This is a genomic window from Kitasatospora cheerisanensis KCTC 2395, from assembly GCF_000696185.1.
Classification (GTDB): Bacteria; Actinomycetota; Actinomycetes; order Streptomycetales; family Streptomycetaceae; genus Kitasatospora; species Kitasatospora cheerisanensis.
In genome coordinates, this window is sequence record NZ_KK853997.1 from 3,208,907 (window position 1) to 3,424,276 (window position 215,370).

The following is a 215,370-nucleotide window of genomic DNA, read 5'->3' on the forward strand; positions in this document are numbered from 1 at the left end:
GGATGAGCAGGCCGAGGAAGAGCGGGAGGCGGCCGGCGGAGGCCATCAGTCCGATGCCCGCGGCGAGGTTGATCATGTTGCTGATGAGAATCAGGATCACCGGGAGGCCGAGCACGACCGCGCAGATCAGGCAGTAGGCGGCGACCCAGGCGTTGTTGGTCCACACCTTGGCGGCGAAGTTCGCCGAGGGGTGGTCGGTGTAGTAGGCCTCGTACTCGCCGCCGGGCTTGGTGAGGTTGTGCAGCTCCTCCGGCGGGATCAGCGCGTCGCGGACCTCGGGGTGGGTTCCTATCCACCAGGCGACCAGCGCGGTGGAGAGGAAGAAGAGCAGGCCGATGCTCAGCCACCAGCGGCGGGCGCGGTACAGCGCGGCGGGGAAGCTGACGGTGAAGTAGCGGGCGGCGTCGCGCCAGGAGGAGTTGCGGGCGCCGGCGACGGCGTTGCGGCCGCGGACGACGAGTGCGGTGAGGCGTCCTTCGAGGCCGGGGTGCGGGGCGGCGGCCTGGACCTGAGCGAGGTGGCTGGTGGCCCGCTGGTAGAGGGTGATCAGCTCGTCGGACTCCTCGCCGGTGAGCCGGCGGCGGCCGCTGAGTGTCTCCAGCCGGTGCCATTCCGCCTGGTGGGCGGCGACGAAGACGTCCAGGTCCATTGCGGCTCTCTCCGGGTGCGCGGCGGGGCAGGACGGCGGGCACTGGTTGGTGTGCGGCCGGGGGCGGTGCGGGGCTCAGCATGCCAGAGGCGGCGCACGGTGTGTCGGGGGATGTCGGATGCGCTGCCCGGGGTTACCGGGCGGGGGTGGGCGGCCGTATGTTTGCCGCTGTTGATCGAGGGGGTCGGGTCGCGCGGCGTGGGTCGTTCGACGGGCCGCGGAGCGGAACGGGTGGGTGGCGTGAGCGAGCTGGTGACCGGTGAGGCGGTCGTCCTGGGGCTGCGGACGGCGAGGTTGCCGTCGCGGGCTCTGGCCCGGCTGCTGGACGCGGTGGTCTACACGATGGCGTACTTCTTCGCCGGGATCGCGGTGGTTCTCGGGCTGTCGGCGATGGAGGGCGCGGCGGGGGACGCGTTCATGGTGGCGCTGATGGTGTTCTTCACGGTGCTGCTGCCGGTGATGGTGGAGACGCTGTCGCACGGCCGGTCGCTGGGGAAGGCGGCGCTGGGCCTGCGGGTGGTGCGGACGGACGGCGGTCCGATCCGGTTCCGGCACGCGCTGGTGCGCGGCCTGGTGGGGGTCATCGACTTCGGTCTGCTGGCGATGCCGGCCGTGGTGGTGTCGCTGTTCTCGGAGCAGGGCCGCCGGCTGGGCGACATCTTCGCGGGGACCTTGGTGATCCGGGAGCGGCTGCCGCAGAGCGCGCGGGACCACGGGATGATCCCGCCGGTGCCGCCGCAGGTGATGCACGCGCTGGGGGCGGACCTGGTGGCGCTGGACCTGTCCGCGGTGCCGGACGGCCTGTGGCTGTCGATGCGCCAACTGCTGGGCCGCATGCACGAGTTGGACCAGCCGGTGTCGGCCGGCCTAGCGGACCGGCTGGCCGCGGACCTGGCCGGGCGGATCGGCTGGCCGGTGCCGCACGGCCTGCCGCCGATGGTGTACCTGGGTGCGGTGACGATGGAGCGCCAGCGCCGCGAGTGGGAGCGCGCGGCCGCACAGTTCGGGGCGGCGGGCTACGCACCGGTGCCGGCCCAGCCCGGCCCGGTGATGGCGGGCCCGGTGCCTGCCGCCCCGCAGCAGCAGCCGCAGCCGCAGCCGAACGGTAAGCCGGTGCGGGTGCTCGGTGTCCCGCAGCAGGCCCGGCCGGAGCAGGCGCCCGCGCCTGAGACCCAGCCCCAGCCCCAGCCCGCAGCGGCGGTCGTCCAGCCGGCCCCGGTCGTCCAGCCCGCGCCGGTCGTGCAGCCGCAGCCGGTCCCCGTCGCTCCGCCGGTGGCGTTCGGGAAGCCCGCGGTGCCTTCGCAGCCGACGGGGCCGTCGGCGGGCGGGGGTTCGCGCCGCCCGCGTAGGGGCGGCGGGGGTGGTGAACGGGGGTGTCAGCGGCGGGGGTTGGGCGGGCTGTCGAGTTCTTCGAGTTCGATGCCGGGGGCGGCGAGCAGCACGTCCCCGGTGAGGTGGACGTCGCGGATCTCGCCGGTTTCGAGGTCGGTGACCCGGTAGTGCTCGACGGGGAGCGGGCCGGTGTCGGTGGGGTGGTCCTCGACGGTGAGCAGTTGCCAGCTCTGGTCGAGGGTGCGGGGGGCGAGGGCCTGGCCGGTGAAGGAGACCAGGCGGATCCGGGTGGCGGCGCCGGGGGTGAGGTCGAGCAGCCGGGCGGTGGCGACCAGGAACGCGGGTGAGTCGCCGGTGAAGGCGTGCGCCCGGTCGGTGCCTTCCACGGCGTCCGTGGCGGCCGCGGGGTCGGCGGCGGCCCGGACCCAGTGCACGCCGTCGAGCGCACCGCCGCGTACTTGCCAGCCGCCGCTGCGGAGTTCGAGGCGCAGCGGGCGGTGGCGGGCGTCCAGGGTGAGGTCGGTGGTGCCGAGGACGGTGCCGTCGGGGCGGTAGCTCTTGGCGACGTAGCGCCAGCCGGCGGGGCCGGGGGCGCACTGGAAGCGTTCCTCGCCGAGGGGGGTTCCGTCGTGCGGGTCGTGGAGGGAGTAGCGGCCGTTCGGCATGGGGGAAGCCTACGGAATCAGGCGTGCAACCTTCTCGGGGGCGGGCGGCATCAGGGGGTCGGTGGTGCGTTCGTACCGCCGGTTCACTGGGAGGAGGGGGGCGCCGGGATGGCGGAGCTGACGCGGGACGAGGAGTTCACCGCGTTCGTGGCCTCCAGGGCGGTCTGGCTGCGGAGGGTCGCGTACCTGTTGTGCGCGGACTGGCATCGCGCGGACGACCTGGTGCAGGAGTCGATCACCAAGCTGTATCTGCACTGGGGGCGGGTGAGCCGGGCGGACAACCCGGAGGGGTACGCCCGGACGGTGCTGGTGAACGTGTTCCTGGCGGAGCAGCGCACGGCGTGGTGGCGGCGGTCGAGGCCGTCCGCGCAGCCGCCCGAGGGGGCCGCGGTGCCGGAGGCGGATCTGGCGGTGTCGCTGGATCTGCGGCAGGCGCTGGCGGCGTTGCCGCCGCGGCAGCGGGCCACGGTGGTGCTGCGTTACTACTGCGATCTGACGGTCGAACAGACGGCGGCGGCGCTGGGCTGTTCCAACGGCAATGTGAAGAGCCAGAGTTCGCGGGCGCTGGAGGCGCTGCGGCGCTCGGCCGCACTGCGGCAACAGGGGAGGTCGGCGGCATGACCGGGGGTTGGGAAATGGAACTTTCGTCGCGTTTGGACGAGTTGGTGGTGTCGGCGGAGGAGTCGGCTCCGGCGTCGGCGGTGGACGCGGCGTCGGCGCTGCGCCACGGCCGGAGGACGCGTCGGCGGCGGGCGGTGGTGTCGGCCGGGGTGGCGGCGGTGCTGCTGGGCTCGGTGGCGCTGGGAACGGTCTACGGCAGCGGTGGTCCCGCTCCGGTGGGGCCGGCGGCGTCGGCCGGGACGGACCGGGCCGACCGGTCGCCGTTGGCGATGCACGTCCGCTTCGGGTGGCTGCCCGACGACGTGACCACGGTCGACGCCGGCTGGCACCACGAGCTCGGTGACCAGCAGCTCGCGACCGCCGGGGCCGACCGGTCGTGGCTGCTGGGTTCGCCGGGCCCGTTGCCGTGGTCGGAGCCGTCGCGTCCGGCGGGCTGGCAGCCCGAGGAGGGCGAGCCGTACTCGGAGCGGACGCCCGCGCCGGACGTCAACGGCCGGAAGGCGTACTGGGTTTCGGTGAAGGGCGTGTCCGCGCTGGAGCTGCTGTTCCAGTCGCCGGACGGGCGCTGGCTGTCCCTGCGGGGCATGGGGAGCCGGGCTCCCGAGCAGGAGGTGCAGCTGCGCATCGCCGCCGGGGTGCAGGTGGGCCGGTTCGTCCTGCCGGTTCCGGTCTCGCTGGACCCGTCGACGCCGCTGTCGGACGTGGTCTCGGTGGACTTCCGCCGGACGGTCCACGGCGCCGGCGGCTGGCAGTTGGCCATGCAGGTGAGCGTGCGCGGCAACTCGACGGTGACGATCTCGGCGGAGTCGGGCAGCCTGCCCGCGGACCCGGCACAGCCCTGGCGGCGGTGTGCGACGGGCGAGGGCATGTGGTGGTGTGCCGCGCCGTTCACGGCGGACAGCCCGTCGGGGCAGGTCACGCCGGACGACGTGAAGGTCTGGTTCGACCGGCTGGTGCCGCACAGCACGGACGAGCGGACCTGGCGCCCGGTGCTGCTCCCGTAGGCCGGAACGCGCCGGTGCCCGGCACCCCCTGCGGAAGGGGGTGCCGGGCACCGGCGTGACGGGATGTCAGTAGCGGTACTGCTCGGCCTTGTACGGGCCCTCGACCGGGACGCCGATGTAGTCGGCCTGCTCCTGGGTGAGGGTGGTGAGCTTGACGCCGAGGGCGTCGAGGTGGAGGCGGGCGACCTTCTCGTCCAGGTGCTTCGGCAGCACGTACACGCCGACCGGGTACTGCTCGGTCTTGGCGTACAGCTCGATCTGCGCGATGGTCTGGTTCGCGAAGGAGTTGGACATCACGAAGGACGGGTGGCCGGTCGCGTTGCCGAGGTTCAGCAGGCGGCCCTCGGAGAGCACGATGATGGTCTTGCCGTCGGCCTTGCGCCACTCGTGGACCTGCGGCTTGATCTCGGTCTTCACCACGCCGGGGAGCTTGGCGAGGCCGGCCATGTCGATCTCGTTGTCGAAGTGGCCGATGTTGCCGACGATGGCCTGGTGCTTCATCCGGGCCATGTGGGAGGCCATGATGATGTCCTTGTTGCCGGTCGTGGTGACGAAGATGTCGGCGATCTCGACGACCTCGTCCAGCGTGGTGACCTGGTAGCCGTCCATGGCGGCCTGCAGGGCGCAGATCGGGTCGATCTCGGTGACGATGACGCGCGCGCCCTGGCCGCGGAGCGACTCGGCGCAGCCCTTGCCGACGTCGCCGTAGCCGCAGACGACGGCGACCTTGCCGCCGATCAGGACGTCGGTGGCGCGGTTGATGCCGTCGATCAGGGAGTGGCGGCAGCCGTACTTGTTGTCGAACTTCGACTTGGTGACCGAGTCGTTGACGTTGATGGCCGGGAACAGCAGCTTGCCGTCGCGGTGCATCTCGTACAGGCGGTGGACGCCGGTGGTGGTCTCCTCGGTGACGCCCTTGATGGTGGCGGCGACCTCGGTCCACTTCTGCGGGGTCTCGACCAGGGTGCGGTTGAGCAGCTCCAGGATGATCCGGAACTCGTCGTTGTCCGCGGTGTCGGGGGACGGCGCGGCACCGGCCTTCTCGAACTCGACGCCCTTGTGGATCAGCAGGGTGGCGTCACCGCCGTCGTCCAGGATCATGTTGGGGGTCTGGCCGTTCGGCCAGGTCAGCGCCTGCTCGGTGCACCACCAGTACTCCTCCAGGGTCTCGCCCTTCCAGGCGAAGACCGGGACGCCCTGCGGGTCCTCGGGGGTGCCGTTAGGGCCGACCGCGATGGCGGCGGCGGCGTGGTCCTGGGTGGAGAAGATGTTGCAGGAGCACCAGCGGACCTCGGCGCCCAGGGCGGTGAGGGTCTCGATCAGCACGGCGGTCTGCACGGTCATGTGCAGCGAGCCGGTGATCCGGGCGCCCGCGAGCGGCTGGGAGGCGGCGTACTCGGCGCGGATCGCCATCAGGCCGGGCATCTCGTGCTCGGCGAGCTGGATCTCCTTGCGACCGAACGGGGCCAGGGAGAGATCGGCGACCTTGTAGTCGCCGGCGGGCTGGACGGACATGCGAACTCCTCGCTGCATGGGCCTGGTTACGGGTGTGCTGAGCGGCAGAGGGGCGCGGTGGCGGCCCTCTGCTGCGGCACAATCCGTCGGAGGACCTCTCTCCCTCGACCGGAGCCCCGCTCCGATCGACCGCCATCAGCAGCGACGTTTGGCACTGCTGACGAATCTACACCGCTCGGGCGCGGGTCAGTGGGCGTTCCGGCCCGGACCGCCCGGAGTGGCGTCGGCGTCCGGCCCGGCCAGGGCCTTCTCCTCGGACCAGATGTCCGGCTCCAGGTAGATGGCGCGGGCGATCGGCACCGCCTTGCGGACCCGGGCCTCGGCCAGGTCGATCGCCTCGGAGACCACGGCGGCGCTGTCCTCGGCGTTGACGCCGATCTTCGCGGCGACCAGCAGTTCCTCGGGGCCGACGTGCAGGGTGCGCATGTGGATCACGCCGGTGACGGTGTCGTGGTCGACCAGCGCCTCGCGGATCTTGGTGACCACCTCGGCGTCGGCGGACTCGCCGATCAGCAGCGACTTGGTCTCCAGGGCCAGCACCAGGGCGATGACCACCAGCAGCAGGCCGATGCACAGCGTGCCGACGCCGTCCCACACCGCGTCACCGGTGATCACGGTCAGGCCGACGCCGAGCAGCGCCAGCAGCAGGCCGACCAGCGCGCCGCTGTCCTCCAGCAGCACGACGGGCAGCTCGGGGGCCTTGGCGCGGCGGATGTACGAGGCCCAGCCGTGCCCGCCCTTGGCCTTGGACGCCTCGCGGAAGGCGGTCAGGAAGGACCAGCCCTCCAGCAGGATGGCGAACACCAGCACGCCGACCGGCCAGTACCAGTTCTCCAGCTCGTGCGGGTGGGCGATCTTCTCGTAGCCCTCGTAGAGGGCGAACATGCCGCCGAGGCTGAACAGCACGATGGAGACCAGGAAGCCGTACACGTACCGCTCGCGGCCGTACCCGAACGGGTGCTCCTCGGTGGCGGCCCGCTGCGAGCGCTTGCCGCCGACCAGCAGCAGCACCTGGTTGCCGGAGTCGGCCAGCGAGTGCACGCCCTCGGCGAGCATCGAGGACGAACCGGAGAACGCGAACGCCACGAACTTGCTGACCGCGATGCCGAGGTTCGCGGACAGTGCCGCGACCAGTGCCTTGGTGCCGCCTTCGGTACTCAACCCGGTACTTCCCTCCGCAGCGGGCCCTGACTTTGCCGGGCCTTGGTTGACGAGAGGGGACGATACCGTGTCAGTTCCTCGTGGCCAGGCCCAGGTACACGGCGGCGAAGTCGGTCAGGCCGATCAGTTCGGCCAGGGCCTGCAGCGGGTCCTCCAGGCTGGAGGCGTGCTCGGTGATCCGCACCTCGTGGGCGGCGGCCAGGCGGCGGGCCCGGGCCACCGGCCAGGCCGGCTCCTCCAGCTCGGCCACGCCCGGCGTATGACGGAGCATCAGCACCTGGAGCTGGAGCGGCACCGGCTCGTCGACCCGGTCGCGGAAGAAGTCGTCGGGGTCGGCGCCGGCGCCGAGGCGGCCGTTGAACATGCCCCGGTGCGCGGTCAGCGCCTGCGGGAGGCGGGCGGTCAGCGCGGGCAGGCCGGCCCGGTCGGCGAGGGCGGCGGCGAACCGCTCCCCCGCGGCGGCGGCCGGGGCGCCGTCGGACCACAGCAGCGGGACGGTCTCGGCGAGTTGGCCGGCCAGCGTCTTCGCCGGGTTGTCGTACGCCTGGGCGTCGGGGCGGCAGCGCACCGCGACCTCGTCCAGCCGGTCGGCGGCGGCCTCCAGCGCGCCGGGGCGAGCGCGGCGACGCCGATCCGGTCGGCGAGGGTGAGCAGCGGGGCGAGCACCGCCCACAGCGCGGCCGGGTCCTCGGCGGGCAGGTCGGGTTCGGCGTCGGCGCCGTCCGGTTCCACCGCGCTCGGCTCGAACGGCAGCGGCAGGCCGCGGACCTGGAGCGCGGCCTCGGCCAGCTCCGAGCCGTCCGGGGCGATCACCGCGATCGCGCAGCCGCGCGAGTACGCCTGCTCGGCGAGGTTGATCATGCCGCCCTCGCGCCCGCCCGCGCTGGCCAGCACCACCAGGTCCAGGGGGCCGGCCCAGCCGGGCAGTTGCCAGGACTCGCCGTCGGTGAAGGCCGGCCCGGCGGGGCGGGCGTCGGCCGGCGGCAGCGGCCACACCTGGCAGCTGGGCACCGCCAGCGCGGCCAGCACGGCGGCGGCGGTCAGCACGCCGCCGTGTCCGGCGACCAGCACCGCGCGCGGGCGGCCCTCCGGGTTGAGGGCGTTGACGCCGGCCGCGTCGGCGCGGCGCAGCGCGACCCGGATCCGGGCGCCCGCGCCGGCCAGGGACAGCAGTTCACGTCGGCGGTCGGCGCGCTGCAGGGCGGCCGGGTCGTCCAGCAGGGAGTCGTCGAACATGGCGGCTGGCCTCCAGCGACTGGCGGGGCAGGGTCAGGACGGGCGGCGGGCCTCGTCCACCAGCAGGACCGGGATGCCGTCGCGCACGGGGTAGACCAGGCCGCAGGCCGCGCCGGTGCAGCGCAGCTCGTGGGTGTCGTCCTGGATCTCCTCGGCGAGCGGCGCACGGCACTCCGGGCAGACCAGGATCTCCAGCAGGAAGGACGGCAGGCTCATGGCGGTCGGGCTCCGGATCTGTGGGGCTGTCGCGGTACGGACGGCCGGTGACACAGCAGTACCCCGGCCGGTGGCAACCCTACCGGCCGGGGCACTCGAAAAGTCAGCGGCTGGCTGACCCGGGCGGTCAGGCCCGGACGATGGCCAGCACGCCGTCCCGCAGCTCGGCCATCTTCGCCGGGTCCTTGGCCTCGGCGTTCAGGCGCAGCAGCGGCTCGGTGTTGGAGGCACGCAGGTTGAACCACCAGTCGGGGCCGGCCACGGTGAGGCCGTCCAGCTCGTCGACGGTGACGCCGTCCTGGCCGGCGTAGGCGGCGCGGACCTTCTCGGTGGCGGCGGCCTGGTCGGCGACGGTGGAGTTGATCTCGCCGGAGGCGGCGTACCGGTTGTACTGCTCGGTGAGCGCGGACAGCGGGCGGTCCTGCCCGCCGAGGGCGGCCAGCACGTGCAGCGCGGCCAGCATGCCGGTGTCGGCGCGCCAGAAGTCGCGGAAGTAGTAGTGCGCGGAGTGCTCGCCGCCGAACACCGCGTCGGTGACGGCCATCTCCTGCTTGATGAACGAGTGGCCGACCCGGGTGCGGACCGGGACGCCGCCGCGGTCGCGGACGACCTCGGGGACGGTCCACGAGGTGATCAGGTTGTGGATGATGGTCGGCTGCGCCTCGCCGGCGGCCTGGGCGCGGGCGATCTCGCGCTCGGCGACCAGGGCGGTGATCGCGGACGGGGAGACCGGGTCGCCGTTCTCGTCGATGACGAAGCAGCGGTCGGCGTCGCCGTCGAAGGCCAGGCCGATGTCGGCGCCGACCTCGCGGACCTTGGCCTGCAGGTCGACCAGGTTGGCCGGGTCCAGCGGGTTGGCCTCGTGGTTGGGGAAGGTGCCGTCGAGCTCGAAGTACATCGGGACGACGTCCAGCGGCAGGCCGGCGAACACGGTCGGCACGGTGTGGCCGCCCATGCCGTTGCCCGCGTCGACGGCGACCTTCAGCGGGCGGATCGCGGTCAGGTCGACCAGCTTCAGCAGGTGGGCCGCGTAGCCGTCCAGGGTCTCCTTGGCGGACAGCGCGCCGGTGGCGGCGTCGGAGGCGGGGACGTGCACCTTGCCGTCCTCGTCCAGCCAGGACTCGACCAGCTCGCGGATGTCGGCCAGGCCGGTGTCCTGGCCGACCGGGGCCGCACCGGCGCGGCACAGCTTGATGCCGTTGTACTGGGCCGGGTTGTGCGAGGCGGTGAACATCGCGCCGGGCAGGTCCAGGCTGCCGCTGGCGTAGTACAGCTGGTCGGTCGAGCACAGGCCGATCTCGACCACGTCGGCGCCGCGGGAGGCGGCGCCCTCGGCGAACGCACGGGACAGCGACGGCGAGGACGGGCGCATGTCGTGGCCGACCACGACGGCGTTGCCGCCGATCACCTCGACGAAGGCCGCACCGAAGGCGTACGCCAGCGACTCGTCCCACTGGTCCGGCACGACGCCCCGGACGTCGTACGCCTTCACAAGCTGCTTGAGGTCCCGCACCAGAATGCTCCCGTGTGTGTGCTGCGATGTGCTGCGCGCAGGCGGACGCGCCGTCCGAGCCGCAGAGGGGCAGCGTACCCGGCCCGGGAGAAGCGCAGGTGTCGCCCCGGGGCGGGCCCGGTCAGTTGTCCGGGGAGCGCAGCACCCGGAGGTGGCCGCGGCGGCCGGACTCGCCGTCCGGCGGCGGGCCCTGACGCGGCGTCCGCTGCTGGGGGCGGGCGGCTTCGCGCACCGCGTTGGCCAGCGCCTCCAGGTCGTCGCTGCTGCGGCGCAGCGGGCCGGCCTCGGCGGCCAGCCGGACCACCTCCCAGCCGCGCGGGGCGGTGAGGCGCTCGGCGTGCTCGGCGCACAGGTCGTAGCAGTGCGGTTCGGCGTACGTCGCGAGCGGGCCGAGGACCGCCGTGGAGTCCGCGTAGACGTACGTCAGCGTCGCCACGGCCGGTCGGCCGCACGCGGTCCGCGAACAACGACGTACAGAGCTCACGAGGGTGGACGGTACCGCAAGTCGGACCGGCCCGCGAAGACCCGCCCCCGGCTCGCGTGTCCCGGAGCCGTCACGCGCCGTGCTTGAGTGGTCCACTTCCGGGCATCCAGGGACTACGCTCGACACTGCTATGGACAGCTCGACACCCTCGTCACCGCCGGGTCCCGGTCGCCGCAGGCACCGCGACCGGCACGGTCGCGGCCTGCGCGGGCCGCTGGCCCCGCCGCAGGTGCCCATCTCGCTGACCCGGTCCGAGCTCTTCGACGACTACGTGCGGGAGTCGATGGAGCGGCTGATGCGGCGCTGGCCCCAGCTGGAGGACGTGGAGTTCGCCGTCCTGGAGGTCCCGCTGCCCGTCAAGGGTGAGCCGGAGCCGGACGGGGTGCCGCTCGGCCGGGTGATTCCCGCGGCCAAGGGGCGGCGCAGCCGGATCCTGGTCTACCGGCGGCCGGTGGAGATCCGCGCCAAGTCGAAGGAGGACCGGGCGGCGCTGGTCCACGAGATCCTGATCGAGCAGGTCGCGGAGCTGCTCGGGCTGTCGCCGGACGCGATCGACCCGCGGTACGGCGAGGAGTAGCCGCCCGGAACGCGGACGGGCCCCGGGGAGACGCTCCCCGGGGCCCGTCCGCGTTCCGCGCTACTTCAGCACCACGCCGGGGTCGGCGGCGACCTGCGGGACCTGCACGGTGGCCTGGTCGTCGCGCAGCTGCTGGATCGTGAAGGTGGGGACGTCCCGGACGCCGGCGGACAGCTGACGGGTCGCCAGCACGGGGCCGCCGCTCACCGTCTCCACGGTGAGCGCGTACGGGCCGTTCAGGCCGGCCGGGTCGATGCCGTCCACGGCGACGGTGGTGCCGGCCGGGACGGGCACCTCCTTGCTCGCGGGGGTGCCGCCGGCCGCGCCGGCCGAGGAGCTGACCTTGACCTTGGCGTCGGCGTCGGTGGCGGTCAGCAGCAGGACGGTCTGGCCGCCGCGGTTGTCGGCGATCGAGGCCCGGGCGCCCACGGGGACGCCGGCGGACAGCCAGGCGGCCTCGGTCTTGCCCTTGTTCTCCCGGTCGACCCGCAGGCCGGCCACCACCGGGGTGGCGTGGCCGGGGTCGGACGGGGTGAGCCGGATCGCGCTGGCGCCGTCCCGGGTCTCCGCGGTGAACTGGAAGTCCAGCGAGGCGGTCATGCCCGCCTTGACGTGGATGCTCTCCTTGCCGGCGGGCGTGAACCAGCCGTTCTTGCCGGAGAGTTGGACCTTCAGGTCGGCGTCGTCCGGGGAGTCGGTGGCCACCACCAGGTGGGCGGTGGTGACGTCCGACGGGATGCCGGGGATGGTGACGGTGGCGGCGGGGTCGGCGGACGGCTCCAGCCAGTCCGCGCCCCGGCCGCCGTCGCGGGCGTGCACGCCCGCGCCGATCCGGCCGCTACGGGCGACCACGTGCACGGCCAGGTCGCCGACCTGACCCTTGCTCAGGCCGCTGAGCAGCACCTGCTGCGAGGTGCCGGGGGCGATCGCTATGCCGCTGGCCAGCTCGTTCTCGATCAGGCCCTTGTCGCCGTACAGCCGCAGGTCGACCACCGCTGGCAGGCTGTCCGCGTTGACCAGGGTGACGTAGTCGACCCGGTCGCCGGCGGTGCTGGCCCCGGCGAACCAGAAGCTGGTGCCGGAGGGCGCGCAGCGGGCGCCGGACATCGAGGCGGAGCCCTGCTCGGAGGTGGTGGTCTGGGTGGCGGTGAAGCCGGGCGCGAGGCTGCCGGTGGCGATCGCGAAGGTGCCGGGGGCGGTGTCGTTGTTGGCGGCCGGCCCGGTGACCGGGACGCCGGGCTTGGCGAGCGTGACGCGGGCGTCCAGCACCGGCCCGGCGGGCTTGGCGGCGGCCGACGGCGCGTCGGACGGCTGGCCGGACGGCTGGGCGGAGCCGCTCGGGGCGGGCCGGACCGGGTTCTGCGCGGCCAGCACGTTGTCGGGCGTGACGTCGCCGAGCACGCCGGTGCCGGTGCTGCCGCCGCCGCCCTCGGGGCTGAACAGCGTCAGGCCGGTGGAGCCGACCGCGCCCTGCAGCGGCGGCGGGCAGACCAGCGAGGTGCGTTCGACCTGCGCGGTGGTGCGCTTCCCGGCCGCGCCGGCCGCCGGGGCGACCGGGGCGCGCAGTTCGGCGATGCCGAACACCAGGCCGAGTACGGCGACCCCGGCCAGCAGCGACTGGCCGGTTCGGCTGCCGCCGGCCACCGCGCTCAGGTCGGGGGCCTTCAGCTTGGGTGCCTTCAGGGTGGGCTTCTTCATCGCGGGTCAGCTCCCCGTCCCGGGCTGCTGCGGGTGGTGGCCGCCGCCGTAGGGGTCGTTGGGGTCGTAGTAGGTGGTGGGCTGCTGCTGCTGTTCGGGCAGCCACGGCTGCTGCTGCCCGTCCTGCTGCGGGTAGCCGGCGTACGGGTCGTTCCAGCCCTGCGCGGGCGGGGTGTCGTAGCCGTAGCCGGGCTGCGGCCGGCCGTACTGGTCGTACTGGTCGTAGCCGTCGCCCTGGTGGGGCGCGCCGACCGGCTGCTGCTGGGTGTAGTCGTAGCCGTAGCCGTCGGACTGGTAGCCCTGCTGCTGGTACGGGTCGGCCTGGTAGGGGTCGGCCTGGTACGGGTCGGCGAACTGCTCGGGCTCGGCCTGGTAGGCCGGGGCCGGCTCGGGCTCGCCGGCCTGCTGGGCCGGGATGCCGCTGGTGTAGACACCGGGCTCGGCCTGCGCGTCCTCGCCCTCGCCCTCGCCGCGTTCGGCGAGGCGGCGGGCCCGGCGGCTGCCGGGGGCGGGGCCTGCGCCTGGGCGGCGGCGGCCAGCGCCTGGGCGGCGACCACCTCCTCGGGCAGGTCGTCGTCGTTGTGGTTGCGGCGGCCGGGCAGGGCGAGCACCAGCACGACCACGCCGAGCGCGAGCTGTCCCCAGACCCAGGCGGTGTGCACGAGGCTGCCGGTGCGGGTGACGTCCAGCTTGCCGCCCTCGGCGGGGAGTTCGAAGCCCTGCGCCCAGCCGTCCAGGGTGACGGCGGTCAGCGGCTTGCCGTCCAGGGTGGCCTGCCAGGCGGGGTCGGCCTGTTCGGCGAGCCGCAGCTGCCGGCCGGCCGGACCGGCCGGGACGGTGGTCCAGATGTCGTGCGCGCCGGCCGGGACGACCACCGGGACGGCGCCCGGGCTGACGATCTGGGCCCGGGTGCCGGGGACGGCGGAGACCTGCCAGAGGCCGACGCCGTGGTCGAGGCTGAGCCGGATCACGCCGGGCGTGGTGTCCAGCACGTCGCGGACCTTGCCGATCACCGGGTCCTTGACCTGGATGTAGCTGATCCCGTACCCGGCCAGGGTGCGGGCCAGGTCGCCGCCGGAGCCGGCCAGCAGCTTGGCGGTGAGCGCGCCGGTCTGCCCGTCGGCGGCGGTGTCCACGGTGCCCTCGGCCTGACCGGTCGTCAGGCCGGCGCCGCGGACCACCGCGTAGCGGACGGAGCTGCCGTCGGCGTCGCCGGTGACCATCAGGGTGCGGGAGCGGTCGGTGGTGTCGCCGGCCTCCGCGATGAACGCCGGGACCTGCGCGGCGGCGGCGCGCCGCAGCGGGCCGTCGGCGCCGGTGATCGCCCACCAGGCGGCGGTGCCGACCGGGGCGAGCACGGCGGCGGCGAGCACCAGCGCGGCGACCGGCTGGCGCCAGCCGAACGCGATGCCGGAGACGCGGGCGTTGGCGCCGTCGGCGCCGATCGAGGCGGCGGCGAGCAGCGCGACACCGGCCAGCAGGGTGGCGGGGCCGGCCCAGGCGGCGGTGTCGGACCCGCCGGAGGCGGGGGTGACGGTGGTGCCGGCCACCACGACCGAGAAGACCAGTCCGGCGGCGGCCGCGCCCCAGGCGGCGAGCACGGCGCGGCGGCGGTCGGCGCGCAGCAGGGCGGCGAGCGCGGACAGCACCACGCCGGCCGACAGCCACACCGGGGGCACGCCGGCGCCGCCGGGGTTGACCAGCACCAAGCCGAGCGGATCGGCGGCGGGGCCGGAGAAGCCGGGGACGCCGGCCTCCAGCAGCAGCCGCGACGGGTGCGTCAGCACCTCGATCGACCAGGGGGCGAGCACCAGCACGGGCACGCCGAGGATCACCGCGATGCGCAGGCCGAGCAGTCGCACGGCCTGCACGCCGGAGCCGAACGCGCCGCCGCGGACCACCGCGTGGACCAGCGCGGCCACGCACAGCGGCACCGCTATGGCCCAGGTGAGCGGGACGAACGCGGTGCAGACGGTGAGCATCAGCACGGTCATCCAGGCGGAGCGCCAGCCGGGGCGGGCGCCCTTGGCCGCGGTCTCCTTGCGGATGCCGAGGCCGGCGGTGATCGCGGCGGCGCGGGCCAGCGGGGGCAGCAGCACGGCGAGCACCGCGGTGCCGATCCGGCCCTGGGCGAGCGCGCCGGTGGCGGCGGGCAGCAGCGCGTAGGTGGCGCTGGCCCAGGCGCGGACCAGCTTGGAGGCGATCAGCGGCCGGGAGACCAGGTAGGCGCTGACCGCGGCGAGCGGCACGGAGAGCACCACGATCAGGGTGAGCGCCAGGTCGGCGTGGCCGAACAGTGCCCAGGACAGGATGGCCAGCACGCCGAGGTAGGGCGGGGCGGTGGCGGTGGAGCCGGTGCCGACGGGGTGCCAGGGGTCGGCGAACATGTTCCACAGGCCGGCCGCGCCCTCGCCGGCGGGCAGCAGGGCGCCGCCCTGCAGGTAGCCGGAGCCGATCAGGTTGCGGCAGGCGACGAGCGCGAACAGCAGCAGCGCGGCGAACAGCACCGGGGCGGGCCGCCGCACCAACTTCTTGAGCAGCGCGAACTGTTCGACCACCAGGTCGTCGGTGTCGTCGTCGCCGGGGCCGGTCTCCACGGAGCCGTGCCGGCCGGCGCCGGCGTCGTCCGGGCCGCCGATGCCGAGCGAGCCGACGACGTTCTCGACCGCGAGGCGGACGGTGGCGCCGGGCGCCGGGAACAGCGTGCGGTCGTCCAGCGAGTCGACCGAGCGGGTCTTGCGGCGGCGCGCGCGGGCGGCCATCAGCCGCGGCAGGCGCAGCAGTTCGTGGCCGAGGCCAGCGATCTCGTCGTAGGCCTGGCGGGGGTCCTTGCCGACCAGGTTGACGATCACCCGCAGCAGGGTGCCGAGGATCAGCCGGAACAGCACGTACGGGAACAGCGCGCCCTTGGAGTTGGCGAGCAGGGTGTAGACGGCGCCGGCCTTGTCGACCCGGTGCGGGTGGGCGGCGGCGCAGTCGATGGCGCGGCGCTCGCGGCTGGCGGCCTCGGCGTGCCGGAGCACCGCGTCGGGGGCGACCACCACGCGGTGGCCGGCGGCGTTGACCCGCCAGCAGAAGTCGGCGTCGTCGCGCATCAGCGGCAGCGCCTTGTCGAAGCCGCCGAGTTCCTCGAAGACGTCGCGGCGCACCAGCATGCCGGCGGTGGAGACGGCGAGCACCGGGCGGACCTGGTCGTGCTGGCCCTGGTCCTGTTCGCGGCGGTCGAGTCCGGTCCAGCGGCGGCCGGAGCGGGCGATGGTGACGCCGACTTCGAGCAGCTGCCTGCGGTCGTACCAGGAGCGGAGCTTGGGGCCGACGACGGCGGCGCTCGGGGTGGAGTCGGCGACCTGGAGCAGCCGGCGCAGGGCGTCGGTCTGCGGTTCGCAGTCGTCGTGCAGCAGCCAGAGCCATTCGACCGGCTGGGTCTCGCGCGGTCCGCCGCGGCCGAGGTCGTCCTCGGCGCCGAGCGGGTCGCCGAAGTCGTCCCAGCCGCCGGTGACCGGGTCGTAGCCGGACGGGTCGAGGCTGTAGGAGAGGTCCTCGGGGCGCAGCGGCGGGCTGTTGAAGACGGCTTCGCCGACGGCGCGGCCGAAGCCGACCCGGCGGCCGAGGATCTGCGGGCCGCTGTCGGGGAGCCAGTCGCCGAGGGTGTCGGCGAGCAGCTGCGGGGAGTTGTCGGTGGAGCCGGTGTCGACGGCGAGGATGCGCTGCACCTGCCGGTCCTGGCCGAGCAGCCCGGCGAGTGCCTGGGGGAGCCAGCGTGCGCCGTCGTGCGACACGACCACCGCGGTGACCAGATGGCGCGGGTAGGCGGGCGGCCTGGCAGCGGAGAAGCCGCTCTGGTGGCTGTAGACAGTCATCGGGTGCGCGGACCACCGGTTCGGGTTTGACGGCAGATGACGCACCACACTAACGGCTCCGGGTGGTGCGGTTGTCCCGGGTGGTGTGAAGAGACGGTGCAGCGGGTATCGGGGCCGCCCGCACGGGTGTTGCGGGAATGCGAAAGCGCCCCACCTTGTGGTGAGGCGCCGACACGGGTGAGGTCTGCGGGGGAGGTCAGACCGCGCTCTTCTTCAGGCGGCGGCGTTCGCGCTCGGAGAGGCCGCCCCAGATGCCGAACCGCTCGTCGTTGGCGAGGGCGTACTCCAGGCACTCGGCGCGGACCTCGCACGCCAGGCAGACCTTCTTGGCCTCCCGGGTGGATCCGCCCTTCTCGGGGAAGAACGACTCGGGGTCGGTCTGGGCGCACAACGCGCGCTCCTGCCAGCCGAGTTCCTCTTCGTCTTCCTCGATGCCCTCACCGATCAACAGCTCAAAGAGCTCGCTCATTCTGGCGCGCCTCCTCTGCCCCTCTTGGCGTCCCCGTGGTGTTGCCGTTGCCGGTGCGGCGGAACGACACGAGGGAAATTACAGTTGCGTCACTCTGGCCCAGTCAAGCCGAGCTCTGGTATTGGGCCAAGGATTCACTCCCCGGAACCAAGCCACTACGAATAGTGTACATATCCGGACAACCTGGACATCACGCCTGGTTCCTGACCTGCCGTCAGCCCGCACTCCCGCTCCCGACCGTGCCGGTCCGGGGCGATCTCAGGGCGTCCCTTCCCGGCGATCTTCCCATCCAAACCTGATTGGGCGTTTATCGCCCGATCCGGTGGTTCCAGGGTGATGTGACCCGAATGTCCGCACCCGTGCCTTGACACTGGAGGGTCGGTTGCGGTGTCCTTGCCTTTATGTCAGAGTTCCCGGCCCACTCCGCCGACCGGCGCCGCCAGGCGCTCCTCGGTGCTGCCGTGAACTCCTCGTGTTGTCGCCGCTGTCTCCGCTGTATCTAGGCGCCCGCGTCCCACCGCGCGCCGCCCCGGAACAGAGGCCGAACCGCGCGACAGTCCCCCTGAACGCTCCCGCGGATCCGGCTGATCCCACTCGCAGCCGAACCCCGAGGACGTCACCCCGTGCGAATGCCCCGCTTCCGCAAGCGCAATCGCGATCGCAAGCAGTTCCCCCTCCCCCGGGCCGCCGCCCCGCGCTGGTCGGACGGCCTGAGCGACGTGTCCATCGCGGGCGACCCGACGGCCTTCCCGCACCTGGCCCGCACCGACCTGCCCGCGCACCCCACCACCGTCGCCGGCTACGCCCGCCTGGTCCGCGAGATCGCCGCCGACCGCGCCCGCTGGGAGCCGCTGGTCCGGTACGACGCGCTGACCCGCTGGTACGCCCGGCTGGAGACCGGCCCCGGCTACGAGGTGTGGCTGCTCAGCTGGCTGCCCGGCCAGTCCAGCGGCTTCCACGACCACGGCCGCTCCTCCGGCGTGATGACGGTCCTTCAGGGCGAGCTCACCGAGCGCTCGTTGACGGCCGGCGGCGAGGGCTCCCGGGCACTCGCCCCCGGCGGGCTGCGGGTGTTCGCCACCGGCCACCTGCACGAGATGGTCAACGCCTCGCTGGAGCCCGCCGTCTCCGTCCACCTGTACACGCCCGGCCTGGTCGAGATGAACCAGTACCAGGCCTCGGCGGAGCGGCAGCGTCACGGGGTGCACTGACGCGCTGGCAGGATGAGTCCATGCGAATCACTGCACTGGCGGGCGGGATCGGCGGGGCCAGGTTCCTGCGCGGACTGCGGGCGGCGGTCTCCCCCGGGGACGAGATCACCGTGATCGGGAACACCGGCGACGACATCCACCTGTACGGGCTGAAGGTCTGCCCCGACCTGGACACCGTGATGTACACCCTCGGCGGTGGCATCCACGAGGAACAGGGCTGGGGCCGCACCGACGAGACCTGGTCGATCAAGGAGGAGATGAAGGCCTACGGCGTCGGCCCCGAATGGTTCGGGCTCGGCGACCGGGACTTCGCCACCCACATCGTCCGCACCCAGATGCTCGCCGCGGGCTACCCGCTGTCCGCCGTCACCGAGGCGCTGTGCGCCCGCTGGCAGCCGGGCGTGCGGCTGCTGCCGATGAGCGACGACCGGGTGGAGACGCACGTCCGGATCACCGACGCGGACGGCCCGCGGGTGGTGCACTTCCAGGAGTACTGGGTGCGGCTGCACGCCGCCGTCGACGCCGAGGCGATCGTCCCGGTCGGCGCCGACACCGCGAAGCCCGCGCCCGGCGTGCTGGAGGCCCTCGCCGAGGCCGACGTGGTGCTGCTGCCGCCGTCGAACCCGGTGGTGTCGATCGGCACCGTCCTCGCCGTACCCGGCATCCGCGAGGCGGTGGCCGGGGCGAGCGCCCCCGTGATCGGCCTCTCCCCCATCGTCGGCGGCGCGCCCGTGCGCGGCATGGCCGACAAGGTGCTCGCCGCCGTCGGCGTGGAGACCTCGGCCGCCGCCGTCGCCGAGCACTACGGCTCCCGCGCCTCCGGCGGCCTGCTCGACGGCTGGCTGGTCGACAGCTCCGACGCCGACGCGGTGGCCCGGGTCGAGGCCGCCGGGATCACCTGCCGGGCCGTGCCGCTGATGATGAGCTCCGTCGAGGCCACCGCCGAGATGGCCCGCACCGCCCTGGCGCTGGCCGCCGAGGTCGCCGCGTGACCGCCGACGGGCTGCGGCTGCTGCCGGTCACCGGCCTGCCGGAGGTCGCCGCCGGCGACGACCTCGCCGAACTGATCGCCAAGGCCGCCGAGTTCGCGGACGGCGACATCGTGGTGATCACCTCCAAGGTGGTCTCCAAGGCCGAGGGCCGGCTGCTGCACGCGGAGGACCGCGAGGCCGCGATCGACGCCGAGACCGTCCGGGTGGTCGCCCGCCGCGGCGCCACCCGGATCGTCGAGAACCGCAACGGCCTGGTGATGGCCGCCGCCGGCGTCGACGCGTCCAACACCGCCCCCGGGACGGTCCTGCTGCTGCCCGTCGATCCGGACGGCTCCGCGCGGCGGATCCGCGCCCGGCTCCAGGAGCTGACGGGCCGCCGGCTCGCCGTCCTGGTCACCGACACCTTCGGGCGGCCCTGGCGCAGCGGGCTCACCGACGTGGCCATCGGCGCCGCCGGACTGCCCGCCCTGGAGGACCACCGCGGACGCACCGACAGCCACGGCAACGAACTCCACATGACCATCACCGCCACCGCCGACGAACTCGCCGCCGCGGCCGACCTGGTGAAGGGCAAGGCCACCGGCACCCCGGTGGCGATCGTGCGCGGCCTCCCCCACCTCGTCACCGAGGAGGACGGCGAGGGCGCGCGGGCGCTGGTCCGGCCCGCCGCGACGGACATGTTCCGGCTGGGCACCTCCGAGGCGGTCCGGGAGGCCGTCACCCTGCGGCGCACCGTCCGCGCCTTCACCGACGAACCGGTGGACGGCGGCGCGGTGCGGCGGGCCGTCGCCGCCGCCGTCACCGCGCCCGCCCCGCACCACACCACTCCGTGGCGGTTCGTGCTGCTCGAAACGGCGGAGAGCCGGGTCCGGCTGCTGGACGCGATGCTCGACGCCTGGCAGCGGGACCTGCGGGAGCTCGACGGCTGGTCCGAGGAGCGCATCGCGCGGCGCACCGCCCGCGGCGAAGTGCTGCGCGGCGCGCCGTACTTGATCGTTCCCTGCCTGGTGATGGACGGCTCCCACGCGTACCCGGACGCGCGACGGGCCGGGGCCGAGCGGGAGATGTTCACCGTCGCGATCGGCGCTGCCGTCCAGAACCTGCTGGTCACCCTGAACGGCGAGGGGTACGGGTCGGCGTGGGTGTCGTCGACGATGTTCTGCCGGGAGACGGTACGCGAGGCGTTGGCGCTGCCGGCGGACTGGGACCCGATGGGGGCGATCGCCGTCGGACGGGCGGCGGAGGCTCCCAAGGAGCGTCAACCACGGTCGGCGGACGCCTTTCTGACCACACGGTAAGCACAATCAGGGGCTCGGGGAACGGCGAGGCCGTGTTGCCGGCGGCCGGAGACAGCGGTTGGTCATGGCTGCGGCGGGCGGGCCTGACGGCGGGGGCCCGAAACTACGGAACGCTCAGCGCCCTGTTGCTCCTCCGCAGACTCGGCCTCGCCGTTCCCCGAGCCCCTGGCGGGGCTTTCGCCGTTCCCCCTGGCCCCTGGCGGGGCTCTCGCCGTTCGCCGGACCCCTGCTTACCTGTTGCGGTGGTCGTTCGGGGTGAGGCGGGGGCCGTACTTGGGGGGTTTCGCTCCGGTGAGGGGGAGGATGCGGCAGAGCCGGTAGCGGTGGGGGCGGTAGGGCTCCAGCAGGGTGAGCATCTGGGCGTCGTCGCTGCGGGGGCGGCCGGCGAGGGCCCAGCCGACGATGTTGGGGAGGTGGAAGTCGCCGACCGAGACCGCGTCCGCGTCGCCGTTGCTGCGTTGCAGGGTCTCGGCGGCGGTCCAGGGGCCGATGCCGGGGACGGCGGTGAGGCGGGCGAAGGCGTCCGCGGAGGACATCGTGGCGGCGGGTTCGAGTTTCGCGGCGAGCCGGACGGCCCGCTGGACGGTGGCGGAGCGTTTGGGGTCGACGCCGGCGCGGTGCCAGGCCCAGCTGGGGATCAGGGTCCAGTCGCGGGCGGAGGGCGCGACCCGCATGCCGAGGTCGGCGGCGGGGCCGGGGCGGGGTGCCGTAGTCGCGGAGCAGGGTGCGCCAGGCGCGGTACGCCTCGCCGGTGGTGACCTTCTGTTCGAGGATCGCCGGGACGAGGGATTCCATCACCAGGCCGGTGCGGGTCAACCGGAGTCCGGGGCAGGTGCGTTGGGCGTCGCGGAGCGGTCCGGGGGGCAGGACCAGGCCGGCCGGGTCGTCCTCGGCGCCGAGCAGGGCGGGGAGCTGCTGGAGCAGCCAGTCCGCGCCGGGGCCCCAGGCGGTGGCGGTGATCCCGTCGAGGTGGGGCCGGATGCGGAGGGTGCCGGGGCCGCCGGGAGTGCGGGAGGCGCGCCAGACGGTGCCGTCGGGGTCGCGCCGGAAGGCGGGGTCGCCGGTGCCGCGCTGCAGCGGGAAGAGGGTCCGGCCGAGGTCGAGCGGGTAGCCGGGCCGCCACTGTCGGGTCAGCTCCGGCATCGGGTGTTCCTCGGGGTGTGCGGGTGGCGGGGGGCGTCTGCGAGGGTAACGCGACGCGGCCGCCGGACGGGCGGGCACCCTCCCCTCCGGCGGGGGGCAGGACGTAGGCTGGACCGCACCATGACTGCGCTTTTCGCTGCCGACGCCCGCACCCCCGCCGAGCTGCTGCAGGCCTACCTGCGCGCCGGGGCCGGTGCCGATCCGTCCCGCCCTCTGGTGACCTTCTACGACGACTCGACCGGGGAACGGGTGGAGTTGTCGGCGAAGACTTTCGACAACTGGGTGGCGAAGACGGCCAACCTGTTGCAGGACGAACTGAACGCCTCGCCGGACGACCGGGCGGCGCTGCTGCTGCCGGCGCACTGGCAGAGTGCGGTGTGGCTGCTCGCGTGCTGGTCGGTGGGCGTGGTCGCGGTGCCGGCCGGCGAGCCGAAGGACGCGGACCTGGTGGTGTCGGGTCCGGACGGTCTGGAGGCGGCGCAGGAGTGCCCCGGGGAGCGGGTGGCGCTGGCGCTGCGCCCGCTGGGCGGCCGGTTCCCGCAGCGGCCGGACGGGTTCCTGGACTACGCGGCGGAGGTGCCCGGTCAGGGCGACCGGTTCGCCCCGTACTCGCCGGTGGATCCGCAGGCGGTGGCGCTGGAGACCTCGGTGGACGGGCTGGCGCTGAAGTTGACGGGCGAGCAGGCGGTGGCGCTGGCCCGGGAGGGCGCGGCCCGGCTGGGCCTGGACTCCGGCAGCCGGGTGCTGTCCACGCTGTCGTTCGACGACTGGTCGGGGCTGGAGGCGGGCCTGCTGGGGCCGCTGGCGGCCGGCGCCTCGGTCGTTCTGTGCCGGAACTCCGGGCAGTTGACGGAGGATCAGTGGCAGCAGCGGATCGAATCCGAACGGGTGACGGTGCGCCTGGGGTGACCGGCCCCGCCGGTCGACACCGGGGCCTCGGCGGTGGAGTGCGGCGACGGCGCGCGTCGCCCGGCGAGTGGTCCGGGCGGGGCGCGCCGTCGTCCTTTCCCGCCGCTCCGCCGGGTGACGGGGGTCACAAGCCGGGCGGTTCGCGGGCCGGGCTCGTCTAGGGTGGCCCGGATGAACAGCGGACACCGGAACCGGGGCGACTCGGCCGACTCTGGGCAGCCGGACGTCGACCCCGCCGATCAGTGGGTGCTGGACCCGGAGACCGGCGAGTTCCGGCTCGACCTGGACGCCGGGCGCCGGGCCCCGGAGCGCCGCCCGGGTGCGGCCCGCGCGGGCGCGGCACGGGCCGCGGCCGGTGCGCGGGCGGTGGCGGGCGGGCGTTCGGCGCGGCGGCGCGGCCGGGTGGTGCGGGGCCGGCGGCTGCTGAAGTGGACGGCGGGTTCGCTGGGCCTGGTGCTGATCGCGGGCTGCGGCGGCGCGTACTACGTCTACCAGCACTTCAACAAGAACATCTCCTCGGTGAAGGTCCAGGTCGGCGACGAGTCGGAGCGCCCGCAGGCGACCAACGACGCGTTGAACCTGCTGGTGATCGGCACCGACAGCCGGGAGGGCCTGGGCCGGGAGTACGGCGACGAGGGCTCGGCGGGGCACGCGGACACCACGCTGCTGTTCCACATCTCCAAGGACCGCAGCAACGCCACGGTGCTGTCGATCCCGCGCGACCTGATGGTGACCGTTCCGGAGTGCAGGACCGGGGACAAGAAGATCCCGGGCGAGGCGCGGGCGATGTTCAACACCAGCCTGGGGCAGAACGGGCGGGATCCGGGCTGCACCTGGCGGACCGTGGAGAAGCTGACCGGCGTCCGGATCAACCACTTCATGATGGTGGACTTCGAGGCGGTGAAGTCGCTGTCCACGGCGGTCGGCGGCGTCGAGGTGTGCGCGGCCACCGACATCGACGACCCGTACTCGCACCTGAAGATGTCCGCGGGCCGGCACGTGGTGCAGGGCGAGGAGGCGCTGGCGTTCGTCCGGACCCGGCACGCGGTGGGCCTGGGCGGCGACCTGACGCGCATTCCGCTGCAGCAGCAGTTCATCAGCTCGATGATCCGCAAGATGAAGAGCACCGACACCCTGACCAGCCCGTCCAAGCTGTGGAGCCTGGCGGACGCCGCGACCAAGGCGCTGACCGTGGACAGCGCGATCGACGACGTCAACAAGCTGAAGGACCTGGCGCTCGACGTCTCCCGGGTGGACACCAAGAACATCACCTTCACCACGGTGCCGGTGCTGGACGACCCGACGGACAGCAACCGCCTGGTCCTCAAGCCGGGCGACGCGCAGCAGCTGTTCGCGATGATCGCCGCCGACCGTTCGCTGACCGACGTCCCGCAGCAGGCGCCGGCCGCGCCGGAGCCCGCGCCGTCGAGCAGCGCGCCCGCGCCGCCGCAGGTGGACGCCAGGTCGCTGAAGGTGACGGTCCGCAACGGCAGCGGGACGTCCGGGCAGGCCGGGAAGGCGGTGGCGGCGTTGAAGGCGAAGGGCTTCGCGCTGGCCGCGACCGCCCGCGACACGGACCCCGTCCAGGCCAGCACGGTGTCGTACCCGGCGGGCCAGGAGGACCGGGCGCAGGCGGTGGCCGCGGCGCTCGGGCTGCCCGCGACGGCGGTGCAGGCCAGCAGCCGGCTGTCCGCGAAGGACGGCGTGGCGGTGGTGCTGGGCGGCGACTACACCGGTTCGGCCGGGGCGTCGGCGGTGCCGACGGAGGCGCCGAAGGATCTGCAGCGGGTCCAGGCGGACGACACGGCGGTCTGCGCGTCGAAGGCGAAGTAGCCGGCTCAGGAGGGGAGTTCGGCGTCCGGGACGAGGGTGTCGGGGGCGGTCTCGGTGTACTGCTCGCCGGTGCGCGGGCAGCGCCAGCGGCCGTCGCCGGCGGGCTCCAGCGGTTCGCCGGCCCGGCCGACCCACTTGATCCGGCGGGCGGGGACTCCGGCGACCAGCGCGTAGTCGGGGACGTCCCGGTGCACCACGGCGCCGGCCGCGACCAGCGCCCAGCGGCCGACGGTGACGCCGGCCACCAGCACGGCGCGGCCGCCGATCGAGCAGCCCTGCCGGAGCGTGACGCCGCGGGCGTGCCAGTCGTCGCCGCGCTTGAGCCGGCCGTCGGGGTCGACGGAGCGCGGGTACAGGTCGTTGGTGAGCACCGCGGCGGGGCCGACGAAGACGCCGTCCTCCAGGACGGCGGGCTCGTACACCAGGGCGTGGTTCTGCAGCTTGACCCGGTCGCCGAGCTTCACGCCGGGGCCGACGTACGCGCCGCGGCCGATGATGCACTCGGCGCCGATCTCGGCGTGCTCGCGGACCTGGGCGAGGTGCCAGACGGTGCTGCCGGGGCCGACGGCGGCGCGCGGGTCGACGTCGGCGGTGGCCTCGATCCGGGGGTCGCTGCTCGTCATGGCGCGAGCCTAGTGCGGGCGGACGGTCCCCGTCCGGCGTTCCGGGGACCGTCCCTGACGGTAAGTCAGCTGCCGGCGGCGGGGGCCGGGTCGATCGGGGCGGGCGCGGTGGAGGCGATCACCCTGCGGGCCAGCTTGCGCGGCGAAGTGAGGAAGCCGAAGCCCCAGCTGAGGTGCATGGTGGCGAGGGCCAGCGGGACCTGGATCCGGGCCTTGGCGGGCAGGCCGCGGCCCTCCAGCAGACCGCCGGCGGTGATCGCCGCGAAGTAGCCGCCCGGCAGCACCAGGAACACCGGGTGCAGCGCGGCGCCGAGCACCAGGCCGCCGACCACGCCGAGCAGGGCGGCCGGCGGGGCCAGGTAGCGCAGGTTGACCGAGCCGCGGTGGTAGCGGGTGACGACCCGGCGCCAGCGGCCGTAGTCCTTGTACTGCTTGGCGAGGGCGCGCACGGAGGGCCGGGGCCGGTAGGTGACCTTGAGCTGCGGGGTGAACCAGATCAGTCCGCCGTCCTGCCGGATGCGGTAGTTCAGCTCCCAGTCCTGGGCGCGGATGAACTCCTCGTTGTAGCCGCCCTGCCGTTCCAGCACCTCGCGGCGGAACACGCCGAGGTAGACGGTGTCGGCGGGGCCGGCCAGGCCGCCGGTGTGGAAGGCGGCGTTGCCGACGCCGATCTTGGAGGTCATCGCGGTGGCGACGGCCCGCTCCCAGTCGGTCTCGCCCTCGGCGTGCATGATGCCGCCGACGTTGGCGGCGTCCATCTCGTCCAGCAGCCGTACGGCGGTGGCGATGTAACCGGGCGTCAGCAGGCCGTGGCCGTCGACCCGGACGATCACGGGGTGCCGGCTGGCGCGGATCGCCGCGTTCAGGCCGGCGGGGGTGCGGCCGGTCGGGTTGGGGACGGTGCGCACCCGCGGGTCCTCGGCGACCAGGGCGGCGGCGATCTCGTCGGTCCGGTCGGTGGACGGGCCGAGTGCGATCACCACTTCCAGGTCGCCGTCGTACTCCTGCTCCAGGATCCGGTGGACGGCGGTGCGCAGGTGTCGTTCCTCGTCGAGCACCGGCATGATCACGGAGACCGCCGGCAGCTTCTCAGCAGCCTTGGTGTTCATCGTGCCCGAGCGTACCGGCGGGCGGCCGCGGGTGTCGGGCCGGGGCGGTCCCGCTCCGGCGCGCCGCCCGGGCGGTCCGGGCCGCAGCACCTACCATGCGGAAGATGCCTGCTCAGCGCCCGTTCGAACGCCTGCCCGGATCCGCTCGGCCGCGGCGGCCGGTCCGTCGGCGGTGGGGGCTGTGGGCGGCGGGCACGCTGTCCTTCTCGGTGCTGGCGACCTCGGGCGCGGGCTGGGCGGTGCTGAACGGGGTCGGCTCCTCGCTGGGGCGGGTGGACGCGATCGGCGGCGGCCCGGACCGGCCGGCGGACGACGGGGCGTCCACCTTCCTGGTGGTCGGCACCGACAACCGGGAGGGCATCCCGGAGGCCACCCTGAAGGACGTGCTGCACGCGGGCGGCGAGTCCTGCCACTGCACCGACACCATGATGATCGTGCAGCTGTCGGCCGACCACGGCCGGGCCACCGTGGTGTCGGTGCCGCGCGACTCGTACGTGGACATCCCGGCGCACCAGGACGCGGCCACCGGCAAGCAGGTCGCCGCCTCCAAGGGCAAGATCAACGCGGCGTACGGGATGGGCGGGGCGCCGCTGGCGGTGCGCACCGTGGAGCAGAACACCGGTCTGCGGATCGACCACTACATCGAGGTGAACTTCCTCGGCTTCGTCTCCACCGTGGACGCCCTGGGCGGCGTCGAGGTGTGCACGCCCAAGCCGCTGCAGGACGAGTACTCGGGCCTGGACCTGCCGGCCGGCACCACCCGGCTGGACGGCGCGGGGGCGCTGCGCTACGTCCGGGCCCGGCACGTGGACGGCTCCTCGGACCTGGGGCGGATGCACCGTCAGCAGAAGTTCCTGGCCCAGCTGTTGCACCAGGCGTCGGCCGGCGACACGCTGCTCAACCCGGCGAAGCTGACCGGGGTGATGGACACGGTGCTGCGTTCGGTGAAGGTCGACAAGGGCCTGGGCAACGCCGAACTGCTGGACTTCGCCTCCCGGTTGAAGGACCTGTCGGCGTCGAACGCGGACTTCGCGACCGTCCCGCTGTCCTCGGTGGACCACCCGGTGCCGGGCTGGGGCTCGACCGTGCTGTGGGACGAGAAGGGCGCGAAGGCGCTGTTCGAGGCGGTCCGGGCCGGCCGGCCGCTGACCGGGGCGCCGGCCGCCGCCCCGCCGCGGCTTCCTCGCCGCAGCCGGGCCCCGGGCAGGCTGGCGGAACGATTCCTCCGGAGCAGGTACGGGTCCAGGTGCTGAACGGCGCGGGCGTGCAGGGCCTCGGCAACCGGGTGGACGAGGACCTGCGCAAGGCCGGGTTCGCCACCACCGGCACCCCGTCCAACGCGCCCGGCGACGGCCGGCCCGCCGCCCGCACGGTGATCCGCTACGACCCGCGCTGGGACGAGTCGGTGAAGACGCTGGCCGCCGCGCTGCCGGACGCCGAGCTGGTCCGGGTGCCGAACCTCGGCGCGACCTTCCAGGTGGTGGCGGGCAGCGACTACCGCGGCCCGGCCGGCGCCCCGCGCCCGCCGCCGCCGAGACCGCCGCCGCCCGGGCGGACGACGCGGCGGTGCCCGGGGCGGAGAGCGGCAGCGAGATCAGCTGCCCGGCCTGACGGCCGGTCAGCCCAGCAGGTACTGGCCGACCGCCCACAGCGCGTAGCCGGCGACCGAGAGCCGGTTCAGCGGCAGCGCCGCCCCGACCGCGTCCTCGGGCAGCACCGTCCGCGGGCGGCGCTCCGGGCGGTGCGCGAGCAGGGTGACGGTGCGGGCGATCCGCTGCGGGTCGTACGGGCCGCCGAAGTGGCGGTGCAGCAGGCGGGCCGGGCCGGAGCTGAAGCCGACCTGCCCGGACCGGCTCCGCAGGGTGAACCGGCCGCGGTGCACGGCCGCCGCCGTCACCTGCTGCCAGCTCAGCCGGTGCAGCCGCAGCACTCCGCTGAACGCGACGCCGTCCCGGTCCACCGCGAGCTGCCAGCCGAACGCCCCGACCACGCCGACCAGCACCGCCACGCCCATCAGCAGCGGGCGGACCAGTCCGCCGAGCACGCCGCCGTCGGCGGTCCGGTCCATCAGGGCGGCGATCAGCACGGCGGCGACCGGGGCCGCGCCGCGGCGCAGCGCGGTGGGCAGGCCGAACACCCGGGCGGCCTCCGGCGGGCCGTCGGGCTGTTCGGCGAGGTCGCGCTCCAGGTGGCGGGCGGCCGCGGCCATCACCAGCACGTCGTCCTCGTGCAGGTCGTTGCCGCGGCGCAGCCGGGGCGGGCCGCGTGGCCGGCGGCGTACGCGGCCGTCCACTCGTGCGGGGCGACGGGCGAGCGGAGCACCAGGAGTTGGCGGCGGCCGCCGTCGGGGCCCTGGTAGAGCAGCGCCTCGACGGGCGCGGCGGTCCGTTCGACCAGGGCGGCGGCCTCGGCGAGGGTGTCCGGCGTGTTCTCCTCGTCCTCCTCGTCGTCCTCGTCGCCGGTGCAGGGCAGCCATTCGGCGGGACCCTCGCGGTCCGCGGGCAGGTAGTGGACCTCGGCGCCGACGCGGCGCAGCCGCCACAGGCCGGCCTCGCGGTCGCCGCCGTCCAGCGGCAGCACCTCCAGGTCGCCGCCGGCGTCCGGTCGGACCCGGACCCGGACGGCGGGCGCGCCCTCGTCGGTGCGGCGGCGTTCGCGGGTGGTGCGGTGCGCGGAGAGGGCGAGCAGGACGGCGAGGGTGCCGGCGGCGCCGGTGCCGAGCCACCACGGGGCGGGGTCCTGCCACTCGTCGGCGGCCCGGTACCAGCCGGTGCCGTCGACCAGCAGCGGCACCTGGTCGCCGACCGTGCGCGGGCCGGTCACCTCGGCGGTGAACGTCCGGTCCTCGTGCGGGAGCCGGTACTCGGCGGTGGCGCCCTCGCCGTCGGCGTGGACGGTGCGCACGGTGGCCCGCACCTCGTCGGCCTCGGCGGCCCGGCGGATGCCGTCCTCGGTCTGCCAGACGCCGGCCAGCAGCAGCACGGCCGCGCCGGCGCCGAGCAGCGCGGCCAGCAGGCGACGGATCCGGGGCGCGGCCGGCTGGTCGAACGGGCTGTCGCCGCCCAGCAGGGTCCACGGGTAGGGCACCGGCGGGCCCATCAGGGTGGCGAGCTGGGCGCGGGCGCGGCGGCGGCCGACCGCCACCCGGTGCAGCGCGGCGGCCGTCCCGAGGTGCGCCGCGCAGGCCACCAGGGGCAGCCAGGGGCCGGGCAGCGCGTCCGGCAGGAACCAGAGCGCCAGGCCGGCCGCGGCGGGGACGGCCCAACTGCCGCGCGGGCGCAGCAGCAGGACGAGCAGTTCCACCAGCAGCACGGCGGGCGCGGCGCTCTCCCCGTACGGGACGGTGCAGGGCTGCCAGGTGCCGCAGTGCTCGGGGGTGTCGTCGACGGTGACGGCCAGCAGCCCGGTCAGCAGCGGCAGCAGGACCGGCCAGCGGCTCTCCAGCCGGCGCCACACCCGGGCGGCCCGCCACTGGTCGGCGGCGGCCAGGGTCAGCGCGGGCGCGGCGGGCAGCGGCGGCGTGAGTTCCGGCATGCGGGTGATTCTCCCAGCACGCGGCCGGCCCGCCCGGGGCGGGTGCTCCGGGCGGGCCGTCCTGGTTGACGCGGCGTCAGTCGGTGGCGATGGCGGCCAGCACGTTCATCCGGGCGGCCCGGAAGGCCGGGACGAGCGCGGCGACCAGGCCGACCAGCACGGAGCCGACCAGCACGGTGAGGACGGTGCCGGTGGGGACGGTCAGCACGGTCAGGCCCTGCTCGGACAGCACGGACCGGGCGGTGACGCCCCAGCTCAGGCCGAGCGCGGTGCCGAGGACGGCGCCGAACAGCGCGATCACCACGGACTCCAGTCGGACGGTGCGGCGCAGTTGACGGCGCGACAGGCCGATGGCGCGCAGCAGGCCGATCTCCCGGGTGCGTTCGACCACCGACAGCGCCAGCGTGTTGACCACGCCGAGGACGGCGACCACGATCGTCAGGCCGAGCAGGCCGTAGACCATGGCGAGCAGCTGGTCGAACTGGGACTTCACCATCTCCTTGTAGCCGGCCTGGTCCTTGACCATCAGCTGCGGGTACTCGGCCAGCGACTTCTGCAGGTCGGCGAGCACGGCGGCCTTGTCGGCGCCGGCCTTCGCGGTGCCGAACAGCACCTCGGGCGCCGGGGCGGGTCCGTTCATGCCCTTGGCGACGGTGCTGACGCCGGTGAAGAAGCGGTGGTCGAACAGCTGGTTGCCGGTCTTGAGCACGGCGGCGACCGGAAGGGTCTGGGTGCGGCCCTCGCCGTAGTTGACGGTGATCGGGTCGCCGACCTTGAGGTGCTGCTCGTCGGCGAAGTCCTGGCCCACCGAGATGCCGCCGCCGAACACCGCGTCGGCGGTGCCGGAGGCGACCGGGAGCCGGAAGTCGCGGGCGAAGTCGGCGTCCGCGGCGATCAGCCGGCCGCGGACGGTGGCACCGCCGGGCAGCACCAGCTCGCCCGGGACGCGGGTCTGCGTGGACAGGTGGTCGATGCCCGGGGTCCGGCGGGCGGCGTCCACCATGGCGGGGGTGAGCGGGCCGCCGGGGCCCTCCACCACGTAGTCGGCGCCGACCGAGCGGTCGATCTGGTCGGACATCGAGCCGACCATCGAGGAGGTGACCACCGAGGCGCCGATCACCACGGCCAGGCCGATCATCAGCGCGGCGGCGGTGGAGCCGGTGCGCCGCGGGTTGCGGACCACGTTGCGCTGGGCGAGCCGGCCGGCCGGGCCGAACAGCGCGGGCAGCAGGCCGCCGAACAGCCGGACCAGGACGGAGACCAGCAGCGGGCCGAGCACCACCGAGCCGGTCAGGGTGGCCAGCAGGCCGGCGCCGAGCAGCAGTCCGCCGGTGGAGCCGGGCGAGCCGGCGGCGGCCACCAGCGCGGCGGCGCCGGCGCCGGTGACCAGCAGGCCGATCGCGGCCCGGATCCGGTTGGCGCGGGGTTCGGCCGGGGCGGCGTGGTCGAGCAGCGCGGCCATCGGGGTGATCCGGGCGGCGCGGCGGGCCGGGAAGAACGCGGCGAGCAGGGTGACCGGCAGGCCCACGGCGTAGCCGACCACCGGCACCGCCCAGGTGACCTGGAGCGAGGAGGCGTCCAGGTTCATCCCGACCGCCTGCATCAGCCGGATCATGGCGACGGCGAGGCCGAGGCCGGCGCCGATGCCGAGGGTGGAGCCGAGCAGGCCGAGGATCAGACCCTCCGTCAGCACCGAGCGGTTGACCTGCGAGCGGCTGCCGCCGACGGCGCGCAGCAGGCCGATCTCCCGGGTGCGCTGGGTGACCAGCATGGAGAAGGTGTTGACGATCAGGAAGATGCCGACGGCCGCGGACAGGAAGGCGAAGCCGAGCATCGCCCACTTCATGAACGACAGGAACGAGCCGACGCCCGCCGCGTTCTCCTTCTGCTGCTCGGCGGAGGTCTTCGCCTCGAAGCCGCTGCCGAGGTCGGCCAGCGCGGCGGCCTTCAGCTGGTCGTTGCTGCGGCTGCCGTCGCCGAACACCTCGACCGAGGTGTACGCCTCGGCGCCGAGCAGGATCCGCTGCGCGGTGGGGGTGTCCAGGAAGGCCAGCGCCGCACCGGGGTTGGTGGTCCGGAAGGTGGCGATGCCGGAGACGGTGAAGTCGTGGTTGCCGCTCTCGGTGATCACCCGGATCCGGCTGCCGAGGCCGAGGCCGGACTTCTTGGCGGTGTCGGCGTCCAGCACCAACTGGTCGGCGCCCTGCGGCACGTGGCCGGAGGTGACGTCCACCGAGTTGCGCGGGGTGTCGGTCCAGTTGCCGGTCAGGGTGGGCGCGCCGGTGGTCGGGCCGACCAGCTTGTTGGTGGCCGGGTCGACCAGGGTGGCGGTGGCCACCATGACCTGGCCGAGGGCGGCCTTCACGCCGGGTTCGGCGGCGAGCTTCTCCCGGGTGGCGACCGGGACGGTCGGGGTCCGGCCGGGGGTGTTCGCGGCGAGTTCGTCCTGCGCCTTCTGCACCGACACGTCGGAGGCGGTGGCGGCGAACAGCCGGTCGAAGGTGGTGGTGGCGGTGTTGTAGAAGACCAGGGTGCCGGCCACGAAGGCGACCGACAGCACCACGGCGAGCAGCGAGAGCACCAGGCGCCACTTGTGCGCGAGGAAGCTCCGCAGCGAAGTCCTGAGCAGCATCGTCCCGGTCCCGTCTCAGCTGGTGCGCTTGCCGTCGAAACGGCGCATGCGGGACAGGACGGAGTCGGCGGTCGGGTTGTGCATCTCGTCGACGATCACGCCGTCGGCGAGGAACAGCACCCGGTCCGCGTGGCCGGCGGCCACCGGGTCGTGGGTCACCATCACGATGGTCTGGCCGAGTTCGTCGACCGAGCGGCGCAGGAAGCCGAGCACCTCCGCGCCGGAGCGGGAGTCCAGGTTGCCGGTGGGCTCGTCGCCGAAGATGATCTCCGGCCGGGCGGCCAGCGCCCGGGCCACCGCGACGCGCTGCTGCTGGCCGCCGGAGAGCTGCCCGGGCCGGTGCTTGAGCCGGCCGGACAGGCCGACGGTGTCGATGACCTGCTCCAGCCACGCCCGGTCGGGCTTGCGGCCGGCGATGTCCATCGGCAGCGTGATGTTCTCCAGCGCGTTCAGGGTGGGCAGCAGGTTGAACGCCTGGAAGACGAAGCCGATCTTGTCGCGGCGCAGCCGGGTCAGCTGCTTGTCCTTCAGGCCGGTGATCTCGGTGTCGCCGATCCAGATCCGCCCGGCGGAGACGGCGTCCAGGCCGGCCAGGCAGTGCATCAGGGTCGACTTGCCGGAGCCCGAGGGGCCCATGATCGCGGTGAACCGGCCGCGCCGGATGTCCACGTCGACGTTGTTCAGCGCCGCCACCCGGGTCTCCCCCGAGCCGTACGCCTTGGTGACCTGTCGGGCCCGGGCGGCGGCGTCGCCCTGCTCCGGTGAGTGTGGGAGGTACGCGGCGCTCGGTGCCGTGGTCACTGCTGCTCCTTGAGGTGGGGTCCGCCCGTTGCCCTCAAGCCTCCCGGCCGCGGCCCGGCCGGTCGTCCTCCACCGGGACGAACGCCGTCACCGGGAAACGCTCCGGGGCCCGGGCCCTCTCCCCTAGGGGTTTCCGCCCCGCGGCATGAGGGTCCGGGCCCCGGACGTGGAGCGCTCGTCCGACGAACGGTCAGCCCACCGCGGAGAGTTCCGGGTGCGGGCGGAGCGCGGCGGCGAACGCGTCGACCACCGGGGTCAGCAGCACCTCGGTCTCCCGCTCCAGTTCGGTGCCGCCGTCCTCGCGCACCCCGATGTGCCGGTCCAGCACGAACCAGCCCTGGGTGATGTGCGCGGCGCCCATCGAGTTCAGCACCGGGCGCAGCGCGTAGTCCACCGCCAGCACGTGCGCGGTGGAGCCGCCGGTGGCCAGCGGCAGCACCGTCTTGCCGCGCAGCGCGTACTGCGGCAGCAGGTCGAGCAGGGCCTTCAACAGGCCCGAGTAGGCGGCCTTGTAGACCGGCGTGCCGATCACCACGCCGTCGGCCCGCTCGAACTGGGCGACGGCGCGGGCTATCGCGGGGTTGCCGGTGTCGGCGCCGAGCAGCGCCTCGGCGGGCAGCGTGCGGACGTCCAGCGCCTCGACCAGGTGGCCGTGCCGGACCAGCCGGTGGTCGACGTGCCGGAGCAGGCGGGTGGTGCGGGAGGTCGCGGAGGGCGAACCGGAGACGGACAGGATCACGGCCATGGAGTCACCTCGGGGCGTACGGCCGCGCAGCACGGCGGCCGGGAAGGAAGAGACGGAACGCTGGCGAGGGCGCGGGCTCGCCTGAGGGTGAATGCGCGGCGGGAGGCGTCAGCCGCGACAGAGCGAACAGGACACCCGGCCGTGGTCGACGTGGCGTCGACGGGTGAGGACCTTCCGCTGCTCCATGCGGCCATGCAAACACGCGGCGTTTTACCGGGTCAAGGCCGTGCCCGCCTGGTGAACACCGCACCGAACGGTCCGCGCCCTGCATCAAAACGGCCACAAGGAGCCCCCGCCGAGCCGGACGATCACCACGCGGCCCGCGGTTCGGGCATCCTTCCCCCATGAACACGTGGCAGGAGCGCCCGGGGGGCGGCGCATACGGGCAGGGCGACGCGGCACGCGGCCGGGGCGGGGCGGCGGAGCCGCCGCTGCCGCCGGAGCTGAATCCGCGCGGCACGGGCGTCCCGCTCTCCCGCCCCACCCAGCCGACCACCGACCGGCCGCCGCACCAGGGCGGCACCCCCGGCGGCTACGGCGGCCCGCCGCCCCACGGCGGTCAACAGCCGTACGGGCAGCAGCCGTTCGAGTCCGAGCCGAACCCGGCGGGCGCCCCGGCGCAGCCGGCCCGGCCGCGCCGCTCGCGCAAGAAGATCATCGGCTTCTCGGCGCTCGGCCTGGTCCTGGCGCTGCTGGTCACCGTCGTCGGCACCTACTTCTGGGCGGACGGCAAGCTCCGGCACGAGAACGTGCTCGCCGACTACCCGGGCCGCCCGGCGGCCGGCAAGGGCACGAACTGGCTGATCGTCGGCTCGGACAGCCGCGAGGGCCTGACCGACGCCGAGGAGGACTCCCTCCACACCGGCTCCGCCGAGGGCAAGCGCTCCGACTCGATGATGATCCTGCACATCGGCGACAACGGGAACACGCTGATGTCGATCCCGCGCGACTCCTGGGTGCAGATCCCCGCCCACCAGGACACCTCCGGCAGCGGCAAGAGCATCGCCGCCGCCACCCGCAAGATCAACGCCTCCTTCGCGAGCGGCGGCGGCCGGCTGCTGGTGCAGACCGTCGAGACCAACACCGGCCTGCGGATCGACCACTACGCGGAGATCGGCTTCGCCGGCTTCGTCGGCCTGGTCGACGCCGTCGGCGGCGTCGAGATGACCATCGACCAGCCGGTCAAGGACAAGGACTCCGGTCTCGACCTCCAGGCCGGCACCCAGACCCTCAGCGGCAAGCAGGCCCTCGCCTTCGTCCGGCAGCGGCACCAGATGGCCGACCAGGACCTCGGCCGGATGCGCAACCAGCAGAAGTTCCTCGGCGCCCTCGCCAAGCAGGCCGCCTCGCCCGGCACCCTGCTCAACCCGTTCACCTTCTACCCGCTGGCCTCGGCCGGCCTGGACACCCTGATCGTCGACGAGGACGCCGGCCTCACCGACCTCGGCTCGATGTTCCTCGCCATGAAGGGCGTCACCGGCGGCGACGGCAAGACCATCACCGTCCCGATCGGCAACGCCGACTACCGCACCCCCACCGGCGAGTCCGCCGTCAAGTGGGATCCGGCGAAGTCCAAGGCCGTGTTCGACGCGATGAAGAACGACACCGCCGTCCCCGACGCCAAGTGACCCCGACCGCCGCGGGCCGACCGGAATCGAACTCCGGTCGGCCCGCGCGTCGTTGACACACCATCAGATCAACCGGCGGAACAATGGCCGCCATGTCGCTGGTGACCTCCCTCATCTACCGCCGCCGAAGCCGGCTGTTCGGCCGCCTGGTCCAGGAAGCCCTGGCCCTCTACGGGATGGAGGTCCCCGCCGCCGCCGAGATCGGCCCCGGCCTGACCGTCTTCCACCGCGGCTTCGGCACCGTCCTGCACCCGTTCACCACCCTCGGTGCGAACGTCACCCTCTACAACGGCGTCACCATCGGCCGCGCCGACCCCTGGATCCCCCAGGAGCACTCCCCGATGCGACGGGTCGTCCTGGAGGACGGCGTGGTGGTCTGCGCCGGCGCGAAGATCATCTGCAAGTCCGGCACCCTGACCGTCGCCGCCGGCACCATCGTCGGCGCGAACGCGGTCCTCACCCGCTCGACGGGGCCCGACGAGATCTGGGCGGGCGCCCCGGCCCGACGGGTAGGGATGCGGGCAGGGGCGCGTGGGGGCACGACGGAAGGCGCCCGCCGGCCGGATCGCGCCACGGACAGTGACCTGCACGTGGGAGCGACCCCGCAGACGGGCGCCTGAAGAAGGGAACGACTACGGCAGGTTGCGGGCCATCACGATGCGCTGGACCTGGTTGGTGCCCTCGTAGATCTGGGTGATCTTCGCGTCGCGCATCATCCGCTCCACCGGGTAGTCCCGCGTGTACCCGTACCCGCCCAGCAGCTGCACCGCGTCCGTGGTGACCTCCATCGCCACGTCCGACGCGAAGCACTTCGCCGACGCCCCGAAGAACGTCAGATCCCCGTCACCGCGCTGCGACTTCGCCGCCGCCGCGTACGTCAACTGCCGCGCCGCCTCCAGCTTCATCGCCATGTCCGCCAGCATGAACTGCACGCCCTGGAACTCCGCGATCGCCTTCCCGAACTGCTTGCGCTCCCGCACGTACCCCTTCGCGTAGTCCAGCGCCCCCTGCGCGATCCCCAGCGCCTGCGCGGCGATCGTCACCCGCGTGTGGTCCAGCGTCCGCATCGCCGTCGCGAACCCCGTCCCCTCCGCACCGATCATCCGATCCGCCGGAATCCGCACATTGTCGAAGTACACCTCACGCGTCGGCGACCCCTTGATCCCCAACTTCTTCTCCGGAGCACCGAACGACACCCCCTCGTCGCCCTTCTCCACCACGAACGCCGAAATGCCCTTCGACCGCAGCGACGGATCCGTCACCGCCATCACCGTGTAGAACTCCGACACCCCCGCATTGGTGATCCACCGCTTCACACCGTTCAGCACCCAGAAGTCCCCGTCCCGCACCGCCCGGGTCTTCATCCCCGCCGCGTCCGAACCCGCCTCCGGCTCCGACAGGCAGTACGAGAACATCCCCTCACCCCGGGCCAGCGCCCCCAGGTACTTCGCCTTCAACTCCTCCGAACCCGACAACTGCACCGGCAGCGAACCCAGCTTGTTCACCGCCGGGATCAACGAGGACGACGCACACACCCGCGCCACCTCCTCGATCACCAGCACCGTCGCCAGCGCGTCCGCCCCCGCACCGCCGTACTCCTCCGGCACGTGCACCGCATGCAGATCGTTCGCCAGCAGGGCGTCCAACGCCTCCTGCGGGAAACGCCCCTCCTCGTCGACCGCCGCCGCGAACGGGGCGATCTTCGCCTCCGCCAGCGAACGCACCGACTCACGGAGCATCTCGTGCTCCTCGCTCAGCCGGAAGAGGTCGAAGTCCGCCCCGGAGTTTCCCGCCATCTGCTCTGCCCCTTGCACTAGTTACCGCCGAGTAATGCCAGTGGTGCCCATCCTAGGGTCGTCAGGAGACGTTGTCTCCGAGGGTGTCGGCGCTGGTCCGGTGCTGGGCGAGGTAGTCGTCCATCCGGTCGGTGCGGATCGCGTCCCAGAGCACGCCGGCCGCGCCGTCGTCCATCAGGACCACGGACTGCCCGTCGACGGTGTCGAAGCCGCCGAAGGGGGCGTTCATGAAGTGGACGCCGTCGGGGCGGACCGCGCGCAGGCTCCAGGCGAGGTCGTAGAGGTCGCTGTTGCTGAGCCGGTCGTCGACGGAGACCACGTCGCCGACGGTGCCGAGCAGGCCGGTGAGCTTGGCGGGGCTGGAGAGGGTGCCGGAGTTCATGGTGCGGAGCATCAGGGCGCGCAGGAAGTTCTGCTGGCGCTTGGTGCGGTCGAGGTCGCCGTTCGGCAGGCCGTGCCGTTCGCGGACGTAGAGCAGGGCCTCGGCGCCGTCCATGTGGTGGGTGCCGGCGGTCCACTCGCGGGCGTCGCCCTTGGCCTCGATGGTGCGCGGGACGGTGATGTCGACGCCGCCGACGGCGTCGGTGAGGGCGCGGAAGCCGTTCCAGTCGATCACCGCGAGGTGGTCGATCCGGATGTGGGTCAGGTCCTGGACGGTCTGCACCATCAGCGCCGGGCCGCCCCAGGAGTACGCGGCGTTGATCTTCGCCTTGCCGTGGCCGGGGACGGGCACCCAGGTGTCGCGCGGGATCGACACCACCGAGACGGACTTCCGGTCGGCGGAGATGTGCATCAGCATCATGGTGTCGCTGCGCTGCGCGCCGACCTGCCAGGCCGGGGCCTTCGCGTCCTGCCCGGTGGTGGCCCGGTCGGCGCGGGCGTCGAGGCCGACCAGCAGGAAGGTCTGGCCGCTGTGCGGCACGGCGGTGGGCTGCGCGGAGGCGGGGACGGTCGGGAAGGCGTTCGGGATCCGCTCCACCGAGGAGGCGTAGTGCTCGGCGGTCCACACCAGGGCGCCGAAGCCGCCGCCGAACAGCACCAGCAGCACGGCGAGGGTCCACAGCAGCAGGCGCCGTCCGCGGCGGCGGCGCGGCGCCGCGTCCGCCTCGTCCTCGTCCTCGTGCTCGCCGGAGGGGTCCTGCTCGTCGTCGCGGTCGAAGATGCTCAGCGGCCCCCGGTCGGCCCCGTCCTGCCCGGCCTCGCCCCGGTCGGCCCGGTCGGCCCGGTCCTGGTCGGCCTCGTCCGGCCGCTCCTCGGCTGTCATGCGCGCATTGTGAACCTTCCGCACAGACTTTCGGGGTGAAACCGTGAAATCGGCGGATCCGGGGCCGCGGGGGGGCAGATACGATCTGTGCCGTTGGCCGTCGTACTGCTTCGGAACGGCCTGGAACGAAAGGGAACGCCCGTGGCTCCGCGCATCACGGTCATCGGCACCGGCTACCTGGGGGCCACCCATGCCGCGTGCATGGCCGAGCTCGGCTTCGAGGTCCTCGGACTGGACATCGACCGGGACAAGCTGGCGGCGCTCGCCGCCGGCCGGGTGCCGATGTTCGAGCCGGGCCTGTCGGAGCTGTTGCTGAAGCACGTCGCGGGTCACGAGGGTTCGACCGGGCGGCTGCGCTTCACCGACTCCTGGGAGGAGGTCGCGGCCTTCGGCGACGTGCACTTCATCTGCGTCAACACCCCGCAGCGCAAGGGCGAGTTCGCGGCCGACATGAGCTACGTGGACGCCGCGGTCGACTCGCTCGCCCCGCACCTGGACCGGCCCGTGCTGGTGGTCGGCAAGTCCACCGTGCCGGTGGGCTCGGCGAACCGGCTGGCGGCCAAGCTGGCCGCGCTGGCCCCGGCCGGCGAGCAGGTCGAGCTGGCCTGGAACCCGGAGTTCCTGCGCGAGGGCTACGCGGTCGGCGACACCCTGCACCCGGACCGCCTGGTGGTGGGCGTGCGCAGCGAGCGCGCCGAGCAGGTGCTGCGCGAGGTGTACGCGGGCCCGATCTCGGACGGCGTGCCGTTCGTGGTGACCGACTTCCCGACCGCGGAGCTGGTGAAGGCCGCCGCGAACTCCTTCCTGGCCACCAAGATCTCGTTCATAAACGCGATGGCCGAGGTCTGCGAGAGCGCGGGCGCGGACGTGGTGCAGCTGTCCAAGGCGCTGTCCTACGACGAGCGGATCGGCGGCAAGTTCCTGAACGCCGGGCTGGGCTTCGGCGGCGGCTGCCTGCCCAAGGACATCCGGGCGTTCATGGCCCGGGCCGGGGAGCTGGGCGCCGACCAGGCGCTGACCTTCCTGCGCGAGGTCGACTCGATCAACATGCGGCGCCGTTCCCGGATGGTCGACCTGGCCCGCGAGCAGTGCGGCGGCGGTTTCCTGGGCCGCCGGGTGGCGGTGCTGGGCGCGGCCTTCAAGCCGAACTCGGACGACATCCGGGACTCGCCGGCGCTGAACGTCGCCGGCCAGATCCAGCTGCAGGGCGCGCAGGTGACGGTCTACGACCCGAAGGCGATGGACAACGCCCGCAAGATGTTCCCCAGCCTGTCCTACGCGGATTCCGCGCTGGAGGCGGTCGAGGGCGCGCACGTGGTGCTGCACCTGACGGAGTGGCAGGAGTTCCGCGAGCTGGACCCGGCCGAGGTCGGCGCCGCGGTCGCCGAGCGCCGCCTGCTGGACGGCCGCAACGTGCTGGACGGCGACGCCTGGCGCGCCGCCGGCTGGACCTACCGGGCGATGGGCCGGCCGTACGCGGAATGACGGCCGGCGGCGGCTCGTTCTCACCGGCATGAGCTACGGAGACGACGCCACCGTCCGGAAGATCCTCACCACCTCCGGCGACACCTGGGCCGTGGTCGGCCTGTCCACCAACACCGCGCGCGCCGCGTACGGGGTGGCCCGGGTGCTCCAGCGGGCCGGGAAGCGCATCGTGCCGGTGCACCCGAAGGCCGAGTCGGTGCTCGGCGAGCAAGGCTACGCCTCGCTCGCCGAGATCCCGTTCCCGGTCGACGTGGTGGACGTGTTCGTCAACTCCGAGCTGGCCGGCGAGGTCGCCGACCAGGCGGTGGCGAAGGGCGCCAAGGCCGTGTGGTTCCAGCTCGGCGTGGTCGACGAGGCCGCGTTCGACCGCACCCGGGCCGCCGGGCTGGACATGGTGATGGACCGCTGCCCGGCGATCGAGCTGCCCCGCCTGTGACGGACCGCCCCCCGTGACGGCCCGTCAGCTCCGGCTGTCCGTCAGCCGCTCACCGGGAAGGCGATGTCGCAGACCTGGTCGGCCGGTTCGGCGGTCGCCCAGTCGGCGAAGTACACCTCCCGGCCGGGGCCGGTGCGCCGAGTGCCGGACTGCTCCATCCAGGCGCAGACCGCGTCGTAGGCGGACAGGATCTGCGGGTACTCCACCTGCGCCTTGGTGATGGTGGTGTACGCCTCCCGGTGCGCGGGCTCGGTGCGGTGCGCGGCGGTCAGCCCCGCGGCCCGCGCCGGGTCGATCGGCACGCAGACCTCCACCGGGCCGTCGTTGTCCTCGTCGACCTGCCCGTGGTAGACCACGAACGGGGCGGCGGCGACGCCGCCGTGGGCCGCGGCGATCGCCACCAGGCGCTCGGTGGCCTCCGGGATGAAGCGGTCCAGTTCCTCCGGCTTGGCGCGGCGCTGCTCGGTGAGCACCAGCTGCTCGGGCACGTCGCGCTGTTCGATCCGGTACATCTCGTCGATCCCTTCGAGTCCGCTCAGTTGGACGCGGAGGTGGTCGGCCAGCGTCCGCTGCGAGGCGGTCCGCCGTTCGACGGCGTCCCAGTACGCGGCGATCCGCTCGGCCGCCGCGGGCCCGGCAGGGCGAGCACCTCGGCGACCGTGGCCAGCGGCATGTCCAGTCCGCGCAGCCGGACGATCAGCCGCGCGGTGGCCAGTCGCTCCGGCCGGTAGTACCGGTAGCCGCTGTCCGGGTCGATCCGGTCCGGCGGCAGCAGTCCCTGCCGGTCGTACAGCCGCAGCGCCTTCGGCGACAGCAGGCCGCGACGGGCGAACTCACCGGTGGTGAGCAGCCGTTCCTCCTCCACGTCCGCTACGTTGCGGCCTGCCCCAGGGGCGAGGTCAAACCCGTGGTTCATGCGCCGTCCAACTGCTCCCGGGTGGCGATCGACGGCCCGCGCTCGGCCTGCAGCCGGCCGGCGACGGCCTCGGCGCCGCGCAGCACCCGGACGGCGTTGTGCCAGGTCAGCTTGGACAGGTCGGCCTCGGACCAGTGGCGGTCCAGGAGTTCGGCGAGCAGCGCCGGGTAGCCGGACACGTCGTCCAGGCCGGCGGGGGTGAACGGGGTGCCGTCGAAGTCGCCGCCGATGCCGAGGTGGTCGATGCCGGCGACCTCGCGCATGTGGTCGAGGTGGTCGGCGACGTCGGCGATCGTGGCGATCGGACGCGGGTGGGCCTCCGCGTAGGCCTGCTGCACGGCCCGGCCCTCGGGCGAGGTGTCGAACGGGCTGAAGCCGTGCGCGGTCATGTTGGCGTCGGCGGCGTACGTCCACTCGATGGCGTCGGGCAGCACGAACATCGGCACGAAGGTGACCATCGCGACGCCGCCGTTGCCGGGCAGCGCGGCGAGCACGTCGTCCGGGACGTTGCGCGGGTGGTCGCAGACCGCGCGCGCGGAGGAGTGCGAGAACAGCACCGGGGCCTCGGAGACCCGCAGCGCGTCGCGCATGGTGTCGGGCGAGACGTGCGAGAGGTCGACCAGCATGCCGAGCCGGTTCATCTCCCGGACCACCTCCTCCCCGAACGCGGTGAGGCCGCCGTGCACGGGCTCGTCGGTGGCGGCGTCGGCCCACGGGGTGTTGGAGTTGTGCGTCAGCGTCAGGTACCGGACGCCGAGCGCGTACAGCGCCCGCAGGGTGGCCAGCGAGGAGTTGACGGAGTGTCCGCCCTCGGCGCCCATCAGCGAGGCGATCCGGCCCTCGGCGCGGGCGCTCTCCAGGTCGTCGGCGGTCAGCGCGAGCCGCAGGTGCTCGGGGTGGCGCTCGGTCATCGCCCGCACGAAGTCGATCTGCTCCAGCGTGGCGCTGACCGCGCCGTCCCCCGACAGCCCGGCGGGCACGAACACCGACCAGAACTGCGCACCGACCCCGCCCGCCCGCAGGCGGCCGAAGTCGGTGTGCAGCCGGTGGCTCTGATCGGACGTCAGGTCGACGGCGTCCAGGTCGTACCCGGCGATGGCGCGCATCGCCCACGGCAGGTCGTTGTGGCCGTCCACCACGGGGGCGGTGCGGAGGACGGCCCTGGCACGCTCGATCAGGTCGGGAGTCATCCCCCCGTTCTACTACGTGCCCCTACTTGCCGAAGCCGAAGGATTCGTTTCCCGCCACCTTGGCCCGCAGCTTGCGGCCCTTCTCGGTGGCCTGGCTGTTCAGCTCGGCCTGGAACTCGACCATCTTCTCGGCCAGTTCGGCGTCGAACGCGGCCAGCATCCGCACCGCGAGCAGGCCCGCGTTGCGCGCGCCGGCCACCGAGACGGTCGCCACCGGCACGCCGGCCGGCATCTGCACGATCGACAGCAGGCTGTCCATCCCGTCCAGGTACCGCAGCGGCACCGGCACCCCGATCACCGGCAGCGGCGTCACCGACGCCAGCATCCCGGGCAGGTGCGCCGCCCCGCCGGCCCCCGCGATGATCGCCTTCAGCCCGCGCCCGTGGGCCCGCTCGCCGTACGCGACCATCTCACGCGGCATCCGGTGCGCGGACACCACATCGACCTCGTAGGGAATCTCGAACTCGTCGAGCGCCTGCGCGGCCGCCTCCATCACGGGCCAGTCGGAGTCCGAGCCCATCACGATGCCGACAAGGGGGGACTGGGTCATTGGGGTCCTTTCATGGGTGCTCCCGGCCTCGGCCTGGAGCGGAGGTGCCGACTGACGCGGTGTCAGTGGTGGGTCCTAGGGTGCGGGCTGTGAGTGCCGTTCACGTGAAGCGGGCCTTCAAGTTCCGCTTCTACCCGACCGAAGCGCAGGCAGCCGAGCTGTCGCGGACGTTCGGATGCGTGCGGCTGGTCTGGAACCGGGCGCTGGCCGCCCGGACCGAGGCGTGGGCGGAGCGCCGGGAACGGATCGACTACGGCGCGACGTCCGCGATGCTGACGTCGTGGAAGCGGACCGAGGAACTGGCGTTCCTCTCCGAAGTCTCCTCCGTGCCGCTGCAACAGGTACTTCGGCATCTGCAGGGGGCATTCGGCAACTTCTTCGCGAAGCGCGCGAAGTACCCCCGGTTCAAGTCGAGGAAGAGGTCCCGCGGCAGCGCCGAGTACACCCGGTCCGCGTTCCGCTACCGTGACGGGCAGTTGACGCTGGCGAAGATGGCCGAACCCCTGGACGTCGTGTGGTCCAGGCCGTTGCCCGAGGGCGTGGGCCCGTCCACCGTGACCGTCAGCCGCGATGCGGCGGGACGGTGGTTCGTCTCCATGCTCTGCGAGGACCCCGCCGTTGCTCCGTTGCCGCCCGTCGGCACGGTGGTGGGGGTCGACCTCGGCGTCACCTCGCTGGTGACGCTCTCCACCGGTGAGAGGATTCCCAATCCCCGGCACGAACGCCGTGACCGTGAACGCCTGGGCAGAGCGCAGCGCGAGTTGTCGCGCAAGGCGCCTGGTTCGGCGAACCGGGAGAAGGCCCGCCGCAAGGTCGCGCGGATCCATGCCCGGATCGCCGACCGGCGCCGGGACTTCTTGAACAAGCTCACGACTCGACTCGTCCGCGACAACCAAGCGGTCGTGATCGAGGACTTGGCGGTCCGGGGCCTGCTCGGGAACCGGAAGCTGTCCCGCGCCGTGGCGGACTGCGCCTGGGCGGAGTTCCGCGCGATGCTCGCGTACAAGTGCGCCTGGTACGGCCGCGAGTTGATCACCGTCGACCGGTGGTTCCCCAGCTCCCGGCTGTGCTCGGCCTGCGGCGCCGTCCGCGACGCCCTGCCGCTGACCGTCCGCGAGTGGGAGTGCGGCTGCGGCGCGTTCCACGACCGGGACGTCAACGCGGCACGCAACATCCTGGCCGCCGGGCTGGCGGCCGCAGCCTGTGGAGACGGCGTAGGACCTCAACGGAGCACTCCGGGCGGGCGGTCGTCGGTGAAGCAGGAAGTCGTCCCACCGCCGCGCTCGCGCGCGGCGGCTCGGCCGCGAGGCTGAGGGGACCCCTCCGTGGCGGAGGGGAAGGTCAATCGGTGATCGTTCCTCGCAGGTAGGCGGCCGCGTGGCGGGCGCGTTCGCGGATGTCTTCGAGGTTGTCCCCGGAGACGTTGACGTGGCCGACCTTGCGGCCGGGCTTCACGTCCTTTCCGTACATGTGGATCTTGAGGCCGGGGTCGCGGGCCATGCAGTGCAGGAAGGCGTGGTACATGTCGGGGTAGTCGCCGCCGAGGACGTTGACCATGACGGTCCACTTGGCGCGGGGGCGGGGGTCGCCGAGGGGGAGGTCGAGGACGGCCCGGAGGTGGTTCTCGAACTGGGAGGTGACGGCGCCGTCCTGGGTCCAGTGCCCGGAGTTGTGCGGGCGCATGGCGAGTTCGTTGACCAGGATGCGGCCGTCGCGGGTCTGGAAGAGCTCGACGGCGAGGTGGCCGGTGATGTCGAGTTCGCCGGCGATCCGGAGGGCGAGCTGCTGGGCCTCGTCGGAGAGGGCCGGGTCGAGGTCGGGCGCGGGGGCGGTGACCTCGGCGCAGATGCCGTTCTCCTGGACGGATTCGACGACCGGGTAGGCGACGGCCTGGCCGCTGGGCGAGCGCACCACGTTGGCGGCGAGTTCGCGGAGGAAGTCGACCTTCTCCTCGGCGAGGACGTCGACCCCGGCGAGGAACGGCGCGGCGGCCTCGGCCTCGTCCTTCACGACCCAGACGCCCTTGCCGTCGTAGCCGCCGCGGACGGTCTTGAGGACGACGGGGTAGCCCTCGCCCTCGTTCGCGAAGGCGGTGACGTCGGCCGGGTCGGCGACGATCCGGTGCCGGGGGCAGGGGACGCCGATGGAGTCGAGCTTGGCCCGCATGACGCCCTTGTCCTGGGCGTTGACCAGCGCCTCGGGGCCGGGCCGGACGGCGATGCCCTCGGCCTGCAGGGCGCGCAGGTGCTCGGTGGGCACGTGCTCGTGGTCGAAGGTGATGACGTCGCAGTCGGCGGCGAAGGCCCGCAGCACGTCGAGGTCGCGGTAGTCGCCGAGCACGGTGGTGCCGACCACCTGCGCGGCCGACTCCTGGGGGGTGTCGGCGAGGAGTTTGAAGCGGATGCCCAGCGGGATGCCCGCCTGGTGCATCATGCGGGCGAGCTGCCCGCCGCCGATGACTCCGACCACTGGAAAGTTCGCATTGCCCGCTACAGTCACGCGCTCCAGGATATCGGGGCCGGTCAAAGGCCCGACACCGGCGTGCGCGGGGGGCGTACGCACCGGGCGTGGCACGGAGCATCCCGTGGGGGCGGGTAGCCTGGTGGGCCGGATCGCACGACATCACTTATCCGATCATGTGAAGCATACGGAGCAGCCCGCATGACGAGCGCCATCGAGACGCGTCCCTCCCTGGTCCAGCGGCTGCGCGGGCTGTCGCTGGAAGCGATCGGATTCGCCGTCATCGGCGCCTCCGGCGTGGTGGTCAACTTCGCACTGTTCTGGATCCTCAACAACGGCTTCGGCCTGGCCTCGCTGCGCTCCAACATCGCGGCCACCCTGGTGGCCATCGCCACCAACTACCTGGGCTACCGGTACTGGCTGTACAAGGACCGCGACGCCGCCTCCCGCAAGCGCGAGATCACGCTGTTCCTGCTGTTCAGCGGCATCGGCATGCTGATCGAGACCGGCACCCTGGGCTTCACCCAGTACGTGCTGGGCCTGGACACGCCGTTCGAGAAGCTGGGCGGCAAGTTCCTCGGCCTGGTGGTGGCCACCGTGTTCCGCTTCATCTCCTACCGCACCTGGGTGTTCAAGGCGATGCCGGAGCTGGAGGACCCCGAGGTGGTGCAGGAGGCCGAGCTGCTGCTGGCCGCCGAGGACAGCCGCTCGCTGGCCAACTGACGAGGCGTCACCGTCCGGGCGGGGTCAGTCCTCCGCGTGGGCGAGGAACAGCGCGAACACCGGCGGCCGCAGCGACAGCAGTTCGAGGCGGCCGCCGTCGGCTTCCGCGAGGTCACGGGCGACGGCCAGTCCGATCCCGGTGGAGTTGCGGCCGCTGACGGCCCGTTCGAAGACCCGGTTGCCGAGCTCGCGGGGGACGCCCGGCCCCTCGTCCTGGACCTCGGCGACGACCGAGCTGCCGGAGCGGCGGGCCCGCAGCGTGATGGTGCCGGCGCCGTGCATCAGCGAGTTCTCGATCAGGGTGGCCAGCACCTGGGAGACGGTGCCGGGGGTGCCGATCACCCGGACCTCGCGCAGGCCCTCGACGACGAGCTGCCGCCCGCTGTCGCGCAGCGTCGGTCCCCACTCCTCGACCTGCTGCTTGAGCACCTCGTCGAGCCCGAAGGTCACCGCGGTGGGGCTGTTGGGGTCGCGCTGGTTGGTGAGCAGCCGCTGCACCACGTCGGTGAGCCGTTCCACCTGCTGGAGGCCGATGGCGGCCTCCTCGCGGACGGTGTCGGGGTCCTCGGCGAGGGTGGTGATCTCCTCCAGCCGCATGGACAGCGCGGTGAGCGGGGTGCGCAGCTGGTGCGAGGCGTCGGCGGCGAGCCGGCGTTCGGCGGTGAGCATCCGGGCGATGCGCTCCGCGCTGGTGTCCAGCACCTCGGCGATCCGGTCGAGTTCGGGGACGCCGTAGCGGCGGCCCTGCGGGCGGGGGTCGCCGGAGCCGAGCCGTTCGGCGGTCTCGGCGAGGTCGGTGAGCGGGCGGGCCAGCCGCTTGGCCTGCCAGACGGCGAGGGCCACGGCGGCCTGCACGGCGAGCAGGGCGACCACGCCGAGCAGCAGCAGCATGTTGCCGATCTCGTGGTCGAGCGCGGTGCGGGACTGGGCGACGGTGACGGTCTCGCCGCTGGCCCCGCTCTCGGTGGCGGTCAGCGCCTCGCCCTCGACCGGGCGGCCGAGGGCGATCTGCGGCTGTCCGGGGATGTCCACGGTGACGTAGAAGTTCTCGGTCACCACGGCGGCGAACTTCTCGCCGCTGACCGGCTCGCCCGCGGCGAGCCGGCTCTCGACCAGTCCGAGCACCCGGACCGCGACCGCGTCGACCCGGTCGTTGGCGGCGTTGACGATCGACTGCTTCTCGATCAGGGCCAGCGGCACGCAGAACACCGCGACCACCACCAGGACGACGCCCAGCAGTGAGTTGATCATCCTGCGCTTCACGCCGGGTGGACCTTCAGTTCTTCTCGAAGCGGAAGCCGACGCCGCGCACGGTGGCGATGTAGCGCGGGTTGGCGGCGTCGTCGCCGAGCTTCTTGCGCAGCCAGGAGATGTGCATGTCCAGGGTCTTGGTGGAGGTCCACCAGGTGGTGTCCCAGACCTGGCGCATGATCTCCTCGCGGGTGACGACCCGCCCGGCGTCCCGCACCAGGACCCGCAGCAGTTCGAACTCCTTCGCGGAGAGGGTGAGTTCCTCCTCACCGAGCCAGGCGCGGTGCGACTCGATGTCGATCTTCACGCCGTGCGCGCCGGTGGTCAGCTGGTCGACGTTGCCGCGGCGCAGCAGGGCCCGGACGCGGGCGAGCAGTTCGGCCAGCCGGAACGGCTTGGTGACGTAGTCGTCGGCGCCGGCGTCCAGGCCGACGACGGTGTCCACCTCGTCGGCGCGGGCGGTGAGCACCAGGACCGGGAAGCTCTTGCCGTCGGCGCGCAGCCGCCGGCACACCTCCAGGCCGTCCATCTCGGGGAGTCCGAGGTCGAGCACGATGAGGTCGACGTCCTCGCTGAGGCCGGCGCCCAGGGCGGCCGGTCCGTCCTCGCGGACGAGCACCTCGTAGCCCTCGCGACGGAGGGCGCGGGCCAGCGGTTCGGAGATTGCCGGGTCGTCCTCGGCCAGCAGCACACAGGTCATAGGGGCGATGGTAGACCGCGCGGGGACGCCTGATCAGGGGGTCTTCCGGGGTCGCGGCGCGCCCGGCCCGGGCACTGTGAACAGTGTCACAGCGCGTGATCAACTTGATTTCGTGGGCATCTTCGGCAACAACTGCGCTTACATGGACATTCTTCGCATCGGCCTTGCGATCGCAGGCAATTCTGCGGCTCTGGGATCGAAAGGCGCAGCGCGACGACGTCAGGCTTTACCTTCTGAATACCATTCACGCTCCGCAGTCAACCGAACTCGCGACTTAGAGTGGTCTGGAACCCGGAAAAACAGGCAAGGAATCAGCATGGCTTCGAGCACCCTGGAGTCCGAGGTACGGCCCTCCCCGACTGACGGACGGACCTTCCTCGGCCACCCCCGCGGCCTCGCCACCCTCTTCATGACCGAGACGTGGGAGCGCTTCAGCTTCTACGGCATGCGCGCCCTGCTGGTGGTCTACATGTCCACCAAGGCGGCCGAAGGCGGCCTGGGCATGCAGGTGGCCACCGCCACCGCCGTGTACTCGGTCTACAACGCCATGGTGTACCTGCTCGCACTTCCCGGCGGCTGGATCGCCGACCGGCTGCTCGGCGCCCGGCGCACCGTCGCCCTCGGCGGCGGGATCATCATGGTCGGCCACTTCCTGCTGGCCGTGCCCTCCTCCGCGGCCTTCTTCGGCGGCCTGGTCTTCATCGCGGTCGGCTCCGGCCTGCTGAAGGCCAACATCTCCACCATGGTCGGCCACCTCTACGACGGGCCCAACGACCCGCGCCGGGACGGCGGCTTCACGATCTTCTACATGGGCATCAACCTGGGCGCCTTCCTCGCGCCGCTGGTGATCGGCACCGTGGGCCAGAAGGTCAACTGGCACCTGGGCTTCGCGCTGGCCGGCGTCGGCATGGCGCTCGGCCTGATCCAGTACCTGGTGGGCAGCCGGCACCTCAGCCCGCGCTCCAGCGTGGTCACCGCGCCGATCGGCGCGGCCGAGCGCCGCGCGGTGCTGCGCAAGGCCGGCCTGTGGCTGGCCGTGGCCGCCGTGTTCTACGGCGTCGTCGCCGGCACCGGCCACTTCACCGTGTCCTGGGCGATCTGGCCGCTCTCGCTGGCCGGCATCGCCGTTCCGGTGCTGGTCTTCGCCCGGATCCGCCGCGACCCGGACCTGACCGGCGAGGAGCGCTCCCGGATGAGCGGCTACCTGTGGTTCTTCGCCGCCGCCGCGGTGTTCTGGATGATCTACGACCAGTCCGGTTCGACGCTCAGCGTGTTCGCCGAGCGCAACACCGCCGGCACGCTGTTCGGCTTCTCGTTCCCCTCCAGCTGGTTCCAGTCGCTGAACCCGCTGTACATCATGGCGCTCGCCCCGGTGTTCGCCTGGCTGTGGAACGCGGCCGCGCAGCGCCGCCGCAACCCGTCCACCACCTCGAAGTTCGCCTTCGGCCTGCTGATGATCGGCGTGTCGTTCCTGGTGATGATGCTGGCCATGGCGGCCGCGTCGGGCGGCGCCAAGGTCACCCCGCTGTGGCTGGCCGTGGTCTACCTGATCCAGACCACCGGCGAGCTGACGCTCTCCCCGGTGGGCCTGTCCGTCACCACCAAGCTGGCGCCCGCCAAGTACGCCAGCCAGATGATGGGCATCTGGTTCCTCGCGGTGACCGCCGGCGACTGCGTGGCCGCCCTGGCCCAGCTGCTGCTGGGTGACAGCGTGGTCGGCTCGACCTGGTACTTCGCCGTCCAGGGCCTGCTCGCCGTCGCCGCCGGCGTCGGACTGTTCTCCGCCCGCGGCCGGATCGGCCGCCTGATGGGCGACGTGCGCTGACCCTGCGTCAGGCCTTCCGGACCCCGCCCTGCCAGACGGCGGCGGTCAGCGGGACGCCCGGGCGGTACGCCAGGTGGACGTGCGAAGGCGCGTCCAGCAGCTGGAGGTCCGCCCGGGCTCCCGGGGAGATCCGGCCGACGTCGGTGCGGCGCAGCGCCAGCGCGCCGCCCGCGGTGGCGGCGTGCACCGCCTCGTCGGGGGTCATGCCCATCTCGCGCACCGCGACGGCCAGGCAGAACGGCATCGAACTGGTGAAGCTGGAGCCCGGGTTGCAGTCCGTGGACAGTGCGACCCGGGCTCCCGCGTCGAGCAGCCGCCGGGCGTCCGGGTAGGGCGCCCGGGTGGAGAACTCCGCGCCGGGCAGCAGGGTGGCGACCGTCCCGCCGTCGGCCAGCGCCGCCACGTCCCGGTCGGTCAGGTGGGTGCAGTGGTCGGCGGAGGCCGCGCCCAGTTCGACGGCGAGCTGCACGCCCGGGCCGGGGCTCAGCTGGTTGGCGTGCACCCGCGGCCGCAGGCCCTTGGCCATCCCGGCGGTCAGCACCGCCCGCGCCTGCTCGCCGTCGAACGCGCCGCGCTCGCAGAACACGTCCACCCAGCGCGCGTACGGGGCGCACGCCTCCAGCATCTCACCGGTGACCAGCTCGACGTAGCCGGCCGGGTCGTCGGCGAACTCCGGCCCCACCACGTGGGCGCCGAGGTAGGTGGTCTCCTCGGTGTGGCCGGCCGCGATCCGCAGCGAGCGCGCCTCGTCGGCGGTGCTCAGCCCGTACCCGGACTTCACCTCGACCGTGGTGGTGCCCTGCCGCAGCATCTCCGCCAGGTACCGGGTCAGGTTGGCGTTCAGCTCCGCGTCCGAGGCGGCCCGGGTCGCGGCGACCGTGGTCCGGATCCCGCCGGCCTCGTACGCCCGTCCCGACATCCGCGCGTTGAACTCCGCGGTGCGGTCCCCCGCGAACACCAGGTGCGAGTGGCTGTCCACGAAGCCCGGCAGCAGCGCCCGCCCGGCCGCGTCGACGCTCTCGTCCGCGGCGGGGGCCTTCTCGGCGGGGCCGACCCAGGCGACGGTGTCCCCGTCGACGACCACGGCGGCGTCGGACAGCAGCCCGAGCGGCCCTTCCCCGAGCGCGGGGTCGTTGGTGACCAGCGACCCGATGTTGCCGATGAGCAGGCTCATGAAGTGATCCTTCGTCGAAGTACGTGCCCCGTCAGGGGTGCGGAGGGACTGCGCGGTGCTACCGCAGGGCGCCGATCGCGGCGGCCAGCTCCCCGGCCACGTCCGGCACCAGCTGGTGCGCCCCGTCCTTGACGACGTGCCGCCCGCCCACGATCAGGTGCCGCACGTCGGCCGCGCCCGCCGCGAAGACCGCGGTCTCCGCGCCCAGCTCCGGCGGCGGGCCGGCCGTCCGCACGGTGTCCAGCGCGAGCACGCAGAAGTCGGCGAGCGCGCCGGCCTCCAGCCGGCCCGCCTCGGGCCAGCCGAGGGAGGCGTGGCCGTCCTCGGTACCGGCCCGGAGCAGCGCGTTGGCCGTCCAGTGGCCGCGGGTCCGGGTGCGCAGGCGCTCGTCGAGTTCCAGCGCCCGGGCCTCCTCGAACGGGTCGATGACGGCGTGGCTGTCGCTGCCGAGGGTGATCGGGCAGCCCGCGGCGGCCAGCCGCCTGGCGGGGCCGATGCCGTCCGCGAGGTCCCGCTCGGTGGTGGGGCACATGCAGATGGCGGTGGTGCTGTCGGAGAGGAGCCGGATGTCCTCGTCCGTCAGGTGCGTCGCGTGGACGGCGGAGGTGCGCGGCCCGAGCACGCCGTGGTCGGCGAGCAGCCGGGTCGGGGTGACGCCGTGCGCGGCGAGGCAGGCGTCGTTCTCGGCGGTCTGCTCGGAGAGGTGGACGTGCAGCGGGGCCTTGCGCATCGCGGCGAAGTGCGCGACGGCGCCCAGCTGCCCGGCGGGGACGGCCCGCACGGAGTGCACGGCCGCGCCGATCCGGGCGTGCTCCGCGCCGACCAGCCGGGCGGCCCGGTCGGCCCAGGCGTCCGCGTCGCCGTCGGAGAACCGCAGCTGGTGGTCGGTCGGTTCGGCGCCGAAGCCGGAGGACAGGTAGCAGGTGTCGAGCAGGGTGATCCGGATGCCGGCCCGCTGCGCGGCCTCGATCAGCGCCTCGCCCATCGCGTTCGGGTCGTCGTAGCGGACGCCGCCGGGCGCGTGGTGCAGGTAGTGGAACTCGCCGACGGCGCTGATGCCGGCGAGCGCCATCTCGGCGTACACGGCGGTGGCGAGCGCCAGGTAGCTGTCCGGGTCGAGCGCGGACGCGACCCGGTACATGGTGTCGCGCCAGGTCCAGAACGTCCCGGAGCCGGTCTGGACGGTGCCGCGCAGCGCCCGGTGGAAGGCGTGCGAGTGCGCGTTGGCCTGCCCGGGCAGCGCCAGCCCGGCCAGCCGGACGGCCCCGGCGGGGCAGGGGCCGCTCCCCGGCGTGACCTTGGCGATCCGGCCGCCGGGCCCGACGGCGATCAGGACCTCGCGCTCGACCGCGTGGCCGTCGGCGTGCGGCAGCCAGGCGTGCTCGGCCCAGTAGGTCACGACCGCTGACATGCGAGGTCCTCCAGTACGTCCGCGAGGGCGGCGACGCCGGCGTGGCAGTCGTCCTGTTCGGCGCGTTCGGCCGGGGAGTGCGACACCCCGGTGGGGTTCCGCACGAACAGCATGGCGGTCGGGACGGCGGACGCCAGGATCCCGGCGTCGTGTCCCGCGCCGGTGGGCAGCACGGGGGCCTTGAGCAGGTCGGCGAGGCGGTCGCGGAGCGGGGCGTCGAAGTCGACGACGGGGGTGAAGGACTCGCGGGTGAGCGAGACCCGGACGCCGTCGCGTTCGCCGCGTTCGACCGCGGACTGCTCGATGGCCTCGACCAGCTGACGCAGCGTCCGCTCGTCGGCGGCGCGGGAGTCGAGCCAGCCGCGGACCAGCGAGGCGATCGCGTTGGTGCCGTTGGGTTCGACGGCGACCTTGCCGAAGGTGGCGAGCGCCCCGGCCAGCCGGGCCTTCTTGCGGGCGGCGAGCACCGTGGTGGCGTAGGTGAGCATCGGGTCGCGGCGGTCGGCGAGCCGGGTGGTGCCGGCGTGGTTGGCCTCGCCGTGGAAGTCGAACCGCCAGCGGCCGTGCGGCCAGATCGCGCCGGCCACGCCGACCGGCTGCCCCTCCTCCAGGTACCGCCCCTGCTCGATGTGGAGTTCGACGAACGCGCCGATCCGGCCGAGCAGTTCGGGGTCGGCGCCGATCCGCGCGGGGTCGTGCCCGGCGCGTTCCATCGCGTCGGGCAGCCGCACCCCGTCGGCGTCGCGCAGCTCGTACGCGGCGTCCCGGTCGAGCACGCCGGTGGCGAGCCGGGAGCCGACGCAGGCGACGCCGAACCGGGCGCCCTCCTCGTCGCCGAAGTTGACGATCGCCAGCGGACGGGTGAACTCGGCGCCGCGCGAGCGGAGTTCGTCGAGGGCGGCGAAGGAGGAGACCACGCCGAGCGGGCCGTCGTAGGCGCCGCCGTCGGGGACGGAGTCCAGGTGCGAGCCGGTGACGACGGCGTTCCCGGCCTGCGGGTCACCGAGCCAGGCCCACTGGTTGCCGTTGCGGTCGGTCTCGAAGGCCAGGCCGCGGGCCCGGGCCTGGTCCTCGAACCAGGCCCGGCACTCGGCGTCGGCGGAGTTCCAGGCGTGCCGGCGGTAGCCGCCGGAGGAGGCGGAGCGGCCCACGGGGAGCAGCTCCGCCCACATCGCATCGAAGCCCTCGGTCACAGCTCGCCCATCGGGCTGTGACCGTTCACGGGGCTGTGCTCGTTCATGGGGATGTGGACGCCCCGCTGGTCGGCGACCTCGGAGGCCCGGTCGTAGCCGGCGTCGACGTGCCGGATGACGCCCATGCCGGGGTCGTTGGTGAGGACGCGGCGGATCTTCTCGCCGGCCAGCGGGGTGCCGTCGGCGACGGTGACCTGGCCGGCGTGGATGGAGCGGCCGATGCCGACGCCGCCGCCGTGGTGGATGGACACCCAGGACGCGCCGGAGGCGACGTTGACCATGGCGTTCAGCAGCGGCCAGTCGGCGATCGCGTCGGAGCCGTCGAGCATCGCCTCGGTCTCCCGGTACGGGGAGGCGACGGAGCCGCAGTCCAGGTGGTCGCGGCCGATCACGATCGGCGCGGACAGCTCGCCGCTGGCCACCATGTCGTTGAACCGCTCGCCGGCCTTGTCGCGCTCGCCGTAGCCGAGCCAGCAGATCCGCGCGGGCAGGCCCTGGAAGTGCACCTTCTCCTGGGCCATCCTGATCCAGCGGTGCAGCGACTCGTTCTCCGGGAACAGGTCGAGGACGGCCTTGTCGGTCTTGTGGATGTCCTTCGGGTCGCCGGACAGCGCCGCCCAGCGGAACGGGCCCTTGCCCTCGCAGAACAGCGGCCGGATGTACGCGGGGACGAAGCCGGGGAAGGCGAACGCCCGTTCGTAGCCTGCGAGTTGGGCCTCGCCGCGGATCGAGTTGCCGTAGTCGAAGACCTCCGCGCCGCGGTCCTGGAAGCCGACCATGGCCTCCACGTGGCGGGCCATCGACTCGCGGGCGCGCCGGGTGAACTCGGCAGGCTCGGCGGCGGCGTAGCTGGCCATGTCCTCGAAGGCGACGCCGGTCGGCAGGTAGGCCAGCGGGTCGTGGGCGCTGGTCTGGTCGGTGACGATGTCGATCGGGGCGTCCATCGCGAGCAGCTGCGGGAACAGGTCGGCGGCGTTGCCGAGCAGGCCGATGGAGAGCGGCTGCCGCTTGTCCCGGGCCTCGGTGGCGAGCTGGAGCGCGTGGTCGAGGTTCTTGGCCTCGACGTCGAGGTAGCGGTGCTCGATCCGGCGGGCGATCCGGGACGGGTCGCAGTCGATGCAGATCGCCACGCCGCCGTTCATGGTGACGGCGAGCGGCTGGGCGCCGCCCATGCCGCCGAGGCCGGCGGTGAGGGTGACGGTGCCTTCGAGGGTGCCGTTGAAGCGCTTGTTGGCGACGGCGGCGAAGGTCTCGTAGGTGCCCTGCAGGATGCCCTGGGTGCCGATGTAGATCCACGAACCGGCGGTCATCTGGCCGTACATGGTGAGGCCGAGCGACTCCAGGCGGCGGAACTCCTCCCAGTTGGCCCAGTCGCCGACCAGGTTGGAGTTGGCGATCAGCACGCGGGGCGCCCACTCGTGGGTCTGCATCACGCCGACCGGCCGGCCGGACTGGACCAGCATGGTCTCGTCCTGCTTGAGGCCCTGCAGGGTCCGCACCATGGCGTCGAAGGAACGCCAGTCGCGGGCCGCCTTGCCGGTGCCGCCGTAGACCACCAGCTTGGACGGGTGCTCGGCGACCTCGGGGTCGAGGTTGTTCATCAGCATCCGCAGGGCGGCTTCCTGCTGCCAGCCCTGCGTGCTCAGCCCGGTGCCCCGCGCCGCGCGAACCTCGCGCGGGCCGCTCGCCTGCTCTGCCATGGACCAGCCTCCTTGCGGATGGATTCATTCACGATCAAGCAGAGTGAATATATCCAAACAGGCTGGGGCTGACCAGAGGTTCGCGGCCCCGCGTCGGCGCCCGGTGCTCAGCCCTTCCCCGGATCCCCCGGTCCGCCCGTTCCGCCCGGTGGCGGCGGGCTCTCGCCGCGCAGCGCCGCCAGGCGCTCCCGGTACTCCGCCACCTCGATCTCGCCCCTGGCCAGCCGCTCGGCCAGCAGCCGCTCCGCCTCCGGGGCCCGGGCCTGCTGCTGCGGCGGGCTCCCCCACCGCGGCCCGGCCGCCGGCCGCCGCCCGCCCGGTTCGTCGTGGAGGCCCGCCACAGCGCGGCCAGCACGACGATCACCAGCAGGACGAACAGCATGAACGTGATCCCCGGCAGCACCCACGACCAGCCGCCGTAGGGCCCGTGGTGCCAATACGTCATCGTGATCACCCGCCACCGCACCCGAACGGGTGCGCCGCTTTCCAGTCTGCGCCTCGCGGGCCGGGGGCGACGCCCGGCGGCGTCGGGCCGGGACGGCGGAGCCGTTCGCCGCCCGGACGAACCGGCTCCGGCCCTCCGCTTCAGGCGTCGCCCCCGCCGCACCCGCACGGTCGCCCCCCCCGGGGAGGGTTCTCTCCACACTGACGTGCAAGCGAGCAGGCTGACGCCCCGTCAGGCCGCTTCGTCGCCGTCCCAGTCGATGCCGATCTCGGCGAGCCAGCGGCGGTCCTCGGCGTCGGGCTGGGCGTTCGGCTCGCCGGGGCGGGTCTCGCCGGGGCGGCCGGCGGGCGCGGGACGTGCTGGACGGGGCCGACGCCGTAGCGGGCGGCGGCGGCCTCGGAGGCCGGGTCGCCGGGTTCCAGGACGCCGATGTGCACGGCCTCCTCGTCGCCCGGGTCGAGCACGGTGAGTTCGGGGTGCGGCGGGCGGCGCAGCGCGATGCGCCGGCCGCACTGCGGGCAGGACCATTCGTCGGCGCCGGAGCCGAGTCGTCCGGTGAGCCGCATCTGGTGGATCGGTGGTGGCATTGGACTTCCCCCGTCCAAGGCTGTCTTCGTCCCTACCGAGGAAGATGCCCGCTCACGACCGGTCGTCAACCCGGCGCAAGGGTGTCATTGGGGGAACAACGGGTGTCAGTCCAGGAACAACTGACGGGCCGTCGCGGACTGCTCGTTGGCTTCGAGCCGGGCCTCCGCCCCGGGCATCTCGTCGCACATCGACTGCAGCAGGACCCGGCCGAGCATCATCGGGGCGCAGGCGGTGTCGAAGACCAGTCCGGTGCCGACGGCGGCGGGCAGCAGCACGTCGGAGAGCTTGGCGACGGGCGCGAACGCGGAGTCGGCGACGGTGAGGACGGTCAGTCCGCAGTCGCGGGCGACGGTGAGGGCGTCCATCAGCTCGCGCGGGTAGCGGGGCAGCGCGAAGCAGAGCAGCGCGGTGGCGCCGGCGGAGGCGGCCTGTTCGAGGCGGTCGGCGAGCATCGAGCCGCCCTCGTCGAGCAGCCGGATGTCGGGGTGGACCTTGGCGGCGAAGTAGGCGAAGCCGCGGGCCTGCGCGGAGGCGGCCCGCAGACCGAGCACCGGCAGCGGGCGGGAGGCGGCGAGGATCCGGGCGGCCCGGACGATCGGGGCGGGATCGGCGAGCAGTTCGGCGAGGTGCCGCAGGTGTTCGATCTCGGCGAGCACGGCCTGCTGGTGCTCGTTGCGGACCACCTCGTGGTGGCTCTCGGGCGCGGCGGCCTCGCCGACGCCGAGTTCGCGCAGCTGCTTGCGCAGCGCCGGGTAGCCGTCGTAGCCGAGCGCGACGGCGAACCGGGTGACGGACGGCTGGCTGACGCCGGCGAGTTCGGCGACCTCGACGCTGGACAGGAACGGTGCCTCGGTGGCGTGCCGCACCAGCGAGTGGGCGATCCGGCGCTGGGTGGGCGTCAGACGGCGGCCCTCGAAGAGCTGGAGCAGCCGGGCGGAGGGCCCGGCGTTCGTTCCGGTCTCGTCCAGGGCGGTCATCTTCGGTACCTCCACGCTCGGTTGGGCGGTCGCCGGTGGCTTCGGCGGTGGGACGACTGTGGCGCAGTCCCGGCAGGTGGGCAATCTCGTTCCGCCAGCCGGGACGGGCAGGATCGGAGGGTAGTCCCCCGGTGTGCCTGCCCGCCCCGTGCCCCGTCGGTCAGGCCAGCGGGCCGGTGACCTGCTGGACGGCCTCGACCAGGGCGCCGGAGGCGACCAGCGCGGCGGCGGCCTCCAGGTCCGGGGAGAGGAAGCGGTCGCGGCCCGGTCCGCCGACGCCGGCGGCGCGGGCGGCGGCGATCGCGGCGGCGGTCGCCGGGGCGAGCACGCCGTCCTGCTCGGCGGCCTGCTGCCGGATCTCCAACGCCCGTGCGGAGGCGACCAGTTCGACGGCCAGCACGCGGCCGAGGTTGGCCACGGCCTGGCGCAGCTTGCGGGCCGCGGACCAGCCCATCGAGACGTGGTCCTCCTGCATCGCCGAGGACGGGATGGAGTCGACCGAGGCGGGCACCGCGAGCCGCTTGTTCTCGCTGACCAGCGCGGCCTGGGTGTACTGGGCGATCATCAGGCCGGAGTCGACGCCGGGGTCGTCGGCGAGGAACGCGGGCAGGCCGTGCGAGCGGGCTTTGTCGAGCAGCCGGTCGGTGCGGCGCTCGGAGATCGAGGCCAGGTCGGCGGCGGCGATGGCCAGGAAGTCCAGCACGTAGGCGACGGGCGCGCCGTGGAAGTTGCCGTTGGACTCGACCCGGCCGTCGGGCAGCACCACGGGGTTGTCGACGGACGCGGCGAGCTCCCGGTCGGCGACCAGGCGGGCGTGCGCCAGGGTGTCGCGGCCGGCACCGGCCACCTGCGGGGCGCAGCGGATCGAGTACGCGTCCTGGACGCGCGGGGCGTCGTCCTGGTGGTGGCCGGTCAGTCCGGAGCCGCGCAGCACGGCGAGCATGTTGGCGGCGGCCGCGGCCTGGCCGGGGTGCGGGCGGATCGGGGCGTGCAGTTCGGGGGCGAGCACCTTGTCGGTGCCGAGCAGCGCCTCCAGCGTCATCGCGGCGGTGATGTCGGCGGTGGTGTACAGGCGCCGGAGGTCGGCGAGGGCCATCACCAGCATGCCGAGCATGCCGTCGGTGCCGTTGATGAGGGCCAGGCCCTCCTTCTCCAGCAGTTCGACGGGGGTGATGCCGGCGGCGGCGAGCAGCTCGGCGGCGTCCTTCTCGACGCCGTCGGGGCCGAACGCGGTGCCCTCGCCCATCAGCACGAGCGCGCAGTGCGACAGCGGGGCGAGGTCGCCGGAGCAGCCGAGCGAGCCGAACTCCCGTACGGCGGGGGTGATTCCGGCGTTGAGCAGGGCGGCCATGGTCTCGGCGACCAGCGGGCGGACACCGGTGCGGCCGGAGGCCAGGGTCTTCATCCGCAGGAACATCAGTGCCCGGACGACCTCGGTCTCCACCACCGGGCCCATGCCCGCGGCGTGCGAGCGGACCAGCGAGCGCTGGAGCTGGGCCCGCAGTTCGGGGCTGATGTGGCGCACCGCGAGGGCGCCGAAGCCGGTGGAGACGCCGTACACGGGGCGGGGCTCGGCGGCGAGGGCGTCGATCCGGGCCCGGGCCGCGGCCATCTCGGCGAGGGCGTCCGGGCCGATCTCCACCCGGGCCCCGCCGCGGGCGACGGCGAGGACATCCTCGGCGCTGACGTCGGCCTTGCCGACCTGGACGACGACACTGTGCATATCCATATGCACATTCTCACCAGGTGAATGAAGATCTGACAAGCAACCTGCCGCGCCGCGCGGGCGCGGGGTCCGGCGCCCGCCGGGTGGTTGACTGGCCCCTCGGAGGTGCGACACGGATGGCGCGGGCAACGGTACGGCGGCGAGTGGTGCGGCTGCGCGACGGCGAGCGGGGCGCGCGGCCCGACAGCCTGGCCGCGGAGGAGCCGCTGGAGATCAGGATCGGCGGCGAGGCGCTGACCGTCACCATGCGCACCCCGGGCCACGACTTCGACCTGGTCGCGGGCTTCCTGGTCGGCGAGGGCCTGGTCGGCGCCACCGAGGAGCTGGCCGCGCTGCGCTACTGCGCCGGCACCGACGAGGACGGCGCGAACACGTACAACGTGGTCGACGCGACCGTCCGCGGCGCCCGCCCGGCGCTGTCCGCGCACCGCAACCTGCTGACCACCAGCGCCTGCGGCCTGTGCGGCCGCGACACGGTGGACGCGGTGCGCACCCGCAGCCGCTGGGACGTCTCCGCGGACCCGCTGCTGCTCGACCCGGAGGTGCTCTACGCGCTGCCGGAGCGGCTGCGCGCCGCCCAGCGGACCTTCGACTCCACCGGCGGCCTGCACGCCGCCGCGCTGTTCGCCGCCGACGGCACCCTGCTGTGCGCCCGCGAGGACGTCGGCCGGCACAACGCGGTCGACAAGGTGGTCGGCTGGGCGCTGCGCGAGGGCATGCTGCCGCTGCGCGGCCACCTGCTGCTGGTCTCCGGCCGGGCCTCGTTCGAGCTGACCCAGAAGGCCGCGCTCGCCGGGGTGCCGCTGCTGGCGGCGGTCTCCGCGCCGTCCTCGCTCGCCGTTGACCTGGCCGAGGAGCTCGGCCTCACCCTGGTGGGGTTCCTGCGCGGGCGCGGCGCGAACGTCTACGCCCGGGCGGACCGGATCGCCGGCTGAGCGCCGGCGATCCGGCCGGGGGGTCAGCGCGGCCAGAGGCTGGTGCGCCAGGCGTGCGGGCCCGGTGCGGGGACCGGGCGCACGGCCCGGCCGGACCACGCGCTCGCCGGGCCGCTCGCGGGGGCGGCGAGCGCCCCGGCGGCGGCCCGGGCTTGGACCACCGCCAGGACGGTGGCCAGCTCCTCGGGGGTCGGCTGCCCGTGCAGCACCTGAATGGGAGTCATCTCGGGTCGGCCCTTCTGCTACAGCGGGATGTTGCCGTGCTTCTTCGGCGGCAGCGCCTCCCGCTTGCCGCGCAGCGCCCGCAGTCCGCGGACGATGTGCTTGCGGGTCTCGCTGGGCGCGATGACCGCGTCGACGTAGCCGCGCTCGGCGGCCAGGTACGGGTTGAGCAGGGTGTCCTCGTAGGAGGCGAGCAGCTCGGCCCGGCGCTCCTCGCCGCGGCCCTCGGCCTCGGCGGCGGCGATCTCCCGGCGGTGCAGGATGTTGACGGCGCCCTGCGCGCCCATCACCGCGATCTGCGCGGTCGGCCAGGCCAGGTTGATGTCGGCGCCGAGGTGCTTGGAGCCCATCACGTCGTAGGCGCCGCCGAAGGCCTTGCGGGTGATCACGGTGATCAGCGGGACGGTGGCCTCCGCGTAGGCGAAGATCAGCTTCGCGCCGCGGCGGATGATGCCGTCCCACTCCTGGCCGGTGCCGGGCAGGAAGCCGGGCACGTCGACGAAGGTCAGCACCGGGATGTTGAACGCGTCGCAGGTCCGCACGAAGCGGGCGGCCTTCTCGCTGGCCGCGATGTCCAGGCAGCCGGCCAGGTCCATCGGCTGATTGCCGACCACTCCCACCGGGTGGCCCTCGACCCGGCCGAAGCCGACCACGATGTTGCCCGCGTACAGCGGCTGGACCTCCAGGAAGTCCCCGTCGTCCAGCACGTGCTCGATCACCCGGCGGATGTCGTACGGCTGGTTCGCCGAGTCCGGGACGATCGTGTCGAGTTCGAGGTCCTCGTCGGTGACCGTCAGGTCGGCCTGCTCGGGGTAGGCCGGCGGGTCGCTCAGGTTGTTGGACGGCAGGTACGACAGGAGGCTCTTGACGTACTCGATGGCCTCCTTCTCGTCGGCGGCCAGGTAGTGCGCGTTGCCGGACTTCGTGTTGTGGGTGCGGGCGCCGCCCAGCTCCTCCATGTCCACGGTCTCGCCGGTGACGGTCTTGATGACGTCCGGGCCGGTGATGAACATGTGCGAGGTCTTGTCGGCCATCACCACGAAGTCGGTGACCGCCGGCGAGTACACCGCGCCGCCCGCGCACGGGCCCATGATCAGCGAGATCTGCGGGATCACGCCCGAGGCGTGCACGTTGCGGCGGAAGATCTCGCCGTACAGGCCGAGCGAGACCACGCCCTCCTGGATCCGCGCGCCGCCGGAGTCGTTGATGCCGATCATCGGGCAGCCGGTCTTCAGCGCGAAGTCCATCACCTTGACGATCTTCTCGCCGAACACCTCGCCCAGCGAACCGCCGAACACCGTGAAGTCCTGGGCGAACACGGCGACCTGACGGCCGTCCACGGTGCCGTAGCCGGTGACCACGCCGTCGCCGTACGGGCGGTTCTTCTCCTGGCCGAAGTTGGTGGAGCGGTGCCGGGCGAACTCGTCGAACTCCACGAAGGAGTCCTCGTCCAGCAGTTCCAGGATCCGCTCACGGGCCGTCAGCTTGCCCTTGGCGTGCTGCTTCTCGACCGCCGCGGCGGAACCGGAGTGCACCGCCTCGTCGATCCGCCGCCGCAGGTCGGCGAGCTTTCCGGCGGTGGTGTGCGGGTCGTGCGGTGCCTCGGCCATTGCGGTGGCTCTCCCTGCGTCCTCGGCCGCCGGCCCGGGGCGTGGAGGGTTGCGGGCAGGGCGGCGCTGCGGTCTACCGTCTCGTAGCGTAGCCAGCGCGGAGGCGTCCGCGGCTATGGCCATCGACACATCGTGCCACTGCCCGCTTTGCGGGACGATGATGCGGCGTGCGGCCGTAGGACAGCATCTAGGGTGGCTGGGGTGAGCACACCCGAGAGCCCCCGCCCCCGCCGCTCCGGACTGCGCGGCTTCGGTCACGCCGGCCCGTCGCCGTGGACCGACCTGGACCGGCCGCCGCTGGACGAGGCGGCGCTGCGGCTCGACCTGCTGCGGCCCGGCGCCCTGTGGACCTCACTCGATGTGGTGAGCGAGACCGGCTCCACCAACTCCGACCTGGCCGCCCGCGCCCGGGACGGCGCGCCCGAGGGCGCGGTGCTGGTCGCCGAGTCGCAGCACGCCGCCCGCGGCCGGCTCGACCGCCGCTGGTCCGCGCCGCCCCGCTCCGGGCTGTTCCTGTCGGTGCTGCTCCGCCCGCAGGGCGTGCCGATGGAGCGCTACGGCTGGCTGCCGATCCTGATCGGCACCGCCGTCTCCGCCACCCTCGACCGGATCGCCGGCGTCCGCACCGGCCTGAAGTGGCCGAACGACCTGCAGGCCGAGGTCGACGGGCAGGAGCGCAAGCTCGGCGGCATCCTCACCGAGCTCTCCGGCGGCGCCGTCGTCGCCGGCCTGGGCCTCAACGTCTCGCTGCGGCAGGCCGAACTGCCCGTCCCCACCGCCACCTCGCTGGCGCTGGCCGGCGCCGAGACCACCGACCGGGCCACCCTGCTGCGCGCCCTGCTCCGCGAGTTCGCCGAACTGTACGGCGAGTGGACGGCCGCCGCGGGCGACCCGCACGCCAGCGGGCTGCTGCCCGCCTACACCGCCCGCTGCACCACCCTGAACCGGCCCGTCAAGGTCCAACTCCCCGGCGAGCGCGAACTGCTGGGCGAGGCGGTGGCCGTCGACGGCGACGGCCGGCTGGTGGTCCGCACCCCCGACGGCGCCCGGCACGCCGTCGCCGCCGGCGACGTGGTGCACGTGCGCCCGCAGGACTGACCCGCCCGCGGCGGGGCCGGTCTCACCCTGCGGAACCCTCCGACCGGCTGCCGGGCGGATGCCCCGGATTACGCGATTCCGTGCGAACATTCCACCTGGCAGCGGTGTGAGGCTCGCCACTACCCCCTGCGGTGGTCGCGTACCCGAACCCCGAGGACGGCAAGACACAAGTGCGGAAACGCACGGGGACGGACCGGTGACAGACAACGGCGGCGCCACGACGGGCTCCGGCAACGGCGGCACTCCCCCCGGCGCACCCGACGGGACGGACGAGACCACCGTCGCGGCCGACCTGGAGCGGCTGATCCTCGACGCACCGCGCAAGTACACCCCGTACCAGGCCGCGCGCGCCGCCGAGGTCCCGATGGACCTGGCCACCCGGTTCTGGCGCGCCATGGGCTTCCCCGACATCGGCCAGTCCCGCGCCCTCAACGACAACGACGTGATCGCGCTGCGCCGGCTGGCCGGCCTGATCGAGTCCGGGCTGCTCAGCGAGCCGATGGCGATCCAGGTCGCCCGCTCCACCGGCCAGACCACGGCGCGGCTCGCCGGCTGGCAGATGGACACCTTCCTCGACAACCTGACCCAGCCCGTCGAGCCCGGCCTCACCCGCTCCGACGTCGCCTACCCGCTGGTCGAACTCCTGCTGCCCGAGCTCGAACAGTTCCTCGTCTACGTCTGGCGCCGCCAACTCGCCGCCGTCACCGGCCGGGTGGTGCAGGCCGCCGAGGACCACGAGACCACCTCCGGCCGGCTCGCCGTGGCCTTCGCCGACCTGGTCGGCTTCACCCGGCTCTCCCGGCGCCTGGAGGAGGAGGAACTCGGCGAGCTGGTCGAGGGCTTCGAGAACACCTGCTCCGACCTGATCGCCGGCCAGGGCGGACGGGTCGTCAAGACCCTCGGCGACGAGATCCTGTTCGTCTCCGAGGACCCGGCCACCGTCGCGGAGATCGCCCTCTCCCTGGTCGAGACCCTCGCCAAGGAGGACAACATGCCCGCGCTCCGCGTCGGCATGGCCTTCGGCACCGTCACCTCCCGGATGGGCGACGTCTTCGGCACCACCGTCAACCTCGCCTCCCGGCTCACCTCGATCGCCCCCAAGGACGCCGTCCTGGTCGACGGCGAACTCGCCACCGCCCTCGAACACAACGGCACCGCGAGCCTCCCCGAGACCACGCCCGCGCCCGGCCACCGCTTCCAGCTCCAGCCCATGTGGCGCCGCCCGGTCCGCGGCCTCGGCCTCGTCGAACCCTGGCTCCTGACCCGCACGCCCGCCACGGGCTGAACCGTCCGGGAACGTTCCGCCGTTCCCTCCCGCCTGCCCGGAAATCCCCCCAAACCCCCCTAGGCTGGACGAAAAGGCCCGCGGGAGGGAGAGGCGAGCGGTGAGTGAGGCGACGATGACCGATCCGGCCTCGTTCGAGGCGCCGGCTCCGGACCTGCGGCTGCAGGCAGTGGTGGAACTCGCGCAGGCGATGGCCGGGGCGATGACGCCGCTGGAGGCGGTGCGCGCGGCGGCGGCCCGGGCGACGTCCGCGCTGGGGGCGACGATGGCGGCGGTCTCGGTGTGGGACCGCGAGTCGGGCCGGCTGCGGGTGCTGGTGAACCACGGGCAGCTCGCGCCGGGCGAGGAGGAGCTGCCCGAGGACGAGTCGTACCCCGTCGCGGACTTCCCGGAGATCGTGACGTACCTGGAGGAGCACTGGACCACCGGCCGCCTCCCCCGCGCCTGGGTGCAGACCGCGGACGACATCGGGCCGCACACCGGGCACCCGATCCCCGCCTCCGGCGCGTTCTGCCGCTCGCGCGCCGCCGGCCTGCGCCGGCGCGGGCGGGGCTGCTGCCTGGTCGCGCCGATCGTGCTGCACGGCCAGGCCTGGGGCGAGCTGTACCTGGCGCGCGGCACCGGGATGCCGGTGTTCACCGAGGCCGACGCCGAGTACGCGACGCTGCTGGCGGCGCAGATCTCGGCCGGCCTGGCCCAGACCGAGCGGGTCGCGGACCTGCGCCGGCTGGCGTTCACCGACGCGCTGACCGGCCTGGCGAACCGCCGCGCGGTGGACGCCCGGCTGGACGAGGCGCTGAAGGCGCACAACCGCGGCGGCACGGTGGTGTCGCTGGTGATGTGCGACATGAACGGGCTGAAGCGGGTCAACGACCAGCAGGGCCACGAGATGGGCGACCGGATGCTGGAGCGGTTCGCGCACCAGCTGTCGCTGTCGGCGGCGAAGCTGCCGGGCAGCCTGGCGGCGCGGCTCGGCGGCGACGAGTTCTGCCTGCTCGCCGAGGGCCAGTCCGCGGACCAGGTGGTCGCCGTCGCGGAGGAGCTGTGCGCCCGCGCACTGGAGCTGACGGATGGTGAGGGCGTGGCCTGCGGGATCGCGTCGACCGGGGACTCGATCGGCCCGGTGACCACCCCGGACCGGCTGTTCCGGCTGGCGGACGCGGCCCAGTACCGGGCGAAGGCGGCCCGGGCCGCGCACCCGGTGGTCGCGGGCCGCAGCCACGGGCCCGGGTTCGCGCCGGACCCGGTGGTGCAGCTGGCGGACAGCCGGCGCTCGCCCGCAGGCCGGCCGAACGACCGGCGGCGGTTCCGGGGCGCGGCGCACAGCGCCGATCCGGGGCAGCTGCTGGCGGCGGTGCTGGCGGCGCTCGACCAGGGCGGGACGCAGGGCGAGTTGACGCATCCGGCGGACACCCTGGGCCGACTGTCGGTGGTCGCGGAGACCGCCTCGCGGCTGTTGAACGCGGTCGGCTGGTGGGTGTCCTACGTGCCGCCGGGTTCGCCGCTGATGCGCACCGCCCGGCACGCCGTCTACCGGATGACGGGCGGCCCGGCGTCGGCGCGGGCGCAGACCCAGCGGGCGCAGATCGAGGCGCCGGACGCGGTGTTCGACCTGCGGCACTACCCGTTGACGGGGCGGGCGGTGACCGGCGGGGCGTTCGCGCTGCGGGCCGGCGCGGCGGGCAACGACCCGGCGGAGGAGGCGGTGATGGTGGTCTCCGGGTACCGCGCGATGGTCGCGGCGGGCGGCGCGAACCCGGCCGGCGGCTGGCTGCTGGAGCTGTTCGCCGACGAGGCGACGCTGCCGCTCGGCCAGGTCGCCCCGGCGCTGCGGACGCTGGTCGCGGTGGCGCTGTCCGGTCCGTGCTCCCCGCCGCCGTCCTGACGGCGGCGGGGAGCGGGCGTTCAGCGGGCGAGCCGGCTGCCCAGCGCGAAGCTGCCGGGGCCGAGCACGGCGATCAGCAGGAACGCCCAGCAGAACAGCACGGCGGGTTCGCCGCCGTTCTGCAGCGGGGCCGGCGCGTGCTGCTGGTGGACGGTGAAGTAGGCGTACGCCATCGAGCCGGAGGCGACCAGCGCGGCGGGCCGGGTGGCCGCGCCGAGCAGGACGAGGGCGCCGCAGGCGAGTTGGATCACGGCGGCGTACCAGCCGGGCCAGCTCCCGGCGGGGACGGTGCCGCCGCCGTGCGCCCCGCCGAGGACGCCGAACAGCGACGCGGCGCCGTGGCAGCCGAAGAGCAGGCCGACGACGGCTCGGTACAGCGCGATCAGGTGGGGCCGGACGGTGTCGGCGGTGGTACTCGCGGCGGTTCTCACGGTGGTGACCAGGTGGGACATGGGGACTCCTCAGCCGAACCAGTGGGGTGGTCTGCTGTGCGTGCCCTGACCGGGAGGTGACGTGCCGTCGGGTCCGCGGGGGAGTTCGGCGCACCGCACGTCGCCGATCGCGAACCCGCCGAGCCGGTCGTTCCATTGCAGGATGACCGGCCCCGGACGTCAAGGGCTGCCGGGGCATCACCCTCGCCGGGACTGAGTACGGATACTCAGGCGCCGCGCCGCACGCCCGTTGCACGCTGGACGGATGCTCTGGTCAGACCCCCGCGACGAGCCGTCCCCCGAGGCCCGCGAAGTGCAGCGACGGCTCCGCCGCACGGCACTGGTCCTGGCGGTGCTGACCATGATCGCCACGGCACTGGTGCTGGCGTAGCTTCGCTAGGCTGGGTGGCATGACCGCTCGCCGTCCGCTCGTTCTCGCGTCCGCCTCCCCCGCCCGGCTGGGCCTGCTGAGGCAGGCGGGGCTGGATCCGCTGGTGCGGGTGAGCGGGGTGGACGAGGACGCGCTGTCCGCGCCGACGCCCGGCGAGCTCGCGCTGGTGCTGGCGGTGGCGAAGGCCCGGAAGGTCGCCGGCGAGCTGGCCGCGGAGCCCGGCGAGCCGCCGCTCGTGATCGGCTGCGACTCGGTGCTCGAACTGGACGGGCAGGCCCTCGGCAAGCCCGCCGACGCCGACGAGGCGGTGCGCCGCTGGCAGTCGATGCGCGGCCGCGAGGGCGTGTTGCGCACCGGTCACTGCGTGATCGACACCGCCGGCGGCCGGCAGGCGTCCGCCACCGCCTCGACCACCGTCCGCTTCGGCACCCCGGACGACGCCGAGGTCGCCGCGTACGTCGCCTCCGGCGAACCGCTGCACGTGGCCGGGGCGTTCACCCTGGACGGCCGTTCGGCGCCGTTCGTGGAGGGCATCGACGGCGACCCCGGCAACGTGATCGGCCTGTCCCTGCCGCTGCTGCGCCGCCTGCTCGCCGAGCTGGACGTGCGCATCACCGACCTGTGGACGTGACGATCCGTCAGCCCGCCGCGGGGGCGTGCTTGGCCAGGTAGGCCTGCACGTCGGGCAGCGCGCCGTCCTTGAGCAGCGGGGCGCCGTGGTTGCCGCCCGGGTAGATCTTCAGCTGCTTGTCCTCGGCGACCGAGGCGTCGTACAGCGCCTTGGCGTTGGCGTTGAAGGGGGCGTCCGTCTCCTCGGCGGCGAAGTAGGTCGGGATCTTCACCGTCTTGACCGCGATGGCCGCGTTGAACTGGCTGTACACCTCGGGCGAGCTGAGCGAGACGACGGCCTTGACCGGCAGCGGGTTGTCCAGCTTGGCGGCGACCAGCGAGCCGGCGGCGCCCTTGGAGGCGCCGATCAGGGCGATGCCGGTGACGCCCTTGCCCTTGAGGCGCCCGGCGGCGGCCTTGATGCCCTCGGTGACGTCGCCCTCGGTGGTGAAGGCCAGGATCGCGTAGCCGGCCTTGGTGAAGTCGTCGAACACCGGCGCCCACTCGCACAGCGAGCCGCCCAGCTGGTGGGAGAAGACCACCGCGGTCCGCGCGCCGCCGGCGTCCGAGTCGCGGTAGTAGGCGTCCAGGTTGCTGCCGCCGGCGGTGCCCGCGTCGAGGGCGAAGGAGCCCTTGGCGGCCTGGTCCTTGGTGAGGCAGCCGTAGGTCGGCGCGGTGGTCGCCGGCGCGGGCCCGGCCTTCGTCGAACTGCCGCTGCCGGAGCAGGCGGTGAGCAGCAGGGCGGTCGCGGCGAGCGCGACGGGCAGCATGGGACGCTTCACGTTTCCCCCGTGAAATCTGCGGTTCTGTGACGGTTGCTGCGACGCTAGGGACGGCCCCCGGCCCGGTCAATGGTCTGAACCAATCCGTTATGCCGCCCGGTCAAGAGGTGGGCCCGGTTCCGCTTGCGAGGTGCGGAAACGGACAGAACCGGAGCCGTACATCTGTTGCACAGTTCCACCCCCGCCGCAGGTGGGCCGCGGTTAGGCTGGCGCAGCCGGAACGGAAAGGGGCGACGGGGAGCGGAAGATGACCGATGGTGTGCTCAACGTCGTGCTGGGACTGATCGCTTCGGCGATCAGCGCCGGCCTGGGCTGGCTGGCCCAGTCCGTGCGCCGCCGGCGCCGGCTGGAGCGGGAGCGCGCGTTCTTCGGACTGCCGAACGGCGGCGAGGCCCTGTTGGTCGCCAACCGGCACGCCTCCTCGCCCAATCCGAACAGCGTCGCCCGCGACGACGTGTACGCCCTGATGGAACTGGCCGCGCTGGTCCGCGAGTGCGGCGCCCGCTCCACGCTGACCTCGCACGACGAGGTGCGCCAGGGGCTGGGCGACAAGACCGAGTTCTGCGTGGGCGGCCCGGACAGCAACGAGCGGACGGGCGCGCACCTGGCGTCCTGGCTGCCCGGCGCGGCGTTCGTCGCCCCGCCGGCCGACGCCGGGCACCCGGTGCGGACGCTGCTGGTCGGCGAGCGGGAGTTCCCGTTCCGGTCGTCCGCCGAGCAGCCGGGCGGGACGGCGTACGTGCTGCTGGCCCGGGTCCACCTGCGGCCGGGCAGCCGCCCGGTGTTCCTGATCGCCGGTCAGACGGCGGTCTCCAACCACGCGGCGGTCCGCCATCTGGCCGCCCACCACCGGTCGTTGGCCCGCCGGTACGGCCCGGACGGGGCGTTCGCGGTGGTGCTGCGGGTGCTCAACGCCCGCGCGTACGGCCCGGACGTGGTCGAGTTCGAGGCGGACGTGACCGCCGCGGCGACGGCCAGGCCCCGGCCGGCCGAGGCTTGACCCGGGCCCGGTGTGGCCGAGGCCACTCCGCCCGTCCGGCGCCCCGGCGCGGACGGCCGCGCGCCCGCGGCCTGCGGCGCGCCGCCAACCGCCGCCGCCCGCACGGAAGTCGGGACACCGAGCGTGTGAGCACGCTCACCACTAGGGACTACTCGCCGGTAGCACCCTCCAATCCATAGACTCGACGAGGTTCGAGAAGGGAGCCACAGTGCGCAAGGTGCTCATCGCCAACCGCGGCGAAATCGCAGTCCGCGTTGCCCGGGCGTGCCGGGATGCCGGTATCGCGAGTGTCGCCGTGTACGCCGAGCCGGACCGGGACGCGCTGCACGTGCGGGCGGCCGACGAGGCGTACGCGCTGGGCGGCGACACCCCCGCGACCAGCTACCTGGACATCGCGAAGGTCCTGAAGGCGGCCGCCGACTCGGGTGCGGACGCGGTCCACCCCGGCTACGGCTTCCTGTCCGAGAACGCCGAGTTCGCGCAGGCCGTGATCGACGCCGGCCTGACCTGGATCGGCCCGCCGCCGCAGGCGATCCGCGACCTGGGCGACAAGGTCACCGCCCGGCACGTGGCGCAGCGCGCGGGCGCCCCGCTGGTGGCGGGCACCGCCGACCCGGTGTCCGGTGCCGACGAGGTGGTCGCGTTCGCGTCCGAGCACGGCCTGCCGGTCGCCATCAAGGCGGCGTTCGGCGGCGGCGGCCGCGGCCTGAAGGTCGCCCGCACGCTGGAGGAGATCCCGGAGCTGTACGAGTCGGCGGTGCGCGAGGCGGTGGCCGCGTTCGGCCGCGGCGAGTGCTTCGTCGAGCAGTACCTGGACAAGCCGCGGCACGTGGAGACCCAGTGCCTGGCCGACCAGCACGGCAACGTGGTGGTCGTCTCCACCCGTGACTGCTCGCTGCAGCGCCGCCACCAGAAGCTGGTCGAGGAGGCCCCCGCGCCGTTCCTGACGGACGAGCAGAACGCGGAGCTGTACCGGGCGTCGAAGGCGATCCTGCGCGAGGCGGGCTACGTCGGCGCCGGCACCTGCGAGTTCCTGGTGTCCCAGGACGGCCTGATCTCCTTCCTGGAGGTCAACACCCGTCTGCAGGTCGAGCACCCGGTCTCCGAGGAGGTCACCGGCCTCGACCTGGTCCGCGAGATGTTCCGGATCGCCGACGGCGAGGAGCTCGGCTACGACGACCCGGAGGTCCGCGGCCACTCCTTCGAGTTCCGGATCAACGGCGAGGACCCGGGCCGCAACTTCCTGCCCGCGCCCGGCACCGTGACGCTGTTCGCCCCGCCGTCCGGCCCGGGCGTGCGCCTGGACGCCGGCGTGGAGTCCGGCTCGGTGATCGGCCCCGCCTGGGACTCGCTGCTCGCCAAGCTGATCGTCACCGGCGCGACCCGCCAGCAGGCCCTGCAGCGCGCCAAGCGCGCCCTGGAGGAGTTCAAGGTGGAGGGCATGGCGACCGCCATCCCGTTCCACCAGGCCGTGGTCGCCGACCCGGCGTTCGCCCCCGAGGTGCACGGCTCCGAGGGCCCGTTCACGGTCTACACCCGCTGGATCGAGACCGAGTTCGAGAACACCATCCCGGCGTTCGCGGGCGCCGGCGGCGACGGCGAGGAGCCCGAGGGCCGCGAGACCGTGGTGGTCGAGGTCGGCGGCAAGCGCATCGAGGTGTCGCTGCCGTCCTCGCTCGGCGTGGGCTCGGCCCCGGCGGCGGGCGCCGCCACGGGCAAGGCGAAGCGCCGGGTGGGCGCCAAGAAGGCCGCCTCGGCGGTCTCCGGCGACACCCTGGCCTCGCCGATGCAGGGCACCATCGTCAAGGTCGCCGTCGAGGAGGGCCAGGTCGTCGCCGAGGGCGAGCTGATCGTGGTCCTGGAGGCGATGAAGATGGAGCAGCCGCTGAACGCCCACAAGGCCGGCACCGTGGTCGGCCTGAAGGCCGAGGTCGGCGCCTCGGTCTCCAGCGGCGCCGCGCTCTGCGAGATCAAGGACGTCTGACCCCGGGTCACGACCGCGACGGGCGGCGGGAGTCCACGGACTCCCGCCGCCCGTCGGCGTTCTCCCCCGCACCGCACCGGGCGCCGCCCGCGCTACGCGGCGTCCAGCACCGACCGCTCGATGCCGCACAGGAACTGGGCCATCCGCGCCCGGTCCAGCAGGGCGCCGTCGGCGACCATCCGCAGTTCGACCGCGCCCGGCACGGCCACCACGTCCACCGCGACGGACAGCCCGGGGCGGGCCGGGAACGCCTCCGGGAAGGTCAGCTCCCGCTCCGGAACCGGGGCTTCGCCGGGGCCGTCGGGCATCAGGGCGGCCAGCGGGTCGCGGGTGTCGTTCCAGATCACCGAGTGGTCGGCGAGTTCGACGCCGGCCGCCCGGAGCGCCGCCAGGTCGGCGTCCAACTGCGGCTTGTGGTAGCCGGAGTGGCGGTAGGCGCTGAGCGCCGGGCCCTGGCAGCGGCGGACCGTGTCGGCGAAGTCCCGGCCCAGCTCCGGGAGGTGGAACAGGCCCTCCTGGGCGAGCGTGGTGACGGCCTCCGCGGCCTGCTCGGAGAACCGGTTGCCGACCACCACCTGGAACAGCACCTCGCGCTGCCCGCCGAGCCGCACCAGTTCGGTGGCGCCGGCGGCCAGCAGCACGGTGGCGTCACCGGTCCGCAGCCGGGCGGCGGCCCGGGGCAGCGCGGCGGCCAGTTGCGGGGAGCGCAGCACCGCGTACGGGAAGGGCCTCTCCGGGTCCGGTTCGCCGGCCGGGCGCGGGAGTTGGGCGCGCGGGCCGGAGCTCAGCCGGTCCCGCCAGTGCCGGCGGGCGGCGGCGTCCCGGCGGCGGCCGCGCGGCGAGTCCTGCTCGGCGGCCTCCTCCAGCGGCTGCGCGAAGGTCCGCTCCGCGCGCAGCTGGTCGGCACTCCGCCCGCCCGCCAGCACCGTCAGGTCGCGGACCGCCCGGCGCATGCCCCAGCCGTCCGCGGCGGTGTGCGACAGCACCAGCACGGTCTGCCGGACCAGGCCGTCGACCACCACCAGGCCGAGCCGCACCGGCCACTCCCGCGGCAGGTCGAAGGGCCGGTCGGCGAAGGCGGCGAGCAGCTCCGCCGCCGCCCCGCCGGCCTGCTCGGCGTCCTCCCGGTGCAGCACCGTCACCGGCAGCGTCCCGTCGGCGTCGAGCCGCTGGACCAGGTCGCCGTCCTGCTCGATCAGTCGGGTCCGCAGCGCGTCGTGCAGGTGCAGCAGTTCGGTGAAGGCGCGCAGCGCCTCCGCGAGCGGCAGGCCCGGATCGACGGGGGCGGCCAGCCGCAGGTTGTACCGGGGCGCGTCGGGGCCGAGGCCGGCCAGCGCGGTGTGGATCGCCCGCTGCCCCCAGGTCGCGGGGCCCTGCCCGCCCCGCGCCCCACGCACCGTCAACTCCGTTGTGCGGTCGAGTGTTTCGCTCGCTGCGTCCATGGGCGCAGACGCTACAAGCGGGGCGGGCGGGGCGGCCAGAGGGCGGTGGCCGCCGGGCCGGAAGCGGTCAGCGGATCCGCTCGGCGAGCCGGGGGACGGTCGGCAGCGGCGCGCCGTGCGGGGCGGGCCGGCGCTGGCCCGGCAGCGGGCGCCCGGGCGACCCCCGCGGGCGGGACGGGCCGGCGCGGCACCGCGGCGGTCGGCTGCGGGTGCACCGGCGGGGTATCGGCGTGCAGGCCGAGCGCGGCGACCGAGACCTGCACGCCGCAGTCGGCGAGCGCGTCGAGTTCGCGGGCCGTCGGGTCCTCGGCGGCGGTGTGCTCGTCGGTGACCAGGCGGGTGATCGCGTCGGTGGCGACGGTCTGGAACATGCTGTCCGCGCCGAGCTTGGTGTGGTCGGCGAGGACGATCACCTCGTTGGCGGCCTGCACCAGGGCCCGGTCGACGCTGGCGGACAGCATGTTGGCGGTGGACAGCCCGCGTTCGGCGGTCAGCCCGCTGCCGGAGATGAAGGCCTTGGTGACCCGCAGCCCGGCCAGCGACTGTTCGGCGCCGCTGCCGACCAGCGCGTAGTTGGAGCCGCGCAGGGTGCCGCCCGTCATCACCACCTCGACCCGGTTGGCGTGCGCCAGCGCCTGGGCGACCAGCAGCGAGTTGGTGACCACCGTCAGCCCGGGCACCCGGGCCAGCCGGCGGGCCAGCTCCTGGGTGGTGGTGCCGGCGCCGACCACGATCGCGTCGCCCTCCTCGACCATGCCCGCGGCGAGATCGGCGATGGCGCTCTTCTCGGCCGCGGCGAGGTGGGTCTTCTGCGGGTAGCCGGGCTCCCGGCCGAAGCCGCCGGGTAGCACCGCGCCGCCGTGCCGGCGGTCGAGCAGCCCTTCGGCCTCCAGCGCCCGCACGTCCCGGCGGACGGTGACTTCGGAGGTCTGGACGACGCGGGCCAGCTCTCGGAGCGACACGGCTCCGTTGGCGCGCACCATCTCGAGAATCAACTGGCGACGTTCTGCAGCAAACACAGAACCGACGGTAACCCGAGTGACCGTCTGCTTTCAGGCGTTTGCACCTGGTAACCGGATTTGCTCACCCGGGAGCGGCGCACGACCGTACAATGCGCGCTCCGCCGGGCGGGTGAGCCGGGCGGCGCGCGCCCGGCCCGGCCCGAACACCTGGCGGAACGTCAGGAACCGGCGCCCTCGCGCTTGCGGATGTGCAGCTGGCGGGCCGCCTCGGCGGTGGAGCCGGACAGCGACGGGTAGACGGTGAACGCACCGGCCACCTGTTCGACCGTCAGGTTGTTGTCCACCGCGAGCGAGATGGAATGGATCAGTTCGGAGGCGCGCGGCGCGACCACCACGCCGCCCACCACGATGCCCGTGCCCGGGCGCGCGAACAGCTTCACGAAGCCGTCCCGGATGCCCTGCATCTTCGCCCGCGGGTTGCCGCGCAGCGGGAGCTTGATCTCGACCGCGTCCATCTTTCCGCAGGTCACGTCGGCGTGGGTGTAGCCGACGGTGGCGATCTCCGGGTCGGTGAACACGTTGGACGCGACGGTCTTCAGGTTCAACGGCTGCACCGCGTCGCCGAGCGCGTGGTACATGGCGATCCGGCCCTGCATGGCGGCCACCGAGGCCAGCATGAACACGCCGGTGCAGTCGCCGGCCGCGTACACGCCGGGGGCGGAGGTGCGGGAGACCCGGTCCACCTTGATCTGGCCCCAGTCGTTGACCGCGACGCCGGCCTCCTCCAGGCCCAGGTCGGCGGTGTTGGGGATGGAGCCGACCGCCATCAGGCAGTGCGTGCCGGTGATCACCTTGCCGTCGGCCAGCGTCACCTCGACCCGGTCGCCGATCCGCTTGGCGCTCTCCGCGCGGGAGCGGCTCATCACGTTCATGCCGCGGCGGCGGAACACGTCCTCCAGCACCTCGGCGGCGTCCGGGTCCTCGCCCGGCAGCACCCGGTCGCGCGAGGAGACCAGCGTGACGTTCGAGCCGAGCGCCTGGTAGGCGCCGGCGAACTCGGCGCCGGTGACGCCGGAGCCGACCACGATCAGCTCGCGCGGCAGCTCCTCCAGGTCGTACACCTGCGTCCAGGCGAGGATCCGCTCGCCGTCCGGCTGGGCGTCGGGCAGTTCGCGCGGGCGGACGCCGGTGGCGATCAGCACCGCGTCGGCGCGCAGCGACTCGACGGTGCCGTCGGTGTGGTCGACCAGCACCTCGCGGGAGCCGTCCATCGCCTGGCCGCCGGCGCCGAGCCGGCCGCGGCCGCGCAGCACCGTGACGCCGGCCCGGGTCACCGCCTGGGTGATGTCGTGCGACTGGGCGATCGCCAGCCGCTTCACCCGTCGGTTGACCTTGCCGAGGTCGACCCCAACCACCCGGGCCGGGTCGGCCGCGTCCGGCGTGCCGTCCGCGACCAGGATGCCGAGTTCCTCGTACGAGCTGTCGAAGCTGGTCATCACCTCGGCGGTGGCGATCAGCGTCTTGGACGGCACGCAGTCCGTCAGCACCGCCGATCCGCCCAGACCGTCGCGGTCGACAACGGTCACCTCCGCGCCGAGCTGGGCTGCCACGAGGGCCGCCTCGTATCCGCCTGGTCCGCCACCGATGATCACGATCCGAGTCACGTGCTCCATTGTCCCGCATGCCGGAACCGATTCCACGCCGGGGCCGTTGTTGTTCGCCCCTTGTTCCCCGGGCCGCGCGCGGAGAGGGTCGGCTGCCGCGGGCGCGCCTGGTCGGGCGGGCCGCTCCCGTAGGCTGGCGGTCATGTCGCTCTATGCCGCCTACGCCACCAACCTCGACGCCCGGCAGATGAGCCGGCGTGCCCCGCACTCCCCGCTGCGCGGCTCCGGCTGGCTGACCGGCTGGCGGCTGACCTTCGGCGGCGAGCAGCTGGGCTGGGAGGGCTCGCTGGCCACCGTGGTGGAGGACGAGAAGGAGCAGGTCTTCGTCTCGCTCTACGACGTCGCCCCGATGGACGAGGACGGCCTGGACCGCTGGGAGGGCGTGCAGCTCGGCATCTACCGCAAGGTGAAGCTGCGCGCGCAGACCCTGGACGGTGAAGTCCCGGTGTGGACGTACGTGCTGAACGACTACGAGGGCGGCCTGCCCGCCGCCCGCTACCTCGGCCTGATCGCGGACGCCGCGGAGAGCGCGGGCGCCCCCGACGACTACGTGCTGGCCCTGCGCCGCCGCCCCTGCTGACCACGCCTGCGCGCCTGCGCCGGACGGGAGTTCGGCCGCGGTCCGGCCCGCGCGGGGCGGACGAATGCTGGCGTTCGGCACATTCCGGGTAACGATCCGGCATGGCTCGGCCCGGTTGTCTACGCGCGTAGGCAGATTTGACCTATCCTCGACCATGTGAACGCATCTCCTCAGACGGTCGTCTCCGCCGACCCCTACGCCGCCGCCCGGGAAGCCGCCGACCGGCTGCGCGAACTCACCGGCGCCGAGCGCCACGACGTCGCCCTGGTGATGGGCTCCGGCTGGGTGCCGGCCGCCGACGCCCTCGGCGAGACCCTCGCGGAATTCCCGGTCACCGCCCTGCCCGGCTTCCCCGCCCCCGCCGTGGCCGGCCACGCCGGCACCGTCCGCTCGGTGCGGATGCCCGGCGACGGCGACCGCCGCGCCCTGGTCTTCCTCGGCCGCAACCACTACTACGAGGGCCACGGCGTGGCCACCGTGGTGCACGGCGTGCGCACCGCCGCCGCGGCCGGCTGCCGGACCATCGTGCTCACCAACGGCTGCGGCGGCCTGCGCCGCGGCTGGACTCCCGGCCAGCCGGTCCTGATCAGCGACCACATCAACCTGACCGCGGACTCCCCGATCGTCGGCGCCAACTTCGTCGACCTCACCGACCTGTACTCCAAGCGCCTGCGCGCACTCTGCCGCGAGGTCGACCCGTCGCTGGACGAGGCCGTCTACGTGCAGTTCCGCGGCCCGCACTACGAGACCCCGGCCGAGGTCAACATGGCCCGGGTGATCGGCGGCGAGCTCGTCGGCATGTCCACCACCCTGGAGGCCATCGCCGCCCGCGAGGCCGGCGCCGAGGTGCTCGGCATCTCGCTGGTCACCAACCTGGCCGCGGGCATGACCGGCGAACCGCTCAACCACGCCGAGGTGCTGGAGGCCGGCCGCGCCTCCGCCGAGCGGATGGGCGCCCTGCTGGCGAAGGTCCTGGAGCGGATCTGACACCCCGTCGGGGAGGCGACTCCCCGACGGCGCACCACCTCTGACGGAGAATGAGGGCCCCGCGGACGGTACGGCTTGCTGCGCCGCTGTCACGGGGCCCTCGTGCTCCCGTCCTCGCACGCCTCGTCACTTCACCTCGTCACCACACCCACAGGGAGCGGGCCGCATGCCGAAGGCAACCACCAACGACCTCCTCGACCGGGCCCGGGCCTGGCTGGCCGAGGACCCCGACCCGCAGACCCGCGAGGAGCTGGCCGCGCTGCTGGCCGCCGCCGAGGGCCCGGAGGCCGAGGCCGAGGAGCGGATCGCCTGGTCGCAGCTGGCCGAACGCTTCGCCGGCCGGCTCCAGTTCGGCACCGCCGGCCTGCGCGGCGAGCTCGGCGCCGGCCCGATGCGGATGAACCGCGCCGTGGTGATCCGCGCCGCCGCCGGCCTCGCCGCGTACGTCCGCAAGCACCCGGAGCTCGGCGACCTGGTGGTGATCGGCTACGACGCCCGGCACAAGTCCCACGACTTCGCCCGCGACACCGCCGCCGTGGTGGTCGGCGCCGGCCTGCGCGCCGCGCTGCTGCCCCGCCCGCTGCCCACGCCGGTGCTCGCGTACGCCGTCCGGCACCTGGGCGCGGCGGCCGGCGTGGTGGTCACCGCCAGCCACAACCCGCCGCAGGACAACGGCTACAAGGTGTACCTGGGCGACGGCTCGCAGATCGTGCCGCCCGCGGACGCGGACATCGCCGCCGAGATCGACGCGCTCGGCGCGCTGGCCGGCGTCCCGCGCGCCGAGGACGGCTGGGAGGTGCTCGGCGAGGACGTGCTGGACGCCTACCTGACCCGGGCGGCCGGGGTGCTGGAGGCCGGCGGGCCGCGCGAGCTGTCCACCGTCTACACGCCGCTGCACGGCGTCGGCCGGGACGTGCTGCTGGCCGCGTTCGAGCGGGCCGGCTTCCCGGCGCCCACCGTGGTCGCCGAACAGGCCGAGCCGGACCCGGACTTCCCCACCGTCGCCTTCCCCAACCCGGAGGAGCCGGGCGCGATGGACCTGGCCTTCGCGGCCGCCCGCACCGCCCGCCCCGACCTGGTGATCGCCAACGACCCGGACGCCGACCGCTGCGCCGTCGCCGTCCCCACCGCCGACGGCGACTGGCGGATGCTGCGCGGCGACGAGGTCGGCGTGCTGCTCGGCGCGGCGCTGGCCGCCAAGGGCGCGAGCGGCGTGTTCGCCACCACCATCGTCTCCTCCACCCTGCTCGGGAAGGTCGCCGCCGCGGCCGGCCTCGGCTACGCGGAGACCCTCACCGGCTTCAAGTGGATCTCCCGCGCGGAGGGCATCCGCTACGGCTACGAGGAGGCGCTCGGCTACTGCGTCGACCCGGACGGCGTCCGCGACAAGGACGGCATCACCGCCGCCCTGCAGATCGCCGAGCTCGCCGCCGTCCTCAAGCGCGACGGCCGCACGCTGACCGACCTGCTGGACGAACTCGCCCTCGCGCACGGCCTGCACGCCACCGACCAGCTCTCGGTCCGGGTCGACGACCTGTCGGTGATCGCCGACGCGATGCGCACCCTGCGCGACAAGCCGCCGGTCGAGCTCGCCGGCCTCACCGTCACCCGCGCCGACGACCTCACCGCCGGCACCCCCGACCTGCCGCCCACCGACGGCCTGCGCTACTACCTGGCCGGCCCGGCCGTGGACTCCGCCCGCATCGTGGTCCGCCCGTCCGGCACCGAGCCCAAGCTGAAGTGCTACCTGGAGGCCGTCCTCCCGGTCGCCTCCGCCGCCGGCCTGGACTCCGCCCGGGACCGCGCCCGCGACCTGATGGACATCCTCAAGCAGGACCTGGCGGTCGCCGCCGGCCTCGCCTGACGGACCGTCCGCCGAAAAGCCGCAGGGCCCCGGGAGAACTCCCGGGGCCCTGCGGCGCGTCGAGGGGCGGTCAGGTCGCGAGGACGACCGAGATCAGGGCGACCAGGCCGGCCAGCGTGGGGGCGATGACCCACCAGCACCAGGTGGCCTGCACCTCGCCGGCCGCGCCGGGGTCGCCGGCGTGGCGCTCGGCCTGCTCCTGCAGGTTGGCGACCACGGCGTCGGACCAGGCGCGGGTGGGGTCGAGCTGGTCGGGGCGCGGGAGCTTGCCGTTGCGCGCGGCGGGCAGGTGCGGGTCGCCCGCGGCGGCTGCCCGGGCGGCCTTGCGGGTGGCCTTCTTGCGCTGGCGCAGCGAGACGGGGACCGCCCAGACCTGGAACTTGCGTCCGCCGGCGAAGAGTTCGACCGAGTAGCCGGCCCTCAGCCCCTCCACGGTGGCCCACGGCGCGACCACGGTGCGCAGCGGGTTGCGGACCAGCAGCCGCTGGTCGTTGGACTTCACCACGGGCCGCAGCGTGTAGGCGGCCACCGGGAAGCCGAAGACGGGCGCGGCGGCGAGCGCCACCCACGGGGTGGCGCCGGTGCCGGAGACGATGGCGTCGATGATCAGCCAGGCGGCGACTCCGAGCAGCATGACGCCCGCGATGACGCCGGGAACGGAGCGGTAGACGCGGTCGGCGTACTTGGGCCCGTCGGCGGCGGACCCCTGGTCGGGTGTCCGGTCGGATTCGGTCATGGCGTCGATTCTGCCCCAGCCGGGGGCCGTCCCCAATGGCGGCGGGGGCACGGGACGGTCACGAATGACCCGTCCCGTGACCTGGGGCGTTCAGGCGGTGCGGCGGCGCAGGGTGGCCGCGCCGACGGCGAGCGCGAGCAGCGCGCTGCCGGCCACCACCGCGAGGTCGGCGAGCACCCGGCCGCTCAGGCCGCTCTCCCGGGTGATCCGGCCCATCGCGTCGACGGCGTAGGACAGCGGCAGCACGTCGGAGACGGCCCGCAGCACGGGGGCCATGTCGGCGCGGGGCACGAACAGCCCGCACAGCAGGAGCTGCGGGAGCAGCACGGCGGGCAGGAACTGGACGGCCTGGAACTCGGTGGCGGCGAACGCGGAGACCAGCAGGCCGAGGGCCATGCCGAGCAGCCCGTCGGCGAGGGCGACGGCGAACAGCAGCCAGGTGGGTCCGGCGACGTGCAGGCCGAGCAGTCCGATGGTGAGGGCGGAGGCGAGCGCGGCCTGCACCAGGGCGACGGCGCCGAACGCGAGGGCGTAGCCGAGCAGCAGGTCGAGCTTGCCGAGCGGCATGGTGAGCAGCCGTTCGAGGGTGCCGGTGGTGCGTTCGCGCAGCATCGCCACCGAGGTGACCAGGAACATCACCATCAGCGGGAAGACGCCGAGCAGTTCGGGGCCGATCCGGTCGAAGGTGCCGGGCTGCCGGTCGTACATGTACTTGAGCAGCACCAGCAGCAGGCAGGGGACGCCGAGCAGCATGGCGACGGTGCGCGGGTCGTGACGGAGCTGGGCGAGGACGCGGCGGGCGGTGGCCAGGGTGCGGCGGGCGGCGGCGCTCATCGGACGGTCTCCTGCGGGTGCTGCACGAGGGTGAGGAAGGCGCTTTCCACGTCGGTCGCGCCGGTGGCGGCGAGCAGCGCGGCGGGGGTGTCGTGGGCGAGCAGCCGGCCGTCGCGCATCAGCAGCAGGCGGTCGCAGCGGGTGGCCTCGTCCATCACGTGGCTGGAGACCAGCAGGGTGGCGCCGGCCGCGGCGAGGGTGCCGAACAGCTGCCAGAGGTCGCGGCGGAGCACCGGGTCGAGGCCGACGGTGGGCTCGTCGAGGACGAGCAGTTCGGGCCGGCCGAGCAGGGCGGCGGCGAGCGAGACCCGGGCGCGCTGGCCGCCGGAGAGCCGGGCGACGGGGGTGCGGCGGTGGGCGTCCAGGCCGACCTGGGCGATCACTCGGTCGGGGTCGGTGCGCGGGGCGCCGAGGACGGCGGCGAAGTGCGCGAGGTTCTCGCCGACCGTCAGGTCGCCGTAGACGGACGGGGCCTGGGTGACGTAGCCGACCCGGTCGCGCAGGGCGGGGTGGCCGGCGGGCCGGCCGAGCACGGTGACGGTGCCGGCGGCGGTGCGCTGCACGCCGACGATGCTGCGCAGCAGGGTGGTCTTGCCGCAGCCGCTGGGGCCGAGCAGGCCGGTGACGGTGCCGCGGGGGACGTCGAGGTCGAGGCCGGGCAGCACGGTGGCGCCGCCGCGCCGGACGACGAGTCCGGTGATCCGGATCGCGGGGTCGCCGGACGACCCCGCCGAGGAATTCATCATGCGATGAATTCTGCGCCGCCCGCCGGACCTCGTCAAGGCTCCGCACACCCGCCGCCGTGACCTGCGTCACCCCTGTCAACCGGACGGGCGGCCCCGTTCGTAGGCAGGGGTAAGCAACCGAACCCGCAAGGAGCCGACCGATGACCGAGGAGGAGTTCACCGAGTTCTACCGCCACTCGGTCCACCGGCTCACCGGCCAGCTGTACGTGGTCACCGGCGACCTGCACGAGGCGCAGGACGTGGTCCAGGAGGCCTTCGTCCGCGCCTGGGGCCACCGCCGCACCCTCGACCGCGACCAGGCCCCGAGGCCTGGGTCCGCACCGTCGCCGGACGCCTGGCGATCAGCCGCTGGCGGCGGGCCCGCACCGCCGCCCGGGCCTGGCGGCGGCACGGCGAACCCGCCGACCTCGCCGGACCGGACCCGGCCTCCGTCGACCTGGCCGCCGCACTGCGCCGCCTGTCGGAGCGCCAGCGGCTGTGCGCCGCCCTGTTCTACGTCTGCGACCTGCCGCTCGCGCAGATCGCCGCCGAGACCGGCATGGCCCCCGGCACCGTCAAGGCCCACCTGTCCCGGGCCCGAACCGCGCTCGTCCAGCAGCTCGACGCCCCCTCCGAGGCCGAGGAGAACATCCGATGACTTCCTCCAGTGACGCGCGCCTGACCGGCGCGCTGCGGGCCGCCGCCGACGCCGCCGCCGCCCGCACCGTCGCGGCCCCGCCCGCGGATCGCCGCCCTCGGCCGGCGGCGCCGCCGGGTCCGGGCGGGCACCGGCGTGGCCGTCACCGCCTGCCTGGCGGTCGCCGTCGGCGCCTCGCTCGCCCCGGCCGGACGCCCGGGCCGGTCGGCCCGGCCGGCGTCCCGGCGGTCACCGGACGGCCGTCGCCGTCGGCCACCCCCGCGCCGACCGCCTCCGTCACCCCCGGGCCGACCCCCTCGCGCTCGCCGGCCGGGAGCCTCCCGCCGCCGTCCGCCTCGCTCTCCTCGCCGCCGCCCGCACCCGGCGGCAGCCCCACCCGGCCCTGAGCCCCGACCGACCAGGACCCCGATGCCCCGCACCCCGCTCGTCGACCACCCGCTGCCCGCCGCCGCCCCGCCGTCCCCGCACCCCGCGCCCGCTCCGCCCGCCCCGGACCTGCCCGCCCGCCTGTGGCGCGCCGTCCGCCCGGCCCTCGCGGTGTACGCGGGCGCACTGGTGCTGCACCTGGCACTGCTGGCCGTGATGATCACCCGGCCCGGCGCCACCCTGACCGACCGGCTCACCGCCTGGGACGCTCGGCACTTCCTGGCGATAGCCGCCGACGGCTACCCCGACGCGTACAGCTGGACCGCGGCCGGGCAGCTCACCGGCAACGACCTGGCGTTCTTCCCGCTGTTCCCGATGCTGGTCCGCGCCGTGCACGCGGTCACCGGCCTGAGCTGGGCCGCCGCCGGGATCCTCACCGCCCACCTGGCCCTGGTCGCCGCCCTGGTGCTGGTCCACCGGCTGGTGAGCCGGCTGTACACCCGGCGCGCCGCCACCGTCGTCCTGGTGCTGCTGGCCGCCGCTCAGCCGATGTCGCTGGTGTTCTTCATGGCGTACAGCGAGTCGCTGTTCCTCGCCGTCGCCGCCGGCACCCTGCTCGCCGCGCACCGCCGGAACTGGGCGGCCGCCGGCCTGTGCGCCTTCCTCGCCGGGCTGACCCGCCCGGCCGGCCTCGCCGTGGTCGCCGCGCTCGCCGTCGCCGCCCTGCTCGAACTGCGCCGCGAACGCCACCTGTCGGCCCGCCCGCTGCTCGCCACCGCGGTGGCCTGCACCAGCACCCCGCTCTACCTGTGGTGGGTCGGCGACCGGCTGGGCGACGCCGACGCCTGGTTCACCGTCCAGGAGGCCGGCTGGAACACCCACTGGGACTGGGGCGCCTCGCTCTGGCAGTTCCTCACCAGCACCCTGCGGACCGGCGAGGGCTGGGTCCCGGTGTCGATCGCCGTCCTGCTGATCGCCCACCTGCTGGGCGCCGCCCCGGCCGTCCGCCGCACCACCTGGCCGCCGCTGCTGGTCTACGGCGCGACGGTGGTGGTGCTGACGCTGGCGCAGAGCAACTACTACCACTGCAAGCCCCGCCTGCTGACGCCCGCGCTGATCTTCCTGCTGCCCGCCGCCCTGGCGCTGTCCCGGGCCCGCCGCTCCACCCGGATCGCCGTCCTCGCCGCCGCGTCCCTGTTCGGCTGCTGGTACGGCGCCTACCTGCTCACCGCCTGGCCCTACGCGATCTGACCCCCCGTCAGGCGGATCCGGTCGGCGGGCTTGACAGCCCGCCGATAAGCGGTGCGGCTGCGGCGGGCCGGTTCGGTACGATTGCGGCGGCCGCACGACAGCTGCGAACGCGTCGCGAACCGGCCCCTCGACACCCGCTCGCGGGCACCGCCGCGTGCCCGCCGGAGAGCATCGGAGTTCCTCAGGATGACTCGGCAGTTGATCACCAGCGCGCTTCCCTACATCAACGGGATCAAGCACCTGGGCAACATGGTCGGGTCGATGCTCCCGGCGGACGTGTACTCCCGTTACCTGCGCCAGCGCGGCCACGAGGTGCTGTACATCTGCGCCACCGACGAGCACGGCACGCCGGCCGAACTGGCCGCCCAGGAGGCCGGGCTGCCGGTCGCCGAGTTCTGCGCCCGCGCGCACGACCAGCAGAAGGCCATCTACGACGGCTTCCAGCTGTCCTTCGACTGGTTCGGCCGCTCCTCCTCGCCGCAGAACCGGGAGATCACCCAGGAGATCGCCCGCGAGCTGCACGCCAACGGCTTCATCGAGGAGCGGGCGATCCGCCAGGTCTACTCGATCGCCGACAACCGCTTCCTGCCCGACCGCTACATCGTCGGCACCTGCCCGCACTGCGGCTACGACAAGGCCCGCGGCGACCAGTGCGAGAGCTGCACCCGCGTGCTCGACCCGACCGACCTGCTCGAGCCGCGCTCCGCGATCAGCGGCAGCTCCGAGCTGGAGGTCCGGGAGACCAAGCACCTGTTCCTGCTCCAGTCGAAGCTGACCGACGAGGTCGAGGCCTGGATCGCCGAGCACGGCGACAGCTGGCCGGTGCTGGCCTCCTCGATCGCCCGCAAGTGGCTCACCGAGGGCCTCCAGGACCGCGCCATCACCCGCGACCTCGAATGGGGCGTCCCCGTCCCGGCCGACGTCTGGCCCGAACTGGCCGCCGAGGGCAAGGTCTTCTACGTCTGGTTCGACGCCCCGATCGAGTACATCGGCGCCACCAAGGAGTGGGCCGACGCGACCGGCGGCGACTGGCGCTCCTGGTGGTACGAGGCCGACGACACCGTCCGCTACACCGAGTTCATGGCCAAGGACAACGTCCCGTTCCACACGGTGATGTTCCCCGCCACCATCCTCGGCTCGCGCCAGCCCTGGAAGAAGGTCGACTACGTCAAGGCCTTCAACTGGCTGACGTACTACGGCGGCAAGTTCTCCACCAGCCAGAAGCTCGGCATCTTCACCGACGTCGCCCTCGAACTGCTGCCCGCCGACTACTGGCGCTACTACCTGATGGCGAACGCCCCCGAGTCCGACGACTCCAGCTTCACCTGGGACCTGTTCGCGGCCACCGTCAACAAGGACCTCGCCGACACCCTCGGCAACTTCGTCAACCGCGTCCTCTCCTTCAGCCGCAAGCGCTTCGGCGACGAGGTCCCGGCCGGCGCCGAGAACAGCGAGACCGAGACGGCCCTCGGCGCGCAGATCGCCGAACTCCTCGCCGAGTACGAGACCCAGCTCGACGCGCTCAACTTCCGCAAGGCCGCGCAGGCGCTGCGCGCGCTCTGGTCGGCCGGCAACTCCTACCTCGACGTCACCGCGCCCTGGACGCAGATCAAGACCGACCCGGAGGCCGCGGCCCGCACCCTGCGCACCGCGATCAACCTGATCCACCTGTACTCGGTGGTCTCCGAGCCGTTCATCCCGACCTCGGCCCGCACCATCCGCGAGTCCTTCGCGCTGGACGGCGACACCCGCACCTGGATCACCGCCGACGAGGCCCGCGCGCTCTCCCTCGTCCCGGCCGGCACCGGCTTCACCGTGCCGCCGGTGCTCTTCGCCAAGATCACCGACGAGGACCTGGCCGCCTGGACCGAGCGCTTCGGCGGCGGCGAGGCCTGACCCCCCGTCAGCCCGCCAGGTACCCCTGGACGGTGCGGCCCAGCAACGGGACCAGCACCTCCGGGGGTGCCGAGGCGAGCGGCTCCACCGCGATCACGTAGCGGGCCATCGCCAGGCCCACGACCTGCGACATCACCAGCTCCACCCGCAACTCCGGCTGCTCCACGTCCAGCCGGGCCGCCACCCGGTCGACCAGCTCGGTCACCATGAACGACCGCATCAGCGCCGCGACCTCCTCGCTCGCCGCGGCCGTCCGCACCAGCGCCAGCAGCCGCTCGCGCACCGCGGGCTGCTCCCACAGCCCCACCACGAACGCCGCCACCCGCTCCCCGACCGTCGCCGGGTCGCCCCCGAACACGTCCTCGACCACCGCCCGCGGCTCGAACGGGAACTCCAGCGCGGCCATGAACAGGCGGTCCTTGCTGCCGAAATAGTGGTGCAGCAGCGCCGCGTCCACCCCCGCCGCCCGGGCGATCGCCCGCATGCTGGCCTTCTGGTAGCCGCGCGCCGCGAATTCGGCCCGCGCCGCGACCAGCACCACCCCCCGCGTATCCCCACCCCCGGGCCGCCGCCCCCTCGCCTTTTCACTCACGCAGCCATGGTGCACCACCAGGGGCTCGGGGAACGGCGAGGCCATGTCTGCTGGCGTTCAACAGGGCGCTGGGCGTTCCGCCGTTTCGGCTCCCCGCCGTAAGGCCCGCCGCAGCCACGACCAACCGCTGTCTCCGACCATCCGCAGACACGGCGCCGCCGTTCCCCGGGCCCCTGAATGTTCTCCCCCCGCCTATCATTCGCCTACGCGCGTAGATATGCTGGTCTGGTGACTATGTCCACTCTTGCAGCCAACGCCCCCGGCGCCACGGGCGGCGGCCTCGCGGACGTCGCGGCGTCCGAGGCCACCTTGCGCCGCTTCCTGCACGGCCTGCCCGGGGTCGACCAGGTGGGCCTGGAGTCGCGCGCAGCGACTCTCGGTACGCGGTCGATCAAGACCACCGCCAAGGCCTTCGCCATCGATCTCGCCATCTCGATGATCGACCTGACCACCCTGGAGGGCGCGGACACGGTCGGCAAGGTCCGCTCGCTGTGCGCGAAGGGCCTGAGCCCGGATCCCAGCGACCGCACCGCCCCGCAGGTCGCGGCGATCTGCGTCTACCCGGACATGGTCGCCACCGCGAAGGACGCGTTGCGCGGCAGCGGGATCCAGGTGGCGTCGGTGGCCACCGCGTTCCCGTCCGGCCGGGCCGGCATGCCGGTGAAGCTGGCGGACACCGCGGAGGCGGTGGCCGCGGGCGCCGACGAGATCGACATGGTGATCGACCGGGGCGCGTTCCTGTCCGGCCGGTACCTGGAGGTCTTCGAGGAGATCCGCGCCGTCAAGGAGGCGTGCAGGCGCCCGGACGGCAGCGCCGCCCACCTGAAGGTGATCTTCGAGACGGGTGAGCTGCAGACGTACGACAACGTCCGCCGGGCGTCCTGGCTGACGATGATCGCGGGTGCGGACTTCATCAAGACGTCCACCGGCAAGGTCGCGGTGAACGCGACTCCCCCGGTGACGCTGCTGATGCTGGAGGCGGTGCGGGACTTCCGCGCGGCGACCGGCACCCAGGTCGGGGTGAAGCCGGCCGGCGGCATCCGCACCACCAAGGACGCGATGAAGTACCTGGTGATGGTGAACGAGACGCTGGGCGACGACTGGCTGAGCCCGCACTGGTTCCGGTTCGGGGCGTCCAGCCTGCTGAACGACCTGCTGATGCAGCGCCAGAAGCTCCGCACCGGCCGGTACTCCGGTCCCGACTACGTGACGGTGGACTGACCACGATGGCGAAGACCAACAAGAAGACCGAGGCCGAGCAGCCCGTGCAGCCCGCGAAGGCCTCCGGCCTGTTCGAGTACGCCCCGGCTCCGGAGTCCCCGGCCGCCGCGGGCGAGATCGCGACGTCCTACGGCCACTTCATCGGCGGCCGGTTCGTCGACTCCTCCGGTTCGGAGGCGCTGAAGACCGTCAACCCGGCGACCGAGCAGGTGCTGGCGGAGTTCGCGCAGGGCACCGAGGAGGACGTGGACCGGGCGGTGCAGGCCGCGCGGAAGGCGTTCGCCGACTGGTCGTCGCTGCCGGGCAGCGAGCGCGCCAAGTACCTGTTCCGGATCGCCCGGATCGTGCAGGAGCGCAGCCGCGAGCTGGCGGTGCTGGAGTCGATCGACAACGGCAAGCCGATCCGGGAGACCCGTGACGTCGACCTGCCGCTGGTCGCCGCGCACTTCTTCTACTACGCGGGCTGGGCCGACAAGCTCGACTTCGCCGGTTTCGGGCCGAACCCGCGTCCGCTGGGTGTCGCCGCGCAGGTGATCCCGTGGAACTTCCCGCTGCTGATGCTGGCGTGGAAGGTCGCCCCGGCGCTGGCCACCGGCAACACGGTGGTGCTGAAGCCGGCCGAGACCACGCCGCTGACGGCTCTGCGGTTCGCCGAGATCTGCCGCCAGGCGGGTCTGCCGGACGGCGTGGTGAACATCGTCACCGGTGACGGCCGGACCGGCGCGGCGCTGACCGCGCACCCGGACGTGAACAAGGTCGCCTTCACCGGCTCCACCCCGGTGGGCCGGTCGATTGCCAAGCAGCTGGCCGGCACCCGCAAGAAGCTGAGCCTGGAGCTGGGCGGCAAGGCCGCGAACATCGTGTTCGACGACGCGCCGCTGGACCAGGCCGTCGAGGGCATCGTCAACGGCATCTTCTTCAACCAGGGCCACGTGTGCTGCGCGGGCAGCCGCCTGCTGGTGCAGGAGTCGGTGCAGGACGAGCTGCTGGACGCGCTGAAGCGCCGGATGGGCACCCTGCGGGTCGGCGACCCGCTGGACAAGAACACCGACATCGGCGCGATCAACTCGGCCGCGCAGCTGGCCCGGATCACCGAGCTGGCCGCGGCGGGCGAGCAGGAGGGCGCCGAGCGCTGGGCGCCGGAGTGCGAACTGCCGGGCGCGGGCTACTGGTTCCGTCCGACGCTGTTCACCGGCGTCTCGCAGGCGCACCGGATCGCCCGCGAGGAGATCTTCGGGCCGGTGCTGTCGGTGCTGACCTTCCGCACCCCCGCCGAGGCGGTGGAGAAGGCCAACAACACCCCGTACGGACTGTCCGCGGGCATCTGGACGGAGAAGGGCTCGCGCATCCTGTGGATGGCGAACCGGCTCCGGGCGGGCGTGGTGTGGGCGAACACCTTCAACAAGTTCGACCCGACCTCGCCGTTCGGCGGGTACAAGGAGTCCGGTTACGGCCGCGAGGGCGGCCGCCACGGTCTGGAGCCCTACCTGAATGTCGAGGCCCTCGATGTCTGAGCAGACTGTCCGACTGGACATCTTCAAGACCTACAAGCTGTACGTCGGCGGGAAGTTCCCGCGCTCGGAGAGCGGGCGGGTGTACGAGGTGCAGGACCCGAAGGGCCAGTGGCTGGCCAACGCCCCGCTGGGGACCCGCAAGGACACCCGGGACGCGGTGCTGGCAGCCCGCGCGGCGGTGAAGGGCTGGTCGGGCACGACCGCGTACAACCGCGGGCAGGTGCTGTACCGGGTGGCCGAGATGCTGCAGGGCCGCCGTGAGCAGTTCGTGGCCGAGGTGGCCGCGGCCGAGGGGCTGGGCGCCAAGAAGGCGGCGACGCTGGTGGACGCGGCGATCGACCGCTGGGTCTGGTACGCGGGCTGGACCGACAAGGTCGCGCAGGTCGCGGGCGGCGCCAACCCGGTGGCGGGGCCGTTCTTCAACCTGTCCACCCCGGAGCCGACCGGCGTGGTCGGCGTGGTCGCCCCGCAGGCCGGCCACGGCTTCTCGCTGCTGGGCCTGGTGTCGGTGGTCGCCCCGGCGATCGCCACCGGCAACACGGTCGTGGTGGCGCTCGCCGAGCGGGCCCCGCTGCCGGCGCTGTCGCTGGGCGAGGTGCTCGCCACCTCGGACGTGCCGGGCGGCGTGGTCAACCTGATCTCCGGCCGGACGGCCGACATCGCCCCGACGCTGGCCTCCCACCAGGACGTCAACGCGCTCGACCTGGCCGGTGCGATCGACCGGGACGGCCCCGGCGCGGCGGCGGCCCTGGAGGCGTCGGCGGCGGATACATTGAAGCGAGTGGTCCGGCCGGCCGCCGACCCGTCCGCCGAGGACTGGACGGCTGCTCCCGGCACCCGGCGACTGCTCTCCTTCCTGGAGACCAAGACGGTCTGGCACCCGATGGGCATCTAGCCCGCCCGACCGGCCAACTCCACACAGACCGGCCGTCCTCAGCGCCCCTACCCCCCCCGGGGCCCGGGCGGCCGCGACGGGCCCGCACTTCTCCCCCCTGGTGCGGGCCCGTCCTCATGCCCTCCGGCTCCCGAAAGGGGCCGACCGGCGGGTTACGAGCAGCCCGTCGGATGCCTCAGACTGGTATCTCGTGAGTGACTCCCCGCTGAACCGCCGACCGATATCCCGCGTCATCCTGCTGTCGGGCCCCTCGGGGTCGGGGAAGTCCTCGCTGGCCGAGCGCAGCGGCCTGCCGGTGCTGCAGCTCGACGACTTCTACAAGGACGGCGACGACCCGACGCTGCCGCAACTGCCGGACGGCGGCGGCCCGGACTGGGACTCGCCGGACTCCTGGCACGGCGAGCAGGCGCTGGCGGCGATCCGCACGCTGGCGTTCGAGGGGCGGGCCGAGGTGCCGGTGTACTCGATCCCGGCGAACGGCCGCTCCGGCAGCCACGGGCTCGTCCTGGACGGCGCGGCGGCGTTCGTCGCGGAGGGCATCTTCGCGGCCGAACTGGTGCGCCGCTGCGAGGCGGAGGGCCTGCTCGGCGACGCGCTGTGCCTGCGCAACAAGCCGTCCACCACGGCCTGGCGGCGCTTCCGCCGGGACGTCCGGGAGGGCCGCAAGTCGATCCCGTACCTGCTGCGCCGCGGCTTGCGGCTGATGCGCGCCGAGCGCGGCATCGTCGCCCGGCAGGTCGAACTGGGCTCGTACGCCTGCTCCGGGGTCGAGGCGGGCCGGCGGATCGCCTCGGTGGCCCGGCAGCTGCCCGCCGAACTGGTCTGACGGACGCCGGAGCGAGGGGGAACGGCCGTGGGTGAGCGCTGGCTGGTGGCGGGGCTGGGCAATCCGACCCGCCGGTACGCGGGAACCCGGCACAACGCGGGCTTCCTGGTCGCGGACCGGCTGGCCGAGCGGCACGGCGCCCGCTGGCGCGGGCTGACCACCCGGACCGCCTCGTTCGAACTGGACGGCCGGACGGTGCTGCTGGCCGAGCCGCTGTGGTCGATCAACCTGTCGGGGCGCCCGGTCGCGGCGCTGCTGCGCCGTCACGGGGTGCCGGTGGAGCGGCTGGTGGTGGTCCAGGACGACCTGGACTTCCCGTTCGGCGCGGCCCGGTTGAAGCGCGGCGGCGGCCCGGGCGGCCACCACGGCGCCCGGTCGGTGCACAAGGCGCTGGGCACGGCCGACTACGCGCGGCTGCGGGTGGGCGTGGGCCGGCCGCCGAAGGGCACCCGGGTCGACCACTGGGTGGTGCAGGAGTTCTCCGCCGAGGAGCGGGAGCGGATGCCGGAGCTGCTGGACCGCTGCGCGGACGCCGTGGAGACCCTGGTGCGACGCGGACCGAACCGCGCCCAGGACGTGCTGCACACCGCCGACGCACGCTGACCCGCCGTCAACCCGGGGCGTCAACCGCGGTCTTCACCCGGCTCCGCCGCCCGTACGGGCCGGAAAGGACGGAGGCGGGCCCCGGTGCTTTCTCCCCCGCACCGGGACCCGCCTGCGCCTGCGGTGCCGGACAGCCCCCGGCGGCCCGCTCCCCCGAGCGGTCCGCCGATGCCCTTCACCTTCCCCACCACCCGTCCCCCCGACGGGAGTCCTGTGTGCTCAGGCGACCAGCTCGCCGAAGGCGTGCACGGTGTCGCCGGAGCGGTTGAGCTGCTCGTCCTCGCGCATCCGGCGCAGCGCGCGCCAGATGGAGCTCTTCACGGTGCCGACGCTGATGCCGAGGATGTCGGCGATCTCCGGGTCGGTGCGGCCCTCGTAGTAGCGCAGCACGAGCATGGTGCGCTGGTTCTCGGGCAGCTTGGCGAGCGCCTGCCAGAGCACGGTGCGCAGCTCGGTGCCGCCCATCGCGTCGGTGTCGCCGGCGTGCTCGGGGAGTTCCTCGGTCGGGTACTCGTTGACCTTGCGGCGGCGCCAGGCGGAGATGTGCAGGTTGGTCATGGTGCGGCGGAGGTAGCCGCCGACCGCGGCCTTGTCGGTGATCCGGCCCCAGGCGCGGTAGGTCGAGAACAGCGCGGACTGCAGCAGGTCCTCGGCCTCGTAGCGGTCGCCGGTCAGGTGATAGGCGGTGGCGTACAGGGAGGCGCGGCGCTCGCGGACGTACGCGGTGAACTCGGCGATGTCGCGTGCCTCGTCCTTCGCGGCGGCCGGGAGCTCCCCCTGCGCGCCTCCCTGTTCGGCCTGTTCCCCTCGGAAGGTCTGCGGCGCGAGCCGCAGCATCCGTCCCGCGGCGGGGCTGCCGGGATTGGCGCCGGCCGTCCTGCCGTGGGTGGTGTCCCCGCCCCTGGTCCCCACAACCGGGCGGCGGGTTCCGGCGCTGTGCGCGCACCCCCGTACGAGTACGGCGCCGGTGTTCTCCTCCTCGTGACGCGGCCGGTTGGTGCCCAGCACGGCTGCACGCGGCCCGGCGTTTCGGGTCGTCAGCGTTGCGGTCATCGGGCACCCCCATGGTCGGTACGAGCGGTTCCTTGCTCCGCCGCTCCGGGGCGGGCCCGGCTGCGGCGACAAGGAAAATCCTGCCGGTCGCTCGTCATGGCGGTGTCTGTCGACTGTCACAGGGCTGTCACAAGGGCGCCCGGTCGGGGGGCAGTCGCCGGCTCCGTGTCGGCAGACGCCGGAGCGGGCCGGTCCGGTTCCCGGGTGGCCGAGGATCACCCGGGTGGGTGCTTCCGGGGTCCGGGTGGGTCACAATGACCTCCGTGTCTTTCCTGCTTCTGATCGAGGACGACGACGCCATTCGCACCGGCCTCGAACTCGCCCTCACCCGCCAGGGTCACCGGGTCGCCTCCGCCGCGTCCGGCGAGGACGGTCTGCGCCTGTTCAAGGAGCAGCGTCCCGATCTGATCGTGCTCGACGTGATGCTGCCGGGCATCGACGGCTTCGAGGTGTGCCGGCGGATCCGGCGCACCGACCAGCTGCCGATCATCCTGCTGACGGCGCGCTCCGACGACATCGACGTGGTGGTCGGCCTGGAGTCCGGCGCCGACGACTACGTGGTGAAGCCGGTGCAGCCGCGGGTGCTGGACGCCCGGATCCGCGCCGTGCTGCGGCGCGGTGAGCGGGAGAGTTCGGACTCGGCCGCGTACGGCGGCCTGGTGATCGACCGTTCGGCGATGACCGTGACCAAGGACGGCCAGGACCTCCAGCTGACCCCGACCGAGCTGCGGCTGCTGCTGGAGCTGAGCCGCCGCCCCGGGCAGGCGCTGTCCCGCCAGCAGCTGCTGCGGCTGGTGTGGGAGCACGACTACCTGGGCGACTCCCGCCTGGTGGACGCGTGCGTGCAGCGGCTGCGGGCGAAGGTCGAGGACGTGCCGTCCGCGCCGACGCTGATCCGTACCGTGCGCGGGGTGGGCTACCGTCTGGACCCGCCCGCGTGACGTCTCCCTTCTGCCTGGTGAGCCCTTTTTGACAGAGCATCAGTCCGCGCCGCGCCGGGTCCGTTCGGCGTCTCGGCGGCGGCTCAGTTCCCTGCGGGTCCGGCTGATCGCGGTGTTCGCCGCGGTCGCGCTGGTCACCGCGGTGTCCGCCTCCGGGATCGCCTACTGGCTGAACCGCGACGCGGTCCTCAAGCGCGCCCAGAACGCCTCGCTGAACGACTTCCGGGGCTCGCTGACCCGCAACGTCTCGGAGCTCCCGCTGCACCCCGGCTGCCAGGACCTGGCCGCGCTGGCGGTGAAGGTGGCGAGCTCCGGCCTGGCGTACGACGTGGTGGTGGTCGACGAGTCGCTGCCGGGCTGCGTCGCCTCGTCCGACCCGATCGCGTTCACCGTCAAGCAGGTGCCGCCGGCGCTGGTCACCGCGGTCAACAAGCCGCGCGAGACCGGCCCGGGCAACCCGTACGCGTACCACCTGTACTGGCAGCGGGTGAACCTGGCCGGGCCGTACGTGGTCGGCGGGACGAAGGTGGTGCCGGACGGGCCGACCGCCTACATGTTCAAGTCGCTGCAGAACGAGCGCGCCGACCTGAACACCCTCGGCTGGTCGCTGGCGATCGCCACGCTGCTGGCGCTGGTCGGCTCGGCGCTGCTGGCGCAGGCCGCGTCGGCGACGGTGCTGCGGCCGGTGCGCCGGCTGGGCGACGCCGCCCGCCGGCTCGGCGAGGGCAAGCTGGACACCCGGCTGGACGTCGAGGGCAACGACGAACTCGCCGACCTGGCACGGACGTTCAACCGCACCGCGGAGTCGCTGTCGGACCAGGTGGCGGAGCTGAGCGCGCGCGAGGCGCAGTCCCGGCGGTTCGTCGCCGACATGTCGCACGAGCTGCGCACCCCGCTGACCGCGATGACCGCCGTCACCGACATCCTGGAGGACGAGGCCGACTCGCTCGATCCGATGATCGAGCCGGCGGTGCGGATCGTGGTCTCGGAGACCCGCCGGCTGTCCGACCTGGTGGAGAACCTGATGGAGGTGACCCGGTTCGACGCGGGCACCGCCAAGCTGGTCGCCGACGAGGTCGACATGGCGGACCTGATCATGTCCTGCATCGACGGCCGGGCCTGGTACGACGCGGTCGAACTGGACGCCCCGCGCGGCATCCTGGCGGTCGTCGACCCGCGCCGGCTGGACGTGGTGTTCGCCAACCTGATCGGCAACGCGCTCAAGCACGGCGGCTCGCCGGTGAAGGTGAAGGTCCGTCAGGACGACGACGCCCGCACCGTGGTGGTGTCGGTCTCCGACGGCGGCCCCGGCATCCCGGAGGACGTGCTGCCGCACGTGTTCGACCGCTTCTACAAGGCCGACAAGGGCCGGGCCCGGTCCGAGGGCTCCGGCCTGGGCCTGTCCATCGCCGAGGCCAACGCCCGCATCCACGGCGGCGCCATCACGGCCGCCAACCACCCGGAGGGCGGCGCCGTGTTCACCCTGACCCTGCCGCTCACCCAGCCGCCCGCCGCCGGCCCGGAGGAGGCCCGATGACCGCCCGTCGCCGCCTCGGCGCCGTCCTCCTGCTGGCCGGTTCGACGGTCCTGCTCACCGGCTGCGGCATCCGCCCGACCGCCGTGCCGGTGGACGCGGGGGCGCCCGCCAGCCGCACCGCCTGCCCGGCGTCGGTGCTGATGCCGGTCGCGCCCGCCGCCGCCACGTCCGTCCCGGTGGCCACGCCGGCGCCGACCGGCCGGCCCTCGGCGGGTCCGAGCGCGAGCCCGGCCGCGGCGGCCGCCGTCACGGCGGTGCCGTCGCCGACGGCCTCGGCGCCCGGCGGGGTGTTCGGCGCCCCGTCCGCGAGCCACTGCCCCTGACTCCCGCCGCCGGTGTGCTCCGCGCCGCACCGGCGCGCGGGAACCGGTCCGCTACCGGTCGCGTCCCCCGGAATGTGCACACCACTGCGCGATCCGATCACCCGAACGGGGAGCCGACGGCCGAGCGGGCCGCCGGTCCGGCGGCACCGTACCGGCTGCGGCCGGCGGCCCGGGTGCTGCTCTCCCTCCACCTGCTGGTGCTCGGATGGCTGGCGCTCCGCCCGGTCACGGCGCCCTGGACCGGTCCGCCCAACCTGACGCCGTTCGCCTCGGTGCACGAGGCGATGGCGGCCGGCGGCTTCGCCGCCGTCCGCCGGGTGGTGTCCGGCCTGCTCCCGCTGGCCCCGGTCGGCGTGCTGCTGCCGCTGGCCGTCGGCACCCCGCACCGGGCCTGGGTGCTGTCCTTCCTGCGCACCACCGGCGCGGTGGCGCTGCTCGGCACCGGCCTGGAGATCGTCGAGGGCTGGGCGCCCGGGCACGTGCTGAACGTCGACGACATCCTGCTCGGCACGCTCGGCGCGGCCCTCGCCCACCTGCTGCTGATGCCCGTGCTGCGGGCCTTCGCGGTGCGCCGCCCGGCCGCGTCGCGGCCGCAGCCGGGCCCGCGGCCCGGTGCGGCGGAGGGCCGGGAGGAGGCGCGTCCGCGCCCCGTCCCGGCCCGCGCCCTGAGCGGGCGTCAGGTTCAGCCCTTCAGGTAGGCGCTGCCGTCGACGACCTGCGAGGCGGGCGGCGCGGTGACCGTGACGGGCTTGTCGAAGTCGCTGAAGGTCATGTTGCCCTCGTCGGTGCCGGTGGTGACCAGCGACAGCAGGTAGGGCTGGCCCTCGGCGGCGATGGCGAGCTCGGCGGAGGTGCCGCCGTCCTTGTCGGTGATGATCACGGCCTTGGTGTCGCCGACCTGCTTGGTGCCGGCCTTGGTGCCGGTCATCGGGGTGGCGCTGCCGTCCTCCTCGACGCCGATGTTCTTCAGGGTCTGCAGGCCGAGGTCGCAGAACGCGGTCAGCTCCTTGGCGCGGACCGCGTCGGCCTGGGCGCTCAGGTACTTGCCGCTCAGGGCCGCGCCCTTGCCCGGGGCGACGGAGTTCAGGAACGTGGCGTCCGGCTTCAGCCACACCGTGGTGCCCTTGCGCAGCAGTTCGACCTTGCCCTGGCCCGCCAGCGTGACGGTGCCGGCGCAGTTGCCGGTGCCGTCCTCGGCGACCTCGCCGCTCATGGTGCCGTCGTCGGCCTTCAGCGTGAAGGCCAGCTTGACGGCGGTCACCTTGCTGCCGACGGCCTGCGCCCGCTTGAAGATCTCGTCCACCGGCAGGCTCTCCAGCGAACCGCCCGCCGCGGCGGGCTTCGAGGCCGACGCCGCGGGGGCGGCGGGCGCGGTGGACTTGCCGGTGCCGCTGTCCGGACCACAGGCCGTCAGCCCGGCCAGGGCCAGGGAGGACAGCACGGTCGCGGCCAGCAGGCGGTTCGCACGCATCAGAAACGTTCCTTGTTCGCTCATATGACGATCGGATGCGCGAGTCTGGCAGTCCGGGGTGACAGCACCCCGCACCGCCTCCTCTTCCTTTAACCAGCCTTTACATCCGCCCATACCCGACGGCCCGTCAGAAGTCCGCCGACTCTTCCTCGTCCTCGTCCCCGCGGCCGGCCTCGCCGTCGGCCGTCCCCCCGGTCTTCCCGGATTCCTTCTCGTCGAGGTGGACCACCTGGTCGGCGGGCGGCGGGGTGACCGTCACCGGCGCGCCGAAGTCGCGCAGCAGCATCGAGCCGCTGCTGCCGCCACCACCGAACTGCACCCGCAGCAGGTACGGCTCGCCCTCGGCGGCGACCGCGATCCGCATCGCGTCGCTCGCGTCGTAGTCGAGCGCCAGCTCCTCGGCGGGGTCGCCGGTCCGGTTGCGCAGGACCACCGCGGGCACCCCGCCGACCAGGGTGGTGCCCTCCTTGACCCACTCGCCGGACCGCCCGCCCGCCGTCATCCGGTCGAGCTGACTCATCGTCCGGAAGCCCATGTCGCAGTACTCGATGAGGTCCTTCGCGCTGTCGACGCCGGTCGTCCAGCGGTCGCTCGGGGAGTCCCCGCCGAAGACGGTGTCCATCTTCACCCAGGTCCCCTGGCCGTCGACCAGCAGGTGCACTCCGGTGACCGGGCTCCGGCCGCCGTCCAGGATCGGATCGGAGCCGGTCACGTCCACGGCGCAGTGGCCGCTGCGGTCGACGGCGACCGCGGCGGCGGCGTTGATGCTCTCGGTCGCCAGCCGGTAGCGCATCCGCACGGAGCTCGCGTCCTCCCCGGCCACCCGAGCCTTGGCGATGATCTCGGTCGACGTGAGGGCGGCCAGCCCGTTGCCCGCCGCGGGGTCCGGACCGTCCTCCGCCCCGCAGGCGGTCAGGCCCGCCGCGGCGAGCACGGTCAGGACGAGGGCGGCGGGCAGCCGGTTCACGCGCACGGGAAGAGTCCCCTTGGTTCGGTGACGAAAGATCGAATCGCGCGAGTGTGGCACTGCTTCGCCCTCGAACACCAGTCGGTTTGTCCTTCACCCCGACTTTGCCCGGCTTTGCCCGAAACGGGAGAGACCCCGCGGCCGCTGACGCCCGGTCAGCGCTGGATGCCGAGGGTGATCCGGTAGCCGCCCGCGTCCACCACCTGGTCGGCGGGCGGCGGGGTGACCGCCACCGGCTCGCCGAAGGCGTCGAACCGCATCGCCAGGGCGTTCTTCCCGCCCTGGTCCACCGACAGCAGGTACGGCGGGCCGTCGGCGGCGATCGCCACCGTCCCCGGCCCGCCCTGCCCGGCGCCCCCGCCCGGGTGGAAGCCGAGGATCACCGCCCGGGTACCGCCCACCGGCCGGACCGCGGTGCGGCTCCACTCCACCGCGTCGGCCGGCTTCAGCGGCCCGCCGTCGGTCGCGAACCTGAGCACCGCGTCGCAGTACCCGGCGTACAGCCCGCCGAGCAGGCCGGCGTTGGTCAGCCACTTGTCGGCCAGCTCGGGGCCGGCGTCCGGCACCATGGCCCGCAGCATCGCGGCGGGCGGCTTCACCCACACCGTGCCGCCCTGCCGCCGCACCTCCGCGTCGACGCCGCCCTGGGACACCGTCCCCGAGCAGGCGCCGTTCCGGTCCACCGAGAGCGCGTACTCGAGCGTCCCCGACTCCTGCTCCAGCCGGACCGTCCCGCGGAGCGAGGTCAGGCCCGCGTCCGCCTCCCGCGACTTCGCCACGATCTGATCCGGCGTCAGGTTCTCCAGCCCGCTGCCGGCCCCCGCGGCGGCCTCCGGGTCGGCGCCTGGGTGCGGGTCGCAGGCCGCCACCGACACCACCCCGGCCATCCCCAGCACGACCAGCCCCACCAGCGCCGTCGTGGCCGGCCACTGTCTCGCCCGCATCGCCCGTCCCCCTCGCTCGTCCGCCGGTGATCCGGTCGTTCTCCGACGTTTCCGGTCGTTCTCCGACGATTTCCGGTCGCGCGAGTCTCCCAGCCCGCCCCGGCCGGGCACCAGCGTTACCGGCGGTTCGAACAAGCACCGTTACCCAACGGTCCGGCAGCCAATCTCGGGGTCCGCCCCGGAGTGGACCCCGAGGCCGGTGTCCACCCGCACGGGGAGGGCCTCCGGGTCCGAATCGGCACCACGGTGGACGGAAAACCGCAGGTCGCGGCGGGAGGATGGAGTCAGCCCGGTCGGACCGCCCGAACCGGCAGCACTCCTCGGAGGAGAAGATGAGCGTCCTCGCCCGTCCCCGTCACCACCGCATCATCGGCGGCGTCTGCGCCGGCATCGCCCAGCGTTTCGGGTTCACCCCGTGGACGGTCCGGACCATCTTCCTGGTGTCCTGCCTGCTGCCCGGCCCGCAGTTCCTGATCTACCTGGCCCTGTGGCTGCTGCTCCCGCAGGAGCCGTGACCCGCCCCGCCCGGAGCGACCGAACCCGGCCGGACCATGCCGAAGGGGCCGTCCCGCAGTGCGGGACGGCCCCTTCGGGCTCTGCTGCTGCGCGCCTTGACGCGGCGTCAGCCGCCCAGGCCGGGCAGGCCCGGCAGGCCGGGGGCGCCGCCACCGGTCGGGGTCAGGCCGCTCAGGGTGCCGACCACGCTGCCGACCGGGGTCTTGGCCAGGCCCTGGCCGCCGGGGATGGCGTCCAGGCCGCCCACCCGGGGGGCCGCCTCGGCCGCGGGCACGGCCTTCGGGTCGACCCCGCCCGGGCCGACGTGCTCGGCGACCGGCTGGGCCTGCTCGGAGGCGGCCGAGGCGGCGCCCGGGGCGGCGTTGCCCGCGGCCGGGTTGAGCGCGCCGGTCACGGTGCCGAGCTGGTCGGCGCCGGGCAGCTTGCTCACGGCACCGGTGGCGGCACCGGTCACGCCCGGGTTGGTGAGCGCGCCGGTCGGCAGTCCGAGGCCGCCGGGGGCGACCGGCGCGGCCGAGGCGGTGCCCGCGGCGACAGCGGCGGCGACGACGCCGAGCACGGCGGTGCCGGCGGCCTTCAGAGTGGCCTGCTTCATGTGTGCGTCCTCAGTCCTGGTCGGGGTCGGTGCGGGAAGCGGGCGCCCGGGGAATTCAGGGCACGGCCGTCACACCGAGTCAGCAGTGACCGGCTCACCGTAGTGAGAAGGCTGCTCACCGTTCAAAATCCGACCACTCCCCCGAGTGATAAGTCCGACCATCTCCATGGACGTTGACCACTCGGGGGGACGCCGTCACCGACCGGACGTCAGGCGCGCGGACCGAACAGCCACTCGGCCTTGAGCTCCGCGTAGCCCGGCTTGATCACGTCGTTGATCATCGCCAGCCGCTCGTCGAACGGCAGGAACGCCGACTTCATCGCGTTGACGGTGAACCACTCCAGGTCGCCCAGCGTGTAGCCGAACGCCTCCACCAGGTGCCCGAACTCGCGGCTCATGCTGGTGCCGCTCATCAGCCGGTTGTCGGTGTTGACGGTGACCCGGAACTTCAGCCGCGCGAGCAGCCCGACCGGGTGCTCGGCGTACGAGGCCGCGGCCCCGGTCTGCAGGTTCGAGGTCGGGCACATCTCCAGCGGCACCCGCTTGTCGCGCACGTACGCGGCCAGCCGCCCGAGCTCCACCCGGCCGTCCTCGCCGACCGTGATGTCGTCCACGATCCGCACGCCGTGGCCGAGCCGGTCAGCGCCGCAGCACTGCAGCGCCTCCCAGATCGACGGCAGGCCGAACGCCTCGCCGGCGTGGATCGTGAAGTGGTTGTTCTCGCCCTTGAGGTAGTCGAACGCGGCCTGGTGCCGGGTCGGCGGGTGGCCGGCCTCGGCGCCCGCGATGTCGAACCCGACCACGCCGCGGTCCCGGTGACGGTTCGCCAGCTCGGCGATCTCCTGCGAGCGCGCCGCGTGCCGCATCGCGGTCAGCAGCGTCCCGACCCGGATCCGGTGCCCGCGCGCCCGGGCGTTCGCCTCGCCCAGCCGGAAGCCCTCGTTGACGGCCTCCACCACCTCGTCGAGGCTCAGCCCGCCCTCCAGGTGCTGCTCCGGCGCGTACCGCACCTCGGCGTACACGACGCCGTCCGCCGCGAGGTCCTCCGCACAGTCCGCGGCGACCCGGACCAGCGCGGCCCGGGTCTGCATCACCGCGCAGGTGTGCGCGAACGTCTCCAGGTACCGCTCCAGCGACCCGGAGTCCGCCGCCTCCCGGAACCACTCCCCGAGCGCCTTCGGGTCCGTGCTCGGCAGGTTCCGGTAGCCGCACTCGGCAGCCAGTTCGACGATCGTCTCCGGCCGCAGCCCACCGTCCAGGTGGTCGTGCAGCAGCACCTTCGGCGCCCGGACGATCTGCTCCGACGCGGGAACGCGCGGGGCCGTGGTGCCCGCGTAGCCAGGGATCTGCTTCTCCATTGCCGGAGCATAGCGCCTACGCGCGTAGATCACCTACCGACCCCGCCGCACAGCAGCCACCCGTTCGCTGCCGCGCAGCGGAACGCTGCACTTCGACCTGCTCCCGCGCCACCGAAGCCCACCGCACGGACCCTGACCCCCGGCCCCTCCACGGAGCAGCCGTCCAGCCAGGACGCTGCCGCGCTGCGCAACGAAGCCCAGCCCGGCCGAGCCCCCAACTCCCCGCCACGGAGCAGAACCCCTCACCTCCCGCGCCCACCACGCTGCCGCACTTCGCGCAACGAAGCCCCGGCCCGATCGAGCCCCCCGGAGCGGACCCCGCACCCTCTGCGCGGCGGGCGTTCAGTCGTGGTCCAGGATGCTGCCGCGGCGGGACAGGACGAAGTCGCGGAAGGCTGCTGCCGGCGGGGTGAGGGGGCGGGTGGTGTGCCAGGCGAGGCCGATGGCCCGGCGGGTGCGGGGGGCGGTGACTTCGAGTTCGACGACGCCGGGGCGGGGAACCAGGGACGGGGGCAGGAGGGCGACGCCGAGGCCGGCGGCGACGAGGCCGCGGAGGGTCTCGACCTCCTCGCCCTCGAAGGCGATGCGCGGGGTGAAGCCGGCCTCGGCGCAGAAGCCCTCCATGATGTGGCGCAGCCCGTAGCCCTCCTCGACCGTCACCCAGGTCTCGTTCGCGACCTCGGCGAGGCGGATGCGGCGGCGGCCGGCCAGCCGGTGGTCCGCGGGGACGGTCAGGTAGAGCCGCTGCTCGTCGAGCGGACGGGCCGTCAGGTCGGGCGCGTCCGGGAGCGGGGAGACCAGGCAGAGGTCGAGTTCCCCGGCCCGCAGGCGTTCGAGCATCGCGGCGACGTAGTCCTGCACCAGCTGGAACCGCACCTGCGGGTGCCCGGCCCGGAAGCCGCGGAGCAGGGCGGGCACCGCGTCCGTCCCCATGGTGTGGAGGAAGCCGAACGCGACCCGGCCGGCGGCCGGATCGGCCTCCGCCCTGGCGGCCTCCGCGCCGCGTTCGACCTCGGCGAGGGCCCGTTCGACGGCGTCCAGCAGCAGCCGGCCGGCCCGGGTGAGGCGGACGGTGCGGCCCTGCCGGGCGAGCAGGTCGACGCCGAGTTCGGTCTCCAGTCGGGCGACCGCGCGCGAGAGCGTGGGCTGCGGCATGCCGAGCAGTTGCGCGGCCCGGGTGACGTGCTCCAGCCGGGCGACGGCCGCGAACTCGGCCAACTGCGGTGCGAGGCGCGTCACATCGGTGTCCGGACCGAGCTCCGCGAGGCGGACCGGCGCGGAGCTGCTCTCATGCGTCATGGCATGAATAATGGCTCATTCATGCATTGGACGCATGAACCGGCGCGGTCATAGCGTCGACGTCATGCAGCCCGCCAGTACCGAGGCGTTCGCGCCCGCTCCCGAATCCGTTTCCGTTTCCGACCTGCGCCTGCGCCCGGGCAGCCGGGACTTCCGCCGCGCCAACCTCGCCCTGTTCGCGGCGGGCGTCGCCACCTTCGTCCTGCTGTACTCCACCCAGGGCCTGCTGCCGGTGCTCTCCGCCGACCTCGACCTGACGCCCGGTCAGGCCAGCTGGACGGCCTCCGCGTCCACGCTCGGCCTCGCGCTCGCCCTGCTGCCCGCCAGCGCGCTGTCCGACCGCTACGGGCGCACCGCCGTGATGACGGCCTCCACGCTCGCCGCCGCGGTGCTCGCCCTCGCGCTGCCGTTCGCCCCCGACCTGACCACGCTGGTGGTGCTGCGGGCCGTCCAGGGCGCGGCCCTCGCCGGGCTCCCGGCCACCGCGATGGCCTACCTCGCCGAGGAGGTGCACCCGGCGGCGCTGGCCTCCGCGATGGGCCTGTACGTGGCCGGCAACTCGATCGGCGGGATGGGCGGACGCCTGGTCTCCGGCTGGGCCGCGGCCGCATGGGGCTGGCGCTGGGGCCTGGCCGTCTCGGCGGCGCTCGCACTGCTCGCCGTCCTCGCGTTCCGGCTGCTGATCCCCCGGGCCCGGCACTTCCGGCGGGCGCCGGTGGACGCGCGGGCGCTGGCCGCGACCGTCGCCGGGCACCTGCGCAACCCGCTGCTGCTGCGGCTGTACGCGCTCGGCATGCTGTTCATGGCGGTGTTCGGTGCGGTCTACAACACCGTGGGGTACCGGCTGGTCGCGGCGCCCTTCCACCTGCCGGAGTCGGTCGCCGCGTCGATCTTCGTGGTGTACCTGGTCGGCACGGCGTCCTCCGCCTCCGCGGGCCGGCTGACGGCGCGCTGGGGCCGCCGCGGCACCCTCTACCTGGCGATCACCACCACCACGGCGGGTCTGCTGCTCTCGCTGGCCGGCTCCCTGTTCTGCGCGATCCTGGGCCTGGTCCTGATCACCGCCGGCTTCTTCGCGGGCCACGCCACCGCGTCCTCCGCGGTGGGCCGCACCGCCACCACGGGCCGCGCCCAGGCCTCCGCGCTGTACCTGATCGCCTACTACCTCGGCAACAGCCTCGGCGGCACGATCGGCGCCGACGCCTACCACTCCACCGGCTGGTCCGGCACCGCCGCCGTCGCCCTCACCGCCATGGCCTGCGCGGCCGGCGTCACCCTCTACGCCACCCACCGCGCCACCGCGGCCCGCCGGGCGGTGGCCGTCGATACACTCCGGGCATGAGCGTCGACCCTGCCGCGTTCGCCAGGCTCCGCGAGATCGCCGATCAGCTGCCGCAGGTGCCGGGGATGGGGAAGGTCGAGATCGCGGACGGCCAGATCATCGTGATGTTGTCGCCGGTGAAGCGGCACGAACTCGCGGTCGTTCGCCTTGCTCAGCAGCTCAACGAGCAGCTTCCCCGGACCCACCCGGGCCACCTCGCCCATGGCGGGGCGGATCTGGAGGACCCGGGGCTGGGCCGGCTTCGGAACCCTGACCTGATGGTGTTCCCGGAAGCGGCTCTGGATACGGAGAAGCCCGCGCTGCTGCCCCACCAGGTGCTGATGGTCGTCGAGATCGTCTCGGCGTCCGATCCCGAGAACGACTACCGGGCCAAGGTCGCCGACTACGCCGCCATGGGCATCCCGCTCTACCTGCTGGTGGACCCCCGCAAGGGCACCGGCATCATCCACGACGAGCCGGGCTACGCCCGCCGCACCGATTTCGTCTTCGGGGACGTCATCACCGTCGGCCCCTGGACCCTCGACACCGGCGTCCTGCGCACGTACACCTGACCGGGCGCGCGCAGGACGCCGTGACGACCCGTCAGGCGATCCGGTCGAGGACGATCGGGGCCGGGGTGAACTGCGTGCCCGTCGGGGCGACGGTGATGGCGTCGGTGAGGGATTCGAGGGCGTAGGGGAAGCGCTCGGGGGTGTCGGTGTGGAGGGTGAGGAGGGGCTGGCCGGCGGTGACGGCGTCGCCGGGCTTGGCGTGGAGCTCGACGCCGGCGCCGGCCTGGACGGGGTCCTCCTTGCGGGCGCGGCCGGCGCCGAGGCGCCAGGCGGCGACGCCGACGGCGTAGGCGTCGAGGGCGGTGAGGACGCCGGTCGCGGGGGCGGGGACGACGTGGGTCTCGCGGGCGACGGGCAGGGGCGCGTCGGCGTCGCCGCCCTGGGCGGTGATCATGCGGCGCCAGTGGTCCATCGCGGAGCCGTCGCGGAGCGCGTCGGCCGGGTCCTTGCCGTGGACGCCGGCGGCGGCGAGCATCTCGCGGGCGAGCGCGAGGGTGAGTTCGACGACGTCGGCGGGGCCGCCGCCGGCCAGCACCTCCAGCGACTCGCGGACTTCGAGCGCGTTGCCGGCGGTGAGGCCGAGCGGGGTGGACATGTCGGTGAGCAGGGCGACCGTGGCGACGCCGGCGGAGCGGCCCAACCCGACCATGGTGCGGGCGAGTTCGCGGGCGTCGTCGAGGTTCTTCATGAACGCGCCGGAGCCGACCTTGACGTCCAGGACGAGGGCGCCGGTGCCTTCGGCGATCTTCTTGGACATGATCGAGGAGGCGATCAGCGGGATCGCCTCGACGGTGCCGGTGACGTCGCGCAGGGCGTAGAGCTTCTTGTCGGCGGGGGCGAGGCCGTCGCCGGCGGCGCAGATGACGGCGCCGCAGTCGCGCAGGACGGCGAGCATCTCGTCGTTGGAGAGCAGGGCCCGCCAGCCGGGGATGGACTCCAGCTTGTCGAGGGTGCCGCCGGTGTGGCCGAGGCCGCGGCCGGAGAGCTGCGGGACGGCGGCGCCGCAGGCGGCGACCAGCGGGGCGAGCGGGAGGGTGATCTTGTCGCCGACGCCGCCGGTGGAGTGCTTGTCGGCGGTGGGGACGCCGAGCGAGGAGAAGTCCATGCGCTCGCCGGAGCGGATCATGGCGTCGGTCCAGCGGCTGATCTCACGGGGCGTCATGCCGTTGAGCAGGATGGCCATGGCGAGGGCGGACATCTGCTCGTCGGCGACCTCGCCGCGGGTGTAGGCGTCGATCACCCAGTCGATCTGGGGGTCGGTCAGCTCGCCCCGGTCGCGCTTGGCCCGGATGACGGAGATGGCGTCCATGCAGGTGCTCCAGAGAGTGTGAAATGCGAAGAGTGCCGCGGGATGTCCTCCCGCGACACTCTACGCGCGTAACAACGCAATCAGCCAGGGAAACCCGGCCGGTCTACAGCTTGTCCGGCCCGAACGCGTCCGGCAGGACCTCGCTCATCGGCCGCACCCCGGACGGCAGTTCGACCAGCAGGTCCGGCCCGCCGTGCTCGAACAGCAGCTGGCGGCAGCGCCCGCACGGCATCAGCAGCTCGCCGGCGCCGTCCACGCAGGTGAACGCCGTCAGCCGGCCGCCGCCGGTGGCGTGCAACGCGGAGACCAGGCCGCACTCGGCGCACAGGCCGAGGCCGTAGGAGGCGTTCTCCACGTTGCAACCGGTCACCGTGCGGCCGTCGTCGACCAGCGCGGCCGCCCCGACGGGGTACTTGCTGTAGGGCGCGTACGCGTGGCGCATCGCCTCGCGGGCCGCGGTCCGCAGCGCCTCCCAGTCCACCTCGGTCACTTGGCCTGTCCCTTGCGGTAGATCTGGCCGTCGGCCTTGGGCATTCGCAGCCGCTGCGCGGCGAGCGCGAGCACCACCAGGGTGATCACGTACGGGGTGGCGACGATCAGCGGGCGCTGGACGGCGTCCGTGGTGGCGTACCAGAGGGCGACGCCGCCGGCCACCACCAGGCTGATCGCGCCGGCCACGAAGCGGCGGCGGTAGAAGTGCCACAGCGCGAGCGCCGTCATCGCGATGGCGACCACCAGCAGCAGCACGTGCACCGAGTCGGCGTCGCGCAGCTGGAGGCTGTCGGTGAAGCCGAACAGGCCCGCGCCGGCGGCCAGGCCGCCCGGCATCCAGTTGCCGAAGATCATCGCGGCCAGGCCGATGAAGCCGCGGCCCTGGGTCTGGCCGTCCCGGTAGAAGTGCGCCGCGACCAGCGACAGGTACGCGCCGCCGAGACCGGCGAAGGCGCCGGAGCTGATCACCGCGAGGTACTTGTACTTGTAGACGTTGACGCCCAGCGACTCGGCGGCGGTCGGGTTCTCGCCGCAGGAGCGCAGCCGCAGGCCGAACACGGTGCGCCAGAGCACGAAGTAGCTGGCGACCAGGAACGCGGCGGCGATCAGGGTGACCACCGACAGGTCGGTGACCACGCCGCGGACGATGCCGGCCACGTCGGAGACCAGGAACCAGTGGTGCTTCTCGACGCCGTCCAGCCAGCTCGACAAGCCGGGGACGGTGAACGAGGGCAGCGAGTCGGCCGGCGGCGACTGGTTCGCACCGGCGCCGTCCGCCACGTAGTCCTTGTAGTAGATCCGGTTCATGTACGCGCAGATGCCGGGGATCAGCAGGTTGATGCCGACGCCGGACACGATGTGGTCGACGCCGAAGGTGACGGTGATCAGCGCGTGCAGCAGACCGCCGAGCGCGCCGCCGACCATGCCGGCCAGCAGGCCCACCCACGGGTTGACCAGGAAGCCGCCCCAGGCGCCGCAGAACGTGCCGGCCACCATCATGCCTTCGAGGCCGATGTTGACCACGCCGGCGCGCTCGGACCACAGGCCGCCGAGGCCGGCCATCGCGATCGGCACGGCGGAGGACAGCGCGGCGGAGATCTGGCCGGAGGAGGTCAGGCCGTGGTTGCCGGTGATCGCGCCGACCACGGCGAACAGCAGCAGGGCGGCCGCGATCAGCAGCAGCACCACCGGCCAGGTCAGCTTGGACTTCTTCTTCGCGGGCTGGGCCGGCGACTTCGGCTTGGCGACAGCGGTGCTCATGCCGCCACCTCCTTCTGGGCGGCCGCGGCAGCCTGCGCGGCGAGCTCGGCGCCGACCTTCTGCTGCTGGCGCTTGAGGCCGAAGCGGCGCACCAGTTCGTAGGCCACGACGACGCAGATGACGATGGTGCCCTGGATCACCGGGATGATCTCGGACGGGTAGTCGCCCCGGGTGGGCAGCTGGGCGCCGGAGGCGTCCAGGAAGGCGAACAGCAGCGCGGAGAACGCGATGCCGATCGGGGTGTTGCGGCCGAGCAGGGCCACCGAGATGCCGACGAAGCCGAGGCCGGTCTGCACGTTCTGGCCGAAGTACGGGGTGTTCTGCATCAGTTCGGGCAGGCCGACCAGGCCGGCCAGCGCGCCGGAGACCACGATCGAGGTGATCACCATGCGCTTGACGTTCACGCCGGACGCCTTGGCGGCGGACTCCGAGCGGCCGGTGGCGCGCAGGTCGAAGCCGAACCGGGTGCGGTTCAGGGTGAACTGGAAGACCACGCCGACCAGCACCGCGATCACGATGAAGCCCCACAGGGTGCCGCCCTGCGTCTCGAACGAGAAGAAGTGGCTGGACTCGGAGATCTTCGCGGTCTGGATCGAGTTGGTGGTGCCGCTGGTCTTCGGGGCCAGGATGCCCGGCACCAGCAGCACGCCGATCACGGCGGTGGCGATGGCGTTCAGCATGATGGTCGAGATGACCTCGCTGACGCCCCGGTAGACCTTCAGCAGGCCGGCGATCGACGCCCACAGGCCGCCGACGAACATCGCGACGATCAGCAGCAGCGGGATCTGCAGGAAGGCCGGCAGGTCGATCTGGGTGCCGACGAACGCGGCGAACATCATGGCCAGCTTGTACTGGCCCTCGATGCCGATGTTGAACAGGTTCATCCGGAACCCGAACGCGGCGGCGGCCGCGGCCAGGTAGTAGACGGTCGCCTTGTTCAGGACGGCGACCTGGCCGTCCGAGGCGGTGCCGTAGTTCCACATGATGGTGAACGCGTCGAACGGGTCGCGGCCGGAGACCGCGAGCAGCGTGCCGGCGATGATCACCGACAGCAGCACGGCCAGCACGGGAGCGGCCAGGGCGAGCCCGATCCGCTCCAGGTCGATCCGCTGCGAGAGCGGCCGCTTGGCCGCTTCCGCAGCCGGGGGGTTGGGACTGGTCATGTGGCTACTCCCCCGCCTGCTCGTCGTCGGCGGTGTCGGTGGACGGTCCCCGGTCGGACGCCGCCTCGGTGCCTTCGGCGGCGAGCGCCTGGGCGGCGGCGACGGCCTCCGGGTCGGAGGCGATGTGACCGGTCGCGGCGCCGGTCATCGCGGTGCCGAGGTCCTCGGCGGTGACGGTGGCCGGGTCGGCGTCGGCGACCAGCGCGCCGCGGTAGATCACCCGGATGGTGTCGGACAGGCCGATCAGCTCGTCGAGGTCGGCGGAGATCAGCAGCACCGCGAGGCCCTCGCGCTGCGCGGAGCGGATCTGCTCCCAGATCTGCGCCTGCGCGCCGACGTCCACGCCGCGGGTCGGGTGGGCGGCGATCAGCAGCTTCGGGTCGTGGCTCATCTCGCGGCCGATGATCAGCTTCTGCTGGTTGCCGCCGGACAGCGACGCCGCGGTGACCTCGATGCCGGGGGTGCGGACGTCGTACTGCTCGACGATCCGCTGGGTGTCGGCGCGGGCGCCGGCCGGGTCGAGCAGCAGCCCCTTGGAGTTGGGCCGCTCGGTGACGTGGCCGAGGATCCGGTTCTCCCAGAGCGGGGCCTCCAGCAGCAGGCCGTGCCGGTGCCGGTCCTCCGGGATGTAGCCGATGCCGGCCTCCCGGCGGGTCCGGGTCAGGGCGCCGGTGAGGTCGGCGCCGTCCAGCGTGACGGTGCCGGCGTCCAGCGGCAGCATGCCCATGATCGCCTCGACCAGTTCGGCCTGGCCGTTGCCCTCGACGCCGGCGATGCCGAGGATCTCGCCCTTGCGGATGCGCAGCGAGATGTCGTCCAGCACCACGCGCTCGACTCCCTCGGCGTCCGGCTTGGCGATCCGCAGGCCCTCGACCTTGAGCATCTCCACGTCGGTGACGGTGGACTCGCGGCTCTCCGGGGAGGGCAGTTCGGCGCCGACCATCAGCTCGGCGAGCTGACGGGCCGTCACGGTGCGCGGATCGGCGTCGCCGACCGTGGTGCCGCGGCGGATCACGCTGATCGCGTCGGCGACCGAGAGCACCTCGTGCAGCTTGTGCGAGATGAAGATGACGGTGACGCCCTCGGCCTTGAGCTCGCGCAGGTTGTCGAACAGCGCGTCGACCTCCTGCGGGACCAGCACCGCGGTCGGCTCGTCGAGGATCAGGATCCGGGCGCCGCGGTACAGCACCTTGAGGATCTCGACCCGCTGCCGGTCGGCGACGCCGAGGTCCTCGACCAGCTCGTCCGGCCGGATGTCCAGGCCGTACTGGTCGGAGAGCTCGCGGATCCGGGCCTTGGCCTTCGCGCCGATGCCGTACAGCTTCTCGCCGCCGAGGACGATGTTCTCCCAGACGGTGAGGTTGTCCGCCAGCATGAAGTGCTGGTGCACCATGCCGATGCCGCGGGCGATCGCGTCGCCGGGGGTGGAGAACTCCACCTGCTCGCCGTCGATGGCGATGGTGCCCTCGTCCGGCTTCTGCATCCCGTAGAGGATCTTCATCAGGGTGGACTTGCCGGCGCCGTTCTCGCCCATCAGGGCGTGCACGGTGCCGCGCTGCACGGTGATGTCGATGTCGTGGTTGGCCACCACGCCGGGGAAGCGCTTGGTGATGCCGCGCAGTTCGACGGCCGGTGTCGCCGTCCCCGCGCTGGGGGTGCCGCCGGGAGAGGCGGAGTCGGAGGGGGTGATGGCGATCTCCTGCTGGTCGTCGGGCGCTTCGTCGCGCTGGAGGCTCAGGGGGTCGGCTGGAGGCTCGGGGGCCCGGGGTGGCGGCCGCCGGACGGGCACCGGGACGACCGGTGCGGAGACGGGCAGGGGCCCGGTGGATGCGCTGGGCGCATCCGTCCGAGCCCCTTCCGTGCGATGTGTCAGACCACGCGCCGCCCCGTGGGCGGGCGGCGCCGTTGCAGGGCGTCAGCCCTTACGGAGCGGTCGGAACCTTGGTGGCGCCGCTGGTGATCTGCTGGGTGGCGGCGTCGATCTTGGCCTTGATGTCGTCGATGTAGCCACCGGTGGTGGCCAGCGAGACGCCGCCGTCCTTCAGGTCGAAGTTCTTGACGCCGGACTGCACGTTGCCGTCCTTGACCGACTTGACGAAGGAGAACACGGCGGTGTCCACGTTCTTCACCATCGAGGTGAGGATGTGGTCCTTGTACTTGTCGAGGGCCGGCTGCTTGGCCTGGTCGGAGTCGACGCCGATGGCCCACTTGGTGCCCTGGGCGGTGGCGACGGCCTCGATGGCGCCGCTGCCGGAGGAGCCGGCGGCGGAGTAGATGACGTCCGCGCCCTTGTCGAGCTGGCCCTGCGCGGCCTGCTTGCCCTTGCCCGGGTCGGCGAAGCCGGTGAAGTCCGGCGGGGTGGTCAGGTAGGTGACCTCGACCGCGATGCTCGGGTCGACGGACTTGGCGCCCGCGGTGTAGCCGGCCTCGAACTTCTTGATCAGCTCGGACTGCACGCCGCCGATGAAGCCGATGTGCTTGGTCTTCGACTTGTTGGCCGCGGCCACGCCCGCCAGGAACGAGCCCTGCTCCTCCGAGAAGGTCAGCGAGGTCACGTTGGACGGCTGGTCGGGCGAGTTGGAGTCGATGATCGCGAACTTGACGTTCGGGTTGTCCTTGGCGACCTTGTTGACCGCGTCCTGGTAGACGAAGCCGACCGCGATGACCGGGTTGAAGCCGCTGGTGACCAGGGACTTCAGGCGCTGCTCCTTGTCGCCCTCCGACTCGCCGGACTTGGCCTCGGCCTCGTTGATGACGGCGCCCAGGTCGGACTTGGCCTTGTCCAGACCACGCGCGGCCGAGTCGTTGAAGGACTGGTCACCGCGGCCGCCGATGTCGTAGGCCATGCCGACCTTGAGACCGGAGCCGCCGCCGGCGGAGGCGGTGTTGTTGTCGGTGCTCTTTGCGCCGCAGGCGGCGAGCGAGGCGATGCCCAGGGAACCCGAGAGCACGGCCGCGGCGAGCTTGAGTGAACGGCGCAAGGGAGTTTCTCCTTCTCACACACCCGGTTGGCGTGGTCGAGCGCCACCGTAACGCGCGTAGAACACGGTTGTGTTACGGCCTGCACGGGCCTGGGTGTTGTTATCAAAATGTGGTCGTACGCCCGGGCAAATCCGGACATAGCCGCACACTTGTTCAACTCCCGTTCCGCTACTGGCTGGTATCGGTCCACCACGGTACGCCTCCCCGCCCGGCCCCGAGAAGGAGCCGCGCCGACCCCTCGGCGCGGCTCCGGAGCGGGCGGGGAAGCGCCGGAATCAGCTCAGCCCGACCCAGAACATCTGCACCGTGCCATCGTCGTTCCGGTTCTGCGCCGGGTCGAAGGAGGCCGGCAGCGAGCCGGCCGAACCGGGCAGCGAGGCCACCCGGTAGGTGGCCGGCGTGAGCCCGGCGTTCAGGAACGCGCCCGGGTTGGGGAACGTCGAACCCCGGGCGAAGGACGGCGGGTTGGAGCCGTTGGCCAGCAGCGCCACCCAGTGGAAGCCGGGGCCGAGGGTGACCGGCCCGGTCAGCGGCATCCGGCACAGCGCGTTCACCCCGGTCGACCACGCGGAGGCCTGGTCCGCGGCGGTGCGGGCCAGCAGCTTGCCGGTGCGGTCGTACACGCCGGCCTGGTTGCCGGCGCCGAACCCGCTGCCGGTCCCCGCCAGCAGCACCGAGACCGCCGAGACGGTGACCGGCTGGTGCGTCTCCACCCGCACCAGGTAGACGTTGCCCGAGCTCAGCCGGCTGCTCAGGTCGGTCGCCGCGGCCGGGTCGAAGGACCAGGTGCCGAAGCCCGAGTCGGCGGGCTGCGGCGCGTTGCCGACCGGGGTGATCGCGGGCGACGGCACGTTGTAGCTGACGCCCGCGCTCGTGGTCCGGTTGTGCATGGTGGTGCCGGTGTCGACCACCGCGCCCGCGTCGTCGCGGACGCTCGCCACCGTGCCGGTGAGCACGCAGCCGGTGAGCAGCACCCGCAGCGCCCGGTCGGCGTACACGCCGTAGTCGGGGGCGAGCAGCCCGCCGGGCGCGTCGTCGCCGGAGACGTGGGTGGCGCAGCCGGTCAGCGCGACCGGGAGGGCGGGGGTGCCGCCGGCCGGGGCGGTGATCCGGAAGCCCGCGTAGCCGCCCGGGTTGGCGTTGTCGTTGCGGCCGTCGCGGCTGGCCTGGCAGCCGGTCAGGGTGATGACGTGCGGCGCGGGCGAGTGGGTCGGGTCGTTCTGCGGGCTCTCGACCAGCCAGCCGTTGAGGCGGTTGCGGTCGGTCTGGCACTCGGTGAAGCCGACCGTCCCGCACTTGCCGGTGACGTGGAAGCCGTTGCCGTCGTTCCAGGTGGCCCGGACGCCGGTGAAACCGGTGGCGCCGATGCCGGCGAAGGACCAGCCGTCGCCGCCGTTGGCCGCGGCCTCGCAGGAGTCCAGCATGGAGTCGGCGAAGGCGAACGCCGCCCCGCCGCTGTTCTCGGAGCGCCAGCCGCCGAACTTGTTGGCCTCCAGGGAGACGTGCGAGACCTCCCAGCCCCCGGGGAAGCCGTCCGCGGTGGAGTCGGTGTGCACCGCGTAGCCGTGGAAGTTGAAGATGCCGACGTTGTCCAGCCGGACGGCCTTGATCTGGCCCTTGGCGGTCAGGCCGTCAACGGTGCCGCCGTTGGTCCCGTTGTCGGTGGTGCGGGCCGAGCTGAGCACCAGGTTCCGCAGCCGGGCGCCGTTGCCGTCCAGCCGGATCAGCGTGGAGCCGGTGAAGGCGCCCCACTTGGGCTTGATGAACACCGGCGGCACCGGTCCGCCACTGGCGTTCTTCGGCAGGTAGCCCCACCAGCGGCTGCCGAGCGTGCCGGCCAGCGTGATGTGGCCGGGCACGGCGACGGTCTTGCCGACCACGTACTGCCCGGCCGGGAAGTACACGACGCCGCCGGGCGGGCAGGCGGCGATCGCCGCGGTGATGGCGTTCCAGTCGTCGGTGTTGCCGTCGCCGAGGGCGCCGTACTGCTTGACGTTGAACCAGTCGACGGGCGGCGCGGCCGGGTCGGCGGCGGCCGCGCCGGGTGCCGCGGCCAGGCCGGCGGCGGCGGTGGCGCCGGCGGCCCCGGCGGCGAACAGGAGTCTGCGGCGGGTGCTGTGCACGGTTTCGGGTCCCCTCCCTGGTGATCGTTTGCGCGGCCGATTCGACCACGGAACGACCGCCCGGGGAAGGGCGCCCGACGGCTGACGCCGGATCAGGTCCGGGCGTGCTCCAGGGCCAGCGAGGCGAACAGTTCGACGCCGATGCCGATGGCCCGCTCGTCCGCGTCGAAGTCGCCCTGGTGGAGGTCGCGGACGCCCTTCTCGTCGGGGCCGCGGACGCCGAGGCGGGCGAGCGCGCCGGGGGCGTGCTCCAGGTACCAGGAGAAGTCCTCGCCGCCCAGGCTCTGCTCGGTCGGCTCGACCACCGGGCCGCGGCCGTCGGCGAACCGGGCGTTCATCGCGGTCTCCAACTGGTCGATGGAGTCGGCCTCGTTGACCACCGGCGGGACGCCGCGGTGGTAGTCCAGCGTCCACTTGGCGCGGTGCGTCTCGGCGAGGAGCGCGACCAGGTCCTCCAGCACCTCCGGGGCCTGCCGCCAGCCCGCCAGCTCCAGGCAGCGGACGGTGCCCTCCAGTTCGGCGTGCTGCGGGATCACGTTCGGCGCGGAGCCGGCCGCGATCCGCCCCCACACCAGCGACACGCCCCAGCGCGGGTCCATCCGCCGGGCCAGCCCGGCGGGCGCCTCGGCGGCGAGCTTGGCGACCGCGGTGACCAGGTCGGTGGTCAGGTGCGGGCGGGCGGTGTGCCCGCCCGGGCCGTCCACGCTGATCATCACCTTGTCGCAGGCCGAGGTGATCGCCCCGGTCTTCAGGCCGATCCGGCCGACCTGCACCTTGGGGTCGCAGTGCACCGCGAAGATCCGGCCGACGCCTTCCATCCCGCCGGCCGCGATCACGTCCAGCGCGCCGCCCGGCATCATCTCCTCGGCGGGCTGGAAGATCAGCCGGACCGGACGGGTCAGCTCCCCCGCGGCCAGCGCCTCGGCCAGCACCAGGCCGGTGCCGAGCACCACCGCGGTGTGCACGTCGTGCCCGCAGGCGTGCGCCCGGCCGGGCAGCGTGGAGCGGTACGGGACGTCCTTCTTGGCGTCGTCGATCGGCAGCGCGTCGATGTCGGCGCGGAACGCCAGCAGCGGGGTGCCGGGGGCGGTGCCCGGCGGCACCAGGTCGACCAGCAGGCCGGTGCCGCCCGGGAGCACCCGCGGTTCCAGCCCGGCGGCCAGCAGTCGCTCGCGGAGCAGCCGGGTGGTGCGGAACTCCTGGCGGCCGAGCTCCGGGTGCCGGTGGAGGTCACGTCGCAGGTCGACCAGCTCGGCCTGGTGGGCCGCCACTCGGGCGCGGAGGCCGGGCAGGGGGCGGACGGCGGTGACGGTGGCGGCGGCTGCCGGCTGAGGATCGTTCACGCTTGACAAGAGTAGGCCGGTGGTGGGGTTTTGGCCTGCCTTCCGGCGAAGTTCTCACCGTTTGGATGCATACCGGCCCCCAGGGTGGGTATGACTCGTCGATTCGGCCCGCCCCTGTGTTCGGGCTCCTTCGTGTGCAACGACCTGCACCGGCCGCCGGACACGGCGATCGCCCCGCCCGGCGCCCCCGGCCCGCCCCGGCCCAACCTTTCCCCCCGATCGAGTCATGGCGCGGTAAAGCTTTCGGGCGCGCTCTTGAGTGACGCACAGCAGTCCGAATAGACAGCTTCCGCACAGTCAACTCCGGTGCCGCGGTGGGCTGCCAACCGCCTGCGGCGCGCCTCGTCACGCCCTCACGAGGGGCTGCTGACGCTCCATCGAACCGAGAAGGGGGGACCGACGTGCCCATATCGCGCAATCGGCTCGCCAAGAGCATCGCTCCGGCCACCGTCGCGGCCGCACTGATCCTCACCACCCTCGGCGCGGCCGTTCCGGCCTCCGCCGCCACCCCCGTGGGCGACACCGCCCGCGCCCTGCCGGGCACCCACCCGGACTGGGCCACCCGCAGGCCGACGCGGGCGCGGCCGACGCCGCCGCCCCGGCGACCGCGCGGATCTACCTGGCCGGACGCGACGCGAGTGGCCTCGCCGCCCTCGCCCAGGCCGTCTCCGACCCCCACTCGTCCGCCTACGGCCAGTACCTGACGTCCACTCAGGTCCAGGCGAAGTTCGGCGCGACCCCGGAGCAGGTCAAGGCCGTCACCGACTGGGTGTCCGGCGCGGGCCTCACGGTCTCGGCCGGCAACGCCCACTACGTGCAGGTCTCCGGCTCCACCGCCGCGATGTCCAAGGCGTTCGGCACCGGCTTCCACAACTACCGCACCGCGGACGGCACCCACCGGGCGCCGACCGCCGACGCGAAGGTCCCGGCCTCGGTGTCCGGCGCCGTGCTGGCCGTCTCCGGCCTGGCCGACGCGATCCACAAGAACAGCTCGTCCGCCACCTCGGTCCGCGAGGCCGAGAAGAGCGCGAACGCCAAGCTGGCCGGCCCGGACAAGAAGGACCCGGCGACCCTGCCGACCGTCCCGACCTGCTCCGAGGACGGCTACGGTTCGAAGATCGCCAAGGGCGCTCCCGAGGGCTACGAGAAGAACGAGCCGTTCGCCCCCTGCTCCTACGTGCCGTCCCAGCTCCGCAAGGCCTACGGCGTCACCGACGCCAAGGTCGGCGGCAAGGGCGCCCGCGTCGCCATCATCGACGCCTACGGCCTGTCCACCATGGAGCAGGACGCCAACCACTTCTCCACCCTGCACGGCGACCAGCCGTTCAAGCCGGGCCAGTACACCGAGTACGTCACCCCGGACAAGTGGACCCACGAGGCGGAGTGCGGCGGCGCCGACGGCTGGGCCGGCGAGGAGGCGCTCGACGTCGAGATGGTGCACGGCCTCGCGCCGGACGCCAACGTCGTCTACGTCGGCGGCAACTCCTGCTACGACGAGGACCTGTACGACGCCATGGCCAAGGTCGTGGACGAGCACCTCGCCGATGTCGTCTCCAACTCGTGGGGCGAGATCATGCACGGCACCAGCGGCGACATCGACCCCGCCGTGGTGGCCGCCGACAACCAGATCTTCCAGCTGGGCGCCGTCACCGGCATCGGCTTCACCTTCTCCTCCGGCGACTGCGGCGACAGCTCCCCGGGCGCGGCCGCCACCGGCGTCAACTGCCAGGCCGACACCAACCAGGCGCAGGCCGACTGGCCGTCCGCCTCCCCGTGGGTCACCTCGGTCGGCGGCACCGCCCTCGAACTGGGCGACAAGGACGGCAAGTACGCCCACGAGGTCTCCATGGGCGACCGCCGCTCGGTGCTCTCCGCCGACCAGAAGTCCTGGAGCCCGATGCCGGGCAACTTCTACTTCGGCGGCGGCGGCGGTGTCTCCAAGGACTTCGCCCAGCCGTGGTACCAGCAGGGCGTCGTGCCGGACAGCATCAGCAAGACCGCTGCCGACGGCACCAAGTCCAAGACCCCGCTGCGCGCCACCCCGGACATCGCGATGAGCGGTGACCTGGTCGCCGCCACCCTGGTCGGCTACACCTCCGGCGGCGCCTACAGCGAGGGCGGCTACGGCGGCACCTCGGTGTCCGCCCCGGAGACCGCGGCGATGTTCGCCAACGCGATCGAGACCCGCGGCGGCCGCGCCCTCGGCTTCGCCAACCCGGCGCTGTACGACCGGGCCTCCACCAACGCCTTCCACGACGTGGACGACAACGCCGTCAAGACCAAGCGCGGCAACGTCGTCGACCTGGGCGTCGTCAACGGCACCCTGCGCGTCCGGCTGTACAAGATCGGCGCCGACTACGGCCTGTCGGCCTCCAGCGGCTACGACACCGCCACCGGCCTGGGCTCCCCGGGCAAGGGCTTCTTCAAGTCCTTCGCGCTCAAGAAGTAAGCACCGCCGAGCAGTCGAGGGGTGCGGGGATCTCCCCGCACCCCTCGTCGGCGTTCCGCGACCCGCGCGGCGTCAGAACCGGTCCACCGGGGTGTACGTCCCCCAGACGCCGCGCAGCGCGTCGCAGACCTCGCCGACGGTGGCCCGGGCGGCCAGCGCCTCCTTCATCGGGTACAGCACGTTGTCGCTGCCCTCGGCGGCCTTGCGCAGCGAGGTGAGCGCCCGGTCCACCGCCGAGGAGTCCCGGTCGGCGCGCAGCCGCCGGAGCCGCTCGGCCTGCTGGGCCTCGATCGCCGGGTCGACCCGCAGCGGCTCGTAGGGCTCCTCCTCGGCGAGCTGGAAGCGGTTGACGCCGACCACGGTCCGCGCGCCGGAGTCCTGCTCCTGCTGGATCCGGTAGGCGGTGCGCTCGATCTCGCTCTTCTGGTAGCCCTGCTCGATCGCGGCGACCGCGCCGCCCATGTCCTCCACCTTGGCCATCAACTCCAGCGCGGCGGCCTCGAGTTCGTCCGTCATCGCCTCGACGACGTAGGAGCCGGCGAACGGGTCGACGGTGGCGGTGATGTCGGTCTCGAAGGCCAGCACCTGCTGGGTCCGCAGCGCGAGCCGGGCGGACTTCTCGGTCGGGAGGGCGATCGCCTCGTCGAAGGAGTTGGTGTGCAGCGACTGCGTCCCGCCGAGGACGGCGGCGAGCGCCTGCACCGAGACCCGGACCAGGTTGACCTCGGGCTGCTGGGCGGTCAGCTGGACGCCGGCGGTCTGGGTGTGGAAGCGCAGCATCTGCGACTTGGGGTTCTTCGCGCCGAACTCCTCCTTCATGACGCGGGCCCAGATCCGGCGCGCGGCACGGAACTTGGCGACCTCCTCCAGCAGCGTGGTGCGGGAGACGAAGAAGAAGGACAGCCGCGGCGCGAAGTCGTCGACGTCCATGCCGGCGGCGACCGCGGTCCGCACGTACTCGATGCCGTTGGCGAGGGTGAAGGCGATCTCCTGCGCGGGGTTCGCCCCGGCCTCGGCCATGTGGTAGCCGGAGATGGAGATGGTGTTCCACTTGGGGATCTCGGCCCGGCAGTACTGGAACACGTCGGCGATCAGCCGCAGCGAGGGCTTCGGCGGGAAGATGTACGTGCCGCGGGCGATGTACTCCTTGAGCACGTCGTTCTGGATGGTGCCGGTGAGCCTGCCGCTCGGCACGCCCTGGGCCTCGCCGACCAGCTGGTAGAGCAGCAGCAGCAGCGAGCCGGGCGCGTTGATGGTCATCGAGGTGGAGACCTCGCCCAGCGGGATGCCGCCGAACAGGACGCTCATGTCCTCGACGCTGTCGACGGCGACGCCGACCTTGCCGACCTCGCCGTGCGAGATCGCGGCGTCCGAGTCGTATCCCATCTGGGTGGGCAGGTCGAAGGCCACCGACAGGCCCATGGTGCCGTTCGCGATGAGCTGCTTGTAGCGGGCGTTGGACTCGGCGGCGGTGCCGAAGCCTGCGTACTGGCGCATCGTCCACGGCTTGCCGGTGTACATGGTCGGGTACACGCCGCGGGTGAAGGGGTACTGGCCGGGGGTGCCGAGGCGGCTCGCGGCGTCGAAGCCGGCCAGGGTCTCGGGGCCGTACACCGGCTCGATCGGCAGGCCCGACTCGGTGCGGCGGGGCTCGGCTGCCATGGGGGTCCTCCGCGGAAGATGGTGAAGGGTTAGCGCCGATCAACGGCTCGGCTGGATACGCAATGTAGTCGTGCCCCTCACGGCCAGACAGATGCCACGGCTGGGAGCTTGCTCACAACACCGCCCGGCCGCTCCTTGGGATGATCGCTGCACCGAACACCGGGCCGAACACACGAGGAGTGGGACATGAGCGAGCAGAAGGTGGCCGTGGTCACCGGCGCCAGCAGCGGCATCGGGGCGGCGACCGCCCGGCGGCTGGCCGCGGACGGCTTCCGGGTGGTGCTGACCGCCCGCCGCACCGAGCGGATCGAGGCGCTGGCGAAGGAGCTCGGCGCCCGCGCGTTCACCCTGGACGTGACCGACCGGGCCGCGGTGGACGCGTTCGCCGCCGAGGTCGGCCGGGTGGACGTGCTGGTGAACAACGCGGGCGGCGCGATCGGCGCGGACAGCGTCGAGGCCGGCGACCCGGCGGACTGGCGCACCATGTACGAGGTCAACGTGCTCGGCGTGCTGCACCTGACCCAGGCGCTGCTGCCCGCGCTGCGCGCCACCGGGGACGGCACCGTGCTGATCGTGTCCTCGACGGCGGCGCTGGCCGCGTACGAGGGCGGCGGCGGCTACGTGGCGGCCAAGCACGCCGTCCACTCGGTGGCGCAGACCCTACGCCTCGAACTCGTGGGCGAGCCGCTGCGGGTGATCGAGATCGCGCCGGGCATGGTGAAGTCCGAGGGCTTCGCGCTGACCAGGTTCCGCGGCGACCGGGAGAAGGCGGAGGCGGTGTACGCGGGCGTCGCCGAGCCGCTGACCTCGGAGGACGTCGCCGACACCATCTCCTGGGCGGTGACCCGCCCGCCGCACGTGAACATCGACCTGCTGGTGGTCCGGCCGCGCGCGCAGGCCGCCAACCACAAGGTGCACCGGGCCGGTTGAACCGCGGCCCACGGGGAGCGGTCGGGAACGCGAACGGCGGCGGGTCACAACTTGATAGCTCGAACGGATGAAATCGGCCCGCCGCCTCCCCAACTGATGAACCCTCAACTACCGTGGAGGCGCTGCCCCGCCGAGCCGCAACGGCCCCGCGCGGCGGCGCCACCGCACGCTTCCCCTGTCTCTGCAGCATCCCCCCTTCCCGCCCTCACGAGGAGGATCCGCTGGCCAGCGACATCCCGCCGCAGCGCCTGGACGCGCGGACGGACCCGTCCCTGCTGGGACTCCACCGGTTCAACGAAGCCGACTCCGGCGCCGTCGAGGAGGCGCTGCTCGCGTGCTGCGGCAGCCACCGCTGGGCGCTGCGCCTGACCGCCCACCGCCCGTACCCCGACATCCCGTCGCTGCTCGCGGCCGCCAGCGAGGCCAGCTACGACCTCCGCCCGGCGGACCTCGCCGAGGCGCTGGCGGACGAGAGCTGGATGCCGCAGCCGCTGCTCGGCATGCGCGCCCCCGGCAGCCAGGCGGCGCACACCGCGCTGCGGGCCGCGCACGCCGCGTACGAGGCGCGGTTCGGCCACGTCTTCGTGGTCTGCCTGGAAGGGGTGGACCCGGAGGAGATGCTGGACGCGGTGCTGACCTCGATCCGCACCCGGCTGGCCAACGACCCGGACGAGGAGCGCCTGATCTCGGCCGAGGAGCTGCGGCGGATAGCGCTGTCCCGGCTGGAGCACCTGGTGGCCGTGAAAAGCTGACCCCGCGTCGGCTCTTCGCGGCCCGCCGCGCGGCGCCGCTTCATTCCTCGGAGTGAACGCGCCGGCGCCGGGGCCCCGGCCACCCGTTCGGTGCACACGGGGCGCGCACGCGCGGTCACGGAGCGTCGGAGTTCCCGTTCCGATTAGGCCGTGCGTGCCTGTTTGATCACACCAGGGGCCCCCGACGGCGGCGGGGGACGGCGCGTCGATAGGATGCTCGCGGCCGGTGGACCGTATCCGGCCGGGCTGACCGACAGAAAGCCGGCCGAGCCCCCAAACCGCTTCCGGAGGGTTTTCCGTGCCGGCTGGAACGCTGTACCGCGGCCGGGAAGGCATGTGGAGCTGGGTGGCTCACCGAGTCACCGGCGTCCTGATCTTCTTCTTCCTGTTCGCACATGTCCTGGACACCGCCCTGGTGCGGGTGTCGCCCGAGGCGTACGACTCGGTGATCGCCACGTACAAGATGTGGCTGGTGAACCTGATGGAGTACGGCCTGGTGGCCGCCATCCTGTTCCACGCCCTGAACGGCCTCCGGGTCGTCGCCGTGGACTTCTGGGCCAAGGGCCCGAAGTACCAGAAGCAGATGCTGTGGACCGTGGTCGGCATCTGGATCGTCCTGATGGGCGGCGCCTTCTACCCCGTTCTGCAGCACACCCTTCGCACCTGGTTCGGGGGCTGATCCCGCATGTCCGCTGAGACCAAGGACCTGGTGGTCCCCTCCCTGCAGGCCCACACGGGCCAGGGCCTGGGCACCGGCAACCCGGCCGACGCCTTCGTGGTGGAGCCCGCCCGGGCCCGCACGAAGAAGACCCCGCGCCGCACCCGCACCAACTTCGAGATGCTCGCCTGGCTGTTCATGCGCCTGTCGGGTGTCGTCCTGGTGGTGCTGGTCCTCGGCCACCTGCTGATCAACCTGATGCTGGACGGCGGCGTCTCCAAGATCAGCTTCGCCTTCGTGGCGGGCCGCTGGGCCTCCCCGTTCTGGCAGATCTGGGACCTGCTGATGCTGTGGCTGGCGATGCTGCACGGCTCCAACGGCATGCGCACCGTCATCAACGACTACGCGGAGAAGGACGCCACTCGTCTGTGGCTGAAGGGCCTGCTGGCTGTCGCGACCGTCTTCACGGTGGTCCTCGGCACCCTGGTGATCTTCACCTTCGACCCGAACATCTGACGAGCCACCAGAGGCGACTGACCCCATGCAGATTCACCAGTACGACACCGTCATCGTCGGCGCCGGCGGCGCCGGCATGCGCGCGGCCATCGAGTCGACCCAGCGCAGCCGCACCGCGGTCCTGACCAAGCTCTACCCGACCCGGTCCCACACCGGCGCGGCGCAGGGCGGCATGTGTGCCGCGCTCGCCAACGTCGAGGAGGACAACTGGGAGTGGCACACCTTCGACACGGTCAAGGGCGGTGACTACCTGGTCGACCAGGACGCCGCCGAGATCATGTGCAAGGAGGCCATCGACGCGGTCCTCGACCTGGAGAAGATGGGCCTGCCCTTCTCCCGCACCGACCAGGGCCGGATCGACCAGCGCCGCTTCGGCGGCCACTCCCGCAACCACGGCGAGGCCCCGGTCCGCCGGTCCTGCTACGCCGCGGACCGCACCGGCCACATGATCCTGCAGACGCTGTTCCAGAACTGCGTCAAGCACGGTGTGGAGTTCTTCAACGAGTTCTACGTCCTCGACCTGCTGATCAACGAGGGCAAGACCGCCGGCGTGGTGGCCTACGAGCTCGCCACCGGCGAGATCCACGTCTTCCAGGCCAAGGCCGTGGTGTTCGCCTCCGGCGGCACCGGCAAGATGTTCAAGGTCACCTCGAACGCGCACACCCTGACCGGTGACGGCCAGGCCGTGGCGCTGCGCCGGGGCCTGCCGCTGGAGGACATGGAGTTCTTCCAGTTCCACCCGACGGGCATCTGGCGGATGGGCATCCTGCTCACCGAGGGCGCCCGCGGCGAGGGCGGCATCCTGCGCAACAAGGACGGCGAGCGCTTCATGGAGCGCTACGCCCCCGTCATGAAGGACCTCGCGTCCCGTGACGTGTGCTCCCGCGCGATCTACTCGGAGATCCGGGCCGGCCGCGGCTGCGGCCCCGACGGCGACCACGTCTACCTGGACCTGACGCACCTCCCGCCGGAGCAGCTGGACGCCAAGCTGCCGGACATCACCGAGTTCGCGCGCACCTACCTCGGCATCGAGCCCTACACGGACCCGATCCCGATCCAGCCCACCGCGCACTACGCGATGGGCGGCATCCCGACCAACGTCGAGGGTGAGGTCCTGTCGAACAACACCGACATCGTCCCGGGCCTGTACGCCGCGGGCGAGGTCGCGTGCGTGTCGGTGCACGGCGCCAACCGCCTGGGCACCAACTCGCTGCTGGACATCAACGTGTTCGGCCGCCGGGCGGGCATCGCCGCCGCCGAGTACGCCGAGAAGAACGACTTCGTCGAGCTGCCGGCGAACCCGGGCGCGCTGGTCGAGGCCATGGTGGAGGGCCTGCGGGAGTCCACCGGCACCGAGTCCGTCGCGCAGATCCGCAAGGAGCTGCAGGAGTCGATGGACACCAACGTGTCCGTCTACCGCACCGGCAAGACGCTGCAGCAGGCCGTCGAGGACGTCACGGCGCTCAAGGAGCGCTTCAAGAACGTGTCGATCCAGGACAAGGGCTCGCGCTACAACACCGACCTGCTGGAGGCCATCGAGCTGGGCAACCTGCTCGACCTGGCCGAGGTCCTGGTCGTCTCGGCGCTGGCCCGCGAGGAGTCCCGCGGCGGTCACTACCGCGAGGACTTCCCGACCCGCGACGACGTGAAGTTCATGCAGCACACCATGGCGTACCGCGAGGTGGCCGAGGACGGCTCCACCTCCATCCGCCTCGACTACAAGCCGGTCGTGCAGACCCGCTACCAGCCGATGGAGCGTAAGTACTGATGTCCACTCCGACCGTCGAGACGCACTCGGCCGCGCTGGACGCGGCCGAGGCGGGCAGCGTCCAGCTGATCAGCGTCACCTTCCGGATCCGCCGGTTCAACCCGGAGGAGCACCCGGACCCGGTGTGGGTGGACTACCAGCTGGAGATGGACCCGAAGGAGCGCGTCCTGGACGCGCTCAACAAGATCAAGTGGGAGCAGGACGGCACGCTCACGTACCGCCGCTCCTGCGCGCACGGCATCTGCGGTTCGGACGCCATGCGGATCAACGGCCGCAACCGGCTGGCGTGCAAGACCCTGATCAAGGACGTCAACCCGGAGAAGCCGATCACGATCGAGGCCATCAAGGGCCTCGCGGTCCTCAAGGACCTGATCGTGGACATGGACCCGTTCTTCCAGGCGTACAAGGACGTCATGCCGTTCCTGATCACCTCGGGGAACGAGCCGACCCGCGAGCGCCTGCAGTCGCAGGCCGACCGCGAGCGCTTCGACGACACCACCAAGTGCATCCTGTGCGCCGCCTGCACCTCCTCGTGCCCGGTGTTCTGGAACGACGGCCAGTACTTCGGCCCGGCGGCGATCGTCAACGCGCACCGCTTCATCTTCGACTCCCGCGACGAGGGCGCCGAGCAGCGCCTGGAGGTCCTCAACGACCGTGAGGGCGTGTGGCGTTGCCGCACCACCTTCAACTGCTCGGAGGCCTGCCCGCGCGGCATCGAGGTCACCAAGGCGATCCAGGAGGTGAAGCGCGCGCTCGTCACGCGTCGCTTCTAGTCCTCGGACTGCTCGCAGGGCCCGTCCGGAGTTCGCTCCGGGCGGGCCCTCCGCCGTTCTTCAGGAGGCGGGTCCCCGGCCGTTCCTGACGGTGGCCAGGGTGAGCAGCAGCGGGCCGAGGAACAGCGCCGCGGCCATCGTCCGGTAGTCCTGCCCGGCCGCGGCGGCGGTGAGCGCCAGCTGGGTGCCGAGGACGGCCGCGCCGGCCACCGGGACGAGCGCGGGCAACCGGTGCCGCCAGGCGTACAGCAGGGCCGCCGCCAGGCCCAGGTACGCCCACAGGGCGCCGCGCCACAGCAGCCAGTCCAGCTGCGGGGCGCGCAGCAGGGTGCGGCTCCACGCGGCGGCGGCGTGCAGCGGCCGCAACAGGCCGTGCGAGGACGCGGCGGGCTCGGGCACCTCGGTGCCGGCGTGCGGGCCGCCGGTGGCCGCCCACACCGACCAGGCGAGGCGGCCGCGGCAGAGCCGGGCGTCCAGCACCCGGTCCGGGTGGTCGCGCAGCAACTGCCGCCAGGCGGTGGCGAGTCCGTCCTGCTCGCGGCGGGCGGCCGCGGCGTCCCAGCGGTCGGTGAGGGCGGACGTCGCCGAGCAGTCCGCGCCGGCCGCGTCCCAGGCGGCGGCCGGGGCGACGGCCGTCAGCACCGCCGGCGGGCGGGACGGGTCGCGGTGCTGGGCGAGCGCCAGGTCGGCGGCGCGCAGGGTGTGCAGGTCGCCGGTGCGGGCCGCCGGGTGGCCGAGCAGCGCCAACGCGATCGGCACGGCCAGCGCCAGCGCGGTGAGCAGCGCGAGCCGGACCCGCACCCGGGGCAGCGCCGCCAGCAGGACCAGGGCGGCGATCAGCGCGGTGCCCGCGCCGCGGGCGCCGGTCAGGGCGAGCAGCACGACGGCCGCGAACAGCACCGCCAGGTCCAGCCGCTGCGCCGGGCCGCCCCGGTGCAGCGTCCCCCGGCGCGCCGGGCGAGCAGCCGCAGCCCGGCCGCGGTCAGCAGCAACGCGCCTGCGGTGAACGGCACTTCGGGGCTGAGCGAGACCACCAGGCTGCCGGTCGGCGGCAGCGCGGCCAGCGCCAGCGCGACCGGGCCCGACCAGCGGCCGCGCACCCCGAACCGGGCCAGCGCGGCCACCAGGTGCCCGAGCGCGAACGCCACCGCCGCGGTCTGGGCCAGCGTCACCCCGCCCGGGTGCAGGGCGCGCACGGCGGCGTCGTACAGCGGTGCGCCGGTCGGCCCGCCGCCGGTGAACGCCGGGTACCCGGCGGCCCACCAGAGCAGCAGGACGGCCTGGCAGGCCGCGGCCACCGCGAACGGCAGCCGCAGCCGGGACTTGGCGCGCCGGTGCCGCCGTTCCCGTTCCTGGCGCTGCGCCCACTCGGGGCGGGTGTCGCCGAGGGTGGTGCTGGTGCTCATCGCGGAGCCTCCCACATCCCCTGCTCCCCGGCCCGGCCACCGGCCCCTCGCCGCCATCCGCCCGGAAGTCGTGCCGGGCAGGCTAGCAGCCGGATTCGGCCACCTCCAGAGGCCCGGACGCGGACATTCCAAAGGCCCGCCCCGGCCGTGGCCGGAGCGGGCCCCTGACGTCGGATCAGGCCAGCGCGCCCAGGTCCTTCGGGTTCGCGACGCCTTCGAAGGTCACCAGGTGCCGGTCGGCGGTGACGGCGTACAGGTCGGCCTGCCCGTCCCCGTCGAGGTCGCCGGAGCTGCCCAGGGTCGGGTATCCGGCCACCGGGAAGCTGCCGATGACGGTGCCGGTCGCCGGGTCCGCGAGCGCCGAGAAGTCGAAGCCGCCGTTGGCGAGCTTCGGCACGGCGTAGGAGCGCAGGGTGCCGGTGGACTGCTCGCGGGCCCACAGCGCGAGGTTGCCGTTGGCGTCGGGGCCGGGGGCGATCAGGTCGTAGCCGTTCCACAGGCCGGTGCTGGTCAGCTGGGTGGACTTGCCGAACCGCGACGGGTCGCGCTGCAGCCACAGGTTGCCCTGCTCGACGTCCAGCAGGGTGATGCCGTTCGGGTTGGCGGTCTCCACGGAGCCGAACGCGACCAGCTGCTGGACGTCCTGGTAGCCGGTGCTGTGGTCGGCCGGGCAGGCGACCGCGAGCTTGGCGGTGTCGACGCAGGAGGTGGCGTGGCCGATCAGCGACGGCGAGCGGGTGCCGAGCGGCAGCGCGCCCTGATTGACGTACTGGTACAGGTAGCCGGAGTTGCCGGGGGCGGCGTCGCGGACGTAGACGGTGTCGGCGGGCGCGCCGCCGCCGCTCCAGCCCTTGTGGACGACCTGGAGGCCGCTCCAGCTGCCGCCGATCGGCGCCTGGGCGGCCGGGACGACGGTGGTCGGGGCGGTGCTGCCGGCGTCGCCGCCGATCACCAGCAGGTTGCCCTGCGAGTCGGGCAGCAGGATGTCGGGGACGCCGTCGTTGTCGACGTCGCCGAGGGCCTTCGGCGGGTTCGGGTTCGACGGGGCGTAGAAGGTGTAGGAGACCGGCTGGGCGGCGTTGCCCGCCTGGTCGACCGCCTGCACGGTGAGCGTGTGGCTGCCCCACTCGGCGGGCTTGAGGGTGACGCTCGCGGTGCCGTCGGCCGCGGCCGCGACCACGCCCTGGCCGGGGGCGCAGCCGCCCACGCCCGGGGTGTTGTCCAGCACGTAGCGGAAGCAGGCCACGCCGGAGGCCGCGTCCGCGGCGGAGAAGGTGAAGACGCCCTTCTGGCCGGCGTACTTGCCGCCGCCGGTCTCCGGGAAGTCCGCGGAGGCCACGGTGAGGGCGGTCGGGGCGGCGGTGTCGACGCCGAAGCGGCAGGTCTCGGTGGGCGCGCCGGAGCCGGGCCGGAAGTCCGGCCAGACCTGCCAGGTGTAGCCGGCGCCGTCGGCGAGGCCGGGGACGGTGACCTGGACGGTGCCGTCGGCGGCGGTGGCGGCGGTGCCGTCGAACACCTTGGCGCCGGCGGCGTCCCACACCTTGAAGCGGGCGGAGGGCGCGGTGGTGTGCGCGGTGAGGACCGGGGAGGCGGTGGTCAGCCAGCCGGGCGTGCCGGTGGCGTCGCAGCCGTCACCGGTGAGGGCGGGCGTCGACCGGACGGTCGGGCCGGTGACGGCGTGGCCGGGCACGGCCTGCGCGGCGGGCGCGGCGAACAGGCCGGCGGCGAGGGCCGCGGTGGCGCAGGCGGCGAGCAGCCGCGGAGAGGTGGCGCGGGACATCGGGTGTTCCCCCCAGGAAGCGTTGCCCGGGCAGGTCGGTCACCTGCCCGGCCGCGCATCCTGACACCCCATGTGACCTGCCCGCAAGCAAAATCTCGGCAAGCCCGGCGGCTACTGGGCGGCGGCCTCGCGGCGCAGCGCGCGCAGGCCGCGGACGCCGATCCAGCCGATGCCGAGGCCGAGCAGCAGGGAGGTGACGGCGAGCAGCAGGTGGACCCAGAAGAAGGCGGTCGGCTGGGAGTGGTCGCCGTTGACGAAGGCCTGGCCGCCGGAGTCCTTCCAGAGGTTCTTCGCGAAGGTGGTCCAGATCATGATCGACCAGGCGCCGAAGGCGGTGAGGAACCAGGAGACCGGGCGGCTGAGCTTCATGACGGGTCCTTCGCGGCAGACGGGTGGCCCGTCCAGTATGCGCGCCCGCCATTCGGAGCATCCGGCGGTACTCGTTCGTGGCGTCGGGCGGTGGCTCCGACGCTTGGGCGGCGGTCGGGCGGCGGGGGCGGGTTAGTTTCCCGGAATGCAGATAATCCGCCGGATCGTCCACGGTTCGTCCGCTGCCGCCCTGGTGCTGCTCGCGACGGGCCCGGTGACCGCGAACGCCGCGACCGGTGACGCCCCGCCGCCCGTCGTGGTGGGCGGCGACCGGCTGGGCGCGGCGGGCGTGCAGGTCGCGCCGGGCCCGGGCGCCCCGCCGCTGCCGGGCAGCCTGACCGGCAAGTCCTGGGTGGTGGCGGACGCGACCACCGGCGAGGTGCTGGCGTCGTTCAACGCGCACGCGCAGCTGCCGCCCGCGTCCACCCTGAAGATGCTGTTCGCGGACACCGTGCTGCCCCGGTTCCCGGCCGACGAGGTGCACCGGGTCACCTGGGCGGAACTCCAGGGGATGGGCGCGGGCAGCAGCCTGGTCGGCATCAAGGAGGACCTCGACTACAAGGTCGAGGACCTGTGGCGCGGGGTGTTCCTGTCCTCCGGCAACGACGCGGTGCACGTGCTCGCGCACATGAACGGCGGGGTGGCGAAGACCGTCGCCGAGATGCAGGCCCGCGCGGAGCAGCTGCAGGCCCGCGACACCCACGTGGTCACCCCGGACGGCTACGACATGGACGGGCAGGTCACCTCGGCGTACGACCTGACGCTGTTCGCCCGGGCCGGCCTGCGGATGCCGGAGTTCCGCGGCTACTGCGCGACCCGGTCGGCGCAGTTCCCCGGCGCGGTGGACAAGAAGACCGGGCAGCGCGGCAGCTTCGGCATCGCCAACACCGACCGGCTGCTCGGCAAGTACCCGGGGCTGATCGGCGTGAAGAACGGCTACACCACCAACGCGGGCGCGACCTACACCGGCGCGGCCGAACGCGACGGCCACACCCTGCTGGTGACGGTGATGCACCCGACGAGCAGCCCGACCGTGTACGACGAGGCGGCCTCGCTGCTCGACTGGGGCTTCGCCGCGGTCGGCAAGGTCACCTCGGTGGGCGTGCTGGCCGACGACCAGGCGCCGCCCGCCGAGACCACCGCGGCCCCGGCCCGGCCGGTCACCGACGCGCCGTCCGCGCCGCCGCCGCCGAACCGCCGACCGCCCGCCCGCGCAGCAGCCCCCGGCGCGGGCCGCCGACCGGCCGGACGCCGTCCGGGCGGCGCACGCGGCGGCCGACGGGCCGGGCGCGGCGACCTGGTCGGCGGTCGGCCTGTGCGCGGCGGTCGCGGCCGCGGGCATGCTGCGACTGCGCGCCCTGCGCCGCCAGGCCCTCCGCAACGCCCGCCTCCCCGGCCGCCCGCCCGGCCCGCCCCGCCACCCCAGGAACCCGGGGCCGCGGCGCTAGGGCCCGTCTTCAAACCCGCGTCGCAGGCCCGCGGCGTCCGGTGCGTGCTCTCGGCGTGCCGGGTGGAAGGCCTCGTACTGGATGTACTTGGTCTTTCGCCCGGTGCGGCGAGAGTGCGTGCCGGGCGTCGTGGGGCAGGCGGGGGTTTGAAGACGGGCCCTAGCCCCTCCGCGCGCGGCCCGCGCGGAGGGCGCTGCGGACCGCGCGGGTGGCGACGGGGGGCAGCAGGTCGAGGAGGACGCGGCGGGTGAGCGAGCGGCGGGGGCGGGGGTGGCCCCGGTCTCGGGGCCGTCGGGGTCGTCCCAGGCGAGGCGGTGGCAGAGCTGTCCGGCGAAGTGCTCCTCGTCGAGCCGGAAGCCCTCGCCGCGCCAGTCCCGGGCGAGCAGATCGGCGCGGACGGCGTCGGGGTCGCCCCAGGTGCCGTAGAACTTCTCGGGGGTGAGCAGCACCGGTTTCAGGCCGAGGGTGAAGACGGCTTCCCAGACGGCGGCGGCCACGCCGGGGGTGTGCGGGGCGCGGTAGTCGTCGAGGGCGATCAGGCCGTTCCCGGCGAGGGCGTCGCGGGCCACCAGGATGTCGCCGGCGACGTGCTCGTACAGGTGGGAGGCGTCGACGTGGACGAAGCGGCAGCTGTCGGCGGGGATCCGGCCGTCGGCGAGCAGCGAGGTGGGGCCCTGGACGATCACCGGGAGTTCGGGGTGGAAGGCGAGGTAGTTGGCCTCGAAGGCGCGCCGGGTGAGGGTGGAGCGGTAGGACATCGACATCTCGGCGGAGTTGTCGTCGTCGGGCGCGTCCAGGTCGAACAGGTCGCAGACGGTGAAGGTCTCGCCGGGGGCCAGGTGTTCGCCGAGCAGGATGGCGGAGCGGCCCAGGTAGGTGCCCATCTCCAGCAGGTCGCCGGTGACGCGGGCGGCGGTCTGCCGGGCGAGCAGCCAGCCGAACGCCTCGCGGTCGGCGCGGAAGAACCAGCCGGGGACGTCGGCCGAGGTGGCGGGCACGGCCGGTGCGGCGGTGGTGTCGGTGAGGGACACGCGGCCTCCAGAGGAGCTGGCCGGGGCGCGGCGGCGCCCCGGCGGTTACGGTCGGCCCGGTGGACGGGCTCAGCAGAGTGTGACCGGTATCACGTTCAGTTGTCCGACGGGCGTCCCCCGGGTGGATTCGGCGTTTCGTTCGCCTCCGCGAGGGCGGCCTCGGCCTGCCGGACGGCCCGCTCGCGGGCGGCCTCCGGGTCGGCCAGCGCGGTCCAGGCGGCGCAGTACATCAGCAGCCGGGAGACGAAGTCGATCCACAGCAGCAGCGCCACCGGCACGCCGAACGCCCCGTACAGGCTGCGGCCGGCGACCGAGCCGAGGTAGGAGGAGAGCGCCAGCTTGAGCACCTCGAAGCCGACCGCGCCGATCAGCGCCCCCTGCAGCAGGGCGCGGCGCCGCTGGCCGCGGATCCGCGGGAACGGGCCGAGCAGGTAGCCGAACAGCAGCAGGCCGGCGCCGACGGCGATCACGAAGCCGAGCGCGGACAGCAGCCAGCGACCGATCCCGCCGTCGAGGCCCAGCCAGTCGGCGACCCGGTGCGCGAGCGTCGTGGCCAGCGCGGACGCGGCGAGCGAGGCCAGGCAGACCACGCCGAGGCCGAGCAGCACCACGCAGTCCCGGGCCTTCACCAGGACCGGGTTGCCGCCCTCGTCGGGCAGCCGCCACACGGTGCGGACGGCGCCGCGCATGGTGTCCACCCAGCCGAGGCCGGAGATCAGCAGCAGCAGGCCGGAGACCAGGCCGACGGCACCGGCGTTGGCGACCATCGCGTTCAGGTCGAGCGAGTCGGACAGGCCGGGCAGCTGTTCGGCGATCTTCTCCTGGAGCTGGTGCACCCGGGAGTCGGAGAGGGTGGCCAGCGCGATCGCCAGGGCCACCGTGAGCAGCGGGAACAGCGCCAGGAACCCGAAGAAGGTGACCGCCCCGGCCAGCCGGTTGCCCTGCACGTCGGCGAACAGCCGGTAGACCAGGTACGGGCGGCTGCGCAGCACCCGGGCGACCAGCGGGCCGATCAGGGGCAGCTTGGTGAGGAAGTCCACCCTCCGCTGTATACCGGGCGGGCGGTGGCGCGTCCGGGTGACGCGCCGTGGGCCGGCCCGGGGGTCAGCGGCGGACGGCGCGGCGGGCCTTGGCGAGCACCCGCAGGCTCTGGAAGCCCAGGTAGCTGCCGCGGCCGAGCAGTTCGCCGCGCATGCCCTCCGGTCCGGCGGGCGGCCGGTAGCCGGCCGGGCGGTGGCGGGCGCAGTGCTCGGCGGCGCGGCGGAAGAACTCGCGGCGGTCGGCGGCGGGGACGCGGCCGGGCTTGGTGACCACGGTGACGAGGTGGCCGAGCATCATCCGGTAGATGACGGGCCGCCAGCGGTCCAGGTCGGGGCGGGCGTCGAGGAAGGCGAACACCCGGTCGTACTGCTCGAAGACGTCGAAGTGCTTGCGGGAGGCGGTGGCGAGGATGTTGCCGCCCTCGCGGCGCTGCCGGTAGTGGACGCCGACCCGGTCGAGCAGGGTGATGGACTCGGCGGCGAGCAGCGCCGGGTAGGTCCACGGGGTGTCCTCGTAGTAGCCGGGCGGGAAGGCCAGGCCCTGCTGCTGGACGAACTCGCGGCGGTAGGCCTTGTTCCACACCACCTGGAGCAGGTCGAGCAGGTCGCGGCGCTCGTCGAGGGTGAAGGTGTCGGCGCCGGGCCGGGCGAACACGGGGGCGGACGCGGAGCGCACCACCCGGCCGTCCCAGTAGCTGCGGGCGTAGTCGTAGACCAGCAGGTCGGGGTCGCCGGTGGCGCGCAGGCGGGCGTCGGTGGCGGCCAGCAGGTCGGGGCTGAGGGTGTCGTCGCTGTCGAGGAACAGCAGGTAGTCGCCGGTGGCGAGTTCCAGGCCGGCGTTGCGGGCCGGGCCGAGGCCGACGTTCCGTTCCAGGTGGCGGACGGTGATCCGGTCGTCCCGGGCGGCGGCCTCGTCGAGGATGGCGCCGCAGCCGTCGGGCGAGCGGTCGTCGACGGCGATCAGTTCGAAATCGGTGAAGGTCTGGTGGAGGACCGACTCCAGACAGGCCGGGAGGTACTCCTCGACGGCGTGGACGGGCACGATCACGCTGAACCGCGGCATCTCTTCACTCTCCTGACCTGGCCTGGCCAGGCGCAGACTAGCAAGCCCGGAGAGGTAGGATCGCGGCCGGTGCCGGTCCGGCTTCTCCGTATTTGGCCGGGCCCACCCGGCCGCACTCCCTGAGGAAAGGCACTGCGCTCCCGATGGCCCCCCGTCTGTCCGTCGTCGTCCCGATCTACAACGTCGAGCGTTACCTCGAGGAGTGCCTGGACTCGATCGCCGCCCAGACCTTCGACGACTTCGAGTGCGTCATGGTCGACGACGGCTCGAAGGACTCCAGCGCCTCCATCGCCAAGGCGTACGCCGCGAAGGACTCCCGCTTCCGGCTGGTCCAGCAGGTGAACAAGGGTCTGGGGGCGGCCCGCAACACCGGTTACCGGCACATCTCCGAGGGCACCGAGTTCCTCGCGTTCGTCGACAGCGACGACACCATGCCGCCGTCCGCCTACGAGCTGATGATCAGCACGCTGGAGGAGACCGGCTCGGACTTCTGCACCGGCAACGTGCTGCGCTTCCGCGCCGTCGGCCACTACCAGTCGGGCGGCCACCGCAAGCCGTTCGCGGAGACCCGGCTGCGCACCCACATCACCGAGATCCCGGCGCTGGTCACCGACCGCACCGCGTGGAACAAGGTGTACCGCCGCGCGTTCTTCGACCGCGCGGGCGTGCTCTACCCCGAGGGCATCCTGTACGAGGACGCCCCGGTCTCCGTGCCGCACCACTACCTGGCCCGCCGGGTCGACGTGCTCGCCGAGCCGATCTACCACTGGCGCGAGCGGGAGGTCGGCGAGATGTCGATCACCCAGATGAAGACCAACCCGAAGGGCGTCATCGACCGGGTCAAGTCGATGGAACTGGTCCGCGAGTGGCTGAGCAAGCAGAGCGACCCGAAGTTCCGGAAGTACCTGCACTCCTACGACGAGAACAACCTCGTCGAGGAGATCCCGATGTTCTTCGGCTCGGTGCTGGAGGGCGACCCGGACTACAACGCCGCCTACCTGGAGTCGGCCGGCCGGCTGCTCCGCGCCATCGGCCCGGAGCAGGTCCGCAAGCTGCGCGCCCCGCTGCGCCTGAAGTACCACCTGACCCTGCAGGGCCGGCTGGACGAGCTGATCGAGCAGCTGCGCTTCGAGAAGGACAGCAACGGCGCCGCCCCGACCCGCGGCCTGCTCCGCCCGTACGCCGACTACCCGTTCCTGCGCGGCGGCCGCAAGAGCGTCCCCGCGGACGTGCTGCGGCTGAACAACGCCCTGGTGATGCGCTCCCGGGTGTACGAGGCCCGCTGGTCGGGCGACCGGCTGCACCTGACCGGGCACGCCTTCCCGGAGCACCTGGGCGCCGAGAACAAGCACGACATGGTCAAGGCGCTGGTGCTGCGCGAGGCCAAGGGCCGCCGCGTGGTGGCCGTGCAGACCAAGGCGGAGTTCAGCCCGGAGGCCACCTCCAGCTCCCCGCACGACCTGTACTCCTGCGACTGGGCGGGCTTCTCCGCCACCATCGACCCGCAGCGGCTCAAGCACCGCGGCGAGTGGAAGGACGGCTCCTGGCGGGTGCTGGTGGCCGGCGTCGGCAAGGGCGGCATGTACAAGGGCCGGGTGTCGGTCGGCTGGCACGACCGCGCCGAGTACGCGCCCGTGCACTGGGTCGAGGACGACGTCCGGGTGGTGCCGTGGTCGCGTGACGGCCACCTGCTGCTGCGGGTGGAGCGGGTCCGGGCCCGCGCCGTGTCGGTGACCGCCGAGGGCGGCACCGTCGAACTGCGCGGCCTGGTCCGCTCCGGCGCCGACCTGGCCGGCGCGGAGCTGCGCCTCAAGCACGCCGAGTCCGAGCGCGACGTGTTCGCGACGCTGGACCTCGGCGTCCCGGTCGGCCGCGACGTGCCGTTCACCGCGCAGTTCCCGATCGCCGAGCTGACCGCCGTCCGGGAGGCCTGGAACGCCCTCGACCCGGTCGCCGAGAAGCGCACCCGGGACCGCTGGGACCTGGAGCTCAAGCTCACCGACGGCACCGGCCTGCCGGTCGTCCTGGACGACCGCACCGCGCCCGTCGCGCTGCACCTGCCGCTGGCCGGCGGCACCCGCGCGCTCTACACCAAGCCCTCCCCCAGCGGCTACCTGCAGCTGTGCGACCAGGTGCTGCAGCCGGTCGTCGAGGAGGTGGCCCGCGCCAAGGACGGCGAGGGCTTCGTGCTCAGCGGCTCCTTCCCGCTGCCCGGCACCCACCGCTACGAGCTGGTGATCCACCACGTCAAGCGCCGCGAGGAGCACGCCTACCCGGTGGAGATCGCCGACGGCCGCTTCCGGGCCGCGCTGCCCGCCGTGCCGACCGCGTCCTTCGCCGGCCGGGTGCCGCTGCACAAGGGCACCTGGACGGTGCAGTTCCGCCCGGTCGGGGCCGCCGCCGACAGCGAGTGGCCGACCGCGGTGCTCGCCGCCTCGACGTTCGACACGCTGCCGCTGGAGGTCGAGGCCCGCGGCAAGCGGATCGCCCTGGAGCGCCGCCTGTTCGACAGCCTGTCGCTGGAGTCGCACGACCCGCTCACCGCGGCCGAGCGCAGCGGCTACCGGCAGCGGCAGCTGCGCCGCTCGTTCACCGAGCTGCAGCGGCGCCCGCTCACCGACACCGTGCTGTACCACACCGTCCGCGAGGACTGGTGGGCCGCGGACGGCGGCCTGTACGCCGACTCGCCGCGCGCCGTGCACGAGGAGCTGGTCCGCCGCGGCGAGCCGCTGCGCCACCTGTGGACCTCCGTCGACCTGCAGGCCGAGCTGCCGCAGACCGCCGAGTGCGTCCGGCACCGCTCCCCCGAGTGGTTCGAGGCCCTGGCCACGGCCAAGTACATCGTCACCTCCACCCACCTGCCGACGTACTTCCGCCGCCGCAAGGGCCAGGTGGTCCTGCAGACCTGGCAGGGCACCCCGCTGAAGCGGATCGGCACCGACTTCGAGAAGGTCTGGTTCACCGACGCCGGCTACCTGGAGCACCTCAAGGAGGAGGTGCCGCAGTGGAGCCTGCTGGTCGCGGGCAGCCGCTGGGCCGCGCCGGTGCTGCGCCGCGCCTTCGACTACCGGGGGAAGCTGCTGGAGAGCGGCTACCCGCGCAACGACCTGCTGTTCGCGCCCGACCGGGAGAAGACCGCCGAGCGGGTCCGCGAGCGGCTCGGCCTGCCCGAGGGCAAGCAGGTGGTGCTGTACGCGCCGACCTTCCGCGAGGACCGTCGCCTGCCCGAGGGCGGCTACCAGCTGAACCTGCAGCTCGACCTGGCGGCGGCCCGGGCCGCGCTCGGCGACGACCAGGTGCTGCTGGTGCGCGGCCACGAGGTGGTCCGCGGGCAGCTCCCGGAGGCCGGCAACGGCTACGTCTGGGACGTCAGCACCTACCCCGACATGGCGGAGCTGCTGCTGATCGCCGACGTCCTGGTGACGGACTACTCCGCCGCCGTGTTCGACTTCATGAACACCGGCCGCCCGGTGCTGTTCTTCACCTACGACCTGGAGCACTACCGCGACAACCTGCGCGGCTTCAGCCTGGACCTGGAGGCCTCGGCCCCCGGCCCGCTGCTCTCCACCTCCGCCGAGGTGGTCGCCGCGCTCGGCGACCTGCCGAAGGTGACCGCCGAGTACGCCGACAAGTACGAGGCCTTCCGCGAGGCGTACTGCGACCTGGACGACGGCGCCGCCGCCGCCCGGGTGGTGGACGCGCTGCTCGCCGAGAGCGAGTAGGCACCCGGAGAAGAGCCGGTTCCCGCCCCCTTGCGCAAGGGGGCGGGAACCGGCTCTTCCGTGCGTCGCGGCCGGTCTCAGGCGACCTCGACGCCGCGCTGGACCGGGAGCGCCACCGCCGGACGCTGCCCGCCCGGGCGCCGGCGGCCGGGGCACCGGCGGCCGGGCGCTCGTAGGGGCCGGGCACCGGGAAGTACGCGGCCAGGAACTCGGCCATCGCCCGGTCCTGCTCGTCCGCGGGGCTGCCGTCGCCGGCGCCGTCGGCCAGGCAGAACACCTTGAGGTCGCGGTCCTCCAGCAGCCGGAGCAGCCGGGCCCGGTCCTCGGCCCGGTCCACCGCGAGGTAGGCGTGGGCGAGGGCGCCGTCGACCGCGGCGCCGCGCAGCTGCGCGTGGTACAGCGCCAGCGTGACGGGGGCGACGTCCGTCGCGGACCGGAACGCGGAGCGGCCGGTGGCCTCCAGCTCGGCGCGCCAGCGCCGTTCGGCGTCCTCCAGCAGGGTGCGCCGCAGCGCGTAGGGGACGTGCGCGAGCACCCGGGTGAAGGCCCGGCCGTGGTCGCGTTCCAGGGCCCGCCGGGTGTTCTGCTGGGCGGCGGTGTACACGTCGGCGGTGCCGGCGGCCGCGGACGGCGGGACGATCCGGGTGTCGCGGAACACCCGGGGCAGCCCGTTGCCGAGGAAGAAGTCCTCGGGGGCGACCGGCGCACCGAGGAACATGTCGTCGTTGAAGTACAGGAAGTGCTCGGCCAGGCCGGGGATCCGGTGCAGTCCGGTCTCGATCGCGTGCGAGTTGAACACCGGCCCGCCGGGCAGCAGTCGACGGTGCGACACCACGGTCAGGCCGGGCACGGACGGGTCCAGCCAGGACGGCGTCTGGTCGTCGGTGACCAGGAAGATCCGCCGGATCCAGGGGGCGTACATGGCGATCGAGCGCAGGCAGTGGCGCAGTTCGTCGCGGTCGCGGTAGCGGTGGTCGGCGTCGTCGTGCCCGGGGGCGCCGTCCGGCGCGCGCCCGCCGAACACCCGGGCGCGGGCGGCGTCGCGGCGCTCGCGCCAGGCGGGGTCGCTGTCGTCGACCCAAGTGATCACGGCGTCCACGGGGAAGCGGACGTCCTCCGGCAGGGCGTGCAGGAAGGGCTCGGCGACCGGGTAGTCGCGGTCGCCGACCCGGACGGTGCCGGCCGCCTCCAGCGAGGGCAGCCACCAGCCGAACGGGGTTTCGTCGATCGACGCGACCGCGCCGTCGGCCGTCCCGTCGGCGTCCCAGAACTCCAGGTCGCAGCCGTGGTCCTGGCCGTAGTAGAGGGTGCGGGTGGCGGTCACCACCGGCCGGTACAGGCGCACGCCCTTGACCCGCTCGGGCGGCTCCGGCGGTTCGACGGGCTCCGCGGGCCCGTCGGCGTCCTGCGGCTGCCCGGGCGCGGGCGGCGGCAGTTCGTGCTCGGCGACGGCGGCCGGCAGGTTCTCGGCGAGCACGGTGCGGTGGACGCTGCCGTGGCCGAGCAGGGCGGCGTACACGGCGGTGCCGGGGAAGGCGTCGGCGACGGCGGCCAGCGCCCGCTCGCGCTGCCCGGGGGGCACGGCCAGCCGGTGGCGCGGGCCGCGGTCGGGGATCAGCAGGTAGCGCACGCCGGCGGCGTCGAGCGCCGCGGCGGCGGCGGTCAGGTTGGCCTCGCGGGCCTGCGGGGCGAGCAGGTCGTCGCGGAGCTCGGCCAGCCGGTCGCGGTGGCGGACCAGGCGGCGGTCGGCGGTGAGCAGTTCGTCCTCGCGGACCCGCTGCGGGTCGGGCGGCGGCGCGGCCGGAGGCGCCGGCAGCGGGGGCGGCGGGGGTGCGGGCAGCAGGCCCAGCGAGCGGAGCATCCGGCCTGCCAAACGCCGTGCCGGCCTGAGCACCGACCGCCTGCTCACATTGCTCTCCCGCCGCGTGATGATCCGCTTCGAAAGTAACAACGACGAACAGCAGGGTGAAGAAATGGCAAAGGACTCCCAGACAACTCCAGGAATCCGCAGGTGGAACGCTCAGCCTCGGCCGAAGGCGTAGCTGCGCCAGGGCCGCCACACGCCGTCCGTGCCGAACAGCGACAGCACGAACTCGGTCACCTCGAACACGGCGCGGAATCCGCGGGACTGCTCCTGCGCCTCGTCGAGGACGGCGTCGGGCAGCCCGTGGGCGACGGTGACGTGCGGGTGGTAGGGGAAGGCGAGCTCGCGGGCCAGCGGCCCGGAGCGGACCTCGGCCTCCAGCTCGCGGCACTCCTGCGCGCCCTCCTCGACCCGGACGAACACCACCGGCGAGACCGGCCGGAACGTGCCGGTGCCCTGCAGCAGCATCCGGAACGGGCGCTGCGCGGCGGCCACCGCCCGCAGGTGCTGCTCGATCCCGGGCAGCAGGGCGGTGCTGGTCCCGGTGGGCGGCAGCAGAGTGACGTGGGTGGGTATCGACCGGGCCTGCGGGTCGCCGTGGCCGGCCCGGGTGTCCTGCACCTGGCTGCCGTACGGTTCCGGGACGTGTATGGACACGCCGATGGTGACGGCCTCGTCGAGACCGTCACCGTCGGGGGCGGCAGCCGTCGGCATCAGCGCTTCGGCGCCAGGAAGCCGACGCGGTCGTACACCTCGGCGAGCGTCTCGGACGCCACCGCGCGGGCCTTGTCGGCGCCGAGCGCCAGCACCCGGTCGAGCTCGGCCGGGTCGTCCAGGTAGCCCTGGACGCGGGTCTGGAACGGGGTGACCCAGTCGGTGAACAGCTCGGCCAGCTCGGTCTTCAGGGCGCCGTACATCTTGCCCTCGAAGTGCGCGACCAGCTGCTCGATGCTCATCCCGCTGAGCGCGGAGTGGATCCGCAGCAGGTTGGAGACGCCGGGCTTGTTCGCCTCGTCGTAGCTGACCACCGTGTCGGTGTCGGTGACGGCGCTCTTGAACTTCTTCGCGCTGGTCTTCGGCGCGTCGAGCAGGTTGATCAGGCCCTTGTCGCTGGCCGCGGACTTGCTCATCTTCGCGGCCGGGTCCTGCAGGTCCTGGATCTTGGCGGTGGCCTTCAGGATGTACGGCTCGGGGACGGTGAACGTCTTGCCGTAGCGGGTGTTGAAGCGCTCCGCGAGGTCGCGGGTCAGCTCCAGGTGCTGGCGCTGGTCCTCGCCGACCGGGACGGCCTGCGCCTGGTACAGCAGGACGTCGGCGACCATCAGCACCGGGTAGGTGAACAGGCCGACGGTGGTGCGGTCGGCGCCCTGCTTGAGCGACTTGTCCTTGAACTGCGTCATCCGGGACGCCTCGCCGAAGCCGGTGAGGCAGTTCATCACCCAGGCCAGCTGGGTGTGCTCCGGCACGTGCGACTGCAGGAACAGGGTGCAGCGCTCGGGGTCGAGGCCGGCGCCGAGCAGCTGCGCGGCGGAGATCCTGGAGTTCTGCCGCAGCGCCGCCGGGTCCTGCTCGACGGTGATCGCGTGCAGGTCGACGACCATGTAGAAGGCGTCGTTGGCCTCCTGCAGGTCGACCCACTGGCGCACCGCGCCGAGGTAGTTGCCCAGGTGGAAGGAGCCTGAGGTGGGCTGGATGCCGGAGAGCACCCGGGGACGGTCCTTCACCGGACCGGTGACCGCTGCGTTGACCATGCGGCCCATTGTTCCAGTTCCCCCGGCCGCTCAGGAAACCTCCGGCCCACCCGGGTTGGGCAGTGTGACGGCGCTCACCCGCAGCCGTTCGATCCGGCGCCCGTCGAGCAGCGCCACGGTGAGCCGCGCGCCGGAGCCGGTGAGCACCTGGTCGCCCTTCTCCGGCAGCCGGCCCAGCTCGCGCACCACGTACCCGGCCACCGTCTCGTAGGGGCCCTCGGGCAGCACGAAGCCGGTCTCCTCGGCGAAGTCGGCGAGGTTGAGCAGGCCGTCGATCTCCACGCCGCCGCCGGCCAGCCGGCGGGTCGCGGTGGTGTCCTGCGCGTCGTACTCGTCGCGGATCTCGCCGATCACCTCCTCGACCAGGTCCTCCAGGGTGACGATGCCCGCGGTGCCGCCGTACTCGTCGACCACGATGGCCAGGTGGTGGCCCTCGCGGCGCATCTCGCTCATCGCCTCCAGCACCCGCTTGGTGGCGGGCAGCAGCTTGACCGGCCGGGCCAGGTCGCGGACCCGGGCCGCCTCCTCGCCGCGCACCCCGTACAGGTCGCGGACGTGCACGAAGCCGGTGACGGCGTCGTAGGAGCCCTCCACCACGGGGTAGCGGGAGTGCGGGGACGAGTCGGTCTCGGCGCGGACCTCGCGCACCAGCCGGTCGGCGTCCAGGAAGGTCACCTCGGTGCGCGGCACCATCACCTCGCGCAGCTGGCGCTCCCCCGCCGCGAACACCTCGTTGATCAACTGGCGTTCGTCCGAGCCGAGTTCGGTGTTGGCGGCGACCAGGCCGCGGAGCTCCTCGGGGCTCATCACGCCGCGCCCGGCGTACGGGTCGCCGCCCAGCAGACGCACCATCAGGTTGGTGGAGCGGCCGAGCAGCCAGATCGCCGGGCGCAGCACCACCGACATCACGTCGACCACCGGCGCGGCCAGCAGCGCGATCGACTCGGCCCGCTGAAGGCCGATCCGCTTCGGCGTCAGCTCGCCCAGCACCAGGGACGCGTAGGAGATCACCAGGGTCAGGCCGACCAGGGCCACCGCGTCCGCGACGCCGTCCGACAGACCGGCCCGGACGAACACCGGGGCGAGCTTCCCGGCCAGCGTGTCGGCGCCGAACGCGGCCGACAGGAAGCCCATGCACGTCACCCCGACCTGCACGGCGGCCAGGAACCGGTTCGGGTCCGCCGCCAGGTGCGCGGCCCGGGCGGCCCGGCGCGAGCCGACCGCCTCCAGGGTGCGGATCTGTCCCTCCCGCAGCGAGATCAGCGCGATCTCGGCGACGTTGAACAGCCCGCCCAGCATGATGAACACCAGGACGAGCGCGGCGTCCTGCAGGGTTTCGCTCACGGCCCGAGTGTAGGAGAACGGCCGGTCGCCCCGTGGGCGCCCGGCCGTTCCTTCACACGTGGTGCGGCGGCACTCAGATGAGGCCGAGCTCCTGCACCGCGTCGCGCTCCTCGGCGAGCTCCTTGACGGAGGCGTCGATCCGGGCGCGGTCGAACTCGGAGAGCTCCAGGCCCTGGACGATCTCGAACTTGCCGTCCTTGGTGGTGACCGGGAACGAGGAGATCAGGCCCTCCGGCACGCCGTACGAGCCGTCGGAGACGATGCCCATCGAGGTCCAGTCGCCGGCCGGGGTGCCGTTGACCCAGGTGTACACGTGGTCGATGGCGGCGTTGGCGGCCGAGGCGGCCGAGGACGCGCCGCGGACCTCGATGATCTCGGCGCCGCGCTTGGCGACCTTCGGGATGAAGAAGTCCTCGACCCAGCTCTGCTCGGCGCCGACGGCGTCGAACGCGGCCTTGCCGGAGATCTCCGCGTGGAACAGGTCCGGGTACTGGGTGGCGGAGTGGTTGCCCCAGATGGTGACCTTCTTGACGTCCTCGACCGTCACGCCGGCCTTCTTCGCCAGCTGGGCGACGGCGCGGTTGTGGTCCAGGCGGGTCATCGCGGTGAAGCGCTCGGCCGGCACGTCCGGGGCGTTGCGCTGGGCGATCAGGGCGTTGGTGTTGGCCGGGTTGCCGACCACCAGGACCTTGATGTCGTCCGCGGCGTGGGCGTTGATCGCCTTGCCCTGCGGGCCGAAGATGCCGCCGTTGGCGGACAGCAGGTCGCCGCGCTCCATGCCCGCGGTGCGCGGACGGGCGCCGACCAGCAGCGCCACGTTGGCGCCGTCGAACGCCACGTTCGCCTGGTCGGTGATGGTGATGTCGCGCAGCAGCGGGAACGCGCAGTCGTCGAGCTCCATCGCGACACCCTCGGCGGCCTTCACGCCCTGCGGGATCTCCAGCAGGCGCAGGTTCACCGGAACGTCGGCACCCAGCAGGTGACCGGAGGCGATGCGGAAGAGCAGCGCGTAGCCGATCTGGCCGGCCGCTCCGGTAACGGTGACGTTGACGGGGGTGCGAGTCATATCTACCTTCTCCAGCAAATCGCCAGGCGCCCCAGGCACATCGGCGCACTGGAGCCGAGGATGATCTCTCGATATCGAGAGACCTGGGCCAGGCTATCGCGAAGGCAGGTGGGTACGAAAACAGGGGCACGAGGAACCGTGCGTGGTTCCCCGCGCCCCTGGTGGTGCGCGTGCCGCGTTCTCAGTGCACCGGGTGCCCGATCAGCCGGCCGATGTTGTCGAGCACCGGGATGCTCAGCCACGGGTTGGGCTGGGCGACCAGCGTGAGCAGCACGATGACGCCGCCGAGCGCGAACATCAGGGTGACGTCGGTGAACCGGCTGCGGACGGCGAGCATGCCGACGTCCGGGACGCCGAGCCGGAGCAGCGCGCCGAGCAGTGGCGCCGCGCCGACCGCGAGCAGCCCGAGCCGGAAGTTCCCGGCCCAGGTGACGAGCAGCCCGAGGGCGGCGACGGCGAGGACCAGCGTGATCGGCCACTGCCGCACGGGGAGGGTGTGGCCGCGGCCGAGCGCCGCCGCGGAGCCCTCCGGCGGGAGGGTGCCTTCGGTGGTGACGGGGCGGCGGCGGGTGCGCCTCATGACGCCGGGCACCGGTGTCAGACGCCGGCGCGGCGCTCGGCCGCCTCGACGATGTTGTTGAGGAGCATCGCGCGGGTCATCGGGCCGACGCCGCCGGGGTTCGGGGAGATCCACGCGGCGACCTCGGCGACGCCGGGGTGCACGTCGCCGACGATCTTGCCCTCGCTGCGGGAGACGCCGACGTCGAGGACGGCCGCGCCGGGCTTGACGTCCTCGGGCTTGACCAGGTGCGGGACGCCCGCGGCGGCGACGACGATGTCGGCGTTGCGCAGGTGCGCGGCGAGGTCGCGGGTGCCGGTGTGGCAGAGCGTCACGGTGGCGTTCTCGCTGCGGCGGGTGAGCAGCAGGCCGATGGAGCGGCCGACGGTGATGCCGCGGCCGACCACCACGACCTCGGCGCCGTCGATGGCGACGTCGTGGCGGCGCAGCAGTTCGACGATGCCGAGCGGGGTGCAGGGCAGCGGGCCGTCGATGCCGAGGACGAGGCGGCCGAGCGAGGTCGGGTGCAGGCCGTCGGCGTCCTTGTCGGGGTCCATGAGTTCGAGGACGCGGTTCTGGTCCAGGCCCTTGGGGAGCGGCAGCTGGACGATGTAGCCGGTGCAGGCCGGGTCGGCGTTGAGCTCGCGGACGACGTTCTCGACGTCCTCCTGGCTCGCGGTGGCGGGGAGTTCGCGCTGGATCGAGGCGATGCCGATCTCCGCGCAGTCGCGGTGCTTGCCGTTGACGTACCACCGGCTGCCCGGGTCGTCGCCGACCAGGACGGTGCCGAGGCCGGGGACGACGCCCCGCTCCTTGAGGGCCGCCACGCGGACGGCGAGTTCGGACTTGATCGCGGCCGCGGTGGCCTTGCCATCGAGAATCTGGGCAGTCATGGGCACCATTCTCCACCCCGGCGAAGGGTTGCGGTTGTGCCACATTCGTGCGCGCCACGCCGCAGTCGGCTGGACATCGCAGGTGGGTGCGCACAACGATGTTGACCGAGCACTGCGCCCGCCGGCCCGGTGACCGGCCGTCGGACCAGACGGGGGAGAGCACGGGGGACCGAGAGATGAGCAATCCGTACCAGCAGCCCGACCCGTACAACGGGAGCGGCTACGGCCAGCAGCCCCAGCAGCCGGGCTACGGCTACCCACAGCAGCCGCCGCAGCAGCCCAACTACGGCTACCCGCAGGCACCTCAGCAGCCGCAGGGCTACGGGTACCCGCAGGCCCCGCAGCAGCCCTATCCGCCGGTGTACCCGGCGGCCCCGCCGCAGAACACGCTGGCGACCGCGTCGGCCGCGATCGGCGTGGTGTCGATCCTGACGGTGTGTTTCTACGGGTGGCTGCTGGCGCTGGTCGGGGTCGGCCTGGGCATCGGCGCGTTGAACAAGTCCTCGCAGCTCGGCGGTCAGGGTCGCGGCGTGGCGATCGGCGGCATCGTGATCAACACCTTGGCGTTGCTGATCGGTGTGGCGGTGGTCGTGCTGTACGTCGTCATCCCCAAGTGAGTTCCCGGTGACCGCGGTCCGGCAGTTCGGCCCGGTGGAGCGCTGGCGCAGGTCGGCGGGGACCACCGCGGGCGGGCTGTCGCGGGTGCTGGTCCGGGGCCTGGGCGCGGCGGTCGTCGCGGTGGCCGCGGCGCTGGTGCACGACGCCCACGACCCGGGCGTGCTGTGCCCGTTGCGCCGATTCACCGGGATTCCGTGCCCGGGCTGCGGGTCGACCACGGTCTTCATCGAGGCGGGCCACGGGAACCTGCTCGGCGCGGTGGCCGCGAACCCGGTGACGGTGGTGGTGGCGCTCGGTCTGCTGGTGGCCCCGCTGGGCCCGGCCGGTGGTGGTGGCGCCTGCCCAACTCCCGTCGCAACGCCGTGATCTGGGGGGCCGCGGCGGTCTCCTGGGCCTGGCAGTTGCACCGCTACGGCTTCCTCCCGGTGTGAGCCGCCCTACTCGTTCGTCCTTTCCCCTTAGCGCCGTCAGGGGCATCCGCTAGTCTCCCGTCCCGGTCGGTACGTCAACTGCCCGTCCGTCCACGGGGCTTCCAGCCGTCCGTCCACAACTCGCATCCTGCCCGGAGGCATTGAAAATGAGTTACCCGCCCGACCCCAACAACCCGTACGGCCAGCAGCCCCCGCAGCAGCCGGGCTACGGCTACCCGCAGCAGCCGCCGGCCGCCCCGGGCTACGGCTACCCGCAGGCCCCGGCGCCGGGCTACGGCATCCCGCAGCAGGGCTACGGCTACCCGCAGCAGGGCTACCCGGGCGTCCCGCCGTACGCGGGCTGGGGCAGCCGCGTGCTGGCGTACATCATCGACTACTTCATCGTCGGCATCCCGAGCGGCATCCTGTACGGCATCGGTGTCGGGCAGACCGCCAGCAGCCTGAGCTGCACCACCAGCTCGTCCGGCATCAGCCACTGCACCACCTCCAGCTCGGGCAGCGGCACCGTCTTCGTGCTGCTGGGCGGTCTGGTCGCGCTGATCGGCTGGCTGATCCTGCTGTACCGGGTCGGCACCACGGGTCAGACCCCGGGCAAGAAGGCCATGGGCATCCGCCTGGCGCGTGAGGCCGACGGCCAGAACATCGGCTTCGGCCTGGCGGTCGTCCGCTTCCTGTGCCACATCCTGGACGGCTTCTGCTGCATCGGTTACCTGTGGCCGCTGTGGGACGAGAAGAAGCAGACCTTCGCCGACAAGATCATGAGCACCGTGGTCGTCCGGACCAAGTGACCGTGAGCCCGAAGGGCCCGCACACCTCGCGGTGTGCGGGCCCTTCGGTGCGTTCGGGGCGGCTCAGTGGAAGAAGTGCCGGGTCCCGGAGAAGTACATGGTCACGCCGGCCTTCTCGGCGGCGGCGATCACCTCTTCGTCGCGGATCGAACCGCCGGGCTGCACCACGGCCTTGACGCCCGCGGCGAGCAGGATCTCCAGGCCGTCGGCGAACGGGAAGAACGCGTCGGAGGCGGCGTAGGAGCCGGCGGCGCGCTCGCCGGCCCGGGTGACGGCCAGCTTGCAGGAGTCGACCCGGTTGACCTGGCCCATGCCGACGCCGACCGAGGCGCCGTCCTTGGCGAGCAGGATCGCGTTGGACTTGACGGCCCGGCAGGCCCGCCAGGCGAAGGCGAGTTCGGCCAGCTCGGCCTCATCCAGCGCCTCGCCGGTGGCCAGCGTCCAGGCGGCCGGGTCGTCGCCCTCGGCGTCGACCCGGTCGACCTGCTGGAGCAGCACGCCGCCGGAGATCCGGCGGGACTCCAGCCGGTCGGCGGGGGCCTCGGGGGCGAGCAGCACCCGCAGGTTCTTCTTCTTGGTCAGCACCTCCAGGGCGCCGTCCTCGTAGCCGGGGGCGACCACGACCTCGGTGAAGATCGGGGCGATCTGCTCGGCGAGCTCGACGGTGACCGGGCGGTTGACGGCGATCACGCCGCCGTACGCGGAGACCGGGTCGCAGGCGTGCGCCTTGCGGTGCGCCTCGGCGACGTCCGCGCCGGTGGCGATGCCGCACGGGTTGGCGTGCTTGATGATCGCGACGGCGGGGCCGGCGTGGTCGTAGGCGGCGCGGCGGGCGGCGTCGGTGTCCACGTAGTTGTTGTAGGACATCTCCTTGCCGTGCAGCTGCTGCGCGCCCGCGAGGCCGCCGGTGCCGTCGGTGTAGAGCGCGGCCTGCTGGTGCGGGTTCTCGCCGTAGCGCAGGACGTTGCCGAGCTCCCAGGTGTTGCCCAGGAAGGACGGGAACGCGGCGTCGGACTCGGTGTAGCCGGACTCCTCGAACCAGCTCGCGACGGCCACGTCGTACGCGGCGGTGTGCGCGAACGCGGCGGCGGCCAGGCGCTTGCGGGTCAGCAGGTCGAAGCCGCCGCCCCGGACGGCGGTCAGCACGTCCGCGTAGCGGGCCGGGTCGACGACGACGGCCACCGAGGGGTGGTTCTTGGCGGCGGCGCGGACCATCGACGGGCCGCCGATGTCGATCTGCTCGACGCACTCGTCGGGGGTGGCGCCGGAGGCGACGGTGGCGGTGAACGGGTACAGGTTCACCACGACCAGGTCGAAGGGCTCCACGCCGAGCTCGGCGAGCTGCGCGCGGTGCGACTCCAGGCGCAGGTCGGCGAGGACGCCGGCGTGCACCCGCGGGTGCAGGGTCTTGACCCGGCCGTCCAGGCACTCGGGGAAGCCGGTCAGCTCGGAGACCTCGGTGACCGGTACGCCCGCGGCAGCGATCCTCCCGGCGGTGGAGCCGGTGGAGACGATGGCGACCCCGGCGGCGTGCAGGCCCTGGGCCAGCTCCTCCAGCCCGGTCTTGTCGTAGACGCTGATCAGCGCGCGCCGGATCGGGCGCACGTTCTCGGAGACGGGCTTGTTGGCGGAGGAAGCGGCGCTCATGCCGGAATCCATACCTTTCGGTCTTCGATGCGGTGTCCTTCGCGGGCCAGCCGGCCCACGACCTCGACGAGCAGCTTGCGCTCGACAGTCTTGATGCGCTCGTGCAGCGCCTCGCCGCCGTCCTCGTGGTCGGCGTCCTCGACCTGCACCACGCCCTGGGCGAGGATCGGCCCGGTGTCGACGCCGGCGTCCACCAGGTGCACGGTGCAGCCGGTGACCTTGACGCCGTACGCCAGCGCGTCGGGGACGCCGTGCGCGCCGGGGAAGGCGGGCAGCAGCGCGGGGTGGGTGTTGACGGTGCGTCCGGCGAAGGCGCCGACGAACGCGGGGCCGAGGATCTTCATGAACCCGGCACTGACCACCAGGTCGGGCCGGTACGACGCCACCACGGCGGTCAGTGCGGCGTCCCAGGCGGCCCGGTCGGCGTGGTCCCCGACCCGCTCGACGAAGACCGGGATGCCGGCCTTCTCGGCCCGGTCGATCCCGGCGATGCCGTTCCGGTCGGCGCCGACCGCGACGATCTCCGCGCCGTAGGCGGGGTCGGCGGCGGCGTCGATCAGCGCCTGCAGGTTAGTGCCTGAGCCGGAGACCAGGACCACCAGCCGGGCCGGGCCGGGGGTGCGGGGCGGGAACACTTGGGCGTCAGCGGCAGCCACGGCGCGAGTCTCCGTAGGTCGGTGTCGCCCGCTGGTACGTCCACCGTCGGTGGGGCCACTACGGGCGGCGGCAGGTCGGGAGCCTTCGGCGGACGCCGGGCGGCCGCGGCGCTGCGGGGCCCGGGGAACCGTCGGGTGCTGCCGACCGTCACCACGATAACGGCTGGTGGGAGGCCACCTGTCACCACCCGGCAACGCTACGCGCGTAGTTGAGACGGGGATCTCCCGGCCGCCCGGCACCGGTCCGGCAGGGTGCCGTACAGCCGCCGGGCGCTTGGGGGATCATTGACCGACCGCCCACTCCCCCACCGCCGGGCGGACAACCGACGAGCAGAAACGGCCGACACCATGAGCAGCGGCGAGGACAGCGGCGAGCGCAACCCCTTCGCGCCCCCTCCGCCCGGCGCACCGGACCAGCCCTGGCGTCCGCGCGTCCCGCAGCCGCCCGCGTCCGGCGACCGGCCGGACGGGCAGCCGGACGGCGAGCGCCCGCAGCCGCCCGGCTGGGGCCCGCGCCCCGAGCCCGGCCCGCCGCAGCCCCGCCTCGACCTGTCCGACCCGGCGCACCGCACCGCCCGCAACGCCCTGCTGTCGGGCTTCGCGGCGCTGCTGTCGGTGCTGTTCGGCCTGTTCTGGATCGGCTTCCCGCTGGCCCTGCTCGCCGTCTGGTACGCCGTCACCGTGCTGCGGGTGCCCGCCGAGCCGGTCACCGACCCGTTCGCGCCGCGCCCGGTCCGCCCGCAGGTGCCGGCCGCGCTGTCCGCGCTGCTCACCGGCGGCCTCGCGCTGGTGATGTCGCTGGCCACCTTCACCATGCAGTTCGCGTACCACGACTACCTGGACTGCGTGGACTCGGCGATCACCAAGGAGGCCGTGCACAGCTGCGGCGTCGACGTCCCGACCTGGGTGACCACGCTCTACGAGGGCCCCGCGGAGTGACCCGCCGTCAGTCTCCGTCCGCGGACGGGGTGACGAAGCCCGACTCGTAGGCGGCGATCACCGCCTGGGTGCGGTCGCGCGCGCCGAGCTTGCCGAGCAGGCTGCTGACGTGCGTCTTGACGGTCTGCACGCCCAGGTGCAGCCGGTCGCCGATCTCGGCGTTGGACAGGCCGCGGGCCATCAGCCGCAGCACCTGGCCCTCACGCTCCGTCAGGCCGGCCCGGGCGACCGCCCCGCCGTCCGCGGCCCGTTCCGCCCGGGCCGCGGCGAGGCGGCGGATCGCCGCCGGGAACAGCAGCGACTCGCCGGCCGCGACCAGCCGCACCGCCTGGGCGATCTCCGCCGGGCGGGAGCGCTTGAGCAGGAAGCCGTCCGCGCCGGCCCGCAGCGCCTCGTACACGTAGTCGTCGGCCTCGAAGGTGGTGACCACCAGGATCTTCGGCGGCTCGTCGACGCCGCGCAGGATCGCCCGGGTCGCGGCCAGCCCGTCGACGCCGGGCATCCGGACGTCCATCAGCACCACGTCGGGGCGCAGCGAGCGGACCAGGCCCAGGGCGTGGGCGCCGTCCTCGGCCTCGCCGACCACGGCGATGCCGTCCTGGGCGTCCAGGACGGCGCGCAGGCCGGCCCGGATCAGCTCCTCGTCGTCGACCAGCAGCACCTTGATCATCGTCACCGGCCCAACCGTAGCGGCAGCCGCACCCGCAGCACCCAGTCCGTCCCGTCGGGGCCGGCCTCGCACTCGCCGCCGAGCAGCACCGCGCGTTCCCGGACGCCGCGCAGGCCCTTGCCGCCGCCCTTGCGGCCGCCGCCGCCCGGGCCGGTGCGCGGGGTGCGGCACTCCAGGGCGAGCGCGCCGTCGGCGACCGCGCCGCGGATCCGGATCGGCGCACCGGGGGCGTGCCGCAGCGCGTTGGTGACGCCCTCCTGCACGATCCGGTACGCCTCGCGGGACAGCACGCCCGGCAACTCGCCGGACCGGACGTCCAGTTCGGCGTCGACCGGGCTGCCGGCGGCGCGCGCGCCGGCGAACAGCTCCTCGGCCCGGTCCAGGCCGGGCTGTTCGGTGGCGGCGGTCTCGGGGGCCTCGCGCAGCAGCACCAGCATCCGCTCCAGGTCGTCCAGGGCGCGGCGGCCGGTGGTCTCGATCGCCTCCAGCGCCTTGTCGCGGAACGCCGGGTCGGCGATCTCGCGGGCCGCGCCGGCCTGCAGGACCGTCACGGTCAGCGCGTGGCCGATCGAGTCGTGCAGTTCGCGGGCCAGCCGGTTGCGCTCCAGCAGCCGCTCCGCGCGGAGCTCCGCCGCGGCCAGCCGCTCCGCCGCCGACGGCCCCAGCAGCCGGACCGCCAGCGACAGTTGGAGCCGTCCGGCGAGCACGGCCAGCCACAGCAGGGCGAACAGCACGGCCGGCGCGAGCAGCGCCCGCGGCCCGAACGGCGGGCCGACGGCCGCGTCGGCGGTGCTGACCGCCGCGATCATCACCACCCCCAGGGCGGTGCCGAGCGCCACCCGCGCGACCAGCCAGCACGCCGTCCGCCCGCGGTCCGCCCAGCTCGCCGACGGCGCGATCCCGATCGCCTCCTCGCGCCGCGGCACCAGCAGCAGCCGCGCCTGCACGCCCTCCGCCCGCCGCACCGCCGGCACCAGCGCGATCAGGCACAGCAGCGGCACGTCGACCGCGCAGCAGGTCAGCACCATCCGGCCGGTCGAGATCCCCTCCGTCCCCGGGTACACGAGCAGCACGATCCCGGCGAACAGCATGCCGATCAGCAGGTGCAGCCAGCGGGCGTAGGTGGCGGGCAGCAGCAGCGGGGCGATCAGGGCGGGCATCGCGCCATCCTCCCCCAGCCGGCCCCGCGGCACCCTCCCTCCCGGGAGGGAGCAGGACCCCTCCCGGGCGGGATCCGCCCTGCTCCGCCCGCCGGTTGACTGGTCGTCACAGCCGGACGGCACCGACGGAAGGAGAGCCACCGTGATCGAGATTCGTGACCTGACCAAGGCGTACGGGGAGCGCAGGGCCGTGGACGGCCTCACCTTCCGGGTGGAGCCGGGCCGGGTCACCGGCTTCCTCGGCCCGAACGGCGCGGGCAAGTCCACCACGCTGCGGATGGCGCTCGGCCTGGACCGGCCGACCTCCGGCGCCGCCCTGGTCGACGGCATGCCGTACGAGCGGCTCACCGAGCCGCTGCGCCGGGTCGGCGCCCTGCTGGACGCGCAGGCCGTGCACGGCGGCCGCACCGCCGCCGGCCACCTGCGCTGGATCGCCGCCTCGCACGGCCTGCCCGCCCGCCGGATCGACGAGGTGCTCGCCGCGGTCGGCCTGTCCGACGCCGCCGGCCGCCGGATCCGGACCTTCTCGCTCGGCATGCGCCAGCGCCTGGGCATCGCGGTCGCCCTGCTCGGCGACCCGGCCGCGCTGCTGCTGGACGAGCCGGTCAACGGCCTGGACGCGGAGGGCATCCGGTGGATCCGGACGCTGCTGCGCGGCCTCGCCGACGAGGGCCGCGCCGTGCTGGTCTCCTCGCACCTGATGGCGGAGATGGCGCAGACCGCCGACCACCTGGTGGTGATCGGCCGGGGCCGGCTGCTGGCCGACACCTCCACCGCCGGCTTCCTGGCCGACCACGGCCGCCGCCGGGTCCGGGTCCGGGCGGTCGACCCGGCCGCGCTGGCCGCGCTGCTCGCCGAGGCCCACCCGGAGGCGGTGCCGGTCGGCGACGGCGCGTACGACGTCCCCGACGCCGAGCCGGGCGAGCTGGGCGCGCTGGCCGCGTCCCGCCGGGTGGTCCTGATCGAACTGTCCGTCACCCACGACTCACTGGAGGATGCCTTCATGCGGATGACCGCGGACGCCGTCGAGTACCGGGCGGTGGCCGCATGAGCGCCACCACCTACCCGCTGCGCGCCGAGTGGGCCAAGTTCACCACCCTGCGCTCGCTGTGGACGACGCCGCTGCTGGCGGTCGCGCTGAGCGCCGGCATCACCGCGGCCGCCCAGTTCGCCTACGGCAAGGTCGACGACTCGCTGACCGACGACCCGATGCTCGGCCTGTACTACGGCCTCAACTTCGGCCAGGTCGCGGTGGTCTGCCTGGGCATCCTGCTGATCGGCCAGGAGTACAGCAGCGGCACGCTGGCCACCTCGCTGGCCGCCGTCCCCGACCGGATCCGCTTCCACCGCGGCAAGCTGCTGCTCGGCGCGGGCCTCGGCCTGGCGATCGGCCTGCTCACCGTCGCGGGCCAACTCGCCGCCACCGCCGCCTCGGTGGGCATCGACCTGGCCGCCCCCGGCAGCTACCGGGCACTCGCGGCGGGCGTGCTCTACCACCCGCTGCTGCTGGTGCTGTGCCTGTCGCTGACCACCGTGCTGCGCAACCAGACCGCGGCGCTCGGCCTGCTCTCCCCGATGGTGTTCCTCGGCACCACCGCACTGTCCGCGATCCCCGGGATCCGCGAGGTGGTCCAGTTCTTCCCCGACCGGGCCGGCCTGTACGCCCTGCGCCTGCAGGACGACCCGGAGATCCACTACGGCCACGGCACCGGCCTGCTGGTGATGGCCCTGTGGACCGCCCTCGCCGTCGCCGCCGGCCTGCGCACCCTGCGCACCCGCGACGCCTGACCCCGCGTCGGCAGCCGTCGGGCGCCGCCCCCGCACCACCGGGGCGGCGCCCGACGCCGTCTCAGGGCGCCGGCCAGCACACCAGCCGGTACGCGCCGACCCGGATCCGGACCACCGGGCCGGGCCCGGTGCGGGTGCGCCACCAGCGGGCCAGCAGCACGCCCGGCACCGCCACCGCCAGCAGCCAGGCACTCTGCGCGAGACCGAACTGCCAGGGCACCGGGCCGAGTTCGGACATCCGCCCGGTGCCCAGCGCACCGCCGGCCGACCAGCCGGCCAGCACCCCGAGCGGAGCGGCGGCCAGCGCCACCACGGCGGCGACGGCCGCCGCCTGCGGCGCGCTCCAGCGGACCGCCGCCCGGCCCAGCAGCAGCGCGGTCAGGACGGCCGCGGCGGCCGGGACGCCGCAGGCCAGCAGGTGCCAGTCCGGGCCGCCCCGGCCGGGCAGCACGGCCAGCAGCGGGAAGTCGGGGACGGCGCCGAGCCGGGTGCCGAGCGGCCCCGCGTGGCCGCCGGCGCCGACCGCGAAGCCGGTGCCGAGCGCGTAGGACACCGACCAGAGCAGCGCGTTGGGCACCAGCGTCAGGCAGGCCAGCAGCATGCCGAGCCACCCGGCGCTGCCGCCGCCCAGCCGCTGCGCGCCGTGCCCGGCCGAGCCGAGCACCACCGCCACCACGAACACCGCCCCGCCGCCCGCCAGCAGCGCGCCCGCCCACACCGCCAGCGCCCGCAGCGCCACCCGCTCCGCGCCGCCCGCCGGCCACAGCGCCGCGGACAGCGGCAGCCGGCGCAGCTGCCCGGGTCGGCCGAGCCCGCCCCACAGCCCGTAGCCGAACGCACCGGCCGTCAGTGCCGCCACCGCCAGCAGGTCGGGCAACGCCCGCGAGCGCAGCGCGGCCTGCGGGTCCGCGCACTGCGCCACCGCCCCGGCCGCGACCAGCAGGTAGCCGGCGTACGCGGCCAGCGGGGAGCGCCAACGGACGAACCCGCGCCCCCGGGCGCGCCGGGCCAGCCGGCGCCCGGCCCGCACCAGCAGCGCCGTGACGACAGCGGTCAGCAGCAGCGGGGTGACCGTCACGGGCGCGGCCTCCGGCCCCCGGGCGAGCGGCGCACCGTGCCCGAGCAGCCACAGCCCGAACGCCGTCCGCGCCGCGCCCTGCGCCGAGTCGTCGCCGTACGGGGCGAGCACCCACAGGCCGAACACCGGGACGGCGACCACGGACAGGGTGAGCAGCGCGGTGCGGACTCCGGCGAGCAGATCGGCGAGGGCGGAGCGGCTTTCGAGTTCGCTCGGCAGGCCGAGGATCGGACGGCCCATCAGCTGCGTCATGGCCCTCATGCTGCCAAGGCCACTCCTTGCGGGGTGTCAACGCGCAAACCTTCGCCGTGTCCCGGATTATCAGTACATGTGCCTTTTTCCGGGATGGATTCGCAGCGGAGGAATGCGGTGACTTCACCTTCGACCGCCGAGCCCGAGCGCACCACCGGAAGCCCGTCCCGGTCCCGCGCGGACGCCGAGCGGCTGCTGCGCCGCCTCTCCCCGCGCGAGGCCCAGGCGCTGGCCCGGCTCGCCGCCGGCGACGACCTGCGGACCCTGGCCCGCCACCTCGGCATCGCCCCCGGCACCGCCCGCGCCCACCTCAACCGCGCCATGCGCAAGCTCGGCGTCCGCAGCCACGAGGAGGCCGCCGCCGTCGCCGCAACGCTGGCCGCACCGGCGGCTCCTGACGCCCCGCCGGCCGCCGAGCCGCCGCAGAAGGACGGCGCCCGGCCCGCCCCCCGGCAGCCCGAAGCCGCCGAGCAGGCCCCGACTCCGCCGCCGACCGACGCCCCGTCACCTGCCCCGACCCGCCCGGAGAAGCGCGCACAGCAGGCGCCGGCCGCACCGCCGACCGACGCGCCGTCAGCCACCGCCGCACCCCGCCCGGAGAAGCGCGCGCCGCAGCCCGACGCGCCCGCGCGGCCGGAACCCGCCGTCGTGGGCGAGGAGCCGCGCCCCGCCGCGTTCGCGGACTTCGCCGAGCGGGTCCACACCCGCCTGGTCCAGCAGACCTTCCTGCTGACCGGCCACCGGCACCGGGCCGTGCACGCCGTGCACCTCGCGCTGGGCGCGGCCGGCCGGCGCTGGGAGGAGGTGGCGGCGGCGCCGGACCCGGAGGGCCTGGTGCGGTCGGCGGCGTTCGACCTGGCGCTGTCGCCCTGGCACCGGGGCGGCCCGCGCCGGACCGGCGCGCCGTGGCGGCGGCGCCGGATCAAGGTCGCCGAGCCGGCCGAGCCGGAGCCGCCCGAGCGCCTGACGCCCCACGACCGGGCGCTGCTGAAGGCGCTGCAGCGGCTGTCGCGGCCGCGCCGCCGCGCGCTGGTGCTGCACGACACGCTGGGGCTGTCGGTGGAGCAGGTGGCGCTGGAGGTGGAGTCGAGCCGGGCGGCGGCCGCGGCCCGGGTGCGTTCGGCGCGGGAGTCGCTGGCCCGCGAGGTGCCGGCGCTGGTCGGCGCGGACCCGGACGCGGCGGGGTTCGGGGAGCGGCTCGGCGAGCTGCTGCACCGGGCGGCGGTGCACGGCTGCCCGGGTCCGCGGCGGCCGTCGCCGGCCCTGCTGGTCGCGGACAGCCGCGTGCACACCGGTCTGCTGACGGGCGCGGCGGCGGCTCTGACCGTCGGGGTGGGGGTGGCGATGGCGACCACGCTGTTCGGGGTCGGCCCGGCCGAGCTGGTGCGCCCGGAGCTGCCGGAGGCGACGGCCTGCACGGCGGCCGGGTCGGGCAGCGCGGCCCGGCGGCCGAGGACGGCGCGCCGGGGCTGCAGACGCCGTGGTGCGGTCCGACGCCGGGGGTGCCGGCCCGGCTGGTCGGTCCGCCGGCCCGGGTGCTGCCGCCGGTCGGCCCGGCCGGGAGCGCCGACGGTTCGGACGGCGCGAACCTGCTGCCGGCCGGCCCGTTCGAGGCCCGCCGTCCGCCGGTCGTCCCGTTGTCGGCCCGCCGCCCGCTGCCGCCGCCGCTGGCCGTCGCCTGCGTGCCGTTCGAACGCTGCCGTCCCCGCGGGGCCTGAGCGTCCGCGGGAACGCCGAAGGCGCCGCCCGCCTTCGCGGTGGGCGGCGCCTTCGTGCCGAAGCGGTGTCGCGTGCTGCCTTACTTGGCGGCGGCGATCAGCTCGCGGGCCAGGCGGGCGGTCTCGGACGGCGTCTTGCCGACCTTGACGCCGGCGGCCTCGAGGGCCTCCTTCTTCGCCTGGGCGGTGCCGGAGGAGCCGGAGACGATGGCGCCGGCGTGGCCCATGGTCTTGCCCTCGGGCGCGGTGAAGCCCGCGACGTAGCCGACGACCGGCTTGGTGACGTGCTCGGCGATGTACGCCGCGGCACGCTCCTCGGCGTCGCCGCCGATCTCGCCGATCATGACGATCAGCTCGGTCTCCGGGTCCTCCTGGAACGCCTTGAGGGCGTCGATGTGGGTGGTGCCGATGACCGGGTCGCCGCCGATGCCCACCGCGGAGGAGAAGCCGAGGTCGCGCAGCTCGTACATGAGCTGGTAGGTCAGGGTGCCGGACTTCGACACCAGACCGATCTTGCCCGAGCCGGTGATGTTGGCCGGGATGATGCCCGCGTTGGACTGTCCGGGGCTGATCAGGCCGGGGCAGTTCGGGCCGATGATGCGGGTCTTGTTGCCCTTGGCGCCGGCGTGGGCCCAGAAGGCGGCGGTGTCGTGCACCGGAACGCCCTCGGTGATGACCACGGCCAGGCCGATCTCGGCGTCGATCGCCTCGACGACGGCGGACTTGGTGAACGCCGGCGGGACGAAGATGACGGTGACGTCGGCACCGGTCTTCTCCATCGCCTCGACCACGGTGCCGAACACCGGGACCTCGGTGCCGTCCACGTCCACGGTGGTGCCGGCCTTGCGCGGGTTCACGCCGCCGACGATCCGGGTGCCGGAGGCGAGCATGCGGCGGGTGTGCTTCATGCCCTCGGAGCCGGTCATGCCCTGGACGATGACCTTGCTGTCCTTGGTAAGGAAGATAGCCATGGTGTTAAGTCCCCTTCCTTACTTGTTGGCCAGCTCGGCGGCGCGGTCAGCGGCGCCGTCCATGGTGTCCACCTGCTCGACCAGCGGGTGGTTGGCGTCGGTCAGGATCTGGCGACCCAGCTCCGCGTTGTTGCCGTCCAGGCGGACGACGAGCGGCTTGGTCACGGCCTCGCCCTTGCTCTCCAGGAGCGCGAGGGCCTGCACGATGCCGTTGGCGACCGCGTCGCACGCGGTGATGCCGCCGAAGACGTTGACGAAGACCGACTTGACGTCGGTGTCGCCCAGGATGATCTCCAGGCCGTTCGCCATCACCTCGGCGGACGCGCCGCCGCCGATGTCGAGGAAGTTGGCCGGCTTCACGCCGCCGTGGTTCTCACCGGCGTACGCGACGACGTCCAGGGTGCTCATGACGAGGCCCGCGCCGTTGCCGATGATGCCGACCTGGCCGTCGAGCTTGACGTAGTTCAGGCCCTTCGCCTTGGCCGCGGCCTCCAGCGGGTTGGCGGCGGCCTTGTCCTCGAGCGCCTCGTGCTCCGGCTGGCGGAACTCGGCGTTCTCGTCGAGGGAGACCTTGCCGTCGAGGGCGATGATCTTGCCGTCGCCGGACTTGATCAGCGGGTTGACCTCGACCAGGAGGGCGTCCTCCTTGACGAAGACGACCCAGAGCTTCTGCAGGACATCGGCGACCTGGTCGGCGATCTCGGCCGGGAACTTCGCGGCGGCGACGATCTCGGCGGCCTTCTCCGCGGTGACGCCCTCGTTGGCGTCCACCGGGATCTTGGCGAGCGCGTCCGGGTTCTCCTCGGCCACGACCTCGATCTCCACGCCGCCCTCGACGCTGGCCATCGCCAGGAAGGTGCGGTTGGTGCGGTCCAGCAGGAAGGAGACGTAGTACTCCTCCTGGATGTCCGCGGTCTGCGCCAGCATCACCTTGTGGACGGTGTGGCCCTTGATGTCCATGCCGAGGATCGCCTCGGCCTTGGCCACGGCGTCCTGCGGGTCGGACGCGAGCTTCACGCCACCGGCCTTGCCTCGGCCACCCACCTTCACCTGAGCCTTGACGACGGCTCGGCCGCCGAAGCGCTCCGCGATGGCGGCAGCGTCTGCGGCGGTCTCGATGACATCGCCGTCAAGCACGGGTACACCGTGCTTGGCGAAGAGGTCCCTCGCCTGGTACTCGAACAGGTCCACGTGTTTGTCCTTGTTCGTGGTCGCGGAATGTGTCTCTACGAGCGTGCCACGGCAGGATCTTCGCTGCGGGTCGTCGGCGCTGAGCGGGTACGCAGATGTACGGCCTTGCGGCCCACTCAGGTGCCGTGCGCATCGTCAATCAACACGCGCGTCACGTCCGCATGGCAGGTTATCCCCGGACGACCGGCGTGTTTCCCCCGGGACCGGCTCCGCGATCGTGAGAACCGTCACAACCGGCCTGGCCCGGCGTGTCGGCGGGCCGCCCCGAGGCCCTGGGCGCGCGACGGTCGGCCGCACCACAGGATCACCCGCACGGGTGGTGGCGCGGCCCGTTGACGCGTCACTGCCGGTCCGGCACCGGCAGCGGACGCTTCTCGATCGCGGCCGCCATGATGTCCGGGAACGCGTCCGGGGTGCAGGCGAACGCCGGGGCCCCCAGCGCGGCCAGCGCCTGCGCGTGCGCGTGGTCGTAGGCCGGCGCGCCCTCGTCGGAGAGCGCCAGCAGCGCGATGAACTGCACGCCCGACGCCTTCATCGCCGCCACCCGCTTCAGCATCTCGTCCCGGATGCCGCCCTCGTACAGGTCGCTGATCAGCACCACGATCGTCTCGGACGGCCGGCTGATCTTCGACTGGCAGTAGGCCAGCGCCCGGTTGATGTCGGTGCCGCCGCCGAGCTGGGTCGCGAACAGCACGTCCACCGGGTCGCTGAGCTGCTCGGTCAGGTCCACCACCGAGGTGTCGAACACCACCAGCCGGGTGTCCAGGCTGTGCATCGACGCCAGCACCGCGCCGAACACCGCCGAGTGCACCACCGAGGGCGCCATCGACCCGGACTGGTCGATGCAGAGGATCACGTCCTTCTTCACCGCCCGCTGCGCCCGGGCGTAGCCGACCAGCCGCTCCGGCACCACGGTCCGGTACTCCGGCAGGTACTTCGACAGGTTGGCGCGGATGGTGCGGTCCCAGTCGATGTCGCGGTGCTTGGGCCGGTTGACCTTGGCGCTGCGGTCCAGTGCCCCGCCGAGCGTCGAGCGGGTCCGGTCGGCCAGCCGGCGCTCCAGCTCCGCGACCACCCGGCCGACCACCAGGCGGGCGGTCTCCCGGGTGGTCTCCGGGAGGGCGTGCTTCAGCGACAGCAGCGTCCCCACCAGGTGCACGTCCGGTTCGACCGCGGCCAGCATCTCCGGCTCCAGCAGCAACCGGTCCAGGCCCAGCCGGGAGATCGCGTCCTGCTGCATCAGCTGCACCACGCTGGTCGGGAAGTACTCCCGGATGTCGCCCAGCCAGCGCGCCACCTGCGGCGCGGACCCGCCGAGGCCGGCCGACCGCTTGCCGTCCTCCCGGTACAGCGCCCCCAGTGCCCCGTCCATCGCCGCGTCCCGCCGCGACAGCCGCACCCCGGTCCCGTCCCCGTCGGCACCCAGCACGAGCCGCCAACGTCGCATCCGCTCATCGTCCTGACGGACAGTCATCTGACAATCACTCCTCTACCCCCACGCCCCGTCAGGAGGCGCGGGAACTGCGCCCTCGCCCCGCGCCCCGCCAGGGGCGCGGGAACTGCGCGAAGCGGAAGGTACGAACGGGAAAGATCGGGGCAGCACGGCGGCGCACCCTGCGGACCGCCCGACGCGGCGGGAACACCACCGATCCTGCCGCCCGCGTACGACAACTCAGCTCGCGCGGCGGTCCGACTGGCGCGGGATCCGCGGGTGCGGGATGCCGAGCAGCAGGGCCAGCACCGGCGTCGTCGCGTCGGCGCGGTCCTCGTCCAACGCGCTGTCAGGACCGGCGGCGGCCACCGGCGTTGCCAGCGGGCCGGCCGCCACCCGGGAGCCGATGGTGTGGCGGACGCCCGTCTCCAGGGAGGAGAAGGTGCGGCGCAGCACCGGCAGCAGGTCGGTGAAGGTGTCGGCGGGGACGCCGCACAGCCAGCCGTCGAGCAGGCCGAGCAGGGCCGGGTCGTGCAGCAGCAGCGCGCCGCCGCCGGAGACGAAGCCCTCGACCCAGCCGGCGGCGTCCAGCGGGCCGGAGGCGATCGAGAGGACCAGGCCGAGGCGCCGGCCGGCCTCCTCGGTGTCGATCCGGCCGTCGTCCAGCAGCAGCCGGACCGCCCGCCCGCGCAGCAGCCCGGGGACGCCGGTGGCCGGGCCGCCGTGCGGTTCACGGGCGGCGAGCGCGGTGAGGGTGCCGGCCCAGCGGTCGGCGACGGCGGTGTCGGAGAGCAGCGCGATCGCCTGGTGCACGGCGTCGATCTCGGTGCGGCGGGCGCCCGCGCCGTCCGCGTCGAGGCCGGTGCAGGCGGCGGGCAGGGCGACGCAGAGGCGTTCGGCGAGGCCGAGGGCGACAGCGGTGAGGGCGCTGGTGTCGGTGGCCCGGACATCGCCGTAGCGCAGGGTGCGGACCAGCGCGGGGAGCGCGGCGGCGAGGTGGCCGGCGTCGGTGTCGAGCGCGGCGCGGTCGGCGAGCCGCCGCATCACCTCGGGCAGCGCGTCGGGCAGCCCGGCCAGCAGGCAGTGCTCGGCGAGTTCGGTGAGCGCGGTGAGTTCGGCGGTGGCCGCGTCGGCGATCGCCTTGCCGGTGGCGGCGCCCTGCACGGTGGTGCCCCACTGGCCGGCCTCGACCAGGCGGATCGCGTACTCGGGTTCCCAGGCGAGCTGCCAGACCTCCCGGAAGGTGCCGGTGGACTGCACGCCGTCGCGGGTCGGCCGGCCCCAGTGCAGGCCGAGCAGGCGCAGCCGGTGCAGCAGGCGGGAGCGTTCCGCGTCGAGGTCCTTGCGCAGGTCGAGGACGAGGTCGCGGGTGGTGGCCTCGGGCTTGAGCCGCAGCGTGCGCTGAAGGCGCGTCAGGTCGCGCTGGAGCGGCACGGCGGGTGCGCCGTCGGGGACTTCGCCGAGCGCGTCGCCGACCACCAGCCGGTCGTGCACCAGGGCGAGCGCCACGTCGGAGCCGTCGCACAGGACGGCGCGCACCGTGTCCAGGGTCTCGGTGAGGCCGGGCAGCGGGCGGCCGCGCATCGCGGCGAGGCTGTCGGCGAGGCGGATCGCCTCGATGACGTGCGCGGAGGAGACCGGGTGGTCCTCGCCGCGGAGCAGTTCGGCGACCTTGGTCATCCAGCGGGCGACCGGCTGCTCGGGGGTGGTGTACAGGTGGTGGTACCAGCCGGGCGAGTCGATGCCGGCGCCGTAGCCGGTGTGCTGGGACAGCCGGCGGTGGGTCCACGGCACCCAGGTGAGTTCGGTCCTGAGCTTCTTGGGGAGTTCGGCGAGCAGCGCCCGGTCGTGCGCGACGGTCGGCATGGCGGCGAGCGCGGGCACGTGCCAGGCGCCGCAGACCACCGCGATGCGGCGGTGGCCGGCCCGGCGGGCGGCCCGGATCTGCTGCCGCATGGCGGCCTCGCGGACCTCGTCGCGCCGTTCGGCGGGGTGGTGCTCGCGCAGCGCGGCCATCGCCTCGGAGAGGGCGGCGAACGGGGCGAGGGGGTCACCGTCGGGGGCGCGGTGCTCGATCACGTCCTCCCACCAGGCCTCCGGGTCCGGGTGCCCGGCGGCGGCGGCGAGTTCGGCGATCGGGTCGACCGGGCCGGGCCCGGAAGTGCCCCCCGGCACTTCCGACCCCTCCCCCTCTTCTGACGCGTCGTCGGGCCCGGACGTCGCAGGCGGATTTCCGCGCGGCCCGAGTGCGAGGCTCTGCCCGGCGGGCAGGTCGATGAAGCGGACCGGCACGCCGGCGTCGGCGGCGTGGCGCAGCGCCACCCACTCCGGGGAGAACTCGGCGAACGGCCAGAACGCGGCCCGCGCCGGGTCGTCGCTGACGTGGGCGAGCAGGGCGACCGGCGGCACCATGTCCTTCTCGGCGGCCAGCGCGGCGAGTTCGTCGGCCTCCGGCGGGCCCTCGATCAGCACCGCGTCGGGCTGCAGGGCGGCCAGCGCGGCGGCGACCGCGCGGGCCGAACCGGGGCCGTGGTGGCGCACCCCGAGCAGCGTCACCTGGGCAGTCACGCGGAGACCTCCCGGGCGGCCCGGTAGAAGTCCTTCCAGCCGTCGCGGTCGCGGACCACGCCTTCCACGTACTCGCGCCACACCTGCCGGTCGGCGACCGGGTCGCGGACCACCGCGCCGACGATGCCGTCCGCGACGTCGCCGGCCCGTAGCACGCCGTCGCCGAAGTGGGTGGCGAGGGCGAGCCCGTTGGTGACCACCGAGATCGCCTCGGCGGTGGACAGCGTGCCGCTGGGGGTCTTCACCTTGGTGCGGCCGTCGGCGGTCAGGCCGGCCCGCAGCTCGCGGAAGACGGTGACCACGCGGCGGATCTCCTCGGCGCCGCCCGGCAGTTCGGGCAGGTCGAGGGAGCGGCCGAGCTGGCCGACCCGGCGGGTGACGATCTCCACCTCCTCGTCGAGGGTGGCGGGCAGCGGCAGCACCACGGTGTTGAAGCGGCGGCGCAGCGCGGAGGAGAGCTCGTTGACGCCGCGGTCGCGGTCGTTGGCGGTGGCGATCACGTTGAAGCCGCGCACCGCCTGGACCTCGGTGCCGAGTTCGGGCACCGGCAGGGTCTTCTCGGACAGGATGGTGATCAGGCTGTCCTGCACGTCGGCGGGGATGCGGGTGAGCTCCTCGACGCGGGCGATCTGCCCGTCCCGCATGGAGCGCATCAGCGGGGACGGCACCAGGGCGTCCTCGCTGGGGCCGTGGGCGAGCAGCTGGGCGTAGTTCCAGCCGTAGCGGACGGCCTCCTCGGGCGTGCCGGCGGTGCCCTGGACGAGCCGGGTGGAGTCGCCGGAGATCGCGGCGGCCAGGTGCTCGGACACCCAGGTCTTGGCGGTGCCGGGCACGCCGAGCAGCAGCAGCGCCCGGTCGGTGGCCAGCGTGGTGACGGCGACCTCGACGATCCGGCGCGGGCCGATGTACTTGGGCGTGATGACGGTGCCGTCGGCGAGTTCGCCGCCCAGCAGGTAGGTGGCGACCGCCCACGGCGAGAGCCGCCAGCGCTCCGGTCGCGGCCGGTCGTCGTGCCGGGCGAGGGCGGCCAGTTCGTCGGCGAAGGCGTCCTCGGCGTGCTGCCGCAGGACCTCGCTGGTCGTCTCGGTGGTCATCGACCGCTCCGATCTCACGGGACGTCAGAACACTGCGCAGAAAGGGCGCGAAGAACGAACGACACGGCGCTGACCTGGGGAGACGTACTCCCGTTCGGGCCGTGTGAGACCTACTCTGCCGCCTGCCACTGACAACCGGCGCCCCGCCGGGCCGCCGCCCACGGCCACAACTGCGCCACGCCGAACGCCACTTCCACGGCCAGGAAGCCCCCCAGCAGGCCGGTCGCGCCGTGCGCCAGCGCCCAGGCCTGCCAGCAGGCGAACAGCACCCGCGCCGCGCCGTCGTACAGTCCGTGCACCGGCAGCGGGCGGAGCAGCCGCAGCAGCGCCCACACCACCACCAGCGAGCCCATCAGGTTGGCGAACAGCGTCAGCACCGGTTCCGGCGGCGGCAGTTCGCCGACGCCGAGGGCCCGGGCGGCGGCGTTCATCGCGCGGTGGGCGAGGGCGAAGGTCCAGGGGGTGGCGAACGGGGCGGTGACCAGCAGGTCGTACCAGGCGCTGGCGCGGATCGTGCGGAGGTGACGGGTCGTCATCGGACGGGCTCCTTCGGTCGCGGGGACCGGTCCAGGCTCGACCCTGGAGTACTGTCCAGGGTCAAGTCGCCGACGGAGGCAGGGGCATGCGGATCGGGGAACTCGCCGAACGGACCGGGCTGAGCCGGGACACCGTCCGCTTCTACGAGCGCACCGGACTGCTGACGGCCCGCCGGCTGCCCAACGGCTACCGCGACTTCCCGCCGGAGGCCGTGCCCTGGCTGCGGTACGTCCGCACCGCGCAGGCGCTGGGCTTCTCGCTCGCCGAGATCGCCCGCACCGGCGCCGAACTGGACGGCGCCCCGGACGCCGCCGAGCGGCTGTCGGAGCTGCTGCGGCAGAAGATCGCGCTGATCGACGAGCGCACCGCCGAACTGGCCGCGCTGCGCGCCGACCTGGTCGAGCGGGCCGCCTCCGGCTGTCCGCTGGCGCCGTCCTGACGGTCGCCCCGGCCGGGAACCGCCTGGTGACAGGGGCCGTGGAGCCGTCCGCCCGTTCCCGGCCGCCGGCCGGCGCCGACGGCGGCACCGGGTCCTGACCGCCCCTCAACTGTCAGTGGTGCCGCCTAGCGTGGTGGTCATGGAGGAACGCTGGAGCACCGAACACGTCCTTTCCCTGGCCCCCGACCCGGCGTCCCAGAAAGCCGCGGGCAAGCTCTCCGGGCCCGCCCCGTGGAGCTCCGCCGGCACCGGTCAGGGCGCGCTGTGGGGCCTGTGCAAGGGCAGCGGCAGCACGCCGTACCGGACGGCGGTGGAGCTCGGCACGCCCGCCTACAAGTGCAGTTGCCCGAGCCGGAAGTTCCCGTGCAAGCACGCCCTCGGGCTGCTCCTGCTGTGGGCCTCCGGTCCCGAGGCGGTCACCGCGGCCGCCGAGCCGCCGGACTGGGTGTCGGAGTGGCTGAACGGCCGCAGCCAGGCCGCCGCCGACAAGGCCGCCAAGGCGCAGGCCAAGGCCGCCGACACCGACCCGGAGGCCGCCCGCAAGCGCGCCGCGAAGCGCTCCGCGCGGGTCGCCGCCGGCGCGGTCGACCTGCGGCTGCGGCTGGCCGACGGCGTCCGCCGGGCCTCGCCGACCCGCTGCCCGCCGGCGCGTGGGACGAGGTCGCGGCGCGGATGGTCGACGCCCAGGCCCCGGCCTGGCCGGCCGGGTCCGGGCGCTGGCCGAGACCCCGCAGGACGCCCTGCTGGAGGAGTTCGCGATGCTGCACCTGCTGGCCGGCGCGTACGGCCGGATCGACACCCTGCCGGAGGCGCTGGCCGCCACCGTCCGCACCCGGGTCGGCTTCACCACCGACACCGCCGAACTGCTCGCCGGCCCGACCGTCCGGGACCGCTGGCAGGTGCTGGGCAGCCGCGACACCGCGGACGAGCGGCTCACCACCCGCCGGGTGTGGCTGCGCGGCGCGAAGACCGGCCGGGACGCCCTGCTGCTGGCCTTCGGCCGCCCCGGCCAGGCGCCGGACCTCGCACTGCCCACCGGCCGCCTGCTGGAGGCCGACCTGGCCTTCCACCCGGGCGCCCGCCCGCTGCGCGCCGTCCTCGGCACCCGCTACGGCAGCCCCGAGCCGGCCCCGGTGGCCGTGCCCGCCGGCCTGTCCCCCGCGCAGGCGCTCGCCGGGTACGGCGACGCCGTCGCCGAGGACCCGTGGCTGGACAGCTGGCCGACCGTGCTGGCCGACGTCGTCCCCGTCCTGACGCCGGACGGCTGGCAGCTCACCGACGGCCGCGACACCCTGCCGGTGCGCCGCGGCGCCCTCACCGACGCCGCGCTGTGGCGGCTGGCCGCGGTCTCCGCCGGCCACCCCGTCACGCTGTTCGGCGAGTGCGGCCACGCCGGGTTCACGCCCGTCACGGCGTGGGACGCCGAGCAGCGCCCCGTCGGCCTCGGCTGACCCGGACACCACCACCACCCGCACGCCGCCCTGACGCCACGTCACGGCTTCGGCGTGCCCGGCCGCGCCCGGAATCCGCGGGCCGGCCACGAACCACCGCACCCGACCGACCGGCCATCCGGCGCTCCCCGGCGTCTCCCGACGGCCTGTCAACCGGAGGAACCACATGTACTGCACCACCCGCATCCGCCAGCGTGCCGCCGTCCGACGCATCTGCCTGCACCACGCCGCCCGCCGCGCCGCCACCGCCAGCGGCTGGGGCCGCCGCCACCGCACCGCCACCCGTCCGATCGGAGGCCGCGCATGACCGCCCCCGCCGTCGCCGGCGACCAGTGGGCCGACCTGCAGGGCGCGGCCCTGCTCGGCACCGACCGCCGCCCGCTGCCCGAGCCCGGCACGCCGCTCGCCGGGTCCGTGGACCGCACCGACCCGGCCACCGCGCTGCTCGACCTGGCGGCGCTGGCCACCGTCCGCCGCCGGGCCGGCGCGCTGCCCGGGCCCGCCGTGGAGACGCCCGCGCCCGCCCCGGCCGACACCCGCCCGGCGCTGCCCGAACTCGCCGCCCGTCGCCTCGCCGTGCTGCTCGGCACCCGCGGCGGCCACGGCTCCACCGCCAACCTCGCCGAACTGCTCCCGCAGTGGCTGTCCGCGGCCCGCGCGCACGGCTACCGGCTGCCGCCGGCCCTCGTCCCGGCGCTGCTGGACACCGCCCGGGCCCGGTCCGAGCTGCGCGCCGACGCCGTCACGCTGGCCGGCCCGCTCGGCCGCTGGCTGGCCCCGCTGAACCCGGACTGGCGGTACGTCACCCGCACCGCCGCCGACACCGACCTCGGCGAGGCCGCCGACCGGCCGGCCGAACTCGTCTGGCAGGAGGGCCTGTTCGCCGAACGGGTGGCCCACCTCACCCGGCTGCGCCGGACCGACCCGGCGGCCGGCCTGGCGCTGCTCGCCTCCACCTGGTCCACCGAGCGGGCCGAGGACCGGGTGCTGTTCCTCGACTCGCTGCAGGACGGACTGTCCGGCGCCGACGAGGAGTTCCTGGAGGCCGCGCTCGGCGACCGCTCCAAGAACGTCCGCGCCACCGCCGCCGAACTGCTGTCCACGCTGCCCGGCTCCGCGCTGGCCGGCCGGATGGCCGCCCGCGCCCGCGAGGCCGTCCGGTACGAGGGCGGCCGGCTGCACATCACGCCGCCGGCGGGCTGCGACGCCGCCATGCAGCGCGACGGCATACCCGTCAAGTCGCCCACCGGGCGCGGCGAACGGGCCTGGTGGTTCGGCGAGGTGGTGGCCGCCGCCCCGCTCGCGCTGTGGACCGCCGACACCGGCCTGACGCCCGATCGGCTGCTCACCGTGCCGACCGTGGACGCGGCCGACGGCGGCGGCGCCGAATGGGCCGAGGACCTGCGCGAGGCGTGGGCCCGCGCCGCCGTCCGCCAGCAGGACGCCGGCTGGGCGCGGGCGCTGCTCGGCGCCCCGCCCCGCCCCGGCCGGGCGGGCCGCACCCCGGGCGCGCCCGCGAAGCTGCTCGCCGTGCTGCCGCCCGCCGAGCGCGCCGCCTGGACGGCCGCGTTCGTGCAGACCCACGGCCTCGGCGACGCCTTCCAGCTGCTCGGCGCCTGCGCCACCCCGTGGACGCCGCCGCTGTCCACGGCCGTGGTCGCCGCCCTCAAGCGGGCCGCGGAGCTGGGCTCCTACCCGTGGAGCCACAGCGGCGTGCTCGGTATGACGGAGCGCGCCCTCGCCCCGGAGACCGCCCCGGCGGTGGAGGCGCTCGCCGCCGACACCTCGCCGGACACCGCCTGGGCCGACACCTTCACCCGGCTCGCCGGCACCCTGCGCTTCCGGCAGGCCATGCTCGCCGAACTGGCCGGCTGACCCGTCAAACGCGCGGCGGCCCCGGGCAGTCGTGCCCGGGGCCGCCGTGACGGTGCTTCAGCCGGCGGTGGCTCAGCCGGCGGTGCTTCAGCTGGCGGTGCGCAGGTTCGCCTCGACCCAGCTCACCACGTCCTGGGTGGAGGTGCCGGGGGTGAAGATGTCGGCGACGCCGAGGGTCTTCAGCTCGGCGATGTCGGCCTCCGGGATGATCCCGCCGCAGAACACCTTGATGTCGGCCGCGTCGCGCTCCTTGAGCAGCTCGATCACCTTGGCGCACAGCGTCATGTGGGCGCCGGACAGGATGGACAGGCCGATGCCGTCCGCGTCCTCCTGGATCGCCGTGTCGACGATCTGCTCGGGCGTCTGGTGCAGGCCGGTGTAGATGACCTCCATGCCCGCGTCGCGCAGCGCCCGCGCGATGACCTTGGCACCCCGGTCGTGCCCGTCGAGACCGGGCTTGGCGACCACCACTCGGATCGGCCCTGACACAACCATCACTGCCTCCTGGACCACGTCGTCCACCACCCGTCCGACGTCGTCGCGGGCGCGTGTTAACCACTTTTAACAGACCTGAGGGGAGGGTAGCGGCCCGGCGGGGCCCACCGGTCAAGAGGAGGGGAAAATCACAGCCCTCCGCCGCCCGGTCGGCCCCGCGGAACCGCCGCTCAGAGCTTCTCCACCGGCGCGTAGCGCAGCAGCAGTTCCTTGCGGCCGGCGGACCCGAAGTCGACGGTGGCGCGGGCCTTGTCGCCGACGCCCTGGGTGGCGACCACGGTGCCCAGGCCGAAGCTGTCGTGGCTGACCCGGTCGCCGACGGCGACCGCCACCACCTCGCGGTCCACCACGGTGCGCGCCGACCTGCCCCAGCCGGCCTTCGGCGAGGCGCCCGCCGAGAAGCCCCCGCCGCCGCTGCCGCGGGACGAGCCCGAGGACGGCGAGAAGCGCGAGGCGGGCACGGCCGCCGCGCCGGTGCGCTTCCACTCGATCAGGTTGTCCGGGATCTCCTCCAGGAACCGGGACGCCGGGTTGTACGACGGCTGGCCCCAGGCGCTGCGCAGCACCGACCTGGTCAGGTAGAGCCGCTGCCGGGCCCGGGTGAGGCCGACGTACGCGAGCCGCCGCTCCTCCTCCAGTTCCTTGACCTGGTTCAGCGCCCGCATGTGCGGGAAGATCCCGTCCTCCATGCCGGTCAGGAACACCACCGGGAACTCCAGGCCCTTGGCGGTGTGCAGGGTCATCATCGTGATGACGCCCGCGCCGTCCTCGTCGTCGGGGATCTGGTCGGAGTCCGCGACCAGCGCCACCCGCTCCAGGAAGTCCGCCAGCGAGCCGACCGGCGGGCCCTCGTCGCCCTCCGGCCGCTCCCCGGGTCCTTCTCGTACTCGAGGGCGACCGAGGCGAGCTCCTGCAGGTTCTCCACCCGGGTCTCGTCCTGCGGGTCGGTGGACGACTGGAGCTCGGCCAGGTAGCCGGTCTCCTCCAGCACGGCCTCCAGCACCGCGGCCGGGCCGGCCCCGGACTCGACGACCTGCCGCAGCCCGGCCAGCAGCTCGTTGAACTTCTTCACGGCGTTGGCGGAGCGCGCCGCCATGCCGTACGCCTCGTCGACCCGCTTCAGCGCCTGCGCGAAGGAGATCCGCTCGCGCGCGGAGAGCGCGTCGATCATCGCCTCGGCGCGCTCGCCGATGCCGCGCTTGGGGACGTTGAGGATCCGGCGCAGCGGCACGGTGTCCTCCGGGTTGGACAGCACCCGCAGGTACGCGAGGACGTCCTTGACCTCCTTGCGCTCGTAGAAGCGCACGCCGCCGACCACCTTGTACGGCAGGCCGACCCGGATGAACACCTCTTCGAACACCCGGGACTGGGCGTTGGTGCGGTAGAAGATCGCCACGTCGCCGGGGCGGGCGTGGCCGGCGTCGGTGAGCCGGTCGATCTCGTCGGCGATGAACTGGGCCTCGCCGTGCTCGTCGTCGGCGACGTAGCCGACCACCTGCTCGCCCTGGTCGCCGGCCGTCCACAGGTTCTTCTTGCGGCGGTTGGTGTTCCGCTCGATCACCGAGTTCGCGGCGGTGAGGATGGTCTGCGTGGAGCGGTAGTTCTGCTCCAGCAGGATCGTCGTCGCGTTCGGGTAGTCCTCCTCGAACGCGAGGATGTTGCGGATCGTCGCACCGCGGAAGGCGTAGATCGACTGGTCGGCGTCGCCGACCACGCACAGCTCGGCGGGCGCGATCTGCGCCAGCCGGGCCTCCGCCGGGTCGACGAAGTCGCCGTCGACGGTCTTGCGCGGGGCGTGCCCGGCCGAGCCGCCGGACAGCTCCCGGACCAGCGTGTACTGGGCGTGGTTGGTGTCCTGGTACTCGTCGACCAGGATGTGCCGGAACCTGCGCCGGTAGTGCTCGGCGACGTCCGGGAACGCCTGCAGCAGGTTGACGGTGGTCATGATGATGTCGTCGAAGTCCAGCGCGTTGGCCTCGCGCAGCCGGCGCTGGTAGAGGAAGTACGCCTCGGCGAGCTTCTTCTCCATCGGGTTCGCCGCCCGGTCGGCGTACGTCTCCTCGTCGATCAGCTCGTTCTTGAGGTTGCTGACCTTCGCGGTGAACGACTTCGGCGGGAACTGCTTCGGGTCGAGGTCCAGGTCCCGGCAGACCAGCGCCATCAGGCGCTGCGAGTCCGCGGAGTCGTAGATGGAGAAGCTGGAGCTCATGTTCAGCAGCTTCGCCTCGCGGCGCAGGATGCGGACGCACGCGCTGTGGAATGTCGACACCCACATCGCCTTGGCGCGCGGGCCGACCAGCGCCTCGACGCGTTCGCGCATCTCGCCGGCGGCCTTGTTGGTGAAGGTGATCGCCAGGATCTCGCCGGGCTGCACGCCGCGGGCGGCCAGCAGGTACGCGATCCGGTGGGTCAGCACCCGGGTCTTGCCGGAGCCGGCGCCGGCCACGATCAGCAGCGGCGAGCCGTGGTGCAGCACCGCCTCGCGCTGCGGGTCGTTCATGCCTTCGAGGAGCTGCGCCGGGTCGACCACGGTGCGGGCCGCGCCGTTGCGGTGCCAGGCGTCGCGTTCGGCCTCGGCCGCGTGGTCGGTGGCGAACAGCCCGTCCGGGATGTCCTCCTCGGCGGCGTGACCGGGGTCGTACGGCGGCTCGTCCCAGGGCTCGTCGGCGGGCGGCGCCTCCTCGTCCGACCACGGCGTCAGGGGCGGCTGCGGCACCGCTGCGGGGCGGCGGCTCGACCCGACGGCAGGACGCTCGAAGCCGGGGAGCGGGAGGTCATCGAAGAGGCTAGTCATGGCCCTTCGAGTCTATGGCCCCCCGCCGACATCCCCGGCCGGTCCGCGGTGGACCGGCCGGGGACGGGGTGCGGTCAGCCCGTCGCGGGTCCGCGTTCCAGCAGGGTGACGTTCATGTCCCGGACCACGTAGTTGGTCTGCTTCGGGAACACCTCGTTCAGCACGGCCTTCTCGGCCGCCGAGTACTGGTTGAACACGTAGCCGGGCGGCCCGACCGTGATCGCCCACACCCGCTGGGTGTCGCCGATGCAGGCCTTCAGCTCCTGGTCGGAGCAGAGCGCCGGGTAGATGTCGCCGTTGGCGACCCGGTCCTTCTTGAAGAAGACGCCCTTGAGCTTCACGTCCTCCGGCAGCGTGTAGTCCAGGACGACGTCCAGCTGGAAGAACCGGTAGTCGCCGCCCAGCGTCACCAGGCCGTCGCCGGGCCGGTAGTGCTCGGCGATGACCTTCGACGCGGCGACGCCGTCCCAGGTCTCCCGGGAGTACTTCTGCCGCACCGAGCGCTGGTCGGGCACGCCGAGCAGCACCACCACGGCCAGGCCGATCGCGGCCACCGGCTTGGGCCGCAGCCGGCTCAGGCCGGCGGCGGCGAGCACGCTCCAGGCGGTCAGCGTGAACAGCAGGTACCGGTCGATGAAGTACGCGGTGCCGGACTGCGAGATCAGCCAGACCAGCACGATCGGCACCACCGCGACCATCGCCAGCTCCACCACCACGCGGCGGCCCTTGGCCCAGGCCAGCGGCAGCAGGGCCAGCGCTATCACGCACAGGCCGAACCAGTACGAGTGGAACAGGCCGGGCCAGAAGCCGGCGGCCACGTACTGCAGGCTCGGCGCGTCCAGCCAGCCCAGCTGGCGGCCGACCTGGGTCTGCCCGACCATCGCCAGCGGCGTCAGCGGCAGCGCCCCGAGGACCACGGACAGCGCGAAGCCGATCAGCAGCCGGTGGTTCCGGGGCCGCCACCAGCGCATCAGCACCACCACGGCGTGCCCCGCCACCACGACCAGCGAGATCAGGTGGAACAGGCCGGCGGCGAACAGCGACAGCGAGTACGGCAGCCAGCGGAGCACCGTCGGGCGCTCCAGCGCGCGCAGCAGGAAGAAGGTGGCGGCGGCGATCGCCAGCACCACGAACGCGTAGCCGCGGGCCTCCTGCCCGTAGCGGGAGACCGACGGCGTGAACGCGAACAGCAGGCCGGCCATCAGGCCGGTGGCCGGCCCGAACACCTTGCGCCCGGTCAGCGTCACGAAGACCGCGGCCCCCGCCATGGCCAGCGCGGACGGCAGCCGGAGCGAGGTCAGCGAGTCGCCGAACAGCTCCGTCCAGAAGTGCATGAACAGGTAGTACGGGCCGATCACCGCGTCCAGGTGGTGCAGGACGTCCATGATCTCGGGCACGCTGCGGTGCGCCACGCTCCAGGTGGCGAGCTCGTCGCGCCACATGAAGGGGCGGCCGCTGCCGAACACCCCCACCGCGAGCGTGAGCAGCCCCGGCCACAGCCAGACCAGTCGGAGCGACCACCCCCAGGCCCGCCGGAACAACCCCTGGGCCCTTGCCGGCTCAGCAACCTCCGTGACCGGCGGAGCGGCCTCGGCGCTGGCACTCTTCACTGCGAACCTCTCATCGTCACCACGCCCACTCATGGCGAATTCGTGTATACAAACGCCACGTAACCCCCGTACGTGGCGGAGCAGAGAGCTGCCGCGCCGAGAACGGTCGGGACCACCCCCCGGGTCCTCACCCTGGCAAGGCCGGCCGCCAGCGGGAGCAGCAGCGCGAAAGCCGGGAGCAGGAAGCGTGCACGCGAGTTGAAGTACGCGGCGTCGCCTATGGCGAGCAGCAGCATCATCGCGCTGAAGACCACCAGGGTCAGGGGCTGGCGCTGCAGCAAGGTGACGAGGAAGAGAACCACGGAGGCGACGAGGGTGAAGGTCACCACCAGGTCGGTGAGCCACACGCCGCCGGGGACGGTGATCATCGCGTGGATGGCCTTCAGCGTCGACCGGCCGTAGTCGAAGTGCGACTGCCAGGCGTCCTGGACCCGGAAGTAGCCGTCCCAGCGGCCCTTGCGGTAGCCGACCCAGCCGACGAAGGCGAGGAAGCCGACCGGCGCGATCGCGCCGCCGATCAGCGGCCGCAGCCAGCGGTCCCGCCGCTGCCGCAGCTCGCCGGCCCGGCGGGCCTCGGTCCACTGGGTGATGAGCGCCCAGAGCGCGCCGATGCCGACCGCGGCGGCGACCGCCACGCCGGTGGGCCGGGTCAGTCCGGCCAGGGTGCACAGCACGCCGGCCCAGACCCACCGGCGGGTGACCGCGGCGTACATGGTCCAGGCGGCCAGCGCGGTGAACACCAGCTCCGAGTAGGCCATGCTCTCCACCACGGCGTAGGGCAGCACGCCCCACAGCACGGCGGCGATCACGCCGGCCCGCCGCCCGTACAGCCGGGCGGCGACCGCGAATATCCCCCACGCGGCGGCCAGTGCGCCGGCCCACGCCACCAGCAGCGCGACGTAGTGCACCGGCAGCGGCAGGATCCAGCCGACCCCGCGGATCAGCATCGGGTAGATCGGGAAGAACGCGTACGCCTGGTACGGGCCGAACGGGCCCTGCATCGGCGGGGTACCGGAGTAGCCGTGCTCGGCGATGGCCTGGTACCAGTACGCGTCCCACATGGTGGCGACCCGGTGCAGCGCGGTGGTGCCGTGCTGGCCGTCCCAGAGCATCAGGACGGCCACGCCGAGCGCCCGCACCACCAGGTAGCCGGCCAGCGCGGGCGCCGCGTAGCGGGCGGCCGCGCGGAGCCGGGTGAGTCGGGAGCGCCGGCGGAGCGAGGTGCCGCCGGCCGACGGGCCGGTCCGGTCCCCGGCGTCCTCGCGCGCAACGGTCTCGTCGGCGCCGAGCCTGATGGTCACTGACCGCTCCCCATGGGCGTCGCACCGCGGTGCCGCGGCGTTCGGAAGAAGATCACTGCGACTTCACCGTCGCCGACCTGGCCGCGCGGGAGGCCGTGGCGCGCCAGAGCCTGACGCAGGACAGCAGTGTAGCCGCAGCCAACAGCACGTTACGGACCACCAGGACGGCGCCCAGCCCGGCGTTCCCGGCGATCACGTCCTGCCAGAACAGCGGGAACTCCACGCTGGTCAGCGCGGTCGCGGCCATCAGCAGGACCACCACCGGCCGCTGCGTGGTGCAGCGGAAGGTGAGGCAGACCGCGCCGACGCCGAACAGCCATATCAGGTACTGCGGGCTGATCACCCGGCTGGTGGTGACGAACACCAGTAGCGCGGCCATCGCGGCGTCGGCCGGCGTCGACGGGGTGAACACCCGGGCCCGGATCCGCCACCACAGCAGCCACACGAAGCCGGCCACCGTCAGCAGCACCATCAGCTTGCTGATCGTGTCGACGTACGGGCCGACGATCTCCAGCGAGCCGTAGCGGTAGAGGATGCCGCCCTCGTAGCCGAAGTGGCGGGCGATCAGCAGCAGGCTGCCCGGCACCGACTCGAACTCGATGCCGCGGTTGCCCTGCGCGTTCAGGAAGTCGAACGGGCCCTCGAACAGCAGGACGCAGATCGCGGTGAGCGCCGCCGCCGAGGCGACGAACCCGACCACCACCGAGCGCAGGTCGCGGCCGCGGGGCGCGCCGAACACCGCGAACGCCGGCCACACCTTCACCATCGCGCCGAGCGCCGCGATGCCGCCGCCCAGCCACGGCCGCCGCTGCAGGCTCATCAGCGCCAGCACCGCGAACATCGTGACGATGATGTCGTAGCGGGCGTACGGGATGAACAGCATCAGCGGCATCGCGAGCACCCAGCACCAGGCGCCCGCCAGCCGGCGCCCGGGGCGGGCGCCGTGCCGCAGCAGCACCGAGACCACCAGCAGGTCGGCCAGCAGCGTGACGATCACGAAACCCTGCACGTAGTTGGTGCCCGGGACGGCCTCCGGGGCCAGCACCACGCCCGCGGCGCCCGGCGGGTACTGCCAGGTCGGATCGCCTATCGGGTAGGAGCCGCCGCCCAGGATGTGCGCCCACTTCTGGTAGAGCTTGTGGACCTCGCCGTTCGCGTTCTCGTGGTTCGACAGCGCGGAGAACACCATCGCCGCCATGATCAGGCGGGTGCAGGCCCAGTAGCCGAGCGGCGCCAGCACCCGGGTCGGCCAGTTCTCCGGGTCGAGCGAGAACCGCGAACGGCCTGCCGCCGCCTTGCGGTCGACGCCGTTCTCCGGCTGGACGTCGGGGCCGAGGGAGGTCTCTGGCATCGTGCTCCGTCACTCGAGAAGTGGCCTGGCGGGCGAGGGCTGCGGCGCCCGGAAGAGTCCGGCCCATTATGGCCCGAGCGGCTTGGCCGGATTTCCACGGCCCCTACGCACACAAGCTGTCCGTTTGTCCGGGGCGCGCCGTCGATTCCCCCGGGCCGGCCGCCCGGTCGCCTTGACAGCGCGGGCCACCACGGTGCGCCCGGCCGCCCGAGTCGGCTAGCCTCCCGCCTGTGACCGTCATCGAACAGCCCGCCGAGTCCAAGCAAGCCACCGCCGCCACGAGCAGACCGCCCGTCCGGCTCGGCTGGCTCGACGGCCTGCGCGGGATCGCCGCGCTCCTCGTCGCCGTGCACCACTTCGGCCTGCTCCGCTGGTTCTCGTGGGGCGAGGCCTTCGAGAACAAGTTCGACCTCGGCATCTTCGCCGTCATGCTGTTCTTCCTGGTGAGCGGCTACATCGTGCCCGCCTCCCTGGAGCGGCGCGGCGACGTCCGGGGCTTCTGGGTGGGCCGGCTGTTCCGGATCTACCCGCTGCTGATCGCGGCCGTGGTGCTGTCGCTGCTCCTGCTGCCCGCCAAGTACTCGGCGGTGCCGGACGTCGTCACCGACCGGCCGTTCTGGGCGTACCTGGCGAACCTGACGCTGCTGCACGAGATGACCAACATCGCCAGCGCGCTCGGCGCGATGTGGACGCTCTGCTACGAGATGGTCTTCTACTTCCTGGTCAGCGCCCTGTTCGTGCGGAACTGGCACCGGCAGAGCGCGCCGATATCGCTGTTCTTCGCCGCCGCCGCGCTGCTGCTCGGCGCCTGGTGGAAGCCGCAGCTGCTCACCCCGAAGGGGGTCGCGGCGGTGCCGACGACCACCCACCACGTGATCGTCGCCACCGTGCTGATCATGGTGACCGGCCTGGTCCTGGTGCTGCTCGGACGGCCCGAGCTGGTCCGGCTCGGCGCGCTGGTGCTCGGCGGCCTGGGCGCGGTGCTGCTCTTCCTGAACGCCCGGTCGATGTTCTTCGAGAGCATGATGATCCTGGCCACGATGTTCGCCGGCACCGCGATCTTCCGGGCCGAGAAGGGGCAGACAGACCGCTCGCTGGCCGCCGTCTGCTGCGCGTTCGTGCTCGCCGCGGGCTTCCTGTCCGGCTACATGTACAACCACGGCCAGGCCGCCTTCAACCGCACCTGGACGCACAGCTGGCAGGGCTTCTCGCTGCCGTACGCGCTGGCCTGGGTGGTCTTCGGCGTCGGCATGCTGCTGCGCGGCCGCCGCTGGCCGCGGGTGCTGACCTGGCTCGGCGCGATCAGCTACTCGGTGTACGTGGTGCACATCCCGGTGCTCTGGGCGACCTGGTGGTTCAAGGACCACGTGGTCAGCTACCCGACCACCGGCTGGGCCCGCTGGCTGCTGCCGCTGACCTTCGTCGCCGCCGTCCTGCTGTTCAGCCAGCTGACCTACAAGCTGATCGAGATGCCCGGCCAGAAGCTCGGCAAGAAGGTCGCCAAGGCGCTCGACCGCCGCACCGCGGCCCGCGCGGCGAAGGCCGCGCCGGAACCGGAGCCGGCCGGCTGACCGCCGCACCGCACGGGAACGGGCCCGGCCCCCTCGGAGGGGGCCGGGCCCGTTCCCGTGCGCGGGTCAGACCAGGCGGCGGGCGGTCGCCCAGCGGGTCAGCTCGTGCCGGTTGGACAGCTGGAGCTTGCGCAGCACCGCGGAGACGTGGCTCTCCACCGTCTTCACCGAGATGAAGAGCTGCTTCGCGATCTCCTTGTAGGCGTAGCCGCGGGCGATCAGCCGCAGCACCTCGCGCTCGCGCTGGGTGAGCCGGTCGAGGTCCTCGTCGACCGGCGGGGTGTCGGTGGCGGCGAACGCGTCCAGCACGAAGCCGGCCAGCCGGGGCGAGAACACCGCGTCGCCGTCGGAGATCCGGAAGATCGCGTTGACCAGGTCGGCGCCGGTGATGGTCTTGGTGACGTAGCCGCGGGCGCCGCCGCGGATCACGCCGATGACGTCCTCGGCGGCGTCGGAGACCGACAGCGCCAGGAAGCGCACGCCCTCCACGCCCGCGGAACGGCGCAGCACCTCGACGCCGCCGCCGCCGGGCAGGTGGACGTCGAGCAGCACCACGTCGGGCCGGGTCTCGGCGACCACCCGGACCGCGGACTCGACGTCGTCGGCCTCGCCGACCACGTCGATGCCGGTCTCGTCGGTGCGCCCGATCTCGGCGCGCACGCCGGTGCGGAACATCCGGTGGTCGTCCACCAGGACCACCCGGGCACGCCTCTCGGGTGCCGCTGCGTCAGTCATCTGCCGCCCTCTCCATCTCCAGCTCGACCTCGGTCCCGCCGTCCGGCGCGGGCCGCACCCGAGCGGTGCCCCCGTTGCGCCGCATCCGGCCGATGATCGATTCGCGTACGCCCATGCGGTCCTCGGGGAGGTCGTCGGGGTCGAAGCCGGGGCCGTGGTCGCGGACGAACACCGACACCGTCCTCCCCTCCACCTCCGCGTAGACCTGGACCGGTCCCCCGCCACCGTACTTGGCGGCGTTCACCATGGCTTCCCTGGCCGCCTGCATCTGCGAGGCGATCTTCTCGTCCATCGGGCAGTCGCCGACGCAGACCAGTTCCAGGTGGACGCCGTGCCGGTCCTCGACCTCGGCGACGATCGCCCGCAGGTGCTCGGCGAGGGTGTCCGGGCGGCCTCGGCGGCGGCCTCCGGGCGGTACAGCCACAGGCGCAGTTCGCGTTCCTGGGCGCGGGCCAGCCGCAGCACCTCCTTGGGGTCCTCCGCGCGCCGCTGGATCAGCGTCAGGGTGTGCAGCACCGAGTCGTGGATGTGCGCGGCGATCTCGGCGCGCTCCTGGGCGCGGATGCGGGCGGTGCGCTCGGCGCCGAGGTCCTGCCACATCCGCAGCATGGACGGGCCGCCGAGCACCAGCACGCCCGCCACCACGGCCAGCGAGGACTCGACGACCAGCGCGACCGGCGAGGCGACGCCCTGCATCAGGAAGTAGCCGATGATGCCGGCCACCACCAGCAGCACGCCGGCGGCGACCCGCAGGTAGGCGCCCTTGCGGCTGCCCGGCTGCAGGCCGAACCAGTTCTGCCAGCGCGAGTCGTCGGCCTGCCGCCACACCAGGGCGACGCCGACGCCGACCGCGAGCAGCGGCCACACGTACGGCTTGGCGGTCTGGATGCCGAGCGCGGACAGCAGCGCCATCACGCCGATGACCAGGCCGATCAGCGCGAACAGCTGGCCCAGGCTGCCGCCGCGCTGGCCGGCCGCGGAGCCGGCCACCGGGCGGGCGTCGGCGCCGGTGTCGGCGGGGAGGGCGCCGGGGGCGCCGTCCTCGCCGTGGAAGGTGCGCTCCAGCAGGTCGCGGAGCCGGCCGAACCGGCCGCCGGCGGCCGCGGACGGGCCCGGGCGGGCGGCGCCGGGGGCGGCCTCGCCGATGCCGAGCGGCACCACGACCCAGAACGCGGCGTACAGCAGGGTGCCGATGCCCTCGGAGAAGAACAGCACGATGAACGCCAGCCGCACCCAGGTGACGGGCACGCCGAGGTGCACCGACAGGCCCTGGCAGACGCCGCCGAGGATCCGGCCGTGCGGGCTGCGGTAGAGCTTCCGGTAGGGCGGCGCCCGGCCGGCGTGTCGGTCGGGGCGGTCTCGGGGGTTCGGGTCTCGGGAACGGCCACGGCACCGATGGTCGCAGGTGCCCGGTCGGCGGCGCATCAGGGTACGGCCCGGAGCCCGCCTCAGGGACAGTTCAGGGTCGCTCCCGGGCTCCGGGCGGTTGGGCGGGGCCGCGCGGCCCGGAAGGATGGGGGACATGACGGACGACCAGATCCCCGGGGACGCACCGGACGCCCCCGCCGAGCCCCGCCCGGCGCTCACCCGCTCCTCCCGGCACCGGGTGGTGGCGGGGGTGTGCGGCGGGCTCGGCCGCTACCTGGACATCGACCCGGTGGTGTTCCGGGTGGTCATCGCGGTGCTCGGTCTGACCGGCGGGCTCGGGTTGTTCCTCTACGGCCTGGCCTGGCTGGTGGTCCCGCGCGAGGCGGCGGACGGCGAGGGCGGCCGCACCGAGCTGCAGCGGGTGCTGACCGGCCGGGTGGACGGCCAGTCCGTCGGCGCGGTGCTGCTGACCGTGATCGGCACCGGGGTGTTCTTCTCCTCGATGGGCGACGGCGACCAGCTGTTCCCGCTGCTGCTGCTGGCCGCGCTGGTGTTCCTGGCGCTGCGCTACGACCCGGAGCGCCGGCGCCGGTTCGGCGGCGAGGACGGCGACGGCGGCGGCAACGGCGAGGCCGGGGCGAAGCGGGCCGGCGGCCCGTACGACCGGCTGGACCCGACCGGCGCGTTCGCGGACTGGAAGACCTGGGGCGAGGCGATGAGCCGCGACCTGCGCGGCGAGTGGAAGGCCCGCACCGCCGACCTGCACGAGCGGATCGCGTCCGGGCACGAGGAGCACGCGCCGGGTGCGGCCACCGGCGACACGCCCCCGCCCGGGCCGTCCGGCTACCTGTGGGATCCGCGGCACCCGGAGCGCAACCCGTACGGCGCGACGCCGCCGCCCGGCGCGCCCGCCCAGCCGTGGTGGCAGCGCACCGACCTGCCGGAGGGCGACCCGCTGCGCAAGGAGCCGGCCGGGCCGGAGGGCTACCAGGCCCGGATGGAACGGAACATGGCGCAGTACCGGGAGCGCGCCGAGGAGCGCCACCGGGCGCAGCGCGAGGCGATGGAGCGGCACCGCGAGAGCATGCAGCGCCACCGCGAGTGGAAGGCCCGCCGGAAGGAGCTGCGGGGCCGGTCCGGGCTGGGCGCCTGGGCGGTGCTGGTGGCGATCGGCGCGTCCTGGGCGGTGGCGGCCAGTGACCACGGCACGCACCGCTGGTCGACGGTGCTGGCGGTGGCGCTGCTGCCGCTGGGCCTGGCGATGGCGCTCAGCGCCCGCTGGGGCCGCACCCGCGGGCTGACCTTCCTGGCGCTGCTGGTGACGGCGGGTCTGGTGGCGACCGGGGGGTCGTCGGTGACGGTCGCGAACACGGCCGGCGACCGGCAGTGGACGGCCGCGCAGGACGACCTGCGCTCGCGGTACACGGCGGGCATCGGCGACGCCCGGCTCGACCTGTCGGCGCTGGACCCGCACGGCGGCACCCTCGCCACCGAGCTGCGGGTGGGCATCGGCAACGCGGTGGTGCGGGTGCCGGACGGGGTGGAGCTGCGGCTGAAGCTGCGCGACGCGGTGGGCTCGGTGAGCCTGCCGGACGGTCAGGAGTACGACGGCCCGGTCACCGACGACAACGTGGTGATCGAGGTCCCGGAGGGCCGGCCGTCGAAGGGCGTGCTGGAGCTGAAGGTGACGGCGGGCATCGGGGACATCAGGGTGGAGCGGTGATGAGGAAGCATCAGTTCGATCTGTACGCGCTGGTCGCGGGCGGCCTGTTCACGGCGCTGGCGGTGCTGTACCTGGTCGCCTCGCTGAACGACCGGGAGGTGAACAGCCGGTTCGTGCTGCCGCTGGCGTTCATCGTGCTCGGCGCGGGCGGCCTCGGCGGCGCGCTGGTGGCGGTCGCCAGGCGCGGCCGGGGCGGGGCCCGCGACGACGAGAACTCCCTCGGCCAGTAGGGCTCAGGACTGCTGCGGGCCGAGCTCCAGCTGCTCGCCGTTCTTGGTGACGGTGTACCGGGGCAGCGGCTTCACGGCCGGGCCGTTGAGCACGGCGCCGGTCGCGGCGTCGAACTTGGAGCCGTGGCAGGGGCAGTACAGCTGCCCGTCCTTGGGCGGGTTGACGGCGCATCCGGAGTGGGTGCAGACCGAGGACAGGGCGGTGTACTTCCCGGCGGACGGCTGGACGATGTACACGGCGTCGCCGCTGGCCGGGTCCTTGACGGTGGCGGAGCCGCCGACCGGGACCTGCGCGGCGGGGACGGCCACCGCGGCGGTGGCGGGCTGCGGGACGGGGCTGGTGGCGCCGGGGGTGCCGGCCGCGGCGGCGGGGGCGTTCTCGTCGCGGCCGAAGCTGGCGGTGAGCGAGCCGGACAGCAGGCCGGCGCCGCCGAGGGCGACCGCCGCGATGCCGCCGTCGAGCAGGGCCCGGCGGCGCACCGCGTCCTCGGCGAGGCCGCGGGCCCGGTCGCGGGCGGCCCGGGAGGCGAGGTAGCCGTCCACCGACAGGTGGGGGGTGCCGGCCAGCAGCAGCGGCGTCCAGGCCATCAGGTAGGCCAGGTCGTTGCCCAGGTAGTACGGGGTGGTGTGGAAGCTGACGGTCAGCCAGAGGGTGGCGCTGAGCAGCACGCCGCCGAGGGCGGCGATCCGGCCCCAGAGTCCGAACAGGGTGCCGAGGCCGACGGCGAGCTCGCCGAAGGCGATCAGCAGGCCGAAGAAGGTGGGGGCGTCGAGGGCGGGGCCGAGCGCCCAGCCGATCGGGCTGCCGGCCCTGGCGGCGGCGGTCTGCGCGTAGAACGAGGCGGGGTCGCCGGCGCCGGCCAGGTAGTGCGGGTCGGAGAGCTTGTCGAAGGCGGCGTAGACGAAGGTCGTGCCGAGGAAGAGCCGCAGCGGGAGCAGGGCGAGCCGGGAGGCCGCCGCCTTCCACTGGCCGATCCGTGCCGTGGTGCCGTGGCTGTCGTGCAGGCCCGTCCCCGTCGCCATCGCTGCCGCCCTCTCCCTCGCGCCGCCCGCCGACCGCCGACGGGACCGGGTCCGATTGTGCCGGGTGCCGGGCGCACATGGACGCGCCGCCACTCCCCTGTCGGCGGGGAGCGGCGGCGCGGTCACACGGTTGCCGGTGGGATCACTCCCACTCGATGGTGCCCGGCGGCTTGGAGGTGCAGTCCAGGACGACGCGGTTCACGTCCTTGACCTCGTTGGTGATCCGGGTGGAGATCTTCGCCAGCACCTCGTAGGGCAGGCGCGACCAGTCGGCGGTCATGGCGTCCTCGGAGGAGACCGGGCGCAGCACGATCGGGTGGCCGTAGGTGCGGCCGTCGCCCTGCACGCCGACCGAGCGGACGTCGGCCAGCAGCACCACGGGGCACTGCCAGATCTCGGCGTCCAGGCCGGCCAGGGTCAGTTCCTCACGGGCGATGGCGTCGGCCTCGCGGAGCAGGTCGAGGCGCTCCTTGGTGACCTCGCCGACGATCCGGATGCCCAGGCCGGGGCCGGGGAACGGCTGGCGCTGGACGATCTCGGCGGGCAGGCCGAGCTCCTGGCCGACCATCCGGACCTCGTCCTTGAACAGCTTGCGCAGCGGCTCGACCAGCTGGAACTCGAGGTCCTCGGGCAGGCCGCCGACGTTGTGGTGGGACTTGATGTTGGCGGTGCCGGTGCCGCCGCCGGACTCCACCACGTCCGGGTACAGGGTGCCCTGGACCAGGAACTCCACGGCCGGGCCCTCGTCGGCGATGATGTCGGCCTGGGCCTGCTCGAAGACCCGGATGAACTCGCGGCCGATGATCTTGCGCTTCTGCTCGGGGTCGGAGACGCCCTTCAGCGCGGTCAGGAAGCGCTCCTCGGCGTCGACCACGACCAGCTTGACGCCGGTGGCCGCGACGAAGTCCTTCTCGACCTGCTCGGTCTCGCCCTTGCGCATCAGGCCGTGGTCGACGTACACGCAGGTCAGCCGGTCGCCGATGGCGCGCTGCACCAGGGCGGCGGCGACCGCGGAGTCCACGCCGCCGGACAGGCCGCAGATGGCGCGCTTGTCGCCGACCTGCTCGCGGATCAGCGCGACCTGCTCGTCGACCACGTTGGTGGTGGTCCAGTTCGGGGCGATGCCGGCGCCGCGGTACAGGAAGTGCTCCAGCACCTGCTGGCCGTGCTCGGAGTGCATCACCTCGGGGTGGTACTGCACGCCGTAGAGCCTGCGCTCGTCGTTCTCGAAGGCGGCGACCGGCACCACGTCGGTGGAGGCGGTGACGGTGAAGCCCTCGGGGGCGGCGGAGCAGGCGTCGCCGTGCGACATCCACACCGAGTGCTTGTCCGGGACGCCCTCGAACAGGGTGGAGCCGGAGCGGCTGACGGTCAGCGGGGTGCGGCCGTACTCGCGGGCGCCGCTGTTGTCGACGGTGCCGCCGAGCACGGTGGCCATCAGCTGGAAGCCGTAGCACATGCCGAACACCGGCACCCCGGCCTCGAAGATCGCACGGTCGAGCTGCGGGGCGCCTTCCTCGTACACCGACGACGGACCGCCGGAGAGGATGATCGCCCGCGGGTTCTTGGCGAGCATCTCGGCGACCGGCATGGAGCTCGGCACGATCTCGCTGTAGACCCGCGCCTCACGCACCCGACGGGCGATGAGCTGGGCGTACTGGGCGCCGAAGTCGACGACCAGGACGGTGTCGTTCTCGGGCTGGGACTGGACGGGGGGTACAGAGGACACGGACGGCCTTCCGGCGGCGGTACAAAAGGGGTGTCGCCACCGAGTCTACCGGGACCGTTTCACCCGACTGCCCGCCGTGCTGCCCGTGACCGCGCCGGGCGGCGGCTCGTTGCACCGGGAGACCGTACGAGACGCCGGCGCCCTCCAGGTGCGGGCGGTCCCGTGCGGCGGACCACGCGTGGATCTTCTCCGGTCCACCGGGTGCGCGTGGCGGGCACGGGCCCGCCGTGGGACCGCGCCCCGGTGCTGCGGTCGGGTCAGCAGGGGACAGCGACCCCGTCCGCGACCGGGCGGACCCGGGGTGTGGCGGCCGGTACCGGTGCCGGCCGCCGCACGGGTCGGCCCGATCACTCCGGCGTACGCCCCGGTACGCCCCGCAAGCCACTATTACTGACAGTGACAACATCCGGTGCTCGGATCCGGCGCGCCCCGGTGCCGTGTCCTCTTCCGGCCCGGCCGAATTTGCGTCGAATCGGTTGCACGGCACGGCCCTCGTCCAGGACGATGACTGCAAGGCGGGGGCTTGTCGCACACTCCCGGCCCGCACCCGGGCCGTCGATGCGAGCGGTTCCCTCTCACGCTCCGTGAGGCCCACCGGCCTCGGCGTGCCCTTGGACCATTTCCCGCGACGGCGCTCCTCCCCCGGCGCCGTCACCCAGCACCCGGCGCGGCCCTGACGCCGAGTGCTGACCGACAAAGGGCCCCGTTCCCCCGCGGGGCCCTTTGCCCTGTCCGGGCTCAGCCGGCGTCCGGCCGGCGGTAGGGGGCGTGCGAGTCCAGCACGTCGACCCGCCCGGCCGCCGGCCGCACCTCCTCGACGACCGGCTCGACCGTCCCGAACGCGCCCTCCGGCCCGGCCGCCGCCTGCGCGGGCAGCGGCACGGACAGCGCCACCGGGGTGCGGCGCACCGCGTCGAGCAGGGCCGGCACCAGCAGCGCGCCGAACACCGCCCAGGCCGCGGCGGCGACCAGCACCGAGGTCAGCGACCAGCCGACCAGGTCGATCCGGCTCTCGTGGACCTCGCCCTTGACGGTGCTGCGCTCGCCGAGCCAGATCGAGCTGCCGAGCACCAGCGCCGCGGTGGCCGCCGCGTACAGCGCGGCCAGCCGGCACCGGTCCAGGTGGGTCAGCCGGCCGCGGTGCGCGGACCAGCCGAGCGCCAGCGCCGCCAGCAGCACCGGCACCACGGCCGGCCACCACTGGGCGCCGTGCCCGCCCAGGTCGTACAGCGCGAACGAGTTCTCGCCGGTCCCGGCCCGGGCGCCGGTGCCGACGCCGAACAGGTAGACGCCGCCGTTGAGGGTCAGCGCCCGGAACGTGGACTGCGGGAACGGCCGGTCGACCAGCACCTGCATGGCCACCGAGATCACGGTCAGCAGCGCCAGCAGCCCCCCGACCACCCGCGCCGCGTGCTGCCAGGCCAGCAGCCAGCCGCCCAGCCGGCGCCGCCGGACGGCCTCGATGCGCAGCGCGCCCTGCCCGTCCACGGCCAGCACCACGACGGCCGCGGCCAGGAACGCGGACACCCCGAGCGGCACCATGGCCGGCCCGGTGGAGACCTGCATGCTGAGCTTCAGCGACTCCTCGTCGACCTGCGCGCTGCCGGTGGACAGCCACCCGAGGGCGAGCGCCGCGGCGGCGGAGAGCGCGCCGGTGCGCAGCGCCTGCGCGCCGGCGGCGCGCGCGGTCGGCTCGGCGGCGCCGGCCGCGGCGCGGGCCCGGGCGGCGAGGCGCTGGCCGAGCCAGAGCAGGGCGAGCCAGGCCAGCGTGACGGCGTACGGCACCACGTGGAGGCTGGCGGCGGAGGTGCCGAAGCTGCTGGTGTTGGTGTTCTTCCAGTAGGTGCCGAACGCGGTGAGGGTCAGCTGCAGCCACATCTGGAAGGTGTGGGTGGTCCAGCGCACCCCCGGGTCGTCGTCCACGCCGATGCCGCGGCCGCCGACGGCGCTGCCGAGCGCGGCGAGCACCACCAGCAGCACGGTCGGGGCGAGCAGCACCCGGCCGGCGGTCAGCCAGCCCCGGGACGGCGTGGGCCAGGTCCGGTCGTGGTGGACCCGGCCGCTGCCCCACGGGGAGGGGCCGGGTGCGGCGGTGTCGTCCGCGACCACCTCGCCGATCGCGGGCGGCGGCGGGCCCGGCGGCCGTCCGCAGTTCGCGCAGGTCGCCGGGGCGCCGGCGACGGCCGCTCCGCAGGACGGGCAGATGGGCATGGCGGTCTCCCCCGGGGATGGTGCGTGGTCGGGTGCCCGTTTATCCCATCGGCCGTCCGGGAATGTCAATCGGCTTCAGTCGGCCTTCCGCGGCACCTTCGGCACGGCCAGCAGCGGCAGCCTGAGCTCGCCGAACGCCCCCTCGGGGACGGCCGGCTGACGGGGCGTCACGGCCGGGACGGGCCGGTAGCCGGCGCCCTGTTCGGGGCGCGGGTCGGCCTCGCCGCGGTTGGGCCACATCGACATGGCGCGCTCGGCCTGCGCGGTGATCGTCAGCGACGGGTTGACGCCGAGGTTGGCGGAGACCGCGGAGCCGTCGACCACGCTGATCCCCGGGTAGCCGTACAGCCGGTGGTACGGGTCGACGACGCCGGTCTCGGCGCTGTCGCCGATCGGGCAGCCACCGAGGAAGTGCGCGGTCAGCGGGATGTCGAAGATCTCGCCGACGGTGGAGCCGGGGAAGCCGTTGATGGACGCGGCCAGCGCCCGGGCGCCCTCCTCCGCCGCCGGGATGTAGTTCGGGTTGGGCGCGCCGTGCCCCTGACGGGAGGTCAGCTTTCCGTTCTTCAGCGACACCGTCAGCGAGTTGTCCAGCGACTGCATGACCAGGCCGATGATGGTCTTCTCCGACCAGCGGTGCTGGTTCATCGACTGGGCGAAGATCCACGGGTGCCGGGCCGCCGCGCCGAGGTAGCGCAGCCAGCGCGGCCCGCGTCCGGCGCCGCTGACCTGCTGGATGGAGAGCGCGCCCATCGCGTTCGAGCCGCGGCCGTAGCGGACCGGCTCGATGTGGGTGTTCTCGTCGGGGTGCACCGAGGAGGTGATGGCGACGCCGCGGGTGAAGTCGGGCCGCTCGCCGTAGCGCCGGTCGGAGGTCTGCGCACCCACCAGCGCCTCGGAGTTGGTGCGGGTCAGGTGGCCCAGCTTGGCGGAGATCCGGGGCAGCAGCCCGCCCTCGCGCATCCGGTGCAGCAGCGTCTGGGTGCCGTAGGTGCCGGCCGCGACGACCACCCGCTCGGCGGTGATGGTGCGCGCCCCGGCCCGCTTGGCCCGGCCGGTGCGGGCGCCGGTGGGGAGCACGTCCACGGCGTAGCCGTCGCCGTGCGGGCGCAGCCGCTTCACGGTGGTCAGCGGCAGGATCTCGGCGCCGGCCCGCTCCGCCAGGTACAGGTAGTTCTCGGTGAGCATGTTCTTCGCGCCGTGCCGGCAGCCGGTCATGCACTCGCCGCACTCGGTGCAGGCCCGGCGCTTCGGGCCGGCCCCGCCGAAGTACGGGTCGTCGACCTCGGCGCCGGGCGCGGCCTTGGCCTCGCCGGTGCCGTCCTGCCCGTCGCCGAAGAACACCCCGACGGGCGCCAGGTGGAAGGTGTCGCCGCAGCCCATCGCCTCGGCAGCGGCCTTCAGGTGCACGTCGGAGGGCGTCATCGTCGGGTTGAGGCGGACGCCGAGCATCCGCTGCGCCTGGTCGTAGAACGGGGCGAGTTCGGCCTGCCAGTCGGTGATGTGCCGCCACTGCCGGTCCTCGAAGAACGGCTTGGGCGGCACGTACAGCGTGTTGGCGTAGTTCAGCGAGCCGCCGCCGACGCCCGCGCCGGCCAGGATCAGCACGTTGCGCAGCAGGTGGATGCGCTGGATGCCGTACAGCCCGAGGGCGGGCGCCCACAGGTAGTCGCGGGTGTCCCAGGACGTGGTGGGCAGCTCGTCGCGGCCGAACCTGCGCCCGGCCTCCAGGACGGCGACCTTGTAGCCCTTCTCGGTCAGCCGCAGCGCGGCGACCGAGCCGCCGAAGCCCGAACCGACCACCACGACGTCGTAGTCGTACGACACTGCTCCTCCTCGATCGACGGCCCTGCTACTTCAGGCGGAAGGCCTTCATGACCTTCAGGCCGGTGGTGAACAGCTCGGCGAACTTCCGGTCGTCCAGGCCCATCGACGGGCCGATCGGCAGCAGCCGCTGGACGGCGATGGTCTGCGCCTCGGTGTAGCGCAGGATGCCTTCGGCGCCGTGCCGGCGGCCGAGCCCGGAGTCGCCCATGCCGCCCATCGGCGAGGCCACCGACCCGTACGCGGCGGCGTACGCCTCGTTGACGTTGACGGTGCCGGTGCGCAGCCGGGCGGCGACCTTGCGGCCGCGGGAGGTGTCCTTGGTCCACACGCTGGAGTTCAGGCCGTACGGGGTGGCGTTGGCGGCGGCGACCGCCTCGTCCTCGGTGTCGAAGCGGTAGATCGACACCACCGGGCCGAAGGTCTCCTCGGCGCACACCGCCATCTCGGGGGTGACGCCGTCCAGGATGGTCGGCTCGAAGAACAGCGGCCCGAGGTCGGGCCGGGCCTGCCCGCCGGCGACCACGGTCGCGCCGGCCTTGACCGCCTCCTCGACGTGCCGGGTGACGGTCTCCAGCTGACGGCCCGACACCAGCGAGCCCATGTCCGCGCCGTAGGCGAGGCCGCCGCCGAGGCGGAGCGCGGCGGTCTTCTCGGCGAACCGGGCCAGGAAGTCGTCGGCCACCGACCGGTGCACGTACAGCCGCTCGATCGAGATGCACAGCTGTCCGGCGGAGGAGAAGCAGGCCCGGACGGCGCCCGCCGCGGCCTTGTCCAGGTCGGCGTCCGAGAGCACCAGCATGGCGTTCTTGCCGCCGAGTTCGAGCGACGCGCCGACCAGCCGCTCGGCGGCCCGCCGGGCCACGTCCCGCCCGGTCCGGGTGGAGCCGGTGAACGCCACGTAGTCGGCGCGCTCGACCACCTGCGGGCCCACCACGGGGCCGTCGCCGAGCACGATCTGCCAGATCTGCGGCGGCAGTCCGGCCTCGACGAACAGTTCGCGCGCCCAGAGCGCGGTCAGCGCGGTCTGGGTGTCGGGCTTGTTGACCACCGCGTTGCCGGCGACCAGCGCCGGCAGGGCGTCGCCGACCGAGAGTTCCAGCGGGTAGTTCCACGGCGAGATCTGTCCGACCACGCCCTTCGGCCGGCGCGCCTCGACGGCGCTCGTCAGCACCGGCAGCGCACCGCCCCGGCGGCGGTCCTTCAGGTAGGAGGCCGCCGTGCGGCCGTAGTGCCGGGCCGCCGAGGCGACCGCCATGACCTCCTCGAAGGCGTGCAGCCGGGCCTTGCCGGTCTCCGCCTGGATGAGGTCCAGCACCTCGTCCTGCCGCTTCAGCAGCAGGTCGTGGAAGCGCAGCAGCACGCCCGCCCGGTGCCGCACCGGCAGCGCCGCCCAGGCGGGCTGCGCCCGGCGGGCCTCGGTGAACGCCCGCTCCACGTCGCCGGGCGCGGACACCGGCAGGGTCGCCAGCACCTCCCCGGTCAGCGGCGCGACGGTCTCCGCGACCTCGTCCCCGGACGCCGTGACGCCCTTCGCCAACCGCGCCACCAGCGCCGCCGGCACAGCCGACGCGACCGTGCGCGCCGCACCCTTCGCCGCAGGATTGCGCCGAACCTGGCTCGTGCTCTCCGTCATGCGGGCAGCCTAGGCGCTCGCGCCCCGCTTGTGTACCCGCCGGTAACACATTCCCCCGGCGGGGTGCCCCGACCGGCCGGACGAGCACGCGAACCGCTCCGCGCGCCCGTCCGCCGCCTCACTTGGTCGGCGCGAAACTGTTCAGCACCGTCGTGAAGCGTCGCAGGCTCTGCGTCCAGTCCTTCTCCGGCCCCGACACGTACACCGCGAACGAAGTGCCGTCACTGCGCCGGAACTCCACCTCCTTCGCGTGCCGCCGGACGCCCGTGGTCCCGGTGAAGCTGAACTCCCACACCGCGCCCTCCTGGTCGTTGATCCTCGCGGCGGCCAGGGTGCTGGTCTGGAAGTCCTTCTGGCTCTTGCTGAGCGAGGCCTCCATCTGCAGCAGGTGCTCCTGCGGCGCCAGCGGCTGCCCCACCGTCACCGCGAACTGCAGGTAGTGGTCGCGGTCGTCCGGCGAGTAGTAGATCTGCGCCCCGGTCTCGCTGCGCACCCAGTTGCCGTCGGTGGGCAGCAGGAAGCGGAACCCGGCCGGGTCGTCCTTCCACACGTAGCCCGCGGGCGCGGGCCCCTGCCCGGGGCCGGGCACCGGGTCGGGCGCGGGGTCGACAACGGCGGCCTTGTGCCGATGGCTGAGGTAGTACCCGCCGCCGCCGGCCGCGACCAGCACCAGGACGACGGCCAGCACCGTCAGCACCCGCCGCTTCCCGCCGCGCCGGACGGGCGCCGCCGGAGCCGTCGTCCCGCCCGCGGTGCGCTGCTGCGGCACCTGAGGGGGCGTCACCGTCCCGGCCGCGTCGGCCCCGGGCTCGACCCGGTCGACGACCGGCACCACCTGGGTGGGCAGCCGGACGCCGGCGGCCTGTTCGGGGACGCGCATGCCGACGGTGTGTCCGGCGGCGACCTCGCGGAGCATCCGCTCGGCCTCGTCGGCGCCGGGCCGGTCGGCCGGGTCCTTGGCCATCAGCGCGGCCAGCACCGGACCGAGGCCGGCGGCCCGCCGGGCCTCCGGCAGCGGCTCGTCGACGACGGCGGCGAGGGTGCCGAGCGGGCTGTCGCGGCGGAACGGCGACTGGCCCTCGACGGCGTGGAACAGCGTCGCGCCGAGCGCCCACAGGTCGGAGGCCGGTCCGGGCCGCTGGCCCTGGGCCCGCTCGGGGGCCAGGTAGTCGGGCGAGCCGACCAGGTCGCCGGGGCGGGTGATGTCCATCGCGCCCTCGAACTTGGCGATGCCGAAGTCGAGCAGCACGACCCGTCCGCTGCCGTGTTCGAGCAGCACGTTGGCGGGCTTGACGTCCCGGTGCAGCACGCCGAGCTGGTGGCCGCGGTGCAGGGCGGCGAGCACCTGGAGGCCGACGTCGGCGGCCTCACGGGGCGTCAGGGTGCCGTCCTGGCTTATCACGTCGGACAGCGCGCGGCCGTCGACGAGTTCCATCACGATCCACGGCCGGCCGTCCTGTTCGAGCACGTCGTGGATGGTGATGACGCCCGGGTGCTTGATCCGGGCGGCGGCCCGGGCCTCGCGCTTCATCCGGGACTGGAGGATCTCCAGGTCCTCCTCCGAGAGGTGGCTGACCGTCAACTCCTTGACGGCCACCTCCCGGTCCAGCATTTCGTCCATGGCCCGCCAGACGGTCCCCATCCCGCCGCGTCCCAGACGCTCGCCGAGCGCGTACCGCCCCGCCAGTAGACGGCCTGTCGACTGGTCCTGTGCGCCCATGACCGTCCCCCCCTTCAATGACCCCCCACCGCCGGTCGGACGAGGTCGTGGCACCTCGTGTGCCTGCTCGCACCGACGGTTCGAAGGCAAGCCTAGGCTGCGCGGGCCCGCGCGGGAATCGCACCCCGGGTGGCGAATCGGACGGTGACCGGCTGCTTTCAGCCTGCGACCAGAACGACCCCGGCGACCGCCGCCGCCATCAGCGCCAGCACGGCCAGCAGCACCAGCGGCCCCAGCAGTCGCGGCGGTATCCGGGGCGGTCGCCCGGCGGGACCGGCGTCCTGACGGTCCGTCGGGGGGCGGCGCGGCGGCCTGGCGCCGCGGGGCCGCCGGGCGAGCGGCCCGGCCGCGGGGCGGGGCGTCGGCAGCAGCGGGGCGGGCGGGCCGTCCGGGTACGGCTCGGGCGCGAACGCCAGCAGCTCGCGCAACTCCCGCTGCACGGCGACCGCGTCGGGCCGGCGGGCGGCGTCCGGGTCCAGCAGCCGCTCCACCAGCGGGCGCAGCGGGCCGCAGCCGTCGGCGGGGTGGTGGCGGCCGTCGCGGACGGCGGCCAGCAGGGTCGGCAGGTCGTGCTCGGGGTACGGGCCGTGGCCGGTGAGCAGGCGGTACAGCAGGACGCCGAGGGCCCAGGTGTCGGCGGGCGCGCCCGCGTCGATCGCCCAGCGCTCGGCGAGCGGTCCGAGCATGAGCGCGCGCGTCTCGTACACCCGGCGCGGCACCTCGCCGCCGAGCGCCGCGCACAGTTCCTCCTCGGCCGCGCCGAGCAGCAGGCCGCCGAGCATCGCCGCGCCGTCCTCGCAGACCAGCACGGTGCGGGTGGTGACGTTGCCGTGGGTGAGTCCGGCCTCGTGCACGGCCCGCAGCGCGCCGGCCAGGTCGGCGCCGATCTCCGCGACCCGGTACGGCGACAGCGGCCCGTTGCCGACCAGCCGCTCCAGCGGCACCGCGGACACCGACTCCTCGGCGACCCACAGCAGTTCGCCCTCGGGGCCGGCGGCGAGCCCGCGCAGCAGCCGCGGGTGGGTGGGCGCGGCCGCCGCGACCTGGGCGACCCGGGCGGTCAGCCGGGCCGCGTGGCCGGGCGCGGCGCCGCCGACGGGGTCGAGCAGTTCGGGCAGCTCCAGGCCGAACAGCCGCACCCGGGCGCCGCTCTGCGCGTCCACCGCGGGCACGCCGACGTCGTCGTCCGGACGGTCCGTCACCCGGTACCGCCCGGCCACCACCTGCCCGGGGGCCGTTCGCATGCCTGTTCCTCACGCCGTAGTCCTGCCAGCCTACGGCCCCCGGCCGCCCCCGCCACCTTCCGGTGCGGCCTTTCAACTCCCTTGTGCCTCCGCGTCGGAGGCGCCCGGCGCGCGGGGCGCTGCTACGGCGCGGGCTGGAAGCTCTCGAAGGAGATCCGGCGCGCCAGCGAGCCGTCCGGCGCGGACCACACGGATTCCGGCATGGTCCAGTAGATCGCGTAGCCGTACTTGCCCTCGCCGGTGACGAAGCCGCGGTTCAGCGAGTGCAGCACGGTGCCGGTCTTGCCGCTGTACGTCCACTCCCAGTCGGCGGCGTTGGTCCAGCCCCGGTAGGCGACCGATTCGACCCGGATCCGGCGGTAGTTGGACATCGTCGCGGAGCGGTCGGCGGCCTGCCAGTCCTTGAGCGCGCTGTCGCCGGCGGGCGACTGCCAGTCGACGACCAGGCGCAGCCCGTTGCCCTCGAAGCGGCGGCTGGTGGAGCGGTAGTCCGGGCCCTGGTCGGTCATCCAGTTCGGCAGCGTGATGCTGAAGCCCGACGGGTCATGGAACACCCGGTAGCCGTCCGGAACCTGACCTGGCGTCAGCACCGGCGCGGGCGGCTCCTCCGACTGCGCGGACGCGCTGGGGCTCGGGCTCGGGCTGGCGCCGGCGCTCGCGGACGGCGGGGCGCTCGGGCCGCCCGACGGCTGCACCGGGGCGGCGGCGCCGCCGTCCGCGGCGCTCGCCCCGGTGCCCTTGCCGTCGGGCCACCACACCACCAGGGCGGCGACCAGTGCCAGCACCGCGACGACCGCGGCGACGATCAGCGGGGTGCGCCGCCGGGACGCGCCGTCGCGCGGCACCGCCGCGGTCGTCGCCGCGGCGGCGGGCTCGGCGGGCAGCGCGCGGGTGGCGGTCTCGGTGGCGACCGGCTCGGCGGGCACGGCCGCGGCGGCGCGCTTCGGCTCGGGCAGCGCCCGGCCGGCGACGATCCGCTGCAGCAGGTCGCGGGCCGTGTCGGCGTCCATCCGCTTCGCGGGGTCCTTCTCCAGCAGCCCTTCGATGACCGGCCGCAGCGGCCCGGCGTTGGCGGGCGGCGGGAGTTCCTCGGTCATCACGGCGGTCAGCGTGGCCAGCGCGGAGCCCCGGTCGTACGGCGGGACGCCCTCGACCATCGCGTACAGGGTGCCGCCCAGCGACCACAGGTCGGACGGCGGGCCGGGCCGCCGGCCGCGGGCCCGCTCGGGCGCGATGTACGAGGGCGCGCCGACCAGCATGCCGGTGGAGGTGATCGAGGTGTCGCCCTCGACGCTGGCGATGCCGAAGTCGGTGAGCACCGTCCGGCCGTCGTCGCCGATCAGCACGTTGGACGGCTTCACGTCGCGGTGCAGCACGCCCTGGCTGTGCGCGGCGCCGAGCACCCCGAGCAGGTCCAGGCCGATCGCGGCGGCCCGCTCGGGCGTGAGCGCGCCGTCCTCGCGGACCACGTCGGCCAGCGAGCGGCCGTCGACCAGTTCCATCACGATCCACGGCCGCCCGTCCTCCTCGACCACGTCGAAGACGGTGACGGCGGCGGTGTGCCGGATCCGGGCGGTGGCCTTGGCCTCGCGCAGGGTGCGGACGATCAGCCGGTGCTTCTCGGCCTCGTCGACGGCCCCGGTCATCCGGAGTTCCTTCACCGCGACGATCCGGCCGAGCATCTCGTCCTCGGCCCGCCACACGGTGCCCATGCCGCCCCGGCCGAGCACCTCGCCCAGCCGGTAGCGGTCCGCCAGCAGTCGGCCGGTCGGTTCCTGCGGCTGCGTCATCGGTGCGCTCTCCCCATGGTGTTGCGGCCCTCGCCGGGCACCCCGGCCGGGACCTGACGGCATGTCGGGCCGCCGCGGGCGGCGGTCGCACGCCGGGGCACCATCATCCCCTGCCGCCGCCCCGCCCGGCCACCCACCCCCACCCGGGCCACGCCCCGTGCGCCCCTCCCGTCCCTTCCGCACCGCATCACCGACCGAAAACGATCGCTCGCGACCCACTCCCGTCCGCCCCGGGCTGTCCCGCCGGCGGACGGGCCGCGCGGGCCGGCGAATCCCGCTGTCCAACTGTCTTTATGCCCTGCTAACGTCTGCGCGTTCTTCACATCATCGCCACGGGGGAAGCCCACATGACCACGCCCGAGCCCACCGACCCGATCGCCCCGCCGACCCCGGACCCGGCTGCCTCGGCGGCCCTCGCCGCCCCGCCGCCCCGACCGCGCCGGCCTGGGGCGGCGCCCGGCCGGGGTCCCGCTGGCCGGGGCCCACGCAGGCCCCAAGAACCTGCCGGCCGCGGTGCTGGCGGGCGTCGGCGTCGCGCTGGTCTCCGGCCTGCTGTACGGATTCATCGTCAAGGCCATCGACCACGAGATCGCCTGGATGGTGATCGGCATCGCCGCCGCCGTCGGCCTCACCCTCGGCAAGATCGGCGGCAAGCACGTGGCCCTGCCGCCGGTCGGCGCGCTGCTGGCCGTGTTCGGCCTGGTCTTCGGCGAGATGTTCGGCATCGCGCTGGTCGTCCAGGAGATGTCCGGCGTGTCGGTGCTCGAAGTCTTCACCGACCACTTCTCCGTCCTGACGGAGACCTGGAAGGAGACCTTCGACTTCATGTCGGGCCTGTTCATCGTGATCGGCCTGGCCGTCGGCTTCAACCTGACCCGGAAGTTCGGCGACTCCTGACGGCGCGTCACGGAAGAGGGCCCCTGCCGCGGCTGCGGCAGGGGCCCTCTTCCGTTCCGGTGTCAGCGGCCCGGGTTGACCGTGACCTCGACCCGCTGGAACTCCTTGAGCTCCGTGTAGCCGGTGGTGGCCATCGCCCGGCGCAGCGCGCCGAACAGGTTCATGGTGCCGTCGGGGGTGTGCGACGGGCCGGCCAGGATCTGCTCGGTGGAGCCGACGGTGCCGAGGTGCACGCGCTTGCCGCGCGGCAGCTCCTCGTGGACGGCCTCCATGCCCCAGTGGTAGCCCTGGCCGGGCGCGTCGGTGGCGCGGGCCAGCGCGGCGCCGATCATCACCGCGTCCGCGCCACAGGCGACGGCCTTCGGGATGTCGCCGCTGTAGCCGACGCCGCCGTCCGCGATCACGTGCACGTAGCGGCCGCCGGACTCGTCCATGTAGTCCCGGCGGGCCGCGGCGACGTCCGCCACGGCGGTCGCCATCGGGACCTGGATGCCCAGCACGTTGCGGGTGGTGTGCGCGGCGCCGCCGCCGAAGCCGACCAGCACGCCGGCCGCGCCGGTGCGCATCAGGTGCAGCGCGGCGGTGTAGGTGGCGCAGCCGCCGACGATCACCGGGACGTCCAGCTCGTAGATGAACTGCTTCAGGTTGAGCGGCTCGGCCGCGCCCGACACGTGCTCGGCGGACACCGTGGTGCCGCGGATCACGAACACGTCGACGCCGGCGTCCACGACGGCCTTGGAGAACTCGGCGGTGCGCTGCGGCGAGAGCGCCGCGGCGGTGACCACGCCCGAGTCACGGACCTCCTTGATCCGCTCCTTGATCAGCTCGGCCTTGATCGGCTCGGAGTACACCTCCTGCAGGCGGCGGGTCGCCTCCGCCTCGTCGGTGATCGACGCGATCTCCTCCAGCAGCGGCCGCGGGTCCTCGTACCGCGTCCACAGGCCTTCCAGGTTCAGCACGCCCAGGCCGCCCAGCTGCCCGATCGCGATCGCCTGCTGCGGCGACACCACGCTGTCCATCGGCGCCGCCAGGAACGGCAGTTCGAACCGGTAGGCGTCGATCTGCCAAGCGATCGAGACCTCCTTCGGGTCACGCGTACGGCGGCTGGGGACGACGGCGATGTCGTCGAAGGAGTACGCCCGGCGGCCGCGCTTGCCTCGCCCGATCTCGATCTCAGTCACTTCGAGCCCTTCTGCTGCTTTCCATCTCCCGACCGGGTCACCCCGGCCGCACCCAAGTATCCCGTACGACCCCTTTGCGCCCCGACAGGGGCGCACCGAACGGCAGGAGCCGCCCGGTCCGCAGCTGGACTGCGGGCCGGGCGGCTCCGGTGGTACGGGTCAGCGCGCGTTGTAGTTCGGCGCCTCGACCGTCATCTGGATGTCGTGCGGGTGGCTCTCCTTGAGGCCCGCCGAGGTGATCCGGACGAACCGGCCCTTGGTCTGCATCTCCTCGACCGAGCCGGCGCCCACGTAGCCCATGGTCTGCCGCAGGCCGCCGACCAGCTGGAACAGCACCGCGGACAGCGGGCCGCGGTACGGCACCTGGCCCTCGATGCCCTCGGCGATCAGCTTCTCGTCCGAGGAGACCTCGGCCTGGAAGTAGCGGTCCTTGGAGAAGGACTTCGCCTGGCCGCGGGTCTGCATCGCGCCCAGCGAGCCCATGCCGCGGTACGACTTGAACTGCTTGCCGTTGATGAACAGCAGCTCGCCCGGCGACTCCTCGCAGCCGGCCAGCAGCGAGCCCAGCATCACGGTGTCGGCGCCGGCGCACAGCGCCTTGCCGATGTCGCCGGAGTACTGCAGGCCGCCGTCGCCGATGATCGGGACACCCGCGTCCTGGCAGGCCTGCGCGGCCTCCCAGATCGCCGTCACCTGCGGGACGCCGACGCCGGCGACCACGCGGGTGGTGCAGATCGAGCCGGGGCCGACGCCGACCTTGACGCCGTCCACGCCGGCGTCGATCAGCGCCTGGGCGCCGTCACGGGTGGCGATGTTGCCGCCGACCACGTCGACCGACACGGCGGACTTGATCTTCGAGATCCAGGCCAGCGCGTTGTGCGAGTGCCCGTGCGAGGTGTCCACGACCAGGAAGTCCACGCCCGCACCGACCAGCGCCTGGGCCCGGTCGAACGCCTCGGCCGAGGCGCCGACGGCGGCGCCGACCAGCAGACGGCCCTCGGCGTCCTTGGCGGCGTTCGGGTACTTCTCCGCCTTGACGAAGTCCTTGACGGTGATCAGGCCCTTGATCCGGCCCTCGTCGTCGACCAGCGGCAGCTTCTCGATCTTGTGGCGGCGGAGCAGCGCGACGGCGTCCTCGCCGGAGATGCCGACCTTGCCGGTGATCAGCGGCATCGGCGTCATGATCTCGGCGACCTTGCGGCTGCGGTCGGTCTCGAAGGCCATGTCGCGGTTGGTGACGATGCCCAGCAGCTTGCCGTCCGGGTTGGCGACCGGCACGCCGGAGATCCGGAACCGGGCGCACAGCGCGTCGGCCTCGGCCAGGGTGGCCTCCGGGCCGACCGTGATCGGGTCGGTCACCATGCCGGACTCGGAGCGCTTCACCAGGTCGACCTGGTTGACCTGGTCCTCGATCGACAGGTTCCGGTGCAGGACGCCGACGCCGCCCTGCCGGGCCATCGCGATCGCCATCCGCGACTCGGTGACCTTGTCCATCGCCGCCGACAGCAGCGGAATGTTGACCCGCACGTTCCGCGAGATCCGCGAGGAGGTGTCGACCTGGTTGGGCAGCACCTCGGACGCCCCGGGCAGCAGCAGGACGTCGTCGTACGTGAGTCCGAGCATCGCGAACTTCTCGGGTACGCCGGCGGCGTTGTAAGACATGGGGAACCTTCCGTGGCGGGCCGTCGTTCTGCGCACGGGCGCCCGGGGTCTCTCGGCCGCCAAGAACGCCCGGCGTTCGGACGATCCTCCAACCGAGGACCGCGCACACCGGAGAAGCTTTGGCGACCCGACCAGGCGCCGATACCCCATGGTACTGGTGACGCGGGGCATCTCGTCGCGCCCTCTTGACAACGCGCGCGCCGCCGCGCTTCTTCCGCCCTGACGGGCGGTCAGCCGGACTCCTCCGCCAGCGCCCGCAGCCGCGACAGCGCCCGGTGCTGGGCCACCCGCACCGCACCCGGCGACATCCCGAGCACCTCGCCGGTCTCCTCCGCCGACAGCCCGTCCGCCACCCGCAGCAGCACCAGCTCGCGCTGCCGGGCCGGCAGGTTGGACAGCAGCTCCTTGATCCACGCCGCGTCGCTGGACAGCAGCGCCCGCTCCTCCGGGCCGAGCGAGTCGTCCGGCGTCTCCGGCAGGTCGTCCGGCGGGATCACCGTCGAGCCGGGCCCGCGCATCGCGGCCCGCTGCAGATCGGCGATCTTGTGCGCGGCGATCCCGTACACGAAGGCCTCGAACGGGCGGCCGGTGTCCCGGTAGCGGGGCAGCGCGCACAGCACCGCGACGCACACCTCCTGCGCCACGTCGTCCACGTGGTGCCGGGCCCCGCCGGGGAGCCGGACCAGCCGGCCGCGGCAGTACCGCAGCGCCAGCGGGAGCACGTAGCCGAGCAGCGCCTCGATCGCCGGGCCGTCGCCGCGCACCGCGGCCGCGACCAGCTCCGCCACCTGGGGCGACGTCCCGCCCGGGACCTGCGGTCGGCCGCCCGTACCCGACGCACCGTCGGATTCCGCCGGCCCGCCCTCCGGAGCCGACGACGGATCGGCAGCCGCACCCTCGGGGGTGGGCTGCGCCGGACCGGTCCCGGCGGCCTCCTCGTCGTCATGCATCGGTCCATGGTGCCTGGTCGGACCGGAAAACGCGGCACCGCGTCCGGACTTGTGCATCGGAACGTTATGCGTCGCCGGGTGCACCGTGCCGCCTCCCCTGCCTGTCCGCTGGTCCCCGAGGTGCTCCACTACTCCATGGTGCAGCCTCGGGACCACAACGTCACACGTCCGAGCGAGCGCAGTTGCCGCACCCGCTCAGCGGACCAGGCCCCAACGGAAGCCCAGCGCCACCGCGTGCGCGCGGTCCGAGGCGCCCAACTTCTTGAACAGCCGCCGGGCGTGCGTCTTCACGGTGTCCTCGGACAGGAAGAGCTCGCGGCCGATCTCCGCGTTGCTGCGGCCGTGGCTCATCCCCTCCAGCACCTGGATCTCACGGGCCGTCAGGGTCGGTGCGGCGCCCATGTCCGGGCTGCGCAGCCGGCGCGGCGCCAGGCGCCAGGTCGGGTCGGCCAGCGCCTGGGTGACGGTGGCCCGCAGCTCGGCGCGCGAGGCGTCCTTGTGCAGGTAGCCGCGGGCCCCGGCGGCGACCGCGAGGGCCACGCCGTCCAGGTCCTCGGCCACGGTGAGCATGATGATCCGGGCGCCCGGGTCGGCCGAGAGCAGCCGGCGGACCGTCTCCACCCCGCCCAGTCCGGGCATCCGGACGTCCATCAGAACGAGATCGGAACGGTCGGCCACCCAGCGGCGGAGGACCTCCTCACCGTTCGTCGCAGTGGTCACCCGGTCGACGCCGGGCACGGTCGCCACGGCACGGCGCAGCGCCTCCCGGGCGAGCGGGGAATCGTCGCAGACGAGTACGGATGTCATGACCGTCGTCCTCCGCAGCTGATCCGCGTCACGTTGAGCCTCCTGGCTGGTACGAACCTCTCCGACACGGCCGCCGCGACGGACCCCGATCCGATCGCCTCGCTCCGCGACCGATCCCGATGCCCTGCGCCTGCTGACCGCCTCCGTACATCCAACGACCGTCACTCGAATGAGTTACGGCTTCAGGTCCATCTCCACCACTGTACGTGGCCAACCCATCACACAAGAGCCACCTCGCGGTGCACACGCCGCACTTTTGTGCAGCTCGCGCGCGGTGCCCGCGCCGCGCACGCCTTCCGGCCGCGGTCCGCGCCCCGCCAACACCCGATCGGGGCGCGATTCGCCTTAAACCCTATTGCACCGTTTGTCCGTTTTTATAGCTTCCGTCAGGTCATTGACTGTTGTGTCGGACTGTGGGTGACTTGTCCATGTAGTTGGGTGTAAGTCATATTTCCAGGTGTCCGTACCGGTCCCGTGCAGCCTCGCCGCAGCAATCGCCCGTCGAGCCGCCAGGTCCCGCGTCATTGAAGGGAATGAGCCATGGCAGATTTCTCCCGCCTCCCCGGCCCCAACGCAGACCTCTGGGACTGGCAGCTCTCCGCCGCCTGCCGCGGCGTCGACAGCTCGCTGTTCTTCCACCCCGAGGGCGAGCGGGGCGCGGCCCGGACCTCGCGCGAGGCGAGCGCCAAGGAGGTCTGCATGCGCTGCCCGGTACGCGCCCAGTGCGCGGCCCACGCCCTGGCCGTCCGCGAGCCCTACGGGGTGTGGGGCGGCATGACGGAGGACGAGCGCGAAGAGCTGCTCGGCCGCTCCCGCAACCGCCTGGTCGAGGTCCCGCTGGCCATGCCGCAGACCGTCCGCCACTGAGCATCCGGTGAGCAGCCGCACCCGCGTCCCGCCGCGGTGCCGGCCCCCGGCCAACTGAAGAAACGTTTCGCCACTCGCGCAGCGCCGCCCTGCACCGGGCCGGCGCCGCGCCCGTCTCCGGGGCCCTCCGGGAGCGCCTCAGCGGGCGGCGGCCGCCGCGGCCAGCTGATCCAGCATCAGCTCCACCGCCGGAACGCCCGCCAGGTCCGGCAGGGTCAGCGCCACCACCTCGCGCCGGGCCGGCTCCCCCGACGCCACCCGCACCGGCACCGCCGCCACCCCCGGGTGCCGCACCGACTCCAGTGCCAGCCCCGGCAGCACCGCCACCCCCAGGCCCGCACCCACCAGGCCCACCACCGCCGGGTAGTCGTCGGTCGCGAACTCGATCGACGGCGCGAAGCCCGCGTCCGTGCACAGCTCCACCAGGTGCCCCCGGCACTGCGGGCAGCCCGCGATCCACTGCTCCTGCGCCAGCTCCGCGAGGTCCACCGGCTCGCCCTCGCCCCGGCCCGCCAGCGGGTGCCCCGCCGGCACCAGGCCCACCAGCGGATCGTCCAGCAGCGGCCGCACCACCAGCTCCGACCAGTCGTTCGCGGCGGCCGTCGCCGCCGCCTCCAGCGTCGCCTCGGCCCGCGCCTCGCGCAGCGTCGCGTGCGGCGACGGCAGGCTCAGGCCGCCCTGCGAGTCCGGGTACCGAAACGCGAGCGCCACCTCGCACTCCCCGCCGCGCAGCATCGCCAGCGCCTGCGGGGGCTCCGCCTCCACCAGCGAGACCCGCACCCCCGGATGCGCCGCCCGCACCTGCGCCACCGACCGCGGCACCAGCGTCGAACTCGCCGTCGGGAACGAGACCAGCCGCACCCGGCCCGCCCGCAGCCCCGCGATCGCCGCGACCTCCTCCTCGGCGGCGGACAGCCCCGCGAGGATCCCGTTCGCGTGCTTCAACAGCACCCGCCCGGCCTCGCTCAGCTGCATCTCCCGCCCCGACCGCACCACCAGCGGGGTGTCCACCGCCTTCTCCAGCGCCTTCATCTGCTGGCTCACCGCAGGCTGCGTGCACCCCAACTCCCGCGCCGCGGCAGAGAAGGACCCGGTCCGGGCGACGGCGTGCAGAACGCGGAGGTGGCGGGCTTCAATCACGCCATCAACCTTAGGGGAGCCGGCCGAGTGCGCAGGCGGCTGCGAAAACAGGGGCGCAGGCGGGTGCGAAGACAGGGGCGCGTGGGGGCACCTCCCGGCCCGCCAGGGCTGGGGGAGAACTGCGCGGGACGGAAGGGCACCGAGCCGCAAGATCGCGACGCAGGCCAGTGACTTGCACGCGCTCGCGACCTCGCGGACCGGCCTCGCGCTTGTCGCGCGCTTCCCGCCGCCCACGCGAAAGGGGCGCGAGGTCCTGCACGCTCCGGCCCCGCACTACGAGAGTGCATGGCCGGTCGCGCAGTTCCTCGCGCCCCTGTCAGTCGCTACCGCTCAAGCGGCTCGCGCTCAGTGGCTGTGGCCGTGCCCGCCGTGCGAGTGGCCGTGGCCCGCGGCGTCCTCCTCTTCCTTCTTCTCCACCACGAGGGTCTCGGTGGTGAGGAGCAGGGAGGCGATGGACGCGGCGTTCTCCAGGGCGGAGCGGGTGACCTTGACCGGGTCGATGACGCCGGCCTTGACCAGGTCGCCGTACTCGCCGGTGGCGGCGTTGTAGCCCTGGCCGGCCTCCAGCTCGGAGACCTTGGAGGTGATGACGTAGCCCTCCAGGCCGGCGTTCTGGGCGATCCAGCGCAGCGGCTCGACCAGCGCGCGGCGGACCACGGCGACACCGGTGGCCTCGTCGCCGGACAGGCCGAGGCCGTCCTCCAGGACCTTCGCGGCGTGCACCAGGGAGGCGCCACCACCGGCGACGATGCCCTCCTCGACCGCGGCGCGGGTCGCGGAGATGGCGTCCTCCAGGCGGTGCTTGCGCTCCTTGAGCTCGACCTCGGTGGCCGCGCCGACCTTGATCACGCAGACGCCGCCGGCCAGCTTGGCGAGGCGCTCCTGGAGCTTCTCGCGGTCCCAGTCGGAGTCGGTGTTGGCGATCTCGGCCTTGATCTGGGCGACCCGGCCGGCGACCGCGTCGGAGGCGCCGGCGCCGTCGACGACGATGGTCTCGTCCTTGGTGACGGTGATGCGGCGGGCGGAGCCCAGCACGTCCAGGCCGACCTGGTCGAGCTTGAGGCCGACCTCCTCGGAGATGACCTGGCCGCCGGTGAGGGTGGCGATGTCGCCGAGGATGGCCTTGCGGCGGTCGCCGAAGCCGGGGGCCTTGACCGCGACCGCGTTGAAGGTGCCGCGGATCTTGTTGACCACCAGGGTGGACAGCGCCTCGCCGTCGACGTCCTCGGCGATGATCAGCAGCGGGCGGGAGCCGCCGGCCTGCAGGACCTTCTCCAGCAGCGGCAGGAGCTCCTGGATCGAGGAGATCTTGCCCTGGTTGATCAGGATGTACGGGTCTTCCAGGACGGCTTCCTGGCGCTCCGCGTCGGTGACGAAGTACGGCGACAGGTAGCCCTTGTCGAACTGCATGCCCTCGGTGAACTCGAGCTCGACGCCGAAGGTGTTGGACTCCTCGACGGTGATGACACCGTCCTTGCCGACCTTGTCGATCGCCTCGGCGATCAGCTCGCCGACCTGGGCGTCCTGGGCGGACAGCGAGGCGACGGCGGCGATGTCGTCCTTGCCCTCGATCTCGCGGGCGACCGACAGCAGGTGCTCGGAGACGGCGGCGACGGCCTTGTCGATGCCCTTCTTCAGGGCGGCCGGGCCGGCGCCGGCGGCGACGTTGCGCAGACCCTCGTTGACCAGGGCCTGGGCCAGCACGGTGGCGGTGGTGGTGCCGTCGCCCGCGACGTCGTTGGTCTTGGTGGCGACCTCCTTGACCAGCTGCGCGCCGAGGTTCTCGTACGGGTCGTCGAGCTCGACCTCGCGGGCGATGGTCACACCGTCGTTGGTGATGGTGGGGGCGCCGAACTTCTTGTCGATGACGACGTTGCGGCCCTTGGGGCCGATGGTCACCTTGACGGTGTCGGCAAGCTTGTTGACGCCGCGCTCCAGCGAGCGGCGGGCGTCCTCGTCGAACTGCAGGGTCTTCGCCATGATCCCGTTTCCTCAGGGTGTGGTCTGCGTACGTGGAGCAACAACCGCGCCCCGGGCCCCTGTCAGTGTCGACACGGATCCGGGGCGGGCTGGGGACGTCTTACTTCTCGATGATGGCGAGAACGTCGCGAGCCGAGAGGACGAGGTACTCCTCGCCCTGGTACTTCACCTCGGTGCCGCCGTACTTCGAGTACAGGACGATGTCACCGACGGCGACGTCGAGCGGCAGACGCTGGCCGTCCTCGAAGCGGCCCGGGCCGACGGCCAGGACGACGCCCTCCTGGGGCTTCTCCTTGGCGGTGTCCGGGATCACCAGGCCGGAGGCGGTGGTGGTCTCGGCGTCGAGCGGCTGGACCACGATGCGGTCCTCGAGCGGCTTGATGGCAACCTTGCTGCTGGTGGTCACGTCCGAGCTCCCCTTCGGAGATTACGGGGTTGTCTAACAGGTAGGTGGGCGAGGGTGTGCGACTGCCGTCGCGGGGGTCAGACACACATCTTCGCGTTAGCACTCCCCCGGGGGAGAGTGCCAGGAACGACCATAGGACGCCGTTAGCACTCAGTCAACCAGAGTGCCAACGCCGTCGTGTCGGAGTTCGGCTCCGACGCCCCGGCGGATTCCGGATTTCCGGCCGGGCCACCGGGAACACGGCCGGTGGGCGGGGCGGGGACAATGGGGCGGTGGAGATCGAGTCGTTCCGGGCGCTGCTGACCGAGCAGGGGCAGGCGCTGCTGGCCGAGTTGCGGGGTTTCACCGCGGATCAGGAGCTCGCGCTGGCGACCCGGCTGCGGCGGGAGTACCCGGCCGAGCTGGTGCGGGCGGCGTTCGAGCAGGCGCGGCTGCGGCAGCGGGCGGAGGCGAAGTTCGGGGCGGACGCCGCCTCGATGTACTTCACCCAGCACGGCGTGGAGCAGGCGACCCGGCGCAGCGTGGCGGAGTGGCGGGCGGGCCGGTTCGCGGCGCTCGGGGTGGAGCGGCTGGCGGACCTGTGCTGCGGGATCGGCGGCGACGCGATCGCGCTGGCCCGGGCCGGGATCACGGTGCTGGCGGTCGACCGGGACGAGCTGACCTGCGAGGTTGCGCGGGCGAACGCGGCGGCGCTGGGCGTGGCGGAGCTGGTGGAGGTGCGCTGCGCGGACGTCGCGGACGTCGACACAAACGGCTTCGACGCGGTGTTCACCGATCCGGCGCGGCGCACCTCGCGGGGCCGGGTGTTCGATCCGGAGGCGTACTCGCCGCCGCTGTCCTGGGCGGTGGAGGCGGCCCGGCGGACGCCGTTCGGGGCGTTGAAGGTGGCGCCGGGGATCCCGCACGAGCTGGTGCCGGAGGGCGCCGAGGCGGAGTGGGTGTCGGACCGGGGCGAGGTGAAGGAGGCGGTGCTGTGGTTCGGCACGGCGGCCGCCGAGCCGTACCGGGCGACCCTGCTGCCGGGCCCGCACTCGCTGGCCGGCGGGGCGCTGCCGGACCCTCCGGTGGGCCCGGTGGGCCGGTACCTGTACGAGCCGGACGGCGCGGTGATCCGGGGCCGGATGGTCGCCGAGGTGGTGGCGTCGGTGAACGGCCGGCTGCTCGACCCGATGATCGCGTACGTCACCTCGGACGAGCTGCACCCGACGCCGTACGCGCAGGCGTACGAGCTGTCCGACGTGCTGCCGTACAACGTCAAGAAGTTGAAGGCGCTGGTGAAGGAGCGCCGGATCGGCACCGTGGTGATCAAGAAGCGCGGGGCGTCGGTGGTGCCGGAGGAGTTGCGGCGGCAGCTGAAGCCGTCCGGGCCGAACGCGGTGACGGTGATCGTGGCCCGTACCGCGGCCGGCCCGGTGATGATGCTGGGTCAGCCGGCCGGCTTGGCGATGTAGTCGTCGAGGCGGGCGACGGCGAAGCCCTGTTCCTGGATGCGGGCGAGCAGCTCGCCGAACATCTGGGTCATGGTCTCGCCCTTGAGGTCGGACGGGCCGCGGAAGTGGGCGAGGATGATGTCGCCGTTCTTCAGCTTCTTGTCGGCGGCCTGGTACTGCATGTCGTGGATCTGCATGGATTCGCGCCACAGCACGATGGCCCGCGGCCCGCACTCCTGCACGGAGGTGTTCAGGGTCGGGGTGTTCGCGCCGTCGCCGTAGGGCGGGCGGAACAGGTACGGGGCGGTGCCGTACTGCTCGGTGAGGGCGGTCTGGTCGTCGCAGATCTGGGTCTTCTGCTGGGCGGCCGAGAGCTTGCTCATCACCGGGTGGTTGACGGTGTGGTTCTGGACGGTGTTGCCGAGCGCCTGCAGTTCCTTGAAGTAGCCGTAGTTGTTCTTGACGATGTCCTTGGTCAGGAACATCGTGATCGGCACCTTCAGGTCGGTGAGCATCTGGACGAACTTGGGGTCCTTCTCGGCCCCGTCGTCGATGGTGATGAACACGACCTTGTCCTGGGTGGGGACTTCGCTGAACACCGGCACCGCACCGGTCCTGGTCAGCTTGATCGGCTTGTCGGCGGGCGGCGCGGGCGCCTTGGCCATCGGCTGGAGGCCCCACTTCGCCCAGGCGGCGGTGCCGGCCGTGTCCTGCGCGGGGGCGGACGCGGGGGCGGAGGCGCCCGATCCGGCGCCGGAGGACGCGGCGGCGGGCTGCACGGGGACGGGCGACTTCGCGGCGGGCGCGGAGCTGCCGCACCCGCTCGCCGCCAGCAGTACGGCGAGCGCACCCGCGCCGTACCCGATCCGGGCCCTGTTCGTCACCGGTCTCCCCCGCTCTTCCTCTACACGCGTGTCGATGTACTGGACGAACGCTACCGGCTCCGCGGTTGCCTATCCGACATCCGTGCGGGTGAAGGTCCAGCGGTGCACCGGCCGGGCCAGCAGCCCGGCCGGGGGCTCCGGCACCGGCTGCGGTTCGGCCGTCCACAGCGCGATCAGCAGAACCCGGTCGCCGGGCGCGGTGAACAGTTCGACCCGCTCCAGGCCGGCCGCTGCGCGCACCGCGGGCAGCGCGAACTCCCGCGCCCAGGCGTGCAGTTCGCTCCCCCGGCCGTCGGCCGCCCGGGCCTCCCACATGGCCGCGAGGGTCACTTGAGCGCCTCGTGCGCGTGCGCGTGGAAGTCGCCGTGCTCGCCGGGCACGTGGGTCTCGGTGACCGGCAGCGAGGAGTCCGCGGACAGGTCGAAGGAGGACGGGGTGCGGTTGCGCCAGACCATCTCGGAGCCGAGCGCGGCCACCATCGCGCCGTTGTCGGTGCAGAGGCCGGGGCGCGGCACCCGCAGCACGATGCCGGCCTTGTCGCAGCGCTGCTGCGCCATCTCGCGGAGCCGGGAGTTCGCGGCGACGCCGCCGCCGATCATCAGGTGGTCGACGCCGTTGTCCTTGCACGCCCGGACGGCCTTGCGGGTGAGCACGTCGGTGACCGCCTCCTGGAAGGACGCGGCGACGTCCGCCACCGGCACGGTCTCGCCGGCCCGGCGCTTGGCCTCGACCCAGCGCGCCACGGCGGTCTTCAGGCCGGAGAACGAGAAGTCGTAGGCCGGGTCGCTCGCGCTGCTCAGGCCGCGCGGGAAGGCGATCGCCTTCCCGTCGCCCTCGCGGGCCATCCGGTCGACCACCGGGCCGCCGGGGAAGCCCAGGCCGAGGACGCGGGCGACCTTGTCGAAGGCCTCGCCGGCCGCGTCGTCGATGGTCGCGCCGAGCGGCCGGACGTCGGTGGTGATGTCGCCGCTGAGCAGCAGCGAGGAGTGCCCGCCGGAGACCAGCAGCGCCATCGTCGGCTCGGGCAGCCGGCCGTGCTCCAGCTGGTCGACGCAGATGTGCGAAGCCAGGTGGTTCACGCCGTACAGCGGCTTGTCGAGCGCCCAGGCGTACGCCTTGGCGGCGCTGACGCCGACCAGCAGCGCGCCGGCCAGGCCGGGGCCGGCGGTGACGGCGATGCCGTCGAGGTCGCTCGCCTTGACGCCGGCGGTGTCCAGCGCGCGCTGAATGGTGGGGACCATCGCCTCCAGGTGCGCGCGGCTGGCGATCTCGGGGACGACGCCGCCGAACCGGGCGTGGTCGTTGACCGAGGAGGCGACCGCGTCGGCGAGCAGCGTGGTGCCGCGGACGATGCCGACGCCGGTCTCGTCGCAGGAGGTCTCGATACCGAGGACGAGCGGTTCGTCAGCCATTGTGATGATCCTTCAGATCGCTTGCATCGCTTGCCAGGTGGTCCAGACGCATCACCAGTGCGTCCACGTTGGCGGGCTGGTAGTAGCCCCGCCGGATGCCGACCGGCTCGAACCCGAACCGCTCGTACAGCCGCTGCGCGCGCAGGTTGTCCACCCGCACCTCCAGCAGCAGCTCGGCGCAGCCGCGCCGGACCGACTCCTCGATCAGCTCGGCCAGCAGCATCGCCCCGAGGCCCGCGCCCTGGTGGCCGGACTCCACGGCGATGGTCTGCACGTCGCCGTCCGGCCCGACCGCCATCAGCCCGGCGTACCCGACCAGCGCGCCGTCCTCGTCCACCGCCACCACGTAGTGCCGGCTGCCGCCGGGGTGGGCGTCGGCCAGCTCCGACCAGTACATGCCGCGCGACCAGGCGTCGTCGGGGAACAGCCGGTGCTCCAGCTCCATGACGGGCTCGATGTCCCACCACCGCATGGGACGCAGCGAGAACCTAGCCACGGCCGGACAGTCCCGCGCCCGTCACGCCGGAAGCACCGCCTTGTAGCCGGCCGGCACCTGCGCGTCCGGCCGCCGCAGGTACAGCGGGGCGTTCGGCAGCAGCGCGCGGCCGGCGGCCAGCTCGCGGACCGCGAAGTCGGCCAGCGCGCCCGCCGAGACGTGCTCGGGGCCGCTCGCCGCCGGCAGGCCGTACAGCAGCGCGCCCGCGCCGACCGTCCGCGCGCCGGGCTCGATCTCCGCCGGGCGGTCCACCGAGGGGCCGGAGACCCGGGCACCGGACGCGTCGTAGGAGGCCCAGTAGACCTCCTTGCGGCGCGCGTCGGTGGCCACCGCGAAGGCGCCGTCCAGGCCCTCGGTGCGGGCCTGGTGGGCGATCGCGTCGAGGGTGCAGACGCCGTGCACGGGCAGGCCGAGCGCGTCGCCGAGCGCGGCGGCGGTCACCAGGCCGACCCGCAGGCCGGTGTACGGGCCGGGGCCGACGCCGACCGCCAGGTCGGTGAGCTGCCGCTTGTCCACGCCGGCGGTGCGCAGCACGGCGTCGATGGTCGGCAGCAGCAGTTCGCCGTGTCGGCGGGCGTCGACCTCGTAGGACTCGGCGAGCACGCGCTCGCCGTCGTGGACGGCGGCCGTGACGGCGGGGGTGGCGGTGTCGAAGGCGAGGAGGAGCACGGGTTCAAGGTTAGAGGGTCCGGCGCGGGTGCCCGCACCGGCCGGGAACACACGATCGGAAGAGGCCGAAGCGGCGCGGCGGACCTGGCACGATGGGCCTTCGGACGTGAGACGCGGAGCGTTGAGGAGCAGACGTGGCGAAGCTGGGTCCTGGTGCGGTGGTCGGCGGGCTGACCCTGGGGGCCATGGCGGTGATCGGGCTGTTGGCGTTCCAGGCGAACGGCGCCGCGTCCCGGGCGGTGGCGGCCACCCCGGCGGCCCCGGCGAGCGCCCCGGCGGCGGCGGCCCCGGCGAGCGAGAAGCCGACCGCTCCCCCGCTGCCGGCCGACTCCGGGACGGGCCTGCGGGTGGTGTTCTCGCTGAAGGACCGCCAGGTGTGGCTGGTCGACCCGAAGAAGCCGGATCCGGTGCTCGCCTCGTTCAAGGTGTCGCCGGGCAGCGCGCTGCCGAACCCGGGCGCGTACACGGTCTACAGCCGCACCGCCGCGGGCACCGGCACGGACGGCCGGAAGATCGAGCACGTGGTGCGGTTCGCCCAGCAGCAGGGCACGGTGTTCGGTTTCAGCTCGCTGGTGGACGAGAACGCGGCCGCGCCCTCGGTCGACCCGAAGACCAAGACCGGCGGCATCCGGGCGTCCCGGCCGGACGGCCAGGCGCTGTGGGACTTCGCGCCGAACGGCACCCGGGTCGTCGTGGTCGCCTGACGCCCCGCCGCTAGGCGGCGTGCCGCTCGGGCGGGGTGGAGACCGCCTCGGCGGCCCGGCAGGACGCCAGCAGGACGCGCATCGGCACCGGTGCGGCGTCGCTGCGCGGCTCGTGCGCGTCGGGGCACGCGGCCCCGGCGGGGGCGTCGGCCGGTTCGGGACGGATCTCGGCCGGTTCGGGACGGGTGTCGGTCCGGGGGGTGGTGCTCGCCATGGGGCGCCTCCCTAGTTAGGCACACCTAACCTGCTGTCGCCATCCCATCACGCCCACCGGCCGGGCCGCAACAGTTTCCCGACGCGCTGTCGGAAACCGCCTCAGTTGTCACCCAATACGGTGAGGTCCACGTCGTCCCAGCGACCGCCCAGACCGGTCACGGTGACCCGGCGCCCGTCCGCCTCGTCCACCAGGTCGGCCTCCGCGCCGCCCAGGGTCCGGTCGATCCGGACCTCCAGCCGGTCCTCGGAGAGCTGCTCGACCTTGCCCTCGCCCCACTCGACGACGATCACCGACTCGGGCAGCGAGACGTCCAGGTCGAGGTCCTCCATCTCGTCCAGGCCGCCGCCCAGCCGGTACGCGTCCACGTGCACCAGCGCGGGGCCGCCGGTCAGCGAGGGGTGCACCCGGGCGATCACGAAGGTCGGCGAGGTGACCGCGCCGCGCACGCCCAGGCCCTCGCCGAGGCCGCGGGTCAGCGTGGTCTTGCCCGCGCCCAGTTCCCCCGACAGCAGGACCAGGTCGCCGGGGCGCAGCAGGGCGGCGAGCTGCCGGCCGAGGCCGGTCATCCGCTCCGCGGTGGCGACGGTCAGAGTGGTCTGCGAACCCATGGCGTCCTTCTTCGATACGTTGCGGCCACCCCTACGGTGCCACACCGCGACGGGACGCCCGCTCAGCCCTCCGGCGGCTCGTCCCCGGCCGCGCGCAGCTCCTCCGGCAGCGGGCCGGTGCCGGCCCGGTCGGCGGCCCGCTCCAGCAGCGCCACCAGCTCCCGGTCGACGGTGCCGGGGCGCTCCAGCATCAGCAGGTGGCCGGCGTTCTCGACCAGCACCAGCCGGGCGCCGGGCAGTGCGGCGGCGATCGCCTCCGAGTACTCGGGCGGGGTGAGCAGGTCCTTGGTGCCGGCCATCACCAGGGTGGGGACGCCGTCCAGCGCGGCCAGCGCGGTCTGCTTGTCGTGCAGCGAGAACGCCGGGTAGAACTCGGCGACCACGTCGATCGGGGTGGCGTCCAGCAGCTGTTCGGCGAACCGCACCACGCCCGGGTCGACGTCCTTGGTGCCGAAGGAGAACCGCCGGTAGAACACCGCGGCCAGCTCCGAGCCCCAGCGCCGGGTCGCCTCCACCAGCTCGACCTGCCGGCCCAGCATCCGCACCACGCCGGGCGCGACCCGCTTCACCACCTTCGCCCCGGCGGCGGGCAGGCCCAGCGTCACCGAGTCCCAGCCGCCGGCCAGCGTGCCGATCAGCGCCACCCCGGTCACCCGGCCGTCCGGGCCGAACAGTTCGGGGTGCTGGGCGGCCAGCGCGAGCACCGTCATCCCGCCCATCGAGTGCCCGACCAGCACCACCGGCCCGTCCGGCACCACCGCGTCCAGCACCGCGCGCAGGTCGCCGCCGAGCTGGTCGATGGAGGCGGGCTCGCCCTTCAGGTACGAGCGGGAGCGCTCGGAGCGGCCGTGGCTGCGGTGGTCCCAGAACACCGTGCGCAGCGCCCCGCGCAGGGCGGCGCGCTGGAAGTGCCAGCTGTCCTGGTTCAGGCAGTAGCCGTGGCAGAACACCACCGTCGGCCCGGGGCCCTCGCCGGCGTCCACCTCCACGTACAGCTCGGTGCCGTCGTCGGCCCGGACCCGCCGGGGGCTCCGCGCAGCGAACCGAACGGCGCCGCCGCGTCCAGTTCCTCCCGGGCCCGCCGGCGCATCGCGCGCCCGACCGTCAGCCGCTCCACCGCGACGCCCGCGGCGGCCCCGGCGGCCAGCACCCCGAGCGAGATGCCGATCAGCCCGGCCTTCGACACCCCGGACGACTCGGCCATCAGGCACGCCCCGAACGGGCCCGCGCCCCGGCACCGGCAGCCACTACTGCACCCCGCCCACGTACCGCCGGGGCACCCGCCCCCCGATCCGCGTGATGATCTCGTACGAGAGGGTGCCGCAGGCCCGTGCCCAGTCCTCCGCCGTGGGCTCGCCCCGGTCGCCCGGGCCGAACAGCAGGACCTCCTCGCCGACCTCGAAGGTCTCCCCGCCGAGGTCGACGACGAACTGGTCCATCGCGACCCGCCCGGCCACCCGGTAGCGGCCGGAGCCGATCTGCACCGGCCCGGTGTTGCTCGCGTGGCGGGGGATCCCGTCCGCGTAGCCGAGCGGGATCAGGCCGAGCGTGGTCGGCCCGGGGGTGACGTAGTGGTGGCCGTAGGAGACGCCGTGCCCGGCGGGGACGTGCTTGACCAGGGCGAGCCGGGCGGCCAGCGACATGACCGGCCGCAGGCCGTAGTCGGCGGGCGTGCCGACGTCCGGCACCGGCGACAGGCCGTACATGGCGAGGCCGGGCCGGACCAGGTCGTAGTGCGACTGCGGGAGCAGCAGGGTGGCCGGGGAGTTGGCCAGGTGCCGCACCTCGGGGTCGATGCCGGACCGCTCGGCGAACGCCAGGGCCTGCGCGAACGAGTCCAGCTGGGACTGGATCGACGGGTGGCCGGGCTCGTCGGCGGCGGCGAAGTGCGACCAGACGCCGACCACCCGGAGCAGGCCGTCGGCCTGCGCCTTCGCGGCGTTGTCGACCAGGTCGGGCCAGTCGTGCGGCTGGCAGCCGTTGCGGCCGAGACCGGTGTCGGCCTTGAGGTGGACCCGGGCGGGGATGCCGGTGGCGCGGACGGCGGCGAGGAGTTCGTCCAGCGCCCACTGGCCGCTGATCGAGATGTCGACGGATTCGCGCAGCGCCTGCTCCCACGGGCCGCCCGGGGTCCACAGCCAGCACAGGATGCGGGCCTGGTCGGGGCGGATGCCGGCGGCGCGCAGCGCGAGCGCCTCCTGCGGGGTGGCGGTGCCGAGCCAGCCGGCGCCGGCGGCGATCGCCTCCCGGGCGCACTGCAGCGCGCCGTGGCCGTAGGCGTCGGCCTTGACCACGGCCATCAGCTCGGGGCCGTTGGTGCGGGCGCGCAGGGCGGCCAGGTTGTCGCGCAGGGCGGCCAGGTCGACGGTCGCCTCGGCGCGGACGCCCTCGGTCAGTGCGGGTGTCCCGGTGGTGTTCGCAGTCGTCATCGCGTATCAGTCTCCCAGACCCCCGCCGATCCCCCCGTCAGGGGCGCGGTCGGCCGGGCCCCTGTCACCCGTCCACCCGTACGCCCTTCCCTTCCGGTCCTTCCACGCGGTGGGGCGCGTTCCGGTTCCGCCCGGGGCCGGATGCGGACGGCGTCACCCCGTCAGCGACCGCCAGACCGACGGCAGCGCCTCCGCGATGTCCAGTGCGGTGATCGGCGCGCCCGTCCCGGCGGCGTGGCGGCCGGCCAGGCCGTGCAGGTAGGCGGCGACGGAGGCGGCGTCCAGCGGGCCGAGGCCGGTGGCGAGCAGCGAGCCGGCCAGGCCGGCCAGGACGTCGCCGCTGCCGGCGGTGCCGAGCCAGCCGGTGCCGGTCGGGTTGGTGCGGGCCCGGCCGTCCGGGTCGGCGACGACCGTGGTGGAGCCCTTGAGCAGCACGGTCGCGCCGTAGCGGGCCGCGAGCAGCCGGGCGGACCGGAGGCGGTGGGCGGCGACCGTGTCGGCGTCGGTGTGCTCGCCGATGCCGGCGAGCAGCCGGGCGGCCTCGCCGGCGTGCGGGGTGAGCAGGGTGGGCGCGGTCCGGCCGGCCAGCAGGGCGGGACCGAGGCGGCCGAGTTCGGTGAGCGCGTCGGCGTCGGCGAGCACCGGCGCGTCGGTGTCGAGCGCCTCGCGCAGCGCCTGCTCGGCGCCGTCCCCGCCGCCGGGGCCGACCACCCACGCCTGGACCCGACCGGCGCGGGCCGGGCCGGCCTCGGTGACCAGCGCCTCGGGGTGGCGGCGGACCACCTCCTCTGCGGCGTGCCCGGTGTACCGCACCGCGCCCGCACCGCCGCGCAGCGCCCCCGCGACGGCCAGCAGCGCCGCGCCCGGGTAGCGGGCGGAGCCGGCGGCGACGCCGACCACCCCGCGCCGGTACTTGTCGCTCTCCGCACCGGGGACGGGCAGCAGCGCGGCCACGTCGGCGTGCTGGAGGGCCGCGACGGGGGCGGGCGGCAGGTCGAGTCCGATCCCCACCAGGTGCACCACGCCCGCGTACTCGGCGCCCGGGTCGATCAGCAGGCCGGGCTTGTGGGTGCCGAAGCAGACCGTGACGTCGGCGCGCAGCGCGGGGCCGCTCACCTCGCCGGTGTCCGGGTCGACGCCGGACGGCACGTCGACGGCGACCACGGGGCCGCGGCGCGCCATGGTGGCGAACGGCGCGGCGGCCGGGCGCAGCGGCCCGCTGCCGCCGATGCCGACGATGCCGTCCAGCACCAGGTCGGCGCGGCCGAACGCGCCCGCGTCGCCGGTGACCCGGCCGCCGGCGGCCAGCAGCGCGGCGAGGCCCTCGGCGTGCGCCTTCGCCGGGTCCAGCAGCAGCGCCTCCGCACGGGCCCCGCGACGGGCCAGCCGGGCCGCCGCGAACAGGGCGTCACCGCCGTTGTCGCCGGAGCCGGCCAGCACGAGGACGCGGCTGCCGTAGACCCGGGGCAGCAGCCCGGCGCAGGTCGCGGCGAGACCGGCGGCGGCGCGCTGCATCAGGGTGCCGTCGGGCAGAGCCGCCATCAGGGCGGCTTCGGCGGCGCGGACTTGGGCGACGGTGTGGGCCTGGCGCAACGGGATCTCCTTCGGGAGGCGCGAGCACGTGCACGTCATTGTCCGTGCCGCGGTCCCGCCGACGGGCGTCTTCCGCTCCGCGCGGTTCTTCGCGCCCCCGGTTTCACCCCCGGCTACCCCTCCGCGATCACGACGGCCGAGGCGACGCCCGCGTCGTGGCTGAGGGAGACGTGCCAGGACGTCACTCCGAGGGCGGCGGCGCGGGCCCGGACGGTGCCGGTGACGTGGAGGACGGGGCGGCCGGAGTCCTCGACGCGTACTTCGGCGTCCTCCCAGCGGAGGCCGGGGGGTGCGCCGAGGGCCTTGGCGAGTGCCTCTTTGGCGGCGAAGCGGGCGGCCAGCGAGGCGGTGCCGCGGCGCTGGCCGGACGGGAGGGTCAACTCGTCCGCGGTGAAGAGGCGTTCGGCGAGGCCGGGGGTGCGTTCGAGGGATTCCCCGAAGCGTCCGATGTCCGCCACGTCGATGCCGACCCCGATGATCACGTCCGACTCCCTCGTCCATGCCTGCGCGAGCGTCGCGCAGGCATGGACGATACGCGCGCTACTCGACGGTGACGGACTTGGCGAGGTTGCGCGGCTGGTCGACCTCGTGGCCCTTGGCGGTGGCCAGTTCGCAGGCGAAGACCTGGAGCGGGACGGTGGACACCAGGGGCTGGAGCAGGGTCGGGGTGGCCGGGATGCGGATCAGGTGGTCGGCGTAGGGGACGACGGCCTCGTCGCCCTCCTCGGCGATCACGATGGTCCTGGCGCCGCGGGCCCGGATCTCCTGGATGTTGGAGACGATCTTGTCGTGGAGGATGGAGCGGCCGCGCGGCGAGGGCACCACCACGACGACCGGCAGGCCTTCCTCGATGAGGGCGATCGGGCCGTGCTTGAGCTCGCCGGCGGCGAAGCCCTCGGCGTGCATGTAGGCGAGTTCCTTGAGCTTGAGCGCGCCTTCGAGGGCCACCGGGTGGCCGACGTGCCGGCCGAGGAAGAGCACCGCGGGGGCGTCGGCCAGCGAGCGGGCGAGCGCGCGGACCGGCTCCATGGTGCCGAGGACCTGCTCGACCTGCCGGGGGGCGTCGCCGAGTTCGCGGATCACGGAGGAGATCTCGTCGCCCCACTTGGTGCCGCGGACCTGCCCGAGGTAGAGGGCGACCAGGTAGCAGGCGACCAGCTGGGTCAGGAACGCCTTGGTGGAGGCGACGGCGACCTCGGGGCCGGCGTGGGTGTAGAGCACCGCGTCGGACTCGCGCGGGATGGTCGAGCCGTTGGTGTTGCAGATCGCCAGCACCTTGGCGCCCTGTTCGCGGGCGTGCCGGAGCGCCATCAGGGTGTCCATGGTCTCGCCGGACTGCGAGATGGCGATGACGAGGGTGCGGTCGTCCATGATCGGGTCGCGGTAGCGGAACTCGCTGGCGACCTCGACCTCGCACGGGATCCGGGTCCAGTGCTCGATCGCGTACTTGGCGATCATGCCGGCGTGGAAGGCGGTGCCGCAGGCGACGACGACGACCTTGTCGACCTCGCGCAGCACCTGGTCGGGAATGCGCAGTTCGTCGAGGGTGAGCCGGCCGTCGGTGCCGATCCGGCCGAGGAGGGTGTCGGCGACGGCCTTGGGCTGCTCGGCGATCTCCTTGAGCATGAAGTAGTCGTAGCCGCCCTTCTCGGCGGCGGAGGCGTCCCAGTCGACGTGGTACTCGCGGATCTCGGCGGGGGTGCCGTCGAAGTTCGTCACGGTGACGCCGTCGGTGCGCAGTTCGACGACCTGGTCCTGGCCGAGTTCGACGGCGCGCCGGGTGTGGGCGATGAACGCGGCGACGTCCGAGGCGAGGAAGTTCTCGCCGTCGCCGACGCCGACCACCAGCGG

The 215,370-nt window shown here is 73.7% G+C and carries 183 protein-coding genes and 11 pseudogenes (1 of these 194 running past the window's edge); 72 read left to right on the forward strand and 122 right to left on the reverse strand.

Annotated features, from left to right (window positions below; all coding sequences use genetic code 11):
• Positions 1-649: the 5' portion of a stage II sporulation protein M gene (locus tag KCH_RS14425; RefSeq protein ID WP_035863215.1), read on the reverse strand. It extends 356 nt beyond the left edge of the window; 649 of the gene's 1,005 nt are visible here — the first part of the coding sequence; the start codon lies at positions 647-649; the stop codon falls past the left edge of the window.
• A gap of 342 nt (positions 650-991) precedes the next feature.
• Here KCH_RS14425 and KCH_RS44445 point away from each other — a divergent pair.
• Positions 992-1,258, forward strand: a pseudogene (locus KCH_RS44445) (RDD family protein); the annotation flags it as partial.
• Between the two features lie 767 nt (positions 1,259-2,025).
• Here the strand turns inward: KCH_RS44445 and KCH_RS44450 are convergent.
• Positions 2,026-2,646 carry a hypothetical protein gene (locus KCH_RS44450; RefSeq protein ID WP_035863217.1) on the reverse strand — a complete coding sequence of 207 codons (621 nt, stop codon included), beginning with the start codon at positions 2,644-2,646 and terminating at the stop codon, positions 2,026-2,028.
• 108 nt (positions 2,647-2,754) lie between these two features.
• On the opposite strand from KCH_RS44450, the gene KCH_RS14440 reads away from it, so the two are divergent.
• Together KCH_RS14440 and KCH_RS14445 are read left to right on the forward strand one after the other, a co-directional pair.
• Positions 2,755-3,267, forward strand: coding sequence for a SigE family RNA polymerase sigma factor (locus tag KCH_RS14440; RefSeq protein WP_035863220.1), 513 nt, complete (start codon positions 2,755-2,757; stop codon positions 3,265-3,267).
• Between the two features lie 14 nt (positions 3,268-3,281).
• Positions 3,282-4,271, forward strand: a complete 990-nt coding sequence (locus tag KCH_RS14445) for a hypothetical protein (RefSeq protein ID WP_157032056.1) — start codon at positions 3,282-3,284, stop codon at positions 4,269-4,271.
• Between the two features lie 66 nt (positions 4,272-4,337).
• Here the strand turns inward: KCH_RS14445 and ahcY are convergent, their stop codons facing one another.
• The 7 genes from ahcY to KCH_RS14475 form a co-directional block, all read right to left on the reverse strand.
• The gene (gene ahcY / locus KCH_RS14450) at positions 4,338-5,786 is read right to left on the reverse strand and encodes an adenosylhomocysteinase (protein WP_035863223.1); all 1,449 of its coding nucleotides are present in this window, start codon (positions 5,784-5,786) and stop codon (positions 4,338-4,340) included.
• A 186-nt stretch (positions 5,787-5,972) separates the two neighbouring features.
• The gene (locus tag KCH_RS14455) at positions 5,973-6,947 is read right to left on the reverse strand and encodes a cation diffusion facilitator family transporter (RefSeq protein ID WP_035863225.1); all 975 of its coding nucleotides are present in this window, start codon (positions 6,945-6,947) and stop codon (positions 5,973-5,975) included.
• A gap of 70 nt (positions 6,948-7,017) precedes the next feature.
• Complete coding sequence (locus tag KCH_RS46595) at positions 7,018-7,467, reverse strand: SIS domain-containing protein (protein WP_341865480.1); 450 nt, start codon at positions 7,465-7,467, stop codon at positions 7,018-7,020.
• Positions 7,350-8,183, reverse strand: a complete 834-nt coding sequence (locus tag KCH_RS14460; protein WP_341865373.1) for a hypothetical protein — start codon at positions 8,181-8,183, stop codon at positions 7,350-7,352. Before KCH_RS14460 ends, KCH_RS46595 begins: the two co-directional genes overlap by 118 nt.
• Positions 8,184-8,216: 33 nt before the next feature.
• Positions 8,217-8,399 (reverse strand): Trm112 family protein, encoded by a 183-nt coding sequence (locus KCH_RS14465; RefSeq protein ID WP_035863227.1) that lies wholly within the window; start codon positions 8,397-8,399, stop codon positions 8,217-8,219.
• Positions 8,400-8,526: 127 nt separating this feature from the next.
• Positions 8,527-9,915, reverse strand: a complete 1,389-nt coding sequence (locus KCH_RS14470) for a phosphomannomutase/phosphoglucomutase (RefSeq protein ID WP_035863231.1) — start codon at positions 9,913-9,915, stop codon at positions 8,527-8,529.
• Positions 9,916-10,033: 118 nt separating this feature from the next.
• Positions 10,034-10,492: a DUF3499 domain-containing protein gene (locus KCH_RS14475; RefSeq protein ID WP_084223610.1), complete on the reverse strand. Its 459-nt coding sequence runs from the start codon at positions 10,490-10,492 to the stop codon at positions 10,034-10,036.
• Between the two features lie 34 nt (positions 10,493-10,526).
• Here KCH_RS14475 and KCH_RS14480 point away from each other — a divergent pair, with 34 nt between their 5' ends.
• The gene (locus KCH_RS14480; RefSeq protein WP_084223612.1) at positions 10,527-10,973 is read left to right on the forward strand and encodes a metallopeptidase family protein; all 447 of its coding nucleotides are present in this window, start codon (positions 10,527-10,529) and stop codon (positions 10,971-10,973) included.
• Between the two features lie 60 nt (positions 10,974-11,033).
• On the opposite strand, the gene KCH_RS14485 is transcribed toward KCH_RS14480, so the two are convergent.
• The 3 genes from KCH_RS14485 to KCH_RS14495 form a co-directional block, all read right to left on the reverse strand.
• Entirely contained in the window at positions 11,034-12,671 is a 1,638-nt protein-coding gene (locus KCH_RS14485; RefSeq protein WP_051653077.1) for a DUF5719 family protein, read from the reverse strand.
• Entirely contained in the window at positions 12,668-16,531 is a 3,864-nt protein-coding gene (locus tag KCH_RS14490) for a glycosyltransferase family 2 protein (RefSeq protein ID WP_051653078.1), read from the reverse strand. The genes KCH_RS14485 and KCH_RS14490 overlap by 4 nt, the downstream gene beginning before the upstream one ends.
• 196 nt (positions 16,532-16,727) lie before the next feature.
• Positions 16,728-17,000 (reverse strand): WhiB family transcriptional regulator, encoded by a 273-nt coding sequence (locus KCH_RS14495; protein ID WP_014136066.1) that lies wholly within the window; start codon positions 16,998-17,000, stop codon positions 16,728-16,730.
• A 629-nt stretch (positions 17,001-17,629) separates the two neighbouring features.
• Between KCH_RS14495 and KCH_RS14500 the strand changes: the two genes are divergently transcribed.
• Genes KCH_RS14500 through KCH_RS14510 form a run of 3 tightly spaced genes read left to right on the forward strand, consistent with a single transcriptional unit; the run spans position 17,630 to position 20,501 of the window.
• Positions 17,630-18,211: a cysteine dioxygenase gene (locus KCH_RS14500; RefSeq protein ID WP_084223614.1), complete on the forward strand. Its 582-nt coding sequence runs from the start codon at positions 17,630-17,632 to the stop codon at positions 18,209-18,211.
• A 20-nt stretch (positions 18,212-18,231) separates the two neighbouring features.
• A complete protein-coding gene (gene cofD, locus KCH_RS14505) occupies positions 18,232-19,203 on the forward strand; it encodes a 2-phospho-L-lactate transferase (protein WP_035863239.1) in 972 nt (323 codons plus the stop codon).
• Entirely contained in the window at positions 19,200-20,501 is a 1,302-nt protein-coding gene (locus KCH_RS14510; protein WP_035863241.1) for a coenzyme F420-0:L-glutamate ligase, read from the forward strand. The genes cofD and KCH_RS14510 overlap by 4 nt, the downstream gene beginning before the upstream one ends.
• Positions 20,502-20,731: 230 nt before the next feature.
• Here KCH_RS14510 and KCH_RS14515 read toward each other — a convergent pair.
• A pseudogene (locus KCH_RS14515) lies at positions 20,732-21,644 on the reverse strand (DNA-3-methyladenine glycosylase family protein).
• A 120-nt stretch (positions 21,645-21,764) separates the two neighbouring features.
• Here KCH_RS14515 and KCH_RS14520 point away from each other — a divergent pair.
• Positions 21,765-22,553: a TIGR03089 family protein gene (locus KCH_RS14520; protein ID WP_035863244.1), complete on the forward strand. Its 789-nt coding sequence runs from the start codon at positions 21,765-21,767 to the stop codon at positions 22,551-22,553.
• 171 nt (positions 22,554-22,724) lie between these two features.
• A complete protein-coding gene (locus KCH_RS14525; protein WP_035863246.1) occupies positions 22,725-24,386 on the forward strand; it encodes an LCP family protein in 1,662 nt (553 codons plus the stop codon).
• Between the two features lie 5 nt (positions 24,387-24,391).
• Here KCH_RS14525 and KCH_RS14530 read toward each other — a convergent pair whose 3' ends face one another.
• Positions 24,392-25,009 (reverse strand): acyltransferase, encoded by a 618-nt coding sequence (locus tag KCH_RS14530; RefSeq protein WP_035863247.1) that lies wholly within the window; start codon positions 25,007-25,009, stop codon positions 24,392-24,394.
• A 65-nt stretch (positions 25,010-25,074) separates the two neighbouring features.
• The gene (locus tag KCH_RS14535; protein WP_035863249.1) at positions 25,075-26,118 is read right to left on the reverse strand and encodes a glycosyltransferase family 2 protein; all 1,044 of its coding nucleotides are present in this window, start codon (positions 26,116-26,118) and stop codon (positions 25,075-25,077) included.
• A gap of 104 nt (positions 26,119-26,222) precedes the next feature.
• On the opposite strand from KCH_RS14535, the gene KCH_RS14540 reads away from it, so the two are divergent.
• Complete coding sequence (locus tag KCH_RS14540; RefSeq protein ID WP_167574055.1) at positions 26,223-27,371, forward strand: LCP family protein; 1,149 nt, start codon at positions 26,223-26,225, stop codon at positions 27,369-27,371.
• Positions 27,372-27,403: 32 nt separating this feature from the next.
• A pseudogene (locus KCH_RS44455) lies at positions 27,404-27,556 on the forward strand (LCP family protein); the annotation flags it as partial.
• A 180-nt stretch (positions 27,557-27,736) separates the two neighbouring features.
• Here KCH_RS44455 and KCH_RS44460 read toward each other — a convergent pair.
• The 5 genes from KCH_RS44460 to ssuE form a co-directional block, all read right to left on the reverse strand.
• Positions 27,737-28,411: a hypothetical protein gene (locus tag KCH_RS44460; RefSeq protein ID WP_035863250.1), complete on the reverse strand. Its 675-nt coding sequence runs from the start codon at positions 28,409-28,411 to the stop codon at positions 27,737-27,739.
• The gene (locus KCH_RS46050) at positions 28,327-29,652 is read right to left on the reverse strand and encodes a hypothetical protein (RefSeq protein WP_035863252.1); all 1,326 of its coding nucleotides are present in this window, start codon (positions 29,650-29,652) and stop codon (positions 28,327-28,329) included. Before KCH_RS46050 ends, KCH_RS44460 begins: the two co-directional genes overlap by 85 nt.
• 76 nt (positions 29,653-29,728) lie before the next feature.
• Positions 29,729-32,284 (reverse strand): ABC transporter permease, encoded by a 2,556-nt coding sequence (locus tag KCH_RS14555; protein WP_035863254.1) that lies wholly within the window; start codon positions 32,282-32,284, stop codon positions 29,729-29,731.
• Positions 32,285-32,299: 15 nt separating this feature from the next.
• Entirely contained in the window at positions 32,300-33,085 is a 786-nt protein-coding gene (locus KCH_RS14560) for an ABC transporter ATP-binding protein (RefSeq protein ID WP_035863257.1), read from the reverse strand.
• A gap of 190 nt (positions 33,086-33,275) precedes the next feature.
• On the reverse strand, positions 33,276-33,830 hold the full coding sequence (gene ssuE / locus KCH_RS14565; protein WP_035863259.1) for an NADPH-dependent FMN reductase: 555 nt from the start codon (positions 33,828-33,830) through the stop codon (positions 33,276-33,278).
• A gap of 344 nt (positions 33,831-34,174) precedes the next feature.
• Here ssuE and KCH_RS14570 point away from each other — a divergent pair, with 344 nt between their 5' ends.
• Positions 34,175-35,458 (forward strand): LCP family protein, encoded by a 1,284-nt coding sequence (locus KCH_RS14570; protein ID WP_035863260.1) that lies wholly within the window; start codon positions 34,175-34,177, stop codon positions 35,456-35,458.
• A 92-nt stretch (positions 35,459-35,550) separates the two neighbouring features.
• Positions 35,551-36,078 (forward strand): serine O-acetyltransferase, encoded by a 528-nt coding sequence (locus KCH_RS14575; RefSeq protein WP_157032058.1) that lies wholly within the window; start codon positions 35,551-35,553, stop codon positions 36,076-36,078.
• A 12-nt stretch (positions 36,079-36,090) separates the two neighbouring features.
• On the opposite strand, the gene KCH_RS14580 is transcribed toward KCH_RS14575, so the two are convergent.
• Together KCH_RS14580 and KCH_RS14585 are read right to left on the reverse strand one after the other, a co-directional pair.
• Positions 36,091-37,254 (reverse strand): acyl-CoA dehydrogenase family protein, encoded by a 1,164-nt coding sequence (locus KCH_RS14580; protein ID WP_035872063.1) that lies wholly within the window; start codon positions 37,252-37,254, stop codon positions 36,091-36,093.
• A 61-nt stretch (positions 37,255-37,315) separates the two neighbouring features.
• Positions 37,316-38,518 carry an LCP family protein gene (locus tag KCH_RS14585; RefSeq protein WP_084223618.1) on the reverse strand — a complete coding sequence of 401 codons (1,203 nt, stop codon included), beginning with the start codon at positions 38,516-38,518 and terminating at the stop codon, positions 37,316-37,318.
• 141 nt (positions 38,519-38,659) lie between these two features.
• On the opposite strand from KCH_RS14585, the gene KCH_RS14590 reads away from it, so the two are divergent.
• Positions 38,660-40,003, forward strand: a complete 1,344-nt coding sequence (locus KCH_RS14590) for a UDP-glucose dehydrogenase family protein (protein ID WP_035863262.1) — start codon at positions 38,660-38,662, stop codon at positions 40,001-40,003.
• Positions 40,004-40,031: 28 nt separating this feature from the next.
• Positions 40,032-40,439: a CoA-binding protein gene (locus KCH_RS14595; protein ID WP_035863264.1), complete on the forward strand. Its 408-nt coding sequence runs from the start codon at positions 40,032-40,034 to the stop codon at positions 40,437-40,439.
• Positions 40,440-40,480: 41 nt separating this feature from the next.
• Here KCH_RS14595 and KCH_RS46600 read toward each other — a convergent pair whose 3' ends face one another.
• Genes KCH_RS46600 through purE form a run of 4 tightly spaced genes read right to left on the reverse strand, consistent with a single transcriptional unit; the run spans position 40,481 to position 43,095 of the window.
• Positions 40,481-40,951 (reverse strand): GyrI-like domain-containing protein, encoded by a 471-nt coding sequence (locus KCH_RS46600; RefSeq protein ID WP_341865374.1) that lies wholly within the window; start codon positions 40,949-40,951, stop codon positions 40,481-40,483.
• Positions 40,952-40,974: 23 nt separating this feature from the next.
• On the reverse strand, positions 40,975-41,304 hold the full coding sequence (locus tag KCH_RS46605; RefSeq protein WP_341865375.1) for a MerR family transcriptional regulator: 330 nt from the start codon (positions 41,302-41,304) through the stop codon (positions 40,975-40,977).
• Between the two features lie 47 nt (positions 41,305-41,351).
• Complete coding sequence (locus KCH_RS14605) at positions 41,352-42,545, reverse strand: dipeptidase (RefSeq protein ID WP_035863265.1); 1,194 nt, start codon at positions 42,543-42,545, stop codon at positions 41,352-41,354.
• Positions 42,546-42,567: 22 nt separating this feature from the next.
• Positions 42,568-43,095 (reverse strand): 5-(carboxyamino)imidazole ribonucleotide mutase, encoded by a 528-nt coding sequence (purE, locus tag KCH_RS14610; RefSeq protein ID WP_035863267.1) that lies wholly within the window; start codon positions 43,093-43,095, stop codon positions 42,568-42,570.
• A 44-nt stretch (positions 43,096-43,139) separates the two neighbouring features.
• On the opposite strand from purE, the gene KCH_RS14615 reads away from it, so the two are divergent.
• Positions 43,140-44,408, forward strand: coding sequence for an RNA-guided endonuclease InsQ/TnpB family protein (locus KCH_RS14615; protein WP_244305330.1), 1,269 nt, complete (start codon positions 43,140-43,142; stop codon positions 44,406-44,408).
• A 28-nt stretch (positions 44,409-44,436) separates the two neighbouring features.
• Here KCH_RS14615 and KCH_RS14620 read toward each other — a convergent pair whose 3' ends face one another.
• Positions 44,437-45,594, reverse strand: a complete 1,158-nt coding sequence (locus KCH_RS14620) for a 5-(carboxyamino)imidazole ribonucleotide synthase (RefSeq protein WP_035863271.1) — start codon at positions 45,592-45,594, stop codon at positions 44,437-44,439.
• A gap of 162 nt (positions 45,595-45,756) precedes the next feature.
• Between KCH_RS14620 and KCH_RS14625 the strand changes: the two genes are divergently transcribed.
• The gene (locus tag KCH_RS14625; RefSeq protein ID WP_035863273.1) at positions 45,757-46,278 is read left to right on the forward strand and encodes a GtrA family protein; all 522 of its coding nucleotides are present in this window, start codon (positions 45,757-45,759) and stop codon (positions 46,276-46,278) included.
• 24 nt (positions 46,279-46,302) lie between these two features.
• Here the strand turns inward: KCH_RS14625 and KCH_RS14630 are convergent, their stop codons facing one another.
• Together KCH_RS14630 and KCH_RS14635 are read right to left on the reverse strand one after the other, a co-directional pair.
• Entirely contained in the window at positions 46,303-47,541 is a 1,239-nt protein-coding gene (locus KCH_RS14630; protein ID WP_035863275.1) for an ATP-binding protein, read from the reverse strand.
• A 13-nt stretch (positions 47,542-47,554) separates the two neighbouring features.
• Positions 47,555-48,229: a response regulator transcription factor gene (locus KCH_RS14635; protein WP_014136090.1), complete on the reverse strand. Its 675-nt coding sequence runs from the start codon at positions 48,227-48,229 to the stop codon at positions 47,555-47,557.
• A gap of 316 nt (positions 48,230-48,545) precedes the next feature.
• Between KCH_RS14635 and KCH_RS14640 the strand changes: the two genes are divergently transcribed.
• Positions 48,546-50,054, forward strand: coding sequence for a peptide MFS transporter (locus tag KCH_RS14640; RefSeq protein ID WP_035863277.1), 1,509 nt, complete (start codon positions 48,546-48,548; stop codon positions 50,052-50,054).
• Between the two features lie 7 nt (positions 50,055-50,061).
• Here KCH_RS14640 and hutI read toward each other — a convergent pair whose 3' ends face one another.
• From hutI to hutH, 7 genes are all read right to left on the reverse strand, one after another.
• Positions 50,062-51,228 carry an imidazolonepropionase gene (hutI, locus tag KCH_RS14645; protein WP_035863280.1) on the reverse strand — a complete coding sequence of 389 codons (1,167 nt, stop codon included), beginning with the start codon at positions 51,226-51,228 and terminating at the stop codon, positions 50,062-50,064.
• Between the two features lie 58 nt (positions 51,229-51,286).
• Entirely contained in the window at positions 51,287-52,639 is a 1,353-nt protein-coding gene (locus KCH_RS14650; RefSeq protein WP_035863281.1) for a formimidoylglutamate deiminase, read from the reverse strand.
• Complete coding sequence (locus tag KCH_RS14655; protein WP_035872068.1) at positions 52,624-53,811, reverse strand: allantoate amidohydrolase; 1,188 nt, start codon at positions 53,809-53,811, stop codon at positions 52,624-52,626. Before KCH_RS14655 ends, KCH_RS14650 begins: the two co-directional genes overlap by 16 nt.
• Positions 53,812-53,828: 17 nt before the next feature.
• Positions 53,829-55,532, reverse strand: a complete 1,704-nt coding sequence (gene hutU, locus KCH_RS14660) for a urocanate hydratase (RefSeq protein ID WP_051653083.1) — start codon at positions 55,530-55,532, stop codon at positions 53,829-53,831.
• 107 nt (positions 55,533-55,639) lie between these two features.
• Positions 55,640-55,873, reverse strand: coding sequence for an SHOCT domain-containing protein (locus KCH_RS14665; RefSeq protein ID WP_035863282.1), 234 nt, complete (start codon positions 55,871-55,873; stop codon positions 55,640-55,642).
• Positions 55,874-56,669: 796 nt separating this feature from the next.
• Positions 56,670-57,542: a MurR/RpiR family transcriptional regulator gene (locus tag KCH_RS14670; RefSeq protein WP_051653084.1), complete on the reverse strand. Its 873-nt coding sequence runs from the start codon at positions 57,540-57,542 to the stop codon at positions 56,670-56,672.
• Between the two features lie 160 nt (positions 57,543-57,702).
• Entirely contained in the window at positions 57,703-59,271 is a 1,569-nt protein-coding gene (hutH, locus tag KCH_RS14675; protein WP_084223620.1) for a histidine ammonia-lyase, read from the reverse strand.
• Positions 59,272-59,384: 113 nt separating this feature from the next.
• On the opposite strand from hutH, the gene fdhD reads away from it, so the two are divergent.
• Positions 59,385-60,203, forward strand: coding sequence for a formate dehydrogenase accessory sulfurtransferase FdhD (gene fdhD, locus KCH_RS14680; protein WP_035863286.1), 819 nt, complete (start codon positions 59,385-59,387; stop codon positions 60,201-60,203).
• A gap of 23 nt (positions 60,204-60,226) precedes the next feature.
• Here the strand turns inward: fdhD and KCH_RS14685 are convergent, their stop codons facing one another.
• Together KCH_RS14685 and KCH_RS14690 are read right to left on the reverse strand one after the other, a co-directional pair.
• Positions 60,227-60,427: an acyl-CoA carboxylase subunit epsilon gene (locus KCH_RS14685; protein ID WP_035863288.1), complete on the reverse strand. Its 201-nt coding sequence runs from the start codon at positions 60,425-60,427 to the stop codon at positions 60,227-60,229.
• 18 nt (positions 60,428-60,445) lie between these two features.
• The gene (locus KCH_RS14690; protein ID WP_035863290.1) at positions 60,446-62,035 is read right to left on the reverse strand and encodes an acyl-CoA carboxylase subunit beta; all 1,590 of its coding nucleotides are present in this window, start codon (positions 62,033-62,035) and stop codon (positions 60,446-60,448) included.
• Positions 62,036-62,275: 240 nt separating this feature from the next.
• Between KCH_RS14690 and KCH_RS14695 the strand changes: the two genes are divergently transcribed.
• The 3 genes and pseudogenes from KCH_RS14695 to KCH_RS44470 all read left to right on the forward strand — a co-directional run.
• Entirely contained in the window at positions 62,276-63,133 is an 858-nt protein-coding gene (locus KCH_RS14695; protein ID WP_035872082.1) for a biotin--[acetyl-CoA-carboxylase] ligase, read from the forward strand.
• Positions 63,134-63,329: 196 nt separating this feature from the next.
• Complete coding sequence (locus tag KCH_RS14700) at positions 63,330-64,418, forward strand: adenylate/guanylate cyclase domain-containing protein (RefSeq protein ID WP_035863291.1); 1,089 nt, start codon at positions 63,330-63,332, stop codon at positions 64,416-64,418.
• Positions 64,419-64,533: 115 nt separating this feature from the next.
• A pseudogene (locus KCH_RS44470) lies at positions 64,534-65,733 on the forward strand (GGDEF domain-containing protein); the annotation flags it as partial.
• A 590-nt stretch (positions 65,734-66,323) separates the two neighbouring features.
• On the opposite strand, the gene KCH_RS14710 reads toward KCH_RS44470, so the two are convergent.
• Positions 66,324-66,755, reverse strand: coding sequence for a DoxX family protein (locus KCH_RS14710; protein ID WP_051653086.1), 432 nt, complete (start codon positions 66,753-66,755; stop codon positions 66,324-66,326).
• Between the two features lie 244 nt (positions 66,756-66,999).
• Between KCH_RS14710 and mmpB the strand changes: the two genes are divergently transcribed.
• Together mmpB and KCH_RS14715 are read left to right on the forward strand one after the other, a co-directional pair.
• Positions 67,000-67,125 (forward strand): morphogenic membrane protein MmpB, encoded by a 126-nt coding sequence (gene mmpB / locus KCH_RS46055; RefSeq protein ID WP_279635870.1) that lies wholly within the window; start codon positions 67,000-67,002, stop codon positions 67,123-67,125.
• A 19-nt stretch (positions 67,126-67,144) separates the two neighbouring features.
• Positions 67,145-67,756, forward strand: a complete 612-nt coding sequence (locus tag KCH_RS14715; protein ID WP_035863292.1) for a Maf family protein — start codon at positions 67,145-67,147, stop codon at positions 67,754-67,756.
• Between the two features lie 7 nt (positions 67,757-67,763).
• Here KCH_RS14715 and KCH_RS14720 read toward each other — a convergent pair whose 3' ends face one another.
• On the reverse strand, positions 67,764-68,516 hold the full coding sequence (locus tag KCH_RS14720; RefSeq protein ID WP_157032059.1) for an alpha/beta hydrolase: 753 nt from the start codon (positions 68,514-68,516) through the stop codon (positions 67,764-67,766).
• Between the two features lie 247 nt (positions 68,517-68,763).
• Between KCH_RS14720 and KCH_RS14725 the strand changes: the two genes are divergently transcribed.
• Both KCH_RS14725 and KCH_RS14730 read left to right on the forward strand, forming a co-directional pair.
• Positions 68,764-69,516, forward strand: a complete 753-nt coding sequence (locus tag KCH_RS14725) for a hypothetical protein (RefSeq protein WP_035863297.1) — start codon at positions 68,764-68,766, stop codon at positions 69,514-69,516.
• Positions 69,517-69,724: 208 nt separating this feature from the next.
• Positions 69,725-71,500 (forward strand): acetyl/propionyl/methylcrotonyl-CoA carboxylase subunit alpha, encoded by a 1,776-nt coding sequence (locus KCH_RS14730; RefSeq protein WP_035863299.1) that lies wholly within the window; start codon positions 69,725-69,727, stop codon positions 71,498-71,500.
• A gap of 92 nt (positions 71,501-71,592) precedes the next feature.
• On the opposite strand, the gene KCH_RS14735 is transcribed toward KCH_RS14730, so the two are convergent.
• The 3 genes from KCH_RS14735 to KCH_RS14745 all read right to left on the reverse strand — a co-directional run bounded on the left by KCH_RS14735 (position 71,593) and on the right by KCH_RS14745 (position 75,577).
• Positions 71,593-72,897: a condensation domain-containing protein gene (locus tag KCH_RS14735; protein ID WP_051653087.1), complete on the reverse strand. Its 1,305-nt coding sequence runs from the start codon at positions 72,895-72,897 to the stop codon at positions 71,593-71,595.
• Positions 72,898-72,953: 56 nt separating this feature from the next.
• On the reverse strand, positions 72,954-73,925 hold the full coding sequence (locus KCH_RS14740; protein ID WP_084223622.1) for a DeoR/GlpR family DNA-binding transcription regulator: 972 nt from the start codon (positions 73,923-73,925) through the stop codon (positions 72,954-72,956).
• Between the two features lie 197 nt (positions 73,926-74,122).
• On the reverse strand, positions 74,123-75,577 hold the full coding sequence (locus tag KCH_RS14745; protein ID WP_035863302.1) for an NAD(P)H-quinone dehydrogenase: 1,455 nt from the start codon (positions 75,575-75,577) through the stop codon (positions 74,123-74,125).
• A 133-nt stretch (positions 75,578-75,710) separates the two neighbouring features.
• Between KCH_RS14745 and KCH_RS14750 the strand changes: the two genes are divergently transcribed.
• The 3 genes from KCH_RS14750 (at position 75,711) to KCH_RS14760 (ending at position 78,999) form a co-directional block, all read left to right on the forward strand.
• Positions 75,711-76,148 (forward strand): gamma-glutamylcyclotransferase family protein, encoded by a 438-nt coding sequence (locus tag KCH_RS14750; RefSeq protein ID WP_035863303.1) that lies wholly within the window; start codon positions 75,711-75,713, stop codon positions 76,146-76,148.
• A gap of 156 nt (positions 76,149-76,304) precedes the next feature.
• Positions 76,305-77,135 (forward strand): purine-nucleoside phosphorylase, encoded by an 831-nt coding sequence (locus KCH_RS14755; RefSeq protein ID WP_035863305.1) that lies wholly within the window; start codon positions 76,305-76,307, stop codon positions 77,133-77,135.
• A 166-nt stretch (positions 77,136-77,301) separates the two neighbouring features.
• On the forward strand, positions 77,302-78,999 hold the full coding sequence (locus KCH_RS14760) for a phospho-sugar mutase (protein WP_035863307.1): 1,698 nt from the start codon (positions 77,302-77,304) through the stop codon (positions 78,997-78,999).
• Positions 79,000-79,069: 70 nt separating this feature from the next.
• On the opposite strand, the gene KCH_RS14765 is transcribed toward KCH_RS14760, so the two are convergent.
• The 3 genes from KCH_RS14765 to KCH_RS14775 form a co-directional block, all read right to left on the reverse strand.
• On the reverse strand, positions 79,070-79,735 hold the full coding sequence (locus tag KCH_RS14765) for a PH domain-containing protein (protein WP_035863308.1): 666 nt from the start codon (positions 79,733-79,735) through the stop codon (positions 79,070-79,072).
• Between the two features lie 90 nt (positions 79,736-79,825).
• Positions 79,826-80,569: an ABC transporter permease gene (locus KCH_RS14770; protein WP_035863310.1), complete on the reverse strand. Its 744-nt coding sequence runs from the start codon at positions 80,567-80,569 to the stop codon at positions 79,826-79,828.
• On the reverse strand, positions 80,566-81,315 hold the full coding sequence (locus KCH_RS14775) for an ABC transporter ATP-binding protein (protein WP_051653088.1): 750 nt from the start codon (positions 81,313-81,315) through the stop codon (positions 80,566-80,568). Before KCH_RS14775 ends, KCH_RS14770 begins: the two co-directional genes overlap by 4 nt.
• A 140-nt stretch (positions 81,316-81,455) precedes the next feature.
• On the opposite strand from KCH_RS14775, the pseudogene KCH_RS39640 reads away from it, so the two are divergent.
• The 4 genes and pseudogenes from KCH_RS39640 to metG all read left to right on the forward strand — a co-directional run bounded on the left by KCH_RS39640 (position 81,456) and on the right by metG (position 85,465).
• Positions 81,456-81,952: pseudogene (locus tag KCH_RS39640) on the forward strand (SigE family RNA polymerase sigma factor).
• Positions 81,949-82,338, forward strand: a complete 390-nt coding sequence (locus KCH_RS14780) for a hypothetical protein (protein WP_035863312.1) — start codon at positions 81,949-81,951, stop codon at positions 82,336-82,338. The pseudogene KCH_RS39640 and the gene KCH_RS14780 overlap by 4 nt, the downstream one beginning before the upstream one ends.
• Positions 82,339-82,360: 22 nt before the next feature.
• A complete protein-coding gene (locus KCH_RS14785; RefSeq protein WP_244305331.1) occupies positions 82,361-83,569 on the forward strand; it encodes a hypothetical protein in 1,209 nt (402 codons plus the stop codon).
• Positions 83,570-83,755: 186 nt separating this feature from the next.
• Positions 83,756-85,465 (forward strand): methionine--tRNA ligase, encoded by a 1,710-nt coding sequence (gene metG / locus KCH_RS14790; RefSeq protein WP_035863314.1) that lies wholly within the window; start codon positions 83,756-83,758, stop codon positions 85,463-85,465.
• Positions 85,466-85,472: 7 nt separating this feature from the next.
• Here metG and KCH_RS14795 read toward each other — a convergent pair whose 3' ends face one another.
• Positions 85,473-86,006, reverse strand: coding sequence for a TetR/AcrR family transcriptional regulator (locus KCH_RS14795; protein WP_244305332.1), 534 nt, complete (start codon positions 86,004-86,006; stop codon positions 85,473-85,475).
• Between the two features lie 285 nt (positions 86,007-86,291).
• On the opposite strand from KCH_RS14795, the gene deoC reads away from it, so the two are divergent.
• The 5 genes from deoC (at position 86,292) to pth (ending at position 91,116) form a co-directional block, all read left to right on the forward strand.
• On the forward strand, positions 86,292-87,278 hold the full coding sequence (deoC, locus tag KCH_RS14800; protein WP_084223624.1) for a deoxyribose-phosphate aldolase: 987 nt from the start codon (positions 86,292-86,294) through the stop codon (positions 87,276-87,278).
• Between the two features lie 5 nt (positions 87,279-87,283).
• A complete protein-coding gene (locus KCH_RS14805; RefSeq protein WP_244305333.1) occupies positions 87,284-88,792 on the forward strand; it encodes an aldehyde dehydrogenase family protein in 1,509 nt (502 codons plus the stop codon).
• Positions 88,785-89,687: an aldehyde dehydrogenase family protein gene (locus KCH_RS14810; protein WP_035863320.1), complete on the forward strand. Its 903-nt coding sequence runs from the start codon at positions 88,785-88,787 to the stop codon at positions 89,685-89,687. Before KCH_RS14805 ends, KCH_RS14810 begins: the two co-directional genes overlap by 8 nt.
• Positions 89,688-89,877: 190 nt before the next feature.
• Positions 89,878-90,513 (forward strand): ATP-binding protein, encoded by a 636-nt coding sequence (locus tag KCH_RS14815; protein ID WP_051653089.1) that lies wholly within the window; start codon positions 89,878-89,880, stop codon positions 90,511-90,513.
• 27 nt (positions 90,514-90,540) lie between these two features.
• Complete coding sequence (pth, locus tag KCH_RS14820) at positions 90,541-91,116, forward strand: aminoacyl-tRNA hydrolase (protein ID WP_035863323.1); 576 nt, start codon at positions 90,541-90,543, stop codon at positions 91,114-91,116.
• A gap of 219 nt (positions 91,117-91,335) precedes the next feature.
• On the opposite strand, the gene KCH_RS14825 is transcribed toward pth, so the two are convergent.
• Complete coding sequence (locus KCH_RS14825; protein ID WP_157032060.1) at positions 91,336-92,169, reverse strand: SigE family RNA polymerase sigma factor; 834 nt, start codon at positions 92,167-92,169, stop codon at positions 91,336-91,338.
• 263 nt (positions 92,170-92,432) lie between these two features.
• Here KCH_RS14825 and KCH_RS14830 point away from each other — a divergent pair, with 263 nt between their 5' ends.
• The 4 genes from KCH_RS14830 to KCH_RS42510 all read left to right on the forward strand — a co-directional run bounded on the left by KCH_RS14830 (position 92,433) and on the right by KCH_RS42510 (position 95,668).
• Positions 92,433-93,110: a response regulator transcription factor gene (locus KCH_RS14830; RefSeq protein WP_157032061.1), complete on the forward strand. Its 678-nt coding sequence runs from the start codon at positions 92,433-92,435 to the stop codon at positions 93,108-93,110.
• A 28-nt stretch (positions 93,111-93,138) separates the two neighbouring features.
• Positions 93,139-94,647 (forward strand): sensor histidine kinase, encoded by a 1,509-nt coding sequence (locus KCH_RS14835; protein WP_035863330.1) that lies wholly within the window; start codon positions 93,139-93,141, stop codon positions 94,645-94,647.
• Positions 94,644-94,970 carry a hypothetical protein gene (locus KCH_RS42505; RefSeq protein WP_051653090.1) on the forward strand — a complete coding sequence of 109 codons (327 nt, stop codon included), beginning with the start codon at positions 94,644-94,646 and terminating at the stop codon, positions 94,968-94,970. The genes KCH_RS14835 and KCH_RS42505 overlap by 4 nt, the downstream gene beginning before the upstream one ends.
• A 173-nt stretch (positions 94,971-95,143) precedes the next feature.
• The gene (locus KCH_RS42510) at positions 95,144-95,668 is read left to right on the forward strand and encodes a VanZ family protein (protein WP_167574059.1); all 525 of its coding nucleotides are present in this window, start codon (positions 95,144-95,146) and stop codon (positions 95,666-95,668) included.
• Here KCH_RS42510 and KCH_RS14850 read toward each other — a convergent pair.
• From KCH_RS14850 to KCH_RS14860, 3 genes are all read right to left on the reverse strand, one after another.
• A complete protein-coding gene (locus tag KCH_RS14850; protein WP_035863332.1) occupies positions 95,653-96,441 on the reverse strand; it encodes a hypothetical protein in 789 nt (262 codons plus the stop codon). The two genes, KCH_RS42510 and KCH_RS14850, sit on opposite strands and share 16 nt — an antisense overlap.
• 127 nt (positions 96,442-96,568) lie before the next feature.
• Positions 96,569-97,414, reverse strand: a complete 846-nt coding sequence (locus KCH_RS14855) for a hypothetical protein (protein WP_035863334.1) — start codon at positions 97,412-97,414, stop codon at positions 96,569-96,571.
• A gap of 149 nt (positions 97,415-97,563) precedes the next feature.
• The gene (locus KCH_RS14860) at positions 97,564-98,352 is read right to left on the reverse strand and encodes a hypothetical protein (protein ID WP_157032062.1); all 789 of its coding nucleotides are present in this window, start codon (positions 98,350-98,352) and stop codon (positions 97,564-97,566) included.
• 332 nt (positions 98,353-98,684) lie between these two features.
• Here KCH_RS14860 and KCH_RS14865 point away from each other — a divergent pair, with 332 nt between their 5' ends.
• The gene (locus tag KCH_RS14865; protein ID WP_035872136.1) at positions 98,685-98,867 is read left to right on the forward strand and encodes a PspC domain-containing protein; all 183 of its coding nucleotides are present in this window, start codon (positions 98,685-98,687) and stop codon (positions 98,865-98,867) included.
• 107 nt (positions 98,868-98,974) lie between these two features.
• Here KCH_RS14865 and KCH_RS14870 read toward each other — a convergent pair whose 3' ends face one another.
• The 3 genes from KCH_RS14870 to KCH_RS14880 form a co-directional block, all read right to left on the reverse strand.
• The gene (locus tag KCH_RS14870; protein WP_035863339.1) at positions 98,975-99,463 is read right to left on the reverse strand and encodes a hypothetical protein; all 489 of its coding nucleotides are present in this window, start codon (positions 99,461-99,463) and stop codon (positions 98,975-98,977) included.
• Positions 99,464-99,672: 209 nt separating this feature from the next.
• Positions 99,673-100,821: an adenosine deaminase gene (locus tag KCH_RS14875; RefSeq protein WP_035863340.1), complete on the reverse strand. Its 1,149-nt coding sequence runs from the start codon at positions 100,819-100,821 to the stop codon at positions 99,673-99,675.
• A 342-nt stretch (positions 100,822-101,163) separates the two neighbouring features.
• On the reverse strand, positions 101,164-102,120 hold the full coding sequence (locus tag KCH_RS14880; RefSeq protein ID WP_035863343.1) for a LysR family transcriptional regulator: 957 nt from the start codon (positions 102,118-102,120) through the stop codon (positions 101,164-101,166).
• A 64-nt stretch (positions 102,121-102,184) separates the two neighbouring features.
• On the opposite strand from KCH_RS14880, the gene KCH_RS14885 reads away from it, so the two are divergent.
• Together KCH_RS14885 and KCH_RS14890 are read left to right on the forward strand one after the other, a co-directional pair.
• The gene (locus KCH_RS14885; RefSeq protein ID WP_035863346.1) at positions 102,185-103,462 is read left to right on the forward strand and encodes an MFS transporter; all 1,278 of its coding nucleotides are present in this window, start codon (positions 102,185-102,187) and stop codon (positions 103,460-103,462) included.
• Positions 103,459-104,013 (forward strand): Uma2 family endonuclease, encoded by a 555-nt coding sequence (locus KCH_RS14890; protein WP_035863348.1) that lies wholly within the window; start codon positions 103,459-103,461, stop codon positions 104,011-104,013. The genes KCH_RS14885 and KCH_RS14890 overlap by 4 nt, the downstream gene beginning before the upstream one ends.
• Positions 104,014-104,044: 31 nt before the next feature.
• On the opposite strand, the gene KCH_RS14895 is transcribed toward KCH_RS14890, so the two are convergent.
• The 8 genes from KCH_RS14895 to KCH_RS14930 form a co-directional block, all read right to left on the reverse strand.
• Positions 104,045-105,322 (reverse strand): thymidine phosphorylase, encoded by a 1,278-nt coding sequence (locus tag KCH_RS14895; RefSeq protein ID WP_035863350.1) that lies wholly within the window; start codon positions 105,320-105,322, stop codon positions 104,045-104,047.
• A 103-nt stretch (positions 105,323-105,425) separates the two neighbouring features.
• A complete protein-coding gene (locus tag KCH_RS14900) occupies positions 105,426-105,812 on the reverse strand; it encodes a cytidine deaminase (RefSeq protein WP_035863352.1) in 387 nt (128 codons plus the stop codon).
• Positions 105,809-107,074, reverse strand: coding sequence for an ABC transporter permease (locus KCH_RS43335; protein WP_035863354.1), 1,266 nt, complete (start codon positions 107,072-107,074; stop codon positions 105,809-105,811). Before KCH_RS43335 ends, KCH_RS14900 begins: the two co-directional genes overlap by 4 nt.
• Positions 107,071-108,237, reverse strand: coding sequence for an ABC transporter permease (locus tag KCH_RS14910; RefSeq protein WP_051653092.1), 1,167 nt, complete (start codon positions 108,235-108,237; stop codon positions 107,071-107,073). The genes KCH_RS43335 and KCH_RS14910 overlap by 4 nt, the downstream gene beginning before the upstream one ends.
• A 4-nt stretch (positions 108,238-108,241) precedes the next feature.
• Positions 108,242-109,771 (reverse strand): ABC transporter ATP-binding protein, encoded by a 1,530-nt coding sequence (locus KCH_RS14915; RefSeq protein WP_425268902.1) that lies wholly within the window; start codon positions 109,769-109,771, stop codon positions 108,242-108,244.
• Between the two features lie 388 nt (positions 109,772-110,159).
• Positions 110,160-111,218 (reverse strand): BMP family lipoprotein, encoded by a 1,059-nt coding sequence (locus KCH_RS14920; protein ID WP_035863356.1) that lies wholly within the window; start codon positions 111,216-111,218, stop codon positions 110,160-110,162.
• Positions 111,219-111,494: 276 nt separating this feature from the next.
• Positions 111,495-113,342 carry a glycosyl hydrolase family 28-related protein gene (locus tag KCH_RS14925; protein WP_035863360.1) on the reverse strand — a complete coding sequence of 616 codons (1,848 nt, stop codon included), beginning with the start codon at positions 113,340-113,342 and terminating at the stop codon, positions 111,495-111,497.
• A 92-nt stretch (positions 113,343-113,434) separates the two neighbouring features.
• Positions 113,435-114,634 carry an amidohydrolase gene (locus KCH_RS14930; RefSeq protein WP_084224205.1) on the reverse strand — a complete coding sequence of 400 codons (1,200 nt, stop codon included), beginning with the start codon at positions 114,632-114,634 and terminating at the stop codon, positions 113,435-113,437.
• 604 nt (positions 114,635-115,238) lie between these two features.
• On the opposite strand from KCH_RS14930, the gene KCH_RS44475 reads away from it, so the two are divergent.
• Positions 115,239-117,134 (forward strand): S53 family peptidase, encoded by a 1,896-nt coding sequence (locus KCH_RS44475; RefSeq protein WP_279635940.1) that lies wholly within the window; start codon positions 115,239-115,241, stop codon positions 117,132-117,134.
• Between the two features lie 72 nt (positions 117,135-117,206).
• Here KCH_RS44475 and KCH_RS14940 read toward each other — a convergent pair whose 3' ends face one another.
• Positions 117,207-118,796: an acyl-CoA mutase large subunit family protein gene (locus KCH_RS14940; protein ID WP_035863362.1), complete on the reverse strand. Its 1,590-nt coding sequence runs from the start codon at positions 118,794-118,796 to the stop codon at positions 117,207-117,209.
• A gap of 186 nt (positions 118,797-118,982) precedes the next feature.
• Here KCH_RS14940 and KCH_RS14945 point away from each other — a divergent pair, with 186 nt between their 5' ends.
• The 6 genes from KCH_RS14945 (at position 118,983) to KCH_RS14970 (ending at position 124,193) form a co-directional block, all read left to right on the forward strand.
• A complete protein-coding gene (locus tag KCH_RS14945) occupies positions 118,983-119,726 on the forward strand; it encodes an SDR family oxidoreductase (RefSeq protein WP_035863364.1) in 744 nt (247 codons plus the stop codon).
• Positions 119,727-119,947: 221 nt separating this feature from the next.
• On the forward strand, positions 119,948-120,478 hold the full coding sequence (locus tag KCH_RS14950; protein WP_425268903.1) for a 2-oxo-4-hydroxy-4-carboxy-5-ureidoimidazoline decarboxylase: 531 nt from the start codon (positions 119,948-119,950) through the stop codon (positions 120,476-120,478).
• Positions 120,479-120,776: 298 nt separating this feature from the next.
• Positions 120,777-121,157, forward strand: a complete 381-nt coding sequence (sdhC, locus tag KCH_RS14955) for a succinate dehydrogenase, cytochrome b556 subunit (RefSeq protein WP_035863365.1) — start codon at positions 120,777-120,779, stop codon at positions 121,155-121,157.
• Between the two features lie 6 nt (positions 121,158-121,163).
• Positions 121,164-121,652: a succinate dehydrogenase, hydrophobic membrane anchor protein gene (gene sdhD / locus KCH_RS14960; RefSeq protein WP_035863367.1), complete on the forward strand. Its 489-nt coding sequence runs from the start codon at positions 121,164-121,166 to the stop codon at positions 121,650-121,652.
• 25 nt (positions 121,653-121,677) lie between these two features.
• Positions 121,678-123,420, forward strand: a complete 1,743-nt coding sequence (gene sdhA, locus KCH_RS14965) for a succinate dehydrogenase flavoprotein subunit (protein WP_035863370.1) — start codon at positions 121,678-121,680, stop codon at positions 123,418-123,420.
• Complete coding sequence (locus KCH_RS14970) at positions 123,420-124,193, forward strand: succinate dehydrogenase iron-sulfur subunit (RefSeq protein ID WP_035863372.1); 774 nt, start codon at positions 123,420-123,422, stop codon at positions 124,191-124,193. The genes sdhA and KCH_RS14970 overlap by 1 nt, the downstream gene beginning before the upstream one ends.
• A gap of 60 nt (positions 124,194-124,253) precedes the next feature.
• Here KCH_RS14970 and KCH_RS14975 read toward each other — a convergent pair whose 3' ends face one another.
• The 4 genes from KCH_RS14975 to KCH_RS14990 all read right to left on the reverse strand — a co-directional run bounded on the left by KCH_RS14975 (position 124,254) and on the right by KCH_RS14990 (position 127,748).
• Positions 124,254-125,093 carry a hypothetical protein gene (locus KCH_RS14975; RefSeq protein WP_035863374.1) on the reverse strand — a complete coding sequence of 280 codons (840 nt, stop codon included), beginning with the start codon at positions 125,091-125,093 and terminating at the stop codon, positions 124,254-124,256.
• Positions 125,060-125,599 carry a hypothetical protein gene (locus tag KCH_RS14980; RefSeq protein ID WP_035863376.1) on the reverse strand — a complete coding sequence of 180 codons (540 nt, stop codon included), beginning with the start codon at positions 125,597-125,599 and terminating at the stop codon, positions 125,060-125,062. The genes KCH_RS14975 and KCH_RS14980 overlap by 34 nt, the downstream gene beginning before the upstream one ends.
• A 175-nt stretch (positions 125,600-125,774) precedes the next feature.
• Positions 125,775-127,379, reverse strand: coding sequence for a hypothetical protein (locus tag KCH_RS14985; RefSeq protein ID WP_035863379.1), 1,605 nt, complete (start codon positions 127,377-127,379; stop codon positions 125,775-125,777).
• 111 nt (positions 127,380-127,490) lie between these two features.
• Positions 127,491-127,748, reverse strand: a complete 258-nt coding sequence (locus KCH_RS14990; protein ID WP_035863382.1) for an SCO4848 family membrane protein — start codon at positions 127,746-127,748, stop codon at positions 127,491-127,493.
• 145 nt (positions 127,749-127,893) lie between these two features.
• Between KCH_RS14990 and KCH_RS47200 the strand changes: the two are divergent.
• Positions 127,894-128,703: pseudogene (locus tag KCH_RS47200) on the forward strand (D-alanyl-D-alanine carboxypeptidase family protein); the annotation flags it as partial.
• A 489-nt stretch (positions 128,704-129,192) separates the two neighbouring features.
• Here KCH_RS47200 and KCH_RS47205 read toward each other — a convergent pair.
• The 3 genes from KCH_RS47205 to KCH_RS15010 form a co-directional block, all read right to left on the reverse strand.
• Positions 129,193-130,227, reverse strand: a complete 1,035-nt coding sequence (locus KCH_RS47205; RefSeq protein WP_425268770.1) for a class I SAM-dependent methyltransferase — start codon at positions 130,225-130,227, stop codon at positions 129,193-129,195.
• A 95-nt stretch (positions 130,228-130,322) separates the two neighbouring features.
• Positions 130,323-131,267: a YihY/virulence factor BrkB family protein gene (locus KCH_RS15005; RefSeq protein WP_051653095.1), complete on the reverse strand. Its 945-nt coding sequence runs from the start codon at positions 131,265-131,267 to the stop codon at positions 130,323-130,325.
• Positions 131,268-131,331: 64 nt separating this feature from the next.
• Complete coding sequence (locus KCH_RS15010) at positions 131,332-132,330, reverse strand: glycosyltransferase family 2 protein (RefSeq protein WP_051653096.1); 999 nt, start codon at positions 132,328-132,330, stop codon at positions 131,332-131,334.
• 143 nt (positions 132,331-132,473) lie between these two features.
• On the opposite strand from KCH_RS15010, the gene KCH_RS15015 reads away from it, so the two are divergent.
• Entirely contained in the window at positions 132,474-136,052 is a 3,579-nt protein-coding gene (locus KCH_RS15015) for a bifunctional glycosyltransferase/CDP-glycerol:glycerophosphate glycerophosphotransferase (protein WP_035863384.1), read from the forward strand.
• A gap of 169 nt (positions 136,053-136,221) precedes the next feature.
• Here the strand turns inward: KCH_RS15015 and KCH_RS44485 are convergent.
• The 7 genes and pseudogenes from KCH_RS44485 to KCH_RS15050 all read right to left on the reverse strand — a co-directional run.
• Positions 136,222-137,913: pseudogene (locus tag KCH_RS44485) on the reverse strand (stealth conserved region 3 domain-containing protein); the annotation flags it as partial.
• A gap of 159 nt (positions 137,914-138,072) precedes the next feature.
• Positions 138,073-138,630 (reverse strand): 2'-5' RNA ligase family protein, encoded by a 558-nt coding sequence (locus KCH_RS15025; protein ID WP_051653097.1) that lies wholly within the window; start codon positions 138,628-138,630, stop codon positions 138,073-138,075.
• Positions 138,630-139,667 carry a tryptophan--tRNA ligase gene (gene trpS / locus KCH_RS15030; protein WP_035872182.1) on the reverse strand — a complete coding sequence of 346 codons (1,038 nt, stop codon included), beginning with the start codon at positions 139,665-139,667 and terminating at the stop codon, positions 138,630-138,632. The genes KCH_RS15025 and trpS overlap by 1 nt, the downstream gene beginning before the upstream one ends.
• Positions 139,668-139,697: 30 nt before the next feature.
• A complete protein-coding gene (locus tag KCH_RS15035; protein ID WP_035863386.1) occupies positions 139,698-141,011 on the reverse strand; it encodes a hemolysin family protein in 1,314 nt (437 codons plus the stop codon).
• Between the two features lie 73 nt (positions 141,012-141,084).
• Positions 141,085-142,077: a malate dehydrogenase gene (locus KCH_RS15040; protein ID WP_035863388.1), complete on the reverse strand. Its 993-nt coding sequence runs from the start codon at positions 142,075-142,077 to the stop codon at positions 141,085-141,087.
• 181 nt (positions 142,078-142,258) lie between these two features.
• Entirely contained in the window at positions 142,259-142,657 is a 399-nt protein-coding gene (locus tag KCH_RS15045) for a DUF3017 domain-containing protein (protein ID WP_051653098.1), read from the reverse strand.
• Positions 142,658-142,674: 17 nt separating this feature from the next.
• Positions 142,675-143,529: a bifunctional methylenetetrahydrofolate dehydrogenase/methenyltetrahydrofolate cyclohydrolase gene (locus KCH_RS15050; protein WP_035863390.1), complete on the reverse strand. Its 855-nt coding sequence runs from the start codon at positions 143,527-143,529 to the stop codon at positions 142,675-142,677.
• Positions 143,530-143,705: 176 nt separating this feature from the next.
• On the opposite strand from KCH_RS15050, the gene KCH_RS41345 reads away from it, so the two are divergent.
• From KCH_RS41345 to KCH_RS15065, 3 genes are all read left to right on the forward strand, one after another.
• Positions 143,706-144,146: a DUF4190 domain-containing protein gene (locus tag KCH_RS41345; RefSeq protein WP_051653099.1), complete on the forward strand. Its 441-nt coding sequence runs from the start codon at positions 143,706-143,708 to the stop codon at positions 144,144-144,146.
• Positions 144,147-144,153: 7 nt separating this feature from the next.
• On the forward strand, positions 144,154-144,513 hold the full coding sequence (locus KCH_RS15060; protein ID WP_035863393.1) for a DUF2752 domain-containing protein: 360 nt from the start codon (positions 144,154-144,156) through the stop codon (positions 144,511-144,513).
• Between the two features lie 211 nt (positions 144,514-144,724).
• A complete protein-coding gene (locus tag KCH_RS15065; RefSeq protein ID WP_035863395.1) occupies positions 144,725-145,366 on the forward strand; it encodes an RDD family protein in 642 nt (213 codons plus the stop codon).
• Between the two features lie 63 nt (positions 145,367-145,429).
• Here the strand turns inward: KCH_RS15065 and purH are convergent, their stop codons facing one another.
• Both purH and purN read right to left on the reverse strand, forming a co-directional pair.
• Positions 145,430-147,013, reverse strand: coding sequence for a bifunctional phosphoribosylaminoimidazolecarboxamide formyltransferase/IMP cyclohydrolase (gene purH, locus KCH_RS15070; RefSeq protein ID WP_035863397.1), 1,584 nt, complete (start codon positions 147,011-147,013; stop codon positions 145,430-145,432).
• Entirely contained in the window at positions 147,010-147,669 is a 660-nt protein-coding gene (gene purN, locus KCH_RS15075; RefSeq protein WP_244305334.1) for a phosphoribosylglycinamide formyltransferase, read from the reverse strand. The genes purH and purN overlap by 4 nt, the downstream gene beginning before the upstream one ends.
• A gap of 348 nt (positions 147,670-148,017) precedes the next feature.
• On the opposite strand from purN, the gene KCH_RS15080 reads away from it, so the two are divergent.
• A complete protein-coding gene (locus tag KCH_RS15080) occupies positions 148,018-148,608 on the forward strand; it encodes a hypothetical protein (RefSeq protein WP_051653100.1) in 591 nt (196 codons plus the stop codon).
• Positions 148,609-148,615: 7 nt separating this feature from the next.
• Here the strand turns inward: KCH_RS15080 and KCH_RS15085 are convergent, their stop codons facing one another.
• Positions 148,616-149,278 (reverse strand): response regulator transcription factor, encoded by a 663-nt coding sequence (locus tag KCH_RS15085; protein ID WP_035863402.1) that lies wholly within the window; start codon positions 149,276-149,278, stop codon positions 148,616-148,618.
• 2 nt (positions 149,279-149,280) lie between these two features.
• A complete protein-coding gene (locus KCH_RS15090) occupies positions 149,281-150,438 on the reverse strand; it encodes a sensor histidine kinase (protein ID WP_035863404.1) in 1,158 nt (385 codons plus the stop codon).
• Between the two features lie 142 nt (positions 150,439-150,580).
• Between KCH_RS15090 and KCH_RS15095 the strand changes: the two genes are divergently transcribed.
• Positions 150,581-151,489, forward strand: a complete 909-nt coding sequence (locus KCH_RS15095; RefSeq protein WP_035863405.1) for an ABC transporter ATP-binding protein — start codon at positions 150,581-150,583, stop codon at positions 151,487-151,489.
• Complete coding sequence (locus KCH_RS15100; protein WP_035863406.1) at positions 151,486-152,226, forward strand: ABC transporter permease; 741 nt, start codon at positions 151,486-151,488, stop codon at positions 152,224-152,226. Before KCH_RS15095 ends, KCH_RS15100 begins: the two co-directional genes overlap by 4 nt.
• Positions 152,227-152,287: 61 nt before the next feature.
• On the opposite strand, the gene KCH_RS15105 is transcribed toward KCH_RS15100, so the two are convergent.
• The gene (locus KCH_RS15105) at positions 152,288-153,556 is read right to left on the reverse strand and encodes a cell division protein PerM (protein ID WP_051653101.1); all 1,269 of its coding nucleotides are present in this window, start codon (positions 153,554-153,556) and stop codon (positions 152,288-152,290) included.
• 117 nt (positions 153,557-153,673) lie between these two features.
• On the opposite strand from KCH_RS15105, the gene KCH_RS37325 reads away from it, so the two are divergent.
• Positions 153,674-155,422: a LuxR C-terminal-related transcriptional regulator gene (locus tag KCH_RS37325; protein ID WP_051653102.1), complete on the forward strand. Its 1,749-nt coding sequence runs from the start codon at positions 153,674-153,676 to the stop codon at positions 155,420-155,422.
• On the opposite strand, the gene sucD is transcribed toward KCH_RS37325, so the two are convergent.
• From sucD to KCH_RS15140, 6 genes are all read right to left on the reverse strand, one after another.
• A complete protein-coding gene (gene sucD / locus KCH_RS15115; RefSeq protein ID WP_035863407.1) occupies positions 155,355-156,245 on the reverse strand; it encodes a succinate--CoA ligase subunit alpha in 891 nt (296 codons plus the stop codon). The two genes, KCH_RS37325 and sucD, sit on opposite strands and share 68 nt — an antisense overlap.
• Positions 156,246-156,263: 18 nt before the next feature.
• Positions 156,264-157,436: an ADP-forming succinate--CoA ligase subunit beta gene (gene sucC / locus KCH_RS15120; RefSeq protein WP_035863409.1), complete on the reverse strand. Its 1,173-nt coding sequence runs from the start codon at positions 157,434-157,436 to the stop codon at positions 156,264-156,266.
• A 340-nt stretch (positions 157,437-157,776) separates the two neighbouring features.
• Complete coding sequence (locus tag KCH_RS15125; RefSeq protein WP_035863412.1) at positions 157,777-158,910, reverse strand: VWA domain-containing protein; 1,134 nt, start codon at positions 158,908-158,910, stop codon at positions 157,777-157,779.
• Positions 158,911-159,108: 198 nt separating this feature from the next.
• Positions 159,109-161,436, reverse strand: a complete 2,328-nt coding sequence (locus KCH_RS15130) for a DUF5682 family protein (protein WP_035863415.1) — start codon at positions 161,434-161,436, stop codon at positions 159,109-159,111.
• A complete protein-coding gene (locus KCH_RS15135; RefSeq protein WP_035863417.1) occupies positions 161,433-162,530 on the reverse strand; it encodes an ATP-binding protein in 1,098 nt (365 codons plus the stop codon). The genes KCH_RS15130 and KCH_RS15135 overlap by 4 nt, the downstream gene beginning before the upstream one ends.
• A gap of 110 nt (positions 162,531-162,640) precedes the next feature.
• Positions 162,641-163,066, reverse strand: a complete 426-nt coding sequence (locus KCH_RS15140) for a hypothetical protein (RefSeq protein ID WP_035863418.1) — start codon at positions 163,064-163,066, stop codon at positions 162,641-162,643.
• Between the two features lie 86 nt (positions 163,067-163,152).
• Between KCH_RS15140 and KCH_RS15145 the strand changes: the two genes are divergently transcribed.
• The 4 genes and pseudogenes from KCH_RS15145 to KCH_RS15155 all read left to right on the forward strand — a co-directional run bounded on the left by KCH_RS15145 (position 163,153) and on the right by KCH_RS15155 (position 166,832).
• Positions 163,153-163,506 carry a MerR family transcriptional regulator gene (locus KCH_RS15145; RefSeq protein ID WP_035863420.1) on the forward strand — a complete coding sequence of 118 codons (354 nt, stop codon included), beginning with the start codon at positions 163,153-163,155 and terminating at the stop codon, positions 163,504-163,506.
• Between the two features lie 139 nt (positions 163,507-163,645).
• Positions 163,646-164,957 (forward strand): annotated as a pseudogene (locus KCH_RS15150) (SWIM zinc finger family protein).
• Between the two features lie 166 nt (positions 164,958-165,123).
• A complete protein-coding gene (locus tag KCH_RS41350) occupies positions 165,124-165,264 on the forward strand; it encodes a hypothetical protein (protein WP_157032063.1) in 141 nt (46 codons plus the stop codon).
• Complete coding sequence (locus tag KCH_RS15155) at positions 165,261-166,832, forward strand: DUF5691 domain-containing protein (protein ID WP_035863423.1); 1,572 nt, start codon at positions 165,261-165,263, stop codon at positions 166,830-166,832. Before KCH_RS41350 ends, KCH_RS15155 begins: the two co-directional genes overlap by 4 nt.
• Positions 166,833-166,919: 87 nt before the next feature.
• Here KCH_RS15155 and icmB read toward each other — a convergent pair whose 3' ends face one another.
• The 5 genes and pseudogenes from icmB to KCH_RS15180 form a co-directional block, all read right to left on the reverse strand.
• Complete coding sequence (gene icmB, locus KCH_RS15160; RefSeq protein WP_035872198.1) at positions 166,920-167,327, reverse strand: coenzyme B12-dependent isobutyryl CoA mutase small subunit; 408 nt, start codon at positions 167,325-167,327, stop codon at positions 166,920-166,922.
• Between the two features lie 170 nt (positions 167,328-167,497).
• Positions 167,498-170,121: pseudogene (gene pcrA / locus KCH_RS15165) on the reverse strand (DNA helicase PcrA).
• Between the two features lie 74 nt (positions 170,122-170,195).
• Positions 170,196-171,731, reverse strand: coding sequence for a glycosyltransferase family 39 protein (locus KCH_RS37330; protein ID WP_167574061.1), 1,536 nt, complete (start codon positions 171,729-171,731; stop codon positions 170,196-170,198).
• Between the two features lie 29 nt (positions 171,732-171,760).
• Positions 171,761-173,032, reverse strand: coding sequence for a glycosyltransferase family protein (locus KCH_RS15175; protein WP_051653104.1), 1,272 nt, complete (start codon positions 173,030-173,032; stop codon positions 171,761-171,763).
• Between the two features lie 52 nt (positions 173,033-173,084).
• The gene (locus KCH_RS15180; RefSeq protein ID WP_051653105.1) at positions 173,085-174,383 is read right to left on the reverse strand and encodes a glycosyltransferase family 87 protein; all 1,299 of its coding nucleotides are present in this window, start codon (positions 174,381-174,383) and stop codon (positions 173,085-173,087) included.
• A 230-nt stretch (positions 174,384-174,613) separates the two neighbouring features.
• Between KCH_RS15180 and KCH_RS15185 the strand changes: the two genes are divergently transcribed.
• Positions 174,614-175,954 carry an acyltransferase family protein gene (locus tag KCH_RS15185; RefSeq protein ID WP_035863425.1) on the forward strand — a complete coding sequence of 447 codons (1,341 nt, stop codon included), beginning with the start codon at positions 174,614-174,616 and terminating at the stop codon, positions 175,952-175,954.
• A 66-nt stretch (positions 175,955-176,020) separates the two neighbouring features.
• On the opposite strand, the gene KCH_RS15190 is transcribed toward KCH_RS15185, so the two are convergent.
• Together KCH_RS15190 and KCH_RS15195 are read right to left on the reverse strand one after the other, a co-directional pair.
• Positions 176,021-176,689: a LuxR C-terminal-related transcriptional regulator gene (locus KCH_RS15190; RefSeq protein ID WP_035863428.1), complete on the reverse strand. Its 669-nt coding sequence runs from the start codon at positions 176,687-176,689 to the stop codon at positions 176,021-176,023.
• Positions 176,682-178,114 (reverse strand): annotated as a pseudogene (locus tag KCH_RS15195) (PspC domain-containing protein). The gene KCH_RS15190 and the pseudogene KCH_RS15195 overlap by 8 nt, the downstream one beginning before the upstream one ends.
• A 97-nt stretch (positions 178,115-178,211) precedes the next feature.
• On the opposite strand from KCH_RS15195, the gene KCH_RS15200 reads away from it, so the two are divergent.
• Together KCH_RS15200 and KCH_RS15205 are read left to right on the forward strand one after the other, a co-directional pair.
• Complete coding sequence (locus KCH_RS15200) at positions 178,212-179,780, forward strand: PspC domain-containing protein (RefSeq protein ID WP_035863429.1); 1,569 nt, start codon at positions 178,212-178,214, stop codon at positions 179,778-179,780.
• Entirely contained in the window at positions 179,780-180,010 is a 231-nt protein-coding gene (locus tag KCH_RS15205) for a hypothetical protein (RefSeq protein ID WP_035863432.1), read from the forward strand. The genes KCH_RS15200 and KCH_RS15205 overlap by 1 nt, the downstream gene beginning before the upstream one ends.
• A 3-nt stretch (positions 180,011-180,013) precedes the next feature.
• On the opposite strand, the gene KCH_RS46610 is transcribed toward KCH_RS15205, so the two are convergent.
• The 8 genes from KCH_RS46610 to KCH_RS15245 all read right to left on the reverse strand — a co-directional run bounded on the left by KCH_RS46610 (position 180,014) and on the right by KCH_RS15245 (position 193,187).
• Complete coding sequence (locus KCH_RS46610; RefSeq protein WP_063750154.1) at positions 180,014-181,033, reverse strand: Rieske 2Fe-2S domain-containing protein; 1,020 nt, start codon at positions 181,031-181,033, stop codon at positions 180,014-180,016.
• A gap of 142 nt (positions 181,034-181,175) precedes the next feature.
• On the reverse strand, positions 181,176-182,762 hold the full coding sequence (gene guaA / locus KCH_RS15215) for a glutamine-hydrolyzing GMP synthase (RefSeq protein WP_035863434.1): 1,587 nt from the start codon (positions 182,760-182,762) through the stop codon (positions 181,176-181,178).
• A gap of 738 nt (positions 182,763-183,500) precedes the next feature.
• Entirely contained in the window at positions 183,501-184,973 is a 1,473-nt protein-coding gene (locus tag KCH_RS15220) for a hypothetical protein (protein WP_035863437.1), read from the reverse strand.
• A gap of 75 nt (positions 184,974-185,048) precedes the next feature.
• The gene (locus KCH_RS15225) at positions 185,049-186,800 is read right to left on the reverse strand and encodes a GMC oxidoreductase (protein ID WP_035863440.1); all 1,752 of its coding nucleotides are present in this window, start codon (positions 186,798-186,800) and stop codon (positions 185,049-185,051) included.
• Between the two features lie 25 nt (positions 186,801-186,825).
• Positions 186,826-188,433: a succinic semialdehyde dehydrogenase gene (locus tag KCH_RS15230; RefSeq protein WP_035863443.1), complete on the reverse strand. Its 1,608-nt coding sequence runs from the start codon at positions 188,431-188,433 to the stop codon at positions 186,826-186,828.
• A gap of 118 nt (positions 188,434-188,551) precedes the next feature.
• Positions 188,552-190,153 carry a serine/threonine-protein kinase gene (locus KCH_RS15235; protein WP_035863445.1) on the reverse strand — a complete coding sequence of 534 codons (1,602 nt, stop codon included), beginning with the start codon at positions 190,151-190,153 and terminating at the stop codon, positions 188,552-188,554.
• Positions 190,154-190,311: 158 nt separating this feature from the next.
• Entirely contained in the window at positions 190,312-191,397 is a 1,086-nt protein-coding gene (locus tag KCH_RS15240; RefSeq protein WP_051653106.1) for a protein kinase, read from the reverse strand.
• Between the two features lie 122 nt (positions 191,398-191,519).
• On the reverse strand, positions 191,520-193,187 hold the full coding sequence (locus KCH_RS15245; protein WP_035863447.1) for a serine/threonine-protein kinase: 1,668 nt from the start codon (positions 193,185-193,187) through the stop codon (positions 191,520-191,522).
• Positions 193,188-193,700: 513 nt separating this feature from the next.
• Between KCH_RS15245 and KCH_RS15255 the strand changes: the two genes are divergently transcribed.
• On the forward strand, positions 193,701-194,084 hold the full coding sequence (locus tag KCH_RS15255; RefSeq protein ID WP_051653107.1) for a hypothetical protein: 384 nt from the start codon (positions 193,701-193,703) through the stop codon (positions 194,082-194,084).
• A 62-nt stretch (positions 194,085-194,146) separates the two neighbouring features.
• On the opposite strand, the gene KCH_RS15260 is transcribed toward KCH_RS15255, so the two are convergent.
• The 4 genes from KCH_RS15260 to KCH_RS15275 form a co-directional block, all read right to left on the reverse strand.
• Entirely contained in the window at positions 194,147-195,265 is a 1,119-nt protein-coding gene (locus KCH_RS15260; protein ID WP_035863450.1) for a GuaB3 family IMP dehydrogenase-related protein, read from the reverse strand.
• Between the two features lie 159 nt (positions 195,266-195,424).
• On the reverse strand, positions 195,425-196,927 hold the full coding sequence (gene guaB / locus KCH_RS15265) for an IMP dehydrogenase (RefSeq protein WP_035863452.1): 1,503 nt from the start codon (positions 196,925-196,927) through the stop codon (positions 195,425-195,427).
• 230 nt (positions 196,928-197,157) lie between these two features.
• Positions 197,158-197,877, reverse strand: coding sequence for an RNA polymerase sigma factor ShbA (gene shbA / locus KCH_RS15270; RefSeq protein WP_084223642.1), 720 nt, complete (start codon positions 197,875-197,877; stop codon positions 197,158-197,160).
• 195 nt (positions 197,878-198,072) lie between these two features.
• On the reverse strand, positions 198,073-198,684 hold the full coding sequence (locus tag KCH_RS15275; protein WP_014136228.1) for a response regulator transcription factor: 612 nt from the start codon (positions 198,682-198,684) through the stop codon (positions 198,073-198,075).
• A gap of 540 nt (positions 198,685-199,224) precedes the next feature.
• Here KCH_RS15275 and KCH_RS15280 point away from each other — a divergent pair.
• A complete protein-coding gene (locus tag KCH_RS15280; protein ID WP_035863455.1) occupies positions 199,225-199,551 on the forward strand; it encodes a WhiB family transcriptional regulator in 327 nt (108 codons plus the stop codon).
• A gap of 138 nt (positions 199,552-199,689) precedes the next feature.
• Here KCH_RS15280 and KCH_RS15285 read toward each other — a convergent pair whose 3' ends face one another.
• The 3 genes from KCH_RS15285 to groES all read right to left on the reverse strand — a co-directional run bounded on the left by KCH_RS15285 (position 199,690) and on the right by groES (position 203,077).
• Positions 199,690-200,691: a LysR family transcriptional regulator gene (locus KCH_RS15285; RefSeq protein ID WP_035863457.1), complete on the reverse strand. Its 1,002-nt coding sequence runs from the start codon at positions 200,689-200,691 to the stop codon at positions 199,690-199,692.
• Between the two features lie 345 nt (positions 200,692-201,036).
• Positions 201,037-202,671: a chaperonin GroEL gene (groL, locus tag KCH_RS15290; RefSeq protein ID WP_035863461.1), complete on the reverse strand. Its 1,635-nt coding sequence runs from the start codon at positions 202,669-202,671 to the stop codon at positions 201,037-201,039.
• A 100-nt stretch (positions 202,672-202,771) separates the two neighbouring features.
• Positions 202,772-203,077 (reverse strand): co-chaperone GroES, encoded by a 306-nt coding sequence (gene groES / locus KCH_RS15295; protein WP_014136232.1) that lies wholly within the window; start codon positions 203,075-203,077, stop codon positions 202,772-202,774.
• A 272-nt stretch (positions 203,078-203,349) separates the two neighbouring features.
• Between groES and KCH_RS15300 the strand changes: the two genes are divergently transcribed.
• On the forward strand, positions 203,350-204,528 hold the full coding sequence (locus KCH_RS15300; RefSeq protein WP_035863463.1) for a class I SAM-dependent methyltransferase: 1,179 nt from the start codon (positions 203,350-203,352) through the stop codon (positions 204,526-204,528).
• Here the strand turns inward: KCH_RS15300 and KCH_RS15305 are convergent.
• The 5 genes from KCH_RS15305 to tsaB all read right to left on the reverse strand — a co-directional run bounded on the left by KCH_RS15305 (position 204,504) and on the right by tsaB (position 207,968).
• The gene (locus tag KCH_RS15305; protein WP_035863465.1) at positions 204,504-205,391 is read right to left on the reverse strand and encodes a polysaccharide deacetylase family protein; all 888 of its coding nucleotides are present in this window, start codon (positions 205,389-205,391) and stop codon (positions 204,504-204,506) included. The genes KCH_RS15300 and KCH_RS15305 overlap by 25 nt on opposite strands.
• A gap of 69 nt (positions 205,392-205,460) precedes the next feature.
• Positions 205,461-205,721: a hypothetical protein gene (locus tag KCH_RS15310; protein ID WP_035863467.1), complete on the reverse strand. Its 261-nt coding sequence runs from the start codon at positions 205,719-205,721 to the stop codon at positions 205,461-205,463.
• Positions 205,718-206,803 (reverse strand): tRNA (adenosine(37)-N6)-threonylcarbamoyltransferase complex transferase subunit TsaD, encoded by a 1,086-nt coding sequence (tsaD, locus tag KCH_RS15315; protein WP_035863469.1) that lies wholly within the window; start codon positions 206,801-206,803, stop codon positions 205,718-205,720. The genes KCH_RS15310 and tsaD overlap by 4 nt, the downstream gene beginning before the upstream one ends.
• Entirely contained in the window at positions 206,796-207,299 is a 504-nt protein-coding gene (gene rimI / locus KCH_RS15320; protein WP_341865376.1) for a ribosomal protein S18-alanine N-acetyltransferase, read from the reverse strand. The genes tsaD and rimI overlap by 8 nt, the downstream gene beginning before the upstream one ends.
• 21 nt (positions 207,300-207,320) lie before the next feature.
• Positions 207,321-207,968, reverse strand: coding sequence for a tRNA (adenosine(37)-N6)-threonylcarbamoyltransferase complex dimerization subunit type 1 TsaB (gene tsaB / locus KCH_RS15325; protein WP_035863473.1), 648 nt, complete (start codon positions 207,966-207,968; stop codon positions 207,321-207,323).
• Between the two features lie 134 nt (positions 207,969-208,102).
• Between tsaB and KCH_RS15330 the strand changes: the two genes are divergently transcribed.
• Positions 208,103-208,672 carry a L,D-transpeptidase gene (locus tag KCH_RS15330; protein ID WP_035863474.1) on the forward strand — a complete coding sequence of 190 codons (570 nt, stop codon included), beginning with the start codon at positions 208,103-208,105 and terminating at the stop codon, positions 208,670-208,672.
• Positions 208,673-208,682: 10 nt separating this feature from the next.
• Here the strand turns inward: KCH_RS15330 and KCH_RS15335 are convergent, their stop codons facing one another.
• The 7 genes and pseudogenes from KCH_RS15335 to glmS all read right to left on the reverse strand — a co-directional run.
• Positions 208,683-208,886: a hypothetical protein gene (locus KCH_RS15335; protein WP_035863475.1), complete on the reverse strand. Its 204-nt coding sequence runs from the start codon at positions 208,884-208,886 to the stop codon at positions 208,683-208,685.
• A 101-nt stretch (positions 208,887-208,987) separates the two neighbouring features.
• On the reverse strand, positions 208,988-209,497 hold the full coding sequence (gene tsaE / locus KCH_RS15340) for a tRNA (adenosine(37)-N6)-threonylcarbamoyltransferase complex ATPase subunit type 1 TsaE (protein ID WP_035863476.1): 510 nt from the start codon (positions 209,495-209,497) through the stop codon (positions 208,988-208,990).
• A 62-nt stretch (positions 209,498-209,559) separates the two neighbouring features.
• A pseudogene (locus KCH_RS15345) lies at positions 209,560-210,701 on the reverse strand (alpha/beta fold hydrolase).
• Positions 210,702-210,744: 43 nt separating this feature from the next.
• On the reverse strand, positions 210,745-211,926 hold the full coding sequence (gene alr / locus KCH_RS15350) for an alanine racemase (RefSeq protein WP_051653110.1): 1,182 nt from the start codon (positions 211,924-211,926) through the stop codon (positions 210,745-210,747).
• A gap of 153 nt (positions 211,927-212,079) precedes the next feature.
• Positions 212,080-213,519: a bifunctional ADP-dependent NAD(P)H-hydrate dehydratase/NAD(P)H-hydrate epimerase gene (locus KCH_RS15355; RefSeq protein WP_035863478.1), complete on the reverse strand. Its 1,440-nt coding sequence runs from the start codon at positions 213,517-213,519 to the stop codon at positions 212,080-212,082.
• 113 nt (positions 213,520-213,632) lie between these two features.
• Positions 213,633-214,001: a holo-ACP synthase gene (locus KCH_RS15360; RefSeq protein WP_035863480.1), complete on the reverse strand. Its 369-nt coding sequence runs from the start codon at positions 213,999-214,001 to the stop codon at positions 213,633-213,635.
• Positions 214,002-214,059: 58 nt separating this feature from the next.
• The coding region (gene glmS, locus KCH_RS15365) for a glutamine--fructose-6-phosphate transaminase (isomerizing) (protein ID WP_035863482.1) at positions 214,060-215,370 on the reverse strand (1,311 nt) is incomplete at its 5' end.

Coding starts and splice junctions, on each gene's coding strand:
- KCH_RS14535 (WP_035863249.1), bottom strand. CDS start 26,118: ATGAACACCAAGGCTGCTGAGAAGCTGCCGGCGGTCTCCGTGATCATG.
- KCH_RS15135 (WP_035863417.1), bottom strand. CDS start 162,530: ATGACCACCGAGACGACCAGCGAGGTCCTGCGGCAGCACGCCGAGGAC.
- KCH_RS14715 (WP_035863292.1), top strand. CDS start 67,145: ATGACCGCTCGCCGTCCGCTCGTTCTCGCGTCCGCCTCCCCCGCCCGG.
- KCH_RS14850 (WP_035863332.1), bottom strand. CDS start 96,441: ATGCGTGCGAACCGCCTGCTGGCCGCGACCGTGCTGTCCTCCCTGGCC.
- purH (WP_035863397.1), bottom strand. CDS start 147,013: ATGAGCGCCGCTTCCTCCGCCAACAAGCCCGTCTCCGAGAACGTGCGC.
- KCH_RS43335 (WP_035863354.1), bottom strand. CDS start 107,074: ATGAGCACCGCTGTCGCCAAGCCGAAGTCGCCGGCCCAGCCCGCGAAG.
- KCH_RS14580 (WP_035872063.1), bottom strand. CDS start 37,254: ATGGCGGGAAACTCCGGGGCGGACTTCGACCTCTTCCGGCTGAGCGAG.
- KCH_RS15090 (WP_035863404.1), bottom strand. CDS start 150,438: ATGCCCGCCCTGATCGCCCCGCTGCTGCTGCCCGCCACCTACGCCCGC.
- KCH_RS14465 (WP_035863227.1), bottom strand. CDS start 8,399: ATGAGCCTGCCGTCCTTCCTGCTGGAGATCCTGGTCTGCCCGGAGTGC.
- sdhA (WP_035863370.1), top strand. CDS start 121,678: ATGCAGATTCACCAGTACGACACCGTCATCGTCGGCGCCGGCGGCGCC.
- KCH_RS14605 (WP_035863265.1), bottom strand. CDS start 42,545: ATGACTCCCGACCTGATCGAGCGTGCCAGGGCCGTCCTCCGCACCGCC.
- KCH_RS14770 (WP_035863310.1), bottom strand. CDS start 80,569: ATGAGCGCCGCCGCCCGCCGCACCCTGGCCACCGCCCGCCGCGTCCTC.
- KCH_RS15010 (WP_051653096.1), bottom strand. CDS start 132,330: ATGCCGCGGTTCAGCGTGATCGTGCCCGTCCACGCCGTCGAGGAGTAC.
- KCH_RS14760 (WP_035863307.1), top strand. CDS start 77,302: ATGCCGAAGGCAACCACCAACGACCTCCTCGACCGGGCCCGGGCCTGG.
- KCH_RS14810 (WP_035863320.1), top strand. CDS start 88,785: ATGTCTGAGCAGACTGTCCGACTGGACATCTTCAAGACCTACAAGCTG.
- KCH_RS46050 (WP_035863252.1), bottom strand. CDS start 29,652: ATGCCGGAACTCACGCCGCCGCTGCCCGCCGCGCCCGCGCTGACCCTG.
- KCH_RS14725 (WP_035863297.1), top strand. CDS start 68,764: ATGACCGATGGTGTGCTCAACGTCGTGCTGGGACTGATCGCTTCGGCG.
- groL (WP_035863461.1), bottom strand. CDS start 202,671: ATGGCGAAGACCCTGCAGTTCGACGAGGACGCCCGCCGCTCGCTGGAG.
- KCH_RS15245 (WP_035863447.1), bottom strand. CDS start 193,187: ATGACGCAGCCGCAGGAACCGACCGGCCGACTGCTGGCGGACCGCTAC.
- KCH_RS14570 (WP_035863260.1), top strand. CDS start 34,175: ATGAACACGTGGCAGGAGCGCCCGGGGGGCGGCGCATACGGGCAGGGC.
- KCH_RS15105 (WP_051653101.1), bottom strand. CDS start 153,556: ATGACGCAGCTGATGGGCCGTCCGATCCTCGGCCTGCCGAGCGAACTC.
- KCH_RS14540 (WP_167574055.1), top strand. CDS start 26,223: ATGCCTGCTCAGCGCCCGTTCGAACGCCTGCCCGGATCCGCTCGGCCG.
- tsaE (WP_035863476.1), bottom strand. CDS start 209,497: ATGGGTTCGCAGACCACTCTGACCGTCGCCACCGCGGAGCGGATGACC.
- deoC (WP_084223624.1), top strand. CDS start 86,292: ATGTCCACTCTTGCAGCCAACGCCCCCGGCGCCACGGGCGGCGGCCTC.
- KCH_RS15155 (WP_035863423.1), top strand. CDS start 165,261: ATGACCGCCCCCGCCGTCGCCGGCGACCAGTGGGCCGACCTGCAGGGC.
- KCH_RS15015 (WP_035863384.1), top strand. CDS start 132,474: ATGGCCCCCCGTCTGTCCGTCGTCGTCCCGATCTACAACGTCGAGCGT.
- KCH_RS15200 (WP_035863429.1), top strand. CDS start 178,212: ATGACGGACGACCAGATCCCCGGGGACGCACCGGACGCCCCCGCCGAG.
- KCH_RS41345 (WP_051653099.1), top strand. CDS start 143,706: ATGAGCAATCCGTACCAGCAGCCCGACCCGTACAACGGGAGCGGCTAC.
- hutI (WP_035863280.1), bottom strand. CDS start 51,228: ATGAGCCTGCTCATCGGCAACATCGGGTCGCTGGTCACCAACGACCCC.
- KCH_RS15065 (WP_035863395.1), top strand. CDS start 144,725: ATGAGTTACCCGCCCGACCCCAACAACCCGTACGGCCAGCAGCCCCCG.
- KCH_RS15335 (WP_035863475.1), bottom strand. CDS start 208,886: ATGGCGAGCACCACCCCCCGGACCGACACCCGTCCCGAACCGGCCGAG.
- guaB (WP_035863452.1), bottom strand. CDS start 196,927: ATGTCTTACAACGCCGCCGGCGTACCCGAGAAGTTCGCGATGCTCGGA.
- KCH_RS15085 (WP_035863402.1), bottom strand. CDS start 149,278: ATGATCAAGGTGCTGCTGGTCGACGACGAGGAGCTGATCCGGGCCGGC.
- KCH_RS46610 (WP_063750154.1), bottom strand. CDS start 181,033: ATGGCGACGGGGACGGGCCTGCACGACAGCCACGGCACCACGGCACGG.
- KCH_RS14870 (WP_035863339.1), bottom strand. CDS start 99,463: ATGAAGCAGGCCACTCTGAAGGCCGCCGGCACCGCCGTGCTCGGCGTC.
- KCH_RS14490 (WP_051653078.1), bottom strand. CDS start 16,531: ATGACTGTCTACAGCCACCAGAGCGGCTTCTCCGCTGCCAGGCCGCCC.
- KCH_RS14595 (WP_035863264.1), top strand. CDS start 40,032: ATGAGCTACGGAGACGACGCCACCGTCCGGAAGATCCTCACCACCTCC.
- KCH_RS15205 (WP_035863432.1), top strand. CDS start 179,780: ATGAGGAAGCATCAGTTCGATCTGTACGCGCTGGTCGCGGGCGGCCTG.
- KCH_RS15190 (WP_035863428.1), bottom strand. CDS start 176,689: ATGACTGACGCAGCGGCACCCGAGAGGCGTGCCCGGGTGGTCCTGGTG.
- icmB (WP_035872198.1), bottom strand. CDS start 167,327: ATGGTTGTGTCAGGGCCGATCCGAGTGGTGGTCGCCAAGCCCGGTCTC.
- shbA (WP_084223642.1), bottom strand. CDS start 197,877: ATGCATGACGACGAGGAGGCCGCCGGGACCGGTCCGGCGCAGCCCACC.
- KCH_RS14805 (WP_244305333.1), top strand. CDS start 87,284: ATGGCGAAGACCAACAAGAAGACCGAGGCCGAGCAGCCCGTGCAGCCC.
- KCH_RS15025 (WP_051653097.1), bottom strand. CDS start 138,630: ATGCCGACGGCTGCCGCCCCCGACGGTGACGGTCTCGACGAGGCCGTC.
- KCH_RS14625 (WP_035863273.1), top strand. CDS start 45,757: ATGACGAGCGCCATCGAGACGCGTCCCTCCCTGGTCCAGCGGCTGCGC.
- cofD (WP_035863239.1), top strand. CDS start 18,232: ATGCGAATCACTGCACTGGCGGGCGGGATCGGCGGGGCCAGGTTCCTG.
- KCH_RS46600 (WP_341865374.1), bottom strand. CDS start 40,951: ATGTACCGGATCGAACAGCGCGACGTGCCCGAGCAGCTGGTGCTCACC.
- KCH_RS14990 (WP_035863382.1), bottom strand. CDS start 127,748: ATGAAGCTCAGCCGCCCGGTCTCCTGGTTCCTCACCGCCTTCGGCGCC.
- KCH_RS14685 (WP_035863288.1), bottom strand. CDS start 60,427: ATGACTCCCATTCAGGTGCTGCACGGGCAGCCGACCCCCGAGGAGCTG.
- KCH_RS14985 (WP_035863379.1), bottom strand. CDS start 127,379: ATGTCCCGCGCCACCTCTCCGCGGCTGCTCGCCGCCTGCGCCACCGCG.
- hutH (WP_084223620.1), bottom strand. CDS start 59,271: ATGGATATGCACAGTGTCGTCGTCCAGGTCGGCAAGGCCGACGTCAGC.
- KCH_RS14480 (WP_084223612.1), top strand. CDS start 10,527: ATGGACAGCTCGACACCCTCGTCACCGCCGGGTCCCGGTCGCCGCAGG.
- KCH_RS14670 (WP_051653084.1), bottom strand. CDS start 57,542: ATGACCGCCCTGGACGAGACCGGAACGAACGCCGGGCCCTCCGCCCGG.
- KCH_RS14445 (WP_157032056.1), top strand. CDS start 3,282: ATGGAACTTTCGTCGCGTTTGGACGAGTTGGTGGTGTCGGCGGAGGAG.
- KCH_RS14875 (WP_035863340.1), bottom strand. CDS start 100,821: ATGGAGAAGCAGATCCCTGGCTACGCGGGCACCACGGCCCCGCGCGTT.
- KCH_RS15235 (WP_035863445.1), bottom strand. CDS start 190,153: ATGGGCGCACAGGACCAGTCGACAGGCCGTCTACTGGCGGGGCGGTAC.
- KCH_RS14585 (WP_084223618.1), bottom strand. CDS start 38,518: ATGACAGCCGAGGAGCGGCCGGACGAGGCCGACCAGGACCGGGCCGAC.
- KCH_RS15230 (WP_035863443.1), bottom strand. CDS start 188,433: ATGACGGAGAGCACGAGCCAGGTTCGGCGCAATCCTGCGGCGAAGGGT.
- KCH_RS14745 (WP_035863302.1), bottom strand. CDS start 75,577: ATGGAGCACGTGACTCGGATCGTGATCATCGGTGGCGGACCAGGCGGA.
- KCH_RS15140 (WP_035863418.1), bottom strand. CDS start 163,066: ATGACGACCCGTCACCTCCGCACGATCCGCGCCAGCGCCTGGTACGAC.
- KCH_RS14690 (WP_035863290.1), bottom strand. CDS start 62,035: ATGGCCGAGGCACCGCACGACCCGCACACCACCGCCGGAAAGCTCGCC.
- alr (WP_051653110.1), bottom strand. CDS start 211,926: ATGACGACTGCGAACACCACCGGGACACCCGCACTGACCGAGGGCGTC.
- KCH_RS14765 (WP_035863308.1), bottom strand. CDS start 79,735: ATGACCGAATCCGACCGGACACCCGACCAGGGGTCCGCCGCCGACGGG.
- KCH_RS14650 (WP_035863281.1), bottom strand. CDS start 52,639: ATGTCAGCGGTCGTGACCTACTGGGCCGAGCACGCCTGGCTGCCGCAC.
- KCH_RS15240 (WP_051653106.1), bottom strand. CDS start 191,397: ATGCGAACGGCCCCCGGGCAGGTGGTGGCCGGGCGGTACCGGGTGACG.
- KCH_RS15125 (WP_035863412.1), bottom strand. CDS start 158,910: ATGACTGTCCGTCAGGACGATGAGCGGATGCGACGTTGGCGGCTCGTG.
- fdhD (WP_035863286.1), top strand. CDS start 59,385: ATGGCGCGGGCAACGGTACGGCGGCGAGTGGTGCGGCTGCGCGACGGC.
- KCH_RS15080 (WP_051653100.1), top strand. CDS start 148,018: ATGAGCAGCGGCGAGGACAGCGGCGAGCGCAACCCCTTCGCGCCCCCT.
- KCH_RS14740 (WP_084223622.1), bottom strand. CDS start 73,925: ATGGTGCGCGCCAACGGAGCCGTGTCGCTCCGAGAGCTGGCCCGCGTC.
- tsaD (WP_035863469.1), bottom strand. CDS start 206,803: ATGGCTGACGAACCGCTCGTCCTCGGTATCGAGACCTCCTGCGACGAG.
- KCH_RS14530 (WP_035863247.1), bottom strand. CDS start 25,009: ATGACGAGCAGCGACCCCCGGATCGAGGCCACCGCCGACGTCGACCCG.
- KCH_RS14825 (WP_157032060.1), bottom strand. CDS start 92,169: ATGACCGCAACGCTGACGACCCGAAACGCCGGGCCGCGTGCAGCCGTG.
- KCH_RS15045 (WP_051653098.1), bottom strand. CDS start 142,657: ATGAGGCGCACCCGCCGCCGCCCCGTCACCACCGAAGGCACCCTCCCG.
- KCH_RS14895 (WP_035863350.1), bottom strand. CDS start 105,322: ATGGACGCCATCTCCGTCATCCGGGCCAAGCGCGACCGGGGCGAGCTG.
- KCH_RS14940 (WP_035863362.1), bottom strand. CDS start 118,796: ATGGCAGCCGAGCCCCGCCGCACCGAGTCGGGCCTGCCGATCGAGCCG.
- KCH_RS42505 (WP_051653090.1), top strand. CDS start 94,644: ATGACCGCCCGTCGCCGCCTCGGCGCCGTCCTCCTGCTGGCCGGTTCG.
- KCH_RS14710 (WP_051653086.1), bottom strand. CDS start 66,755: ATGTCCCACCTGGTCACCACCGTGAGAACCGCCGCGAGTACCACCGCC.
- sdhD (WP_035863367.1), top strand. CDS start 121,164: ATGTCCGCTGAGACCAAGGACCTGGTGGTCCCCTCCCTGCAGGCCCAC.
- KCH_RS14970 (WP_035863372.1), top strand. CDS start 123,420: ATGTCCACTCCGACCGTCGAGACGCACTCGGCCGCGCTGGACGCGGCC.
- purE (WP_035863267.1), bottom strand. CDS start 43,095: ATGACCCAGTCCCCCCTTGTCGGCATCGTGATGGGCTCGGACTCCGAC.
- ahcY (WP_035863223.1), bottom strand. CDS start 5,786: ATGTCCGTCCAGCCCGCCGGCGACTACAAGGTCGCCGATCTCTCCCTG.
- metG (WP_035863314.1), top strand. CDS start 83,756: ATGACTCGGCAGTTGATCACCAGCGCGCTTCCCTACATCAACGGGATC.
- KCH_RS15145 (WP_035863420.1), top strand. CDS start 163,153: ATGCGGATCGGGGAACTCGCCGAACGGACCGGGCTGAGCCGGGACACC.
- KCH_RS14575 (WP_157032058.1), top strand. CDS start 35,551: ATGTCGCTGGTGACCTCCCTCATCTACCGCCGCCGAAGCCGGCTGTTC.
- KCH_RS14860 (WP_157032062.1), bottom strand. CDS start 98,352: ATGCGGGCGAGACAGTGGCCGGCCACGACGGCGCTGGTGGGGCTGGTC.
- KCH_RS14980 (WP_035863376.1), bottom strand. CDS start 125,599: ATGAGCACCAGCACCACCCTCGGCGACACCCGCCCCGAGTGGGCGCAG.
- mmpB (WP_279635870.1), top strand. CDS start 67,000: ATGCTCTGGTCAGACCCCCGCGACGAGCCGTCCCCCGAGGCCCGCGAA.
- KCH_RS15280 (WP_035863455.1), top strand. CDS start 199,225: ATGGCAGATTTCTCCCGCCTCCCCGGCCCCAACGCAGACCTCTGGGAC.
- KCH_RS14775 (WP_051653088.1), bottom strand. CDS start 81,315: ATGATGAATTCCTCGGCGGGGTCGTCCGGCGACCCCGCGATCCGGATC.
- KCH_RS15220 (WP_035863437.1), bottom strand. CDS start 184,973: ATGCCCATCTGCCCGTCCTGCGGAGCGGCCGTCGCCGGCGCCCCGGCG.
- KCH_RS14485 (WP_051653077.1), bottom strand. CDS start 12,671: ATGAAGAAGCCCACCCTGAAGGCACCCAAGCTGAAGGCCCCCGACCTG.
- KCH_RS14655 (WP_035872068.1), bottom strand. CDS start 53,811: ATGTGGGCGGAGCTGCTCCCCGTGGGCCGCTCCGCCTCCTCCGGCGGC.
- KCH_RS14635 (WP_014136090.1), bottom strand. CDS start 48,229: ATGACCTGTGTGCTGCTGGCCGAGGACGACCCGGCAATCTCCGAACCG.
- ssuE (WP_035863259.1), bottom strand. CDS start 33,830: ATGGCCGTGATCCTGTCCGTCTCCGGTTCGCCCTCCGCGACCTCCCGC.
- KCH_RS14460 (WP_341865373.1), bottom strand. CDS start 8,183: ATGTTCGACGACTCCCTGCTGGACGACCCGGCCGCCCTGCAGCGCGCC.
- KCH_RS15180 (WP_051653105.1), bottom strand. CDS start 174,383: ATGCCAGAGACCTCCCTCGGCCCCGACGTCCAGCCGGAGAACGGCGTC.
- KCH_RS14915 (WP_425268902.1), bottom strand. CDS start 109,771: ATGGGCGAGAACGGCGCCGGCAAGTCCACCCTGATGAAGATCCTCTAC.
- KCH_RS14440 (WP_035863220.1), top strand. CDS start 2,755: ATGGCGGAGCTGACGCGGGACGAGGAGTTCACCGCGTTCGTGGCCTCC.
- KCH_RS14945 (WP_035863364.1), top strand. CDS start 118,983: ATGAGCGAGCAGAAGGTGGCCGTGGTCACCGGCGCCAGCAGCGGCATC.
- KCH_RS14495 (WP_014136066.1), bottom strand. CDS start 17,000: ATGAGCGAGCTCTTTGAGCTGTTGATCGGTGAGGGCATCGAGGAAGAC.
- hutU (WP_051653083.1), bottom strand. CDS start 55,532: ATGGCAGAGCAGGCGAGCGGCCCGCGCGAGGTTCGCGCGGCGCGGGGC.
- KCH_RS14520 (WP_035863244.1), top strand. CDS start 21,765: ATGACTGCGCTTTTCGCTGCCGACGCCCGCACCCCCGCCGAGCTGCTG.
- KCH_RS41350 (WP_157032063.1), top strand. CDS start 165,124: ATGTACTGCACCACCCGCATCCGCCAGCGTGCCGCCGTCCGACGCATC.
- KCH_RS14640 (WP_035863277.1), top strand. CDS start 48,546: ATGGCTTCGAGCACCCTGGAGTCCGAGGTACGGCCCTCCCCGACTGAC.
- KCH_RS15040 (WP_035863388.1), bottom strand. CDS start 142,077: ATGACTCGCACCCCCGTCAACGTCACCGTTACCGGAGCGGCCGGCCAG.
- KCH_RS14885 (WP_035863346.1), top strand. CDS start 102,185: ATGCAGCCCGCCAGTACCGAGGCGTTCGCGCCCGCTCCCGAATCCGTT.
- KCH_RS15100 (WP_035863406.1), top strand. CDS start 151,486: ATGAGCGCCACCACCTACCCGCTGCGCGCCGAGTGGGCCAAGTTCACC.
- KCH_RS14910 (WP_051653092.1), bottom strand. CDS start 108,237: ATGACCAGTCCCAACCCCCCGGCTGCGGAAGCGGCCAAGCGGCCGCTC.
- KCH_RS14555 (WP_035863254.1), bottom strand. CDS start 32,284: ATGCTGCTCAGGACTTCGCTGCGGAGCTTCCTCGCGCACAAGTGGCGC.
- KCH_RS14525 (WP_035863246.1), top strand. CDS start 22,725: ATGAACAGCGGACACCGGAACCGGGGCGACTCGGCCGACTCTGGGCAG.
- KCH_RS44450 (WP_035863217.1), bottom strand. CDS start 2,646: ATGCCGAACGGCCGCTACTCCCTCCACGACCCGCACGACGGAACCCCC.
- trpS (WP_035872182.1), bottom strand. CDS start 139,667: ATGGTCAACGCAGCGGTCACCGGTCCGGTGAAGGACCGTCCCCGGGTG.
- KCH_RS14785 (WP_244305331.1), top strand. CDS start 82,361: ATGCCCCGCACCCCGCTCGTCGACCACCCGCTGCCCGCCGCCGCCCCG.
- KCH_RS14880 (WP_035863343.1), bottom strand. CDS start 102,120: ATGACGCATGAGAGCAGCTCCGCGCCGGTCCGCCTCGCGGAGCTCGGT.
- KCH_RS15050 (WP_035863390.1), bottom strand. CDS start 143,529: ATGACTGCCCAGATTCTCGATGGCAAGGCCACCGCGGCCGCGATCAAG.
- KCH_RS14500 (WP_084223614.1), top strand. CDS start 17,630: ATGCCCCGCTTCCGCAAGCGCAATCGCGATCGCAAGCAGTTCCCCCTC.
- KCH_RS14890 (WP_035863348.1), top strand. CDS start 103,459: ATGAGCGTCGACCCTGCCGCGTTCGCCAGGCTCCGCGAGATCGCCGAT.
- KCH_RS14780 (WP_035863312.1), top strand. CDS start 81,949: ATGACTTCCTCCAGTGACGCGCGCCTGACCGGCGCGCTGCGGGCCGCC.
- KCH_RS15275 (WP_014136228.1), bottom strand. CDS start 198,684: ATGACATCCGTACTCGTCTGCGACGATTCCCCGCTCGCCCGGGAGGCG.
- KCH_RS14750 (WP_035863303.1), top strand. CDS start 75,711: ATGTCGCTCTATGCCGCCTACGCCACCAACCTCGACGCCCGGCAGATG.
- KCH_RS14865 (WP_035872136.1), top strand. CDS start 98,685: ATGAGCGTCCTCGCCCGTCCCCGTCACCACCGCATCATCGGCGGCGTC.
- sucD (WP_035863407.1), bottom strand. CDS start 156,245: ATGGCTATCTTCCTTACCAAGGACAGCAAGGTCATCGTCCAGGGCATG.